205 protein-coding genes, 3 tRNA genes, 1 other RNA gene and 1 riboswitch are annotated in these 230,686 nt (G+C 58.5%); of the genes, 119 read left to right on the top strand and 90 right to left on the bottom strand.

The genetic code is table 11. The features are described from left to right. Positions 1-9 precede the first annotated feature (9 nt). Both ACA043_RS24805 and ACA043_RS24800 read right to left on the bottom strand, forming a co-directional pair. Positions 10-264 carry a bacteriocin immunity protein gene (locus tag ACA043_RS24805; RefSeq protein WP_489881029.1) on the bottom strand — a complete coding sequence of 85 codons (255 nt, stop codon included), beginning with the start codon at positions 262-264 and terminating at the stop codon, positions 10-12. A 1-nt stretch (position 265) separates the two neighbouring features. Further along, positions 266-1,414 carry a pyocin-S2/colicin E7-DNase domain-containing protein gene (locus ACA043_RS24800; protein WP_497658097.1) on the bottom strand — a complete coding sequence of 383 codons (1,149 nt, stop codon included), beginning with the start codon at positions 1,412-1,414 and terminating at the stop codon, positions 266-268. Positions 1,415-1,820: 406 nt separating this feature from the next. Here ACA043_RS24800 and ACA043_RS24795 point away from each other — a divergent pair, with 406 nt between their 5' ends. Together ACA043_RS24795 and ACA043_RS24790 are read left to right on the top strand one after the other, a co-directional pair. Then, the gene (locus ACA043_RS24795; RefSeq protein ID WP_489881031.1) at positions 1,821-2,291 is read left to right on the top strand and encodes a helix-turn-helix domain-containing protein; all 471 of its coding nucleotides are present in this window, start codon (positions 1,821-1,823) and stop codon (positions 2,289-2,291) included. A gap of 79 nt (positions 2,292-2,370) precedes the next feature. After that, a complete protein-coding gene (locus ACA043_RS24790; protein ID WP_497615351.1) occupies positions 2,371-2,595 on the top strand; it encodes a SymE family type I addiction module toxin in 225 nt (74 codons plus the stop codon). A gap of 68 nt (positions 2,596-2,663) precedes the next feature. Here the strand turns inward: ACA043_RS24790 and ACA043_RS24785 are convergent. Together ACA043_RS24785 and ACA043_RS24780 are read right to left on the bottom strand one after the other, a co-directional pair. Further along, positions 2,664-2,740, bottom strand: a tRNA-Met gene (locus tag ACA043_RS24785). A gap of 115 nt (positions 2,741-2,855) precedes the next feature. After that, complete coding sequence (locus ACA043_RS24780) at positions 2,856-4,913, bottom strand: methyl-accepting chemotaxis protein (RefSeq protein WP_497658096.1); 2,058 nt, start codon at positions 4,911-4,913, stop codon at positions 2,856-2,858. A 333-nt stretch (positions 4,914-5,246) separates the two neighbouring features. Here ACA043_RS24780 and ACA043_RS24775 point away from each other — a divergent pair, with 333 nt between their 5' ends. Then, positions 5,247-6,464 carry an MFS transporter gene (locus ACA043_RS24775; protein WP_497658095.1) on the top strand — a complete coding sequence of 406 codons (1,218 nt, stop codon included), beginning with the start codon at positions 5,247-5,249 and terminating at the stop codon, positions 6,462-6,464. Between the two features lie 180 nt (positions 6,465-6,644). Here the strand turns inward: ACA043_RS24775 and ychF are convergent, their stop codons facing one another. The 8 genes from ychF to ACA043_RS24735 form a co-directional block, all read right to left on the bottom strand. After that, positions 6,645-7,745: a redox-regulated ATPase YchF gene (gene ychF, locus ACA043_RS24770; RefSeq protein WP_187678059.1), complete on the bottom strand. Its 1,101-nt coding sequence runs from the start codon at positions 7,743-7,745 to the stop codon at positions 6,645-6,647. Positions 7,746-7,767: 22 nt separating this feature from the next. After that, positions 7,768-8,352, bottom strand: coding sequence for an aminoacyl-tRNA hydrolase (gene pth, locus ACA043_RS24765; RefSeq protein WP_016773203.1), 585 nt, complete (start codon positions 8,350-8,352; stop codon positions 7,768-7,770). Positions 8,353-8,523: 171 nt separating this feature from the next. Next, positions 8,524-9,126, bottom strand: a complete 603-nt coding sequence (locus ACA043_RS24760) for a 50S ribosomal protein L25/general stress protein Ctc (protein WP_187678058.1) — start codon at positions 9,124-9,126, stop codon at positions 8,524-8,526. 141 nt (positions 9,127-9,267) lie between these two features. Next, entirely contained in the window at positions 9,268-10,209 is a 942-nt protein-coding gene (locus ACA043_RS24755; protein ID WP_003171603.1) for a ribose-phosphate pyrophosphokinase, read from the bottom strand. Positions 10,210-10,254: 45 nt separating this feature from the next. Then, positions 10,255-10,329: transfer RNA gene (locus ACA043_RS24750), tRNA-Gln, on the bottom strand. 36 nt (positions 10,330-10,365) lie between these two features. Next, on the bottom strand, positions 10,366-11,217 hold the full coding sequence (gene ispE / locus ACA043_RS24745) for a 4-(cytidine 5'-diphospho)-2-C-methyl-D-erythritol kinase (protein WP_497658094.1): 852 nt from the start codon (positions 11,215-11,217) through the stop codon (positions 10,366-10,368). A gap of 2 nt (positions 11,218-11,219) precedes the next feature. Next, the gene (gene lolB / locus ACA043_RS24740; protein WP_497658093.1) at positions 11,220-11,837 is read right to left on the bottom strand and encodes a lipoprotein insertase outer membrane protein LolB; all 618 of its coding nucleotides are present in this window, start codon (positions 11,835-11,837) and stop codon (positions 11,220-11,222) included. Beyond that, positions 11,837-13,561 (bottom strand): tetratricopeptide repeat protein, encoded by a 1,725-nt coding sequence (locus ACA043_RS24735; RefSeq protein WP_497658092.1) that lies wholly within the window; start codon positions 13,559-13,561, stop codon positions 11,837-11,839. The genes lolB and ACA043_RS24735 overlap by 1 nt, the downstream gene beginning before the upstream one ends. 182 nt (positions 13,562-13,743) lie before the next feature. On the opposite strand from ACA043_RS24735, the gene hemA reads away from it, so the two are divergent. From hemA to ACA043_RS24705, 6 genes are all read left to right on the top strand, one after another. Next, positions 13,744-15,030 carry a glutamyl-tRNA reductase gene (gene hemA, locus ACA043_RS24730; protein ID WP_187678054.1) on the top strand — a complete coding sequence of 429 codons (1,287 nt, stop codon included), beginning with the start codon at positions 13,744-13,746 and terminating at the stop codon, positions 15,028-15,030. Beyond that, entirely contained in the window at positions 15,027-16,109 is a 1,083-nt protein-coding gene (gene prfA, locus ACA043_RS24725; RefSeq protein ID WP_401271813.1) for a peptide chain release factor 1, read from the top strand. Before hemA ends, prfA begins: the two co-directional genes overlap by 4 nt. Further along, positions 16,110-16,940, top strand: a complete 831-nt coding sequence (gene prmC, locus ACA043_RS24720; RefSeq protein WP_187678052.1) for a peptide chain release factor N(5)-glutamine methyltransferase — start codon at positions 16,110-16,112, stop codon at positions 16,938-16,940. Then, on the top strand, positions 16,934-17,689 hold the full coding sequence (locus ACA043_RS24715; protein ID WP_497658091.1) for a molybdopterin-synthase adenylyltransferase MoeB: 756 nt from the start codon (positions 16,934-16,936) through the stop codon (positions 17,687-17,689). The genes prmC and ACA043_RS24715 overlap by 7 nt, the downstream gene beginning before the upstream one ends. Continuing rightward, positions 17,682-18,473: a glutamate racemase gene (gene murI, locus ACA043_RS24710; protein WP_401271811.1), complete on the top strand. Its 792-nt coding sequence runs from the start codon at positions 17,682-17,684 to the stop codon at positions 18,471-18,473. Before ACA043_RS24715 ends, murI begins: the two co-directional genes overlap by 8 nt. Before the next feature lie 112 nt (positions 18,474-18,585). Then, on the top strand, positions 18,586-19,104 hold the full coding sequence (locus tag ACA043_RS24705) for an acyloxyacyl hydrolase (protein ID WP_497615345.1): 519 nt from the start codon (positions 18,586-18,588) through the stop codon (positions 19,102-19,104). A gap of 95 nt (positions 19,105-19,199) precedes the next feature. Here ACA043_RS24705 and ACA043_RS24700 read toward each other — a convergent pair whose 3' ends face one another. The 12 genes from ACA043_RS24700 to ACA043_RS24645 form a co-directional block, all read right to left on the bottom strand. Continuing rightward, complete coding sequence (locus ACA043_RS24700; protein ID WP_095190613.1) at positions 19,200-19,505, bottom strand: YkgJ family cysteine cluster protein; 306 nt, start codon at positions 19,503-19,505, stop codon at positions 19,200-19,202. Between the two features lie 53 nt (positions 19,506-19,558). Beyond that, on the bottom strand, positions 19,559-20,050 hold the full coding sequence (locus ACA043_RS24695) for a DUF2878 domain-containing protein (RefSeq protein WP_497658090.1): 492 nt from the start codon (positions 20,048-20,050) through the stop codon (positions 19,559-19,561). Then, a complete protein-coding gene (locus ACA043_RS24690; protein WP_187678046.1) occupies positions 20,043-21,314 on the bottom strand; it encodes an SAM-dependent methyltransferase in 1,272 nt (423 codons plus the stop codon). The genes ACA043_RS24695 and ACA043_RS24690 overlap by 8 nt, the downstream gene beginning before the upstream one ends. After that, on the bottom strand, positions 21,301-22,116 hold the full coding sequence (locus tag ACA043_RS24685; protein WP_401271808.1) for a DUF1365 domain-containing protein: 816 nt from the start codon (positions 22,114-22,116) through the stop codon (positions 21,301-21,303). The genes ACA043_RS24690 and ACA043_RS24685 overlap by 14 nt, the downstream gene beginning before the upstream one ends. Next, the gene (locus tag ACA043_RS24680) at positions 22,113-23,360 is read right to left on the bottom strand and encodes an NAD(P)/FAD-dependent oxidoreductase (protein WP_497658089.1); all 1,248 of its coding nucleotides are present in this window, start codon (positions 23,358-23,360) and stop codon (positions 22,113-22,115) included. Before ACA043_RS24680 ends, ACA043_RS24685 begins: the two co-directional genes overlap by 4 nt. After that, positions 23,357-24,139 carry an SDR family NAD(P)-dependent oxidoreductase gene (locus tag ACA043_RS24675; RefSeq protein ID WP_497658088.1) on the bottom strand — a complete coding sequence of 261 codons (783 nt, stop codon included), beginning with the start codon at positions 24,137-24,139 and terminating at the stop codon, positions 23,357-23,359. Before ACA043_RS24675 ends, ACA043_RS24680 begins: the two co-directional genes overlap by 4 nt. Next, positions 24,136-24,558: a nuclear transport factor 2 family protein gene (locus ACA043_RS24670; RefSeq protein WP_187678042.1), complete on the bottom strand. Its 423-nt coding sequence runs from the start codon at positions 24,556-24,558 to the stop codon at positions 24,136-24,138. The genes ACA043_RS24675 and ACA043_RS24670 overlap by 4 nt, the downstream gene beginning before the upstream one ends. Then, complete coding sequence (gene phrB, locus ACA043_RS24665) at positions 24,551-25,996, bottom strand: deoxyribodipyrimidine photo-lyase (RefSeq protein WP_497659677.1); 1,446 nt, start codon at positions 25,994-25,996, stop codon at positions 24,551-24,553. Before phrB ends, ACA043_RS24670 begins: the two co-directional genes overlap by 8 nt. Before the next feature lie 20 nt (positions 25,997-26,016). Next, complete coding sequence (locus ACA043_RS24660; protein ID WP_187678041.1) at positions 26,017-26,958, bottom strand: MerR family transcriptional regulator; 942 nt, start codon at positions 26,956-26,958, stop codon at positions 26,017-26,019. Continuing rightward, entirely contained in the window at positions 26,958-27,920 is a 963-nt protein-coding gene (locus tag ACA043_RS24655) for a YbgA family protein (RefSeq protein WP_497658087.1), read from the bottom strand. The genes ACA043_RS24660 and ACA043_RS24655 overlap by 1 nt, the downstream gene beginning before the upstream one ends. A 134-nt stretch (positions 27,921-28,054) precedes the next feature. After that, positions 28,055-28,270 (bottom strand): TIGR02450 family Trp-rich protein, encoded by a 216-nt coding sequence (locus ACA043_RS24650; RefSeq protein WP_187678039.1) that lies wholly within the window; start codon positions 28,268-28,270, stop codon positions 28,055-28,057. Then, positions 28,267-29,253: an NAD(P)/FAD-dependent oxidoreductase gene (locus ACA043_RS24645; RefSeq protein WP_305439758.1), complete on the bottom strand. Its 987-nt coding sequence runs from the start codon at positions 29,251-29,253 to the stop codon at positions 28,267-28,269. Before ACA043_RS24645 ends, ACA043_RS24650 begins: the two co-directional genes overlap by 4 nt. Before the next feature lie 197 nt (positions 29,254-29,450). Between ACA043_RS24645 and ACA043_RS24640 the strand changes: the two genes are divergently transcribed. Beyond that, positions 29,451-30,353 carry a TIGR01777 family oxidoreductase gene (locus tag ACA043_RS24640; RefSeq protein ID WP_497658086.1) on the top strand — a complete coding sequence of 301 codons (903 nt, stop codon included), beginning with the start codon at positions 29,451-29,453 and terminating at the stop codon, positions 30,351-30,353. A 13-nt stretch (positions 30,354-30,366) separates the two neighbouring features. Then, positions 30,367-31,392, top strand: coding sequence for a ferrochelatase (hemH, locus tag ACA043_RS24635; RefSeq protein ID WP_187678036.1), 1,026 nt, complete (start codon positions 30,367-30,369; stop codon positions 31,390-31,392). A 133-nt stretch (positions 31,393-31,525) separates the two neighbouring features. On the opposite strand, the gene ACA043_RS24630 is transcribed toward hemH, so the two are convergent. Continuing rightward, positions 31,526-32,800 carry a uracil-xanthine permease family protein gene (locus ACA043_RS24630; protein WP_497261273.1) on the bottom strand — a complete coding sequence of 425 codons (1,275 nt, stop codon included), beginning with the start codon at positions 32,798-32,800 and terminating at the stop codon, positions 31,526-31,528. 2 nt (positions 32,801-32,802) lie between these two features. Beyond that, positions 32,803-33,441, bottom strand: a complete 639-nt coding sequence (upp, locus tag ACA043_RS24625; RefSeq protein ID WP_305439755.1) for a uracil phosphoribosyltransferase — start codon at positions 33,439-33,441, stop codon at positions 32,803-32,805. Positions 33,442-33,619: 178 nt separating this feature from the next. Here upp and ACA043_RS24620 point away from each other — a divergent pair, with 178 nt between their 5' ends. From ACA043_RS24620 to ACA043_RS24610, 3 genes are all read left to right on the top strand, one after another. Further along, positions 33,620-34,177, top strand: coding sequence for a hypoxanthine-guanine phosphoribosyltransferase (locus ACA043_RS24620; protein WP_016987197.1), 558 nt, complete (start codon positions 33,620-33,622; stop codon positions 34,175-34,177). A 177-nt stretch (positions 34,178-34,354) separates the two neighbouring features. Then, positions 34,355-34,834 (top strand): hypothetical protein, encoded by a 480-nt coding sequence (locus tag ACA043_RS24615; RefSeq protein ID WP_401271800.1) that lies wholly within the window; start codon positions 34,355-34,357, stop codon positions 34,832-34,834. A gap of 62 nt (positions 34,835-34,896) precedes the next feature. After that, on the top strand, positions 34,897-35,184 hold the full coding sequence (locus ACA043_RS24610) for a PA4642 family protein (RefSeq protein WP_401271799.1): 288 nt from the start codon (positions 34,897-34,899) through the stop codon (positions 35,182-35,184). Positions 35,185-35,279: 95 nt separating this feature from the next. On the opposite strand, the gene mqo is transcribed toward ACA043_RS24610, so the two are convergent. After that, a complete protein-coding gene (mqo, locus tag ACA043_RS24605) occupies positions 35,280-36,788 on the bottom strand; it encodes a malate dehydrogenase (quinone) (RefSeq protein WP_497658085.1) in 1,509 nt (502 codons plus the stop codon). 706 nt (positions 36,789-37,494) lie between these two features. Next, on the bottom strand, positions 37,495-37,728 hold the full coding sequence (locus ACA043_RS24600) for a hypothetical protein (protein ID WP_187678031.1): 234 nt from the start codon (positions 37,726-37,728) through the stop codon (positions 37,495-37,497). Between the two features lie 205 nt (positions 37,729-37,933). Here ACA043_RS24600 and ACA043_RS24595 point away from each other — a divergent pair, with 205 nt between their 5' ends. Continuing rightward, entirely contained in the window at positions 37,934-38,518 is a 585-nt protein-coding gene (locus ACA043_RS24595; RefSeq protein ID WP_007912832.1) for a YajG family lipoprotein, read from the top strand. A 263-nt stretch (positions 38,519-38,781) separates the two neighbouring features. On the opposite strand, the gene ACA043_RS24590 is transcribed toward ACA043_RS24595, so the two are convergent. Beyond that, entirely contained in the window at positions 38,782-38,988 is a 207-nt protein-coding gene (locus ACA043_RS24590) for a hypothetical protein (protein WP_047296561.1), read from the bottom strand. Between the two features lie 191 nt (positions 38,989-39,179). Here ACA043_RS24590 and ACA043_RS24585 point away from each other — a divergent pair, with 191 nt between their 5' ends. Continuing rightward, on the top strand, positions 39,180-39,458 hold the full coding sequence (locus ACA043_RS24585; RefSeq protein ID WP_095190593.1) for a hypothetical protein: 279 nt from the start codon (positions 39,180-39,182) through the stop codon (positions 39,456-39,458). Between the two features lie 156 nt (positions 39,459-39,614). Here ACA043_RS24585 and ACA043_RS24580 read toward each other — a convergent pair whose 3' ends face one another. Continuing rightward, a complete protein-coding gene (locus ACA043_RS24580; RefSeq protein WP_497615340.1) occupies positions 39,615-40,778 on the bottom strand; it encodes a 1-acyl-sn-glycerol-3-phosphate acyltransferase in 1,164 nt (387 codons plus the stop codon). A gap of 141 nt (positions 40,779-40,919) precedes the next feature. Between ACA043_RS24580 and ACA043_RS24575 the strand changes: the two genes are divergently transcribed. From ACA043_RS24575 to ACA043_RS24565, 3 genes are read left to right on the top strand one after another with little or no spacing between them, the layout of a single operon-like run. Then, positions 40,920-41,102, top strand: a complete 183-nt coding sequence (locus ACA043_RS24575) for a CPXCG motif-containing cysteine-rich protein (RefSeq protein ID WP_489881046.1) — start codon at positions 40,920-40,922, stop codon at positions 41,100-41,102. Positions 41,103-41,111: 9 nt separating this feature from the next. Next, complete coding sequence (locus ACA043_RS24570) at positions 41,112-41,372, top strand: putative signal transducing protein (protein ID WP_187678029.1); 261 nt, start codon at positions 41,112-41,114, stop codon at positions 41,370-41,372. A gap of 36 nt (positions 41,373-41,408) precedes the next feature. Then, positions 41,409-42,032 carry an SOS response-associated peptidase gene (locus tag ACA043_RS24565; protein ID WP_187678028.1) on the top strand — a complete coding sequence of 208 codons (624 nt, stop codon included), beginning with the start codon at positions 41,409-41,411 and terminating at the stop codon, positions 42,030-42,032. 121 nt (positions 42,033-42,153) lie between these two features. Here ACA043_RS24565 and ACA043_RS24560 read toward each other — a convergent pair whose 3' ends face one another. Further along, positions 42,154-44,295 carry a methyl-accepting chemotaxis protein gene (locus ACA043_RS24560; RefSeq protein ID WP_497658084.1) on the bottom strand — a complete coding sequence of 714 codons (2,142 nt, stop codon included), beginning with the start codon at positions 44,293-44,295 and terminating at the stop codon, positions 42,154-42,156. A gap of 261 nt (positions 44,296-44,556) precedes the next feature. Here ACA043_RS24560 and ACA043_RS24555 point away from each other — a divergent pair, with 261 nt between their 5' ends. After that, the gene (locus tag ACA043_RS24555) at positions 44,557-45,375 is read left to right on the top strand and encodes a M48 family metallopeptidase (protein WP_187678026.1); all 819 of its coding nucleotides are present in this window, start codon (positions 44,557-44,559) and stop codon (positions 45,373-45,375) included. A 194-nt stretch (positions 45,376-45,569) separates the two neighbouring features. Here the strand turns inward: ACA043_RS24555 and ACA043_RS24550 are convergent, their stop codons facing one another. The 3 genes from ACA043_RS24550 to ACA043_RS24540 form a co-directional block, all read right to left on the bottom strand. Continuing rightward, the gene (locus ACA043_RS24550; RefSeq protein WP_401271739.1) at positions 45,570-46,154 is read right to left on the bottom strand and encodes a TMEM165/GDT1 family protein; all 585 of its coding nucleotides are present in this window, start codon (positions 46,152-46,154) and stop codon (positions 45,570-45,572) included. 88 nt (positions 46,155-46,242) lie between these two features. Next, positions 46,243-46,367: riboswitch (yybP-ykoY riboswitch) on the bottom strand. Positions 46,368-46,417: 50 nt separating this feature from the next. After that, a complete protein-coding gene (locus tag ACA043_RS24545; protein ID WP_401271737.1) occupies positions 46,418-47,416 on the bottom strand; it encodes a methyltransferase in 999 nt (332 codons plus the stop codon). Between the two features lie 32 nt (positions 47,417-47,448). Continuing rightward, entirely contained in the window at positions 47,449-48,414 is a 966-nt protein-coding gene (locus ACA043_RS24540; protein WP_497658083.1) for a 2-hydroxyacid dehydrogenase, read from the bottom strand. 91 nt (positions 48,415-48,505) lie between these two features. Here ACA043_RS24540 and ACA043_RS24535 point away from each other — a divergent pair, with 91 nt between their 5' ends. The 5 genes from ACA043_RS24535 to ACA043_RS24515 all read left to right on the top strand — a co-directional run bounded on the left by ACA043_RS24535 (position 48,506) and on the right by ACA043_RS24515 (position 57,493). Continuing rightward, complete coding sequence (locus ACA043_RS24535; RefSeq protein ID WP_187678022.1) at positions 48,506-49,135, top strand: LysE family translocator; 630 nt, start codon at positions 48,506-48,508, stop codon at positions 49,133-49,135. Between the two features lie 145 nt (positions 49,136-49,280). After that, positions 49,281-50,963, top strand: a complete 1,683-nt coding sequence (locus tag ACA043_RS24530) for a fatty acid--CoA ligase (protein ID WP_489881049.1) — start codon at positions 49,281-49,283, stop codon at positions 50,961-50,963. Between the two features lie 336 nt (positions 50,964-51,299). Further along, on the top strand, positions 51,300-53,189 hold the full coding sequence (locus ACA043_RS24525) for a DUF1302 domain-containing protein (protein WP_187678020.1): 1,890 nt from the start codon (positions 51,300-51,302) through the stop codon (positions 53,187-53,189). Between the two features lie 27 nt (positions 53,190-53,216). Continuing rightward, positions 53,217-54,581, top strand: a complete 1,365-nt coding sequence (locus tag ACA043_RS24520) for a DUF1329 domain-containing protein (RefSeq protein WP_187678019.1) — start codon at positions 53,217-53,219, stop codon at positions 54,579-54,581. A 176-nt stretch (positions 54,582-54,757) separates the two neighbouring features. Beyond that, a complete protein-coding gene (locus tag ACA043_RS24515) occupies positions 54,758-57,493 on the top strand; it encodes a winged helix-turn-helix domain-containing protein (protein ID WP_497658082.1) in 2,736 nt (911 codons plus the stop codon). Between the two features lie 107 nt (positions 57,494-57,600). On the opposite strand, the gene ACA043_RS24510 is transcribed toward ACA043_RS24515, so the two are convergent. Next, entirely contained in the window at positions 57,601-61,998 is a 4,398-nt protein-coding gene (locus ACA043_RS24510) for a calcium-binding protein (protein ID WP_497658081.1), read from the bottom strand. A gap of 204 nt (positions 61,999-62,202) precedes the next feature. Here ACA043_RS24510 and ACA043_RS24505 point away from each other — a divergent pair, with 204 nt between their 5' ends. Then, the gene (locus ACA043_RS24505) at positions 62,203-62,847 is read left to right on the top strand and encodes an MBL fold metallo-hydrolase (RefSeq protein ID WP_497658080.1); all 645 of its coding nucleotides are present in this window, start codon (positions 62,203-62,205) and stop codon (positions 62,845-62,847) included. Positions 62,848-62,963: 116 nt separating this feature from the next. Continuing rightward, positions 62,964-63,695 carry a YiaD family glycine zipper/OmpA-like lipoprotein gene (locus ACA043_RS24500; protein ID WP_497658079.1) on the top strand — a complete coding sequence of 244 codons (732 nt, stop codon included), beginning with the start codon at positions 62,964-62,966 and terminating at the stop codon, positions 63,693-63,695. 255 nt (positions 63,696-63,950) lie between these two features. Here the strand turns inward: ACA043_RS24500 and ACA043_RS24495 are convergent, their stop codons facing one another. Further along, the gene (locus ACA043_RS24495) at positions 63,951-64,385 is read right to left on the bottom strand and encodes a Z-ring associated ZapG family protein (RefSeq protein WP_187678015.1); all 435 of its coding nucleotides are present in this window, start codon (positions 64,383-64,385) and stop codon (positions 63,951-63,953) included. 144 nt (positions 64,386-64,529) lie between these two features. Here ACA043_RS24495 and ACA043_RS24490 point away from each other — a divergent pair, with 144 nt between their 5' ends. The 3 genes from ACA043_RS24490 (at position 64,530) to zapE (ending at position 67,724) form a co-directional block, all read left to right on the top strand. Beyond that, positions 64,530-65,159 (top strand): alpha/beta hydrolase, encoded by a 630-nt coding sequence (locus ACA043_RS24490; RefSeq protein WP_497615334.1) that lies wholly within the window; start codon positions 64,530-64,532, stop codon positions 65,157-65,159. A 24-nt stretch (positions 65,160-65,183) separates the two neighbouring features. Next, a complete protein-coding gene (locus tag ACA043_RS24485; RefSeq protein ID WP_497658078.1) occupies positions 65,184-66,539 on the top strand; it encodes a tryptophan--tRNA ligase in 1,356 nt (451 codons plus the stop codon). A gap of 90 nt (positions 66,540-66,629) precedes the next feature. Next, entirely contained in the window at positions 66,630-67,724 is a 1,095-nt protein-coding gene (zapE, locus tag ACA043_RS24480; protein ID WP_187678013.1) for a cell division protein ZapE, read from the top strand. A gap of 75 nt (positions 67,725-67,799) precedes the next feature. On the opposite strand, the gene ACA043_RS24475 is transcribed toward zapE, so the two are convergent. Then, a complete protein-coding gene (locus tag ACA043_RS24475) occupies positions 67,800-68,696 on the bottom strand; it encodes a GlxA family transcriptional regulator (protein ID WP_401271744.1) in 897 nt (298 codons plus the stop codon). A 250-nt stretch (positions 68,697-68,946) separates the two neighbouring features. Between ACA043_RS24475 and ACA043_RS24470 the strand changes: the two genes are divergently transcribed. Next, complete coding sequence (locus ACA043_RS24470) at positions 68,947-70,083, top strand: acyl-CoA dehydrogenase family protein (RefSeq protein WP_489878742.1); 1,137 nt, start codon at positions 68,947-68,949, stop codon at positions 70,081-70,083. A gap of 123 nt (positions 70,084-70,206) precedes the next feature. Here the strand turns inward: ACA043_RS24470 and ACA043_RS24465 are convergent, their stop codons facing one another. After that, on the bottom strand, positions 70,207-71,247 hold the full coding sequence (locus ACA043_RS24465) for an NADP(H)-dependent aldo-keto reductase (protein ID WP_497658077.1): 1,041 nt from the start codon (positions 71,245-71,247) through the stop codon (positions 70,207-70,209). Positions 71,248-71,492: 245 nt separating this feature from the next. Between ACA043_RS24465 and rplM the strand changes: the two genes are divergently transcribed. From rplM to ACA043_RS24430, 7 genes are all read left to right on the top strand, one after another. After that, positions 71,493-71,921, top strand: a complete 429-nt coding sequence (rplM, locus tag ACA043_RS24460) for a 50S ribosomal protein L13 (protein ID WP_007917032.1) — start codon at positions 71,493-71,495, stop codon at positions 71,919-71,921. A 14-nt stretch (positions 71,922-71,935) separates the two neighbouring features. Further along, positions 71,936-72,328: a 30S ribosomal protein S9 gene (rpsI, locus tag ACA043_RS24455; RefSeq protein WP_008080273.1), complete on the top strand. Its 393-nt coding sequence runs from the start codon at positions 71,936-71,938 to the stop codon at positions 72,326-72,328. A gap of 270 nt (positions 72,329-72,598) precedes the next feature. Next, positions 72,599-73,192: a ubiquinol-cytochrome c reductase iron-sulfur subunit gene (petA, locus tag ACA043_RS24450; RefSeq protein WP_007917031.1), complete on the top strand. Its 594-nt coding sequence runs from the start codon at positions 72,599-72,601 to the stop codon at positions 73,190-73,192. After that, positions 73,192-74,403, top strand: a complete 1,212-nt coding sequence (locus ACA043_RS24445; RefSeq protein ID WP_187678010.1) for a cytochrome b — start codon at positions 73,192-73,194, stop codon at positions 74,401-74,403. The genes petA and ACA043_RS24445 overlap by 1 nt, the downstream gene beginning before the upstream one ends. Next, positions 74,403-75,185, top strand: a complete 783-nt coding sequence (locus ACA043_RS24440) for a cytochrome c1 (RefSeq protein WP_187678009.1) — start codon at positions 74,403-74,405, stop codon at positions 75,183-75,185. Before ACA043_RS24445 ends, ACA043_RS24440 begins: the two co-directional genes overlap by 1 nt. Before the next feature lie 147 nt (positions 75,186-75,332). After that, entirely contained in the window at positions 75,333-75,950 is a 618-nt protein-coding gene (locus tag ACA043_RS24435) for a glutathione S-transferase N-terminal domain-containing protein (protein ID WP_007961620.1), read from the top strand. Positions 75,951-75,966: 16 nt separating this feature from the next. Further along, a complete protein-coding gene (locus ACA043_RS24430) occupies positions 75,967-76,380 on the top strand; it encodes a ClpXP protease specificity-enhancing factor (protein ID WP_016985146.1) in 414 nt (137 codons plus the stop codon). A gap of 51 nt (positions 76,381-76,431) precedes the next feature. Here the strand turns inward: ACA043_RS24430 and ACA043_RS24425 are convergent, their stop codons facing one another. The 4 genes from ACA043_RS24425 to ACA043_RS24410 form a co-directional block, all read right to left on the bottom strand. Beyond that, positions 76,432-77,010: a BON domain-containing protein gene (locus tag ACA043_RS24425; protein ID WP_187678008.1), complete on the bottom strand. Its 579-nt coding sequence runs from the start codon at positions 77,008-77,010 to the stop codon at positions 76,432-76,434. Next, positions 77,007-77,600 carry a phosphoheptose isomerase gene (locus tag ACA043_RS24420; protein ID WP_008082788.1) on the bottom strand — a complete coding sequence of 198 codons (594 nt, stop codon included), beginning with the start codon at positions 77,598-77,600 and terminating at the stop codon, positions 77,007-77,009. The genes ACA043_RS24425 and ACA043_RS24420 overlap by 4 nt, the downstream gene beginning before the upstream one ends. A 101-nt stretch (positions 77,601-77,701) precedes the next feature. Continuing rightward, positions 77,702-78,064: a YraN family protein gene (locus ACA043_RS24415; protein ID WP_187678007.1), complete on the bottom strand. Its 363-nt coding sequence runs from the start codon at positions 78,062-78,064 to the stop codon at positions 77,702-77,704. Further along, positions 78,064-79,875 carry a penicillin-binding protein activator gene (locus ACA043_RS24410; protein WP_305439720.1) on the bottom strand — a complete coding sequence of 604 codons (1,812 nt, stop codon included), beginning with the start codon at positions 79,873-79,875 and terminating at the stop codon, positions 78,064-78,066. Before ACA043_RS24410 ends, ACA043_RS24415 begins: the two co-directional genes overlap by 1 nt. A gap of 177 nt (positions 79,876-80,052) precedes the next feature. Between ACA043_RS24410 and rsmI the strand changes: the two genes are divergently transcribed. The 18 genes from rsmI (at position 80,053) to lpxC (ending at position 99,590) form a co-directional block, all read left to right on the top strand. Beyond that, positions 80,053-80,958 carry a 16S rRNA (cytidine(1402)-2'-O)-methyltransferase gene (gene rsmI / locus ACA043_RS24405; protein WP_497658076.1) on the top strand — a complete coding sequence of 302 codons (906 nt, stop codon included), beginning with the start codon at positions 80,053-80,055 and terminating at the stop codon, positions 80,956-80,958. 73 nt (positions 80,959-81,031) lie between these two features. Next, positions 81,032-81,385: RNase P RNA component class A (rnpB, locus tag ACA043_RS24400), an RNA gene on the top strand. Positions 81,386-81,787: 402 nt separating this feature from the next. Then, positions 81,788-82,243, top strand: a complete 456-nt coding sequence (gene mraZ / locus ACA043_RS24395; RefSeq protein WP_042560992.1) for a division/cell wall cluster transcriptional repressor MraZ — start codon at positions 81,788-81,790, stop codon at positions 82,241-82,243. Then, the gene (rsmH, locus tag ACA043_RS24390; RefSeq protein WP_497615331.1) at positions 82,240-83,187 is read left to right on the top strand and encodes a 16S rRNA (cytosine(1402)-N(4))-methyltransferase RsmH; all 948 of its coding nucleotides are present in this window, start codon (positions 82,240-82,242) and stop codon (positions 83,185-83,187) included. The genes mraZ and rsmH overlap by 4 nt, the downstream gene beginning before the upstream one ends. Further along, positions 83,184-83,477: a cell division protein FtsL gene (gene ftsL / locus ACA043_RS24385; protein WP_187678004.1), complete on the top strand. Its 294-nt coding sequence runs from the start codon at positions 83,184-83,186 to the stop codon at positions 83,475-83,477. Before rsmH ends, ftsL begins: the two co-directional genes overlap by 4 nt. Further along, on the top strand, positions 83,477-85,216 hold the full coding sequence (locus tag ACA043_RS24380) for a peptidoglycan D,D-transpeptidase FtsI family protein (RefSeq protein WP_187678079.1): 1,740 nt from the start codon (positions 83,477-83,479) through the stop codon (positions 85,214-85,216). Before ftsL ends, ACA043_RS24380 begins: the two co-directional genes overlap by 1 nt. After that, on the top strand, positions 85,216-86,679 hold the full coding sequence (locus tag ACA043_RS24375) for a UDP-N-acetylmuramoyl-L-alanyl-D-glutamate--2,6-diaminopimelate ligase (RefSeq protein WP_401272121.1): 1,464 nt from the start codon (positions 85,216-85,218) through the stop codon (positions 86,677-86,679). The genes ACA043_RS24380 and ACA043_RS24375 overlap by 1 nt, the downstream gene beginning before the upstream one ends. After that, complete coding sequence (locus ACA043_RS24370; protein WP_497658075.1) at positions 86,672-88,039, top strand: UDP-N-acetylmuramoyl-tripeptide--D-alanyl-D-alanine ligase; 1,368 nt, start codon at positions 86,672-86,674, stop codon at positions 88,037-88,039. Before ACA043_RS24375 ends, ACA043_RS24370 begins: the two co-directional genes overlap by 8 nt. After that, on the top strand, positions 88,039-89,121 hold the full coding sequence (mraY, locus tag ACA043_RS24365) for a phospho-N-acetylmuramoyl-pentapeptide-transferase (protein WP_008082775.1): 1,083 nt from the start codon (positions 88,039-88,041) through the stop codon (positions 89,119-89,121). Before ACA043_RS24370 ends, mraY begins: the two co-directional genes overlap by 1 nt. Positions 89,122-89,126: 5 nt before the next feature. Beyond that, the gene (gene murD, locus ACA043_RS24360; RefSeq protein ID WP_187678000.1) at positions 89,127-90,473 is read left to right on the top strand and encodes a UDP-N-acetylmuramoyl-L-alanine--D-glutamate ligase; all 1,347 of its coding nucleotides are present in this window, start codon (positions 89,127-89,129) and stop codon (positions 90,471-90,473) included. Beyond that, on the top strand, positions 90,470-91,687 hold the full coding sequence (gene ftsW, locus ACA043_RS24355; RefSeq protein ID WP_370872556.1) for a putative lipid II flippase FtsW: 1,218 nt from the start codon (positions 90,470-90,472) through the stop codon (positions 91,685-91,687). The genes murD and ftsW overlap by 4 nt, the downstream gene beginning before the upstream one ends. After that, positions 91,677-92,747, top strand: a complete 1,071-nt coding sequence (murG, locus tag ACA043_RS24350) for an undecaprenyldiphospho-muramoylpentapeptide beta-N-acetylglucosaminyltransferase (protein WP_497658074.1) — start codon at positions 91,677-91,679, stop codon at positions 92,745-92,747. Before ftsW ends, murG begins: the two co-directional genes overlap by 11 nt. After that, a complete protein-coding gene (murC, locus tag ACA043_RS24345) occupies positions 92,740-94,200 on the top strand; it encodes a UDP-N-acetylmuramate--L-alanine ligase (protein WP_497658073.1) in 1,461 nt (486 codons plus the stop codon). Before murG ends, murC begins: the two co-directional genes overlap by 8 nt. Further along, complete coding sequence (locus ACA043_RS24340) at positions 94,197-95,156, top strand: D-alanine--D-alanine ligase (protein WP_401272184.1); 960 nt, start codon at positions 94,197-94,199, stop codon at positions 95,154-95,156. Before murC ends, ACA043_RS24340 begins: the two co-directional genes overlap by 4 nt. A 4-nt stretch (positions 95,157-95,160) precedes the next feature. Next, positions 95,161-96,027, top strand: a complete 867-nt coding sequence (locus ACA043_RS24335; RefSeq protein ID WP_187677996.1) for a cell division protein FtsQ/DivIB — start codon at positions 95,161-95,163, stop codon at positions 96,025-96,027. 15 nt (positions 96,028-96,042) lie between these two features. Continuing rightward, complete coding sequence (gene ftsA, locus ACA043_RS24330; RefSeq protein ID WP_187677995.1) at positions 96,043-97,302, top strand: cell division protein FtsA; 1,260 nt, start codon at positions 96,043-96,045, stop codon at positions 97,300-97,302. A gap of 67 nt (positions 97,303-97,369) precedes the next feature. After that, complete coding sequence (ftsZ, locus tag ACA043_RS24325) at positions 97,370-98,566, top strand: cell division protein FtsZ (RefSeq protein ID WP_187677994.1); 1,197 nt, start codon at positions 97,370-97,372, stop codon at positions 98,564-98,566. 112 nt (positions 98,567-98,678) lie between these two features. Then, positions 98,679-99,590: a UDP-3-O-acyl-N-acetylglucosamine deacetylase gene (lpxC, locus tag ACA043_RS24320; protein WP_007916984.1), complete on the top strand. Its 912-nt coding sequence runs from the start codon at positions 98,679-98,681 to the stop codon at positions 99,588-99,590. Between the two features lie 100 nt (positions 99,591-99,690). Here lpxC and ACA043_RS24315 read toward each other — a convergent pair whose 3' ends face one another. The 7 genes from ACA043_RS24315 to ACA043_RS24285 all read right to left on the bottom strand — a co-directional run bounded on the left by ACA043_RS24315 (position 99,691) and on the right by ACA043_RS24285 (position 109,626). Then, positions 99,691-101,199 carry a sensor domain-containing diguanylate cyclase gene (locus tag ACA043_RS24315; protein ID WP_497658072.1) on the bottom strand — a complete coding sequence of 503 codons (1,509 nt, stop codon included), beginning with the start codon at positions 101,197-101,199 and terminating at the stop codon, positions 99,691-99,693. A gap of 91 nt (positions 101,200-101,290) precedes the next feature. Beyond that, positions 101,291-102,607 carry an OprD family porin gene (locus ACA043_RS24310; protein WP_497658071.1) on the bottom strand — a complete coding sequence of 439 codons (1,317 nt, stop codon included), beginning with the start codon at positions 102,605-102,607 and terminating at the stop codon, positions 101,291-101,293. Between the two features lie 193 nt (positions 102,608-102,800). Further along, on the bottom strand, positions 102,801-103,022 hold the full coding sequence (locus ACA043_RS24305; RefSeq protein WP_187677991.1) for a hypothetical protein: 222 nt from the start codon (positions 103,020-103,022) through the stop codon (positions 102,801-102,803). A 305-nt stretch (positions 103,023-103,327) separates the two neighbouring features. Then, positions 103,328-104,692: a heavy metal sensor histidine kinase gene (locus ACA043_RS24300; RefSeq protein ID WP_497658070.1), complete on the bottom strand. Its 1,365-nt coding sequence runs from the start codon at positions 104,690-104,692 to the stop codon at positions 103,328-103,330. Further along, on the bottom strand, positions 104,682-105,359 hold the full coding sequence (locus ACA043_RS24295; RefSeq protein WP_007916978.1) for a heavy metal response regulator transcription factor: 678 nt from the start codon (positions 105,357-105,359) through the stop codon (positions 104,682-104,684). The genes ACA043_RS24300 and ACA043_RS24295 overlap by 11 nt, the downstream gene beginning before the upstream one ends. An 8-nt stretch (positions 105,360-105,367) precedes the next feature. After that, entirely contained in the window at positions 105,368-108,469 is a 3,102-nt protein-coding gene (locus tag ACA043_RS24290) for a multidrug efflux RND transporter permease subunit (RefSeq protein WP_497658069.1), read from the bottom strand. After that, positions 108,466-109,626 (bottom strand): efflux RND transporter periplasmic adaptor subunit, encoded by a 1,161-nt coding sequence (locus ACA043_RS24285; RefSeq protein WP_497658068.1) that lies wholly within the window; start codon positions 109,624-109,626, stop codon positions 108,466-108,468. Before ACA043_RS24285 ends, ACA043_RS24290 begins: the two co-directional genes overlap by 4 nt. A 905-nt stretch (positions 109,627-110,531) precedes the next feature. Here ACA043_RS24285 and ACA043_RS24280 point away from each other — a divergent pair. The 4 genes from ACA043_RS24280 (at position 110,532) to ACA043_RS24265 (ending at position 113,075) form a co-directional block, all read left to right on the top strand. Then, the gene (locus ACA043_RS24280; protein ID WP_497658067.1) at positions 110,532-110,894 is read left to right on the top strand and encodes a DUF6124 family protein; all 363 of its coding nucleotides are present in this window, start codon (positions 110,532-110,534) and stop codon (positions 110,892-110,894) included. 260 nt (positions 110,895-111,154) lie between these two features. Beyond that, positions 111,155-111,460 carry a type 1 fimbrial protein gene (locus tag ACA043_RS24275; RefSeq protein ID WP_497658066.1) on the top strand — a complete coding sequence of 102 codons (306 nt, stop codon included), beginning with the start codon at positions 111,155-111,157 and terminating at the stop codon, positions 111,458-111,460. Positions 111,461-111,571: 111 nt separating this feature from the next. Further along, positions 111,572-111,811, top strand: a complete 240-nt coding sequence (locus tag ACA043_RS24270; RefSeq protein ID WP_187677985.1) for a hypothetical protein — start codon at positions 111,572-111,574, stop codon at positions 111,809-111,811. 118 nt (positions 111,812-111,929) lie between these two features. After that, on the top strand, positions 111,930-113,075 hold the full coding sequence (locus tag ACA043_RS24265) for a transporter substrate-binding domain-containing protein (protein ID WP_497658065.1): 1,146 nt from the start codon (positions 111,930-111,932) through the stop codon (positions 113,073-113,075). Between the two features lie 84 nt (positions 113,076-113,159). Here ACA043_RS24265 and ACA043_RS24260 read toward each other — a convergent pair whose 3' ends face one another. The 5 genes from ACA043_RS24260 to norR form a co-directional block, all read right to left on the bottom strand. After that, positions 113,160-113,909: a YkgJ family cysteine cluster protein gene (locus ACA043_RS24260; RefSeq protein WP_497615322.1), complete on the bottom strand. Its 750-nt coding sequence runs from the start codon at positions 113,907-113,909 to the stop codon at positions 113,160-113,162. Positions 113,910-113,992: 83 nt separating this feature from the next. Further along, positions 113,993-114,319 carry a hypothetical protein gene (locus tag ACA043_RS24255; RefSeq protein WP_187677982.1) on the bottom strand — a complete coding sequence of 109 codons (327 nt, stop codon included), beginning with the start codon at positions 114,317-114,319 and terminating at the stop codon, positions 113,993-113,995. A 73-nt stretch (positions 114,320-114,392) separates the two neighbouring features. After that, positions 114,393-114,851 (bottom strand): GNAT family N-acetyltransferase, encoded by a 459-nt coding sequence (locus ACA043_RS24250; protein WP_497659676.1) that lies wholly within the window; start codon positions 114,849-114,851, stop codon positions 114,393-114,395. Positions 114,852-114,878: 27 nt separating this feature from the next. Further along, positions 114,879-115,781 (bottom strand): chemotaxis protein CheV, encoded by a 903-nt coding sequence (locus ACA043_RS24245; RefSeq protein WP_187677981.1) that lies wholly within the window; start codon positions 115,779-115,781, stop codon positions 114,879-114,881. Positions 115,782-115,894: 113 nt separating this feature from the next. Then, positions 115,895-117,454, bottom strand: a complete 1,560-nt coding sequence (norR, locus tag ACA043_RS24240) for a nitric oxide reductase transcriptional regulator NorR (RefSeq protein ID WP_497658064.1) — start codon at positions 117,452-117,454, stop codon at positions 115,895-115,897. 164 nt (positions 117,455-117,618) lie between these two features. Here norR and hmpA point away from each other — a divergent pair, with 164 nt between their 5' ends. From hmpA to ACA043_RS24195, 9 genes are all read left to right on the top strand, one after another. After that, positions 117,619-118,800 carry an NO-inducible flavohemoprotein gene (gene hmpA / locus ACA043_RS24235; protein ID WP_497658063.1) on the top strand — a complete coding sequence of 394 codons (1,182 nt, stop codon included), beginning with the start codon at positions 117,619-117,621 and terminating at the stop codon, positions 118,798-118,800. 218 nt (positions 118,801-119,018) lie between these two features. Further along, a complete protein-coding gene (locus tag ACA043_RS24230; protein WP_497658062.1) occupies positions 119,019-119,579 on the top strand; it encodes an ester cyclase in 561 nt (186 codons plus the stop codon). Between the two features lie 25 nt (positions 119,580-119,604). Further along, positions 119,605-120,114 (top strand): disulfide bond formation protein B, encoded by a 510-nt coding sequence (locus tag ACA043_RS24225; RefSeq protein WP_187677977.1) that lies wholly within the window; start codon positions 119,605-119,607, stop codon positions 120,112-120,114. An 825-nt stretch (positions 120,115-120,939) separates the two neighbouring features. Beyond that, entirely contained in the window at positions 120,940-121,881 is a 942-nt protein-coding gene (gene cyoA / locus ACA043_RS24220) for a ubiquinol oxidase subunit II (RefSeq protein WP_201236894.1), read from the top strand. 3 nt (positions 121,882-121,884) lie between these two features. Continuing rightward, on the top strand, positions 121,885-123,915 hold the full coding sequence (gene cyoB, locus ACA043_RS24215) for a cytochrome o ubiquinol oxidase subunit I (RefSeq protein WP_042560959.1): 2,031 nt from the start codon (positions 121,885-121,887) through the stop codon (positions 123,913-123,915). Positions 123,916-123,918: 3 nt separating this feature from the next. Next, entirely contained in the window at positions 123,919-124,542 is a 624-nt protein-coding gene (cyoC, locus tag ACA043_RS24210) for a cytochrome o ubiquinol oxidase subunit III (RefSeq protein WP_187677975.1), read from the top strand. Further along, a complete protein-coding gene (gene cyoD / locus ACA043_RS24205; protein WP_007916940.1) occupies positions 124,542-124,877 on the top strand; it encodes a cytochrome o ubiquinol oxidase subunit IV in 336 nt (111 codons plus the stop codon). Before cyoC ends, cyoD begins: the two co-directional genes overlap by 1 nt. A gap of 10 nt (positions 124,878-124,887) precedes the next feature. After that, entirely contained in the window at positions 124,888-125,775 is an 888-nt protein-coding gene (cyoE, locus tag ACA043_RS24200) for a heme o synthase (protein ID WP_187677974.1), read from the top strand. 409 nt (positions 125,776-126,184) lie between these two features. Continuing rightward, on the top strand, positions 126,185-126,676 hold the full coding sequence (locus tag ACA043_RS24195; RefSeq protein WP_187677973.1) for a RidA family protein: 492 nt from the start codon (positions 126,185-126,187) through the stop codon (positions 126,674-126,676). Between the two features lie 69 nt (positions 126,677-126,745). Here ACA043_RS24195 and ACA043_RS24190 read toward each other — a convergent pair whose 3' ends face one another. The 3 genes from ACA043_RS24190 to ACA043_RS24180 all read right to left on the bottom strand — a co-directional run bounded on the left by ACA043_RS24190 (position 126,746) and on the right by ACA043_RS24180 (position 128,958). Then, positions 126,746-127,450 carry a hypothetical protein gene (locus tag ACA043_RS24190; RefSeq protein WP_401271875.1) on the bottom strand — a complete coding sequence of 235 codons (705 nt, stop codon included), beginning with the start codon at positions 127,448-127,450 and terminating at the stop codon, positions 126,746-126,748. Positions 127,451-127,581: 131 nt separating this feature from the next. Beyond that, entirely contained in the window at positions 127,582-127,998 is a 417-nt protein-coding gene (locus tag ACA043_RS24185) for a GNAT family N-acetyltransferase (RefSeq protein ID WP_497658061.1), read from the bottom strand. Positions 127,999-128,052: 54 nt separating this feature from the next. Beyond that, entirely contained in the window at positions 128,053-128,958 is a 906-nt protein-coding gene (locus ACA043_RS24180; protein WP_401271877.1) for a LysR family transcriptional regulator, read from the bottom strand. A 102-nt stretch (positions 128,959-129,060) separates the two neighbouring features. Between ACA043_RS24180 and ACA043_RS24175 the strand changes: the two genes are divergently transcribed. After that, entirely contained in the window at positions 129,061-130,233 is a 1,173-nt protein-coding gene (locus ACA043_RS24175; protein ID WP_497658060.1) for an aspartate aminotransferase family protein, read from the top strand. An 8-nt stretch (positions 130,234-130,241) separates the two neighbouring features. Here the strand turns inward: ACA043_RS24175 and ACA043_RS24170 are convergent, their stop codons facing one another. From ACA043_RS24170 to ACA043_RS24150, 5 genes are all read right to left on the bottom strand, one after another. Next, positions 130,242-130,496, bottom strand: coding sequence for a Txe/YoeB family addiction module toxin (locus ACA043_RS24170; protein ID WP_489878763.1), 255 nt, complete (start codon positions 130,494-130,496; stop codon positions 130,242-130,244). Continuing rightward, the gene (locus ACA043_RS24165; protein WP_086791676.1) at positions 130,493-130,747 is read right to left on the bottom strand and encodes a type II toxin-antitoxin system prevent-host-death family antitoxin; all 255 of its coding nucleotides are present in this window, start codon (positions 130,745-130,747) and stop codon (positions 130,493-130,495) included. Before ACA043_RS24165 ends, ACA043_RS24170 begins: the two co-directional genes overlap by 4 nt. A 231-nt stretch (positions 130,748-130,978) precedes the next feature. Beyond that, a complete protein-coding gene (locus tag ACA043_RS24160; protein ID WP_497658059.1) occupies positions 130,979-132,898 on the bottom strand; it encodes an alkaline phosphatase D family protein in 1,920 nt (639 codons plus the stop codon). Positions 132,899-132,970: 72 nt separating this feature from the next. Next, the gene (locus ACA043_RS24155; protein ID WP_497658058.1) at positions 132,971-133,708 is read right to left on the bottom strand and encodes a hypothetical protein; all 738 of its coding nucleotides are present in this window, start codon (positions 133,706-133,708) and stop codon (positions 132,971-132,973) included. 101 nt (positions 133,709-133,809) lie between these two features. Next, complete coding sequence (locus tag ACA043_RS24150; protein WP_187677964.1) at positions 133,810-134,175, bottom strand: hypothetical protein; 366 nt, start codon at positions 134,173-134,175, stop codon at positions 133,810-133,812. A gap of 119 nt (positions 134,176-134,294) precedes the next feature. Here ACA043_RS24150 and ACA043_RS24145 point away from each other — a divergent pair, with 119 nt between their 5' ends. Both ACA043_RS24145 and ACA043_RS24140 read left to right on the top strand, forming a co-directional pair. Then, complete coding sequence (locus ACA043_RS24145) at positions 134,295-135,041, top strand: hypothetical protein (protein ID WP_497658057.1); 747 nt, start codon at positions 134,295-134,297, stop codon at positions 135,039-135,041. 45 nt (positions 135,042-135,086) lie between these two features. After that, positions 135,087-135,455 (top strand): PH domain-containing protein, encoded by a 369-nt coding sequence (locus tag ACA043_RS24140; protein ID WP_187677962.1) that lies wholly within the window; start codon positions 135,087-135,089, stop codon positions 135,453-135,455. Positions 135,456-135,474: 19 nt separating this feature from the next. On the opposite strand, the gene ACA043_RS24135 is transcribed toward ACA043_RS24140, so the two are convergent. Beyond that, positions 135,475-135,804, bottom strand: a complete 330-nt coding sequence (locus ACA043_RS24135) for a hypothetical protein (RefSeq protein ID WP_497658056.1) — start codon at positions 135,802-135,804, stop codon at positions 135,475-135,477. Positions 135,805-135,940: 136 nt separating this feature from the next. Next, positions 135,941-136,025 (bottom strand) — tRNA-Leu (locus ACA043_RS24130). A gap of 108 nt (positions 136,026-136,133) precedes the next feature. On the opposite strand from ACA043_RS24130, the gene queA reads away from it, so the two are divergent. The 6 genes from queA to ACA043_RS24100 all read left to right on the top strand — a co-directional run bounded on the left by queA (position 136,134) and on the right by ACA043_RS24100 (position 142,236). Then, entirely contained in the window at positions 136,134-137,198 is a 1,065-nt protein-coding gene (gene queA / locus ACA043_RS24125) for a tRNA preQ1(34) S-adenosylmethionine ribosyltransferase-isomerase QueA (RefSeq protein ID WP_497658055.1), read from the top strand. Between the two features lie 14 nt (positions 137,199-137,212). Beyond that, a complete protein-coding gene (gene tgt, locus ACA043_RS24120) occupies positions 137,213-138,328 on the top strand; it encodes a tRNA guanosine(34) transglycosylase Tgt (RefSeq protein WP_170947342.1) in 1,116 nt (371 codons plus the stop codon). Positions 138,329-138,371: 43 nt separating this feature from the next. Next, on the top strand, positions 138,372-138,710 hold the full coding sequence (yajC, locus tag ACA043_RS24115; protein ID WP_007916913.1) for a preprotein translocase subunit YajC: 339 nt from the start codon (positions 138,372-138,374) through the stop codon (positions 138,708-138,710). Positions 138,711-138,774: 64 nt separating this feature from the next. Next, positions 138,775-140,643 carry a protein translocase subunit SecD gene (gene secD / locus ACA043_RS24110; RefSeq protein WP_401272038.1) on the top strand — a complete coding sequence of 623 codons (1,869 nt, stop codon included), beginning with the start codon at positions 138,775-138,777 and terminating at the stop codon, positions 140,641-140,643. A 9-nt stretch (positions 140,644-140,652) separates the two neighbouring features. After that, positions 140,653-141,567: a protein translocase subunit SecF gene (gene secF / locus ACA043_RS24105; RefSeq protein WP_187677956.1), complete on the top strand. Its 915-nt coding sequence runs from the start codon at positions 140,653-140,655 to the stop codon at positions 141,565-141,567. Between the two features lie 120 nt (positions 141,568-141,687). Beyond that, positions 141,688-142,236, top strand: a complete 549-nt coding sequence (locus ACA043_RS24100; RefSeq protein WP_187677955.1) for a glycine zipper 2TM domain-containing protein — start codon at positions 141,688-141,690, stop codon at positions 142,234-142,236. 224 nt (positions 142,237-142,460) lie between these two features. Here the strand turns inward: ACA043_RS24100 and suhB are convergent, their stop codons facing one another. After that, a complete protein-coding gene (suhB, locus tag ACA043_RS24095) occupies positions 142,461-143,279 on the bottom strand; it encodes a type III secretion system regulator SuhB (RefSeq protein ID WP_016984379.1) in 819 nt (272 codons plus the stop codon). Between the two features lie 145 nt (positions 143,280-143,424). Here suhB and trmJ point away from each other — a divergent pair, with 145 nt between their 5' ends. The 21 genes from trmJ (at position 143,425) to ACA043_RS23990 (ending at position 162,347) form a co-directional block, all read left to right on the top strand. Next, positions 143,425-144,195, top strand: coding sequence for a tRNA (cytosine(32)/uridine(32)-2'-O)-methyltransferase TrmJ (gene trmJ, locus ACA043_RS24090; protein ID WP_008084663.1), 771 nt, complete (start codon positions 143,425-143,427; stop codon positions 144,193-144,195). A 3-nt stretch (positions 144,196-144,198) separates the two neighbouring features. Further along, complete coding sequence (gene cysE / locus ACA043_RS24085) at positions 144,199-144,975, top strand: serine O-acetyltransferase (protein ID WP_187680639.1); 777 nt, start codon at positions 144,199-144,201, stop codon at positions 144,973-144,975. Between the two features lie 182 nt (positions 144,976-145,157). Then, the gene (iscR, locus tag ACA043_RS24080; protein WP_007956690.1) at positions 145,158-145,649 is read left to right on the top strand and encodes a Fe-S cluster assembly transcriptional regulator IscR; all 492 of its coding nucleotides are present in this window, start codon (positions 145,158-145,160) and stop codon (positions 145,647-145,649) included. A 50-nt stretch (positions 145,650-145,699) separates the two neighbouring features. After that, positions 145,700-146,914 (top strand): IscS subfamily cysteine desulfurase, encoded by a 1,215-nt coding sequence (locus ACA043_RS24075; RefSeq protein ID WP_187680638.1) that lies wholly within the window; start codon positions 145,700-145,702, stop codon positions 146,912-146,914. Positions 146,915-146,997: 83 nt separating this feature from the next. After that, complete coding sequence (gene iscU / locus ACA043_RS24070; RefSeq protein ID WP_003227907.1) at positions 146,998-147,384, top strand: Fe-S cluster assembly scaffold IscU; 387 nt, start codon at positions 146,998-147,000, stop codon at positions 147,382-147,384. A 34-nt stretch (positions 147,385-147,418) separates the two neighbouring features. Next, entirely contained in the window at positions 147,419-147,742 is a 324-nt protein-coding gene (gene iscA / locus ACA043_RS24065) for an iron-sulfur cluster assembly protein IscA (RefSeq protein ID WP_157710466.1), read from the top strand. Between the two features lie 8 nt (positions 147,743-147,750). Continuing rightward, positions 147,751-148,272, top strand: coding sequence for a co-chaperone HscB (gene hscB / locus ACA043_RS24060; RefSeq protein WP_187680637.1), 522 nt, complete (start codon positions 147,751-147,753; stop codon positions 148,270-148,272). A 51-nt stretch (positions 148,273-148,323) separates the two neighbouring features. Then, a complete protein-coding gene (gene hscA / locus ACA043_RS24055; RefSeq protein WP_489878770.1) occupies positions 148,324-150,189 on the top strand; it encodes a Fe-S protein assembly chaperone HscA in 1,866 nt (621 codons plus the stop codon). Continuing rightward, positions 150,189-150,530 (top strand): ISC system 2Fe-2S type ferredoxin, encoded by a 342-nt coding sequence (gene fdx, locus ACA043_RS24050; protein ID WP_010452763.1) that lies wholly within the window; start codon positions 150,189-150,191, stop codon positions 150,528-150,530. The genes hscA and fdx overlap by 1 nt, the downstream gene beginning before the upstream one ends. A gap of 15 nt (positions 150,531-150,545) precedes the next feature. Continuing rightward, entirely contained in the window at positions 150,546-150,746 is a 201-nt protein-coding gene (gene iscX / locus ACA043_RS24045) for a Fe-S cluster assembly protein IscX (RefSeq protein ID WP_194691274.1), read from the top strand. An 89-nt stretch (positions 150,747-150,835) separates the two neighbouring features. Further along, positions 150,836-151,261, top strand: a complete 426-nt coding sequence (gene ndk, locus ACA043_RS24040; RefSeq protein WP_042560926.1) for a nucleoside-diphosphate kinase — start codon at positions 150,836-150,838, stop codon at positions 151,259-151,261. 28 nt (positions 151,262-151,289) lie between these two features. After that, positions 151,290-152,438, top strand: coding sequence for a dual-specificity RNA methyltransferase RlmN (gene rlmN, locus ACA043_RS24035; protein WP_187680634.1), 1,149 nt, complete (start codon positions 151,290-151,292; stop codon positions 152,436-152,438). A 12-nt stretch (positions 152,439-152,450) separates the two neighbouring features. Then, the gene (pilW, locus tag ACA043_RS24030) at positions 152,451-153,209 is read left to right on the top strand and encodes a type IV pilus biogenesis/stability protein PilW (RefSeq protein WP_489878771.1); all 759 of its coding nucleotides are present in this window, start codon (positions 152,451-152,453) and stop codon (positions 153,207-153,209) included. Then, the gene (locus ACA043_RS24025) at positions 153,209-154,252 is read left to right on the top strand and encodes a RodZ domain-containing protein (RefSeq protein ID WP_497658054.1); all 1,044 of its coding nucleotides are present in this window, start codon (positions 153,209-153,211) and stop codon (positions 154,250-154,252) included. The genes pilW and ACA043_RS24025 overlap by 1 nt, the downstream gene beginning before the upstream one ends. Positions 154,253-154,255: 3 nt before the next feature. After that, positions 154,256-155,365 carry a flavodoxin-dependent (E)-4-hydroxy-3-methylbut-2-enyl-diphosphate synthase gene (ispG, locus tag ACA043_RS24020; RefSeq protein ID WP_095190527.1) on the top strand — a complete coding sequence of 370 codons (1,110 nt, stop codon included), beginning with the start codon at positions 154,256-154,258 and terminating at the stop codon, positions 155,363-155,365. 36 nt (positions 155,366-155,401) lie between these two features. Beyond that, positions 155,402-156,691 (top strand): histidine--tRNA ligase, encoded by a 1,290-nt coding sequence (gene hisS / locus ACA043_RS24015; protein ID WP_201236920.1) that lies wholly within the window; start codon positions 155,402-155,404, stop codon positions 156,689-156,691. Between the two features lie 41 nt (positions 156,692-156,732). Further along, positions 156,733-157,374, top strand: coding sequence for a YfgM family protein (locus ACA043_RS24010; protein WP_489878773.1), 642 nt, complete (start codon positions 156,733-156,735; stop codon positions 157,372-157,374). After that, positions 157,367-158,518: an outer membrane protein assembly factor BamB gene (gene bamB / locus ACA043_RS24005; RefSeq protein WP_187680629.1), complete on the top strand. Its 1,152-nt coding sequence runs from the start codon at positions 157,367-157,369 to the stop codon at positions 158,516-158,518. Before ACA043_RS24010 ends, bamB begins: the two co-directional genes overlap by 8 nt. A gap of 139 nt (positions 158,519-158,657) precedes the next feature. Further along, positions 158,658-160,127 (top strand): ribosome biogenesis GTPase Der, encoded by a 1,470-nt coding sequence (gene der / locus ACA043_RS24000; RefSeq protein WP_187680628.1) that lies wholly within the window; start codon positions 158,658-158,660, stop codon positions 160,125-160,127. Positions 160,128-160,419: 292 nt separating this feature from the next. After that, entirely contained in the window at positions 160,420-161,568 is a 1,149-nt protein-coding gene (locus ACA043_RS23995) for a pyridoxal phosphate-dependent aminotransferase (protein WP_497658053.1), read from the top strand. After that, complete coding sequence (locus tag ACA043_RS23990) at positions 161,556-162,347, top strand: amidohydrolase (protein ID WP_497658052.1); 792 nt, start codon at positions 161,556-161,558, stop codon at positions 162,345-162,347. The genes ACA043_RS23995 and ACA043_RS23990 overlap by 13 nt, the downstream gene beginning before the upstream one ends. Positions 162,348-162,525: 178 nt before the next feature. Here ACA043_RS23990 and leuA read toward each other — a convergent pair whose 3' ends face one another. The 4 genes from leuA to ACA043_RS23970 all read right to left on the bottom strand — a co-directional run bounded on the left by leuA (position 162,526) and on the right by ACA043_RS23970 (position 167,754). Then, a complete protein-coding gene (gene leuA / locus ACA043_RS23985; protein ID WP_497658051.1) occupies positions 162,526-164,205 on the bottom strand; it encodes a 2-isopropylmalate synthase in 1,680 nt (559 codons plus the stop codon). Between the two features lie 443 nt (positions 164,206-164,648). Next, positions 164,649-165,470, bottom strand: a complete 822-nt coding sequence (locus ACA043_RS23980) for a peptidoglycan DD-metalloendopeptidase family protein (RefSeq protein ID WP_497658050.1) — start codon at positions 165,468-165,470, stop codon at positions 164,649-164,651. A 3-nt stretch (positions 165,471-165,473) separates the two neighbouring features. After that, complete coding sequence (gene xseA, locus ACA043_RS23975; RefSeq protein ID WP_401272023.1) at positions 165,474-166,853, bottom strand: exodeoxyribonuclease VII large subunit; 1,380 nt, start codon at positions 166,851-166,853, stop codon at positions 165,474-165,476. Between the two features lie 10 nt (positions 166,854-166,863). Then, positions 166,864-167,754, bottom strand: coding sequence for a LysR family transcriptional regulator (locus ACA043_RS23970; RefSeq protein ID WP_497658049.1), 891 nt, complete (start codon positions 167,752-167,754; stop codon positions 166,864-166,866). Positions 167,755-167,854: 100 nt separating this feature from the next. Here ACA043_RS23970 and ACA043_RS23965 point away from each other — a divergent pair, with 100 nt between their 5' ends. The 5 genes from ACA043_RS23965 (at position 167,855) to ACA043_RS23945 (ending at position 174,041) form a co-directional block, all read left to right on the top strand. Further along, positions 167,855-168,622, top strand: coding sequence for a sulfite exporter TauE/SafE family protein (locus ACA043_RS23965; RefSeq protein ID WP_497658048.1), 768 nt, complete (start codon positions 167,855-167,857; stop codon positions 168,620-168,622). Between the two features lie 89 nt (positions 168,623-168,711). Next, positions 168,712-169,260 carry a sugar ABC transporter ATPase gene (locus ACA043_RS23960; protein WP_187680620.1) on the top strand — a complete coding sequence of 183 codons (549 nt, stop codon included), beginning with the start codon at positions 168,712-168,714 and terminating at the stop codon, positions 169,258-169,260. A gap of 116 nt (positions 169,261-169,376) precedes the next feature. Beyond that, on the top strand, positions 169,377-170,846 hold the full coding sequence (guaB, locus tag ACA043_RS23955) for an IMP dehydrogenase (RefSeq protein ID WP_187680619.1): 1,470 nt from the start codon (positions 169,377-169,379) through the stop codon (positions 170,844-170,846). A gap of 99 nt (positions 170,847-170,945) precedes the next feature. Next, a complete protein-coding gene (guaA, locus tag ACA043_RS23950) occupies positions 170,946-172,523 on the top strand; it encodes a glutamine-hydrolyzing GMP synthase (protein ID WP_497658047.1) in 1,578 nt (525 codons plus the stop codon). Positions 172,524-172,832: 309 nt separating this feature from the next. Then, positions 172,833-174,041 carry a tyrosine-type recombinase/integrase gene (locus ACA043_RS23945; protein ID WP_497658046.1) on the top strand — a complete coding sequence of 403 codons (1,209 nt, stop codon included), beginning with the start codon at positions 172,833-172,835 and terminating at the stop codon, positions 174,039-174,041. A 32-nt stretch (positions 174,042-174,073) separates the two neighbouring features. On the opposite strand, the gene ACA043_RS23940 is transcribed toward ACA043_RS23945, so the two are convergent. The 6 genes from ACA043_RS23940 to treR all read right to left on the bottom strand — a co-directional run bounded on the left by ACA043_RS23940 (position 174,074) and on the right by treR (position 188,515). After that, positions 174,074-175,236, bottom strand: a protein-coding gene (locus tag ACA043_RS23940; protein WP_497658045.1) for an IS3 family transposase whose coding sequence is annotated in 2 segments (ribosomal slippage) — positions 174,074-174,981 and positions 174,981-175,236 — 1,164 coding nt in all. Because the reading frame shifts where the segments join, the coding sequence is not laid out codon by codon here. A 350-nt stretch (positions 175,237-175,586) separates the two neighbouring features. After that, positions 175,587-178,520, bottom strand: coding sequence for a type III restriction-modification system endonuclease (locus tag ACA043_RS23935; RefSeq protein ID WP_497658044.1), 2,934 nt, complete (start codon positions 178,518-178,520; stop codon positions 175,587-175,589). Beyond that, on the bottom strand, positions 178,520-180,463 hold the full coding sequence (locus tag ACA043_RS23930) for a site-specific DNA-methyltransferase (RefSeq protein WP_497658043.1): 1,944 nt from the start codon (positions 180,461-180,463) through the stop codon (positions 178,520-178,522). The genes ACA043_RS23935 and ACA043_RS23930 overlap by 1 nt, the downstream gene beginning before the upstream one ends. 859 nt (positions 180,464-181,322) lie before the next feature. Continuing rightward, positions 181,323-184,427 (bottom strand): membrane-targeted effector domain-containing toxin, encoded by a 3,105-nt coding sequence (locus tag ACA043_RS23925; RefSeq protein ID WP_497658042.1) that lies wholly within the window; start codon positions 184,425-184,427, stop codon positions 181,323-181,325. A gap of 186 nt (positions 184,428-184,613) precedes the next feature. Next, the gene (locus tag ACA043_RS23920; RefSeq protein ID WP_497658041.1) at positions 184,614-187,709 is read right to left on the bottom strand and encodes a membrane-targeted effector domain-containing toxin; all 3,096 of its coding nucleotides are present in this window, start codon (positions 187,707-187,709) and stop codon (positions 184,614-184,616) included. Positions 187,710-187,810: 101 nt separating this feature from the next. Further along, entirely contained in the window at positions 187,811-188,515 is a 705-nt protein-coding gene (treR, locus tag ACA043_RS23915; protein ID WP_489878783.1) for a trehalose operon repressor, read from the bottom strand. 235 nt (positions 188,516-188,750) lie between these two features. On the opposite strand from treR, the gene treP reads away from it, so the two are divergent. The 7 genes from treP (at position 188,751) to tadA (ending at position 198,084) form a co-directional block, all read left to right on the top strand. Next, positions 188,751-190,193 carry a PTS system trehalose-specific EIIBC component gene (gene treP, locus ACA043_RS23910; RefSeq protein WP_497615300.1) on the top strand — a complete coding sequence of 481 codons (1,443 nt, stop codon included), beginning with the start codon at positions 188,751-188,753 and terminating at the stop codon, positions 190,191-190,193. A gap of 28 nt (positions 190,194-190,221) precedes the next feature. Further along, positions 190,222-191,868, top strand: coding sequence for an alpha,alpha-phosphotrehalase (treC, locus tag ACA043_RS23905; protein ID WP_401266366.1), 1,647 nt, complete (start codon positions 190,222-190,224; stop codon positions 191,866-191,868). Between the two features lie 105 nt (positions 191,869-191,973). Continuing rightward, positions 191,974-193,197, top strand: coding sequence for a maltoporin (locus ACA043_RS23900; RefSeq protein WP_497658040.1), 1,224 nt, complete (start codon positions 191,974-191,976; stop codon positions 193,195-193,197). 62 nt (positions 193,198-193,259) lie between these two features. Then, positions 193,260-195,797, top strand: a complete 2,538-nt coding sequence (gene ptsP, locus ACA043_RS23895) for a phosphoenolpyruvate--protein phosphotransferase (RefSeq protein ID WP_497658039.1) — start codon at positions 193,260-193,262, stop codon at positions 195,795-195,797. Between the two features lie 2 nt (positions 195,798-195,799). Then, the gene (locus ACA043_RS23890; RefSeq protein ID WP_497615297.1) at positions 195,800-196,099 is read left to right on the top strand and encodes a PTS sugar transporter subunit IIB; all 300 of its coding nucleotides are present in this window, start codon (positions 195,800-195,802) and stop codon (positions 196,097-196,099) included. A gap of 108 nt (positions 196,100-196,207) precedes the next feature. After that, complete coding sequence (locus tag ACA043_RS23885; RefSeq protein WP_187680609.1) at positions 196,208-197,584, top strand: multicopper oxidase family protein; 1,377 nt, start codon at positions 196,208-196,210, stop codon at positions 197,582-197,584. Further along, a complete protein-coding gene (tadA, locus tag ACA043_RS23880; RefSeq protein ID WP_497615296.1) occupies positions 197,584-198,084 on the top strand; it encodes a tRNA adenosine(34) deaminase TadA in 501 nt (166 codons plus the stop codon). The genes ACA043_RS23885 and tadA overlap by 1 nt, the downstream gene beginning before the upstream one ends. Positions 198,085-198,249: 165 nt before the next feature. Here tadA and cmoB read toward each other — a convergent pair whose 3' ends face one another. The 8 genes from cmoB to ACA043_RS23840 all read right to left on the bottom strand — a co-directional run bounded on the left by cmoB (position 198,250) and on the right by ACA043_RS23840 (position 209,333). Then, a complete protein-coding gene (gene cmoB, locus ACA043_RS23875) occupies positions 198,250-199,206 on the bottom strand; it encodes a tRNA 5-methoxyuridine(34)/uridine 5-oxyacetic acid(34) synthase CmoB (protein ID WP_497615295.1) in 957 nt (318 codons plus the stop codon). Further along, on the bottom strand, positions 199,203-199,946 hold the full coding sequence (gene cmoA / locus ACA043_RS23870) for a carboxy-S-adenosyl-L-methionine synthase CmoA (RefSeq protein ID WP_095190508.1): 744 nt from the start codon (positions 199,944-199,946) through the stop codon (positions 199,203-199,205). Before cmoA ends, cmoB begins: the two co-directional genes overlap by 4 nt. Before the next feature lie 212 nt (positions 199,947-200,158). After that, on the bottom strand, positions 200,159-200,794 hold the full coding sequence (locus ACA043_RS23865; protein ID WP_497658038.1) for a lysoplasmalogenase: 636 nt from the start codon (positions 200,792-200,794) through the stop codon (positions 200,159-200,161). Between the two features lie 2 nt (positions 200,795-200,796). Then, complete coding sequence (locus ACA043_RS23860) at positions 200,797-201,189, bottom strand: protease inhibitor I42 family protein (protein ID WP_187680605.1); 393 nt, start codon at positions 201,187-201,189, stop codon at positions 200,797-200,799. 214 nt (positions 201,190-201,403) lie between these two features. After that, positions 201,404-203,821 carry an endopeptidase La gene (gene lon / locus ACA043_RS23855; RefSeq protein ID WP_497658037.1) on the bottom strand — a complete coding sequence of 806 codons (2,418 nt, stop codon included), beginning with the start codon at positions 203,819-203,821 and terminating at the stop codon, positions 201,404-201,406. Positions 203,822-204,479: 658 nt separating this feature from the next. Next, on the bottom strand, positions 204,480-204,854 hold the full coding sequence (locus tag ACA043_RS23850; RefSeq protein ID WP_401266387.1) for a DUF6124 family protein: 375 nt from the start codon (positions 204,852-204,854) through the stop codon (positions 204,480-204,482). Positions 204,855-205,344: 490 nt separating this feature from the next. Next, on the bottom strand, positions 205,345-207,756 hold the full coding sequence (locus ACA043_RS23845) for a glucose/quinate/shikimate family membrane-bound PQQ-dependent dehydrogenase (RefSeq protein ID WP_497615286.1): 2,412 nt from the start codon (positions 207,754-207,756) through the stop codon (positions 205,345-205,347). A 215-nt stretch (positions 207,757-207,971) separates the two neighbouring features. Then, complete coding sequence (locus ACA043_RS23840; RefSeq protein WP_497658036.1) at positions 207,972-209,333, bottom strand: carbohydrate porin; 1,362 nt, start codon at positions 209,331-209,333, stop codon at positions 207,972-207,974. Between the two features lie 301 nt (positions 209,334-209,634). Between ACA043_RS23840 and ACA043_RS23835 the strand changes: the two genes are divergently transcribed. Together ACA043_RS23835 and ACA043_RS23830 are read left to right on the top strand one after the other, a co-directional pair. Further along, on the top strand, positions 209,635-209,865 hold the full coding sequence (locus ACA043_RS23835; RefSeq protein ID WP_187680225.1) for a VF530 family protein: 231 nt from the start codon (positions 209,635-209,637) through the stop codon (positions 209,863-209,865). A 1-nt stretch (position 209,866) separates the two neighbouring features. After that, positions 209,867-210,511 carry a Pr6Pr family membrane protein gene (locus ACA043_RS23830; RefSeq protein ID WP_497658035.1) on the top strand — a complete coding sequence of 215 codons (645 nt, stop codon included), beginning with the start codon at positions 209,867-209,869 and terminating at the stop codon, positions 210,509-210,511. Between the two features lie 180 nt (positions 210,512-210,691). Here ACA043_RS23830 and ACA043_RS23825 read toward each other — a convergent pair whose 3' ends face one another. Continuing rightward, positions 210,692-211,477 carry a siderophore-interacting protein gene (locus tag ACA043_RS23825; protein WP_489878799.1) on the bottom strand — a complete coding sequence of 262 codons (786 nt, stop codon included), beginning with the start codon at positions 211,475-211,477 and terminating at the stop codon, positions 210,692-210,694. Continuing rightward, entirely contained in the window at positions 211,474-212,049 is a 576-nt protein-coding gene (locus ACA043_RS23820; RefSeq protein WP_187680222.1) for a PadR family transcriptional regulator, read from the bottom strand. The genes ACA043_RS23825 and ACA043_RS23820 overlap by 4 nt, the downstream gene beginning before the upstream one ends. Before the next feature lie 497 nt (positions 212,050-212,546). Here ACA043_RS23820 and ACA043_RS23815 point away from each other — a divergent pair, with 497 nt between their 5' ends. From ACA043_RS23815 to ACA043_RS23790, 6 genes are all read left to right on the top strand, one after another. Next, the gene (locus ACA043_RS23815; protein WP_187680221.1) at positions 212,547-213,038 is read left to right on the top strand and encodes a CS1 type fimbrial major subunit; all 492 of its coding nucleotides are present in this window, start codon (positions 212,547-212,549) and stop codon (positions 213,036-213,038) included. A gap of 108 nt (positions 213,039-213,146) precedes the next feature. Further along, on the top strand, positions 213,147-215,669 hold the full coding sequence (locus ACA043_RS23810; RefSeq protein WP_497658034.1) for a CS1-pili formation C-terminal domain-containing protein: 2,523 nt from the start codon (positions 213,147-213,149) through the stop codon (positions 215,667-215,669). A gap of 3 nt (positions 215,670-215,672) precedes the next feature. Next, positions 215,673-216,881, top strand: coding sequence for a hypothetical protein (locus ACA043_RS23805; RefSeq protein WP_497658033.1), 1,209 nt, complete (start codon positions 215,673-215,675; stop codon positions 216,879-216,881). Positions 216,882-216,924: 43 nt separating this feature from the next. Beyond that, positions 216,925-217,674 (top strand): molecular chaperone, encoded by a 750-nt coding sequence (locus tag ACA043_RS23800; protein ID WP_497658032.1) that lies wholly within the window; start codon positions 216,925-216,927, stop codon positions 217,672-217,674. Between the two features lie 27 nt (positions 217,675-217,701). Next, entirely contained in the window at positions 217,702-218,202 is a 501-nt protein-coding gene (locus ACA043_RS23795; RefSeq protein WP_401266407.1) for a CS1 type fimbrial major subunit, read from the top strand. Positions 218,203-218,254: 52 nt separating this feature from the next. Beyond that, positions 218,255-219,499: a hypothetical protein gene (locus ACA043_RS23790; RefSeq protein ID WP_497658031.1), complete on the top strand. Its 1,245-nt coding sequence runs from the start codon at positions 218,255-218,257 to the stop codon at positions 219,497-219,499. A gap of 48 nt (positions 219,500-219,547) precedes the next feature. Here ACA043_RS23790 and ACA043_RS23785 read toward each other — a convergent pair whose 3' ends face one another. The 5 genes from ACA043_RS23785 to ACA043_RS23765 all read right to left on the bottom strand — a co-directional run bounded on the left by ACA043_RS23785 (position 219,548) and on the right by ACA043_RS23765 (position 230,320). Further along, positions 219,548-224,695 (bottom strand): NEL-type E3 ubiquitin ligase domain-containing protein, encoded by a 5,148-nt coding sequence (locus tag ACA043_RS23785; protein ID WP_497658030.1) that lies wholly within the window; start codon positions 224,693-224,695, stop codon positions 219,548-219,550. Positions 224,696-224,897: 202 nt separating this feature from the next. Continuing rightward, positions 224,898-228,035 carry a transglycosylase domain-containing protein gene (locus ACA043_RS23780; RefSeq protein ID WP_497658029.1) on the bottom strand — a complete coding sequence of 1,046 codons (3,138 nt, stop codon included), beginning with the start codon at positions 228,033-228,035 and terminating at the stop codon, positions 224,898-224,900. A gap of 324 nt (positions 228,036-228,359) precedes the next feature. After that, entirely contained in the window at positions 228,360-228,818 is a 459-nt protein-coding gene (locus tag ACA043_RS23775; RefSeq protein WP_497659675.1) for an REP-associated tyrosine transposase, read from the bottom strand. A gap of 292 nt (positions 228,819-229,110) precedes the next feature. After that, positions 229,111-229,569 carry an REP-associated tyrosine transposase gene (locus ACA043_RS23770; protein WP_489878947.1) on the bottom strand — a complete coding sequence of 153 codons (459 nt, stop codon included), beginning with the start codon at positions 229,567-229,569 and terminating at the stop codon, positions 229,111-229,113. Between the two features lie 292 nt (positions 229,570-229,861). Beyond that, on the bottom strand, positions 229,862-230,320 hold the full coding sequence (locus ACA043_RS23765; protein ID WP_497659674.1) for an REP-associated tyrosine transposase: 459 nt from the start codon (positions 230,318-230,320) through the stop codon (positions 229,862-229,864). Positions 230,321-230,686 lie beyond the last annotated feature (366 nt).

The raw sequence follows: 230,686 nt of genomic DNA, 5'->3' as shown, positions 1-230,686 counted from the left end.
TAAAAGCGCTTATCGCTTAAAACCGGGCAGTCCATTGGCGGCACGCCACTTTTTTACTGTTTCGGTGATGCCTTCTGCAGAGTCATCGGCGTCCTCTTGCGGATAGAAAATCAAATCGGATCCTTCGGGATGTCCGCAAATAGAATTGAAGTGAAATACGAGTCTGCTTTCGTCCTCCTCGCGCTCATCATTTCCTATGATGCGCTCAAGCAGGTCAATAAACTCTTGTTCTGTGTAATCCGAAAAGCTTTGTTTAGTAGCCATTTCAATCTTCCCTGTGAATCTCTACGTGCCGTTTCGGAGTCATTACAGCCAAGTTATCCACATCATAAACTGCACCACCATTCTGGATATGCTCGATGTGATGTATCTCATACTTGGCTTTTTCTCCGTGGTGCTCTGACTTCGGAGCAAAAGGAGATCTTCCGTCCATGAGTTTCCCTTGGTTTGTGCGTTTGAATTGACTGAGCAACTCAGGGTCATTCGCCACCTCCACCCAAAACGCCTCCCTAAATTTGTCAAAGCTTGAAAACTCCCACCCCCTGAGCCTATCCGCAATCCGTGTCGGAATCGGCACGCCTATCCCCGTTCCCGCTCCAGCAAGCCAGATCCCCGAAACATCATCCCCAACCCCCGTCACCGTACCCGGCGTCAGTCTGGCCAGTTTCGAAAACACCACATACAGCGACTTCAGCCCAGTGTCCGCCGGGAACACCAGAATGCAATCCTCGGCAGTAATGTCCTCGCCGGGCAGGCCTTCTATCTGGGTGTCCGTGTTCTCGGGAATCGGGTGAACAAGGATCGTGTTCAGTTGCTCGCCGTGTTCGGGACAGACCAGCGGCGGCATTGAGCCGAGTGGCCCGCGTTGTGGCGTCCACAAAATCGTAATGCCGTTAAGCTTGGCCTCCATCGCAGTCTTGTCGCTGTTCCACTCGACTTTGACAGTACGCACCGAGTCATCGCCAGAAGCGCCGGAGTGGATGCCGTAAACCTGCATGACCCCTTCGGCATCACGCCGAAACTGGAAGCGCACACGAGTGGGCGCGCGGCTCATGCGGCGCAGCTGTTCATCGGTATGCAGCGTGCCGTCGCCCATTCGGGTCGGCAGCATCCCGAGGATGAACACGCTGGCCGGCCCACCAGCGCCGCGAATTGCCCAGTTGAGGCGTTGTTGCAGAATGCCGCCGCCCGCCAGACGCCCCAAGGCCAGATCAGCACCTATTGCCGTCGCTACCGCAGTGCTGGCAGAGGGCAGGAGCATGGCGCCGGCGACCATGATCTTGCCGAAGTTGCTGGCGGGTTCGGTGGCCGTGCCGGCGTCCGTTCGGCACCAGTTATCCACAGTGCAGGACTTGGCGAACACCTGATCTTCGCGAGGCTTGGGCGTTGGCCATTCATCCTTTTCGATGTACACCGGCTCCGGCGCGGGGGGGGGGGGGGCGGATTCCACGCAGCCCATGAGCCGTTCCCGCTTGGACGTTTCCAAGGCCAATCTTCATCGAAGAGAGATTTGAATCGAGCCATGACAACTCCCTGTATGGCTTTGAATCGAGCCAGGGAAGCTTGTTGGTCAGTGGGGATTTCGGGCAAACCGATGGGGTGAGTTTCACGCGCCTGGATTTACGAAAAATCCGATTCGTACCTGGATCGAAGCCGTTTCCTACGGCGCTCTCTCAACCTGTTGATGGGCGATTGATCCAGGTGAACCAGCGGTATTTCGTGCTTGTAGTCTTTCGGTTTGGATGGAAGGGATGTCTGCATTTCTCCTACAGAGTTTTCAGGTCGACAACTTACGCACCGCTGCCTGAGGATGTTTTCTGTTGTTTTTTCCAGGATGGATTTCATATGAAAAGGATGAGTCCGTTGCCATTCAACTCTATTTTCAGTCGGCCATTGTCATGAGTATTTCCAATGAGGACCGTGATTTTCTGGTGGCGATGGGCAGTCGCATTGCCCACTTACGCACAGTGCACGAGATCACACAGACTCGGTTTGCACGGGCATTAGGTCTTTCCCGGCAAACCTTTCAGGGCTACGAGGAGGGCACGCGCAGCATGCCGGTCACGACACTGGTGAAGATGGCATTTGCGCTTCGCGTTCCTGTTGAAGACTTGCTCGGGGTTCCCTCGTACACGGAGACGCCCAGACGCTGCTTGACCTCAGCGTGGTATCGACGGCTGCAGTCCATCAATGAGCTTTCGAAGGTCCAACAGAAGGTCATTGCGCAGATGCTCGACGCCCTGATCGCGCAGGCAGCGACCAAAACAAGCGACGAAGAAAGAGAAGTTTGAAGTAACTCAAAGAACGCAGAACCAAGGTGCGACAACACCTTGGCCCCGCTAACCAAAAGCAGCTAAACAGGAGCTAATCATGGCTAAAACCAATCATACGTCATCAACCCCCATCACTGAACGCCGGTTGAAAATCGCCGCAGACTTTTACCCGGTCCACACCAAGGAAAAAAACCACAGCCCCGCCAAACCGGTGCCCTGGATCAGGCTACGTGGCCTGTGGTTGCGGCAGGCGGGATTTGAGGTGAACGAGAACGTTAAAGTCCGAGTGATGAAAGGGTGCTTGGTGATTACCGCGGAGTAACGGATTGCCGAGACTTTTCTCGAGGCATAAAAAAACGGCCTACCTTTCGGTAAGCCGTTTTTAGTACTTGGTGGCTACACAGGGACTTGAACCCCGGACCCCAGCATTATGAATGCTATGCTCTAACCAACTGAGCTATGTAGCCAAGTGGCGCGCATTATTCCCCTGAAATGGAAAAGCGTCAAGCGTAAATTTAAAATATTTCTTCCTGTTTTCAACCGCTTATCCTCCGACCCCGGAAATCGGGGCCGGGCAGGGCGTCAACGCAGTTGGAATCTTGCGGTATTGGCGCTCAACGCATGGCTGCCCTGGCTCAGGGTGTCCGCCGCCAAGTTCACCGCCCGCGCACCTTCAAGCAAACGCACCGCTGCCTGATCGACCTGCTGGATATTGCCGCTGACCTCATCGGCGGTACTTGCTTGCTCTTCAACCGCCGTGGCGATCTGCGCGAGGGTGTCGGTGACGCTCTGTACGGCGCTGGCGATTTCGCCCAAGCGTTCACCGAGACCGGTGACCGACTCGGCATCGGTTTGCGCCTGGCCGCACGCGGCTTCCATCAAACTCACGGCTTCGTTGACCGTGGCGCGTAGGCTGTCAACGGTGCCGGCGATCTGCGCCGTGGACGATTGCGTACGTTGCGACAGGCTGCGCACCTCATCGGCCACCACGGCAAAACCGCGTCCCTGTTCACCGGCGCGCGCCGCTTCAATCGCAGCGTTGAGTGCCAACAGGTTGGTCTGTTCGGCAACACCACGAATGGTGTCGACCACCAGTTGAATCTGCTGCCCTTGCTCGCTGACCCGGCCCAGTGCCGCTGCCGTTTCGTTGAGGCGTTGATTGAGCTGCTGAATGCTCGTGGTAGTCCGTTGGCTGTCGCGGCTGCTGTCAGCGGCGATGCGTTGGGTGTGCTGCGCGCTGCCGGAAGCCTGTTCGCAACTCTGCGCCACGCCTTGCGAGGTGGCAGCCAGTTGCGTGGCGGCAGCGGCGATCTGGCTGATCTGCAACTGCTGCGCTTCGACTTCACCCAGCGCGCCGCTGGAATGATCGTTGAGGCTGCGCACCGCGTTGCTCAGTTGCGAGGTCTCGTGGTCGACGCCGAGCATGCTGTTGCGCAGTTGCACCACGGCGACGTTGAGCGCGGTGCTGATCGCCGCCAACTCATCGCGGCCCTCCACCGGCACTTGCAGGCTCAGGTTGCCGTCACGCAGGGCTTCGGCAAGCACCGTGATGCCGCTGGCGCTGCGCCGGATCGAGGCTTGCAGGCAGATGAACAAGTACAACGCGGCCAGCAGCAGACAGCCGAATACAGCGGCGACGAGGATGAACTGGCGAATCGCCGAGGCGTGGTAGGCCTCCAGGCGCTGATCCAGCGACACCAGCGATTGCTGGCGCAGGGAGGCAAGGTCGGTCAGCAACGCGTCGAGGCTGCGTTCGAACTCTTCGGGCTTGAGCGTGATGCTGCCGCCGAACACGCCGTCATCCAGCACCTTGAGGCCAGCATCGAGGTTTTTCAGGCTGCCGTGATACTGGCCGGCCCAGGCTTGCAGCTCTTTCGGCAGGCGCGCTTCGAGCAGGCCTGCCGTTTTGACAAGCTGCTCGCGGGCATCGCCGATACGGCTGCGCAGGTCGCGCAACTGCAAACGGCTCTGCAAGGTGAACTGGCCGGACACCACCGAAGCCTGACCCACCGCTGCGAGGCGACCGACCCGTTCGATCAAGTCCGGCGCGTGCTGCGTGGAAATTTGCGTGAGCAAGTAGGTTTCCAGCCACGGTGCCAAGGTCAGGCGATTGTCCATGACGATCTGCTCGCGCAACGCTTGCAGGGCACTGAGGGCATGGGTGAACCGGTCGTAACCGTCCGGCCACCAGCCGACGCCGCTGAGGCTTTTCGAATCCAGGCCATTGAGCGCGGTTTGCAACGCCTGATAGCGGACGAGAATCTCGCCGTCGGCGCCTTCGTTTTTCAGCGCGTTGCCCAAATCGGCGGTGGCTTGCAGGACGGCGGGTTGCACGCCGTCGAATGCAGCCATGGCGGCGAGGGTCGCCGGCGTCGGCTGGCGATTGGTTTCCGTGGCGCGCCAACGGGCGGCGCGGTCGCGCTGGGCGGCGAGCAGATTGTCCAGCGCATCGAGGCTGAGCAACTGGCGCACCCCGGCGCGTTCGCCGGAAATCAGGTTGAGCTTGTCGCGATAGTCCTGGCCGATCATCAACAGACTGCCGGCCAACGGCAGAATGAACAGCAGAAACAACAGCTGGAATTTACGTGCGAAGCCAAACCGCCCCAGCAATTTGATCCCCGGTGAAAGGAAAGCCTGCATGCCTCATGACTCCTCTGGACACCACGCACCATCGGCGTGCATCGCGGTCGTGCGACCTTGATGTTGTGCCCTGCTAAAAGGCCTCGAAAGTTCACTCTCGCCCGCTCTGTAGGCCGACTCTGTAGCGAAACTTCCCATTCTCGGCGCCCTTTGTAAGGGCGCCGCGTTCAAGCATAGAAGCAAGGCAAGATTCAGACCATGGCGTTGCGCTATCACCGTTATGGCGATGAACAACTCGTTCGTTAGCTGGCTAAGGGGATGGCGCTGGCGCACCGAAAAATGGCACATTGACGCACCTGCCTGCGGGCACCCATCTGCTGTCCGGAAATTTCCATGGCTATCAGCAACGCTCAGACCGCCGCTGCCTCGGCGTCCGCTCCTCCCCAAAGCAGCCCACTGGTGATGCGCATCATCGGCGCGGTGGCGCTGGCGCATTTGATCAATGACCTGATCCAGTCGGTGCTGCCGTCGATCTACCCGATGCTCAAGGCCAACTACGGTCTGAGCTTCGCTCAGGTCGGTTTGATTACCCTGACGTTTCAACTGACCGCCTCGCTTTTGCAGCCGTGGGTCGGTTATCACACCGATCGCCATCCGAAACCGTGGCTGTTGCCGGCGGGTTCCATTTGCACGCTGATTGGCATCGTGATGATGTCGATGGTCGGCAGTTTTCCATTGATTCTGTTGGCGGCGGCGCTGATTGGTATCGGCTCCTCGACGTTCCACCCCGAGGCATCGCGCATTGCGCGGCTGGCCTCGGGCGGACGCTTCGGTCTGGCGCAATCGACCTTCCAGGTCGGTGGTAACGCCGGTTCTGCGTTCGGCCCGTTGCTGGCGGCGGCGATCATTATTCCGTTCGGTCAGGGCAACGTGGCGTGGTTCGGTCTGTTCGCAGTGTTTGCATTGTTCGTGCTGTACCGCATCAGTCGCTGGTACGCCCATCACCTGAACCTGTTCAAACTCAAGGCCGGCCAAGCAGCGACTCACGGGTTGTCGAAGGGCAGGGTGACCAGTGCGCTGGTGGTGCTCGGTTTGCTGGTGTTCTCCAAGTATTTCTACATGGCCAGCCTCACGAGCTATTTCACGTTCTACCTGATCGAGAAGTTCGACCTGTCGGTGGCCAGCTCGCAGCTGCACTTGTTCCTGTTTCTTGGCGCGGTGGCGGCGGGCACGTTCTTTGGCGGGCCGATCGGCGACAAGATCGGGCGTAAGGCGGTGATCTGGTTTTCGATCCTGGGCGTGGCGCCGTTTACGCTGCTCATGCCTCACGTCGATCTGTTCTGGACGACGGTCCTCTGCGTGGTGATCGGCTTCATCCTCGCTTCGGCGTTCTCGGCGATTGTGGTCTATGCGCAAGAGTTGGTGCCGGGCAATGTCGGGATGATTGCCGGGGTGTTTTTCGGTTTGATGTTTGGTTTTGGCGGGATTGGCGCGGCGTTACTTGGGCATCTCGCGGATGTGCACGGGATTGAGTACGTTTACTTCCTGTGCTCGTTCTTGCCGCTGTTCGGGGTGTTGGCGATCTTTTTGCCGCGGACCAAAAAGGCCTGACCTCACACAGTTCAAACTGTGGGAGCGAGCCTGCTCGCGAATGCGGTGTGTCATCCGCAGAGATGTGACTGACACTCCCTCTTCGCGAGCAGGCTCGCTCCCACAGGGGAAATGTTCAACAGTAGATTTCAGGCACAAAAAAGCCGCGTATCAAACGCGGCTTTTTCTTGGGCGTGTCGCTTACACGTTGAAACGGAAGTGCATCACGTCGCCGTCTTTGACGATGTAGTCCTTGCCTTCCAGACGCCATTTACCGGCTTCTTTGGTGCCGGCTTCGCCCTTGTACTGGATGAAGTCGTTGTAGGCGATAACTTCGGCGCGGATGAAGCCTTTTTCGAAGTCGGTGTGGATCACGCCGGCAGCCTGAGGTGCGGTGGCACCGACTTTGACGGTCCAGGCGCGGACTTCTTCGACACCGGCGGTGAAGTAAGTCTGCAGGTGCAGCATTTCGTAGCCGGCGCGGATCACGCGGTTCAGGCCAGGCTCTTCCAGGCCCAGGGCCTCGAGGAACATGTCCTTCTCTTCGCCGTCATCCAGCTCGGCGATTTCCGCTTCGATCTTGTTGCAGACCGGAACCACCATGGCGCCTTCTTCTTCGGCAATGGCTTTGACCACGTCCAGGTGCGGGTTGTTCTCGAAACCGTCTTCAGCAACGTTGGCGATGTACATGACCGGTTTGGTGGTCAGCAGGTGGAAGCCTTTGATGACTGCCTTTTCGTCAGTGCTCATGTTCTTCATCAGGCTGCGCGCAGGCTTGCCTTCGGTGAAGTGTGCGATCAGTTGCTCCAGCAGAGCTTTCTGAACCACTGCGTCCTTGTCACCGCCCTTGGCGTTGCGTGCGACTTTCTGCAGTTGCTTCTCGCAGCTGTCGAGGTCGGCGAAGATCAGTTCCAGGTCGATGATTTCGATGTCGCGTTTCGGGTCGACGCTGTTGGAAACGTGGATCACGTTTTCGTCTTCGAAGCAGCGCACGACGTGAGCGATAGCGTCGGTTTCACGGATGTTGGCCAGGAACTTGTTGCCCAGGCCTTCACCTTTCGAGGCGCCGGCTACCAGGCCTGCGATGTCGACGAATTCCATGGTGGTCGGCAGGATGCGCTTTGGATTGACGATAGCCGCCAGTGCTTCCAGACGCGGGTCCGGCATCGGCACGATGCCGCTGTTCGGCTCGATGGTGCAGAAGGGGAAGTTCTCGGCCGCGATACCGGATTTGGTCAGGGCGTTGAACAGGGTGGACTTGCCGACGTTAGGCAGGCCGACGATGCCGCAATTGAATCCCATGGTGTTTCCCCTCGGAGTAGAGTCAGGCCTTCTGGCTGTGCAGGTTTTTCATCGCGCGGTTCCATTCACCGGCGAGGATATCCGGCAGCACGCCGAGGGCAAAGTCGATGCTGGCATCGAGTTTTTCCTGTTCGGCGCGTGGCGCACGACCCAGGACGAAATTTGAAACCATACTGGCGACGCCCGGGTGGCCGATGCCAAGCCGCAGGCGGTAGAAAGTATTCTGATTACCCAGTTGCGCGATGATGTCGCGCAACCCGTTGTGACCGCCATGGCCGCCGCCCTGCTTGAGCTTGGCAACGCCCGGAGGCAGATCGAGTTCGTCGTGCGCCACCAGGATTTCTTCAGGCTTGATGCGGAAGAAACCTGCGAGTGCCGCCACGGCTTGGCCGCTGCGGTTCATGTAGGTGGTGGGAATCAGCAGACGAACATCCTGACCCTGGTGCGAATAGCGCCCGGTCAGGCCGAAATATTTGCGATCGGCCACAAGATTCACATTCTGTGCGTGGGCGATGCGCTCAACAAAAAGGGCCCCTGCGTTATGCCGGGTCTGTTCGTATTCGGCGCCTGGATTTCCCAGGCCAACGATCAGTTTGATGGCAGTCACGATAGGGGCCCTTCCTTGGAGTGGTGGATAACATCGCCGCGATCAGGGGAAGCGGCGAAAGTGGACGAAAATTGCTCATTTACCATGAATGTAAACTCCGCGTTCTCGCCCGCTTTCTCGCTACGTTCCAGTCCGCGATGTTACCTGCTCACTCAGGCGTTACAGAGTGAATTACTCTGCTGCGCCTTCTTCGGTAGCTTCTGGAGCAACACGTGGAGCGTGGACGTTGGCAACAGCCTTGTCATCGCCGTGTGCCAGAGCAACGAACTCAACACCTTTAGGAGCTTTGAGGTCCGACAGGTGAATGATGGTGCCGATTTCTGCTTTCGACAGGTCGACTTCGATGAACTCAGGCAGATCTTTCGGCAGGCAGGTCACTTCGATTTCCGAAGTAACGTGCGAGATTTCGCCGCCTTTCTTCACTGGAGCTTCTTCACCAACAAAGTGTACAGGCACGATAGCGGTCAGTTTCTGACCTGCTACAACGCGTACGAAGTCAGCGTGCAGAACGTGGCCTTTCGACGGGTGACGTTGCAGAGCTTTGATGATGACGTTCTGCTTGGTGCCACCAACGTTCAGCTCGATGATGTGGCTGTAAGCCGCTTCGTTTTCGAGCAGTTTGGCAACTTCTTTGGCCAGCATGCTGATGGATTCAGGGGCTTTTTCGCCACCGTAAACAACAGCTGGAACCAGAGCGGCGAGACGACGCAGGCGGCGGCTCGCACCTTTCCCCAGGTCGGAACGCACTTCAGCATTCAGAGTAAAATCGTTCATTTTGTATCTCCAAAATAGCCATGACCGAGCGGCGTTTGCGACCAGCGCCTAACACGGTATGGGCAAAAAAGCCCCGCCCCGACAGGAATGCCGGGGCGGGGCGCTTTTCGTCAACGAGACATTTCGAGAAGGGCAGGGCCCTTAGCGGAACATCGCGCTGATCGATTCTTCATTGCTGATGCGGCGAACCGCTTCGGCAACTACCGGTGCAATATCCAGTTGACGGATACGTGCACAGGCTTGTGCTGCAGCGGACAGCGGGATGGTGTTAGTCACCACCAGCTCGTCCAGCACGGAATTTTCGATATTCTCGATGGCCCGACCCGACAGCACAGGGTGTGTGCAGTAGGCAAAGACCTTGGCTGCGCCATGCTCTTTCAGGGCCTTGGCCGCGTGGCACAGAGTGCCGGCGGTATCGACCATGTCATCGACCAGAATGCAGGTACGCCCTTCGACATCACCGATGATATGCATCACTTCAGAGTGATTGGCTTTCTCACGGCGTTTGTCGATGATCCCGAGATCCACACCCAGCGACTTGGCAACAGCACGTGCACGCACGACGCCACCAATATCCGGGGATACGATCATCAGGTTTTCGAAGCGCTGATCTTCAATGTCATCCACCAGAACCGGGGAGCCGTAGATGTTATCTACCGGAATATCGAAGAAACCCTGAATCTGGTCAGCATGCAGATCAACCGTGAGAACACGGTCGATGCCGACTACGGTAAGCATGTCAGCGACGACTTTCGCGCTGATAGCCACACGTGCGGAACGCGGACGGCGATCCTGACGGGCATAACCAAAATAAGGAATAACAGCAGTGATACGAGTAGCCGAGGAGCGGCGGAAGGCATCAGCCATCACTACCAGTTCCATCAGGTTATCGTTGGTCGGAGCGCAAGTCGGCTGAATAATGAAAACGTCTTTACCGCGAACGTTTTCATTGATCTCGGCAGTAATTTCGCCGTCGGAGAACTTACCGACAGAGATGTCACCGAGAGGGATATGCAGCTGACGTACAACACGCCGAGCCAGATCGGGGTTAGCGTTCCCCGTAAAGACCATCATCTTGGACACGCGCAGTACCTAGAGGCTGAGGGTAACCTGGATGAGTATAGAAAATGGCAGGGGCGGCTGGATTCGAACCAACGCATGGCAGGATCAAAACCTGCTGCCTTACCGCTTGGCGACGCCCCTGTATCTGTTGCATCAAGTGCCGAGCACTTGGTTCCTTTAGAGCAGACTTTGCAGCTTGCGATGCAACATCGAAACGTTGCTTCCTTTTGCTACAAACCCTGTAAGGGTCTCTGTCAGAAGGGCCGAGACTTTATCAGCTTCAGCTTTGCTTGGGAAGCCCCCAAACACACAACTTCCAGTTCCGGTGAGCTTTGCTTCGGTAAATTTACCTAGCAAATCCAATGCGTTACGTACTTCTGGATAACGCCTTGCAACCACCGGCAAGCAGTCATTTCGACTGTTTCCCTCGGGAACGGGGCGCACTTTAATGGGCGGCGTGTTACGTGTCAACAAAGGATCGGAAAAAATTTCTGCCGTACTTACAGCGACTTGCGGCACAAGCACGAGATACCACAGTTCTTCGGGATCGACCGGGGTGAGTTTTTCGCCTACGCCCTCGGCAAACGCTGCGTGGCCGCGGACGAAAACCGGAACATCAGCGCCAAGCGACAAGCCCAGTGCGGCGAGTCGATCTTCATCCCAGCACAACTGCCACAGATGATTGAGACCGAGCAGGGTTGTCGCCGCGTTGGAACTGCCGCCACCAATGCCGCCGCCCATGGGCAGCACTTTGTCGATCCAGATGTCGATGCCAAGAGAACAACCGGATTGTTCCTGCAACATCTTCGCCGCGCGCACGATCAGGTTGCTGTCGTGGGGCACGCCTGCGAATTCGGTGTGCAGTTGAATCACGCCGTCATCGCGAACGGCAAAAGTGATTTCGTCGCCGTAATCGACAAACTGAAACAGCGTCTGCAACTCGTGATAACCGTCTTCACGGCGACCAAGAATGTGCAGCATCAGATTGAGTTTGGCCGGCGACGGCAGAGTCAGGCGTGCAGCGCTCATGCTTATTGCCCCAGTTTGCGCGGCTGCCAGGTCTTGATCACCAGCGTCACGTCCAGGTCAGTGCCGTGCAGTTTGATGCGCTCGGGCAACCAGTAACCATTTTGTTCGGTGTAGGCGGTGTATTCGACTTTCCAGCCATCCTGTTCAAGGTTGGCCAGGCGGCTGTCGGCATCCAGACTCAGACGGCTTTTGCTTTCCGGCGCCGGCAGGCCACGCACCCACCAGGCGAGGTTCGACACTGGCAGTTTCCAGCCAAGTTGCTCTTCCAGCAGCGTTTCCGGCGACTGCGATTCATAGCGACCCTGATTGGCGACTTCCAGCGACACCTTGCCCGGACGCCCGGTCAAACGTGCCGCACCACGACCCAGCGGGCCGGAGAGTCGAATGTCGTAATAGTCCTGACGCTGCAGCCAGAACAGCGTGCCGCTGCCCGAGTCTTTCGGGGCGCGGATGCCGATCTTGCCGTCGATCTGCCAGCCGTCAATGCCGGTCAGTTGCTGTTTGTTCGCGGCCCATTGAGCCGGGCTGCCGTGGCCTTCGACCGATTCGCGAGCGCCGAAGCCCGCGCAACCGGCGAGCAGGGCGATGAAGCTGAAAACAATAACGTGGCGCAAAAACATTAAAAAGTCTCGGATCCGGTCAGGCGCTTGATGGTGCTGCGCAGAATGGTGCTGTCGGGCTGATCCTTGAGGAATTTGCCCCAGATTTGTTTGGCTTCGCGCTGATTGCCCTTGGTCCACAGGACTTCGCCCAGATGTGCGGCGACTTCGTGATCAGGGAAACGCTCCAGCGCCTGACGCAGATATTTCTCGGCGTCGTCCAGGTTGCCCAAGCGGTAATTCACCCAGCCGAGGCTGTCGAGTACTGCCGGGTCTTCCGGGTTGATCTGGTGCGCCTGCTCGATCAGCGTCTTGGCTTCAGCGTAGCGGGTGGTGCGGTCGGACAGGGTGTAGCCCAGCGCGTTCAGCGCCATGGCATTGTCCGGATCGCGCTTGATGATCAGGCGCAGGTCTTTTTCCATCTGCGCCAGATCGTTGCGCTTTTCCGCAAGCATGGCGCGGGTGTACAGCAGATTCAGATCGTCCGGGTATTGCAGCAAGGCTTGCTGCAAGACTTTCATGGCCTTGTCGTCCTGTTTGTTGGCCGACAGGGTTTCCGACTCGATCAGGTACAACTGGATCGCGTAATCGGGTTGTTCGTCACGCTCGGCCGCCAGTTTGCTTTGTGCTTCGGCGGTTTTGCCGTTGTTCATCAGAATGTCGGCCTGACGCAACTGCGCGGGCAGATAGTCATTGCCCGGGCCGACCTGGGCGTATTCGATCAGTGCGCCTTGCGGGTCATTGCGCTCTTCGGCGATACGACCGAGGTTAAGGTGCGCCGAATCGACATGGCTTTCACGGGCGATCAGGTCTTCCAGATAACCCTTGGCCTCGTCCCAGGCCTTGGCTTCCAGGCACACCAGCGCCAGCGAGTAACGTAGTTCGTCGTCTTCCGGGTATTGCTGAACGAGGCCGGAGAACTCGGCCTTGGCGTCGTCCATCCGGTCCTGTTCAACCAGCATGCGCGCGTAAGTCAGGCGCAGACGCTTGTCGTCCGGGTATTTCTTGATGTTCTTTTTCAGCAGCGGCAGGGCTTCGTCGCCACGGTTCAGGAGCTGGAGAAGACGGGCGCGAAGCAGAATCGGGGCGATTTCGCCGTCTTCCGGCGGATTGTCTTCGAGCAGGGCCAGTGCCGCTTTGTTGTCGCCATCCTGCTGCATGAGCAAGGCCTTGCCGAAAATCAGCTGACTGTTGTTCGGGTGACGCTGCAACAAACGGTCGAAACTTTTCATCAGGCCGTTGCGGGTTTCCTGATCAGTATCGGCCGCCGACAGTGCGAGGAAATCGAAATGGGTATCGCCCTTGCCTTGCAGGACTTTCTCCATATAGACCATCGAGTCGTCGTAACGCCCGGCGCGTGCCAGTTGCACGGCGGCGGCGCGTTGCGCTTCGAGATCGTCCGGGGCGTTTTTCGCCCAGATCAGCGCGGTATCGAGGGCCGGTTGATCGGCGCCAAGGTACTCGGCGATGCGGAACGCACGCTCGGAGACGCCCGGATCCTGAGTGTTGATGGCCTGGGTCACGTAGTTGTCCAGGGCAAGGTCGAAACGATTGCGCTGGCCAGCGAGTTCGGCGCTCAGCAGGCTGAACACGGTTTCTTCGCTGAACGAGCTGTAAACCTTGGGCTTTTCAGGGGCGGGCGTGGTGTCTTCTACCGACGGCGTACCGTTCGGCGCAACGGGGGCCAAGGCCTGGCAGCCGCTGAGGAAGACAAAAGCAAGGAGCAACGCGGAAGATCTATTCATATAGGAAGAGGACGACTAACCTGCGGTCGGATCATCATGACACAAGCCTTCGGCCAAACATAACCGAGTCTCAATTGTGCCCATTATAGGGGCGGACAATTGGGACAATAGTCAGCGGTAGTTGTTCTGAATCTGACGAAGGTGGACAATTGCCGGCTTCACGTCACCATCAGCGACCTTGAATGGCCTTCCTTGCACTCGGTATTAACCACAAGACTGCTTCAGTAGACGTCCGCGAGCGCGTGGCCTTTACCCCTGAGCAACTGGTTGAGGCCTTGCAGCAGCTCTGCCGAATGACCGACAGCCGCGAAGCTGCGATCCTCTCCACCTGCAATCGCAGTGAGCTTTATATAGAACAGGATCAGCTTTCTGCGGATATCGTGCTGCGCTGGCTGGCCGATTATCACCATTTAAGCCTCGATGAGCTGCGCGCGAGTGCTTATGTGCATGAAGATGATGCGGCAGTTCGTCACATGATGCGCGTCGCCTCCGGGCTCGACTCGCTGGTGCTGGGCGAACCGCAGATTCTCGGCCAGATGAAGTCGGCCTACGCCGTGGCTCGCGAGGCCGGCACCATCGGGCCGCTGCTGGGGCGGCTGTTCCAGGCAACCTTCAATGCCGCCAAGCAGGTGCGTACCGACACCGCTATCGGTGAAAACCCGGTGTCCGTGGCGTTTGCCGCGGTCAGCCTGGCGAAACAGATTTTCAGTGATTTGCAACGCAGCCAGGCCTTGCTGATCGGCGCCGGCGAGACCATCACCCTGGTCGCCCGCCATCTGCACGAGCTGGGGGTCAAACGCATCGTTGTCGCCAACCGTACGCTTGAGCGTGCCAGCCTGTTGGCCGAGCAGTTCGGCGCCCACGCGGTGTTGCTCTCGGACATCCCGGCCGAACTGGTGCGCAGCGACATCGTCATTAGTTCGACGGCCAGTCAGTTGCCGATTCTCGGCAAGGGCGCCGTCGAGAGCGCATTGAAGCTGCGCAAGCACAAACCGATCTTCATGGTCGACATCGCTGTTCCCCGGGATATCGAACCGGAAGTCGGCGAGTTGGACGACGTTTACCTGTATAGCGTCGACGATCTCCACGAAGTGGTCGCCGAGAACCTCAAGAGCCGCCAAGGCGCAGCGCAAGCGGCCGAAGAGATGGTCTCGGTCGGTGCCGACGATTTCATGGTGCGCCTGCGTGAGCTGGCGGCGGTCGATGTGCTCAAGGCCTATCGTCAACAGAGCGAACGCTTGCGCGACGAAGAGCTGCAAAAAGCCCTGCGTCTGCTGGCCAACGGCGGCAACGCTGAAGATGTGCTGGGGCAATTGGCCCGTGGCCTGACCAATAAACTGTTGCATGCGCCCAGCGTGCAACTGAAAAAGCTTTCTGCCGAAGGCCGCCTCGATGCGCTGGCCATGGCCCAGGAACTCTTTGCCCTCGAGGGCTCACCGGATAGCTTTTCGGATAAAAAACCGCAATGAAAGCGTCACTGCTCAATAAACTGGACATCCTCCAGGACCGTTTCGAGGAACTGACCGCGTTGCTCGGCGACGGCGAAGTCATTTCCGATCAGGCCAAGTTTCGCGCTTATTCCAAGGAATACGCCGAACTCGAGCCGATCGTACACGCCTATAAAAAGCTGCTCAGCGTACAAAGCGATCTTGAAGGCGCGCAGGCGCTGCTCAAGGACAGCGACCCGGACATGCGTGAAATGGCCGTGGAAGAAGTCCGTGAAGCCAAAGAGTTGCTGATCACGCTGGAAGGCGATCTGCAGCGCATGTTGCTGCCCAAGGACCCCAACGACGGGCGCAACGTGTTTCTCGAAATCCGCGCCGGCACCGGTGGCGACGAGGCGGCGATTTTCTCCGGCGACCTGTTCCGCATGTACTCGCGTTACGCCGAACGCCGTGGCTGGCGTGTGGAGATCCTTTCGGAAAACGAAGGCGAGCACGGCGGCTATAAAGAAGTCATCGCTCGCATTGAAGGCGACAACGTTTACGGCAAGCTGAAATTCGAATCCGGCGCGCACCGCGTACAGCGTGTACCCGCCACCGAATCCCAGGGGCGTATCCACACCTCGGCCTGCACCGTAGCGGTGTTGCCGGAGCCGGACGAGCGCGAAGCCATTGAGATCAACCCGGCGGATTTGCGCGTCGACACTTACCGTTCCTCCGGGGCCGGTGGTCAACACGTCAACACGACCGACTCGGCGATTCGCATCACGCACATACCGACCGGCACCGTCGTCGAGTGTCAGGAAGAGCGTTCCCAGCACAAGAACCGTGCGCGGGCGATGGCGTGGCTGTCGGCCAAGCTCAACGATCAGCAAACCGCCGCGGCGGCCAATGCCATCGCCAGTGAGCGTAAATTGCTGGTCGGCTCCGGTGACCGTTCCGAGCGGATTCGCACCTACAACTTTGCCCAGGGCCGGGTCACTGACCATCGCGTCAACCTGACCCTGTACTCTCTTGATGACGTTCTCGCCGGTGGCGTTGACGCGGTGATCGAGCCTCTGCTGGCTGAATACCAGGCTGACCAACTCGCTGCGATAGGTGAATAAATGACCATCATTGCCAGCCTGTTGCGCGCCGCCGAACTGCCGGACTCACCTACCGCACGTCTCGATGCCGAATTGCTCCTCGCGGCCGCGCTGGGCAAGTCGCGTAGCTTCCTGCACACCTGGCCCGAGCGCATCGTGCCGACGGAAGCCGCGCTGACCTTTGCCGAATACCTGCAACGCCGTCGTGGCGGCGAGCCGGTGGCCTACATTCTCGGCCAGCAAGGATTCTGGAAACTCGATCTGGAAGTCGCGCCGCACACGCTGATTCCCCGTCCGGACACGGAACTGCTGGTGGAAGCGGCGCTGGAATTGCTGCCAGCGACCCCGGCCAAAGTGCTCGACCTCGGCACCGGCAGCGGCGCGATTGCCCTGGCTCTGGCCAGTGAGCGTCCGGCATGGCAAGTCACCGCCGTGGATCGCGTGCTGGAAGCGGTGGCATTGGCCGAGCGCAATCGCCAGCGTCTGCATTTGAACAACGCCACGGTGCTGAGCAGTCACTGGTTCAGCGCTCTGGAAGGTCAGCGTTTTGATCTGATCATCAGCAACCCGCCGTACATTGCCGCCGCCGATCCACACCTGGTCGAAGGCGATGTGCGCTTCGAACCGGCGAGTGCGCTGGTGGCCGGTGAGGATGGGCTCGACGATCTGCGCCTGATCGTTGCCCAGGCCCCGGATCATCTGCAGGCCGGCGGCTGGGTGATGCTCGAACACGGCTATGATCAAGCCGAAGCCGTGCGCGATCTGTTGAACACTCGCGGTTTCGAAGAAGTCCACAGCCGCACCGATCTGGGCGGCCATCAACGCATCAGTCTGGGACGCCTGCCGTGCTGAATGATCAGGAGTTGCTGCGCTACAGCCGGCAGATTCTGCTGCAACACATCGATATCGATGGGCAACTGAAGCTCAAGGACAGTCGCGTCCTGATCGTCGGCCTCGGTGGTCTTGGCGCACCGGTTGCGCTGTATCTGGCGGCAGCCGGTGTCGGCGAACTGCATCTGGCGGACTTCGATACAGTCGATCTGACCAACCTGCAACGCCAGATCATTCACGACACCGACAGCGTCGGCATGAGCAAGGTCGACTCGGCGCTAAAGCGCTTGAGTGCGATCAATCCCGAGATTCAACTGGTGCCGCATCGTCAGGCGCTCGACGAGGACTCTCTCGCCGCTGCCGTTGCGGCGGTGGATCTGGTACTCGACTGTTCGGATAATTTTTCCACGCGCGAAGCGGTCAACTCTGCGTGCGTGGCTGCGCGCAAACCTTTGGTCAGCGGCGCGGCGATTCGTCTTGAAGGGCAACTGTCGGTATTCGACCCGCGTCGCCCCGAGAGCCCTTGCTATCACTGTTTGTACGGGCATGGCAGCGAAGCCGAACTGACCTGCAGCGAGGCTGGTGTGGTCGGGCCGTTGGTGGGGTTGGTCGGCAGCCTTCAGGCGCTTGAAGCGTTGAAAGTGTTGGTCGGCTTCGGTGAGCCGCTGGTGGGCCGCTTGCTGTTGATCGATGCCTTGGGTTCGCGTTTCCGCGAGTTGCGGGTCAAGCGTGATCCTGGTTGCAGCGTCTGTGGCGCGCGCCATGCGTGAGGCGCCGGTCGGCGTGTTCGATTCCGGTGTCGGCGGTTTGTCGGTGCTGGCAGAAATCCAGCGCTTGTTGCCCAATGAATCGCTGCTGTACTTCGCCGATTGCGGGCACATTCCGTACGGCGAGAAAACCCCGGAGTTCATCCGCCAGCGTTGCAGCGTGATGGCCGGGTTTTTTCGCGAGCAGGGCGCCAAGGCTTTGGTGGTCGCCTGCAATACCGCGACAGTGGCGGCGGCTGCCGATCTGCGCGGTGATTTTCCCGACTGGCCGATCGTTGGCATGGAGCCGGCGGTGAAACCGGCGGCCGCGGCAACACGCAGCGGCGTGGTCGGTGTACTTGCCACCACGGGCACCTTGCAGAGTGCCAAGTTCGCTGCGTTGCTTGATCGCTTTGCCACCGATGTGCGGGTGATTACTCAGCCGTGCCCGGGCCTGGTCGAATTGATTGAAAGCGGTGATCTGCACAGCGCCGAGTTGCGCCAGTTGCTGCAAAGCTATGTCGATCCGCTGCTGGCCAACGGTTGCGATACGATTATTCTTGGTTGCACGCACTATCCCTTCCTCAAGCCGATGCTCAAGTCGATGATCCCCGAGACCATCAGCCTGATCGATACCGGCGCCGCCGTGGCGCGGCAACTTCAACGTCTTTTGGCCGAGCGTGATCTGCTCGCCGAAGGACCGAACCGATCGGTCAGATTCTGGACCAGCGGTGATCCTCAGCACTTCAAAAACATCCTGCCGTTGTTGGGGCAAACTGCCGGCGACGTGCAAAACTTCAGTTTGTAAAAAAAATGTGAAATAACCGGAAGATCGGCTGAACTTCTGTTTGAGCGCTAGCTTCTATAGCGATGAGTTATCTAGAAAACCAAACGATCGTTCCGGAAAAGGAAGTTTCAAAGTGAAGCGACTATTCTGCCTGGCCGCGATTGCGGCCGCGTTGATGGGGCAAAGTATTACAGCACAAGCTGCCGGCGTTGAATTCGCCGTCGGTGCTACCAGCGATTCGACCATGACCTATCGCCTGGGGATGAATTTCGACTGGGACAAGAGCTGGCTGCAGAGCGACGTTGGTCGCCTGACCGGTTACTGGAGCGGTGCTTACACCTACTGGGAAGGTGACAAGACCTCCAGCAACAACAGCCTGTCGTTCTCGCCGGTATTTGTTTACGAGTTTGCCGGCCAGTCGGTCAAGCCCTATATCGAGGCGGGGATCGGTGTGGCGGCGTTCTCCAATACCAAATACGAATCGAACAATCTCGGCGGCTCCTTCCAGTTCGAAGACCGTCTCGGGTTTGGTCTGCGCTTCAATGGCGGGCATGAAGTGGGGATTCGCGCGACGCACTATTCCAACGCCGGTCTTGCCAGTGACAACGACGGTGTAGAAAGTTACTCGCTGCATTACACGTTGCCGTTGTAAGCAAAATCAAAAGATCGCAGCCTGCGGCAGCTCCTACAGGGAAAAACACAATCCCATGCAGGCGCTGCCGCAGGCTGCGATCTTTTCGCTTTTAATCAGCGGTACACCGTGGCGATACCTTGGCGCTCTTCGATGCACTCGGGTGAGCCCATCTCGAACTCGCGACAAATCAGCGGGCGCTTCTCGTAAATCGTGCACATCATCGTGTCGCGATCCAGCGCCGCACACCAGCCGTCGTCCAGACGCAGCATCACTTCGCCGCCCCATTCATCGGTATCGATAAAACGATCAGGCACGCCCGTGTCGGTGATCAGCATCACTTCGAGCTGGCAGCAGCAGGCTGCGCAAGTCGAACAGGTGACCGCCGGTTCGGTGATTTGCTGGTGAGGAATGGTTTTCATGGCCGGCAGTGTAAGGCAGAGCTTGCCGAGTGTGTGAAAGCTCTGACGGACGCTCAGTGAGTCAAGCGTCGGGCCATGGTGTGCAGCAGCGGAAACAGCAGCGCCCAGAGCAGGCCGATGCCGATCAGTGTCGGTAACTCGCCGTAGGGGAATTGCACCCCGGCCAGGCGCCCGCCACCGTAGTAAGACATTGCACCGCCGACCGCGCCGAGCGCGCAGGCCAGCCACCATGGCCTGGCAGTCCACTCAAGGCAATGACGCAAGGTCGTGGCGAGCAAGGCCCACAGCAACATCAGCCACAGCGGAATCAACGGCGACTGATCCTGAAACTCGAACACGCCGAGGGCGCGCAAGACGCTGTCCACCGCCGTGCCGACGATCACCACACTGAGCATCAAACGGCCTTCAGCCGCCCAACTGCTGATCCAGCGCAGATGAATCACCAGCACCGCCAATGCCAGCAGCAACCACAGGCTGTTGCCGCCGAGCACACAGACCAGCCAGCCGAGCTGGAACAGCACGGCATTGGCGATCCGCTCAAGCATCGAAGCGGCCGAGCAGTGGCGCAGGCATGGCGGCCGGTTTGGCCAGCAACAACTGCGCGGTGCCGATGGTGCGTTCGAGGAATCCGCCCTCGCAATAGCACAGGTAAAACTCCCACAGTCTGAGGAAGTAATCGTCGTAGCCCAACTCGCTCAAGCGACTGTGGGCGCGGCGGAAGTTCTCGTGCCACAGGCGCAGGGTTTTGGCGTAGTGCAGGCCGAAGTCCTCCATGTGCAGCAGGTTCATGTCGGTTTCGCGACTGACTACCTCGAGCATCTTCTGCACAGACGGCAAGGCGCCGCCAGGGAAGATGTAGCGCTGGATAAAGTCGACCCCGCGTTTGGCCTGCTCGTAGCGCTGTTCGCGAATGGTGATTGCTTGAATCAGCATCAGGCCGTTGCTCTTGAGCAGGTGCGCGCATTGTTTGAAATAGGTGGGCAGGAAGCGATGGCCGACCGCTTCGATCATCTCGATCGATACCAGTTTGTCGTACTCGCCGGTGAGGTCGCGGTAGTCCTTGAGCAACAAGGTGACTTGATCCTGCAAGCCCAGCTTTTCGATGCGCTGAGCGGTAAAGGCGTACTGCTCCTTCGACAACGTGGTGGTGGTTACCCGGCAGCCATAGTTCTGCGCCGCGTAGAGCGCCATGCTGCCCCAGCCTGTGCCGATTTCCAGTAGGTGGTCCTCGGGCTTGAGCGCGAGCTTCTGGCAGATGCGCTCCAGTTTGTTCAGTTGCGCCTGTTCCAGACTGTCTTCGGGAGTGAGGAACTGCGCCGCCGAGTACATCATGGTCGGGTCGAGAAACTGTTCGAACAGATCGTTGCCCAGATCGTAGTGGGCGGCGATGTTCTTCTGCGAGCCTTTGCGCGTATTGCGATTGAGCCAGTGCAAGCCCTGCACCAACGGTCGCCCGAGGCGGGCCAGACCGCCCTCCATCGCATCGAGTACTTCAAGGTTGCTGACGAACACCCGCACCACCGCAGTCAGGTCGGGCGAACTCCAGTAACCGTGGATAAACGCTTCGCCAGCGCCAATCGAACCATTGCTGGCGACCATTCCCCAGACCGCCTTATCCTGGACATGAATTTCCCCAAGCAATGTGCTGCCAGGGGTGCCGAACAGCAGACGTTCGCCATCCTCGATGACCACCAGTTGCCCGTGTTTGAGCTGACCCAGCAGGCGCAAAACGCCACGGCGCAGGAGCGAGCCGGTCACGCCATTGGTGCTGAACAGATTGGCTTTGGCCGAGACGCTAGAGGATTTCATGGCGGCGCTCCTTGGGAAGCACGGTGGCGGTTTGAAAGCTGCCGTCAGCAGCCTCGTGAGTGAAGATCGGTGCACGCTTGAGCAACAGGCGCAGTGCCTGCCAGTAAATCGCCAGAGCTGTTTTTGCCGTCATCCATGGAAAACGCCGCAAATAGCGATGCAAGTTTGGCCGGTCGAGTGTTTCGCGTTTCAGGCTGAGGGTGGCGTCGAACAATTTGTGTTCGCCCTGCCAGTCCGCCATGTGCACGCCGAGGCTTTGCGCGGCGGGGCTGAAACTCATGCGGTATTCCAGATCGCGCGGCAGAAAAGGCGAAACGTGAAAGGCTTTGGCCACGGCAAAATGTTGATGGAAGTCGTGCAGGTTCACCCGGGGGCTGGCGGGCAGTACGTAGTGATAACGCTCGCGCCACGGGGTGTTGGTGACTTCGCAGAGAATGGCCGCAAGTTGCCCGTCAGGTTCATGGCAATAAAAAAAACTCACCGGGTTGAACGAAAGGCCCCAACTGCGAGGCTGGGTCAGCAGGCAGATCGAACCCTGTGGCTCATACCCGATAGCCTCAGCGACCCGCTGGCGCACAGCATCGATAAGGCGAACGCCCCGACCGGTGAAGGTTTTCAGGTAGTCCGTCTCGCGGAAGGAGAACGGCGCAAATCGACTGCGTCCCGCCAGTGGCGATAAACCCAGCACCGCGTCCTGCTCGGCCAGATCCAGATACAGCAGACCAATCCGGTAACGAAACTCATGCCGGCGCGGCGCAAAACGTCGGTGGCCGATCCAGCCGCTGTACAGGGCGCTGTTCATAAGGTTTCTCCGAACGCGGCGGCCACGCGCAAGCCGCTGACCACACCGTCCTCATGGAAACCGTTGGCCCAGTAGGCACCGCAGTAATGGGTGTTCTGCACGCCGTCCAGTTCGGCCCAGCGGTTCTGCGCGGCTACCGCTGTGAGGCTGAACTGCGGGTGGGCGTAGGTGTATTTGGCGAGCACCTTGAACGGACTGATGCCGGCACTCTGGTTGAGGCTGACGCAGAACGTGGTGTCGCTCTCAATCCCTTGCAGGATGTTCATGTCGTAAGTGACGGCCGCGTGGGTATGGCCGGCACCGCTCAAGCGATAATTCCAGCTGGCCCAAGCGAGTTTGCGTGTCGGCAGTAGACGCGTATCGGTGTGCAGCACGACTTCGTTGTCGGCGTAGGGCATGGCGCCGAGAATCGCCCGTTCGGCGTCGCTCGGGGTCGCCAGCAGTTGCAAGGCCTGATCACTGTGGCAGGCGAACACCACTTTGTCGAAATGCTCGATGCCCGCCGAGCTGTGGATAACCACGCCGTGTTCGTCGCGATCGACTCGGCTCACCGGGCAGTTCAGACGGATCCTGTCCTTGAACGATTCGGTCAGCGGCGCGATGTAGGCGCTGGAACCCCCGTCGATCACCCGCCATTGCGGGCGGTCACTGACTGACAGCAGGCCATGATTCTTGAAGAACCGCACAAAGAACTGCAGCGGAAAATTGAGCATCTCGGCCATCGGCATCGACCAGATCGCCGCGCCCATCGGCACGATGTAGTGCAGGATGAAGCGCTCGCCATAACCGCCGGCCTTGAGGTAATCATCCAGGGTCATGTCGGCCGCGATGCGCTGTTCGGCAAGGTCGCGCTGGGCTTCTTTGTTAAAGCGCAGGATGTCGCGCAGCATGCCCCAAAACCCCGGCGACAACAGATTGCGCCGCTGGGCGAACAGGCTGTTGAGGTTGTTGCCGTTGTATTCCAGACCGCTATCCGGATCGGTCACCGAAAAGCTCATTTCAGTAGGGCTGGACGTCACCCCGAGCTGATCGAGCAAGCGGATGAAGTTGGGGTAGGTCCAGTCGTTGAACACGATGAAACCGGTGTCGACCGCGTACTGACGTTCGTCGACCGTCACCTGCACCGTGTGCGTGTGACCGCCGACCCAGTCGCCGGCCTCGAACACGGTGACGTCATGGCGACGATTGAGCAGGTAGGCGCAGGTCAGCCCCGCGATCCCACTGCCGACGATAGCGACCTTCATACTGGATCACGCAGCGGCGGTGATTTGCGCACCATGCGTTTGCCGATTGCCAGTTGCAGGCGGGCAGGCAGTTTCGACAAGGGCCACAGCGCCGCCATGAACAGCGCCGGGAAGGCGATCTCCAGTGGTCGATCCTTGAGCTTGGCGAAGATGTGCCGCGCGGCTTTATCCACAGGCCAACTGAGCGGCATCGGAAAATCGTTCTTCGCGGTCAGCGGAGTTTCGACGAAACCCGGACTGACCACGGTGACTTCAATGCCCTCATCCGCCAGATCAATGCGCAACGATTCGAACAGATAACGCAGCCCTGCTTTGGACGCGCCGTAGGCTTCGGCCCTTGGCAGCGGCATGTAAGTCACGGAACTCGCCACCCCGACCAGATGCGGCGCGGTGCCTTTGCGCAGCAAGGGCAGGGCGGCTTCGATGCAGTAAGCGCTGGCGAGCAGATTGGTGCGCACCACGTGCTCGACAATGGAGGCGTCGAACTGCCGGGCGTCGACATATTCACAGGTGCCGGCATTGAGGATCACCGTGTCCAGTGCGCCCCAGGCCTCGTTAATCTGTTCGCCGATTTCCCGGACAGTCTGGCTGTTGGTCAGGTCTCCGGGCACCACCAGCACTTGTCCCGGATAGCGTTGTGACAGGACCTTGAGTGGGGCGACCTGGCGTGAGCTGACCGCCAGATGCGCACCGCTTTTCAGAATGTCCTCAGCCAGTGCCGCGCCGATGCCACTGCTGGCACCGGTCAGCCAATAACGCCGTGGAGGTGTACGACTCATCCCATTCTCCTTTTCAGCCAGGCGATCACCCGGCCCAATACTGGCAAGTGTTCATAGAGCAACGCCCCGGCATCGAAATAATCCCGATGGCGATAAACCTTGTCGCGCCAAAGCAGGTGCGAGCAACCGCTCACCCGGATCACCCGGCCCCCGGCCAGGCGTGGATGGCGATAACTCATGACCCAGCGCAGGTAGCCTTCACCGTCGCTGATCTGGTCGAAACCGTGGAAGTCGAAACGCAGCTCGCTGACGTTGGCGTACAGCTCACTGAAGTAATCACGCAATTGCGCCAACCCCTGTACTTCGTGCAGCGGGTCGGTGAACTGGACGTCGTCGCTGTACAGCTCGCCCAAACGGTGCAGGTTGTCTGAATTCAATTCGGCAAACTGGCGGGCGAAGCGGCGCAGGAATTCACTCATGATCGCCTCCGGCCGGTTGGCGCGAGGGCAGATTTTTGAACGCGGTCAGCGCCCGCTCCCGCGAGGCACTCAGATTGACGATTGGCGTTGGGTAATCCGCCACACCGAACAAGCCGCCGGCACTGGCCGGGTTATGCACAGTCTTTTTGTCGAGGCCGGCCAGTTCCGGCAGCCAGTGCTTGATGAACAAGCCTTCGCTGTCGAATTTTTCCGACTGGCTCAGTGGATTGAAAATACGGAAATATGGCGCCGAATCGGTGCCCGTCGACGAGCTCCATTGCCAGCCGCCGTTGTTCGCGGCCAGATCTCCATCAATCAAATGCCGCATGAAAAAGCGCTCGCCTTCGCGCCAGTCGATCAGCAGGTTCTTGGTCAGGAACATTGCCACCACCATGCGCAGGCGATTGTGCATCCAGCCGGTTTCGAGCAATTGGCGCATGGCGGCATCGATGATCGGCAGGCCGGTACGCGCCTCTTGCCATGCGGCGAGGTCATCCGGCGCATTGCGCCAGGCCAGTGCTTCGGTTTCCGGACGGAACGCGCGGTGGCGCGAGACCCGTGGATAACCCACCAGAATGTGTTTGTAGAACTCGCGCCACAGCAACTCGTTGATCCAGGTGACGGCGCCGACTTTGCCGCTTTCGAACTCGCCCTGATTGCTTTGCAGGGCGGCGTGCAGACATTGGCGGGGCGAGATCACACCGGCGGCCAGGTACGCCGACAGCTGACTGGTGCCGGGCTTGGCCGGGAAGTCGCGCTCGCTTTTGTAGTAATCGATTTGGGCGTCGGCGAAGGTATCGAGACGGCGACGGGCCTCTTGTTCGCCGGCAGGCCACAGGTCACGCAGTGACTCGCTTGGTGTGGCGAAGCCTTTGACGGACGCAGGAATCGGATCGCTGTCGATGTTCAATGGCGACTGTTTGCCGGGGACTTTTACCAGCGCCGGCATCGCGCGATGCAGGCGCTCGTAACAGACCTTGCGAAACTGGCTGAATACCTGAAAGTAGGTTCCGGTCTTGGTCAGCACGGTGCCGGGCTTGAACAGCAATTGATCGAGGTAACTGCGAAAATCGATACCTTCGGCCTGCAATGCCTCGGCCACGGCTGCATCACGGCGGCTTTCGTGGATGCCATATTCCTCGTTAACGTGCACCGCTTCGATGTCCAATTGCCGACAGAGTTTGAGCAGCTCCGCCGGCGCCTGATCCCAGTGCGCCGCCGTGCGAATCAACAACGGAATGTTCAGGGCACCGAGACTTTTACTCAGCTCATTCAGATTGCGCAGCCAGAAGTCGACCTTGCACGGCGCGTCGTCATGTTCTTGCCACTGCTGCGGGCTCAACAGATACACCGCGACCGTCGGACCGCGCGCTGCGGCCGCCGCGAGGGCAGTGTTGTCGTGTTGGCGCAAGTCGCTGCGCAGCCAGATCAATTGCATGTCGGTATTCGCCGCGCTCATTAAATCAGTCCATGCTGAACGAGGGCCTGGTGCGCCGAAAGCGCATCTTCAGCCAGGTACAAATCAGCAGTTTCTGAGGTTTTTACGGACAACTCGGCGTGGTGGATGCATACCGTTGGTCCGACAATCATTTTCGTGCAACTCACGCCAGCCAACAGTTTCGGCAACTGCGCAAGCTGCATGGCTTTGCTGGAATACAGCAGTACGCCACGGGCTTGCAGATGTTCGACCGTCAGTGCCAGCTCCCCGGCCGGTAACGGCCAGTCAAATACTTGCACAGGGCAATTGGCGCTGCTGATCAACCAAGCGCATAGCCACAGATGAGGTTCCAGTGGCAGGTCGGAATGGTTGATCAGCAACAGGGGCGCAGCGTGCAGTTGATGATTGTTATGGTAGATGCGTGCGCCGAATTTGCTGCGTAGCCACGAATAAAAGAACACGCGTTCCATCTGCGCGCCGAACTGGCCCTGCCAGCGCTGTTCCAGTTCTTCCAGCAGCGGCATCAGCAATTGCTCGCACAATGTGCGCGGCGGGTAGAGCGCCATCGCTTGATTGACGCTGTCGTCGACGGTGCGTTCATCGAGTTGCGTAACGGCTGCCAGCAGGGTCTGGCGCAACCGTTGCCAGTCGTTTTCCACCGGTTCGCTGAATGCCTGCGGCGTGTCGAGCAGCGGTTTGACCTGGCTGACCGCTACGCCGCGGTTGAGCCAGGTGAGGATGGTCAGGATGCGTTGTACGTGCTCGGCCGAATACAGCCGATGGCCCTTCGGTGTGCGTTGCGGGATGACGAGTCCATAACGACGCTCCCACGCACGCAGCGTGATCGCATTGACGCCGGTCTGGCGCGCCACTTCGCGGATCGGCAGCCAGCCTTCGTCGAGGGCTTTCTTGAAGTCGGCGCCGAGGTCTTCCTGGGCGCTTGAATCGGGTTTTTCATTCATTAGATAGCGTTTCGCAGGCTGAGATTTTCCGGATGCGGTTGCAGGTAAACCTGTTGCGCAATGTACGGATCCGGATGTTGGCGAAAGTGATGTTTGAGCAGTGTCAGCGGTACCACCAGCGGTACAATGCCGTGGCGGTACTGGCCGATCACGTGCTGCATTTCCTGTTTGTCTTCGGCGCTGATCGCCTGCTTCAGATAACCACTGATGTGCTGCAAGACGTTGCTATGGGTGCGCCGGGTCGCGCACTTTTTCAACGCAGCCATCAGCTCGCTGAAATAGCGTGGCCCCAGTTCCGCAGGGTCGCTGTGGCCCATGTTGCCGAGCATGTTGCCCAGCGTTTTGTATTGCACCGGGTTATGGGCCATCAGCAGGTATTTGTAGCGCGAGTGAAATTCGGTGAGGGCGCGACGGCTCAAACCCTGGGTCAGTACTTGCTGCCAGGCGCTGTAGGCGAGGACGCGGGTGATGAAGTTTTCCCGTAGCACCGGGTCGTTCAAGCGTCCGGCTTCTTCCACCGGCAAGTCCGGGTGCCGCGCGCAGAAGGCCTGGGCGTAGATACCGCGACCGCCGCCGTTCACCGGAGCGCCGTTGGCGTGATAGACCTTGACCCGTTCCAGCCCGCAGGACGGCGATTGCTGCATGAAGATATAGCCGCAGAGGTCACCGAGTTCGGCGGCCATTTTCTCGCCGTACTCAGCCAGTGGCGCGGTAACGTTTATCGTCGGGTTGACGGTGCCGATGGCTTCGGGGCTTTCAGGGTTGCCTACCAGACGGATCGGCTCGCGGGGAATGCCCAAACCGATGGCGACTTCCGGGCATACCGGGACGAACTCGAAGTGTTCAGCGAGTGTGCGGCTGCACAGTCGCGATTCCTTGTGTCCGCCGTTGTAGCGCACCTCGGCGCCCAGCAGGCAGGCGCTGATGGCTATCTTGGGTTTGAGCTGGGAAGCTTCGGACATAAGCACCTCGAATCTATACCTGTACAGAGAGTTATCTCTGTACAACATTTCTTTCAGCATAGATTCATGGGTGTACAAGTCAAATCATTTGTATAAGTTTTTGCAGGGCAGGTGATTCCGTGTGGGAGCAGGTTTCACTTCCAGCCTTGCATCCACTCGGAATTATTTTTCAGGATTTGCCACTCGAATCGCTCACTGCGCTGCGTGAGCACTGCTTGCAACTCAACCTCCAGCACCGTGCCTTCCTCATCGCGGATCAGCTCGGTGACCAGAAAATGTTTTTCACGGTTTTGCGGGTGGGCTGCTGTCCATTTCGACAGCAGCAGTTTTTGCGGATTGATGCGATTCATTGCAGGTGTTCGTGCAGACGTCGCGCGGCTTCCTGGCCACTGAGCCAGGCGCCTTCGACGCGCCCGGACAGGCACCAGTCGCCACAGGCGTACAAACCCAGATCGGCATCGGCCAGGGTGCCCCATTCGTGGCCTGTTGCCGGGCGGGCATAGAGCCAGCGATGAGCGAGGCTGAAGGTCGGGGCGGGCATGGCGCTGTGCAGCAACTCGGCAAAGGCGCCGTGCAGTTGCTCGATCACAGCTTCCTTGGGCAGATCGATGTGCTGCCGGCTCCAAGCGCTGGTGGCATGCAGCACCCAAGTGTCGAGGGTGTTGTCGCGTCCGGGTTTGCTGCGGTTGCGCGCCAGCCAGTCGAGGGCGCTGTCTTGCACGAAGCAGCCTTCGATGGGCGTATCCAGCGGTGTGTCGAAGGCGAGGGCAACGGCCCAGGTCGGTTCCATTTTCACCCCGGCAGCGGCACCGGCAAGTTTCGGCGCAGCGGCGAGCAGTGCCGTGGCCTGAGGCGCTGGCGTGGCAATCACCACATGGCTGAAAGGGCCGTGGGTGAAGCCTTCGGCGTCTTGCAGATGCCAGTGTTCTTCGCCACGAAAGACCTCGGTGATCCGGCAGGCGAAGTGGACTTCCATGCCGTCGAGCAAGCCGCGGGTGATCGCGCTCATGCGCGGCGCGCCGACCCAGCGGGTCTGCTCGTCCGGCGACAGATTCAGTTGTCCACCCTGGAAGGTATAGAGCTGCGGCGTCCACTCGGCGACCCAGCCCTGACTTTGCCAGCGCTGAACCTCGGTGACGAAACGGCGGTCGCGCGCAGTGAAATATTGCGCGCCCATGTCCAGCGAACCGGCGTCGCTGCGTTTGCTCGACATGCGTCCACCGCTGCCGCGACTTTTATCGAACAATTGAACGGTGTGCCCGGTCTCTGTCAGAGCCTGGGCTGCCGAGAGTCCGGCGATACCGGTGCCGATGATTGCGATAGGTACAGTCATAGGGGCCTCGTTTACCTTTCTGTACAGACTACGCCGTTGATGAAACCTGTACAATTTTGTTTTTTGGTATAACTTCTAGCGTTCTCGTTCTGACAGCTTGGCCTATGGTTAAACAATAGAGCCTGCCCGTTCGAAAAGATCCCTGCTTTTAAAAATAGACTAGGGATCCGGGTAAAACGCCACGCGAGGAAGATGTCATGCACATATTGCTGACCGGCGGTACTGGTTTGATAGGACGGCAGCTCTGCCAGTATTGGGCGGAGCAGGGCCATCGCCTGACGGTGTGGAGTCGACGCCCCGAAAAAGTCGCGAAAATCTGTGGTGCGCAGGTGCGTGGCATTGCGCGCCTGGAAGACCTCGGCGATGAACCCGTAGACGCTATCGTCAATCTTGCGGGCGCGCCGATCGCCGACCGCCTGTGGACGCATCGCCGCAAGGCATTGCTGTGGAGCAGCCGGATCAAGCTCACGGAAACCCTTTTGGCGTGGCTCGAAACCCGAGCGCAGCAGCCGTCGTTGTTGATCTCGGGATCGGCCATCGGCTGGTACGGCGACGGTGGTGAACGCGAGTTGACCGAAGACTCGCCGCCAGTGATCGACGATTTCGCCAGCCAGTTGTGCATCGCCTGGGAGGAAACCGCCCTGCGCGCAGAGTCGCTGGGCATCCGCGTGGTGCTGGTGCGAACCGGTCTGGTGCTGTCGGCCGAGGGCGGCTTTTTGTCGCGCTTGCTGCTGCCGTTCAAGCTCGGGCTGGGCGGGCCTTTGGGCAATGGTCGGCAGTGGATGCCGTGGGTTCATATCGACGATCAAATCGCCCTGATTGATTTTCTTCTGCACCGCGATCAGGCGAGCGGTCCTTATAATGCGTGCGCGCCGAAACCTGTGCGCAATCGTGAATTTGCCAAGACGCTGGGCAGCGTGTTGCACCGCCCGGCGTTCATGCCGATGCCCGCCCTTGCACTGAAGGTGGGGCTCGGCGAGATGTCTTTGTTGTTGCTGGGCGGCCAACGGGCCACGCCGGCACGCTTGCTGGAAGCGGGTTTCACTTTCCAGTTCACGGATTTACGCGCGGCTCTGGACGATCTCTCCAGCCGCCTCTGAAATAGGACGTTGCATGACCGATCACGCCTTGCTTCTGGTCAACCTGGGCTCCCCGGCCTCCACCTCGGTGGCCGATGTGCGCAGTTACCTCAATCAATTTCTGATGGACCCGTACGTGATCGACCTGCCGTGGCCGGTGCGGCGTTTGCTGGTTTCGCTGATTCTGATCAAGCGGCCCGAGCAGTCGGCGCACGCCTATGCCTCTATCTGGTGGGACGAAGGTTCGCCGCTGGTGGTACTCAGCCGTCGTCTGCAAGAGCAGATGAAAGCGCAGTGGAAACACGGCCCGGTCGATCTGGCGATGCGCTACGGCGAGCCTTCAATTGAAACGTGCCTGACAAGACTGGTAGCAGCGGGACACAAGCGCATCACGCTGGCGCCGCTTTATCCACAGTTCGCCGACAGCACCACCACCACGGTGATCGAAGAGGCGAAGCGCGTGATCCGCGCGAAGAAGCTCAATGTGCAGATTTCGGTGCTGCAGCCGTTCTACGATCAGCCGGAATACCTCGACGCCTTGGTGGCCAGTGCCAAGCCGCATTTGCAGCAGGATTACGATCACTTGCTGCTGAGCTTCCATGGCCTGCCGGAACGGCACCTGACCAAGCTCGACCCGACCGGCAATCACTGCTTCAAAAATGAAGACTGCTGCAAGAATGCGTCGCCTGCGGTATTGGCAACCTGTTATCGCGCGCAATGTTTGCGCACGGCGGCCCTGTTCGCTGAGCGTATGGGGTTACCAGAGGGCAAATGGTCTGTCTCTTTTCAGTCGCGATTGGGCCGGGCGAAGTGGATCGAACCCTACACCGAAGCGCGGCTGGATGAGCTGGCGAAAAGCGGCGTGAAGAAGATTCTGGTGATGTGCCCGGCGTTTGTCGCCGACTGCATCGAGACACTGGAAGAGATCGGTGATCGCGGCAAGGAGCAGTTCCGCGAGGCGGGGGGAGAGGAGTTGTTGCTGGTGCCGTGCCTGAATGATGACCCGCAATGGGCGAAGGCGTTGGCGACCTTGTGCGAGCGAGCGCCGTTGGCCCTGTAAAGCCAAAAGCTTCGTCGGAACGCCGCCCGGAGCAAGCTCGCTCCCACATTTGATCTTCGGTGCGCTGAAGAACCCCTGTGGGAGCGAGCCTGCTCGCGAAAGCTATCTGTCAGGCAATAAACATCTTGAAGCCTTAGATCAGCGGTTCATCCGCCTTCTTGTTCTTCCAGCCGTCATTGCCCGGCAGAATCAGATTCAGCGCAATCGCCACCACCGCGCACAGCGCGATGCCTTTGAGACCGAAGTCATCCGGGCCGGTGCCGGTGCCGACCAGCACGCCACCAATCCCGAACACCAGCGTCACCGAAACGATCACCAGATTGCGTGCTTCGCCCAGATCGATCTTGTGACGGATCAGGGTGTTCATCCCCACTGCCGCGATCGAACCGAACAGCAGGCACAGAATCCCGCCCATCACCGGCACCGGAATGCTTTGCAGCAGCGCACCGAACTTGCCGACGAACGCCAGGCTGATGGCAAAGATCGCCGCCCAGGTCATGATTTTCGGGTTGTAGTTCTTGGTCAACATCACGGCGCCAGTCACTTCGGCGTAAGTGGTGTTTGGCGGGCCGCCGAACAGGCCGGCAGCGGTGGTGGCAATGCCGTCACCGAGCAGGGTGCGATGCAGGCCCGGCTTCTTCAGATAGTCGCGACCGGTAACGCTACCCACCGCAATCACACCGCCGATGTGTTCAATGGCCGGAGCCAATGCTACCGGCACGATGAACAGAATCGCCTGCCAGTTGAATTCCGGTGCGGTGAAGTGCGGGATCGCAAACCATGGAGCTGCGGCAATCTTCGCGGTATCGACCACGCCGAAATAGAAGGCCATGCCAAAGCCGACCAGCACGCCGGAAATGATCGGCACCAGACGGAAGATGCCTTTACCGAACACCGCCACGATCAACGTGGTCAGCAGCGCCGGCATCGAGATCAGCATCGCGGTCTGGTAGTGGATCAGTTCGGAACCGTCACCCGCCTTGCCCATTGCCATGTTCGCGGCAATCGGCGCCATGGCCAGACCGATGGAAATGATCACCGGACCAATCACCACCGGCGGCAGCAGGCGGTCGATGAAGCCTGTGCCTTTGATCTTCACCGCAAGGCCCAGGAAGGTGTAGACGAAACCAGCCGCCATCACGCCGCCCATGGTCGCGGCGAGGCCAAACTGGCCCTTGGCGAGAATGATAGGGGTGATGAAAGCGAAGCTCGACGCGAGGAACACCGGGACCTGACGGCCGGTGACGATCTGGAACAGAATCGTCCCAAGACCTGCTGTAAACAGTGCCACGTTCGGGTCCAGGCCGGTGATCAGCGGCATCAGCACCAGAGCGCCGAAAGCCACGAACAGCATCTGGGCGCCGGACAGCACCGTGCGCCAGAGCGGATCGTTGAACTCTTGCTGCATGGTCACGCGTCCTTCTGCTTGGTGCCGAAGATCTTGTCACCGGCATCGCCCAGCCCTGGGATGATGTAACCGTGTTCGTTCAAGCGTTCATCAATGGAAGCGGTGTAGATGGTCACGTCCGGGTGAGCCTTTTCTACTGCGGCAATGCCTTCCGGCGCGGCAACCAGCACCATGGCGCGGATATCTCTGCAGCCAGCCTTCTTCAGCAGGTCGATGGTCGCAACCATGGAGCTGCCGGTAGCGAGCATCGGGTCGATGATCATGGCCAGGCGTTCGTTGATTTCCGGAACCAGTTTTTCCAGATAAGTGTGGGCTTGCAGGGTTTCTTCGTTGCGGGCAACACCCACAGCGCTGACCTTGGCACCCGGGATCAGGCTCAGCACGCCTTCGAGCATGCCGATGCCGGCGCGCAGGATCGGCACGACGGTGATCTTTTTGCCGGCGATTTTCTCGACCGACACGGTGCCGCACCAACCTGCAATATCGTAGGATTCGAGCGGCAAATCTTTTGTAGCTTCATAGGTCAACAGTGCGCCGACTTCCTGAGCGAGCTCGCGGAAATTCTTGGTGCTGATGTCAGCGCGGCGCATCAGGCCGAGTTTATGACGGATCAGCGGATGGCGGATCTCGAGGATGGGCATGGGAAAGGCTCCGGCGGCGGGCAAAAAAACCGGCCTAGATTAATCTATCCGTGGGTGATGTCCTATAGGACATTGAGTACGTTAGTCCATAAAGGCTTGATTCGGCCGTGCGAGATGCGTACCTTTGCCCGCTTTTCGCAGCCATACCCCCCACCCACAACCCCCCCCGGAGAGCGCCATGTCCGCTGATCTCGAGCATATCCGTCAAATCATGCGAGAGGCTGACTGCCTGTACACCGAGTCTGAAGTCGAGGCGGCCATCGCCCGCGTCGGTGCACAAATCAACGAGCAACTGGCTGACAGCAACCCGGTGGTGTTCTGCGTGATGAACGGCGGCCTGATCTTCTCCGGCAAACTGCTGACCCATCTGCAATTCCCGCTGGAAGCGTCCTACCTGCACGCCACCCGTTATCGCAATGAAACCAGCGGCGGCGACCTGTTCTGGAAAGCCAAGCCAGAAGTCTCGTTCATCGACCGCGACGTACTGATCATCGACGACATCCTCGACGAAGGTCACACCCTGGGCGCGATCATCGACTTCTGCAAACACGCCGGCGCGCGCAAAGTGCACACTGCCGTGCTGATCGACAAGGATCACGACCGCAAGGCACGTCCTGACCTGAAAGCCGATTTCGTCGGTCTGCCGTGCATTGACCGTTATATCTTCGGTTACGGCATGGACTACAAAGGCTACTGGCGCAACGCCAACGGGATCTTTGCCGTTAAAGGCATGTAAGAACCCTGCACTATCCCCTGTGGGAGCGAGCCTGCTCGCGAAGGCGTCGTGTCAGTAGCATCATTGAAAACTGACACATCGCTTTCGCGAGCAGGCTCGCTCCCACAGTTGTTTTGTGTGTGCTGATCCATCCGTGATACCCGTGCTAGAGTGCTCGACCCCGCCCCGGAGCCCGTCATGAGCCTTCTGATCCGCAGCTTTGCCGCCCTGTTGCTGACTCTCAGCCTGCCTCTGTCCGCCGCGCCGATGCACAGTCAATTCCTGCCGCCGGATGACCTGACCCTGCGCGATGCCGAGCCGGAACAGCAGCAACTGCTGCAAGTCACCGACTATTCGGTGGTCGTCGGTGCGCAACGCCAATCCAATCAGCAGCCAATTCCGGTCACTTCGTCGCTGATGATCCGTCTCAAGGGCAAGTCCCTGAACAAGGGCGCAACGATTACTCAGGTGCTGGTCAGTTTCGATGGTGAAAGCAAAAGCCTGAAAAAACCGCTTTACGACGAAAAAAGCAAAACCCTGAACCTGTTTTACCCGCTCGCCCAATACCGCGTGGTGATGGATCTGCTGCGTAACGACACCGTCTATGTGCAGTTCCTCAGTTACGCCAACGGCCATATCTGGGCCGATTTGCACACCGGCAGCGTGCGCGCGCGTTGAGCCCGGCGGCGGGGCAGGGGTAAACTGCCCGCCCGTGAAATGTCTGCGAGCTGGAGTCGGCAATGCGTAAAGATAAGAAACAAGTGATTGGTGACGAGATCGGCGATGAGCAGATCAAGCTGTTCCTCGATTTTGAACCGGTCGACGCCACCTCGCCGTCGCTGCACAAACTGATCAAGGCTTATCGTGGCCTGCGTATCGATGACTTCGAACGGTTTCTGACGTTCTTCGTTGCCGCCGGTTATGACGTGGATGGCAAGGATGAGCAGGGCCAGACGTTTGTTGATGTGATTCGTGACCAGCGTAACGCGCCGGAATACATCGAGTTGATCGACAAAGCCCGCGGCTAAGGTCAAAAGATCGCAGCCTGCGATCTTTTGCATTTCAGCAGAGCAAAAAAACGCCCCGCACTCACTGAGTACGGGGCGTTTTTTATGCGACAAGATCAAGCGTAGCTTGGGGTCTCGCTGCTTTCTTCAACCAGTTCCAGTGCGATGTTGTTCTGCGTGTTGATCTTGCGATACAGCACAGCATCGGTTTCCAGTACTTTTTCACGGGCCGGGAAGATTTCGGCCAGTTTGCCAGCCCACTCAGCCTTGGCCTTGCCCGGGAAGCACTTCTCGATCAGTTCCAGCATGATCGAAACGGTTACCGAGGCACCTGGGGATGCGCCGAGCAGAGCAGCGAGGGAACCATCCTTCGCAGCCACCAGTTCGGTACCGAATTGCAGGATGCCGCCCTTTTTCGGGTCTTTCTTGATGATCTGCACCCGTTGGCCGGCCACTTCCAGGCGCCAGTCTTCGGCTTTCGCTTCAGGGTAGAAACGGCGCAGGGATTCCAGACGCTGCTCCATCGACTGCATCACTTCGCTGACCAGGTACTTGGTCAGGTCCATGTTGTTTTTCGCCACCGCCAGCATCGGCCCGATGTTGCCGGCGCGAACCGACATCGGCAGATCCATGAAGGAGCCGTGCTTGAGGAACTTGGTGGTGAAACCGGCGTATGGCCCGAACAGCAGGGATTTCTTGCCATCGACTACGCGGGTGTCCAGGTGCGGCACCGACATCGGCGGCGAACCCACGGCGGCCTGGCTGTAGACTTTGGCCTGGTGGTGTTTGACCACGTCCGGGTTGTCGCAACGCAGCCACTGGCCGCTGATCGGGAAGCCGCCGAAGCCTTTGCTTTCTTCGATTCCAGAGGCTTGCAGCAACGGCAGTGCCGCGCCACCTGCGCCGAGGAAGACGAATTTGGCGTCGACTTCACGGCTGCTGCCGCTGTTGACGTCCTTGATGCTGACGGTCCAGCCGTTGCCGTTACGCTTGAGGCCAGTCACGCGCTTGCAGTATTTGACCTGGGCGTCGGGTGCGCTGGTCAGGTGCTTGAGCAACTGATTGGTCAGGGCGCCGAAGTTGACGTCGGTGCCGTTCATCACGCGGGTGGCAGCGAGCACTTCGTCCGGCGAGCGGCCCGGCATCATCAGCGGCATCCACTCGGCCATCTTGGCTTTGTCTTCGGTGTATTCCATGTCGGAGAAAGCATGGTGCTTGCTCAACACGTCAAAGCGTTCCTTGAGGAACGAAACGCCTTTGTCACCCTGGACAAAACTCAGGTGCGGCACCGGGCTGATGAAGGACTTGCACGAGCCGAAGGTGCCTTTCTTGGTCAGGTACGACCAGAACTGCTTGGACACTTCGAACTGGGTGTTGATGTGCACGGCTTTCTTGATGTCGACGCTGCCATCGGCAGCCTGCGGCGTGTAGTTCAGCTCGCACAGGCCTGCGTGACCGGTACCGGCGTTGTTCCACGGGTTGGAACTCTCCGCAGCACCGGAATCCATCAGCTCGACAACTTCCAGCTTGATCGCCGGATCGAGCTCTTTGAGCAGCACGGCAAGGGTGGCACTCATGATGCCGGCCCCAACCAGTACTACGTCGACTGCTTCGTTATGCGCCATTTAACGCGTCTCCAAAATCTGCAGCACCAAATTGTCGGCATGGCTGCCAGGCGTTCAGGGGCAGGTCAGTGGTGCCCCAGGTAACGATGGTCAGTTCGCCATGTCCGAATCTTCGCAATTTTTCGCGACTTCGATGGATGCATGCGGCCAGGCTTCAAGAGTTCCATGAACTCATTTCAGCGCGCGGCTGGCAATTCGACTTATGGTCGAGACATCCATTTTGTGCAACCAAATCCGTAGCGGACAGGCTTCAGGCTCCGATATTCGAGGTGTACCCGGTCCTGTGTCGTTGGGCTGTTTCAGACGCTAATGGTGCATGTTCAGACGCAAAACTATTCATTTGCTCGCCACACTCTTGTGAAGTTGTGAAAACCCGTTTTTTTCACGCTCTTTTGAAGACGTGAACCTCAAAAAAGGGCTGTCGAAGCCTGGCACCGTGCCCGTGAAGGCAAAACAGCTCAGTGACCGAGCGTCATGACAGCTCTGCAGATTCGCGAAAAGCGGGGTTTTGCCGGAAGAACAGGCAAGCGCGCCAACTTCACTCGATCTGTGTGGGCGGCTCTCTGTGGGCGATTTTTGATGTCGATGCAAGCGCATTGACGCTGTTGCGGGGCCCGATCAGGAGACGTCCTTATAATCGGGGGGAGATTGTATCGAAGAAATGCGCGGAGTTGGTTGTGTTTAATGACTTTTATTAGCCGTACGGTCAGATGGTCAACTGCACTTGAGCCCGTGCGCGCATTTGTCGCGGTACGACCCGGGCGCTGGCGGGCAGCGGCTGGTTCAACCACTGCAGGCGGATTTCTTCGATTTCGACCCAGCCATCGCCCATCGGTTGCAGGCTGCACTGCTTGAACGCCTGACAATGGCCGTTACGATCGAGCAGGGCGAAGCTGCGGTGCAGCGGGCGTGGGGCGAACAACGAGATCAGATAACGCATGGCCGAGTACCTTGTTGGAGGACTGGTTTGAAGATTGCCAGCGACCCGTGACGTCAAGGTGTATGGGCGGTGAAGAATGTGTGACAGGAACCGCTTTCGACAGGGTTTGTCAGACATTTCAGTATTCACCTCGCGATGCTGGTGACCCGCAGTGGCCCACCGCTATACTGCCGGCCTGTTTGTGCCTGATTCTGGAGAGAAGAGCATGTTGCAACGCCTGTTGTTCGGTTTGATCACTGTGGCCGGTTTGACTCTGGCCGGCTGCGCCCACAGCCCGCAACAACTGAGTCCGGAACCGAAGCTGACCACGCAATTGCCAGCCGTCGGCCGTGGCCAGCCTGTGGTAGTGCGTGTGGTTGACGGTCGTCCGTCGCCAACCCTGGGCACCCGTGGTGGTCTTTACCCGGAAACCAGCGCCATCACCGTGCAACGCGAGCAGATCCTGCCGAAGTTGCAGGCTCAGGCTGAAGCCGCCGTGCGTCTGCTCGGGTTCACCCCGACCAACAACGCGCCGAATGCTCCCCAGTTGACCGTGACCCTGGCGGAACTGAAATATCAGTCGCCTAAAGAAGGCATGTACGTGACCGAAGCCACCATCGGCGCAACCTTCCGCTCCGACGTACAGAACGCCAACCGCCGCTACAGCGGCCGTTACGGCGCATCGCTGGACCAGCGTTTCGGCATGGCGCCGAATCAGGAAACCAACACCAAACTGGTGAGTGACGTGTTGAGCGATGCGTTGACGCGTCTGTTCAAGGACCCGACTGTTGGGCAGGTTCTCGCTGAGTAAGTCTTTCGGCTGATGTAAAAAAGCCCGGTGCCAGTGATGGCTCCGGGCTTTTTCATGTGTGCAGGTTCTGGATTCGGGTTGTCTGGAAGATCCATCCCCCTCACCCCAGCCCTCTCCCCCAGGGGGGCGAGGGGGAAGGGAGCCGATTGGGGGCTTTTCAAGGCTTGAGTACGGCTCGATATTTCAGGTCGACGTAACTTAAATATTCATCTCGGTCAGTCCCCTCTCCCTCCGGGAGAGGGTTAGGGTGAGGGGCTCTTGACTCACGCAGCTTGCGAATAGAAATCGAGCACGCTGACCCCAGTCAGTAAATCCGTCTCGGGCAAATCCGCATGCTGATGCCCGCCCAGTGCGCAATACACCAGCCAATGGCGATCCTGAACATTGAAGGCAAGGCTGCCGACGAGGCTCTGCTGTTCGTCGGATGGGGTGATGAGGTAGAGACGATCCTGGTTTTCAGCGTGAAGCATGTCGCATTCCATGTGTGTTTCGAGGCGCGCATGGTGGCCGATGTAAATGACGAAGCCGTGACACAGGACAGCCATCGGTCGATTGATGGGTTATTTGTCGTAAAAGGGAGGCGTCGGGGGCCGGTTTCGGTAGAATCCCGCCGCAGTCGTCGGTCTGGCGCCTGCCACACCGATTAAGTTTGAGGTCTGTGATGTCGCTGCATTTGATGACGCTGTTTACCGCCCATCCCGCCAAATTGATCAATCTGTTGGCCCTGCTGCTGGCCTTCCCGGGCAGTTGGCTGCTGCACGCGACTCGCCGCCGTGAACAACGCGCAATGGCCAGTATTGCGGCCCAGCGCCAGGCGCAGCCGAACGCCGAGCCGATCCTCGATTGGGCAACGTTGCGCATGAACCGGTTTTTCTATCGCTTCGGCTTTGCCTGCCTGGGGCTGGCGCTGCTCATTTCGTGGGTCAGCACCCGCTTCTGAAGCGAATGCAAAACCTTGTGGTGAGGGGATTTATCCCCGATGGCGTGCGCAGCAGGCCCATGATTTCTCAGGCAGAAACCTGGGGCCGCTTCGCGCCCCATCGGGGATAACTCCCTTCACCACAAAGGCGCCGTTTTTGTCTCTGGCCGAAGACGCTTACAGCGCCAACCCAGCCTTGACCCGGTACTGATTGCGCACCGGCGTCGCATATTGCAGCACCAGATACGGACGATGCTCTTCAGGGCAGGCGTCCAACCGTTGCTGCCACTCTTCCTGCGCCTTGGCCAGTTCATCCGCCGGGAACACCTCGGCAGCCTTCGGCACGTTCAACTGCGGATCAGCATCCGCCCACTGCGCATACGCCAGGTAATGCACCGGGAACAGGCGATAACCGCCGAGAATCTGCTTGTCCATCTCGACCGCCAATTGCTTGGTGTCTTCGAACAGCTCGGTGATTGGCGCGGCAAAGTTCACGTGCACCCGGCCTTTGTAACCGGTGATGCCCTTGGCGATACTCACGTCATCTTCGCCCGGCGCCTTGGCGTAGGTGCCGGTGGTGGCGCGGATGTACAGCTCGCGGGCCTTGGCCTGGTCGCACGGGTCGTATTCGTAGCTGATCGACACCGGGGTGACGTTCAGCGACTGAATGACTTCACCGAACGGTTCGTCCTTGCGGCTCATGTGGAACATCTTGAGGATCGCCGACTCGGTACGGTCGTCACCGTCCTTGGCCCGACCTTCGGCCTGAGCGATCCAGATCGAGGCGCAGTCGTTGCGGATCGAGTGGTTGATGTAGGCCGACAGCAATTGGTACGCAGCCATTTTCTCGCGGCGTCCGGTGATCGAACGGTGAACGATGAAGCTTTTGTTCAGGCGCATCAGATCGCTGACAAAGGGCTTTTGCAGCAGGTTGTCACCAATCGCGATACGCGGCGTCGGCAGGCCGGCGTGATACACGGCGTAGTTGACGAAGGCCGGGTCCATCACGATGTCGCGGTGGTTGGCGATGAACAGATACGCGCTGCCGGACTTGAATTGCTCGACACCGGTATAGGTCACGCCATCGGTGGCGCGCTCGATGGTGTGGTCGACGTAGAACTCGACTTTGTCCTGCAAGGTCGCCACCGACGTCACGTCGGCGAACTCACGACGCAGCCGATGGGCTATAAGTGGTTTGAGCATCCAGCCGAAGGCACCGGCAAAACGCGGGAAGCGGAAGTGGGTGAGGATATCTAGAAACGCCTTGTCGCCGAGCAGTCTTGCCAGTACCGCAGGTACTTCGCTGTCGTCGTAAGGTCGGATGGCATCGAATTCGCCCATCATGCTCTCTTGTTGGAAACGGCTAGGGTAAGTAAAGGTTTTGATCGAAAACCAACGGGGCACGGTCTGAAAAGTAGCCAGACAAAAATAGCCCTGCAAATAGACCGGCGATTATACGCACAAGTCACCTGGGAGACCGCGATGCTGGAAACCGAGCATTATGAATGTCCATATTGTGGGGAAAGGTGCGAAGCGGTTCTGGATTTGTCCGGAGGAGATCAGAAGTACACCGAGGACTGCCCGGTATGCTGTAAACCGATCATATTCAAGCTGCAAACTGACGGTATTGAATGGATGCTCGATGTACTTAGCGAAAACGAATGAGGGGCGCCCATGCAGCGAATCTACGAGCCGGAAAACCTGATGGAAGGCGAGATGCTCAAGGGCATGCTTGCCAGCGAAGGCATCGAGGCGCACCTGATGGGGCGGGATCTGCTCGGCGGCACGGGCGAGTTGCCGATCTTTGGCCTGTTGGGGCTGTCGGTCGACAATGATAAGGCCGAATACGCCCTTGAGCTGATCACCGCGTACAATGCCGCGCTGCCGCTACCCGGCGATGAACCGGAGAGCTTCCCCGGTACGTTGGTCTGTTAGGCTGACGTTCGTTTTATTTGTGAGTCGTGTTGCCCCATGTGCGGACGTTATGCCCTGTTTCGCTGGAACCGCGACTTCGCGGCGCTGCCAGGTTTTCCTGCCGATCAACTGGCGCAGTGGAACATTTCCCCCAACGATTCGGTGTTGATGCTGCGTGCCGGTGAAGATGGCGAACGCACTCTGGCCCGTGCGCGCTGGGGGCTGACGCCGCCGTGGCTGACCGATCTGTCGCGTACCCCGGCCCACGCCCGGGCGGAAACGGTGGCCGAGCAGCCGATGTTTCGTGAAGCCTTGCGTCTGCGTCGTTGCCTGCTGCCGGCCAACGGTTTTTATGAATGGCGCGGGACCCAGCGCAAGCGCCCGTACTGGCTGACGCCGGGTGAGGGCTCTTCGCTGTTTTTTGCAGCGATCTGGGAAGCGTATCCGGTGCAGGAGCAGGTGTGGCTGAGCACGGCGGTGATCACTCAGTCAGCGGCCAGTCAGCGACGACCGTTGATTCTGGATGAGGCGGGGCAGGCGGCCTGGCTCGATCCCGAGACGCCGTTGCATACCTTGCAGGCGCTGCTGGCCAGTGAACCCGCCGCGTTGCGCGAGCGGGTGTTGGCGAATCTGGTGAATGATCCGAAGCTGAATGGACCGGAGTGTTTGACTCCGGGGTGACGAGTTGACGGGGTGTCATTGCCGGCCCCTTCGCGAGCAGGCTCGCTCCCACCGTTGAAATGCATTCCAAAGGTGGGAGCGAGCCTGCTCGCGAAAAGGTTCGAAGAACCTTCCGACGTCCTTAAACCTTGAACTGGTTGATCAACCGTCGCTGCTGCTCCGCCAATTTGGTCAGGTCGGCGCTCGCCGAACTCGATTCATCCGCGCCGCCCGCCACTTCATTGGCCACTTGCCCGATATTGATCACGTTGCGGTTGATGTCATCGGCGACCGCACTCTGCTCCTCGGCCGCACTGGCAATCTGCGTGTTCATGTCATTGATCACCGATACCGCCTGAGTAATCGTCTCCAGCGCCTCGGCCGCTTTTGCCGCGTGCTGCACGCTTTCGTCGGTGCGATTCTGGCTGTCTTCCATGACCCGCACCACGTCGCGGGTGCCTTGTTGCAGTTGCTGAATCATGGACTGGATTTCTTCGGTGGCTTTCTGGGTCTTCTGCGCCAGATTGCGCACTTCGTCCGCGACCACGGCAAAGCCACGACCCTGTTCCCCGGCGCGCGCCGCCTCGATGGCCGCGTTAAGCGCCAACAGGTTGGTTTGCTCGGCAATCCCGCGAATCGCGGTAAGGATCGCGTTGATGTTTTCGCTGTCCTTGGCCAGTGTTTGCACTACATCCACAGCCTTGCCGATTTCCACAGCTAGCACGCCAATCGAATTCGAAGTATCACGGACGATCTGCATGCCCTGGCTGGCGGCCTGATCGGCATGGCTGGCAGCTTGCGCAGCCTGGGTCGCATTGCGCGCGACGTCCTGCGCGGTAGCCGTCATTTCGTGCACGGCAGTGGCGACCTGCTCGATCTCGGCCATTTGTTTCTGTATGCCGATGTTGGTGCGAATCGCGATGTCGGCCGTGTGTTCGGAAGAATCACTGACGCTCTGCACCGACGTCACCACTTGCGTGATCATCGCCTGCAACTTGCTCAGGAAAGTGTTGAAGCCCTTGGCGATCGAGCCCAGTTCATCGCTGCGATCACTGCTCAAACGACGCGTCAGATCACCTTCGCCCTGAGCGATGTCATCCAGCATGGCGACCATTTGCTTCAGCGGTCGGGCGATGCCGTGGCCCACCAGCCAGATCACCAGCAGGCCGATGCCGGCAATGATCAGGCCGACCATGGCCATGCCGAAGGTGTCGGATTTGCGCTGGGCGTCGAGGTCGGCCTGCAGTTTCTGCAAGTCGGCCATCACCGCGTCGAGCGGCAGTTGCAGCATCAGCGTCCAGCGTGCGTCGGTCTGGCCGATGCCGAACGGCAGGTACAGTTCGATCCGACCCTTGTCCTTGTCGACGGAGTAGGTGACTTCGCCGCGCTTGAGATTGGCCATGTTGGCGATCTGCTCGGCGTCGAGAATGTCGCTGACCTTCTCGCCGAATTTGCTCGGGTCCTTGGTGTAGGCAACGATCCGCCCGTTGCTGCCGACCAGGGCCATTTGCCCGGCGCCGCTGTACAGCTTCTGGTTCGCAGCGAGGAGCATTTCCTGAATGAAGTTCACCGACAGGTCGGCGCCAACGATGCCCTGGAACGCGTTGTTGAGCATGATCGGTTCAATAAACGAGGCGAGCATGACGATCTTGTCGCCGACCTTGTAGGGCGCCGGATCGATCACGCAGGATTTTTTGCTTTCTTTCGAGCACAGGTAGTACTCGCTGGCACGCACGCCGGTGGACAGGACTTTCTGGTCGTCGACGTCCACCAGTTTGTCCAGGCCCAGGGTGCCGTCGTCATTGCGGAACCACCATGGCAGGAAGCGCCCGTTGGCCGAATCGATACCGACTACGCTAGTGCCGACGTAGGCTGCGTCATTGTGGTCCAGAGCGTTTTTTTCCCAGCCGATGTAAGTACCCAGAATCTTCGGGTTCTTTTCGACGTTTTCCTTGATCAGGCTGATCAGTTGCTCACGGCTGACGGTTAGTCGCGGCTGGCCATCGGCACCCGGCGCGCCGAGCAGGGCATTGACCCGCACCAGCCCTCCGGCAATCAACAACGGCGCTTCGAGTTCGCGCTGGATCTGGCTGACCTGGGTCTGCGCCAGCGAAGTCAGGCGCTGTTCGATGACTTGCTCGAACTGTGCCTGAGTGCGCTGCTGCACCATCTCTTGGGTGCGGGCGCCGGAGAACAGCGCATATAACACCAGCGCGGCGACCACGCTGAGAACGATGGCGCCGGCCAGAGCGGCGACGGAAAATTGGATCGACTTGAACTTCATGGGAGCTCCGCACGCAAGAGGACGTCTGCGCTGTTGTATCGGCAGCGGGCAATGAGCCATGAGTGGTGCAAGGCGTGATCAGGCGGGGATGTCGCAAATGGATCGGTATGCGACGTAGTTGCCGGGGCTTGCCGGTCGCTGTGAATTTTTACGACAGCGCGGGTGGGAAACTTCTGAAAGTCGGTGCAACACGTCCGTTGTATCTGGCGCCGATACAATTACCCGCCTACGATACGCGACAGGTTTTCAGGGAGCTTTTTAATGAACAAGACATTGGTTGTAAGTGCACTGAGCGCAGCGCTGTTGCTGGCCGGTTGTCAGTCGGTCAACACCACCAGCGGCGGCGCCGTGGGCGTGGAGCGCAAGCAGTACATGTTCAGCATGCTGTCCTCGCAAGAGGTCGACCAGATGTATGCCCAGTCGTATCAGAAGACCGTCGGCGAAGCATCGAGCAAAGGCGTGCTGGACAAGACCAGCCCGGAAGCCAAGCGGGTTCAGGCCATTGCCAACCGCCTGATCGCCCAGGCGCCGAACTTCCGTCCGGATGCCGCTCAGTGGAAATGGGAAGTCAATCTGATCAAGAGCGATGAGCTCAACGCCAACTGCGGCCCTGGCGGTAAGATCATTTTCTACACCGGGCTGATCGACAGCCTGAAACTGACCGACGATGAAATCGCCGCAGTCATGGGCCATGAAATCGCCCACGCCTTGCGCGAGCATGGTCGTGAAGCGATGTCCAAGGCATACGGTATGGAGATGGCCAAGCAGGGTGCGGGTGCTTTGTTTGGCTTGGGTCAGGACAGCCTGGCGCTGGCCGACACCGTGGCCAACTACGGCATGACCTTGCCTAACAGCCGTGCCAACGAAAACGAAGCCGACCTGATCGGGCTGGAACTGGCCGCCCGTGCCGGATACAACCCGAACGCGGCGATCACCCTGTGGAACAAGATGAGCAAGGCCTCGGAAGGTTCGCCACCGGAGTTCATGAGCACTCACCCGGCGTCGACCAGCCGTATTGCTTCGTTGCAGGCGGCGATTCCGAAAGTCATGCCGCTGTACGAGAAAGCACCGAAGTCCTGAGACTGCCGCAGTTTCTGTGGTTGATTGGATTTCATTGTGGCGAGGGGATTTATCCCCGATGGGGTGCGCAGCGCCCCCAAAACCCGCTGTCTCAGAATGTCAGACATGCCGCATGTAAAGGTTTTGGGGCTGCTTTGCAGCCCATCGGGGATAAATCCCCTCACCACAGGTCAGTGTCAGATCAGGAGGCCGGTTTAAACCCAGCCACTGCTCTGCATCGCCTTGTACACCGCAACGATCGCCAGAATCAGGAATGCCGAAGCCGCCAGGCGACGAATCAGGGTCAGCGGCAGTTTGTCCGCGGCAAAGTTACCCGCCAATACCACCGGCACGTTGGCAATCAACATGCCCAGGGTGGTGCCGATAATCACTAGCCACAACTCAGGATACTGCGCGGCCAGCATGACGGTAGCCACCTGAGTCTTGTCGCCCATTTCCGCCAGGAAAAACGCGATCAGCGTGGTCAGGAATGGCCCGAATTTGCGCGCAGTGCTCGCTTCATCGTCATCCATCTTGTCCGGGACCAGTGTCCACAGCGCTGTGGCAGCGAAGCTCGCGGCGAGAATCCAGTGCAGCACCGAATCCGAGAAGAAACTGCCGAACCAGGCACCGACCGCGCCGGCTGCTGCGTGGTTGGCCAGGGTCGCGGCGACAATCCCGGCAATGATCGGCCAGGGTTTGCGGAAGCGAGCGGCGAGAATCAGCGCGAGCAGTTGCGTCTTGTCGCCGATTTCGGCCAAGGCAACGATTGCGGTGGGAACGAGTAACGAGTCCAGCATCAGGATTTTCCTAAGGGGCGGGTCGACACGGCTATGACACGTACAGCCTTCCCGCCCCGGGTAAGGTGTGCGTGTCATAGGTCTTGTCAAACCCTGCGATCCGTCTGGTGCGGACGCTTGGGTCGCATACGCCATGATCTGAGGATCAAGTATGTTGACGTATGCCGGACGAGCTTGGCGCTCGTGGGAGACTACTCCCCTAGGACGGAGCGGATTCTGCCTAGGCAAATCCGATAGAGCAAGCCTCTTTTTGAAAAGAAACTTCAGCCGCGTTTGGCCCGGTAAATCCGGAAGCCATTGCCTTCGGCCTTGATCGCACAGACCCCAAGATGCTCTTCGATCAGTGGTTGATACTTCAGGAAACTGTTCGCGACCAAGCGTAGTTCGCCGCCGTTTTTCAGATGTTTGGCCGCTTTTCGCAGCAAGTTCTCGGTAGCGAAATAGTCGGTATGCACGCCGACATGGAACGGGGGATTGCTCAGAATGGCGCTCAAACCCATGGGCGCCGCATCGATTCCGTCGCCGGTCAGCACGTCGGCTTCCAGACCGTTGGCCGCCAATGTCAGACGGCTGCTGGCGGCGGCAAACGCATCGACGTCGAGCAATGTCACCTGATTGTGCGGATAGCGACGTTTGACCGCAGCACCCAACACACCCGCGCCACAACCGAAGTCGAGCAAATGGCCGCTTGGCAGTTTATCCAGATGCTCCAGGAGCAAGGCACTGCCGCGATCCAGTCGACCGTGGCTGAACACGCCCGGCAGGCTGATGACTTTCAACGGGCCTTCGGCCAGCGGCAATTCATAGGTTTGCGCCAGACTTTCCAGCGATTTGGCTTCAGGGGCATTGGCGACCGTCACTTGCCACAGTTGGCAGTGACGTGCGCTGTCGAGTTTACGGGGCTTGCCGAACGGGTTGAGCTGTTTTGACGCGCCTTCGATGCCGCTGCGTTTTTCCCCGACCAGAAACACTTCACGACCGGCCAGACGTGCGGCCACGGCGTTGAGGATGTAATCGGTCAGGTCCTTGGATTTGGGCAGAAACACCACGGCGCTATCGAACTCGCGCTCGGGAATGTTTACGCCAAAATGGCTGCGGCCTTCGAAGCGAGCGTCGAGCGCGGCTTGGTCGCCGGCGTGCCAGCACCAGCCAAAGGCGTTGGGCAGGCGCCCGAGCAAATCGTCGGCAGGCAACCCGGCCAACAACAGTGAACCCTGAAATAACTCGGCCTGACGAAGCAGTACTTCACTGCGCGGATCCATAACTGCTCCTCAAAAAAAAGTGCAGCAGTTTATCAACTGACGACCCGCAGCGCCTTACCGCTGAAGAACGCCTGAGCGTTTTCGGTTAATTGGCCAACGATGCGCTGTCGCGCCTCGCGACTGCCCCAGGCGTTGTGCGGCGTGACGATCAGGCGCGGGATATCGGCGGCCAGCAATGGATTGCCTTGGCTCGGTGGCTCGATACTCAGCACATCAGTAGCAGCGCCGCCGAGATGACCGGCGCGCAAGGCATCGGCCAGGGCCTGTTCGTCGATCAGTCCGCCACGGGCCGTATTGACTACGAACGCGCCGGGCTTCATTGACGCCAGTTCGCGGGCGCCGATGAAGTGGCGGGTGTGCTCGTTGAGCGGGCAGTGCAGGGTGAGGGCGTCGATCTGTGGCAACAGTTCATCCAGCGGCAGGCGATCCGGCCGGGCAGGGCGCCCCGGAATCTGCCCGAGCAAAACGCGCATGCCGAAGGCTTCAGCCAACCGTGCGACGGCGCCGCCGAGTTCGCCATGCCCGAGCAGGCCAAGGGTTTTGCCTTCCAGTTCAACAATCGGGTAGTCGAGCAGACAGAACTGTTTCGCCTGCTGCCAGCGACCTTCAGCGACGGCTTTCTGGTAATCGGACAGGCGGGTAGCGAGGTTGAGCAACAGCATGATCGTGTGTTGCGCCACCGACGGGGTGCCGTAGCCCTGGCAGTTACATACGGTGATGCCTTGGGCGCTGGCGGCTGCGAGATCGACGTTGTTGGTGCCGGTGGCGGTGATCAGGATCAGTTTCAGATCCGGGTTGGCGGCCATGGCGGCGGCGTCGATCTTGATCTTGTTGGTGATCGCAACTGTTGCGCCCTGCAAGCGTTCGGCCACTTGTTCCGGCAGGGTCTGGGCGAACAGTTGCAGGTCGCTGAAGCAGGTGCGCAACGGGCTGAGGTCGAGATCGCCAAGATCCAGCGAAGGGTGATCGAGGAATACGGCGCGGCGCGGGTTCGTCATCAACTGTACCTTTTGTGCGTTGTACGGAAGGCGTAATCTGCCGAGCCTACCAGATGAAACAAAACGTTACGCTTGGCCGAAAGGAGCCCCCATGTACTGGACCGAGTTCTTGACCGTTGCATTGATCCACCTGCTGGCCGTCGCCAGCCCCGGCCCGGACTTTGCCGTGGTGGTGCGCGAGAGCGTGACCCATGGTCGCCGCGCGGGCACATGGACGGCACTGGGTGTCGGCACGGCGATTTTCCTGCATGTGGGTTATTCGCTACTCGGCATCGGCCTGATCGTGTCGCAGTCGATTGTCCTGTTCAACGCCTTGAAATGGGCGGCTGCCGCATACCTCGTGTATATCGGCTTCAAGGCCTTGCGCGCGCAACCGGCAAAAACCGTCACCGACGATTTGCACAAGGAAGCGGGTGTTCGCACAGCGCGTGGTGCCTTCACCTCGGGTTTCGTGACCAATGGTCTGAACCCGAAAGCCACGCTGTTTTTCCTGTCGCTGTTCACCGTGGTGATCAATCCGCACACGCCGCTATCGGTGCAGGCCGGTTACGGCGTTTATCTGGCTGTCGCGACGGCCGTCTGGTTCTGCCTGGTGGCGATGCTGTTCAGCCAACAACGCGTACGCGCCGGTTTCGCCCGCATGGGCCACTGGTTCGACCGCACCATGGGTGCGGTATTGATCGCTCTCGGCGTGAAAATCGCGTTTACCGAGATGCATTGAGCGATAGAAAAGCGGCAAATGCTGGCGCAAAGCTAGCATTTGTACGGCTGTGCAAATCATTCCTTCGGCTGATTTGACTGGCGTATAAGCGATCTAGAGTACAAAACTCTTCGCCTAACACCGTGCAGTCAGAAAAGGGATTCTTATGTTGCAGACTCGCGTCATTCCCCCGGCCGATGGGGCTTACCAGTATCCATTGCTGATTAAACGGCTGTTGATGTCCGGCGCCCGTTACGAGAAAACCCGCGAGATCATCTACCGTGACCAGTTGCGCTACAGCTATCCGACCCTGATCGAGCGTGTCGCAAGGCTGGCCAACGTGCTGACGGCTGCCGGAGTCAAGGCCGGTGACACCGTGGCGGTGATGGACTGGGACAGCCATCGTTACCTGGAATGCATGTTTGCCATTCCGATGATCGGCGCGGTGATCCACACCATCAATGTGCGTCTGTCGCCGGAACAGATTCTCTACACCATGAACCACGCCGAGGACCGCTTTGTGCTGGTCAACAGCGAGTTCGTCGGTTTGTACCAGGCCATCGCGCCGCACCTGACCACGGTCGACAAAACCCTGCTGCTGACCGACCTGCCGGAAAAAACCGCCGATCTGCCAAATCTGGTCGGCGAGTACGAACAACTGCTGGCCGCCGCGAGCCCGCAGTACGATTTCCAGGATTTCGACGAAAACTCGGTCGCCACCACGTTCTATACGACCGGCACCACCGGCAACCCGAAAGGCGTGTACTTCACCCATCGGCAACTGGTGCTGCACACCATGGGCGTGTCGACGATCATGGGCTCGATCGACAGCGTGCGCCTGCTCGGCACCAACGACGTGTACATGCCGATCACGCCGATGTTTCACGTGCACGCCTGGGGCCTGCCTTACGTGGCGACCATGCTTGGGCTCAAGCAGGTTTACCCGGGACGTTACGACCCGGAGTTTCTGGTGGAGCTGTGGCGTAAGGAGAAGGTCACGTTCTCCCACTGCGTGCCGACCATCCTGCAAATGCTGCTCAACGCCAAAGGTGCGCAGGGCAACGATTTTGGCGGCTGGAAAATCGTCATTGGCGGCAGCGCACTCAATCGCACCTTGTATGAAACCGCCAAAGCTCGCGGCATTCAGCTCACCGCCGCGTACGGCATGTCGGAAACCGGGCCGCTGGTCTCATGTGCGCACCTCAACGATGAGTTGATGGCTGGCACCGAAGACGAACGCACCACTTATCGGATCAAGGCCGGTGTGCCGGGGCCGCTGGTGGAAGCTGCCATCGTCGATGCTGAGGGCAACTTTCTCCCGGCGGACGGCGAGACTCAGGGCGAACTGGTGCTGCGCGCACCTTGGCTGACCGAAGGCTATTTCAACGAGCCGCAGAAGGGCGCCGAGCTGTGGGCCGGCGGCTGGCTGCACACCGGTGACGTTGCGACGCTCGACAGCATGGGCGTGATCGACATCCGCGACCGCATCAAGGACGTGATCAAGACCGGTGGCGAGTGGATCTCTTCGCTCGACCTCGAAGACCTGATCAGCCGTCATGTGGCGGTACGCGAAGTAGCAGTGGTGGGCATCGCCGATCCGCAGTGGGGCGAGCGCCCGTTTGCCTTGCTGGTGATCCGCGAAGGTCATGAAATCGGGGCGCGCGAGCTCAAGGAACACCTCAAGCCATTCGTCGAACTGGGGCACCTGAGCAAGTGGGCGATTCCAAGCCAGATCGCTGTTGTTACGGAAATTCCCAAGACCAGCGTCGGCAAGCTCGACAAGAAGCGCATCCGCCTCGACATCACCGAATGGCAGGCCAATAACAGCACCTTCCTCTCGACACTTTAAGTGTCTCTGGCGCGCCGAAAACGGCGCGCCAGACCCACCAAGCAAGCGCTTGGCTTGTGAAATCGAAAAAATCAGCCATCCTTGCCGTGCCGACATCTGTCGGACTGGCGAAAGGACTGTTCCAGAGTGGTTGGCGGCTGCAAATCACACTTTAGAGGGATCAAGCAGTACCACCTGCTGGCTATAGTCCGCTCAAGGATTTTTAAGAACGGGGCACACGCACAAAACGGGGCGATGCATTTTTGGAGTGACATCGGACAGCCGTTGGCATCCGGTCCTTCAGACGTTTTTAAAAGTACTCACTGCCATAACAATAATGCACATGGAGTAGCGTCGATGACCTCAGTAAACCAGTTCTGGCGCCGGGCGAAACTGCCTCTGGCGGTCAGTCTTGCCTCCTCGCTCGCCGGGCCTGCATTCGGCGTCAGTTTCAACGTCGGTGAAATCGAAGGCCAGTTCGACTCTTCCCTGTCGATCGGTGCCAGTTGGTCTACTCAGAGCCCGAACAAGAACCTCATCGGCGTCAACAACGGCGGTCAGGGGCTGTCGCAGACTTCCGACGACGGCCACGCCAACTTCAAAAGTGGCGAAACCTTTTCGAAGATCTTCAAGGGTATCCATGACCTTGAATTGAAATACGGCGACACCGGCGTGTTCGTCCGTGGCAAATACTGGTACGACTTTGAACTCAAGGACGAAAGCCGCGAGTTCAAGGACATCAGCGATTCGGGTCGCAAAGAGGGCGCCAAGTCGTCCGGCGCGCAGATCCTCGACGCCTTCGTCTACCACAACTACTCCATCGCCGATCAGCCGGGTTCCGTGCGTCTGGGCAAGCAGGTGGTGAGCTGGGGTGAAAGTACCTTTATCGGCGGCGGCATCAACTCCATCAACCCGATCGACGTGTCTGCATTCCGTCGTCCGGGCGCCGAGATCAAGGAAGGCCTGATCCCGGTCAACATGTTCTACGTGTCCCAGAGCCTGACCGAGAACCTCTCGGCCGAAGCGTTCTATCAGCTTGAGTGGGACCAGACCGTCGTCGACAACTGCGGCACGTTCTTCTCGCAGCCAGACATCGTTGCCGACGGTTGCAACGACAACCTGCGGGTGCTGAACAAGCGTTCACAAATCCCGGCCATCGCTTTGGGGCCGTTGGCTGCCAACGGTGTCAACGTAGACCAGGAAGGCGTTCTGGTGCGTCGTGGCCCGGATCGTGATGCCCGTGACAGCGGTCAGTGGGGCGCGTCCCTGAAGTACATGTTCGAGCCACTGGATACCGAGTTCGGCGCGTACTTCATGAACTACCACAGCCGTGCGCCGATCTTCAGTGCCACCGGTGCGCCACAGTCGGTCTACAACACCGCAGCGTCTTTGCCAGGACCGTTCGCTGCCCTCGCACCACTGCTGGTGGCGGGTAACTCGAATTACTTCATTGAATACCCGGAAGACATTCGCCTCTACGGCCTGAGCTTCTCCACCACCTTGCCTACCGGTACGGCGTGGAGCGGTGAAATCAGCTATCGCCCGAACGCACCGGTGCAACTGAACTCCACCGATATCCTGTTCGCCGGGGTACGTCCGCTGGGCGGCGCGCTGACCAACGCTTCGTTGCTCACTGGCGTTCCTGGCCAGGATCTGCATGGCTACGAGCGTAAGGAAATCACCCAACTGCAAACGACCTTCACACACTTCTTCGACCAGGTCATGGGCGCCAGCCGTCTGACCCTCGTCGGTGAAGTCGGCGCGACCTACGTCGGCGGGCTGGAAAGCCGGTCCGACAAGCGTTATGGCCGCGATCCGGTGTATGGCCCGGGTGAGTTGCCGGCCACGGGTACCACCAACACCTGCGCCAACATCCTCAACGCCAGCACCATCAATGGTGCCGGGCCGGGTTCGCCGCAGAACAACCGCAGCCGCAATTGCGACAACGACGGCTTCACCACATCGATGTCGTGGGGCTACCGCGGTCGTGCCATCTGGGAATACAACGACGTATTCGCCGGTGTGAACCTCAAGCCTAACGTGGCCTGGTCGCACGACGTCAGCGGCTACTCGCCAGGCCCTGGCGGCAACTTCGAGGAAGGTCGCAAAGCCGTCAGCCTGGGCGTCGATGCCGAGTACCAGAACACCTACACCGCGAGCCTGGCTTACACCAACTTCTTCGACGGCAAGTACACCACCGTGGATGACCGCGACTTCGTTGCGCTCAGCTTCGGCGTGAACTTCTAAGCACTGCATTTCAGGACGAACGAATTTATGAAAATAACAAAGAGTCTGTTCCACGCCGGTGTTTTGGGCCTGTCGCTGCTGGCGACCAGTGTCATGGCCGCAGTGCCTGCTGCCGAAGCCGACAAGTTGGGCAAGAGCCTGACCCCGATGGGCGCCGAAATGGCCGGTAATGCCGACGGTTCGATTCCGGCCTGGAAGCCGCTGCCGAAGAATGCCGGCAGCGTCGACAGCAAAGGTTTCCTGTCCAACCCGTACGCCAGTGAACAGCCGCTGTTCACCATCACCGCGAAAGATGCCGACAAGTACAAGGACAAACTTGCACCGGGCCAGTACGCGATGTTCAAGCGCTACCCGGAAACCTTCAAAATGCCGGTGTATCCGTCCCATCGCGGCGCCACCGTGCCGGATGAGGTGTTCGCCTCGATCAAGAAAAACGCCACGACCACCAATCTGGTGTCCGGTGGCAACGGTCTGGAAAACTTCGAAACCGCCGTGCCGTTCCCGATTCCGAAAACCGGTGTGGAAGTCATCTGGAACCACATCACCCGCTATCGCGGCGGCAGTGTGACCCGTCTGGTGACCCAGGCGACGCCACAGCCGAATGGCTCGTACAGTCTGGTGTACTTCCAGGACCAGTTCGTGTTCCGCGACAAGATGAAGGACTACGACCCGAAAAACCCGGGCAACATCCTGTTCTACTTCAAGCAGAAAGTGACCGCGCCGGCACGTCTGGCCGGTGGTGTGTTGCTGGTGCACGAGACCCTCGACCAGGTGAAAGAACCACGTTCGGCGTGGGTATACAACGCTGGTCAGCGCCGTGTGCGCCGTGCGCCACAAGTGTCCTATGACGGCCCGGGTACTGCGGCGGATGGCCTGCGGACCTCCGACAACCTCGACATGTACAACGGTGCGCCGGACCGCTACGACTGGAAGCTTGAAGGCAAGAAAGAGATGTACATCGCCTCGGACAGCTACAAGCTCGACGATCCGAAACTGAAGTACTCCGACATCATCAAGGCCGGCCACATCAACCAGGATCTTGCGCGTTACGAGCTGCGTCGCGTCTGGCACGTGGTTGCAACCTTGAAGGAAGGTCAGCGCCACATCTACGCCAAGCGTGACTTCTACATCGATGAAGATACCTGGCAAGCAGCCGTCATCGACCACTACGACGGTCGCGGTCAATTGTGGCGCGTAGCCGAGGCGCACGCCGAGAACTACTACGACAAACAAGTGCCGTGGTACGCGCTGGAAACCCTCTACGACCTGCAGTCCGGCCGCTATCTGGCACTGGGCATGAAGAACGAAGAGAAGCAGGCGTATGACTTCGGCTTCACCGCCACCACCAGCGACTTCACCCCGGCCGCTCTGCGTCAGGACGGTGTTCGCTAATCCGCTGTAAATCCGAGGCCGCATCCTCGTGAAAACGCCCCGACCGGTTCGGGGCGTTTTTTTGTCTGTAGCTTTTTTGTAGCCATTTGTAGCGGCAACCTTCATAACCGGTTCGATTAAGGCTAGTCTGCGGACATCTGCAACGCCGCCAACAGCAATTCGAACAAGAGCCGGCCATGACTGATCTGTCCCCACTTCCGGGTCCCGCAAGCTTTGCCGTCGCGGCACTGGACGGGCGTTTTTTTCGCCCGCCATTACCCGACGGATACGTGCTGCGACCCCGCCTTTGCGAGCGCCTGCAAGCCGGGCTCGGTGGACGACTGTTGCTGGTCAGCGCCCCGGCCGGGTTCGGCAAGAGTTCGCTGGCGGTGGAGTTCTGCCAGAGTCTGCCGGCACACTGGCAAAGTCTCTGGCTGGGTTTGAGCCCGCGCGACAGCGACCCCGGACGCTTTCTCGAGCGCTTGCTTGAAGGTCTGCAGGACTACTTTCCGCAATTGGGCAGTCGCGCACTCGGCCTGCTGAAGATGCGTCAACGCCATCAACCCTTTGCTTTCGAAGAATGGCTCGACGGTCTGCTCGATGAGCTGACGCTGCACCTCGATACGGCAACCCCGTTGCTGCTGGTGCTCGACGATTACCATCTCGCCCAAGGGCCGGTGCTCGACCGGTGCCTGCAATTTTTCCTCAATCATTTGCCCGATGGCTTGCTGGTGATGGTCACCAGTCGGCAGCGCCCGGACTGGCATCTAGCGCGTTTACGTCTTTCGCGGCAATTGCTCGAATTGCATGAGCAGGATCTGCGCCTGACCCACGATGAAGCCCTGACGCTACTCGATCGCCACAGCACGTCTTTGCGCGGCGAGGCCCTGGAAAACCTCATTCAGCGCAGCGAAGGCTGGGTCGCCGGGCTGCGCTTCTGGCTGCTGGCTGTGTCCGAGGCCGGCAGCGACGCGGCATTACCGCAAGCGCTGAACGGCGGGGAAGGGCTGATCCGCGACTACCTGCTTGAAGAAGTCATCGATTGCCTGCCCACCGAAGTGCAGGCGTTTCTCTACGACACTGCACCGCAAGAACGCTTTTGCAGCGAATTGTGCGACGCCGTGCGCGAAGCTCACGACAGTGCCGAAATTTTGCGTTTCCTTTTGGCGCATCAGGTGTTTCTGGTGCCGCTGGACGAACACGGGCACTGGTATCGTTATCACCATCTGTTTTCTGATTTGTTGCGCAGCCGGCCGATTGCCCAGGCGATGGTGCCGACCGCCACCCTGCATTTGCGCGCCTGTCGCTGGTTCAATGCCCAGGGCTTGCTCGACGAAGCAGTGGAGCAAGCCCTGCGCGCGGGTCACCTTGATGTAGCGGCGAATCTGGTACAGAACCTCTCCGAAGAACAGCTGCTGGCCGAGCAAAACGTCGGCATGCTGCTGCGCTGGAAAATGGACTTGCCTGACAGCCTGCTGATCAGCACGCCGCGACTGATTGTCTTGTACAGCTGGGCGCTGGGGCTGGCCTGCCAGCTCGACGCAGCTGAAGAGTTGTCCAGTCACTTGAGCCGTTTCCTGCCGGCGCCGTCCGCCACGGCGCAAAGGTCGATGCTGGCTCAATGGCTGGCGCTGAGCGGAATCATTGCCCGTGGCCGCGGCCATCGGGAACTGACCCTCAGGTATTGCTCAGAAGCTCTTGAGAGTCTGCCGGCCAAGCGTTATGGCCAGCGATTGATGTGTTTGTCGACCTTGTCCAACCTGGCGATTGCCGACGGTGATCTGTGGCGCGCTCGCGGGCTGAACCGCGAATCCCTTGAGCTGGCGCAACGCGTCGGCAATCCCTTGTTCGAAGCATTGGCGCACTACGACCGTGCCCGCGTCTTGCAGGCGCGCGGCGAAATCCTGCGCTCACTGGATGAAGTGCATCAGGGCCTTGAGCGCTTGCGCGGCCTGTCGCCGCAACGGTTGTATGCGGTGCGCGCGCGGCTGACGCTGTACGAAGGTTTTCTACTGGCGATGCGCTTGCAGCCGCAGGCCGCACGTGTGCGCTTGCTGGCGGGGATTGGCGAAGCGCGAGCCTGTCGCGATATCAGCGTATTGATCGGTCATTGCGTGATCGCCCGCCTGGACGGTGCTAGCGGCGAGTTTGCCAAGGCCTTCGCCGAACTCGCCGAAGCCGAACGCCTGATGCACATCTGGGACGTGCCGCCGATTTACTATCTGGCGATGATCACTCTGGTCAAATGCGAACTTTGGCTGGCGCAGGGTCGTACCGATCTGGCCGAGGCTTGGCTGGCGCGGCTTGGCCAGACCTACACGGGCGAACGTGCAGCGGCGCCACCGGAATTTCATCCTCAGTTGCCGTTACATGTTGAGCTGCAACAGGCGCTGCTCGACATGACTCAAGGGCAACCGATGATTGCCGAAGGGCGGTTGAATGTGTTGCATGAAAACGGTCAGCGAACGGGGCGGCAGTTGCTCAGTGTGATGGCGTTGACGCAGAAGGTGGCGTTGCTGCTGGTGGGTGGGCGTGAGCCGGAATCCCGCAAGGTGCTGGTTCAGGCACTGGAGGCTGCCCATGGCGGCGTGCTGCAACCTTTTGATGGCTTGTTCAAGCAACATCCTCACTGGTTGCGCGGACAACTGATGCTGATCTCGCAACATCCGGTCGGACAACAATTGCTGGAGCATTTTCCTGTGACCGAGGTACGCCCCACCGTTGAGTGTTCAGCAACAGAGCAGTTGAGCAGTCGAGAGCTCGCAGTCCTGCGGTTGATTGCTCAGGGGTGTTCGAATCAGGAAATCAGCGAGCAACTGTTTATTTCGCTGCACACGGTGAAAACCCACGCCAGCCATATCAACAGCAAACTGGGAGTTGAGCGGCGTACGCAGGCCGTGGCGCGCGCCAAGGAGCTCGGCGTACTGAGTTGAACGAACCCGCAGCACGCCCGAAAAACAAACGCCCCGAACCAGTCGGGGCGCTTGTTTTGTGGTTCCCGGTCCATCCTGCAGACCGGGTCATGCGTGTGCGTTGAGCGTCAGGCCACCAGATCGTTGGTGCTGAAGCTGTTCACACCGACCAGTTGGATTTCAAAGTCCGCGCCGGCATTGCCAGTGACGTTGCCCGACAGCACGTGATCGACGAAACGCAATTGACCGGCACCGGTGAAGTCATTGGCGCCGATGAAAGTGAAACCATCCATGCCGCCTTGCAGCAGGTTCGCATCGAATTTCGTCAGATCGATCTTGTCGCCTTGCAGGCTGTTGAAGTCAGTGATGACATCACGGTTGGCACCCAGCCCCATATCACTGCGCGAACTGAAGACGAAGGTATCGGCCCCTGCGCCGCCGGTCAGTGTGTCCGCACCCGCGCCACCATCCAGAATGTTGTCGCCGGCGTTACCGTAGATGGCATTGTTCAGAGCGTTGCCGGTGCCCTTGATCGCTGATCCGACAAGGTTGAGGATTTCAACGTTGGCGCCCAGGGTGTAGTCGACATAGGAGTAGACCGTGTCGATTTCCGACAGCGAGGTGCCGGTCTCGATCACTTTGTCACCGACGTTGTCGACGATGTAGGTGTCGTTGCCGCCACCACCGATCAGGGTGTCGGCGCCCTTGCCACCGTTGATGAAGTTGGCATCGGCGTTGCCGGTCAGGACGTTGTCCAGGCTGTTGCCGGCCAGGGTGAACGCACCTGCACCCATAACCGTTACGTTTTCGAAGTTCTGCAGGTTGCTCAGATTGAGGTCAATGGTGTTGTTCAGTGTCGTAGCATTGAAGAGCGTGATCAGCGTGTCGTTACCTTCGTTGGCGTTTTCCTGGATCAGTCCCAGTTCGGCGAACTGATCAAGGGCGTAGCCATCATCCCCCTTGCCGCCGATCATAGTGTCGATGCCGGCGCCGCCATTGAGCTGGTTGTTGCCATCGTTACCGGTCAGGACGTTGTTCTGATCGTTACCGATGGCATAGATGTCAGCGGTACCGGTGAGGACGAGATTTTCCAGGTTGGCGCTCAGGCTGTAGCTGACCGACGCTCGGACGGTGTCGATTTCGCTGGCCAGCGTGCTGGTTTCACTGATCACGTCGCCGGCGTTGTCGACGATGTAGGTATCGTTGCCCGTGCCACCGGCCATGAAGTCGGCACCCAGGCCCCCATCAATTAGGTTGTCGCCGGTATTGCCGTAGATCACGTTGTTCAGCGCATTACCGTTGGCGTTCAGGTTGGCGCCGCCCGCCAGGGTCAGGTTCTCGACATTGTTGCCGAGTGTGTAACTGATGTAGGAGTAGACCGTGTCGATTTCCGAGAGCGAGGTACCGGTCTCGATCACCACGTCACCAACGTTGTCGACGATGTAAGTGTCGTTGCCAGCGCCGCCGGTCATGGTGTCGGCACCCAGACCACCATTGATGAAGTTGGCGTCGGCGTTGCCGGTCAGAATGTTGTTCAGGCTGTTGCCGGCCAGGGTGAATGCACCGGCGCCAATCACTGTGACGTTCTCGACGTTCTGCAGATTACTCAGGTTCAGGTCGATGGTGCTGTTGACGGCTGTGGCGTTGAAGAGGGTGATGAGTGTGTCGTTGCCTTCATTGGCGTTTTCCTGGATAAGGGCCAGTTCGGCAAACTGGTCGAGGGCGTAACCATCGTTGCCTTTGCCGCCGATCATGGTGTCGACGCCGCCACCACCGTTGATCTGGTTGTTGCCGTCGTTACCATAGATGACGTTGTTCGAATCGTTGCCAATACCGTTCAGGTCTTGCGTCCCGACCAGCGTGAGGTTCTCGACGTTGGCGCTCAGCGTGTAACTGACGTACGAGTAGACCGAGTCGATCTGCGATGGCGATGCATCGGTTTCAACGATCACGTCGAAGGCGTTGTCGACGATGTATGTGTCATTACCGCCACCGCCCTGCATCAGATCTGCGCCTTTACCGCCGTTGATGAAGTTGGCGTCGGCATTGCCGATCAGAACGTTGTTCAGATCGTTGCCCGCCAGCGTAAACGCACCTGCGCCAACCACGGTCAGGTTTTCGACGTTCAGCAGATTGTTCCTGTTCAAGTCGATGCTGTTGTTCAGGTCTGTGGCATTGAACAGCGTGATCAGCGTGTCGTTGCCTTCGTTGGCATTTTCCTGAATCAACGCCAACTCGCCGAACTCGTCCAGGGCATAACCATCGTTGCCCTTGCCGCCAATCATGGTATCGATGCCGGCACCGCCATTGAGCTGGTTATCGCCATCGTTGCCGGTCAGTACGTTGCGTTGTGCGTTGCCGATCGCATTGATGTTGCCGGTACCCGTGAGAACGATGTTCTCCAGGTTGGCGCTCAGGGTATAGCTGACCGAAGCAAGAACGGTGTCGACCACGCCGACCAGATCCCAGTCTTCGAAGATCACGTCACCGACGTTGTCGACGATATAGGTATCGGCCCCGAAGCCACCTGCCATGTAGTCGGCACCCAGACCGCCGTCGATCAGGTTGTTGCCGGCGTTGCCATAGATCGCGTTGTTCAACGCGTTACCGGTGGCGTTCAGATTCGCTGCACCGGCCAGGTTCAAGTTCTCGAGGTTGGCACCCAGCGTGTAGTCTAGGTAGGAATAAACGGTGTCGATTTCCGACAGCGAGGTGCCGGTCTCGATAATCACGTCGCCGATATTGTCGACGATGTAGGTGTCGTTACCGCCACCGCCGTTCATGATGTCGGCGCCCAGGCCACCGTTGATAAAGTTGGCATCGGCGTTGCCGATCAGGACGTTGTTCAGACTGTTGCCCGCCACAGTGAATGCGCCGGCGCCAATCACAGTGACGTTTTCAGTATTTTGCAGGTTGCTCAGATTAAGGTCGATGGTGTTGTATTGCGCGCTGGCGTTGAAGAGTGTAATCAGCGTGTCATTACCCTCGTTGGCGTTTTCCTGGATCAGGCCAAGTTCGGCTCCCTGGTCCAGTGCATAGGCATCGTTGCCCTTGCCGCCGATCATCATGTCAACGCCGGCACCGCCATTGAGTTGGTTGTTGCCGTCGTTGCCGATCAGAATATTGTTCAGCGAGTTGCCTATAGCACTGATGTCGGCGTTGCCGGTGAGAATGAGGTCTTCCACATTGGCGCCAAGGGTGTAGCTGATTGAGGCGCGAACAGTGTCGATCTCGGTGTACAGGGCTCGGGTTTCAATGACAACGTCGCCGACGTTGTCGACTATGTAGGTATCGTTGCCGGCACCGCCGATCATGGTGTCGGCGCCCAAGCCACCGTCCAGAACGTTATCGCCGGTATTGCCGGTGAGTACGTTGTTCAGCGCGTTGCCGGTTGCGGTCAGGTTGGCGACGCCCGCCAGGGTCAGGTTCTCGACGTTATCGCCCAGCGTGTAATTGATGTAGGAGAAAACGCTGTCGACTTCCGAGAGCGAAGTACCGGTTTCAACCACCACGTCACCGACGTCGTCGACGATGTAGGTGTCGTTGCCGGCGCCGCCGGTCATGGTGTCAGCCCCGGCCATACCATTGAGCAGGTTATCCAGTGCGTTGCCGATCAGCGTGTCATCGAAACTTGAACCGATTGCGTTTTCGATCTTTGCGCCAAAAGCAATCGCTAGCCCTTCGTTGAAGTCTGCGCCATCGGGGTCGGTGAAGACTTTGCCGATCTTGCTGTAGGCGCCTTCGTTGAGATTGATGCGCACCGCTGTGGCTTGGTTGCTGGCGTCGATCGAGTCGACACCGCCGGCATCCCAGATGGTTTCAAACACCGATTGATCCGCCGACCAGGAGTAGGTGTTGTTACCCGTCATCCAATGGGTGTTGGCACCGTAGAGATTCTGGATTGCCAGAATATCGAGGAGCATCGGTGTAGTCGGGTGATAAGAGTATGAGTTGTTGTAACTCATGACCGTCTGCGTGATGTCATCCATTACTGGATCGATCGTGGTCGCATTCCGGGCGGTCGGCGAGAACGGGTGTTTCAGCCCCAGCGAATGGCCGATTTCATGGACAAACGTCATGTAATCGTAAGTGCCTTTGACCGGCGATGGATCACTGGTGTTAGGCCCGATCCAGATGTCGCCGGCATTCGGCGTGTCGGCCGGGGTATAGGCCCAGGCTGCGGCATCAGCGTCCAGCAGCAAGTAGCCACCAAATCGGATGTCGCCGACATTGACTATGTTGTCATTGGACTGGCGGAAGGTGATGTCGGCCACCGCGCTCCAGGCGTTCAAGGCACTGATGGCAGCCGTCTGCTGCGCAGAGGTTAATGTGTACGCCGCGTTATATTCATTGGCTGGGCTGTAATTGGTGGCGAAATAGGACCCGCTCGATCTGATGAAGCTGTACGTCAGGCTGACGCCCATCCCGTCATCCGCCCATTTGGTCCCGGATATAAGGCTGTCGAGGTACTTGATACCGGTCAGTGAAACAAGCTGGCTTTCGGTGTATTCGGTCGGGCGTGGCATTGCTCAATTCCTGAATGGGCTGCGGCCCTTCCTGAAATGTGGCCGCTACAGAGTTGGTGATTTTGCACCAGAATTTGTACATTTGACATCATTGAGCCACTATTTTCTGATTGGTGGCGTCAAATAACTGACCTGGCGTTCTGTATCTGCATGTGCAGTAGAATCCTGAAGCGAATGCCAATGCCGTCTGTCCAGGATCCTTCCATGTCTGCCTCAATCCCTGCGCTCATCCGCGAAACCTTCCCCGTCGGCCCGCTCCAGTGCAACTGCACCATCATCGGCGACCCGATCACAAAAAAGGCCATCGTCGTCGACCCGGGCGGCAACCCCGATCTGATCATGGCGCGCCTCGACGCGCTGGGCCTCAAGGTCGTCAGCATCATCCACACCCACGCCCATCTCGATCATTTCCTCGCGTCCGGCCAGATGAAAGAAAAAACCGGCGCAACGCTGCATCTGCACAAAGAAGATCAGTTCCTCTGGGACAACCTCGAGATGCAATGCCAGATGTTCGGCGTGCCTTACGTGCCGGTGCCATCGCCCGATCGCTGGTTGAGCGATGATGAAGAACTCGCTTGCGGCTGCGGCGTGGCACTGCACACGCCAGGTCATACGCCAGGTTCCATGAGCTTTTGGTTTTCCGAGGCTAAGCTGTTGATTGCCGGCGACACGCTGTTTCGTCGCGGGGTAGGGCGCACGGATTTGTGGGGCGGCGATCAGGCGACCATCGTGCGATCGATCAAGCAGCGGCTATATACGCTGGATGAAGACGCGACGGTAATTGCCGGGCATGGTCCGGACACGCGTCTGGGCGATGAAATGCGCGAGAACCCGTTTGTACGGGCCTAAATATTTTGTCACGAGTGCCCGGTGGAATTTTTGCGCATAGTCACGATCAAACGCCCGCAGAGGTTTATTGCCAAACGGCCGCTGCACCACAGAATGCAGAAACGTAGGAGCTCTTCATGTTCACCAAGCGTCGTTTGATTATTGTCGCTACTGCCGTAGCTGTGCTGTCTGGCTGCGCCTCGCCGAACCCATATGACAATCAGGGTCAGGCCGACGGTGGCTCCCAAGGCATGAGCAAAACTGCCAAATACGGTGGCCTCGGCGCTCTGGCCGGTGCACTGGCCGGCGCTGCTATCGGTCACGATAACCGTGGCAAGGGTGCCTTGATCGGTGCGGCCGTGGTGGGTGCTTCGGCGGCCGGTTACGGTTACTACGCCGACCAGCAAGAGAAAAAGCTGCGAGCCAGCATGGCCAACACCGGGGTTGAAGTGCAGCGTCAGGGCGATCAGATCAAGCTGATCATGCCGGGCAATATCACTTTCGCTACCGATTCGGCGAACATCGCGTCGAGCTTCTACCAGCCGCTGAACAACCTGGCCGGCTCGTTGAAAGAATTCAGCCAGAACCAGATCGAAATCGTCGGCTACACCGACAGCACCGGCAGCCGCCAGCACAACATGGACCTGTCCCAGCGCCGTGCGCAGAGCGTGGCGACTTACCTGACCTCGCAAGGTGTCAGTGGCGCCAACCTGTCGGCCCGTGGTGCCGGCCCGGATAATCCGATTGCCAGCAACGGTGACGTCAATGGCCGGGCGCAGAACCGACGCGTCGAGGTCAACCTGAAGGCGATTCCGGGTCAGCAGTATGGTGGTCAGCAGCAGCCGGGTACGGTTCAGCAGTATCCGTAAATGAATGTCTGAATGAAGAAATGCCCGATCCTGGTGATCGGGCATTTTTTTGTGTTTTGTACGCGGTCTCCCTGTAGGAGTTGCGGGACGCTGCGATCTTTTGATCTTGATCTTTAAAAACAGGATCAAAAGATCGCAGCCTCGTTTCACTCGACAGCTCCTACAGGAGGTCAGGTTGTCCGCGAATGAGCAGGCACAAAAAAGCCCCCGGACAACCGAATTGTCCGGGGGCTTTTTGTTTTCAGCGAAGACTGATTACTTCTTCAAACCATATTGCTCATCAAGCATGCCCGGCGAGTTCGGCGTCTTCGGAGCGTAGTCGCGCGGTGGCTCTTGATCGCGCGGGGGCGTCAGGCGTTCGCGTGGTGCCACCGCCGCGTCGGCGTGCAGGGCGGCGATCAGGCGCTGGCGGGTCTGCTCGTCCAGGGCCAGACGATTGGCGCCCTCGGCGAGATGATCCTGCACTTCCTGATAGCTCTGGGTCAGCTTCTTGACCAGCATTGCGGTGCTGTTGAAGTGGGTGACCACCTCGTTTTGATAACTGTCGAAACGCTCCTGGATATCATCCAGTTGACGCTGCGTACGGCTCGGCGCGGCGTTCGGCGCAACGCGCGCGATCAGGAATCCAATGGCGACACCCACAACCAGGGCAAGAGTCGGTAACAACCAAACTAAGAGCGAGTGTTCCACGAGTCCTTCCTCTATAAACGGCTTTGCTTTACGTTAACGGCTCGAACCTGCGCTGTATACCGCGATTCACTCGCAATAGATTGGCACAGACAATTTGCTAGACGAGTCGACCCGATTCGAGGTCACGGAGTTCCTTCCTTGCTGATGCGTGAAACCCCTGTAGTGATTGACGGCCCGGTGGGTCAACTTGAGTCTCTGTACCTGGACAACGAGCAGCCGCGCGGCATCGCGCTGATCTGCCATCCGAACCCGGTGCAGGGCGGCACCATGCTCAACAAGGTCGTCTCGACCCTGCAGCGCACCGCGCGCGACGCGGGCCTGATCACCTTGCGTTTTAACTATCGTGGCGTCGGCGCCAGCGAAGGGGCACACGACATGGGCACCGGCGAAGTCGATGACGCTCAAGCCGTTGCTGACTGGCTTCGGGAAAAACACCCGGATCTGCCGCTGACCCTGTTCGGTTTCTCCTTCGGCGGATTTGTTGCAGCAAGTCTCGGCGGCCGTCTTGAAGCCCAGGGTGTGCAGCTCAAGCACCTGTTCATGGTCGCGCCGGCGGTGATGCGTCTGGGCGAACAGGATCAACTGCCGCAACTCGGCGAGTTGACTCTGATCCAGCCGGAAACCGATGAAGTCATCGATCCGCAACTGGTTTACCAATGGTCTGAAAAACTCCAGCGCCCCCATGAGCTGCTGAAAGTGGCAGAATGCGGACACTTTTTTCATGGCAAGTTGACCGATCTCAAGGATCTGATCCTGCCGCGTCTCTCGAATTGATTGCAGTCTGACAAGCGATTACCCATGACGAACCGTACCCGCATCCTCACCGGCATCACCACCACCGGCACGCCGCACCTGGGCAACTACGCCGGCGCCATCCGCCCGGCGATCCTCGCCAGCCGCGACAGCAATGCCGATTCGTTCTACTTCCTGGCCGACTACCACGCCCTGATCAAATGCGATGACCCGCTGCGCATTCAGCGCTCGCGTCTGGAAATCGCCGCGACCTGGCTGGCCGGTGGTCTGGATGTCGACCGCGTGACCTTCTACCGCCAGTCCGATATTCCGGAAATCCCCGAGCTGACCTGGCTGCTGACCTGCGTCGCCGCCAAGGGCCTGCTCAACCGCGCTCACGCCTACAAGGCTTCGGTGGATAAAAACGTCGAGACCGGCGAAGACCCGGATGCCGGCATCACCATGGGCCTCTATAGCTACCCGGTGCTGATGGCGGCGGACATCCTGATGTTCAACGCGCACAAGGTGCCGGTCGGTCGCGATCAGATCCAGCACGTGGAAATGGCCCGTGATATCGGCCAGCGCTTCAACCACCTGTTCGGCCAGGGCAAAGAGTTCTTCACCATGCCCGAAGCGCTGATCGAAGAAAGCGTGGCGACGTTGCCGGGCCTGGACGGTCGCAAGATGTCGAAGAGCTACGACAACACCATCCCGTTGTTCTCCAGCGCCAAAGAGATGAAAGACGCGATCTCACGGATCGTCACTGACTCGAAAGCGCCGGGCGAAGCCAAGGATCCGGACAACTCGCACCTGTTCACCCTGTTCCAGGCGTTCTCGACGCCGGCGCAGTCGGACGAATTCCGCAGCGAACTGCTGGGCGGTCTGGGTTGGGGCGAGGCGAAGAATCGCCTGTTCCAGTTGCTCGACAACGAACTCGGCGAGTCTCGCGAGCGTTATCACCAATTGATCGAGCGTCCGGCGGATCTGGAAGACATCCTGCAGGTCGGCGCGAAAAAGGCCCGTGCCGTGGCGACGCCGTTCCTCAACGAGTTGCGTGAAGCGGTTGGTCTGCGTTCGTTCGTCAACCAAGTTCAAGTGGCTGCGACCACCAAGAAGAAAGCCGTGAAAGCCGCGCGTTTCGTCAGTTTCCGTGAAGACGACGGCAGTTTCCGCTTCCGTCTGCTGGCGGCTGATGGCGAGCAACTGCTGCTGTCGCGCAACTTCGCTGATGGCAAAGCGGCAGGGCAGGTGACCAAGCAATTGCAATCCGGTCAAGCACTGGACGTGCGCAGCGAAGACCTGAGCTTCAGCGTGTGGCTGGAAGGCCAGTGTGTCGGCGACAGCCCGGCGTTCGCCGACAGTGCAGCACGGGACGCGGCCATCGAGGCCCTGCGCATCGCACTGACACCGGTTCAGGAATAATCAGCGGCTCGGCCCGACCAAGGGCTGATTGCCATTCCCACGGGCCGTCGCTACAGTGACGGCCCGTTTTTGTTGCCTTGCTAACGAATTATGACGCCCCTAGAACGATACCAAGCTGATCTGAAACGCCCGGACTTCTTCCATGACGCCGCGCAGGAAACTGCTGTGCGTCATTTGCAGCGCCTGTACGAGGATCTGATCGCCGCCGATCAGAACAAGCCCGGCCTGTTGAGCAAACTGTTTGGCAAAAAGGATCAGACGCCGGTCAAGGGTCTGTATTTCTGGGGCGGCGTGGGTCGCGGCAAGACTTACCTGGTCGACACCTTCTTCGAAGCGCTGCCGTTCAAGGAAAAGACCCGCACGCACTTCCACCGCTTCATGAAGCGTGTGCACGAAGAGATGAAAACCCTCGGCGGCGAGAAAAACCCGCTGACCCTCATCGCCAAGCGTTTTGCGGCGGAATCGCGGGTTATCTGCTTCGATGAGTTCTTCGTTTCCGACATCACCGACGCCATGATTCTCGGCACGCTGATGGAAGAGCTGTTCAAGAACGGCGTAACCCTGGTCGCAACGTCGAACATCGTTCCGGACGGCCTGTACAAGGACGGCCTGCAACGTGCGCGCTTCCTGCCAGCCATCGCGCTGATCAAGCAGAACACCGAGATCGTCAACGTCGACAGCGGCGTCGACTACCGTCTGCGTCACCTCGAACAGGCGGAGCTGTTCCACTATCCGCTCGACGAAGCCGCTCACGAAAGCCTGCGCAAGAGCTTCAAGGCACTGACACCGGAATGCACGGCGGCGGTGGAAAACGATGTGTTGATCATCGAGAACCGTGAAATTCGCGCGCTGCGTACCTGTGACGACGTGGCCTGGTTCGACTTCCGCGAACTGTGCGACGGCCCGCGTAGCCAGAACGACTACATCGAACTGGGCAAGATCTTCCACGCCGTGCTGCTCAGCGGTGTTGAGCAGATGAGCGTCACCACCGACGACATCGCTCGTCGCTTCATCAACATGGTCGACGAGTTCTACGACCGCAACGTGAAGCTGATCATTTCTGCGGAAGTCGAGTTGAAGGATCTGTACACCGGCGGACGTCTGAACTTCGAGTTCCAGCGTACGCTGAGCCGTTTGCTGGAGATGCAATCGCACGAATTCCTGTCCCGGGCGCACAAGCCTTAAACGGATTCGCCAAAAAAAAGGGCCTGCAATTGCAGGCCCTTTTTTGTGCGCTGAAGATCAAAAGATCGCAGGCCTTTACGCCGCCTGCTGAAACTGCTGCCGATACTGGTTCGGTGACAATTCGGTGTGCTGGCGGAACAGTCGCGCAAAGAAACTCGCATCGTCGTATCCGACTTCATAGCTGATGGTCTTGATGCTCTTGCGACTGCCCGACAGCAAGCCCTTGGCCGTCTCGATGCGCAGCCGTTGCAGGTAATGCAGCGGTTTGTCGCCCGTGGCGGTCTGGAAGCGGCGCATGAAATTGCGAATGCTCATGCCGTGTTCGCGGGCGACGTCTTCGAAACGGAACTTGTCGGCAAAATGCTCTTCGAGCCAGTGCTGGATCTGCAGGATGATCACGTCCTGATGCAGCTTCTGTCCGCCAAAACCGATGCGCCCCGGCGAATAACTGCGCTGCACTTCGTAGAGGATGTCGCGGGCCACGGCCTGTGCGACGTTGGCCCCGCAGAAGCGCTCTATCAAGTAGATGTAGAGGTCGCAGGCCGATGTGGTGCCGCCGGCGCAGTAGAGGTTGTCGGCGTCGGTCAGGTGTTTGTCCTGATTGAGGAATACTCGTGGGAAACGCTCGGCAAACGCATTGAAGAAGCGCCAGTAGGTGGTCGCTTCCTTGCCGTTGAGCAGGCCGGCCTCGGCCAGCCAGAACACTCCGGTGGCTTCGCCGCACAGTACCGCGCCGCGAGCATGTTGCTCGCGCAGCCACGGCAGGACCTGTGGATAACGGCTGCAAAGCGTATCGAAATCGTCCCAGAACGCCGGAAGGATAATGACGTCGGCATTTTCCAGGCCGCCGTCGACCGGCATGACCACGTCGCTGAAACTGTTCACCGGTTTGCCGTCGGGGCTAACCAGGCGTGTTTCGAACGCCGGAGTCAGGCCGTGGCCCAGTTGTTTACCGTAACGCAGGCTGGCCAGATGGAAAAAATCCTTGGCCTGCATGAGAGTGGATGCGAAAACCCGGTCGATCGCCAGGATGCTGACGCGCCGCAAGGGCGTGGAGACTTGCTTAGACATAATTCAACTTTTGTTTTGTTTTTATAAGGGAAAGTGGTCACCAGACGGCTGGATCGTCTTATTTTTTGTCGGATGTGTCCAGTGTCCTGTATCGGAGGGGAGGCATAGTCTCTGAAGGTCATATCCCTCCAACAAGAAAGAAAGGTGCCGCATGATTCCCAGAACCTTGTTCAGCCCCGAGCACGAATTGTTCCGCGACAGCGTACGAACCTTCCTCGAAAAAGAGGCGGTGCCGTTTCATGCGCAATGGGAGAAACAAGGCTATATCGACCGCAAACTGTGGAACAAGGCAGGGGAGGCAGGGATGCTGTGCTCGCATCTGCCGGAAGAATACGGCGGGTTGGGGGCGGACTTTCTTTACAGCACCGTAGTGATCGAGGAGGTCGGTCGACTAGGCCTGACCGGTATCGGTTTCTCGCTGCATTCGGACATCGTGGCGCCTTACATCCTGCATTACGGCAGCGAAGCGCTGAAGCACAAATACCTGCCGAAACTGGTCTCGGGCGAGATGGTCACGGCGATTGCCATGACCGAGCCGGGCGCCGGTTCCGACCTGCAAGGCGTCAAGACTACTGCTGTGCTGGACGGCGATGAGTACGTGATCAACGGCTCGAAAACCTTCATCACCAACGGCTTTCTGGCTGACCTGGTGATCGTCGTCGCCAAGACTGATCCTAAAGCCGGGGCCAAAGGCACCAGCCTGTTTCTGGTGGAAGCAAACACGCCGGGCTTCGACAAGGGCAAACGCCTGGAGAAGGTCGGAATGAAGGCGCAGGACACGTCGGAATTGTTCTTTCAGGACGTACGCGTGCCGAAAGAAAACCTGTTGGGTCAGGCCGGGGCGGGGTTTGCCTATTTGATGCAGGAACTGCCGCAGGAGCGTCTGACCGTGGCGATTGGTGGTCTGGCCTCGGCGGAAGCTGCGCTGCAATGGACACTCGATTACACCCGCGATCGCAAGGCGTTCGGCAAGGCGATTGCCGACTTCCAGAACACCCGCTTCAAACTGGCGGAGATGGCCACCGAGATTCAGATCGGTCGGGTGTTCGTCGACCGATGCCTGGAGTTGCATCTGCAAGGCAAGCTCGACGTGCCGACGGCGGCGATGGCCAAGTATTGGGGCACGGACCTGCAGTGCAAGGTACTCGACGAATGCGTGCAGTTACATGGCGGTTACGGCTTCATGTGGGAATACCCGGTGGCCCGGGCTTGGGCTGATGCGCGAGTGCAACGGATTTATGCCGGCACGAATGAAATCATGAAGGAGATCATTGCGCGGTCGCTTTGATGAGCGTTCCCAAGCTCTGCGTGGGAATGCCGCTGGGGACGCTCCGCGTTCCGCTTTGAGCGCGACACGGAGCGTCAGGAATGCATTCCCACACGCTGGGTGGGAATGATCACTCTTTTTTACTTATGGCGCAGGATTTGGATGATCCTTGTGAATCGCCTCGATCCCTGCCAGCACTTCATCGGAAAGTTTCAGATCGAAACTGGCAATGTTGCTGTCCAGTTGCTCAAGAGTGGTTGCACCAATGATGTTGCTGGTGACGAACGGTTGCTGGGTCACGAACGCCAGGGCCATTTGCGCCGGATCCAGACCGTGTTCACGGGCCAATGCGACGTAACGGCTGCAGGCAGCTTCCGATTGTGGATTGAAGTAGCGGCTGAAGCGGCTGTAGAGGCTCAGGCGACCTTTTGGCGGGCGGGCGCCACCTTCGTACTTGCCCGACAGGAAGCCGAACGCCAACGGCGAATAGGCGAGCAGGCCGCACTGTTCGCGGATGGCGATTTCGGCCAGGCCGACTTCGAAGCTGCGGTTGAGCAGGTTGTAAGGGTTCTGGATCGACACAGCGCGCGGCCAGCCACGGGCTTCGGCCAGAGCGAGGAAACGCATGGTGCCCCACGGCGTTTCGTTGGACAGACCGACGTGGCGGATCTTGCCGGCCTTCACCTGCTCGTCGAGCGCTTCAAGGGTGTCTTCGAGCGGGGTCAGGTTGGCTTCGATCTTGTGCTTGTAGCCCAGTTGTCCGAAAAAATTGGTGCTGCGCTCAGGCCAGTGCAACTGGTAAAGATCGATGTAATCGGTTTGCAGGCGTTTGAGGCTGGCATCCACCGCTTCAGTTATGTGCTGGCGGTTGTGGCGCAGATTTTTGTCGCGGATGTAGTCGATGGTGTTTCCCGGGCCGGCGATCTTGCTGGCCAGGATCCAGTCGGCACGATCGCCCCGACTTTTGAAGTAATTGCCGATGTAGCGCTCGGTGGTGGCGTAGGTTTCGGCTTTCGGCGGCACCGGGTACATCTCGGCGGTGTCGATGAAATTGATCCCGGCCTCTTTGGCCCGTTCAATCTGTGCGAAGGCTTCAGCTTCAGTGTTTTGCTCGCCCCAAGTCATGGTGCCGAGGCAGATTGCACTCACGTTCAGGTCGGTACGGCCTAGCTGGCGATAGTCCATCGGGTGCTCCTTGGGCAAAACAATCATAAAAGCAGGTTGAATTATTTTTCGCAATCTGCATAATTGCCGACCTCTTTCTGCAGTGGAAGTGATGCGCCGCCGCCGAAGAATCTTGCCGTTGAACGGACGCGCCGACCCGAGCCCCCGAAAGCGTCTGTATCCGGCTGCCTTTGACTTGTCAAAGTACGCACTATTCAGTAAGATCCGCCGTCTAATTTACAGGGCGGCCCCTGAGGCTATAAAGAATGAAAACTTTTACTGCTAAACCGGAAACAGTAAAGCGCGACTGGTTTGTCGTCGACGCTGCTGGTCAGACCCTGGGTCGTCTGGCCACCGAAATCGCGAGCCGTCTGCGTGGCAAGCACAAGCCTGAGTACACTCCTCACGTTGACACCGGCGACTACATCGTCGTAATCAACGCCGAGCAGATCCGTGTTACCGGCGCTAAAACCACTGACAAAATGTACTACTCCCACTCCGGTTTCCCGGGCGGCATCAAGTCGATCAACTTTGAAAAGCTGATCGCTAAAGCCCCTGAGCGCGTGATCGAGACCGCGGTTAAAGGCATGCTGCCTAAAAACCCACTGGGTCGCGACATGTACCGTAAGCTGAAAGTCTATGCGGGCGCTGCACACCCACATACTGCTCAGCAGCCCCAAGAACTGAAGTTTTAACGGAATAGTACATTATGTCGGCGACTCAAAATTACGGCACTGGCCGTCGCAAGACCGCAACCGCACGCGTTTTCCTGCGTCCGGGTACTGGTAATATCTCCATCAACAACCGTTCGCTGGAAAACTTCTTCGGCCGCGAAACTGCCCGCATGGTAGTTCGTCAGCCGCTGGAGCTGACTGAGACTGTCGAGAAGTTCGACATCTACGTCACCGTGATTGGCGGTGGTGTAAGTGGTCAAGCTGGCGCAATCCGCCACGGCATCACTCGCGCTCTGATGGACTACGACGAAACCCTGCGTGGCGCTCTGCGCAAAGCTGGCTTCGTTACTCGCGACGCCCGTGAAGTTGAACGTAAGAAAGTTGGTCTGCGTAAAGCGCGTAAGCGTCCGCAGTACTCGAAGCGTTAATTCCGCTTCCACGTTCAAAAAGAACGCCCGATTCCTCACGGAACCGGGCGTTTTTTTATGCCTGCGATTTATCAAAAGAATTGCGCTGCGACAACTTGCCACTTCCGTAGACCCCCTATACTGCAAGGCTTGAGGGTGAGAGCTCCGGGTAATTCCCTTGTCAGAATTGGGGCTTTTCATTACCATCTCGGCAAAATTTTTATAAGTTACATTGATTTATTTAGTAGATGCCTGATTTAACAGGCCACAAAGCTGATGGGAGAGGACTGAATGAGCAATGACGGCGTGAATGCAGGCCGGCGTCGCTTCTTGGTAGCAGCCACATCCGTGGTGGGTGCTGCAGGAGCGGTGGGGGCTGCGGTCCCGTTCGTGGGGTCATGGTTTCCCAGTGCCAAGGCAAAAGCCGCAGGTGCACCGGTGAAAGTGAATGTCAGCAAAATCGAGCCAGGACAGCAGATGATTGCTGAGTGGCGCGGCCAGCCGGTGTTCATTGTCCGCCGTACTGAGGAAATCCTGGGGAATCTCAAGAAGATCGAGGGCCAGCTCTCTGATCCAACCTCCAAAAACTCCACGCAACCCACCTATGTCGACCCTGAAGTGCGATCGATCAAGCCGGAAATTCTGCTGCTGATCGGGATCTGCACACACTTGGGTTGCTCACCGACCTTCCGTCCCGAAGTGGCACCTGCGGATCTGGGTAAAGACTGGGTAGGCGGTTATTTCTGCCCTTGCCACGGTTCTCACTACGATCTGGCTGGCCGCGTCTACAAGTCGCAACCTGCGCCTTTGAACCTGCCAGTTCCCCCGCATTCCTATGAGACCGATGACCTCATTGTCATTGGCGTCGATACGGAGAAAGCGTGATGAGCAAGTTCATGGATTGGGTTGATGCGCGCTTCCCTGCCACCAAAATGTGGGAAGACCATCTCAGCAAGTATTACGCTCCAAAAAACTTCAACTTCTTCTATTTCTTCGGCTCGCTGGCGCTGCTCGTTCTGGTCAACCAGATCGTCACCGGTGTCTGGCTGACGATGAGTTACACGCCGTCGGCAGAAGAAGCGTTTGCTTCCGTCGAATACATCATGCGTGACGTCGAGTACGGCTCGATCCTGCGCCTGCTTCACTCCACTGGTGCCTCGGCGTTTTTCATCGTGGTCTATCTGCACATGTTCCGTGGCCTGCTCTACGGTTCGTATCAGAAACCGCGTGAACTGGTCTGGGTGTTCGGCATGCTGATCTACCTGGCGCTGATGGCGGAGGCCTTCATGGGTTATCTGCTGCCTTGGGGGCAGATGTCCTACTGGGGTGCGCAGGTGATCATCTCGCTGTTCGGTGCGATTCCGGTCATCGGTAACGACCTGACCCAGTGGATCCGTGGTGACTATCTGATCTCCGGGATCACCCTGAACCGCTTCTTCGCCTTGCACGTGGTGGCCCTGCCAATCGTGATTCTCGGTCTGGTGGTGTTGCACATTCTGGCGCTGCACGAAGTGGGTTCGAACAACCCTGACGGCGTCGACATCAAGAAGCACAAAGACGAAAACGGCATCCCGCTGGACGGCATTGCCTTCCACCCTTACTACACCGTGAAGGATATTGTCGGCGTAGTGGTGTTCCTGTTCATCTTCTGCTTTATCGTGTTCTTCTTCCCGGAAATGGGCGGCTACTTCCTCGAAAAGCCAAACTTCGAACCGGCTAACCCGTTCAAGACGCCAGAGCACATTGCGCCGGTCTGGTACTTCACACCGTTCTACGCGATCCTGCGGGCAATTCCGGACAAGCTCATGGGTGTTATCGCCATGGGCGCGGCCATCGCCGTGCTATTTGTCCTGCCATGGCTCGATCGCAGTCCCGTCAAGTCGATGCGCTATAAAGGCTGGATGAGCAAAATCTGGCTGTTGGTGTTCTGCATTTCGTTCGTGATTCTGGGCATTCTGGGCGTTCTGTCTCCGACACCGGGGCGAACCTTGCTGTCGCAGGTCTGCACCTTCTTGTACTTCGCCTACTTCATTCTGATGCCGTTCTACACCAGGCTCGAGAAGACCAAACCGGTTCCGGAAAGGGTGACTGGCTGATGAAAAAGTTATTTTTTGCTCTGCTTTTTGCTGCTTTGCCTGTCCTGTCTTTCGCCGCTGAATCTGGCGGTCCGGAACTGGAAAAAGTCGACATCGACGTTTCCGACAAGGCTGCCCTGCAGGATGGCGCACGTACCTTTGCCAACTATTGCATGGGGTGCCACAGTGCCAAGTTCCAGCGTTACGAGCGCGTGGCTGATGACCTCGGCGTGCCTCACGAACTGATGCTGGAAAAACTGGTGTTCACTGGGGCCAAGATCGGCGATCACATGAACATCGGCATGCAGCCGGCGGACGCCAAGACCTGGTTCGGTGCTGCGCCGCCGGATCTGACTCTGGTGGCTCGCGTGCGTGGCACTGACTGGCTCTACGGTTACCTGAAGTCGTTCTACGAAGATCCTGCACGTCCTTGGGGCGTGAACAACAAGGTCTTCCCGAACGTCGGCATGCCTAACGTGCTGGTCGGCCTGCAGGGTCGTCAGGTCGTGGGTTGCAAGCAGGTGCAGATCGTCGAGGACGGCAAGAAGCAATATGATCCGCTGACCGGTACGCCTTTGACCCATGAAGCGTGCGATCAGTTGACCATCGTGCCGAAGTCAGGTGCTCTGAACGAAGAGCAGTTCGATGAGAAGGTCAAGAATCTGGTAACCTTCCTGGCTTACTCGGCTAACCCGGTTAAGCTGCAACATCAGCGCATCGGTACTTACGTTTTGCTGTACCTGGCGTTCTTCTTTGTGTTCGCCTATCTGCTCAAGCGTGAATACTGGAAAGACGTGCACTGATACGCTTCAAAGCATTGCTGTTAATCGCGCGCGCCCAAGGGCGTCTCCGATAGCGCAACGTCTGGTCAGCCAGGCTTTGCCGGAGGCGCCCTCTGGGCGCGCGCGTTTTTCCGGTTCCGATAATTTCAACAAGCGAGGAGGATCGCCATGGGCGTGACCAATCGGTTGGCCTGTTACTCCGACCCCGCCGACCACTATTCCCACCGGGTGCGTATCGTACTTGCAGAGAAGGGTGTCAGCGCCGAGATCATTTATGTGGAAGCTGGTCGCCAGCCGCCTAAACTGATTGAGGTGAACCCTTACGGAAGCCTGCCCACGCTGGTCGATCGTGACCTGGCGTTGTGGGAGTCGACCGTGGTGATGGAATATCTGGATGAGCGTTACCCGCACCCGCCATTGATGCCGGTTTATCCGGTGGCGCGTGCCAACAGTCGTCTGCTGATTCACCGTATTCAGCGTGACTGGTGTGGTCTGGTGGATCTGATACTTGATCCCAAGTCCAAGGAGGCCGCGCGTGTCGTGGCGCGTAAGGAATTGCGAGAAAGCCTGACGGGCGTGTCGCCGCTGTTTGCCGACAAGCCGTTTTTCCTCAGTGAGGAACAAAGTCTGGTGGATTGCTGCCTATTGCCAATACTCTGGCGTTTGCCGATTCTGGGTATTGAACTGCCGCGGCCAGCCAAGCCGCTGCTTGATTATATGGAGCGCCAGTTTGCGCGTGAGGCTTTCCAGGCGAGTCTGTCTGGTGTCGAACGCGATATGCGCTAAGGCTTAAGGAGCCGCTATGAACTCCAGTCGACCTTATCTGGTCCGCGCGCTCTACGAGTGGATTGTGGATAACGATTGCACCCCGCACATGCTGGTCAACTCCGAGTACCCAGCGGTGCAGGTGCCGCAGGGTTTCGCCAGTGACGGGCAGATTGTCCTGAACATCTCGCCCAGCGCTGTGCGGCATCTGCACATGGACAACGACGTAGTGACCTTCGAAGGTCGCTTCGGTGGTGTCCCGCACAGTCTGTACGTGCCGATCAGCGCAATCCTGGGCATCTACGCCCGGGAGAACGGGCAGGGCATGGTGTTCGATATCGAGTCGCCGATGGATGACGAAGACGACATCGAGCCGGATGACGACTTGCCGCCACCGGACAGCGAGCCACCGCGCCCTAGCGGCCGGCCAAGTTTGAAAGTGGTGAAGTAATAAAAAAGGCGATCCGGATGGATCGCCTTTTTTGTGTGCGCGTTTCAGCTATCAGTCGATGTATTCGAACAGCTTCACGATCTTCTGCACGCCGGAAACACCCTGGACCAGATTGGTCGCCTGGGTGGCTTCCTGTTTGGTCAGCAGGCCCAGCAGGTAGACGATGCCGTTCTCGGTCACAACCTTGATGCGCGAGCCCGGAATACTGGCGTCGGTGAGCATCTGTGTCTTGATCTTGGTGGTCAGCCACGCGTCGTTCTGGCGAGCCAGCAAGGAGGAGGGCTGCAGTACTTGCAGTTCGTTGTGCACCTTCTTCACGCGCTGCACATTGGCGGCGGCCTGTTCGGCCTTGGCCTTGAGGTCTTCGCGCGGCGTTTGACCCGCCAGCAGCACTACGCCGTTGAAGCTGGTGGCGACGATGTGCGAGTCGTTGTCCAGCGCCGGATCGGCCTTGGCGATGTTCACGCCTACTTTGGTTTCGATCAGCGAATCGTCGATCTTGCTGCCGAAGGTACGGGTGCCGCGGTCGTCTTCGATCGGTGCTTCACGGCTGGCGTTCACCACCGAGGTGCAGCCGCTGATGCCGAGGCACAGGGTCAAGGCCAGAAGGCCAAGGCGATTAGGGGTCATTCTTCACTCCCGAACAGTTGGCTGTCGATCAGATCGCAGAGGCAATGGATCGCCAGCAAGTGGACTTCTTGAATACGTGCAGTGACGTTGGCCGGTACGCGAATCTCGACGTCCTCGGGCAACAGCAGCGACGCCATGCCGCCGCCATCGCGTCCGGTCAAAGCTACGACAATCATTTCGCGATCATGTGCGGCCTGGATCGCTTGAATAATGTTCGCCGAGTTACCGCTGGTCGAAATAGCCAGCAAGACATCGCCTGGCTGACCGAGCGCACGGATCTGTTTGGAGAACACTTCGTTGTAGCTGTAGTCGTTGGCGATCGAGGTGATCGTCGATGTGTCGGTGGTCAGGGCGATGGCTGGCAGGCTCGGGCGCTCGCGCTCGAAGCGGTTGAGTAACTCCGAGGAAAAGTGCTGCGCATCGCCGGCGGAGCCGCCGTTGCCGCACGAAAGCATTTTGCCTTCGTTGAGCAGGGCGTTGACCATGATCTGGCTGGCTTGCTCGATGTGCGGTGCAAGTACGTCCATCGCCTGTTGCTTGGTGTCGATACTGGCCTGGAAAAGCTGGCGAATTCGGGATTGCATGTCCATCTGTGTGACCTTAAGTAGCGCGGCTGTCCGGCACGTGAATGTGCAGCCCGCAAAGCAAAGAGCAAAATGTGTCGGATGAAAAAGTCCGGGTTGGATGCAGATCAACTGTCGAAAGCATTCTGCAACCAGTTCAGCTGACTCGGATGGCTGTCGATGGCCACCACGTCGAAGCGGCAGGGGGAATTGGCCCAGCGCGTCTCGCGCTGAAGAAAATACTGCGCAGCGAAAATCAGTTTCTGCTGCTTGCGCCCATCGATGCTAGCGAGCGCGCCACCCCATTGAGTGTTTTTTCTGTAGCGAACTTCAACGAATACTACTGTATCGCCATCAAGCATGACCAGATCAAGCTCGCCGCGTTTGCATAACCAGTTCTGCGCCAACAGTCGCAGCCCCTGTTTCTGCAGATGCTCGAGCGCATGGCGCTCGGCATCTTTACCGCTTTGCGAGCGTGACCTGTCGGGCATTAGCGCGCGGTGTCCGGCAGACGTTGAATCTGACCGCTGACAAACTGCGCCCAAGGCAACTGACGCACAACACGCTGAGTCTGAGTCATGCCGAGGCTGCCCGACTGCCCTTCGATGCGGCTGTCCGGCAGGGCTTTGAGTTGGCCCAAACGCGGTGCCAGACGATAGGCGTCGACGCCCATGGCATACAGGCGGCCGAGGCTGCCGGCGGCTTGTGGCCACTGTGCGGTGACTTGCTGGCGCAGCGGATCGTTGGCTTCCAGTAGCCATGGGGTTTCGCAGAAGCGAATGCCGTTCATGTCGTTGTACTGGTTCACATCGCCGCTGGCGCTGTACACGTGGGAGGTCGCGTAAACCGGAACATCACCAGCGTACTGGAAGTTCAGGGTCGGCTTAATCTGCTGCGCTTGCTGTGGAGTGGCAGCAAGGAAGATGAACTCAATGTCCTGACGACGCGAAGGCTGTGCGGCGACGTTGGTGCCAGCCGCATTCTGCAGGCTCTTGGCGCGGGCTTCGCTCTGGCGCAGCTGGAACATGTCGGCGATCTGCTGGGCGAGTTGCACCGGCTGATCAACACGCTCTGTGGCAACGATGCTGCCGCCATTGGCTTGCCAGTCCTGGCTGAACGCACGCAGCACGCGGTCACCCCATTCGCCTTTTGGCACCATGATTGCGGCGCGGTGCAGGCCGTCGGCGCGGGCGCGACGGGAGACTTCGCGGGCTTCGTCTTCAGCGGCCAGACCAAACTGGAACAGTTGCGCCGGGCCTTGATCGCCTTCGCTGTAGTTCAGCGCCAGGGTGGTGATTGGTAGTTGCGGGCGTGTGCTCAGTTGTTTGACCAGTGGTTTTTCCAGCGGGCCAACGACCAATTGCACGCCGTCTGCCTGAGCCTTGCGGTAGAACTCGTCCATCGAGGTCAGTTTCGAGCTGTCGTAGAACTCGATGGCTGGTGGTTTCTGCCCGGCCTGTTGAGCCTGGTAGTGCGCGGCCATGAAACCTTCACGCAACGCTTTGCCGACCGATGCCAGTTGGCCGTCTTGCGGCAGCAGCAGGGCGATTTTGCTCAGGGGCTGGCTGGCCAGTTCCTTGAGCTTGGTCAGCGGCAGTGGCAGGTTGATCGCTGCTGGGTGCTTTGGATTCTGTGCGCGCCAGGTGTCGATAGCGGCCTGCTGCTGCTCCAGGGTGCCAGCGGTTTTAACCGCCTGCGCCAGAGCCATCCAGCCACCGAGGTCATCGGTGCTGTTTGGTTGCAATTGGTCGGTCGGCAGCGAAGCAATCAGTGTCCAGATTGCTTCGTGGTTCTTGCTCGCGGCTTCGCCTTGCAGCATCGGCGCAATGAAGATGCGCTCGCGGGCGGCGGCCAGCGTCTGGCCGTCGGCTTCGAGGGCGCGGGCATGAACGGTGCCGGTGCGCACCTGCTGCTCTTCCGGCATCTCACCCAGCTTTTGCAGGCTCGGGTGGCTCAGTGCGGTCAGCGCGGCTTTCGGCTGATTGCGGGTCATGGCCAGTTCGGCGGCCAACGTGTTAGCAAAAATCTGCTGCCCCGGCTTTAGCTGTTCAACGGGCACTTGTTGCAGGATTTGCGCGGACTGTCCGGCATTGCCCTGACGATAAGCCAGATCCGCTGCGCTCAGGCGCAGCAGGGCGGCTTTTTCCGGGGTTTTAGCCTGGGTGGCCTGTTCGAGCAGTTGCTCGATGCTGGCATCCGGAGTCCGTGGAAGTTCGCCAAGGCTGGAGGAAGGGGAGCTGGCGCAGGCCGCCAAAAGGGCAGCGAGGCAGAGGGCAGTGAACAGCCGCAGGCAAGCGATCATGTAAGTGTTCCTGATACTCGATCAAATTAGCGTGGAATTGTACCCAAGCACTGGCCGGGGCGCGATGTTAGTGGCGTGAAACAGTCAATTTAGCTGGAGTAAATGTTGCGGAGCCGCACATCTGCGCGCAAAACCGTGTGCGGGCAGAGCGCATCGCAAGCCTCGTGACGCGTTACAATGCCGGCTTTTACCGATCATGAGGTGTGCGCTTTGACTGCTCCAGGTCCTTTGAATTCCGCTGCTGGCTCGCTTTATGTGGTGGCGACGCCCATCGGCAACCTGGACGACATCAGCGCCCGGGCACTGAAAATTCTCCGCGAAGTGGCATTGATTGCTGCCGAGGACACGCGTCACTCGCAGCGACTGATGCAGCACTTCGGTATCTCCACGCCGTTGGCCGCTTGCCACGAACATAACGAACGAGATGAAGGTAGCCGCTTTATTACTCGTTTGCTGGCGGGCGACAACGTTGCGCTGATTTCCGATGCCGGTACGCCGCTGATTTCCGATCCAGGCTATCACCTGGTACGTCAGGCCCGTGCCGCGGGGATCAATGTGGTGCCGGTGCCCGGCGCTTGCGCCTTGATCGCGGCATTGTCGGCGGCAGGCCTGCCATCCGACCGATTCATCTTCGAAGGCTTTCTGCCGGCCAAGTCGGTTGGGCGCAAGGCGCGCCTGGAGGCGGTTAAGGAAGAGCCGCGCACGCTGATTTTCTACGAGGCGCCGCATCGCATTCTTGAATGTCTGCAGGATATGGAGGCGGTGTTCGGTGGCGAGCGCCAGGCATTGCTGGCTCGTGAGATAACCAAAACCTTCGAAACCCTCAAAGGACTGCCCCTGGCTGAATTGCGCGCGTTCGTCGAGTTCGACAGCAATCAGCAGCGCGGCGAGTGCGTGGTGTTGGTTGCAGGCTGGACAGCGCCGGAGTCTGAAGACGCCGTCAGCAGCGAGTCGATGCGCGTCCTCAATCTGTTGCTCGAAGAGATGCCGCTCAAGCGTGCCGCTGCGTTGGCAGCGCAGATCACCGGTGAGCGCAAAAACGTGCTGTATCAGGTCGCGCTGGACAAACAGAAAGACGTGTAAGCCGTCGCCCATAGCGGTCTTGGGGCTTTTAGCGCTTGTTCTTCGGCCGCTCTGCCGTTAACCTTCGCGGCGGAGAGTCGATCGGACAGTCGCTGCCCTCTATGAAAATTAGGGGGGGGAGGAAAGTCCGGGCTCCATAGGGCGAAGTGCCAGGTAATGCCTGGGAGGCGTGAGCCTACGGAAAGTGCCACAGAAAATAACCGCCTAAGCGCTTCGGCGACGGTAAGGGTGAAAAGGTGCGGTAAGAGCGCACCGCACGTCTGGCAACAGTTCGTGGCTAGGTAAACCCCACTTGGAGCAAGACCAAATAGGGTCCCAAGGCGTGGCCCGCGCTGGGACCGGGTAGGTTGCTAAAGATGTCCAGTGATGGCCATCGTAGACGAATGACTGTTCAAGACAGAACCCGGCTTACAGATCGACTCTCCACCTTTTTCTTTCCCTGCTTGAATCAGTGTTGTCGGGGCTGTGTATTATCAGCAGGCCCGCACTGAAAGTTCGGCAGCGGCAAATGCAGTAATAGCCATTTCCCACCCTGCTTCAATCAACAGCAGAAGCGCCTTCGTAATACCGAAAAAATCTTACTCTTAACAAATTACTTTAACTTTCGAGCGCAGCTTTCAGTGCTGCATCAAGTTATGGGTCAAAAGTATCCGCCAGATTCTCGTTGTGCCTCCTTTTATGCTCCTAAATCTCCGTTCTGTAAGGGTTTTCCTTTAATCCGCGCCTTGACGGTGTGGTGGGCGCATTCCTATAGTGTGCGCAAGTGGCGGAAAGTGGCATGAAGTGGGTTTTTTGAGCTCAAAACGATAAAAATTGGAGAAACGCAGACGTGTTTCGCGGAGCTAACGCTATCAGTCTCGATGCAAAGGGCCGTCTCGCTATGCCGAGCCGGTACCGTGACGAGCTCGATTCGCGCAGTTCCGGCCAATTGATCGTCACCATTGATGCCGTTGATCCGTGTCTGTGTGTCTATCCGCTCGACGAGTGGGAAATTATTGAAACCAAGTTGCGCGCACTCCCTTCGCTTCGCGAAGAGAACCGTCGCCTGCAACGTTTATTGATTGGTAATGCCGTCGACCTCGAACTCGATGGCAGTGGTCGTTTTCTGGTTCCACCGCGTCTGCGCGAATACGCCAAGCTTGATAAGAAAGCGATGCTGGTGGGCCAACTGAACAAGTTCCAATTGTGGGACGAGGATGCATGGAACGCGGTATCTGCCGCTGACCTTGCTGCCATTCAACAACCGGGCGCGATGCCTGATGAACTGCGTGATTTGATCCTGTGACTATTGATAGCGGCTTTAACCACATCACCGTACTGCTTGACGAAGCCGTCGAGGCTCTCGCCGTACGTCCTGATGGCTGCTATCTGGACGGTACGTTCGGGCGCGGCGGGCACAGTCGGTTGATCCTCAGCCAGCTCGGGACTGACGGGCGACTCATCGGATTCGACAAGGATCCACAAGCGATTGCCACCGGGCAAACGCTAGCGGCCGAAGACGGCCGCTTTGTCGTTGTGCAGCGCAGCTTTGCCGAGCTCGGTTCGGTCGTCGCCGAACGTGGTCTGGCCGGCAAGGTCAGCGGCATCCTGCTCGACCTGGGCGTGTCTTCGCCGCAGCTCGACGACGCGGAGCGCGGCTTCAGTTTCCTCAACGACGGCCCGCTCGACATGCGCATGGATCCGTCCCGTGGCATCAGCGCTGCCGAGTTTGTTAACACTGCGCCGGCTGAGGAAATCGCCCGAGTGTTCAAGGAATACGGCGAAGAGCGTTTCTCCGGCCGCATGGCTCGCGCCGTCGCCGAGCGTCGCGATATCAAGCCTTTCGAGCGCACCGCCGATCTGGCTGAAGTACTCAAGGTTGCCAACCCGGCGTGGGAGAAGGGCAAGAACCCGGCTACCCGTGCGTTCCAGGGTTTGCGTATTCACGTCAACAACGAGCTGGGCGATCTGGAAGCCGGCCTCGAAGCCGCGCTGGACGCGTTGGAAGTCGGCGGCCGTCTGGTCGTGATCAGCTTCCACTCGCTGGAAGACCGCATCGTCAAACTGTTCATGCGCAAGCTGGTGAAAGGCGAAGCCGACAACCTGCCGCGCAACCTGCCGGTTCGCCACGTAGCGTTCGAACCGAAAATCAAAGTCCATGGCAAAGCGCAGACGGCCTCCGACGCCGAACTCAAAGCCAACCCACGTTCCCGTAGCGCCGTCATGCGCGTCGCGGAGAAATTGCGGTGAGCAAGCTTTTCGCCAAGCCACTGCCCGGCGGCAGCTTTTTCATGCTGCTGCTGTTTGTCGGCGTGCTCGTGTCGGCCATCGGCGTGTCTTACAGCGCGCATTGGAACCGCCAGCTGCTCAACAACCTTTACAACGAACTCAGCGTGCGCGACAAGGCGCAGGCCGAGTGGGGCCGGCTGATTCTTGAGCAAAGCACCTGGACCGCGCACAGCCGGATCGAAGTGCTGGCCACCGAACAATTGAAGATGCACATCCCGGGCGCGGCTGACGTGAAGATGGTGGCGCCATGATGAAACTCGAAGGCGCACTCTTCCCTTGGCGCTTCCGTCTGATGGTGGCGCTGCTCGGCGTGATGGTTGCGGCGATCTGCTGGCGCATCATCGACCTGCAAGTGGTTGACCGTGACTTCCTCAAAGGCCAGGGCGACGCGCGCAGTCTTCGTCACATCCCGATTCCTGCTCACCGTGGTCTGATCACCGACCGTAACGGCGAGCCGTTGGCCGTGAGTACCCCGGTGACCACGCTGTGGGCCAACGCCAAGGAAATGCAGACCGCCAAAGAGAAGTGGCCGGCACTGGCCGCCGCGTTGGGTCAGGACCCGAAAGCCCTGACCGAGCGCCTCGAAGCGCAAGCCAACAAAGAATTCATTTATCTGGTGCGCGGGTTGACCCCCGAGCAGGGCCAGTCTGTGCTCGACCTTAAAGTGCCGGGCGTCTACGGCATCGAAGAATTCCGCCGGTTCTATCCGGCCGGTGAAGTCACGGCGCACATGGTCGGCTTTACCGACATCGATGATCACGGTCGCGAAGGTGTCGAACTGGCTTATGACGAATGGCTCGCCGGTGTACCCGGCAAGCGGCAGGTCATCAAGGATCGGCGCGGACGGCTGATCAAGGATGTCCAGGTCACCAAAAACGCCAAGGCCGGCAAGCCCTTGGCGTTGTCCATTGACCTGCGTCTGCAATATCTGGCCAACCGCGAACTGCGTAACGCGATCATCGAGAACGGCGCCAAGGCCGGCAGCCTGGTGATCATGGACGTGAAGACCGGCGAAATTCTGGCCATGGTCAACCAGCCGACCTACAACCCGAACAACCGCCGCAACCTGCAGCCGGCAATGATGCGTAACCGCGCGATGATCGACGTGTTCGAACCGGGTTCGACCATGAAAGCCATCTCGATGAGTGCTGCCATCGAGTCCGGCCGCTGGAAACCGACCGACACCGTCGAGGTGTATCCGGGCACTCTGCAGATCGGCAAGTACACGATCAAGGACGTTTCCAAGAGCGAAGGCCCGGTGCTGGACATGACCGGCATCCTGATCAATTCCAGTAACGTCGGCATGAGTAAGGTCGCGTTCGATATTGGCGGTGAAACCATTTACCGTCTCGCGCAGAAAGTCGGTCTGGGCCAGGACACCGGCCTCGGCTTCCCGGGCGAGCGCGTCGGAAACCTGCCGAACTACCGCGATTGGCGCAAGGCTGAAACCGCGACGCTGTCTTACGGCTACGGTATTTCCGTGACCGCGATTCAGCTGGTTCACGCGTTCTCGGCACTGGCCAACAACGGTCGCCTCGCGCCGCTCACCCTGATCAAAACCGACAAGCCGCCGCAGACCACTCAGGTGCTCCCTGAAGCTGTCGCGAAAACCATGCAGGGCATGTTGACCCAAGTGATTGAGGCCCCACGCGGCGTATTCCGTGCGCAGGTGCCGGCGTATCACGTGGCCGGCAAGTCGGGTACTGCGCGCAAGACCTCGGTCGGCACCAAGGGCTACGCCGAAAACTCTTACCGTTCGCTGTTCGCCGGTTTCGGCCCGATGAGCGATCCGCGTTACGCCATTGTTGTGGTGATCGATGAACCGTCCAAGGCCGGTTACTTCGGTGGTCTGGTATCGGCGCCGGTTTTCAGCCGTGTGATGTCCGGCACCCTGCGTCTGATGAACGTGACTCCGGACAACCTGCCGACCACGCAACAGGCCAACGCCACCCCGGTTATTCCGCTGAAAGCCAATGGAGGGCGCGGCTGATGTCATTAAGTCTGAACAAAATATTCCCCCACGCCGGCCACGATCTGTTGATCCGTGAATTGGCGCTGGACAGCCGTAACGTGCGCGCGGGTGATTTGTTCCTCGCGGTGCCGGGCGGCAAATTCGATGGCCGTGCGCACATTGCCGATGCACTGGCGCGCGGCGCTGCCGCTGTGGCCTATGAAGTGGAGGGCGCCACCGTCCTGCCTATCACTGACGTTCCGTTGATTCCGGTCAAGGGGCTCGCGGCGCAGTTGTCAGATATCGCCGGGCGTTTTTACGGCGAACCAAGCCGTCATCTGAACTTGATCGGCGTCACCGGCACCAACGGTAAAACCAGCGTGACCCAACTGGTCGCGCAGGCATTGGATCTGCTCGGCCAGCATTGCGGCATTGTCGGCACCCTCGGTTCCGGCTTCTATGGCGCATTGGAAAGCGGTCTGCACACCACGCCGAACCCGATTGCCGTGCAAGCGACTTTGGGCGACCTGAAAAAGGCCGGCGCGAAAGCCGTGGCCATGGAAGTCTCGTCCCATGGTCTGGACCAAGGCCGGGTGACTGCGCTGGCGTTCGACGTGGCAGTGATGACCAACCTGTCCCGCGATCACCTCGATTATCACGGCACCATGGAGGCTTACGCCGAGGCCAAGGCCCGGCTGTTTGCCTGGAATGATCTGAAGTGCCGCGTGGTCAACCTCGACGACGATTTTGGCCGGCAACTGGCTGCTGAAAAACGTGAGTCGCGCTTGATCACCTATAGCCTGCTCGACAGCAGCGCTTATCTGTTCTGTCGCGAAGCGCAGTTCGACGACCACGGCGTACGCGCCACGCTGGTGACGCCGCAGGGCGAACATCATCTGCGCAGCACCTTGCTCGGTCGTTTCAACCTGAGCAACGTACTGGCTGCGGTCGGTGCTTTGCTCGGCCTGGATTACGCACTCGACGAAATTCTCAAAGTGTTGCCGAAGCTCGAAGGCCCGGCCGGACGCATGCAGCGTCTTGGCGGCGGCACTCAGCCGCTGGTGGTGGTTGATTACGCCCACACCCCGGATGCGCTGGAAAAAGTTCTCACGGCATTGCGTCCGCACGTCAAAGGTCAGTTGCTGTGCCTGTTCGGCTGTGGCGGTGATCGTGATCGCGGCAAGCGTCCGTTGATGGCCGAAGTGGTCGAGCGTCTGGCCGATCAAGTGCTGGTCACCGATGACAATCCGCGCACCGAAGACCCGGCAGTGATTTTCGATGACATCCGTGCCGGTTTTACCGCTGTGGATAAAGTCACGTTCGTGGCTGGCCGTGGTCAGGCCATCGCGCAATTGATTGCCGCTGCTTCGGCCGATGACGTGATTGTGCTGGCTGGCAAAGGTCACGAGGACTATCAGGAAATCAACGGCGAGCGCCATGCCTTCTCTGATCTGGTCGAGGCCGATCACGCCTTGACCGCTTGGGAGGTGGCCCATGCTTAAAGCCCTGAAACTCAGTGAATTGACCAACGCTCTCGACGCACGCCTGATCAGCGCCGATGCCAGTTTCGACGGTGTGAGCATCGACAGCCGCGCGATCAAGCCTGGCCAGCTGTTTATTGCCCTGACCGGCCCGCGTTTCGATGGTCACGATTATCTGAACGATGTCGCCGCCAAAGGCGCCGTAGCAGCGCTGGTCGAGCGTGAAGTCGCCGACAGCACGTTGCCGCAGCTGTTGGTCAAGGATACCCGTCAGGCCTTGGGCCAATTGGGTGCCTTGAACCGCGCCGCCTTCACTCAGCCAGTGGCTGCCGTGACCGGCTCCAGTGGCAAGACCACGGTCAAGGAAATGCTCGCAAGCATCCTGCGCACGCGCGGCCCGGTGCTGGCGACTCGTGGCAATCTGAACAACGACCTCGGCGTACCGCTGACCCTGATCGAACTGGCCCCGGAACACACCTCGGCCGTGATCGAACTGGGCGCTTCGCGTCTTGGTGAAATCGCCTACACCGTCGGGCTGACCAAACCGCATGTGGCGATCCTCAACAATGCCGGCACCGCTCACGTCGGTGAGTTCGGCGGCCCGGAAAAAATCGTCGAAGCCAAAGGCGAAATCATCGAAGGGCTGGCGGCCGATGGCATCGCCGTGCTCAACCTCGACGACAAGGCCTTCGGTATCTGGAAGACCCGCGCTGCCGGTCGCAAAGTGCTGACCTTCGCCCTGAGCAATTCGCAAGCTGACTTCTACGCCAGCGACCTGAGCACCGATGCCCGGGGTTGCCCGGCCTTCAATCTGCACACGCCTGAAGGTGTCGAGTACGTTCAACTGAACCTGCTCGGCACCCATAACGTCGCCAATGCGATGGCCGCTGCTGCTGCCGCACATGCGTTGGGCGTGTCGCTGTTCGGCATCGCCACCGGGCTTGGCGCGGTGCAACCGGTCAAGGGCCGCACCGTCGCGCAACTGGCGAAAAACGGCATGCGCGTGATCGATGACACTTACAACGCAAACCCCACCTCAATGTGCGCGGCCGTTGATATACTCGCCGGCTTTTCCGGCCGCACCGTCCTGGTGCTCGGAGATATCGGCGAGTTGGGCGATTGGGCGGAGCAGGGGCACCGCGACGTGGGCGAATACGCCCGGGGCAAGGTTTCCGCGCTTTATGCCGTTGGGCCGAACATGGTTCACGCCGTAAACGCTTTCGGTGAACAGGCGCATCACTTCGGCACGCAAGCCGAACTGATCCAGGCCCTCGACGCCGAGCAGGACACAAACACCACCATTTTGATCAAGGGTTCGCGCAGTGCAGCGATGGAAAACATCGTTGCGGCTCTGTGCGGGTCCAGTCTGGAGAAACATTAATGCTGCTGCTGCTAGCGGAGTATCTGCAACAGTTCTACAAAGGCTTCGCGGTCTTTCAGTACCTGACCCTGCGCGGGATTCTCGGTGTGCTGACCGCGCTGGTTTTGTCGCTGTGCTATGGCCCGTGGATGATCCGCACTTTGCAGAACCGTCAGATCGGTCAATCCGTTCGTAACGACGGCCCGCAATCGCACCTGTCCAAGTCGGGTACTCCGACCATGGGCGGCGCACTGATTCTGTCTTCTATCGGCGTCAGCACCTTGCTCTGGGCTGACCTGAGCAACCGTTATGTCTGGACCGTACTGCTGGTGACCTTGTTGTTCGGCGCCATCGGTTGGGTTGACGATTACCGCAAAGTCATCGAGAAGAACTCCCGTGGCCTACCGAGCCGCTGGAAGTATTTCTGGCAGTCGGTGTTTGGCCTCGGCGCGGCGATCTTCCTTTATATGACCGCCAGCACGCCGGTAGAAACCACGTTGATCCTGCCGATGCTCAAGGACTACAGCATTCCGCTGGGCCTGGGCTTCATCGTGCTGACCTACTTTGTGATCGTCGGTTCGAGCAACGCGGTCAACCTGACCGACGGCCTCGACGGTTTGGCGATCATGCCAACCGTGATGGTCGGCGGTGGCCTGGGCATTTTCTGCTACCTGTCGGGTAACGTGAAATTCGCCGAATACCTGTTGATTCCTTATGTGCCGGGTGCGGGCGAACTGATCGTGTTCTGCGGCGCATTGATCGGTGCCGGTCTGGGGTTCCTCTGGTTCAACACCTATCCGGCCCAAGTATTCATGGGCGACGTCGGCGCACTGGCGCTGGGTGCTGCACTGGGCACCATCGCGGTGATCGTCCGTCAGGAAATCGTCCTGTTCATCATGGGCGGCGTGTTCGTGATGGAAACCTTGTCGGTCGTCATCCAGGTTGCGTCCTTTAAGTTGACCGGTCGCCGCGTGTTCCGCATGGCACCGATTCACCACCACTTTGAACTCAAGGGCTGGCCCGAGCCGCGTGTGATCGTCCGTTTCTGGATCATCACCGTGATTCTCGTGTTGGTTGGCCTTGCCACCCTGAAGCTGAGGTAGAACGAGTGTCTCTGATCGCTTCTGACCACTTCCGCATCGTTGTCGGCCTCGGCAAGAGCGGCATGTCCCTGGTTCGCTTCCTGGCGAACCGGGGCACGTCGTTTGCTGTGGCTGACACGCGGGAAAATCCACCGGAACTGGCCACGCTCAAGCGTGACTATCCGCACGTGGAAGTGCGTTGTGGCGAGCTGGACGTCGAATTCCTGTGCCGTGCCGACGAGCTCTACGTGAGCCCCGGTCTGGCGCTGGCGACCCCGGCCCTGCAAGCCGCCGCGGCCCGTGGCGTGAAACTGTCCGGTGACATCGAGCTGTTCGCGCGTAACGCGCAGGCGCCGATCGTGGCCATCAGCGGTTCCAACGCGAAAAGCACCGTCACCACGCTGGTTGGCGAGATGGCGGCTGCGGCCGGCAAGCGCGTGGCGGTGGGCGGCAACCTCGGTACGCCGGCGCTGGATCTGCTCAGTGACGATGTCGAGCTGTACGTGATGGAGCTGTCGAGTTTCCAGCTGGAAACCACCGACCAGCTCAACGCCGAAGTGGCTACCGTTCTGAACATCAGCGAAGATCACATGGATCGCTACAGCGGTCTGCCGGCCTATCACCTGGCCAAGCACCGGATCTTCCGTGGCGCGAAGCAGTTCGTGGTCAACCGTCAGGACGCGCTGACCCGTCCGCTGATGGGTGAGGGCCAGCCGTGCTGGACCTTCGGCCTGAGCAAACCTGATTTCAAGGCATTCGGTATCCGTGAAGAAGACGGCGAGAAGTATCTGGCCTTCGAATTCCAGAACCTGATGCCGGTGCGCGAATTGAAAATTCGTGGCGCCCACAACCAGTCCAACGCCTTGGCGGCGCTGGCGCTCGGCCATGCGGTCGGTCTGCCATTCGACGCCATGCTTTCGGCCCTGCGCACGTTCGCCGGCCTCGAACATCGCTGCCAGTGGGTGCGTGATCTGGACGGCGTCGCTTATTACAACGACTCCAAAGCCACCAACGTTGGCGCCGCACTGGCGGCCATCGAAGGCCTGGGTGCGGACATCGACGGCAAGGTCATTCTGATCGCCGGCGGTGACGGCAAGGGCGCCGAGTTCAATGATCTGCGTGATCCGGTGGCGGCCAACTGCCGCGCCGTGATCCTGATGGGCCGCGACTCGGACAAGATCGGTGACGCCATCGGCGATGCCGTGCCACTGATTCGCGCCACCTCGCTGGTTGAAGCCGTTGAGCAATGTCGCGCCGCCGCGCAAGCGGGCGACGTGGTGCTGCTGTCGCCGGCCTGCGCCAGTTTCGACATGTTCAAGAATTACGAAGACCGTGGCCACCAGTTCGTCCGCGCCGTGGAGGAACTGGCATGAGCCTGCTCAACATCATCAAGCCGTATCCGTCGCCGATCATCACCGGACGCGGGATCGACCTCGACTTCCCGATGCTTGCCGGTTGCCTGGCGTTGTTGGGGCTGGGCCTGATCATGATCGCCTCGGCATCGACCGAAGTCGCGGCGGCGCAGTCGGGCAGTCCGCTGTATTACATGATCCGTCACCTTATTTATGTGGTGCTGGGGCTGGGCGCGTGCATCGTTACCATGATGATTCCGATCGCCACCTGGCAGCGCCTCGGCTGGTTGATGCTGCTGGGTGCCTTTGGCTTGCTGGTGATGGTGATCATCCCGGGCATTGGCCGAGAGGTGAACGGTTCGATGCGCTGGATCGGTTTCAGCTTCTTCAACGTTCAGCCATCCGAAATCGCCAAAGTGTTCGTGGTGATCTACCTCGCCGGTTACCTGGTGCGGCGCCAGAAAGAAGTGCGCGAAAGCTGGATGGGCTTCTTCAAGCCATTCATCGTGCTGCTGCCGATGGCCGGCCTGTTGCTGATGGAGCCGGACTTCGGTGCCACCGTCGTCATGATGGGCGCTGCGGCGGCGATGCTGTTCCTCGGCGGGGTCGGCTTGTTCCGCTTCTCGCTGATGGTGGTGCTGGCGGTCGGGGCCGTGGTCTTGCTGATTCAAATGCAGCCGTACCGGATGGCGCGTCTGACCAACTTCGCCGACCCGTGGGCCGACCAGTTCGGTGCCGGTTACCAGTTGTCGCAAGCCTTGATCGCGTTCGGTCGCGGTGAGTGGCTGGGCGTGGGTCTGGGCAACAGCGTGCAGAAGCAGTTCTACCTGCCGGAAGCACACACCGACTTCGTGTTCTCGGTGCTGGCCGAAGAGCTCGGCGCAGTCGGTTCGCTGTGCACCGTGGCGCTGTTCGTGTTCGTGTGTATTCGCGGCATGTACATCGGCTTGTGGGCCGAGAAAGCCAAACAGTTTTTTGCCGCTTATGTGGCTTACGGCTTGTCGTTCCTGTGGATCGGTCAGTTCCTGATCAACATCGGTGTGAACGTCGGCCTGCTGCCAACCAAAGGTCTGACCTTGCCGTTCCTCAGTTACGGCGGCAGTTCGTTGGTGATTTGCTGTGCCTGTCTCGGCTTGTTGCTGAGGATCGAGTGGGAGAGTCGAACCCACCTGGGCAGCGAAGAGATGGAATTCCATGAGAGCGACTTCGCCGAGGAGCCGAATCATGGGCGCTAACGTATTGATCATGGCCGGCGGAACCGGCGGCCACGTGTTCCCGGCGCTGGCCTGTGCCCGCGAGTTTCAGGCGCGCGGCTACACCGTGCACTGGCTCGGCACGCCACGCGGGATCGAGAACGAACTGGTCCCGGCCGCTGGGCTGGAACTGCATCGCATCAACGCCAGCGGGTTGCGCGGCAAGGGCAAGCTGTCGCTGCTCAAGGCGCCGTTCATGCTGCTCAAATCGGTGTGGCAGGCGCGTGCGATCATTCGCAAGCTGCGTCCGGTGTGTGTGGTTGGCTTCGGTGGTTATGTGACTGGCCCCGGTGGCCTCGCCGCGAAACTGGCCGGTGTGCCGGTGATTGTTCACGAGCAGAACGCTGTCGCCGGCACCGCCAATCGGTTGCTGGTGCCGTTCGCCGCCCGGGTGTGTGAAGCGTTCCCCGACACCTTTACTCTGTCGGACAGCCGCCGTACCACCGGAAACCCGGTGCGCAGCGAGCTGTTCCTCGACACATCGCGACCTGCTCTGGCCGGTCGCAAAGCGCGTTTGCTGATCCTTGGCGGAAGCCTGGGCGCAGAACCGTTGAACAAGTTGCTGCCTGAAGCCCTGGCCCAAGTCGCTGCCGATTTGCGTCCAGAGGTGTTTCATCAGGCCGGCAAAAACCACGATGAAGTGACTGCAGAGCGCTACCGCGCCGCCGGCGTGGACGCGCAGGTGCAGCCGTTCATCAAAGACATGGCCCAGGCCTATGGCTGGGCTGACCTGGTGGTGTGCCGCGCAGGCGCGTTGACCATCAGTGAGCTGGCTGCCGCCGGTCTGCCCTCGATGCTGGTGCCTTTGCCCCACGCGATCGACGATCACCAGACCCGCAACGCCGATTATTTGGCCCGTGAAGGCGCTGCCTTCCTGATGCCGCAAAGAACGACTGGTGCCGCGGACCTTGCCGCGCGCCTGACAGAGGTCTTGATGCAACCGCAACGACTCGAAGAAATGGCCCAAGCGGCCCGCCGTCTGGCGAAACCCGATGCCACCCGTAGCGTGGTCGATACCTGTCTGGAGGTGGCCCATGGTTGAGAATCAGAAAGCCATGCCGCAACCGGAAATGCGCCGCATCCGTCGCATCCACTTCGTCGGCATCGGCGGCGTGGGCATGTGCGGCATTGCCGAAGTGTTGTTGAACCTGGGCTATGAAGTGTCCGGTTCCGACCTGAAAGCATCGCCGGTGACCGAGCGTCTGGAATCGTTCGGCGCGAAAATCTATATCGGCCACCGCGCCGAGAACGCCGCTGCTGCCGATGTGTTGGTGGTGTCGAGCGCCGTCAACACGTCCAACCCGGAAGTCGCGACCGCGCTGGAGCGCCGCATCCCGGTGGTGCCGCGTGCCGAAATGCTGGCCGAGCTGATGCGTTATCGCCACGGCATCGCCGTCGCCGGTACCCACGGCAAAACCACCACTACCAGCCTGATCGCTTCGGTGTTCGCTGCCGGTGGCCTCGATCCGACGTTCGTCATCGGTGGTCGTCTGAATGCCGCGGGCACCAATGCCCAGCTCGGCACCAGCCGTTACCTGATCGCCGAAGCCGACGAAAGCGACGCGAGCTTCCTGCATCTGCAACCGCTGGTTTCAGTAGTGACCAACATCGACGCTGACCACATGGCGACCTACGACGGTGACTTCAACAAACTGAAGAAAACCTTCGTCGAGTTCCTGCACAACCTGCCGTTCTACGGTTTGGCGGTGATGTGCCTGGACGATCCAGTGGTGCGCGAAATCCTGCCGCTGGTCAAACGTCCGACCGTGACTTACGGCTTCAGCGAAGACGCCGACGTGCGCGCAATCAATGTGCGCCAGCAAGGCATGCAGACGTTCTTCACTGTGCTGCGTCCTGAACGCGAGCCGCTGGAAGTGTCGGTGAACATGCCCGGCAACCACAACGTGCTCAACTCTCTGGCGACCATCTGCATCGCCACCGACGAAGGCGTCAGTGATGAGGCCATCGTTCAGGGCCTGTCCGGGTTCCAGGGTGTCGGTCGACGCTTCCAGGTCTACGGCGAACTGCCGGTGGACGGCGGCCACGTGATGCTGGTCGACGACTACGGTCACCACCCGACCGAAGTCGCTGCCGTGATCAAAGCCGTGCGCGGTGGCTGGCCGGAGCGCCGTCTGGTGATGGTTTACCAGCCGCACCGTTATAGCCGCACTCGCGACCTGTACGACGATTTCGTCAATGTACTGGCCGACGCCAACGTGCTGCTGCTGATGGAAATCTACCCGGCCGGCGAAGAACCGATCCCGGGCGCCGACAGCCGCAAGCTGTGCAACAGCATCCGTCAGCGCGGTCAGCTCGACCCGATCTACATCGAGCGTGGCGTCGATCTGGCGCCGCTGGTCAAGCCGCTGCTGCGTGCCGGCGACATTCTGCTGTGCCAGGGCGCCGGTGATATCGGCGGTCTCGCACCGAAACTGTTGAAAAGTGAGTTGTTCGCTGGCGCCGTGGCGGCGTCGGTCGAGGGGAAGTTGAAATGACTGCTGCCTACGCCAATCTGTCCTCCACCATCGCGCCGAAAGACTTCGGCCGTGTCGCCGTGCTTTTCGGTGGCCTGAGTGCCGAGCGTGAGGTTTCGTTGAAATCCGGTAACGCCGTGCTCGAGGCGCTGCAAAGCGCTGGCGTGGACGCGTTCGGCATCGACGTCGGCGCAGACTTTCTGCAGCGTCTGCTCAGCGAGAAAATCGACCGCGCCTTCATCATTCTCCACGGTCGCGGCGGCGAAGACGGCTCCATGCAGGGCCTGCTCGAATGCGCGGGCATCCCGTACACCGGCAGCGGCATCCTCGCTTCGGCACTGGCAATGGACAAACTGCGCACCAAGCAGGTCTGGCACAGCCTCGGGATTCCGACGCCGCGTCACGCCGTGCTGTGCAGCGAAGCCGATTGTATTTCGGCAGCGACGGAACTGGGCTTCCCTTTGATCGTCAAACCGGCGCATGAAGGTTCAAGTATCGGGATGGCCAAAGTGAGTTCTGCGTCCGAGTTGATCGACGCATGGAAAGCGGCCAGTACCTACGATTCGCAAGTCTTGGTTGAGCAATGGATTCAAGGTCCGGAGTTCACCATCGCCACCCTGCGTGACCAGGTGTTGCCTCCAATCGCCCTGGGTACACCGCACACGTTCTACGACTACGACGCCAAGTACATCGCCAACGATACCCAGTACCGCATTCCGTGCGGGCTGGATGCCGCCAAGGAACAGGAACTCATGGATCTCACGGCCAAGGCCTGTGAGGCGCTGGGTATCGCCGGTTGGGGCAGGGCGGACGTGATGCAGGACGCCGACGGGCAGTTCTGGTTCCTGGAAGTGAACACCGCACCGGGCATGACCGATCACAGTCTGGTGCCGATGGCGGCCCGTGCCGCCGGTCTGGATTTCCAGCAACTGGTTCTGGCCATTCTGGCCGCCAGTGTTGAAGACGCTAGAGGTTAAGACGATGCAAGGCGCTCAGCTCAGACATCAGCCACCCGCACCCGGCCGCAAGCCGGTGCCGCGGGGTGCCAGCCGAATGGTGGCCAAAGAGCCGATGTCCGCGCGCCTGCCGAAAGCCAATTTCGGTTTTCTGAAAAGCCTGTTCTGGCCGGTGCTGCTGGTCGCGCTCGGGTTCGGTACTTACGAAGGCGCGCAGCGTTTGCTGCCGTACGCCGACCGGCCGATCACCAAGATCGCCGTGCAGGGCGACCTGAGCTACATCAGCCAGCAAGCGGTGCAGCAGCGAATCGCGCCTTTTGTGGCGGCGAGCTTCTTCACCATCGATCTGGCGAGCATGCGCAAGGAACTTGAGCAAATGCCCTGGATCGCCCACGCCGAAGTGCGTCGGGTCTGGCCGGATCAAGTGGTGATTCGCCTCGAAGAGCAACTGCCGGTGGCGCGTTGGGGTGACGAGTCTTTGCTGAACAACCAGGGCCAGGCGTTTACGCCCAGGGAACTGGCGAACTACGAACACCTGCCACAGCTGTTCGGCCCCCAACGGGCCCAGCAGCAAGTGATGCAGCAGTACCAGGTGCTGAGCCAGATGTTGCGCCCGCTGGGCTTCTCGATTGCACGCCTGGAATTGCGTGAACGCGGGAGCTGGTTCCTGACCACCGGTGCCGGCAGTTCCGGCCCCGGCATCGAGTTGCTGCTGGGACGCGGCAACCTGGTGGAAAAGATGCGCCGTTTCATCGCCATCTACGACAAGACGCTCAAAGAACAGATTACGAACATTGCGCGCATCGATCTGCGCTACGCCAACGGCCTCGCTGTTGGCTGGCGGGAACCAGTAGCGCCGACGACAGCCCAACCCGCTGTCGCAAAGAATTAAGAAGAGGCAGGACCCATGGCAAACGTGCAAAGCGGCAAAATGATCGTCGGTCTGGATATCGGCACCTCCAAGGTGGTGGCGCTGGTAGGCGAGGTCTCGGACGACGGCACGCTGGAAATCGTCGGTATCGGTACACATCCGTCCCGCGGCCTGAAAAAAGGCGTGGTGGTGAATATCGAGTCCACCGTGCAATCGATCCAGCGCGCGATCGAAGAAGCCCAACTGATGGCGGGCTGCCGCATTCACTCGGCGTTCGTCGGCGTGGCGGGTAATCACATCCGCAGCCTGAACTCCCACGGCATCGTCGCGATTCGTGATCGCGAAGTCAGCTCGGCTGACCTTGAGCGTGTTCTCGACGCTGCCCAGGCAGTGGCGATCCCGGCTGACCAGCGCGTGCTGCACACCCTGCCGCAGGATTACGTGATCGATAACCAGGAAGGCGTTCGCGAACCTCTGGGCATGTCCGGCGTACGTCTGGAAGCCAAGGTTCACGTCGTCACCTGCGCCGTCAACGCCGCACAGAACATTGAAAAATGCGTGCGTCGCTGTGGCCTGGAAATCGACGACATCATTCTTGAACAACTGGCTTCTGCCTACTCGGTCCTGACCGACGACGAGAAAGAACTGGGCGTGTGCCTGGTCGACATCGGCGGCGGCACCACCGACATCGCGATCTTCACCGAAGGCGCGATCCGCCACACCGCGGTGATCCCGATTGCCGGTGATCAAGTGACCAACGACATCGCCATGGCGTTGCGCACTCCGACCCAGTACGCCGAAGAGATCAAAATCCGTTACGCCTGCGCCCTGGCCAAACTGGCCGGTGCCGGCGAAACCATCAAGGTGCCGAGCGTTGGCGATCGTCCACCGCGCGAACTGTCGCGTCAGGCTCTGGCCGAAGTGGTCGAGCCGCGTTACGACGAACTGTTCACCCTGATCCAGGCTGAACTGCGTCGCAGCGGCTACGAAGACCTGATCCCGGCCGGCATCGTCCTGACCGGCGGTACGTCGAAGATGGAAGGCGCCACAGAACTCGCCGAAGAAATCTTCCACATGCCGGTACGCCTCGGTGTTCCGCATGGCGTGAAAGGCCTGGATGACGTGGTGCGCAACCCGATTTATTCCACTGGCGTTGGCTTGTTGATGTATGGCCTGCAAAAGCAGTCCGACGGAGTTTCGTTCTCCGGCATCGGCAGCCGCGACAGCTACAGCAGCGACGAGCCACAGGCGCCGCTGCTGGACCGATTGAAGAAGTGGGTTCAAGGCAACTTCTAAAGCTTTACGGCAACACCGCAACAAAACGCAGTAGGCGAAAAAACTAGAGAATGTAAGGAGAGGGAAAATGTTCGAACTCGTAGACAACATCCCCGCAAGCCCGGTAATCAAAGTTATCGGTGTTGGCGGTGGCGGCGGCAACGCTGTCAATCACATGGTCAAGAGCAACATCGAAGGCGTCGAATTCATCTGCGCCAACACTGATGCTCAAGCGCTGAAAAACATCGGCGCGCGTACCATCCTGCAACTGGGCACCGGCGTGACCAAAGGTCTCGGCGCTGGCGCCAACCCTGAAGTAGGTCGTCAGGCCGCTCTCGAAGACCGTGAGCGCATTGCCGAAGTCCTGCAGGGCACCAACATGGTGTTCATCACCACTGGCATGGGCGGCGGTACCGGTACCGGTGCTGCACCGATCATCGCCGAAGTGGCCAAGGAAATGGGCATCCTGACCGTTGCGGTCGTGACCCGTCCGTTCCCGTTCGAAGGCCGCAAGCGTATGCAGATCGCCGACGAAGGCATCCGCATGCTGTCCGAAAGCGTCGACTCGTTGATCACCATTCCTAACGAGAAGCTGCTGACCATCCTCGGTAAAGACGCCAGCCTCTTGTCGGCTTTCGCCAAGGCTGACGATGTACTGGCCGGTGCCGTTCGCGGTATCTCCGACATCATCAAGCGTCCGGGCATGATCAACGTCGACTTCGCCGACGTACGTACCGTGATGAGCGAAATGGGCATGGCGATGATGGGCACTGGCTGCGCCAGCGGTCCGAACCGTGCACGTGAAGCCACCGAAGCTGCCATTCGTAACCCGCTGCTGGAAGACGTGAACCTGCAAGGCGCACGCGGCATCCTGGTGAACATCACCGCCGGTCCTGACCTGTCCCTGGGTGAGTACTCCGACGTGGGTAGCATCATCGAAGCCTTCGCTTCCGAGCACGCCATGGTCAAGGTCGGTACCGTTATCGATCCGGACATGCGCGACGAACTGCACGTGACTGTGGTTGCCACCGGTCTGGGCGCGAAAATCGAGAAGCCTGTGAAGGTTATCGACAACACCGTTCACACTTCGATGGCTGCCTCTCAGGTGCAACAACCGGCTCCGTCCCGTCAGGAAGCGCCGGCGGTGAACTACCGTGATCTGGACCGTCCTACCGTCATGCGCAACCAGGCTCAGGCCGGTGCTGCGGCTGCCGCGAAGATGAATCCGCAAGATGATCTGGACTACCTGGACATCCCGGCATTCCTGCGTCGTCAGGCCGATTGATGGAATGTATCAGGGCTATGAAGGTGATTGGTGTTCAGCAAAGGCTCGGTCTGCTATTATCGCCAGCCTTTGTTGATACCAGTTCGCAATTTGCGCTGAAGCGGCCCAAGCCATGATTAAACAACGCACACTGAAAAATATTATCCGTGCCACAGGTGTAGGCCTGCACTCCGGTGAGAAGGTCTATCTGACCCTCAAGCCTGCGCCTGTCGACACTGGCATTGTGTTTTGTCGCGCTGACCTCGACCCTGTGGTGCAGATTCCTGCCCGCGCGGAAAACGTCGGTGAAACCACTATGTCGACGACGCTGATCAACGGCGACGTCAAAGTGGACACGGTAGAGCACTTGCTCTCGGCCATGGCTGGCCTGGGCATCGATAACGCCTACGTCGAGCTCTCCGCGTCCGAAGTCCCGATCATGGATGGCAGCGCTGGACCCTTCGTATTCCTGATTCAATCGGCTGGCCTGGAAGAACAGGACGCCGCCAAGAAATTCATCCGCATCCTGCGTGAAGTGACAGTGGAAGACGGCGACAAGCGCGCCACTTTCGTCCCTTTCGAAGGGTTCAAGGTGAGCTTCGAGATCGATTTCGATCACCCGGTATTCCGGGACCGCACCCAAAGTGCAAGCGTGGATTTTTCCAGCACTTCGTTCGTAAAAGAAGTCAGCCGCGCCCGTACTTTCGGTTTCATGAGTGACATCGAGTACCTGCGCAAGCACAACCTCGCACTCGGCGGCAGCGTTGAAAACGCAATCGTGGTCGATGCCGATGGCGTACTGAACGAAGACGGCCTTCGCTATGAAGACGAATTCGTGAAGCACAAGATCCTCGATGCCATTGGCGATCTGTACCTGCTGGGCAATAGCCTGATTGGTGAGTTCAAAGGCTTCAAGTCCGGTCATGCACTGAACAACCAGCTGCTGCGCAAGTTGATTGAGCAGACAGACGCTTGGGAAGTGGTGACGTTCGAAGACGCCAGCACCGCACCAATCTCTTACATGCGCCCTGTTGCGGCCGTGTAAGTAAAAAACCTCTCTAGTTTTTTGAAGGCCATCCTCGGATGGCCTTTTTTTATGCCTGTTGTTTTTGTATTGCTGACTTGGCGCCTTCGCTGCAGAACTTTCAGGAAGCAACCACCACCCGATTGCGGCCACCTTCCTTGGCCTGATACAACGCCTTGTCCGCCGCAAACAACAACTGCTCCAGCGTCATCTCACTGGCCGCTGTCCAGACACAAATACCGATACTCACCGTCATCGGCACCTGCGCTCCGTTGCGCAACGGCAATTGCTCCACCGCCTGACGAATATGCTCGGCAATCTGCTGCGCGCCCGCGCTGTCGGTCTCGGCCAGAATCACCGAAAACTCTTCGCCGCCATAGCGCGCCACCAGATCCGCCGGTCGTCGCACACTCGCCGTGATCACCTTGGCCAACTCGCGCAACGCCTGATCGCCGGCCTGATGCCCATGGAGGTCATTGAAAGCCTTGAAGTGGTCGGCATCGATCATCATCACCGACAGCGGCTTGCCCGAACGTTGGGCGCGGAACCACTCGTGGCGCAGCGCCTGATCGAGCATCCGCCGGTTGGCTACCCCGGTCAGCGCATCGGTGGCCGCCAGTTGCGCCAGCTCGCGCTCGGCCCTGTGGCGCAAGCGCAGTTCCCGGGCCAGCAGCCACGTCAGCCACAGCAGACCGAGGCACAGTATGCCGGTGGCGCCGCTGATCAGTAACGCCGTGCGCCGCCAAGTGCCGAACACTTCATCGCCGGACAGTGCGACGATCACCGTCAACGGCAAATTGCCGACTCGCGAATAGGTATAGAGCCGCTGTTGGAAATCGATGCTCGAAACGCTGTTGAAACTGCCATTGCCGGTTGGGTCGCGCAGGATCCGCACCACATTGGGCCGATTGCCGAAGCTTTTGCCGATGGAGTCGCTTTGCAGGTACGGCTTCTGCGCCAGCAATACACCGTCGTTGTCGATGATGTTCAGCGTGCTGTTGTGGCCAATGTCGAGGCTGTTGAACAACTGGTCGAAGTAATCGAGCTTCAACGAAGCCACGGCCACGCCGACGAATTCCCCGGTTTCAGAGGAAATGCGTCGACTGAAGCTGATGCGCCATTGATTGGCTTCATCGCAGTCGCAACGGGTCTTGAACGGGCGGCTGATAAACATGCCAGTGTCGCGGTTGAACGCATGGGCAAGGAAGTAATCGCGGTCGGCGAAGTTGCCGGGTTTGGGTTCGACGCGCGAAGAATCGGCAACCACATCGCCATGCTTGTCGAGCAACAGAATGTCGCCTTTGTAGCGGGCGGTGGTCGAACGGTCGAACAACGCCAGATGGCGGATCTGCGGCGTGACGTCGCGCAAGTCATCACGCTGCGAGGCGGCGATCAGGCCTTGCAGCGTCAGGTCGTACAACTCGACGGTGCGCAGCACGTCGGCATCGATCAACTGAGCGATGGTCTTGGCACTGCGGGTGGCCGACTCCTGAGCGTTGGCGTGCTCACGAATCAATAGAAAAGTGACGATGCAGATAATCGCGATCACGGTCAGCAAGCTGCCACAAATCAGCAGCAGTTCGGGGCGTCCGGTTTTGCCCGAAGCAGGTGGGGTACGGCTCGCGATCATGATGGGGTTGTCGGTTGGGAAGTTATATAAGCGTAGTTGCAGACGCAAAAAGGCCAGCCTTCAGGCTGGCCTTTTTACTGTAGCGCCGATCTTAGAAGACGTTGATCGGGTAGTCGATGATTACGCGGTATTCATCTGTGTCTGAATCAATCGCGCCGTACCCGTTACCTCCACGGTTAGTGGCCCATTGCAGGCGCACTGCCAGATCTTTGGCCTGGCCACTTTGCACCACGTACTTGAGGTCGATGTCGCGTTCCCAGTGCTTGGCGTTGCGTCCATCGGCGCTGTACCAGTTGGAGTAGCCCTGGCTGTCCGGGCCCACTTTGGTCAGGTCAACCGTACCGCGCGAGTAGGACACCGCCGACGTCAGCCCCGGCACGCCGACACCGGCAAAGTCGTAGGCGTACTTGAGCTTCCACGAACGCTCGTTGGGGCCGTTGAAGTCCGAGTACTGCTGGGAGTTGTCGAGGTAAACGCTGTCGCCCTGGCTGATGTAGTCGAACGGCGTATTGCCGTTGACCCGCTGATACGCGGCAGTGACGCTGTGGCTGCCGATGCCGACGGTGAAATGCAGGCTGTAGGTGTTGTTGTCGATGTCGCCGAGCAGCGCATCGCCGGTGTCTTGGGTGTGATAGAAGTGCAGGCCCGGGTTGAGGCTGACCAGATCATTCACTTGCCAGGTGTAATCCAGATCGTAGTAGTACTGGTTCCAGATGTCCTTCAGCTCTGAGGCATACAGGCTGCTGGTCAGGCCTTCAACGCCGCTCCAGGAAACGCCGGCCCAGTTCAGGTGACGGCTATCGTCACCATCGGCCAGGGTGCCATACGAAGTTCCGATGCGCGTGTGACCGCTCTGGTTGTAAGGCTTGGTGAAACTGGCTTGGCCGCCTTCAATCAACCAGCCATCGAAGCTGTGGTTGGTCAGGCTGACGCCACGAAACGTCTGCGGCAGCATGCGGCTGTCACCGCCGGCAATCACCGGGTTGGTAAGGAATAGATCTCCGGCCTTCAGTTCAGTGTCGAACGCACGCATTTTCAAGGTGCCGCCCGCTGTCGAGAACGACCCCGGCGCTTTGCCGTTGCCATCGCTGATCGGCAGGATGCTGGAGCCGTCCGTGCCGCCACCACCATCCAGTTTCAGCCCGAGCATGGCGTGGGCATCCATGCCGAAACCGACCGTGCCTTCGGTGTAACCCGACTGGAAGATGCCGAGAAAGCCCTGGCCCCACTCGATGTTGTCGTCCGCCTTCTGCAGGCGGTTGCGATTCATGTAGTAGTTGCGGGCGTTGAGGTTGAGGCTCGAGCCTTCGACGAAGCCTTCCGGCGCGGGTTCGTCGGCGTGAACGGCGGGGGCAATCGTTGCGGCAATTGCAATGAACAGCGGCGTGTAACGGACTGGGTAACGCACGTGCGGTAAAGCTCCTTGGGTCAACGGCACCTCAATGTCTTGAGGCGCTAGATGTTTCTTGTTGTAAAAGACGCACCAAACAGCTTTCAGACCACAACGAAAAAAGGCCGCTGAAAGGCAGCGGCCTGGAATGACGACGGTTGAACGGGAAGAGCCAAACAACCGCGTCGAGGGAAACGGTGCAGTGCGCGACTCAGCTGTCTTTCTCGGACGCTTGAGCCTGGGCGGCGGCAGCTTGAGGCGCCTGCGTCGCGTCTTTGGCCTTGGCCATCATTTCTGCCTGATGCTGATCGTACGCCTGGGCACGTGCGCTGTTTTGCGCGACGAACGCTTGGGATTCTTCAGCCATCGCCATGGGCGACAGGATCAATGAGGACAAAACGAAAGCGCTGGCAATACCCATACTGTTGGACATTCTGAAAACCTTCTTGCTTGGCAAGTGCTGTTTGGTGCGGGCAAAGATAAGGTTGCCGGGCGGTGGGAAACAGCGTGATTTTCATAAATGACTGTTGCGCAGAAGGTAAAAGTCGAAGATCGCGGTGTAGTCAAGAGCAACCCCCTCACCCCAGCCCTCTCCCCCAGGGGGGCGAGGGGGAAAGGGAGCAGATCCGGGGCTTTTCAGAATCCGGGTTCGACTGGATATTTCAGGTCGGCGTACCTTGAAAGAACAACGCGGTCAGTCCCCTCTCCCTCTGGGAGAGGGTTAGGGTGAGGGGCTTTTCAGACCGGCAAATAAATCCCGAACGTATTCATCCCCCGATCACTCCTCACAAACACATCCCCACCATGCATCAGCGCAATCGCCTTGACGATCGCCAGCCCCAACCCATGGTTATTGCCACTGTTACTGCGCGAAGCATCCACCCGATAAAACCGTTCGAACAACCGTGGCAAATGCTCACTGGCAATCGGCGAACCGGGGTTGGCCACGCCGATACTCACCTGATGTTCCTCGACCTCGATGCGCACCTCGATCACCTGACCCGCTTCAGTGTGCTGCACTGCGTTACTCAGCAGATTGATCAACGCCCGTCGCAAATGCGCGACCTCGATCTGCACCTGTGCATCGCCGCTGACCTGCACCTGAACCTGCGCGTCTTCGAGGATGAAATCCAGGTATTCAAGAGTCGTTGCCACCTCATCGGCCAACGACGTCGAAGTCAGTTTGGTGGCCTTGTTGCCCTGATCGGCACTGGCCAGAAACAGCATATCGTTGATGATCGAACGCAGCCGCTCCAACTCTTCGAGATTGGATTGCAGCACTTCGAAGTAGTGCTCGGCCGAACGTCCGCGCGTCAGTGCTACCTGCGTCTGGCCAATCAGATTGGTCAGCGGCGAGCGCAGCTCATGGGCCACATCGGCGTTGAACGATTCCAGCCGCGAGTAAGCCTGTTCAACCCGTTCCAGCGTCGAGTTGAACGAGTCGACAAACTGCTCAAGTTCTGGTGGCAATGGCGAAAGACGCAAGCGCCCGGCCCGCAGCGGCGGTGCCAGGCGTTGCGCCTCATGGGACAGTTTGATCAGCGGTTTGAGGCCGATCCGCGCCACCCAATAGCCCAGTGCCGAGGCCATCAGCACACCGGCAATGGCCAAGCTGATCAAGGCGATCAGCAGGTTGTGCTGGGTCTCATGAAAGGTCTCGGTATTGATGCCGATCATAAAGCGCAGGGGCGGGCGCTGATCCTTGGCCGGCAACTCGGTCAGCAGCACCTTCAACGGGTAAGGCTGGCCGGGTAACTTCAAGTCATGCATGCCCGTCGGGCCTTTGGCGAAGGCGCGGATCTCGGCATTCGGCTCGCCGAACTCATAACCCGGATTGCCGCTCACCACCCAGAAACGAATGCGTTTGTCTTCTTCGCTCAGCAGCTTGAGCTTGGCGTTGATCTTTACCCAATGCTCGGGCGTACCAAAACGGTTGAGGGCCGACTCGAGCACGCTGTAACGCGCGTCCAGTTCGGCTTCCGGCAACAGGCCCAAACCCTTGTCGACCTGCTGATACAGCGCGCCGCCGATCAACAGAAACACCACCAACGCCACCAGCGTGAACATCCCGCTCAGGCGCAGGGCAATAGAATTACTGGACACCGCGGCTCTCCAGCACATAACCCATGCCACGGATAGTGTGCAGCAGTTTCTCGTCGAACGGCCCGTCGAGCTTGGCTCGCAGGCGTTTGATCGCGACTTCGACGACGTTGGCGTCGCTGTCGAAATTGATGTCCCAGACCATCTCGGCAATCGCGGTTTTCGACAGGATCTCTCCCTGACGGCGGGCCAGAACACTAAGCAAGGAAAACTCTTTGGCCGTCAGATCCAGCCGCGTGCCGGCACGGGTAGCCTTGCGGCTGATCAAATCTATCCACAGGTCGGCGATGCTCACTTGCACCGGTTCATGGCCGCCGCTGCGTCGTGTCAGCGCTTGCAGGCGCGCGACCAGTTCAAGGAAGGAAAACGGTTTGCCGAGGTAATCGTCGGCGCCATCGCGCAGGCCCTTGATGCGGTCTTCAACGCGTTCGCGGGCGGTGAGCATGATCACCGGGGTCTGCTTGCGCGCACGCAATGCGCGCAACACGCCAAAGCCGTCGAGGCCCGGCAGCATGACGTCGAGGACGATCACCGCGTAGTCGCTTTCCAGCGCCAGGTGCAGGCCCTCGACGCCGTCGCGGGCCAGATCCACGGTGTAACCCTGTTCCGTCAGACCGCGGTGCAGATAATCCGCGGTTTTTTCCTCGTCTTCGATAATCAGAACGCGCATGACCCGCCTCAGTCTGTGGTCGCCAGTGCCGGTAAAGGCATGGGTTTGGGCCGATGAAATAGCCGCTCAAGCCACAAGTATATGACCGGCGTGGTAAACAGCGTCAGCATCTGGCTCACCAACAAACCGCCCACCACGGCGATCCCCAACGGCTGGCGCAGTTCGGCGCCGGTGCCGTAGCCGAGCATCAGCGGCAGCGCGCCGAGCAGGGCGGCGAGGGTGGTCATGATGATCGGCCGGAACCGCGTGATGCACGCCTCGAAAATCGCTTCCTGCGGCGTCAGCCCACGGTTGCGTTGGGCTTCGAGGGCGAAGTCGATCATCAGGATGCCGTTCTTCTTGACGATGCCGATCAGCAACACCAGGCCGATCAGCGCCATGATCGAAAAGTCCTGGCCGCAGATCCACAACATGATCACCGCTCCCAGGCCCGCCGCCGGCAGCGTCGAGATGATCGTCAGCGGATGCACGAAGCTCTCGTAGAGCACACCGAGAATGATGTACACCGCCACCAACGCCGCGAGAATCAGCCAAGGCTGACTGGCCAGCGAACTTTGGAATGCCTGCGCCGCACCCTGGAAATTGCCGCTGATCGCGGTCGGCATGCCGATCTCGGCCTTGGCCTGATTGAGCAGAATCACCGCATCGCCCAACGCCACGCCGGGGGCGAGGTTGAACGACAGGTTGGCGGCCGGGAACATGCCGTCATGGGCAATCGACAACGGGCCGATGGTCGGCGCGTCGAACCTGGCCAGCGCCGACAGCGGCACCATCTCGCCACTCAGCGGCGAGCGCAGGTAGAAATAGTTGAGGCTTTCGGCCTTGCCGCGCTGCTTGGTATCCAGTTCCAGGATCACGTTGTACTGGTTCACCTGAGTCTGGAATTCATTGACTTGCCGTTGGCCGAAGGCGTCGTACAGCGCCTCATCGACGTCACTCGCAGTCAGGCCGAAACGCGCGGCGGCGCTGCGGTCGATGCTGATGTGAGTGATGCTGCCACCCAGTTGCAGATCGTTGGAAATATCGCGAAACGCCGGGATGCTGCGCAGTTTTTCCGTCAGGCGCTGGGTCCAGGTGGCGAGGGTCGCGCCGTCGTTGCTCTTGAGTACGTATTGATACTGCGCACGACTCGGGCCGGAGCTGAGGTTGATGTCCTGGCCGGCGCGCAGATAAAGCACGATGCCAGGGACTTTCATCAGTTGTGGGCGAATTCGGTCAATGAACTGGCTGGCGCTGACGTCGCGGTCACCGCGTTTTTTCAGGGCGATCCAGAAGCGACCGTTGGCAATGGTCTGGTTACTCCCGGACACACCCACCGAGTGGGAAAACGCCTGCACGGCCGGATCGGCGGCGACGATTTCGGCCATGGCCAAGTGTTTTTTCACCATGTCGCCGTAGGAAATATCCGCAGCGGCTTCGGTGGTGCCGAGGACAAAACCGGTGTCCTGTATCGGGAAGAACCCCTTGGGGATAAATATGTAACCGGCGACGGCCAAAGCGAGGGACAAGCCAAACACGCCGATCATCAATTTCTGATGGGCGAGGGCGCGGCGCAGGCCTTTTTCGTACCAGCCGAGCAAGCGTTCGCTGAACCCCGGTTTATCGCTGGCGTGGTGCACCGGTTTGCGCATGAACAACGCTGCCAGCGTGGGTGCCAGCGTCAGCGAAACCACCACGGAAATCATGATGGTCGAGGTTGCCGTCAGGGCGAATTCCTTGAACAACCGCCCGACCACGCCACCCATAAACAGCAACGGAATAAACGCCGCCACCAGCGAGAAACTGATCGAGACCACAGTGAAGCCGATCTCGCCGGCGCCTTTTATCGCGGCCTCGCGCATGTCGTCGCCGGCCTCCAGATGCCGGTGGATGTTCTCCACCACCACAATCGCATCGTCGACCACAAACCCCACGGCCACCACGATCGCCACCAGCGTCAGGTTGTTGAGGCTGAAGCCGAGGATGTACATCAACGCGAAACTGGCGACCAGCGACACACCGAGTACCGCTGACACGATCAGCGTCGCCGACAACTGGCGCAGGAACAGCGCCATCACCGCCACCACCAGCAGGATCGCGATCAGCAGCGTGATCTCGACCTCATGCAGCGAGGCGCGGATGGTCTGGGTGCGGTCGATCAGGGTTTTCACCTGCACCGACGCTGGCAGCATGGCTTCCAGACCGGGCAGCGCGGCTTGAATGCGGTCGACGGTTTCGACGATGTTGGCGCCCGGTTGGCGCGAGATCACCAGGTTCACCCCCGGTCGATCACCGGCCCAGGCTTGCACGTAGGCATCTTCGGAACCGTTGACGACTTTGGCGACATCACGCAGGTGAACCGGGGCACCATCCTTGTAGGAAACGATGAGCTGGCTGTAATCCTCGGGGTGAAACAACTGATCGTTGGTCGACAGCGTGGAAATACTGGATTCGCCGTATAGCGCACCCTTGGCCAGATTGAGGCTGGTTTGTTGGATCGCCAGGCGAATGTCGGCGAGGGTCAGGCCAATGGCCGCGAGTTTGTCCGCCGAGGCCTGCACCCGGATCGCCGGACGTTGCTGACCGGTGATGTTGATTTGGCCTACACCGTCGATCTGACTGATCTGACGGGCCAGCAGGGTTTCCACCAGGTCACTGAGTTCGGTGCCGGGCATTTGCGTCGAGCTGATACTGAGGATCAGCACCGGGCTGTCAGCCGGGTTGACCTTCTTCCAGGTCGGCAGCGTCGGCATGTCCTTGGGCAATTTGCCGGCGGCGGTATTGATCGCCGCTTGTACTTCCTGGGCGGCGGTGTCGATGCTCTTGTCGAGGCTGAATTGCAGGGTCAGCAGGGTTGAGCCCAAGGCACTGCTGGAGGTCATCTGAGTCATGCCGGGGATGGCGCTGAATTGCACCTCCAACGGCGTGGCCACGGACGAGGCCATGGTGTCGGGGCTGGCGCCGGGTAACTGCGCGGAGACCTGAATCGTAGGAAATTCCGCTTCCGGCAGTGGGGCAATCGGCAAGCGCGGGAAGGCAATAATGCCGACCAGCACCAAAGCGATGGTCAGCAGAATCGTCGCCACCGGGTGATCAATGCACCACGTCGAAATCCCTTTGTGTTCCTTCATGGTTTAGGCCCTGCTTGCACCACCTGCGGCGGCTCACTCATCACTTGCACAGTCGAACCGGATTTGAGCCGCGACTGGCCGTCAGTGACCAGCACGTCACCGGCCTTCACGCCTTTGATAATGTCCTGACCGCTGCCCTGATAAACCATCTGCACCTGAACGGCTTCGACCTTGTCGCCGTTCACGCGATAGACGAAGTGTTGATCGAGGCCGCGTTGTACGACGGTGGGCGGGACGACCAGCGCATCTTTCTCCAGAGCCGTCTGAATTTTTACCGTCACCAGCAGGCCCGGCCAGAGTTTCTGGCTGGCGTTGTCGAATTCGGCCTTGGCGCGGATGGTGCCGGTGTTGGCGTTGATCTGGTTGTCGATCAGGGTCAGATGACCTTCGCCGAGCAGGTTGCCGGTTTCGCCGTCGGTGTCGGCGCCGATGTAGGCCTTGACCTGCGCGTGCTGTGGATCGTTGATCAGGCCTTGCAGGGTCGGCAGCATTTGCTGGGGCAGGGAGAATTCCACGGCGATCGGGTCGATCTGGGTCACGGTGAACAGGCCCTGGGCGTCAGTCATGCGCAGGAAGTTGCCTTCGTCGACTGTACGAATACCGACGCGGCCGGTGACCGGGGAGCGAATCTGCGTGTAGGAAAGTTGTACCTGCGCGGCGTCGATCGAGGCCTGGTTGCCTTGGGCGGTGGCTTTGAGCTGGTTGACCAACGCTTGTTGCTGGTCGTAGGTCTGTTTGGAGACGCCGTCGTCGACGCTGAGCAGTTTGTAGCGTTTGAGGTTGACCAGGGCGACTTGCAGTTGGGCCTGGCTTTCGCCCAGTTGCGCGCGGGTCTGGTCGAGGCTGGCGCGGATTGAGCGGTCGTCGATGGTGGCGAGCAGGTCGCCGGTTTTGACCAGTTGGCCTTCTTTGACGAGGATTTTGGTGAGGGTGCCGTCGATCTGCGGGCGTACGACCACGCTGTGTAATGAAAGGACTGAGCCGATGCCGCTGGTGTAGCGGGGGACGTCTTTTTCGCTGACGGTTATGACTCGCACCGGGATGGCGGTTGGGGTGGCGAGTTTGGTCGGGGCCGGTTTCAGGGCGTACCACAGGCCTGCGGCTACCAAGGCGATCAGTAGGGTGGCTAGCAGGGCTTTGTGTTTTTGGATTCGCATGCTTTGGGGCGCCAAGGGTATGGAGTTTGGGCAGGTTGGGTATTTATAAACTTGTTTGGGGGTCAGGAGGGTGACCGGAAACTGACGGCGCTGTCAGTTTGGTGGGGGTTTTGGGGTTGGGTGAATATCCGTTGCTGCGGGTGTTGCTGATTATGGTTCCGCCCTTACGGCGGGTCACTTTTTCCAGACGCCGAAAAAGTAACCAAAAAGGCTTTGCCCTGACGTTCGGCCCTCGCTGTGGCTCGGGTTCCTTCGCTGCGGGATTGATCCGGGCGCATCGCCTCCGGTTTGCTTCGCTGCACCTCCTCTCGATGTGTTCGACTCCGTCGAACGGTCGCTGCGCTCCCACACCCGGATCAATCCCTCCGCTCAGCCTGCCGACGGGCTCTGAGATCAAGATCAAGAGCTTTACTCGAGCTAACGCTCATTGTTGAGTGGGGCGGCATTCGCCGCATGCGGGTTGTACCTGTCTCCTCTGTAGGAGCTGCCGCAGGCTGCGATCTTTTGATCTGGCTTTTGCTTTCTGTGGGAGCTGGCTTGCCAGCGATGAGGCCCACACAGTCACCCGATTACTTTGCTGTGTTTAGAGGTGTATGAAATCACCAGAACCTTCCCACAAGGTTTTCAGGTTGTCCGTCGGACGTGCGCTCTCTAGTCTTTGGCTGTCGCTGACAACTCAGCGATCGGGAGTGAGATCCCCGGATAGCTTGCAACTGACGCCAACACAACGATAATTGGCGCCAACTCAATCTGCTGCCTGCGTTATGGCGGCTGTGTGCGGGCAGACTTCGGTCTGGCCGGTTGCCTGCTTCGGTGGATCTCACCCTGCACATAGCTGCCACCCATTCGCCGCGTGAGATCCGGCGAACGATGGCTTCCGCTCAAGCATCAGCAGGAGTTGTATTTTGGACAAACTAGTACCGGATCCACCAAACGAAACATCCATCCCTCTCGCCGACGCCATCCGCGCCGAAGACCGCATCAAAAACCACGAGGCCATAAAACGCGCCCTCGATTTCTACCTCTGTCCCGAACCCTCGAAACCACGACGACCCAGCACCATGTTCATGGTCTGTCCCAGCATCGACACCGAGAGTCTGCTCGCCCACGCCTGTGAGTCGTTGGCCTCCGCCAGTGTGGCGACCAGCAATTTCGCCAATGAGCTAAGCGGTTTGCAGCGCAACACGGTGCTCGGCATCCAGCAGATCATCATGCTGGCCGAACTGGCAGTGAATCGGGCGCTGGATCGGGTTGATCCGCAGACCTGAGTCCGCGTTATCGTTCTTCGCCAGCAGGCTGGCTCCCACGGGAATACGCATTCCAATTGTGGGAGCAGCCTGCTGGCGATGACGAACAGCTGTGACAGTTTCAACCTGTGAACCACCCCGCAAACTCACCACCGGTCATTCCCGAATCGGGATCCTTCTTTGCTGCGCCAACTACGCTCCTAAAGATCCGCCCCCACCAGCGGATACACGTTGTATAGCCCAGTCGTTCACCGCGTGGGTCTCTACGGGAGTGTCCTGCAATGAAGCTAGTAACCGTCATGTTCTGTGTATTTGTCCTGCTTCCGTTCACGGTCTCCGCTGCCCCTCAAACCACCTCCGGTGAAATCCGCTTTATCGGGCAGATCGTCGATTCCGCCTGTGAAGTAGGGCCAGTCGGCACGTTGAGCGCCAACGAGTCTCGCCAGATCGAGCTCAAGCCCGGTCTGAAGCTCGACGTCGACACGTACCGCAACGCGTGCAGCCATGAAGCGCTGCCAATGACCATGACCTTTGAGCCGCTGAAGACCTCGCCCGATAAAGGCATCGTCACCATCACGTACCTGTAAACCGTTCGGCGTACGCTGCAAATCTTCAGGTGCTGACCCGTGGCGCGCAGGTATACTGCGCGCCTTCGCGGCTCACTTACCGGGCGCGACCTTTTGTTTTGCGGAGCTTTCATGACTTCCCCGATCCAACCGCCGGTTGACGACGCCGTGAGCGATGTCCCGGCTGAACTGGCCGACGCCAGCGAATCCAAAGCCGAGATCCCGGCGTTCAAGTTCCCGTTCAAACCGGGCGAACTGGCCGCTGCCAAAGACTCGAACCAGCCGTGGTACAAGAACGGCGCCAAGAACGGTCACACCAAGACCCCGGGCATGGCCCCGCCGGGTACCCGTCGTTCGATGGGCAAGCGCTGAGTTTCTCTCTCAGAAAGAGACTATTCCCACACGGATAAGCGATCCGTCTTCTGGGAATTCCGATGACCTCTCGTCGAAGATTCATGCCCTCGTGAATGCTTTGATGAAGGTCATCTCAATGTCTCTGGCAAAAATCATTTCCATCTTGTCGGTGTTAGCCCTGACCAGCGGTTGCGTGTCCTCAGCGGTTGAACCGACGATTCGTTTCGGCGTTGAGCCCCTTGTTCCTCCATTTGAAAGCCGAAACGATAAAGGTGAGCTGGTCGGGCTGAACATCGAACTGGGCAATGCGTTGTGCGCGGAGTTGCAAAAGCGCTGCGTCTGGGTCGATCAGGATTACGCGACCAACATCGCGGCACTTGAGGACAATCGCTTCGATGTGATCATGCCGATGACCGCCACGGCGGCGCGTCGTGAGCGAATTGACTTCACTGACAATCTCTACCCGCTGAGCAGCCAATTGGTCGCGCGCAAGGGTTCCAACCTGCAACCGGATGTCCGGTCCCTCGAAGGTAAACGTATCGGCGTGCTGGCCGGCACCAGCCGTGAAGCGTTCGCCAAGGAACGATGGGCGCCGTCTGGCGTGACGGTGCGCAGTTTTCAGTTCAACGACCAACTGATCGCCAGCCTGCTGACCGGCGAGATAGATGCCACTCTGCAAGACTCCATCGAAATCACTGAGGCGCTGCTGCGGCATTCTCGGGGTGAAGCATTTGAATTTGCAGGACCGCCGCTCAAGGATCCGATGCTGGGCACCGGCGTGGCCATGGCTGTGCGCAAAACCGACAGTAAACTGCGCGATGACCTGAACGCCGCCCTTGAACGTCTGAAGCTCAATGGTGTGTATCAAGTGATTACCGAAGGGTACCTTCCGCCCGTCGTTGAAGAGTCACTTCGTTATCAGCCCAATGCCGAAGGGTTTTCGTTCTCTGATTCGGTCAGGATTGGAGACACGATCTACTTATCCGGCGTGCTGGGGCTCAATGACAAAGGCGAGCTGACTAAAGGGGGCATTCGCCCGCAGATGACTCAAGTGATGGAGAACCTGCGTAGCGCTTTGCACAGCAGCGGTTCATCGCTGTATCACGTCGCCAAATGCACGGTGATTCTGACTGACGTCAAGGATTTTGCCGGCATGAACGAGGTGTATCGCAGTTATTTCCCGGCTGACCGCTTACCGGCGCGCACTACATTCGCCGGCAAACAACTGGTGGTGCCGGGCGCAAAAGTGGAGCTTGAGTGCCTGGCGGTGGCTCGACGCTGAGTCATCGAAGCTTTCTCCATCGACCGTCTCGTCTCTGGACACTGACGGTTGATGGCTAAATACCGGTGATTCGCAGCATCTGGATCAAGCCACCCGCAGAGAAATAAACGCATACGTCTGCGCCGGCTCCGTCACCACTTGCGCCCCGGCCGCGAGTACCTGCCCGGCGACATCATCGCCAGACAAATGAAACAGCCATTCACTCGATGCTTCGCTGAGTGGCTGCGCACTCACCTGATCAATCACCGCTGCAAAAGCGTCCATATTCGGCAGATACGCCGTGAACCCGTCGCCCTTGAGCGCGGTGGTACGAATCCCCAATGCGGCACAAATCGCATCCTTGAGCCGAATGTCATCGCGATCCGCCTGCCTTGAGCGCTGAATCAGTTCAATCAGTTCCTGATCAACCAATTCGCCACCGACGATCAGCGCAGGCCCCTGTTCCCATGACTCTGGCGGGCAATCCTTGGCTGCAGGGTTGAGCGGGATATGCGGATTGATTTCCGCCGGATAAATTCGACACACCAAAGGCCGACGCTCGTAGATGCGACAAAGCTTGTCTTCGTCAAGATTCCGACAAGGGCCGACGTTGTACGCGGCAAAGGTGATCGCCACGTGCACGTCCGATGCGCCGCTGCGTACCAGCGCCGAACGCCGCTCGGCGTGTTCACGTTGCTGCGCCGGCAAGCCCAGACCGTTGCCGAGAAAAGCCTCTGCCAGCACGATAACCTGGCCGCCGTCCGCCGCCCACATGCGGGCTTCGGCCAGGGTCAGGGGCACATGATGGTCAGTGCAGCATTTGCCGCAACCTACGCAGGAAAACGTCGTAGTCATTGAACGATCAATCTTCAATCAGGGTGTGAATCGGCGGCAGAAAATCGCCGTGCAGACCCGGATCGAAGCAAGTTATGCGCCATTCACTGGGCTTTGGCGGTTGGTCGGATCGAGTCCCACTCGGTGACGAACGCGGTTTTCGACTTTTTGTTGTACAGGCACAGTTCGGTGCCTTGCTGGCCTTTCATGTGTTTTTGCGGGTATTGGCCTTGCAGCAACACGGCGGTGTAGCCGACGCGGTCGTCGAATTGTGCGGGGGTGCCGACGGGTTTGGCGTTTTTCAGGCCGCTGGCTTTGGTGCAACTGGCGAGCACGGTTTTGTCGTAGGCGGCCCATGCGTCGGGGCTTGATGCGTGGGCTTGGGAAGCGAGGGCGGTGAGGCAGAGCAGGCTTGCGGTAATGGCTTTCATGGTTGGGGCATCCTTGTAATGACCAAGGTTGGAGTATGACTGAGGGCTGGAAGTTGCTGGCGATGGCGGTTTATCAGGCGGGAACACGTTCCCGGCGAACCACATACATCTCGGCACTCTCATACAGCCGCTGCGCCCGAACGTTATCTTCCAGCACCTTCAAATCAACAAATCCTTCGCGCCGCTGCTGAAAAGTTTTGAATGCATTCAACAGCAGCGCCCGACCCAAACCTCGGCCATGAGCGCGCGGATGCACCACCAGATTCTTGATATATGAACTGGTCCAGCACTGCACCACACCGACTACGCCCTCGGCATCAAGAGCAATGAAACACAGCGTCGGGTCATACTCCGGATCGCTTTCAAAGCGCCGTTGCCAGGTGTCGAGATCTGGCACTCGCCCCCCACCTTCCCGGTGACCGAGTTGCATGAGGTGATGCACAGCCAAAGCCAACTCCGGCCGGTAAGTGCTGATCTCAACACCCTCCGGCCAGACCATTTCCGGCACGTCTGCTCGCAAATCGCGCCGCATCAAAAAGCAGTAGGTCTCGCCCAACACTCAGTGGCCGTTGGCGGCGACGTGCTTGGCCGCTTCGATCAGGCGTTGGGTCAGTTCCGGCGAGGAGAACTTGGTCAGCACCGCGTTGGCCCCGGCCAGTCGGGCTTTTTCGCTGTTCATCGCGCTGTCGAGCGAGGTGTGCAGCAGCACGTAAAGGTGAGCGAAGTCCGGGGTTTCACGCAGGGTGCGGGTGAAGGCGTAGCCGTCCATCTCGGACATTTCGATGTCGGAGACGATCAGGTTGATTTGCTGTGCGGTCCCTTGCAGGTCGAGCAAGCAGTCGATGGCTTCCTTGGCACTGCGCGCGGTGTGACATTGCAGGCCCAGATTGCGCAGGGTGTGCACCGATTGCTGCAGCGCCACCTGGCTGTCGTCGACCACCAGAATCCGCGCGTTACCGAGTACATCGGCGTCTTCCATGGACAGGTCGGTCGGCGCCATTTCGATCTGCGCCGGGGCAATGCTGTGGATGACTTTTTCGATGTCCAGCACTTGCACCAGTGTGCCGTCCACTGAGGTCACGCCAGTGATGTAGGCCCGCGAGCCGCCGGAACCGAACGGCGGTGGCTTGATGTCGGTGGTCAGGCAATGGACGATCTTGCTCACCGCCTGGACGTGCAGACCCTGCTTCGAACGGCTGACGTCGGTGACGATCAGGCAGCCGCCGTTCGGGTCTTCCAACGGCCGCTCGCCGATGGCGCGGCTGAGGTCGATCACCGACAACGAGGCGCCGCGCAGGGTCGCAATGCCTTTAACGTGCGGGTGCGACTCCGGCATTTTGGTCAGCGGCGGGCAGGGGATGATTTCACTGACTTTCAGCAGGTTGATCGCCATCAGCTTGCCGCTGCGCAAGGTAAACAGCAGAAGCGAAAGTGAGTCTGCGCGGGCTTTGGTGGAAGACATATAAACCTTCTGTGGAAAAGGTGGTGGGCGAGGGTGCAAATCGCCAGAAACTATTGATGCCGGGTTATCGGCGTTAATGGGGTGGGCTTTAGGTCAGTTGTCGGGTGGGGGGCTTAGCTTTTCATCCCCAACCGCTTGGCCATCCGTCCGAGGTTGGCTCTATCAAGCCCCAACTCCCGCGCCGCACTCGCCCAGTTATCCTGATTGCGTTCCAGCGCCGCACTGATCAACCGCCGCTGATACTCCTCGGTCGCGCTGCGCAAATCCCCGCTGATCAACGGCATCGCCGCGACAACCCCGGCAATCGGCTCGGGCGAGTTATCCACAACCTCGCGCGGCAAATCCAGGTCCGCCGCACTCAGGCTGAGGATTTTCGGCCGCACCTTGCAGTTGCCCAAAGCCTTCAACGCACTGCGCCCGATCAAGTGTTCCAGTTCACGTACGTTGCCCGGCCAAGTGTAGGCGAGCAGGGCATCCTGAGCGTCGCTGGTCAGCCGCAGGCTATTAAGGCCCATGCGCGAGCGGTTCTGTTCGAGGAAAAAACCGCTGAGCAGCAACACATCACGCCCGCGATCACGCAGGGCCGGCACCCGCAACGGGTACACGCTCAGACGATGATAAAAGTCGGCACGGTAGCGGCCACTGCGCACTTCTTCCGCCAGATCGCGGTTGGTCGCGGCGATCAGGCGTACGTCGACCTGATGTTCCTTGTCCGAACCCAAACGCTGCAACTGGCCGCTTTGCAGGACTCGTAGCAACTTGGCCTGCACGGTCAGCGATAGCTCGCCGACTTCATCGAGAAACAGCGTGCCACCATTGGCCAGTTCGAATTTGCCACGTCGGTCGCTGGTGGCGCCGGTGAAGGCGCCGCGCACGTGGCCGAACAGTTCGCTCTCCACCAGTGTGTCGGGCAGTGCGGCGCAGTTGAGGCTGATGATCGGTTTGTCGGCACGCTTGGAGGCTGCATGGATCGCCTGAGCCACCAGCTCTTTGCCAACCCCGGTTTCACCCGTGATCAACACGGTCAGATCGCTGCCGCCGACCAGATTGATTTCTTCCACCAGATGTTTATGCGCCTTGCTCTGGCCGATCATTTCGCGGTTCTGTTGACCGCTGGCCTGACGGTAGACCTCGGCGCGCTGGTGCTCGTCTTCAGCGCGGATTGCCAGCCGTTCGATGCGCTCGGCGGCGTTGACCGTGGCCGAGGCGAGGCTGGCGAAGGCTTGCAAAGCGTCCAGTTCGATCGGCTCGAAACGCTCGGGGTCGAGGGCATCGAGGGTGATCAGACCCCAGAGTTTTTCATCGACAAACAACGGGCAGCCGAGGCAGTCGTGAACTTCGAGGTGATCGTCGAGGCCGTCGACCAGACCGTCGTAGGGATCAGGCAAGTCGCTGTCGGCGGCAAATCGGGTCGGCCCTCTACCCGCCAGCAGCACTTCAAAGCGCGGATGCTCGCTGACTTTGAAGCGCCGGCCCAGGGTGTCGATGCTCAAACCATCGACTGCCAGCGGCACCAGCGATTCACCGTCGAGGCGCAACAACGCGGCGGCATCGCACGGCAGCAGGGCGCGCATGGCTTCGAGCAGGCGTCGGTAGCGTTCACCCTCGGGCAGTTCGCGTGAGAGGTCGGATACGAGGGGAAGCAAAGCGGTGAGCAGGGATTTGGCAGTCATGGTCTTGTAGTCAAAGAGACAAGATGTAGTCGGGATGACTATAAAGAGCTTTGAGTCGATTTGACTACTATGTTTTTAAGCTACTGATTTATATGAATAAATTAATTGGCACGGAAGCTGATAAGCCTTAGGTAACTTTTAAATGAAGCTCAGGAGTCAACCTTATGCTTAGCGTCCAGGATCGTGCCATCGTCAAATCCACCGTGCCTCTGCTGGAAAGCGGCGGTGAGGCGCTGATCACGCATTTCTACCGCATGATGCTCGCCGAATACCCGGAAGTCCGCCCGTTGTTCAACCAGGCCCACCAGGCCAGCGGCGACCAACCGCGTGCCTTGGCCAACGGCGTGTTGATGTACGCGCGGCATATCGATCAGCTCGACCAGTTGGGCGATCTGGTGGCGAAGATCATCAACAAGCACGTAGCTCTGCAAATCCTCCCGGAACACTACCCGATTGTGGGTGCCTGCCTGCTGCGCGCCATCTCCGAAGTGCTCGGCGAAGAGATCGCCACGCCAGAAGTGATGAGTGCCTGGGGCGCGGCTTACGGGCAACTGGCTGATATCCTGATCGGCGCCGAAACCGCCATCTACGACCAGAAAGAGCAAGCCGTCGGCGGCTGGCGCGGGGCGCGGGAGTTCATTGTGGCGGCCAAGGTCGAGGAGAGCGCGGAAATCATTTCGTTCTACTTCGAGCCAGCGGACAAAGGCCCGATCCTCGCAGCCGAGCCGGGTCAGTACATCGGTATGAAGCTGATCCTCGACGGTGAAGAAATCCGCCGCAACTACTCGCTGTCGGCACTGGCGAACAACGGTCAGTACCGCATCAGCGTCAAACGCGAACCGGGGGGCCGAGCCTCCAATTATTTGCACGATCAACTGCATGTCGGCGCGAGCATTCAGTTGTTCCCGCCATCGGGTGAGTTCACCCTGACCGCCAGCGACAAGCCTTTGGTGCTGATCAGTGGCGGTGTCGGTATCACCCCGACGCTGGCGATGCTGGAGGCGGCGCTGGAGACTGAGCGTCCGGTGCATTTTATCCACTGCGCGCGCAATGGCAGCGTCCACGCGTTCCGCGACTGGATTGATGAGTTGGCCGAACGTCATCCACAGCTCAAGCGTTTCTACTGCTACGCCGAAGATGACGGCGTGAGCCCGGCGGCGGACAAGGTCGGGATGTTGAGCGAGGAGTTGCTCGGCGAGTGGCTGCCGGCGCAGCGTGATGTCGACGCTTACTTCCTTGGGCCGAAAGGTTTCATGGGGGCGATCAAGCGCCATTTGAAAGCCCTGGGTGTGCCGGAGAAGCAGAGCCGGTATGAGTTCTTCGGGCCGGCGGCGGCTTTGGAGTGATCTGAAACCGCGTCGCCTTCATTCGCGAGCAGGCTCGCTCCCACAGGATTTGTGTTCAACGCAGATCCAATGTGGGAGCGAGCCTGCTCGCGATTGCCGGTACACGGTCCTGATTCGTAAAAAGTGTTTAAAGGTTAATCGTTTCTTAACCGGTTTATCGTTTATTCCCCGATGCTGATGATAGGCGCTCGTTCGTTTACCTGATCAGGATCGCCCTCATGTCGCACCTCACCTTGTCCCGTCATTTCAGCCTTGCCGCTCTGGGCCTGTCGGCCGCTTTGCTGGCCAGTCCGTTTGCCTCTGCCGAATCGGCCTTGATCAAACCGCAGACCCTGATTGTCGATCAGAGCCTGCCCAAGGCACAGGCGCAAGCCATGGAGCTGGCGGCGCGGCGTTATGGCAGTTTCTGGAACAGCGGTGAAGAGGCCTTGGCCACCGCCGCCTTGTCGCCGCAATTTGTCGACAAGACCCCACCCGAAGGTCGGGTGCAGGGGCCGACCGGGCCATTGCTGGCGTCGAAGTTTTTTCGCACGGCGGTGCCGGACTTGAGTTGCGAGATCGAGCAAATGATCGTCGCCGGTGATCGCGTGGTAGTGCATTTGCACTTTTGCGGGCATTTCACTGGCACGTTCAAGGCTCTCAAAGGGCAGGGTCAGCGTGTAGACTTCCGGGCAACCGATATCTATCAGATCGACAACGGTCGCATTGCGGCCAATTGGCATATCGAAGACAACATCAGCCTGATGGCGCAACTGCAAGCGCAGCCGCCGGCCAGCTGAACCATGGACATATAAGGGAAACGCGATGAGCGAGGAAACGATTCGACTGGGACGTGAGCGGCGCTTTCTGGTGCTGCTGGGCATCATCTGCCTGGCGCTGATTGGTGGCGCGCTGTACATGCAGATAGTGCTCGGCGAAGCGCCGTGCCCACTGTGCATCTTGCAGCGCTATGCGTTGCTGCTGATCGCGCTGTTCGCGTTCATTGGCGCGGCCATGCGGACCAAACGCAGCATCACCGTGTTCGAAGCGCTGGTGGTGATTTGCGCGATTGCCGGTGCCGGCGTGGCGGGGCATCACGTGTACACCCAGTTCTATCCGGCGGTGAGCTGCGGTATCGATGTGTTGCAGCCGATTGTCGATGATCTGCCGCTGGCGAAGATCTTCCCGCTGGGCTTCCAGGTCGACGGTTTCTGCTCGACCCCGTACCCGCCGATACTCGGTCTGTCGCTGGCGCAATGGGCGCTGGTGGCGTTCGTGCTGGTGGTGATTCTAGTGCCACTGCTGACCTCGCGTAACCGAAAAGCACTGCGCTGAGTCAACTATTCGGCTGATTGGCCGATACAGAAAACGCCCCGATTTGCGGTTCAGCAAATCGGGGCGTTTTGCATTTCAGGGTGTTTGTGAAAACACCGTGACGAACGGCAAGGGAGGGTGCGGCAGATGTGCGACATGTTGTCACACAGACCGTGTCGCAGGCCGTCGCAGCGACACGGATTGGTGCGCTGTTACAAAAAAGGATTGGTCAGTTTCATTGAATTTTGGCTTTTGCACGCGTGTGCCAGATCAGGCAGTTTTAACAAGCGCAGGCAAATGGCCAGAAGCCTTGGGGTATCGGGCTTTGCGCTGATCCGGCATTCAGGAAATGCCTTCAGAGCTGTCTGAACTGAGGCGTGTACACCTACAAAATTTGGTGTTTTTGTTGAGAATCGATTTCGATAACATGCGGCACTTTTGCAAAAATGGCGATGGATTGTTGCTCGAACGGATAAAAATTATTTCGGGATAAGACATGGTGTATAGGGCGCTACCTATCTACAATCGCCCGCACTGAATTCCCGGCACTGTTCAGCCTTTATTAAGGAGGCGAGCAGGAAGTCGGGTGTCGAGTAAGTCGTGAGGCTTTCAAGACACCCAGGTGTCGGTGCCTTCCAACTTTCCGCACCAAATGGAATTGGTCTGTAACAAGGCCTTTGACCACGAATTCGAATAAGAACTGACCGCTGTCCCAGGTTTTGTCGAGCGTCTGACGCGCGACGGGCGGCCCTTATTCAATCCAAAGAAAATGCCAACCCTTGGCAGGGTGAAGTGTTGGCGATCAAAACCCAACTGCATTGCGCAAGCTGCTTTAGAGGTCGTGAGATGAGTAAAAACAGGTACCCCAGATTACTAGGCCTAGTGCCGCTGCTCGGCACGTTGTTGCTGGGAGGCTGCAACATGACCTTGCTCAATCCAACGGGCCAGGTTGGCCTGGAACAGCGCAACCTGATCATCACCGCGACCCTGCTGATGCTGTTGGTTGTGGTGCCGGTCATCGTCATGACCTTCCTGTTCGCCTGGAAGTACCGCGCCTCCAACAAAGACGCCATCTACACCCCGAAATGGTCGCACTCGACCAAAATCGAAGTGGCGGTCTGGACCATCCCGGTGCTGATCATCATTGCCCTGGGTTACATCACTTACATTTCGACCCACGAACTGGACCCGTATCGTCCAATTCAATCCGACGTCAAGCCTGTGACCATCGAAGTGGTCGCGCTGGACTGGAAGTGGCTGTTCATCTACCCGGAACAAGGCATTGCCACGGTCAACAAGATCGTGTTCCCGGCGCACACGCCAATCAACTTCAAGATCACCTCCGATGCCGTGATGAACTCGTTCTTCATCCCGGGCCTGGGCGGCCAGATCTACGCGATGGCGGGCATGCAGACCAAGCTGCACCTGATCGCTGACCGCAACGCTGAAATGGACGGTATCTCCGCCAACTACAGCGGCGCGGGTTTCACCGGCATGAAGTTCAAAGCCATCTCAACCACTCAGGAAGATTTCGACGCCTGGGTAAGTGAAGTCAAGAAGTCACCTAAACAGCTTGATCAGGCTGAATACGCAGCCCTTGCCAAGCCGAGCCAGAACAACCCAGTCGAGCTCTACTCCTCGGTCACGCCGAACCAGTTCCAGATCATCGTCGACAAGTACGAAGGTATGAAGCCGGGCAAGCCGCTGAAGCACGAGAAGAAAGAGAAAGAAGTGGCGGCCACGGAAATTGACTCGAGTTCGCATTCAGCTGCCGGGGCAGAGGAGTAAACGATGTTTGGTAAATTAAGTTGGGAAGCAGTCCCATTCCACGAGCCGATCGTGATGGTGACCATCGCCATGATCGCCCTCGGTGGTCTGGCGCTGTTCGCTGCAATCACTTACTTCAAGAAGTGGACTTACTTGTGGACCGAGTGGCTGACGTCGGTCGACCACAAGAAAATCGGCGTGATGTACATCATCGTCGCCATGGTCATGCTGCTGCGCGGTTTTGCCGACGCCATCATGATGCGTACCCAGTTGGCCATGGCCACCGAAGGTTCGCCTGGCTACCTGCCGCCTGAACACTATGACCAGATCTTCACCGCTCACGGTGTGATCATGATCATCTTCATGGCGATGCCATTCTTCACCGGCCTGATGAACCTTGCAGTGCCGCTGCAGATCGGCGCGCGTGACGTTGCGTTCCCGTTCCTGAACTCCCTGAGCTTCTGGCTGCTGGTATCCGGCGTTGTGCTGATCAACCTGTCCCTGGGCGTCGGCGAATTCGCCAAGACCGGTTGGGTTGCTTATCCACCGCTGTCGGGCCTGCAATACAGTCCTGGCGTGGGGATGGATTACTACATCTGGGCGCTACAGCTATCCGGGTTAGGTACGACGCTGACGGGGGTCAACTTCCTGGCCACCGTGCTGAAAATGCGTACCCCTGGCATGAAGCTGATGGACATGCCGATCTTCACCTGGACCTGCACCTGGGCTAACGTCCTGATCGTGGCTTCGTTCCCGATCCTGACCGCTACCCTGGCGCTGCTGACCCTCGACCGTTACATGGATTTCCACATTTTCACCAATGAACTTGGTGGCAATCCAATGATGTACGTCAACCTGTTCTGGGCTTGGGGCCACCCTGAGGTATACATCCTGATCCTGCCGGCATTCGGCATCTTCTCGGAAGTGATCTCGGCGTTCACCGGCAAGAAACTGTTCGGCCACCACTCGATGATCTACGCTTCGGGCGCGATCTCGGTACTGGGCTTCATGGTTTGGCTGCACCACTTCTTCACCATGGGTTCGGGTGCGAGCGTCAACGCCTTCTTCGGTCTGGCGACGATGCTGATTTCCATCCCGACGGGTGTGAAGCTATTCAACTGGCTGTTCACCATCTACCAGGGCCGTCTGCGCTTCACCAGCCAGGTTCTGTGGACGCTGGGCTTCATGGTGACCTTCGCCATCGGCGGCATGACCGGCGTACTGCTGGCCATCCCGGGTGCTGACTTCGTTCTGCACAACAGCCTGTTCGTGATCGCGCACTTCCATAACGTGATCATCGGCGGTGCGGTATTCGGTTACATCGCAGGTTTCGCGTTCTACTTCCCGAAAGCGTTCGGCTTCAAGCTGCACGAAGGCTGGGGTAAAGCAGCGTTCTGGTTCTGGATCTCGGGCTTCTTCGTCGCGTTCATGCCGCTCTATGCACTGGGCTTCATGGGCATGACCCGTCGTCTGAACGCCACCACCAACCCTGAGTGGGTACCGTACCTGTACGTTGCCATGTTCGGTGCGGTGATGATCGCTGTCGGTATCGCTTGCCAACTGATCCAGCTGTACGTGTCGGTGCGTGACCGCAACAAGCCAGAGAACGTTTGCGATCACGGTGACCCGTGGAATGCACACACCCTGGAATGGTCGACCTCGTCGCCACCTCCGTTCTACAACTTCGCTGTGCTGCCTAAGGCTGACTGCATCGACCCGTTCACCGAAGCCAAGGAAAACGGTACTGCGTACCAGCGTCCGGCCAAGTACGAGCCGATCCACATGCCGAACAACACCGCCACTGGCGTGGTGATGGGCGCACTGTTGACCGTCTTCGGTTTCGCAATGATCTGGCACATCTGGTGGCTGGCAATCGCGAGCCTGGTAGGCACTGTCGTCTACTTCGTGATCCACGCTGCACGTGACGACCAGGGCTATATGGTTCCGGTTGAAACGATCGAGCGCATCGAAGCCGAGCAGCACAAGCGTCTGGTTGCGGCAGGGAAAATCCCGGCCGGTGCCACCCGTGTTGAAACCTCGTTGGAACAGGCTTAAACCATGTCGAATTTAGTGACCAATGCCGGACACGCCCATGGTGAACATGGGCACGATGACCATCACCACGACTCGGGCGAGATGACCGTATACGGTTTCTGGCTCTACCTGATGACCGACTGCATTCTGTTTGCGTCGATCTTCGCGGTGTACGCAGTACTGGTAAACAACGTTGCCGGTGGCCCGTCGGGCCACGAAATCTTCGAACTGCCATACGTGCTGGGCGAAACCGCTCTGCTGTTGTTCAGTTCGATCACCTACGGCTTCGCCATGCTGGCGTTGTTCAAAGGTAAAAAGCAGCAGGTTCTGGGTTGGCTGTTCATGACCTTCCTGCTCGGCGCCGGCTTTATCGCCATGGAGATCAACGAGTTCCACCTGCTGATCTCCGAGGGCTTCGGTCCTAGCCGTTCGGGCTTCCTGTCCGCGTTCTTCACCCTGGTCGGTACCCACGGTCTGCACGTATCCGCGGGTCTGATCTGGATGGGCATCATGATGTACCAGGTCAACAAGCACGGCCTGACGGCGACCAACAAGACCCGTCTGAGCTGCCTGAGCCTGTTCTGGCACTTCCTGGACGTGGTGTGGATCTGCGTATTCACCGTTGTTTACCTGATGGGGACTCTGTAATGGCTAATGCACACTCCCATGACAGCCATGATGCTGGCCACGGCAGCGTAAAGTCGTACGCCATTGGCTTCATCCTGTCGGTGATCCTGACCGTCATCCCGTTCGGCCTGGTGATGTACCCGAGCCTGCCGAAGGCGACGACGCTGGCAATCGTTCTGCTGTTCGCAGTGATCCAGGTGATTGTTCACCTTTATTACTTCCTGCACCTGGACCGTTCCATCGCTCAGCGTAACAACGTGATCGCGTTTGTCTTCACGGCCATCGTGATCGTGCTGCTGGTTGGCCTGTCGCTGTGGATCATGTTCAGCATCCACACGTACATGATGGCGAAGTGAGGTAGACCCGATGTCGCTCAAGCACTTTATCCAAATCACCAAACCGGGGATCATTTTCGGTAACGTGCTTTCTGTGGCAGGCGGGTTCTTCCTGGCCTCGAAAGGGCATGTCGATCTGGCGGTGTTTCTGGCAGCCATGATCGGCACCTCCCTGGTTGTAGCCTCCGGTTGCGTGTTCAACAACTGCATCGACCGCGACATCGACCTGAAGATGGAGCGCACCAAAAACCGGGTGCTGGTCCAGGGCTTGATCTCCCTGAAACTGGCCCTGGTCTACGCGACCATCCTTGGTGTTCTCGGCGTTGCATTGTTGTACAAGGTGGCCAACCCGTTGGCCGCCCTGTTCGCCGTAATCGGCTTCGTGATCTACGTCGGCTTCTACAGCCTGTACCTCAAGCGCAAGTCGGTTCACGGCACGCTGGTGGGCAGTCTGTCGGGCGCCATGCCGCCAGTGATCGGTTACGTCGCCGTAACCAATAGCTTCGACATGGCCGCGCTGGTCCTGCTGGTGATGTTCAGCCTGTGGCAGATGCCGCATTCCTACGCCATCGCGATCTTCCGCTTCAACGATTACCTGGCCGCATCGATTCCGGTGTTGCCAGTGAAGCGCGGGATTCAAGTGGCCAAGAAGCACATCCTGCTCTACATCCTGGCGTTCCTCGTGGCGACCTTGATGCTGACCTTCAGCGGCTACGCCGGCATGAGCTACCTCGCCGTCGCCGCGGCCATGGGCATGTACTGGTTGTACATGGCCTGGACCGGCTACAAGGCAGTGGATGACACGGTCTGGGCACGCAAGCTGTTCGTGTTCTCGATCTTCACCATCACCGCGTTGAGCGTCATGATGTCCCTGGACTTCAAGGTGCCTAGCGAGCTGCTGCTGACGTACGCACCGTAAGGTTTCAGGTTGTACAAGAAACCCCGCCATCGAGAGATGTGCGGGGTTTTTTGTTGGGTGTGATTTGGATATGCACCGGCGAACACTTTCATTTGGGAAAGAGCTCTCTTTCAACACGGAGTTCTCCTACCGCTAGAAGATTTTCCTTTCGATACGATCCCGTCGACTAGTTTTTGATGGAGCGGACGGGATGACGCGCAATTTGTTTGATGAGTTAATGCAAGGAGTCGAGGAGATGGCAATGTCGCGAGGACAGATATCCAAGGCTTCGGTGGAGGCAGGTTGCTATCAATTAGTAAAAGACCTAGATTTGGATCCAACTAAATCGATGACCGGTATCGAGTCAACTTCACGGTGTTCATCGGTCTCAACCTGCGTTTCTTACGCATCAATCAAAAGGCTGGGCGAAATGACTGAGAGGATGACCTGCGACGAACGCTTCATTGCCCTGGCACAAGAGCTCAACTACGACATCTACGGCGAGAACACCGCCGGCGGCAATTACGCGCCGCTGATCCGACATCACGATGAGCTGTACATCAGCGGCATGGTGCCGCGCACCCATGGCAAGATTCAGTACCCCGGTCGCGTTGGCCTGGAGTTGACCCTCAAAGATGCGCAGGCCGCTGCCAGCATCAGTGCGATGCGCTGTCTGGCGTTGATCGTCGATGCGGTGGGGTCGCTGGACAAGATCCGGGCGTTGTTGCGGGTCACGGTGTACGTGAAGTCCACCCCTGACTTCGTTGACCTGAGCGAAGTAGCCAACGGCGCATCGGATGTGTTCAGTCATGTACTCGGCGATGCCGGGCGGCACACGCGCACCACGGTCGGTGTCTATCAGTTGCCGAAGAACGCGGCGATCGAAGTCGACATGATTGCGGCATTGCACGCCGACGCATAACCCGCCCGCCGGAAAACAAAAAGCCCCGCCTGAATCTCAGTGCGGGGCTTTTCTGTCAGCGTTGCCGTATTACTGCGCGGCGATGCTGTAGCCATCGAACGCGGTCTGCTGTTGCAGGGCGGTGATGATGTTCTTGCGGTTGACCGCGTGTTCAGTGCCGGCGTTGTCGACGAAGGTTTCGCCGTCAACTTCGGCTTCTTCGCCTTCACCGACGAAGGTGAAACCGAGGAACTCCAGCGCTTCACGATCAACGCTCAGGCGCGAACGTGGCGTGCGCAGTGGCAGGGTCACGCTGCTGCCGTCCTTGCTGATGGTGAAGATTTCGACTTCTTTCTTCGCCCGTGCCGCTTTGCTCTTGCCGCCGCTCGGGTTGCTGATCGCCTGATGCGTATGGTTCAGCACTTTGAGCGCCAGACCGTAAACGATTTCCTGGAACGCCGGATCGTCCTTGAAGCTGGACAGGATTCGGCCGATCGAGAACTTGCTGCTCAGGTCTTCAAGCGCGGCAATGTCCGCAGCTTCGGCGTCCTTCAGGGCCTTGAGTTCACCCATCAGTTCGTAAGCCTTGTCGTCGTCGAAGCGATCGTGTGCCTGACGGATCGCGGTGCGCAGTTCGCGGATCTGGTCGCTTTCGCGGGTCGACTGAAAAGCGTCCAGCACCATCTCGCTGATGATTTTGGCTTGGGGCAGGTGTTGTGAAAGATTGATGGAGTTTTCGTATTCCGCTTTGGACGATTCGGTGACTACGGATTCAGCGGTGTTGAAATCGGACATTGAAATTTCACTACTTTTTAACTTGAGTGGAGATGAGCAAGCGCGGGGCTTTTTCAGGTCGACTAATTTAGGGGAGTGGGGTGGCGTTGTCACGGAGCAACAGTCTGCCGGTCGAGTTTTTTGCCCTTTGCTCAGTGCTCGCTCTGTTTCAAGCGTGGGCGCTCCATGGCGATCACCGAAGTTTCAAAACCCAGACTGGCAAAAAACGCCTCCGCACCTTCACGGCCGGCACGCAGCACCCAAGTGATATCGGGGTTGTCGCCCATGACGTGTTCGACCATTGCGCGGCCAACGCCTTCGCGCCGATGTTGGCCGTCAACCACCACCATCGACAGGTAACCGTTGGATAAACCGTCAGTGATGCCTCGGGCGAAACCGGTGATTTGCCCGTTCTTGAAGGCGACGGCGGTACGCTGGGAGTTCTGGATCAGTTGGGCAAAATATTCGGCGGCGCCCGTGCGATGTCCCCAGCCGTGCAGGCCTAGAAAGCGCCTGGCCGATTCCACTTCGGCGGGTTGCAGATCGCGTACGGTGAGTGCGTTGTTCATTGGCTGTCGAGTCCTTTGTCAGCGTTGGTTTGAGGCTGCTTCGGGCGTCCGTCGTCAGGATCTGCCCCATGCTTTCATCGCGAATTCGACAAAGCGCCGCAGCTTCGGCAGTCGATAGCGATCCGGGGCGTAGAGCAAGTGCAATGGGCGACTGGGCGGTTGGTAGTCGGGAATGACCGTGACCAGTTTGCCATCGCGCAGGTCCTGTTCCACCAGCGCGTCAGGCAGCATCACGATGCCCATACCGGTGCGTGCGGCCTGATGCAAGCCGGCGGAGCTGTTGATCAGCATCGGGCCGCTGACGTCGACCATGATTTCTCCGTCCGGACCACTGAGGCGCCAGCGCTTTTCCACTGATTGCCAATCATCGCCGGTAGGGTAGGCGAAGGACAGGCAGTCATGCTGTTGCAGGTCTTGCGGTGTGAGGGGCATGCCGCGTCGTGCCACATATTCCGGCGATGCGCAGACCGTCAGGGTGTAGTCGATCAATGGCCGCGCAATCAGGTTGGACTGCTCGAAGTTTCCCAGCCGGAAGGCGACATCGAGACCGTTTTCCATCAGGTCCGGGCGGCTGTTGGTCAGCACCACGTCGAGTTTGACCTGCGGCCATTGCAGGGAATACTCACTGAGCGCCGGAGCCATGCGTTCAACGCCGAAGGTCAGGGGAGCGGTAATTCGCAGGATGCCACGCGGCTCATCAAGGGCCTGTTCGGCAAGTCGTTCGGAGTCCGCCACGAGCCCCAACACATCCAGACAACGCTGGTAGTAAACGCTGCCGAACTCGGTCAGTCGCTGCCGCCGTGTGGTGCGTTGCAGCAGTTGCACGCCGAGCCGTTGCTCCAGGGCTCGCAGGTGATTGCCTACCATCGTCGTCGACATATCGCACTGCAACGCGGCCGCGGTCATGCTCCCCGCTTCGACAACTTTGATGTAAACGCTCATCGACTGAAACAGATCCATTATCAAGCTCTGCTTTTAAATGATTGAAGTTTTGCCGAGTTTATCCAGTTCTGGTGGCTAACCATACTGCACGCACACCGACCTTCACTGGAGTTTGAAGTCATGACCGCCGCCCTGATGAACACCTACCAACCGCTGGCCCTGAGTTTCACCAAGGGCCTGGGCACCCGACTGTGGGATCAGGCCGGTCGCGAGTATCTGGATGCGGTTGCCGGGGTCGCGGTAACCAACGTTGGCCACTCGCATCCGCGGATCGTTTCGGCGATCAGCGAGCAGGCGGGATTGCTGTTGCATACCTCCAATCTGTACAGCATCGACTGGCAGCTACAACTGGCAAAGCGGCTGACTGTGTTGTCGGGGATGGAGCGGGCGTTCTTCAATAACTCCGGTGCCGAGGCCAACGAAACCGCGCTGAAACTGGCGCGGCTGTACGGGTGGCGCAAAGGTATCGAACAGCCGCTGGTGGTGGTGATGGCCAACGCGTTTCATGGCCGCACACTCGGTACGTTGTCTGCCAGCGACGGCCCGGCAGTACGCCTGGGCTTCAATGAGCTGCCGGGGGATTTCATCAAAGTGCCGTTCGGTGATCTCGCCGCACTGGAGAACATTCAGCGCAAGCACGGTGAGCGGATCGTGGCGATTCTGGTCGAGCCGATTCAAGGTGAAAGCGGCGTGCAACTGGCGCCGCCCAATTACCTCAAAGCCCTGCGTGAACTGTGCAATCGGCATGCATGGCTGCTGATGCTCGACGAGATCCAGACCGGCATCGGTCGCACCGGCCAGTGGTTTGCGTTTCAACATGAAGGCATCGTCCCGGACGTGATGACGCTCGCCAAAGGACTCGGCAACGGCGTACCCATCGGCGCTTGCCTGGCGCGGGGCAGGGCGGCAGATCTGTTCACGCCGGGCAGCCATGGCAGCACGTTCGGCGGTAATCCGCTGGCCTGTCGGGTGGGATGCACGGTGCTGGATATCATCGAAGAGCAGGGTTTGCTGGAAAATGCGCGGGTGCAGGGTGAGCGTCTGTTGGCTCGGTTACGCGCAGAACTGGCGGACAACCCCAATGTGCTGGCGATTCGCGGGCAAGGATTGATGATCGGTATCGAGTTGAAACAGCCAATTCGCGATCTCACATTGATCGCTGCGCGGGATCATGGGCTGCTGATCAACGTCACGCGCGGCAAGACCATACGGCTGCTGCCGCCGCTGACGATTGATGAGCGTGAGGTGGAGATGATTGTCAGAGGTGTCGGGCGGGCGTTGGATAGAGACTGAGCGAGTGATCAGTAGTGGTATTTGCAGGTGATGACGCAAATTTCTCCGCCTTCGATCCTATATACCAAACGATGCTCGGCAGTTATTCGTCGTGACCAAAAGCCGCTCAGGTTGTGCTTGAGCGGTTCAGGTTTACCTACTCCCTCGAACGGTTCGCGCTGGATTGCTTTGATCAACAGATTGATACGTTTGAGCCCGGCCTTATCGTTCTGCTGAAACCACAAGTAGTCTTCCCAGCCTGTTGGGGTGAACTCGATTTTCATTCTTCGATCAATTGCCTGACTTTGGCTTTTCCAGCGCGCATTTCACCAATCGATTTGATCAACCGCTCGGCGTTGGCCGGAGAGCGCAGCAGGTAGGCTGTCTCTTCGAGTGCGTTGTACTCAGCCAGAGACATCATTACGACAGGTTCACCTTTTTGACGGGTTACCAGAAGTGGTGCTCGGTCTTCATTGACCCGATCCATCGTCTCTGCCAAGTGTGCACGGGCTGTGGTGTAGTTGATGGTTTGCATGTTGTAGTCCTCGCTGGATGCAAAGAACGTACAGAAATGAGTACATGATGACAAGGTGATACCTACCAGTGGTTGTTTCGCAAATGGACTTTTTGCGAGCAACTTCAGTATCACTCAAGAATTCTGCAGACGTTTCTGAGAAAGTTGTAATCCCTATCCTCGGTCGCGAACCCTGAATAGCCATCACACTGTCGTCATGTGGCAGCCTCAGTGTAGGAAAAGGGTCGTGCGTCAGTCCGGATAATCCGTCAAATCCGGCGCCAGCATCCGCGTCTTCGCCGCGCCATTCGAATTGTGCTGAATGATCTCTCGCGGCTGCCCCTGCTCATTGAAAAACACCTGCCCGATCCCCGCCGAGTTCCACAAGCGCTCACCTGCTTCAGCATGGTCCGGCGTGTACGGCACGATGCGCATGCGCCGGCGTTTGGTCAGCCAGTTCAAGGGTGAGCGCGGTGAGTAGAGCCAGCGGTTGAGCCGGTCGAACCATTCCAGCAGCGCCGGCGGAAATTCGTTCTTGATGCCGCTGCTGGTGATCTGCCAGATCCGCGGGCCGGCCTTGCGGTGTCGGATCAGCACTTCGTAGACGAAGCAATAATGCACATCGCCGGACAGCACCACGTAGTTACCTGGCGTACGCGTGTGTCGGAAGATGTTCAGGATCACCTGCGCCGCACCCCGATGGGCCATCCAGTTCTCCGCGTCGACCAGCAGTGGATAACCGAACCAACTGAAGATCTTCTGCACGGTTTCAATCAGCTTCACGCCAAAGATCGGCGCGGGCGAAACGATGATTGCTGACGGGTGATCAAGCAGGTCCTGCTGCAACTCGCTCAAGGCTTCCCAGTCGAGCAGCCCCGACGGTTGCTTGAGCGCCAACTCGCTGCGCCAGCGTCGAGTACGAGTGTCGAGGACTACCAGCGCGGGACTGGACGGCAGCACAAAATGCCAGTTCTGAAAGCGCAGCAGGTCATCGATCAGATCGTCCTGTACCGGGCTGTCGAGGTAGTGATCATCGCCGCTGGCGATCAGACCTCGGGTTTTCTCCAGTACATCCTTGAAGGCATCCGGGTTGTTGCCCCAACCCTGGCACAGCATATAAGCGATCAGTGCGTTGCCGATGATGCGTTTGGAGAACGGATGGCCGTAGGCCGTTTCCTCCCATTGCGCGGACAGATTCCAGTCATCGGTGATGTCGTGGTCGTCGAAAATCATCAGGCTCGGCAGATGCGCCAGTGCTCGGGCGACGTTGCCCAGGCCAGCCTTGAAGGCGTCGATACGAGTTTGTTCGAGGGTGTAGCGCTTGAGCCGTTCGGGCGTGAGCGTTGGTGCTGCCGGATTGATCAGTGTCCACGCGACCGGCGACCACACCAGCAAGTACATCGCCATGACTTCGGCGAACGTTACCAGGTGATTGTCGGCGCTGCTGCTGGTGAAAATCGGCTTACGCGCGCCGCCGAAAAATCGCTCACGCAGAGTCTCGTTGCTCTCCAGCGCCGGTAACAAATCCGCGCGGTGGTAGTAACTGGCCGGGTGTTCGTAAAGCTTGGCGCTGTCGGTGACCACGGCACCTTCGAGGTGTTCGTCGAACAGGCCTAGGCGCTTGATCAAGGCATGAATCGCCCGTAGCGTCGGCCCGGCAACGTCATCGGCGTAGACCTGATCGCCGCTCATCATCAACAGGGCCGGGCGTTGCTGTGGATCGGTTTCGGCGGCCAACAGTTGATCGACACAGAGCAAACCGTCCGCCGCCGGGTGATGTGGCTTGCGACAGGAACCGTGGAGCAACTGATCGATGCGTGAGCGCACGACGAAGTTTGGACACGTAGCGCCGCCATACAACAGGTGCGGCGCCCAATCGGCGATACCGTCCTGGTCATCAATCAGCAGGTCGTAGTCGATAAATTCGTCGAGGGGCAGGGCGTTTTCGAGTCTGACATCGATGAGATGAACGAACGCTCGGCTGCCCACGGCAATGACTGCGCATTTCTCGGCATCGAGAAGAATGTTTCCTACACCGTGCAAGCGCAAGGTCAGCGACAGCGGGCGTGTAGCAACCAGCCACAGTACCAGGCGTTTGGGCTCCAGCCGTCGGATCAACGGGCCAGCCAGAACAGGAGGCAACGGGGTCAGCTCATCAAGTGTTGGGGACATCCGGGGACAAAGCTCAAGGCGCACAGGCCGGCGATGATAGCGCAGCCGGCGCCTTGAACGCTTAAGTCAGACTTAAGAGTCCGCTTTTTGCAGCTTCAGGCCCAGCAGGCGCCATTCGGCAGGAATCGCATCAACTCTCGGCTGCTCCTGCACGGAGCAATCGAAACGGTATTTCACATCGTCGCCGTTCATGTTGCGCGCGGTGACGGTGTTGCTGAAGGTGTAGACCTGATCCTTGAAGCGATGGCTGACGAGGCCTTTGCTGTCAGCAAAGCGCGCCGAGTTGGGAAAGCGCAACGTGCTGGTCACGAACGGGCTACACATGACATACGCGATCATCGACTTGTCGGCCTGTGCGTCGCCGCGCAATTTCTTGTTCAGCGCTGCCAGGGCCATGCGACCCTGATAGTCGCTTTGATCCAGCACGGTCTGTAACCCGATTGATTTCGGCGCCCGGCTGGCGTAGTTCGGCAACAGTGCGGAGTCGGCGGGAGAGAGCTTGTCGTCCGGCTCGATGGCAGCAAAAACCGGCGCATCCTTCAGCTCGGCAGCGGGCGTGACTGACTCGGCCTCAGGCAATAGGGAGGTCGGTTCGGCGACCTGCGTGTTTTCAGCCTGTGCCGCCTCGTAGTCATGCGAAGAAGGAAACAGCGATAAAGTGATCGACAGCACCACCATCGCAACAATGAAACCACCCGCAGCGCCAACAATGTTGCCGTAGAAAATATTCCAGCTACCGCGGTTCTTCACCACCCAGCGCCACATGAAACCCCAGGCCGCGACAAACGCCAGAAAACGCAAAAACTCCATTTGATCCTTTCCTTAAACCTTCAAAAACCTGAAAACAGTGCGCAGCAGATGATGAGCCCTGAAGATGGACGGCAAGATATCAAAATCGAAGCGCTGCGCTATCAAGAACCGGGGAAATAATTCACTGCAAGGAACGCCAGCGTGGTAAATCCGGCGGCGAAACCACACAGTGCGCCCAGCAACTGACGTGCGACCGGATGCTCCGGTTGACGGCGATGGGCAACCCACATCCATACACCCGCCAACACCCCGGCGCTGTTCATAATTACCACCAAGCTGCGATCCAGGTTTGACGTCGCCATCGTCGTGCCAATGACCCCGCCATAAATCAGCGTGAATACGATTCCAGTCACCACGGCACTTCCGGCACCGGCAAGGTTGGCAAGTAACAAATTCCACTCACCCCGTTGCTTCACGACCCACGTCCAGGTTCCGGCCATTACCAGCAAGCACAACAAAGCATCCATTGATTCATTCCTGAGTGCGCGATAGCAGAGGCGGTTGGTGCGCCTCCAGCGAAAGTGGACGGCAAGATATCAAAATAGTAGCGTCACGCCACTGCCCTTATCCTCGTAACGGACTACACATGCCTGCAATTACTAAAACCTTGCGCCTGTTTTGTGCACTCACTCTGGGCTTTTCCTTGACCCCGGCATTCGCCGCCTGGCAAGAACACCCGGAAAACAGCTGGAAGTATTACGCCGGCAATTGCCAGCAAGTGCAGGGAAAACTGGCCGACGTGCAGAGCGGTCGAACCAGTGCCTACGAGATGATGGTTGCTCTGGAAAGCAATCTGCGAACCATGAATGAGCACCGCTCGAACCTGACTCCCGATCACGTGGGTTCCGCCGAATTCGCCCAATGCGAAAACGTCGCCGCCCAGGCTGAGGCGATGATCGCCCAAGGCAAAGCCGAGTTCGCCGCGAAAATGGAACGTGGCGTGCAGGAAGGTCGGATCGCCCACCAGAACTCCCCCGAATACCAACGCGCGCGCTCCCTCGGCTTCAGCGACGTCGGTGACATTTCTTTCCTGAAACTGCACGAAGACACCGAAGGCGAAGCACACCTGAAAACCATGCTGATCACCGTCGACGAAGTCTGCGGCCAATACTTCCGTGCCACGCAGTATGTGAAGCCGTATGTGATTTATACGGTCAGGCCTTCGGATGGCGGTTGTGGAGAGGTAAAGCGCGTGGCGATCATGGGTGGCCGAGCGGTGGAGAAGGGTGACTACATCGATGAAAGAGGCGAGTTTCAGTATCTGGGATGGAAGAATATTGTCGGTGCGGATGGTTTTCCGACGGACATTCGGGTGCTGAAAGCCCGTCGTTAAGTTGCGTCAACACTTGGATGTTTTCTTGAATAAAGGGATAAACAGATGATCGACTTCAACAACAAAGGCTTCTTCAAACTCAAGCAGAACAATGAATACGCCGAACGCGTCACCGCCCTGTTGCTGGACGGGGAAGAAGTGATCGACTCCTACAAGGCCATGCGCGACGGCGTGGTGTTTACCAACAAACGCATCATCGCCGTCAACGTCCAGGGCATCACCGGCAGCAAGAAGGATTTCACTTCGCTGCCGTACAAAAATATCGTCGCGTATTCCGTGGAGACATCAGGGACGTTCGATCTGGATTCGGAGCTGGAGATTTACTTTTCGTCTCTGGGGAAGGTGAAATTCGAATTCACCGGGAAGACTTCGATGGTGGAGATTTCGAAGTACATCTCAAAGCATCTGTTGTAAGAACGCTCAGGGCAGTCAGTCACAGAATGTCTTTCAAGTAACCCTTGAGCGCGAGGAGCGGCTGATCGAGCTGCTCCAGCGATTGCGCCTGGCCGAAATCGGCTGACAGCTTGTGCAGCTCCCGCCCCAGCGGTTTCTCGACACCGCCCAATGCATTCATCGCCAAACCCAGGCACTCATTCACTTTGAACTGAATGGTCTCGACATCACCCCGGCGCACCAGCAATTCGAACACGTCTTTCTGATAATCACCCATGACCATGTCGTCCCGCAAAATCGGGCTCAGGCCTTCTTCCTCGTAAGCGAGTTTGAGGGAGAAAAGGGCGACTGTTTCCAGTGACGTTTCCATGGTTTGGTTCCTTGGGGTTCCGATGGCCAAGAAGCGGAGGATCAAAAGATCGCAGCCTGCGACAGCTCCTACGCAAGCGAGGGACTTTATCGCAGACGAAAAAAAAGGCCTTGCTAAGCAAGACCTTTCTTAATTTTGGTGCCCCGAGGGAGACTCGAACTCCCACTCCTTTCGAAAACGGATTTTGAATCCGCCGCGTCTACCAATTCCGCCATCAGGGCTCAATGGCGGCGAAGTATAGAGATGAGATTACCGTTGGTCAATCACGTTTCATGGTCAATTTTCGATATTTCCGCTAGACTTTCCGGCCCTGCTAGACGAACCCCATCATGCGCGTTGCTGACTTTACCTTCGAACTCCCTGATTCGCTGATCGCTCGCCACCCTTTGGCCGAGCGTCGCGGCAGTCGCCTGTTGACCCTGGATGGGGTGAGCGGCGCCTTGGCACACCGTCAATTCACTGATTTGCTTGAGCATTTGCGCCCGGGCGATTTGATGGTGTTCAACAATACCCGGGTGATTCCGGCGCGGCTGTTTGGACAAAAAGCGTCCGGCGGCAAGCTGGAAATCCTCATCGAGCGGGTGCTCGATACGCATCGCGTGCTGGCCCATGTGCGCTCCAGCAAGTCGCCGAAGCCGGGTTCGAAGATTCTCATCGACGGCGGTGGCGAAGCTGAAATGATTGCGCGTCACGACGCGTTGTTCGAGCTGGGCTTCGCTGAAGAAGTGTTGCCGCTGCTTGATCGCGTCGGCCACATGCCGCTGCCTCCTTATATAGACCGCCCGGATGAAGGCTCGGATCGCGAGCGTTATCAGACCGTGTACGCCGAGCGCCTGGGCGCGGTGGCGGCGCCGACGGCGGGGCTGCATTTCGATCAGTCGCTGATGGAGGCGATTGCGGCCAAGGGCGTCGAGACCGCATTCGTCACGCTGCACGTGGGCGCGGGTACTTTCCAGCCAGTGCGCGTCGAGAAGCTTGAAGATCACCACATGCACACTGAGTGGCTGGAAGTCGGCCAGGACGTGGTCGATGCGGTCGCTGCGTGCCGTGCGCGCGGCGGTCGAGTGATTGCCGTTGGCACCACCAGCGTGCGTTCGCTGGAAAGCGCCGCGCGCGATGGCGTGCTCAAGCCGTTCAGTGGCGATACCGACATCTTTATCTACCCGGGCCGGCCGTTCCATGTGGTCGATGCCTTGGTCACCAATTTCCATTTGCCGGAATCCACGCTGTTGATGCTGGTTTCGGCATTCGCCGGTTATCCCGAAACCATGGCCGCCTACAAGGCCGCCGTCGACAACGGTTACCGCTTTTTCAGCTACGGTGATGCCATGTTCATCACCCGTAATCCCGCACCTACTGCCCCTAAACAAACAGGCCCAGAGGAAACAGAATGAGTCGCGAATGTCGCATGTCCTTTGAGCTTCTGGCCACCGATGGCAAGGCCCGTCGTGGTCGTCTGACCTTTCCGCGTGGCACCGTTGAGACCCCGGCTTTCATGCCGGTCGGTACTTACGGCACGGTCAAGGGCATGTTGCCGCGTGACATCGTCGCCACTGGCGCGGAAATCATTCTGGGCAACACCTTCCACCTGTGGCTGCGTCCTGGCACCGAGGTGATCAAGGCGCACGGCGACCTGCACGATTTCATGCAGTGGAAAGGCCCGATCCTGACCGACTCCGGCGGCTTCCAGGTGTTCAGCCTGGGCGCGATGCGCAAGATCAAGGAAGAGGGCGTGACCTTCGCCTCTCCGGTCGACGGCTCGAAAGTGTTCATGGGCCCGGAAGAGTCGATGCAGGTTCAGCGCGATCTGGGTTCCGACATCGTGATGATCTTCGACGAATGCACGCCGTACCCGGCTGACGAAGACGTCGCCCGTGTGTCGATGGAGTTGTCGTTGCGCTGGGCTCAACGTTCGAAAAATGCCCACGGTGAAAACACCGCGGCGCTGTTCGGTATCGTTCAGGGCGGCATGCACCAGGATCTGCGCATGCGCTCGCTGGAAGGTCTGGACAAGATCGGCTTTGACGGTCTGGCCATCGGTGGTTTGTCGGTGGGCGAACCGAAGCACGAGATGATCAAGGTGCTGGATTATCTGCCGGGCATGATGCCGGCTGACAAACCTCGTTACCTTATGGGCGTTGGCAAACCCGAAGATCTGGTTGAGGGTGTGCGCCGCGGTGTGGACATGTTCGATTGCGTGATGCCAACCCGTAATGCCCGCAATGGGCATCTGTTCATTGATACAGGCGTGCTGAAGATCCGTAACGCGTTCCATCGCCATGATGATTCGCCGCTGGATCCGACCTGCGATTGCTATACCTGCCAGAACTTCTCCCGCGCTTATCTGCATCACCTGGACAAGTGCGGCGAAATGCTGGGAAGCATGCTCAATACCATCCATAACTTGCGCCATTATCAGGTGCTGATGGCTGGTTTGCGCGAGGCTATTCAACAGGGTACATTGGCCGCCTTTGTCGATGCCTTCTACGCCAAACGCGGGCTCCCCGTTCCGCCTTTGGACTGAGTTTTCTGACCCCAAGATTCAACATTTGCAACTGGAGTGCTAAATGAGCTTTTTTATCTCTAATGCCATGGCTGACGCAGCTGCACCGGCTGCTGCCGGCCCAATGGGTGGCGGCTTCGAGTGGATTTTCCTGGTCGGCTTCCTGGTCATCTTTTACCTGATGATCTGGCGTCCACAGGCCAAGCGCGCCAAAGAGCAGAAGAACCTGCTGAGCAGCCTGCAAAAGGGCGACGAAGTGGTCACCACCGGCGGTATCGCCGGCAAGATCACCAAAGTGGCCGATGACTTCGTGGTTCTGGAAGTTTCCGACACCGTGGAAATGAAGTTCCAGAAAGGCGCCATCGCCGCCACGCTGCCAAAAGGCACGCTGAAAGCGATCTAAGGTTCCAACTTCTACTCAATCGACGGGGCGCGCAAGGCGCCCCGCGTTCATAACGGGCGGCGTGATGCTGAACAAATACCCTCTGTGGAAATACATTCTGATCCTGGCGGTGCTGGCGATCGGTCTGATTTATTCCGCTCCCAATCTATACCCCGATGACCCGGCCATTCAGGTGAGCGGCGCCAGCACGGCACTGCAGGTCAATCAGGCCGATCTGGATCGTGTAAGCACCGCGCTCAAAGAGTCCGGGATCACCGTCAAGGCGGCCACGCTGGCGGACAACGGCAAGGGCGGTCTGATCCGTCTGGCCAAAGCTGAAGACCAGCTACCGGCAAAAGACGTTGTGCGCAAGGCATTGGGTGATGACTACGTCGTCGCGCTGAACCTGGCACAGACCACCCCGCAATGGCTGCGCAATCTGGGCGCGCACCCGATGAAGCTGGGCCTGGACTTGTCCGGTGGTGTGCACTTCCTGCTGGAAGTGGACATGGATAAAGCCCTCGATGCACGCCTGAAAGTCTACGAAGGCGACGTCAAGAGCCTGCTGCGTAAAGAGAAGCTGCGCTATCGCAGTCTGCCGCAACTGGGCGGTGCCATTCAGTTGGGCTTCAGCGATGAAGATTCCCGCGAACAGGCCCGTGCGCTGATCCGCAAGAACTTCAACGATTTCGACATTGTTCCGGCCGACCTCAACGGTCAACCGGTGCTGCGTCTGGCGATGACCCCGGCCAAGCTGGCGGAAATCCGTGAATACTCCATCAAGCAGAACTTGACCACGGTACGTAACCGCGTCAACGAGCTGGGTGTTGCCGAACCGATCGTTCAGCGTCAGGGCGCCAACCGCATCGTGGTTGAGCTGCCAGGCGTGCAGGACACTGCCGAAGCCAAGCGTATTCTGGGCAAGACGGCCAACCTTGAGTTCCGTCTGGCTGCAGAGCCGGGTGCTTCGAAAGCCACTTCCGAGAGCTTTGAATTCCGTGAGGGCAACCGTCCTCCTGCGCAGATCGAGCGTGGCCTGATCATCACCGGTGACCAGGTGACTGACGCCAAGGCCGGTTTCGGCGAGCACGGCACACCTGAAGTGAACATCCGTCTGGATGGTCACGGTGGTGAGTTGATGAGCCGCGCGACTCGTTCGAACGTCGGTCGCAGCATGGCAGTGATCTTCATCGAGCAGCGTCCGGTCACCACTTACACCAAGCAAATGGTTAATGGCGTCGAGAAAGACGTCGCGGTGCAGACGTTCAAGGAAGAGAAGAAGATCATCAGTCTGGCGACCATCCAGTCGCCGCTGGGTGCTCAGTTCCGCATCACTGGTCTGAACGGTCAGGGCGAATCGTCCGAGCTGGCGCTGCTGTTGCGTGCCGGTGGTCTGGCAGCGCCGATGTACTTCGCTGAAGAGCGCACAATCGGCCCGAGCCTGGGTGCTGACAACATCACCAAAGGTATCGATGCATCGCTGTGGGGCATGCTGTTCGTGTCGCTGTTCATCATCGCCATCTACCGCTTCTTCGGCATCATCGCCACTGTCGCTCTGTCGGTGAACATGGTGTTGCTGCTGGCGCTGATGTCGCTGCTGGGTGCAACGCTGACCCTGCCGGGTATCGCCGGTATCGTGTTGACCATGGGTATGGCGGTTGACGCCAACGTACTGATCTTCTCGCGGATCCGCGAAGAGATCGCCGCCGGCATGACCGTGCAGCGCGCAATCAACGAAGGCTTCGGCCGGGCATTCACTGCGATTCTAGACGCCAACCTGACAACTCTGTTGGTCGGCGGGATTCTCTTTGCGATGGGCACCGGCCCGGTCAAAGGCTTCGCAGTGACCATGTCCCTCGGGATCTTTACCTCGATGTTCACGGCCATCATGGTGACCCGCGCAATGGTCAACCTGATCTTCGGCGGACGTGACTTCAAGAAGTTGTGGATTTAAGGGGCTGCCATGTTACGTACAATCAACTTCATGGGCGTTCGCAACTTCGCGTTCGGCGTCACAGTATTCCTCACCCTGCTGGCTATGTTCAGTGTCTTCACCAAGGGCATGAACTGGGGGCTGGACTTCACCGGCGGTACGCTCATCGAGCTGACCTACGAGCGTCCGGCCGATGTCACCAAGGTGCGCGAGCAGCTGGTGACTTCGGGGTATCACGAAGCCGTCGTGCAGAGCTTCGGTGCGACTACCGATCTGCTGGTGCGGATGCCGGGTGAAGACCCGCAGTTGGGCCATCAGGTAGCGGAAGCGCTGCTGAAGGTCGGCGGCGACAACCCGGCAACGGTCAAGCGTGTCGAGTTCGTCGGCCCGCAGGTCGGTGAAGAGCTGCGCGACCAGGGCGGCCTCGGCATGCTGCTGGCGCTCGGCGGCATCCTGATCTACCTGGCTTTCCGCTTTCAGTGGAAGTTCGCGGTCGGCGCCATTGTTTCGCTGATCCACGACGTGATCGTGACCATCGGCATCCTGTCGTATTTCCAGATCACTTTCGATCTGACGGTACTGGCGGCGGTGCTGGCGATCATCGGTTACTCGCTGAACGACACCATCGTGGTATTCGACCGGGTACGTGAGAACTTCCGCGTTCTGCGCAAGGCGACGCTGATCGAGAACATCAACATCTCGACCACCCAGACCCTGCTGCGCACCATGGCGACGTCGATCTCCACCTTGCTGGCGATCGCGGCACTGCTGTTCTTCGGTGGCGACAACCTGTTCGGCTTCTCCATCGCCCTGTTTATCGGTGTTCTGGCGGGTACTTACTCGTCGATCTACATCGCTAACGTGGTGCTGATCTGGCTGAACCTGACCACTGAGGATCTGATTCCTCCGGTCAACACCGAGAAGGAAGTCGACGACCGTCCATAACGGCCATCGTTTTCCCCGCTGTCAGCCGAAAAAGGCGCGAGTTGAACTCGCGCCTTTTTTTATGCTCCAAGGCTGGGAGAAGCGCGGGCGCGTCCCGCATGTGATGGTCAGGAGGTTCATGTGAACAAGTCGTTGCTGGTTGGTGCGGTATTGGGTGCTGTCGGTGTGACTGCCGGGGGTGCTGTTGCCACCTACAGCCTGGTTAAAAGCGGCCCTGAGTATGCGCAAGTACTGGCTGTTGAACCGGTCAAAACACAGATCAAGACTCCACGTGAAGTGTGCAAGGATGTAGCCGTGACCCGCCAGGCGCCGGTCAAGGATCAACACCAGATCCTCGGTACCGCGATTGGCGCGGTAGCGGGTGGTTTGCTGGGTAATCAGGTCGGCGGCGGTACTGGCAAGAAGATCGCCACCGTGGCCGGTGCGGTTGGTGGCGGTTATGCCGGTAACAAGGTGCAGGAAGGTATGCAGAATCGCGATACCTACACCACCACGCAGACTCGCTGTAACACGGTGAATGACATCAGTGACAAAGTTGTCGGTTACGACGTGCGTTATTCGCTGGATGGCAAGGAAGGCAAGGTGCGGATGGATCGTGATCCGGGCAACCAGATTCCGGTCGACAAGGAAGGCAAGCTGGTTCTGTCGCAGAATGAGCCTGCTCAGTAATAATCCGAGCGTTTAAAAAGAAGCACCCTGCGGGGTGCTTTTTTGTGCCCTGCAGTTAAACCAATCCCAATGTAGGAGCTGCCGAAGGCTGCGATCTTTTGATCCTGTTCTAAAAAAACAAAGTCAAAAGATCGCAGCCTTCGGCAGCTCCTACAGGGAGTGTGTTGAATCTTTGGCATAAAAAAAGCACCCCGAAGGGTGCTTTTTTTCGTTTCGCGTAAAGCTTAGCGCTTCAGCGAGGCTGGCAGGTGCGGCTGGATCGCCGTCAGCACTGCCTTGAAGCATTTGGTGTTGCCGGCAACGATATGGCCTTTTTCAAGGAAGTCGTGACCGCCGGTGAAGTCGCTCACCAGGCCGCCAGCTTCTTGAATCAGCAGGGCGCCTGCAGCCATGTCCCACTCGGACAGGCCCGACTCCCAGAATGCATCGAAACGACCGGCAGCTACATAAGCCAGGTCCAGGCTGGCGGAACCGGCGCGGCGGATACCGGCAGTCTGGCCGACCAGGGCGCGGAACATGCCCAGGTAGTTGTCGAGGTTGTCCATCTGATCGTCACGGAACGGGAAGCCGGTACCCAGCAGGGCGCCGTCGAGGCTGGTGCGACCGCTGACGCGCAGGCGACGACCGTTCAGTTGCGCGCCGCGACCACGGCTGGCGGTGAATTCTTCCTGGCGAACCGGATCCAGAACAACAGCGTGTTCCAGGCGACCACGGTATTTGCAGGCGATGCTGACAGCAAAGTGTGGAATGCCGCGCAGGAAGTTGGTGGTGCCGTCCAGCGGATCGATGATCCACAGGTATTCTTCGCCTTCGATGCCGGTACCGGCGTGCAGGCCAGTCTCTTCACCGCGGATCGAGTGGTTCGGGTAAGCCTTGCGCAGCGCGTCGATGATTTTCTGTTCGGCGGCGCGATCCACCTCGGATACATAATCCTTGGCGTCTTTTTCGTCGACCTTGATGGTATCCAGGCGCTCGATGGAGCGGAAGATCAGTTCACTGGCGCTGCGGGCGGCGCGCAGCGCGATATTCAGCATGGGCTGCATGGATGTGTCACCTAAGGTTGTTAAAGAAAGCCGCGCATTCTATCAGAACTTTTCTTCAGGTGAAGGTTGCTGTTCGCTTTCATAGCTTAACGGTAGGCTGTTCTGTAAGATTTGCACCCCTTTCCTGTGTCCGAGAGCGCCTCCCTTGCTGCAGAACATTCGTGTCGTCCTGGTCAATACCAGCCACCCCGGCAACATCGGCGGGGCCGCGCGCGCCATGAAAAACATGGGTCTGTCGCGCTTGGTGCTGGTCGAGCCGCGCCTGTTTCCGCACCATGAGGCCGATGCTCGCGCTTCCGGTGCCGGTGACATCCTTGAAAACGCCCAGGTCGTCGCCACCCTGGAAGATGCCTTGGTCGGCTGCAATCTGGTGCTCGGCACCAGCGCCCGTGACCGGCGTATTCCCTGGCCGCTGCTGGACCCGCGCGAATGCGGCACCAAAGTGGTTGAGGAAGCCGGGCAGGGCGCAGAGATTGCGCTGGTGTTCGGCCGTGAAGATTCCGGCCTGACCAATGACGAGCTGCAGCGATGTCACTTTCACGTGCACATCCCCTCCGATCCTGAGTTCAGTTCGCTGAACCTTGGGGCGGCGGTGCAGGTGTTGAGCTATGAAGTGCGCATGGCATGGCTGGCCGCACAAGGTCAGCCGAGCAAGATCGAGAAGGAAGAAGTGGCTTCGGTAAAAAGCGCCGAGCTGGCGACCATGGATGAGCTGGAGCGATTCTATGAGCATCTGGAGCAGACGCTGGTCGCCATCGAATTCCTCGATCCTGAGAAGCCGCGGCACCTGATGGCGCGCCTGCGCCGGTTGTACGGACGCAGCTCGGTCAGCCGGGCGGAAATGAATATATTGCGTGGCATCCTCACGGAAACCCAAAAAGCGGCCCGTGGTGAGCTTCTGAAACGGAAGGACTGAATGATGTTTGAGCGTTTGCGTGAAGATATCCAAAGCGTATTCCATCGAGATCCGGCGGCGCGTAACGCTTTTGAAGTCCTGACTTGCTACCCCGGTATGCACGCGATCTGGATTCATCGTCTGGCCGGGATGCTCTGGCGCAATGACCTGAAGTGGCTGGCGCGTCTGGTGTCGAACTTTGGTCGCTGGTTGACCGGGATCGAGATTCACCCGGGGGCGAAAGTCGGTCGACGCTTCTTTATTGATCACGGCATGGGCATCGTCATTGGCGAAACCGCCGAGATTGGCGATGACGTGACTATCTATCAGGGCGTGACCCTCGGCGGCACAAGCTGGAACAAAGGCAAGCGTCATCCGACCTTGGGCGATGGTGTTGTTGTCGGTGCCGGAGCGAAAGTGCTTGGGCCATTCACTGTCGGCGCCGGGGCCAAGGTCGGCTCCAACGCTGTGGTGACCAAGGAGGTGCCGCCGGGCGCGACGGTCGTGGGTATTCCGGGGCGAATCATCGTTAAATCCGATGAGGAGCAGGACGCCAAGCGCAAGGCCATGGCCGAGAAAATCGGCTTCGATGCCTATGGTGTCAGCGAAGACATGCCTGACCCGGTGGCGCGCGCCATCGGTCAGTTGCTTGATCACCTGCAAGCGGTGGATGGGCGACTGGAGGGGATGTGCGGCGCACTGAAGGATCTGGGCAGTAATTACTGTGCGAAAGATTTGCCTGAGCTGCGCGAAGAAGATTTCGCCTGTGTAAAAGGCAAAGACGAATCCAAAACTGGCTGACACCCCTGCGGCAGCTCCTGCACGGCACATCCGGCAACCGGTGTGCCATTAAGCCGCAGACCCTGATATCATTCGCGCGCTCTTTTGCGGGTAAACCCGACTAAAGCACTAGGTCTTATAGTTGACTTAAATGCTCGGGAATTGCATACTCCCGCCCATTCTGAACTCCGTGGTAACTGTCCATGCGACTGACTACAAAAGGCCGATACGCCGTGACCGCCATGCTCGACCTGGCGTTGCACGCGCAGCACGGGCCGGTGTCCCTGGCCGATATCTCCGAGCGCCAAGGCATCTCCCTGTCCTATCTCGAACAGCTTTTCGCCAAGCTGCGCCGCAGCAACCTGGTATCCAGTGTTCGCGGTCCGGGCGGTGGCTACCAGTTGTCCCGCGACATGCAGGGCATCCAGGTTGCACAGGTGATCGATGCGGTTAACGAATCGGTTGATGCCACCAAATGCCAGGGCCAAGGCGATTGCCATTCCGGCGACACTTGCCTGACCCATCACCTGTGGTGCGACCTTAGCCTGCAGATTCACGAATTTCTCAGCGGTATCAGCTTGGCTGATCTTGTGACTCGCCGTGAGGTGCAAGAAGTAGCCCAGCGTCAGGATCAGCGTCGTTGCAATGGCAAGGCGCCGCGCCTGGACAAGATTGAAGCGTCCGCCGTCGAATGACAGCCAAAGAGCTAGCGGCACGCCAGCCAGCCTGATTTAGGAGATAGTCCATGAAATTGCCGATTTACCTTGATTACTCTGCGACCACCCCGGTCGATCCGCGCGTTGCGCAAAAAATGAGTGAATGCCTGCTGGTCGACGGAAACTTCGGTAACCCGGCTTCCCGTTCCCACGTGTTCGGCTGGAAAGCTGAAGAGTCCGTCGAAAACGCTCGTCGTCAGGTGGCCGATCTGGTCAACGCTGATCCGCGTGAAATCGTCTGGACGTCCGGCGCCACCGAGTCCAACAACCTGGCAATCAAGGGTGCGGCACATTTCTACGCCTCCAAGGGCAAGCACCTGATCACCTCCAAGATCGAGCACAAGGCTGTCCTCGACACCATGCGCCAACTCGAGCGTGAAGGTTTTGAAGTCACCTACCTTGATCCGACTGAAGACGGTCTGATCACTCCGGCCATGATCGAAGCCGCTTTGCGCGAAGACACCATCCTCGTGTCGGCCATGCACGTGAACAACGAAATCGGTACCGTCAACGATATCGCCGCCATCGGCGAGCTGCTTCGTTCGAAGGGCATCCTTTTCCACGTTGACGCTGCTCAGTCCACTGGCAAGGTCGAGATCGACCTGCAGAAGCTGAAAGTCGACATGATGTCGTTCTCTGCCCACAAAACCTACGGCCCTAAAGGCATCGGCGCGTTGTACGTCAGCCGTAAGCCGCGTGTGCGTATCGAAGCGACCATGCACGGCGGCGGTCACGAGCGTGGCATGCGTTCCGGTACCCTGGCGACTCACCAGATCGTTGGTATGGGCGAGGCGTTCCGTGTAGCTAAAGAAGATATGGCTGCTGAAAACGTTCGTATCCAAGCCTTGAGCGACCGTTTCTACAAGCAGGTCGAGCATCTGGAAGAGCTGTACGTCAACGGCAGCCTGATCGCCCGCGTTCCGCACAACCTGAACCTGAGCTTCAACTACGTTGAAGGCGAGTCGCTGATCATGGCACTCAAGGATCTGGCGGTTTCGTCCGGTTCCGCCTGCACCTCGGCATCGCTTGAGCCTTCGTACGTACTGCGCGCCCTGGGCCGCAACGACGAACTGGCGCACAGCTCGATCCGCTTCACCTTCGGCCGTTTCACCACCGAAGAAGAAATCGACTACGCCGCGCAGAAAGTCTGCGAGGCCGTTACCAAGCTGCGCGCTCTGTCGCCGCTGTGGGACATGTACAAAGACGGTGTCGACATTTCGAAAATCGAGTGGGCGGCACACTGATTTCAAGTCGCCGCGAACCGGCCCTGCGCCCCACGGTTGCAGGGCTTAAAGAGCGACTCTCTGATGAGTGAGGATTAAGCATCATGGCTTACAGCGAAAAGGTCATCGACCACTACGAAAACCCGCGCAACGTCGGCAAGATGAACGCGGAAGACCCGGATGTCGGCACTGGCATGGTCGGCGCTCCGGCGTGCGGCGATGTCATGCGCCTGCAAATCAAGGTCAACGATCAGGGCGTTATCGAAGACGCCAAGTTCAAGACCTACGGCTGCGGTTCGGCAATCGCTTCCAGCTCCCTCGCCACGGAGTGGATGAAGGGCAAGACCCTGGATGAAGCCGAAACCATCAAGAACACCCAGCTGGCCGAAGAATTGGCCCTGCCGCCAGTGAAAATTCACTGCTCGGTACTGGCTGAAGACGCTATCAAAGCGGCTGTTCGCGATTACAAGCAGAAGAAAGGCTTGATCTGACTTTCTGGATTTGGCGACGAGTAAGGAGTCAACGATGGCTATCAGCATGACAGAAGCGGCTGCTCAGCACGTGCGACGCTCCCTCAACGGGCGCGGCAAAGGTGAAGGGATTCGTCTGGGTGTTCGCACCACAGGTTGTTCCGGCCTTGCCTACGTGCTGGAGTTTGTCGACGAGGTGGTTGAAGAGGATCAGGTGTTCGAAAGTCACGGCGAGAAAGTGATCATCGACCCGAAAAGCCTGGCCTACCTGGACGGCACCGAACTCGATTTCGTCAAGGAAGGGTTGAACGAAGGCTTCAAGTTCAACAACCCCAACGTGCGCGGTGAATGTGGCTGCGGCGAAAGCTTCAACATCTGAGGCTTGTCGTGGGTATTCCTTGTCATTTCGCTTTATTCGAGCTGCAACCGAGCTTCCGTCTGGATCTCGAGCAGTTGGCCACGCGCTACCGTGAGTTGGCGCGCGGCGTTCATCCTGACCGTTTTGCCGACGCTTCCGAGCGCGAGCAGCGGTCGGCGCTCGAGCAGTCTGCGCGGCTCAATGATGCTTATCAGACGCTCAAGAGCCCGCCGCAGCGTGCGCGCTATCTGCTGAAAGTCAGCGGTCATGAAGTGCCGATGGAAGTCACGGTTCACGACCCCGAGTTTCTTCTGCAGCAGATGCAGTGGCGCGAAGAGCTCGAAGACCTCCAGGACAGCGCCGATCTGGACGGTGTCGCGGTGTTCAAGCGTCGCTTGAAAGTGGCTCAGGAAGAACTCAACGAAAGCTTCGCAGCCTGTTGGGATGATGCAGCGCAACGCGAACAGGCCGAACGCCTGATGCGACGCATGCAATTCCTCGACAAGCTCACCTACGAAGTGCGCCAGTTAGAAGAGCGCCTCGACGATTAACCCAGTGCCGCTCCGGTCGCACGCCTGATATACAGATAAGTCCTGATCACGATGGCCCTACTGCAGATCGCCGAACCCGGCCAAAGTCCTCAACCGCACCAGCGTCGTCTGGCTGTGGGGATCGACTTGGGCACTACCAATTCGCTGGTCGCTGCGTTGCGCAGTGGTCTTTCCGAGCCATTGGCCGACGCTGACGGGCAGGTCATCCTGCCGTCTGCCGTGCGTTACCACGCCGATCGCGTCGAAGTCGGCGAGTCGGCCAAGCTGGCCGCCGCTTCCGATCCTTTGAACACCGTGCTGTCGGTCAAGCGCTTGATGGGTCGTGGTCTGTCCGACGTCAAGCAGTTGGGCGAGCAACTGCCATACCGCTTTGTCGGTGGCGAGTCGCACATGCCGTTCATCGACACCGTGCAAGGCCCGAAAAGCCCGGTCGAAGTTTCCGCCGATATCCTCAAGGTGTTGCGTCAGCGTGCTGAAGCGACGTTGGGTGGCGAACTGGTCGGTGCGGTAATCACCGTTCCGGCGTATTTCGACGATGCCCAGCGCCAGGCCACCAAGGATGCGGCGAAACTCGCCGGTCTGAATGTGCTGCGCCTGCTCAATGAGCCGACCGCCGCCGCTGTGGCTTACGGTCTGGATCAGCACGCTGAAGGCCTCGTAGCGATTTATGACTTGGGCGGCGGCACCTTCGATATTTCGATTTTGCGTCTGACTGGCGGTGTTTTCGAAGTCCTGGCCACCGGCGGCGATAGCGCGCTGGGCGGCGATGACTTCGATCACGCGATTGCCGGCTGGATCATCGATAGTGCGGGTCTGTCCGCCGATCTCGATCCGGGCGCACAACGTAATCTGCTGCAAACCGCCTGCGCGGCCAAAGAAGCCCTGACCGATGCGGCCAGTGTTGAAGTTGCCTATGGCGACTGGAAAGCACAGCTGACCCGCGAAGCCTTCGATGCGCTGATCGAGCCGATGGTCGCGCGTAGCCTGAAAGCCTGCCGCCGCGCCGTTCGCGATTCCGGCGTCGAGCTGGATGATGTACACGCCGTGGTCATGGTCGGCGGTTCGACTCGCGTTCCTCGTGTTCGTGAAGCCGTCGCCGAAGCGTTCGGTCGTCAGCCGTTGACTGAAATCGATCCGGATCAAGTGGTGGCCATCGGGGCCGCGATCCAGGCCGATACCCTGGCTGGCAACAAGCGCGATGGCGGCGAACTGCTGCTGCTCGACGTGATTCCGTTGTCCCTGGGGCTGGAAACCATGGGCGGCCTGATGGAGAAGGTGATTCCGCGCAACACCACCATTCCTGTCGCTCGCGCACAAGATTTCACCACTTATAAAGACGGCCAGTCGGCCATGGCGATCCACGTATTGCAGGGCGAGCGCGAGCTGATCAGCGATTGCCGCTCGCTGGCGCGCTTTGAATTGCGTGGCATTCCAGCAATGGTGGCCGGTGCGGCGAAGATTCGCGTGACCTTCCAGGTCGATGCCGACGGTCTGCTCAGTGTTTCCGCCCGTGAACTGGGTTCGGGCGTTGAGGCGAGCATTCAGGTCAAGCCGTCCTACGGCCTGACTGACGGCGAAATCGCCAAAATGCTGAAAGATTCGTTCCAGCATGCCAATGACGACAAGGTCGCCCGCGTCCTGCGCGAGCAGCAAGTTGATGCCCAGCGCCTGATTGAAGCGGTGCAGGGCGCTCTGGAGGCTGATGGCGAGCGTTTGCTCGACGCCGAAGAGCGCATGGTCATCGACATGCAAGTGCAGGAACTGACCGAACTGATGAAAGGTACTGATGGTTACGCCATCGAGCAGCAGACCAAGCGTCTGTCGCAAGTGACCGATGCTTTTGCTGCCCGCCGCATGGATCTGACGGTGAAAGCCGCTCTGTCGGGGCGCAATCTGAATGAAATCGAGGATATCTGATGCCGCAGGTCATTTTTCTGCCCCACGAGAAGTTTTGCCCGGATGGCATGGTTGTGGAGGCTGAGCCGGGGACTTCCATTCTCGAGCTGGCCCACGAACACCATATCGAGATGGAAAGCGCCTGTGGTGGCGTCTGCGCTTGCACTACTTGTCACTGCATCATTCGTGAAGGCTTTGACTCGCTGGAAGAAGCGGACGAGCTGGAAGAAGATTTTCTTGATCGGGCCTGGGGTCTGGAAGCGCAATCGCGTCTAGGCTGTCAGGCGATTGTCGGGACTGAAGACCTGACCGTTGAAATTCCGAAATACTCGCTCAACCATGCTGCCGAAGCGCCGCACTGATTCAAGGAAGCTGACATGAGTCTGAAATGGGTTGATGTGCAGGAAATCGCTATCCAGCTGGCAGAAAGCAAGCCGGATGTTGATCCAAGATCGCTTAACTTCGTCGATCTGCGCAAATGGGTGATGGAATTGCCCGAGTTCGATGATGCGCCGGATCGCAGTGGCGAGAAAGTTTTGGAGGCCATTCAGGCCTACTGGATCGAAGAGCTCGACTGAGCCCACGCTACAGGTTAGGCAATACCCAAGAACCCGCGTATAATTCGCGGGTTTAATTTTTCGCAAATTACCGTTTCTGGAGTTACACCATGGCTGTTCAACGTACTTTCTCCATCATCAAGCCTGACGCAGTTGCAAAAAACGTCATCGGCGAGATCACCACTCGTTTCGAAAAAGCAGGCCTGCGCGTTGTAGCTTCGAAACTGAAGCAACTGTCCAAAGCTGAAGCTGAAGGCTTCTACGCTGAGCACAGCGCTCGTGGTTTCTTCGGCGATCTGGTTTCCTTCATGATCTCCGGTCCAGTTGTTGTTCAGGTTCTGGAAGGCGAAAACGCTATCGCTCTGAACCGTGAGCTGATGGGCGCTACCAACCCTAAAGAAGCTGCTGCCGGCACCATCCGCGCTGATTTCGCTGATTCCATCGACGCCAACGCTGTTCACGGTTCGGACTCCGAAGCCGCAGCTGCTCGTGAAATCTCGTACTTCTTCGCAGCTACTGAAGTAACCACTCGCTAAGCATTGGCTTAAGAGTGAAGGTGAATCCATGACTACATCGACTGTAAAAACCAACCTGCTGGGTCTGACTCAACAGGAAATGGAAAAATTCTTCGACTCAATCGGGGAGAAGCGTTTCCGTGCCGGTCAGGTAATGAAATGGATTCACCACTTTGGTGTCGATGATTTCGACGCCATGACGAACGTCAGCAAGGCCTTGCGCGACAAGCTCAAGGCTATTGCTGAGGTCCGTGGTCCTGAAGTGGTCAGCGAGGACATTTCCAGCGACGGCACCCGTAAGTGGGTGGTGCGCGTGGCGTCCGGCAGCTGTGTCGAGACCGTGTACATTCCCCAAGGCAAACGCGGCACTCTATGCGTTTCGTCCCAGGCAGGCTGTGCCCTGGACTGCAGTTTCTGCTCCACCGGCAAGCAAGGCTTCAATAGCAACCTCACCGCCGCCGAAGTCATCGGCCAGGTGTGGATTGCCAACAAATCTTTCGGCAGCGTCCCGGCAACCGTCGACCGTGCCATCACCAACGTGGTGATGATGGGCATGGGTGAGCCGCTGCTGAACTTCGACAACGTCGTGGCCGCCATGCATCTGATGATGGATGACCTCGGCTACGGGATCTCCAAGCGCCGCGTGACCCTGTCCACGTCGGGTGTGGTGCCGATGATCGATGAGCTGGCCAAGCACATCGACGTCTCCCTGGCGTTGTCCCTGCACGCACCGAATGACGCATTGCGTAACCAATTGGTGCCGATCAACAAGAAATATCCGCTTAAGATGCTGCTCGAATCGTGCCAGCGCTACATGTCCGCCCTTGGCGAGAAGCGTGTGCTGACCATCGAGTACACCTTGCTCAAGGACATCAACGATAAAGTTGAGCATGCGGTGGAAATGATCGAGTTGCTGAAGAACATTCCGTGCAAGATCAACCTGATCCCGTTCAACCCGTTCCCGCATTCCGGGTACGAGCGGCCTAGCAACAACGCTATCCGCCGGTTCCAGGATCAGCTGCATCAGGCCGGTTTCAACGTCACCGTGCGCACCACCCGTGGTGAAGACATCGACGCCGCTTGTGGTCAATTGGTAGGGCAGGTGCTGGATCGCACCCGCCGCAGCGAACGTTACATCGCCGTGCGTGAGTTGAACGCCGACGGCGATCTGGCACAGAACGCTGCGAACACTAACTAAGAGAGGATCTCTATGTCCCTGCGCTTTGCGCTGCTGTTGCTGTTGGCCAGCCTGTGTGCTGGTTGTGTCCTGTCGGGTGACTACAACCCGATGAAGACCAGCAAGGGCCGCGACGAGGCGCGCGCTGCCTATGTGCAGTTGGGACTGGGATACTTGCAGCAAGGCATGACCGAGCGGGCCAAGGTGCCGCTGAAGAAGGCGCTGGATCTGGACGACTCGGATCCTGACGCCAATGCTGCCCTCGGGCTGGTGTTTCAGGCCGAAATGGAGCCGAAACTGGCTGACGAGCACTTTCGCAAGGCCTTGTCCGGTCGCCCCTCCGATGCGCGCATCCTCAACAACTACGGCAGTTTTCTCTACGAAGAACAGCGTTACAAGGAAGCCTACGAGCGTTTTGAACAGGCCGCCGCCGATACCCTGTATCCTGAGCGTTCGCGTGTGTTCGAAAACCTCGGCATGACCGCATCGAAGCTGGGGCAGCGCGATCTGGCGCAGCAGCAACTGGAAAAAGCCCTGCGACTGAACCGTCAACAACCGCGCGCGCTGCTCGAAATGGCTGAGTTGTCATTCGAAGACAGGCATTATGTGCCCGCACGTGACTATTACGAGCGTTTCAGCCTGCTTACCGAACAAAATGCACGTAGTCTATTGCTCGGTGTTCGGCTGGCAAAAGTGTTTGAAAATCGCGACAAGGCCGCCAGTTATGGCCTGCAATTAAAACGACTCTATCCCGGTACGCCGGAATATCAGCAATACCTGTCGGAGCAATGATGAAAGCGGCGCATCCCGAAGTTGTAGCAGCGAATCGCGTTAACCCCGGTGAGACCCTGCGCCAGGCACGCGAAAGCAATGGCTGGTCGCTGGCCGAAGTGGCCCTCAAGCTCAACCTCACCGTGACTTCCCTGAGTAATCTTGAAGCCGGCGCTTTCGACAAGCTGCCGGGGCATACCTTCGCTCGCGGTTACATTCGCGCCTATGCCAAGTTGCTCGGCATGGACCAGACCGTTCTGGTTCAACAGTTCGACCAGTCCACCGGCACCGACTCCCAGGGCAGCAATGTCCATGCGCTCGGTCGTATCGAAGAGCCGGTGCGTGTTTCTCACACCATTTTGCGTATCGTCAGCCTGCTGTTGCTGATCGCGGTCATCGGCGGTGGTTTCGTCTGGTGGCAGGATCAGACTTCGCAGCGTAGCAAAGACTTGACCAGCCTGGCTCCGGAGCACGTCGAAGTCGAAGGCGCCGATGGCACCACGCAGATTCACCCGATCGATGAGCCGGAAGATCAGGCCGTCGCCGAAAATCAGGCCGAGGGCGCAACCGCTCTGGCGCTGCCGCAATCGGAAACTACCGCTGAATCGACCGGCGCCGAGCCTGCCGCTCCGGCAACCGCTCCAACTGCACCAGCTGCTCCCGTTGCAACGCCAACTGCACCGGTTCATACGCCCGCGCCAGTGGTCGCCACTCCGGCCACCCCGGCTACGAACGTACCGGCCACTCCAGCGCCGACCGTCACCGCACCGGTTGTTCCTGCGACGCCTGCACCAATCGCAGAAGCGACCGCACCGCTCGCCGGGGAAGGTCAGGTGCAACTGCAGTTCACCGCCGATTGCTGGGCACAGGTTACCGATGGCCGCGGCAAAGTACTGTTCAGTGGTCTGAAGCACAAAGGCGATAACGTATCCGTTAGCGGTAAACCACCGCTTGCCGTGCGTCTGGGCGTGGCCCGCGCGGCACAGGTCAGCTACAACGGCCAGCCGGTCGATATCGCTCCGTTCACCAGTGGCGAGACTGCTCGCCTGAAGTTGGGTCAATAAGTCATGCACGGCGAATCTCCAATCAAACGTCGCGAATCGCGCAAGATCTGGGTCGGCAACGTACCGGTGGGCGGCGATGCGCCTATCGCTGTGCAGAGCATGACCAACAGCGACACCAATGATGTTGCCGCCACCGTGGCGCAGATCAACCGTCTGGAAGCCGCCGGCGTCGACATCGTCCGCGTTTCGGTGCCGGACATGGACGCCGCCGAGGCGTTCGGCAGAATCAAGCAACTGGTCAAGGTGCCGTTGGTTGCCGACATCCACTTCGACTACAAGATCGCCTTGCGCGTAGCCGAACTGGGTGTGGACTGCCTGCGCATCAATCCGGGCAACATCGGCCGTGAAGACCGCGTGCGTGCCGTGGTTGATGCTGCCCGTGATCGCGGGATCCCGATCCGCATCGGCGTCAACGCCGGTTCCCTGGAAAAAGACCTGCAAAAGAAATACGGCGAGCCGACCCCGGCTGCGCTGGTTGAATCGGCCCTGCGTCATGTCGAGCACCTCGAACGCCTGAATTTCCAGGACTTCAAGGTCAGCGTGAAGGCATCCGACGTGTTCATGGCCGTCGAAGCCTACCGTCTGCTGGCGAAAGAAATCGTGCAGCCACTGCACCTGGGCATCACCGAAGCCGGTGGATTGCGTTCGGGCACAGTGAAATCCGCCGTGGGCCTAGGTATGCTGCTCGCCGAGGGGATTGGCGATACTATCCGCATCTCGCTGGCGGCCGACCCGGTCGAAGAAGTGAAAGTCGGTTACGACATCCTCAAGTCTTTGCATTTGCGTTCCCGTGGCATCAACTTCATCGCCTGCCCGAGCTGCTCGCGGCAGAACTTCGATGTGGTCAAGACCATGAACGAGCTGGAAGGGCGCCTTGAAGACCTGCTGGTGCCGCTGGATGTCGCGGTGATCGGTTGTGTGGTCAACGGCCCCGGCGAAGCCAAGGAAGCCCATATCGGCTTGACCGGCGGCACGCCAAACCTGATTTACATCGATGGCAAGCCGTCGCAGAAACTGACGAATGACAATCTGGTGGACGAGCTGGAAAGGCTGATCCGCCAGAAAGCGGCCGAGAAGGTCGAAGCTGACGCAGCGGTTATCGCGCGCGGCTGAGCCTGACCGAAAGCCGAACGAATTTAAGGATTTATAGTGAGCAAGTCATTGCAAGCCATCCGTGGCATGAACGACATCCTGCCCGAACAGACCCCGCTGTGGCGTTATTTCGAGAGCACGGTCGCGCGTCTGCTGGATAACTACGGTTACAAGCAGATCCGCATGCCGATCGTCGAGTTCACCGAGCTGTTCAAGCGCTCCATAGGTGAAGTGACCGACATTGTTGAAAAAGAGATGTACACCTTCGAAGACCGCAACGGTGACTCCCTGACCCTGCGTCCTGAAGGCACCGCGGCGTGCGTGCGTGCCGTGCTCGAGCATGGCATCACCGGCGGCGGCCAAGTGCAGAAGCTCTGGTACATCGGCCCGATGTTCCGCCACGAGCGTCCGCAGAAAGGCCGTTATCGTCAGTTCCACCAGATCGGTCTGGAGGTGTTCAACCTCGACGGTCCGGACATCGATGCCGAGCTGATCATCATGACCTGGCGCCTGTGGGGCGAGCTGGGCATTCGTGATGCGGTCAAACTCGAACTCAACAGCCTCGGCACCAGCGAGTCCCGTGGTCGTTATCGTGAAGCGCTGGTCGAGTACCTCTCTGCGCACCACGACAAGCTCGACGAAGACAGCCAGCGTCGCCTGAAAACCAACCCGCTGCGCGTGCTCGACACCAAAAATGCCGACACCCAGGCCGTGCTGGTCGATGCGCCGAAGATGGCGGATTACCTCGACGACGAATCCCGTGCCCACTTTGAAGGCCTGAAGGCCCGTCTGGATGCCGTTGGCATTCCTTACGTGCTCAACCCGAAGCTGGTTCGTGGCCTCGATTACTACAGCAAAACCGTTTTCGAATGGGTCACCGATAAGCTCGGCGCCCAGGGCACTGTTTGCGCGGGCGGCCGTTACGACGGTCTGGTCGAGCAGATGGGCGGCAAGCCGACCACCGGCGTTGGTTTCGCCATGGGCATCGAACGTCTGGTGCTGATGCTCGAAACCCTGGAGCAGATCCCGGAAGAAATCTCGCGTCAGGTCGATGTCTATCTCTGCGCCTTCGGTGAAGAAGCCGAGCTGGCGGGTCTGGCCTTGGCCGAACGTGTACGTGATCAGCTTCCAAACCTGCGTCTGCAAGTCAATGCCGGCGCCGGCAGCTTCAAAAGCCAGTTCAAGAAAGCCGACAAGAGCGGTGCGCTGTACGCACTGATCCTGGGTGACGACGAAATGGCCCAGCAAGTGGTAGGTTTCAAACCCCTGCGTGGCCAGGGCGAACAACAAAGCATTGCCTGGGATGCGCTTGCCGCTCACCTGGCCACCTGCGTCGTGCAGGGTTGAAGCTGTCTTAACAGCCGATTTAGCGATTAAGGAGTATTGGGGTGTCGAGTACCGAAGACGAACAGTTGGCGGATTTGAAAGACTGGTGGACACGCAACGGCAAACCTCTGGTCACCGGCGGCCTGTTGGCGCTGGTCATCGTGTTCGGCTGGCAGGCTTATCACAAGTATCAGGGCAACCAGTCGCAAGGCGCCTCGGTGCTCTATCAGCAACTGCTGGAAACCACGCTGACCCCGGACGGCAAGCCTGACGCAGCCCGCGTTGCGGATCTGGCCGGCAAGCTCAACAGCGAGTTCGGCGGCACTGCCTACGCGCAGTACGGCAGCCTGTTCGTGGCCAAGGTTGCTGTCGACAGCGGCAAGCTGGATGACGCGGCGACCGAGCTGAAGGCCATCGTCGACAAACCGGCCAACCCGGCGCTGGGCGAAATCGCCCGTCAGCGTCTGGCACAGGTGCTGGGCGCGCAGAACAAGGCCGAAGACGCCCTGAAGCTGCTCGATGGCGATGCCGACAAAGCATTCCTGGCCACTCGCGAAGAACTCAAGGGCGACCTGCTGGTGCAGCTGGGCCGTACCGATGACGCGAACAAGGCGTATCAAAAAGCCAAGGCGGCACTGTCGGATGAAGCGGCGGTCGGTGGCCTTCAAATCAAGCTCGACGACCTGGCCAAAGGGGATGCGTGACGTGATCCGTTGGAAGCATGCAGCATTGCTGGCTCTGGCCCTTCTGGCCGCGGGTTGCAGCAGCAACAGTAAAAAAGAATTGCCACCGGCCGAGCTGACCGACTTCAAAGAAGAAGTGGTTCTGCAAAAGCAGTGGAGTCGTTCGATCGGTGACGGTCAGGGCGAAACCTACAACATGCTGGTGCCGGCGATCGACGGTGACACCATCTACGCGGCCGATGTGACCGGCGTGGTGATGGCCATGGATCGCAGCAACGGCGACGTGAAATGGAAACAGGATCTCGAACTGCCTGTCTCCGGCGCCGTTGGCGTGGGTTACGGTCTGGTTCTGATCGGTACGCTGCGTGGCGAAGTCGTCGCTCTGGACACCATCAACGGTGAAGAGAAGTGGCGTGCTCGCGTGAACAGCGAAGTCCTCGCGCCGCCGGCCAACAACGGCGACGTGGTGGTGGTGCAGACTCAGGACGATCGTCTGATCGGTCTGGATGCCTCCACCGGTACTCAACGCTGGGTGTATGACAGCACTCCGGCCGTTCTGACCCTGCGTGGCACCAGTGCACCGCTGGTGACCAACCGCCTCGCGGTGGCGGGTCTGTCGACCGGTAAAGTGGTCGCTCTGGACATTTCCAACGGCGTACCGGTGTGGGAACAACGCATCGCGATTCCACAGGGTCGTTCGGAACTGGAACGCGTTGTCGACATCGATGGCGGTCTGCTGCTTTCCGGCGGCACACTGTACGTTGCCAGCTATCAGGGTCGCGTTGCGGCACTGGATCTGGAAAGCGGTCGTCAACTCTGGCAGCGCGATGCGTCGAGCTACGCCGGTATTGCTCAGGGTTTCGGCAGTGTTTACGTGAGCCTGTCTTCGGGCACCGTTGAAGGCGTCGACGAGCGTTCCACCACCGCGCTGTGGAGCAACGACTCGCTGGCTCGCCGTCAACTGTCGGCTCCGGAAGTGTTCTCCAGCTACGTGGCTGTGGGTGACCTGGAAGGTTATCTGCATCTGCTAAGTCAGGTCGACGGTCGTTTCGTCGGCCGTGAGCGCATCGACAGCGACGGCCTGCGTGCCCGTCCGCTGGTGGTGGGTGACACGATTTATGTGTATGGCAACAGCGGCAAACTGGAAGCCCTGACCATCAAGTAACAACTATGCTTGGGGATAACACCCCAGGCAGCTTCACTTGTGGGAGTGAACCTGTTCGCCCTCACAGTGTTGCCCCGAGCACCAGCCGCTGCCTAGCAGCGGCTTTTGTATTTTCTGAAATAACGAAGTGGAGAGCCGCATGGTTCCCGTAATCGCCCTGGTGGGCCGACCGAACGTCGGCAAATCCACCTTGTTCAACCGCCTGACCAGGACTCGCGACGCCATCGTCGGCGACTTGTCCGGTCTGACCCGTGATCGCCAGTACGGTGAGGCCAAGTGGCAAGGGCGTTCCTACATTCTGGTCGACACCGGTGGTATCTCCGGTGACGAGCACGGTATGGACGAAAAAATGGCCGAGCAGTCGCTGCTGGCCATTGAAGAAGCAGATGTTGTGCTGTTCCTGGTAGATGCCAAGGCCGGTTTTACCGCCGCCGACCAAATGATCGCCGAACACTTGCGCAAACGTAACAAGCGCTCCTACGTGGTTGCCAACAAGGTCGACAACATCGATCCGGAAATGGCCCGCGCTGAATTTGCTCCGTTGGGCATGGGGCACGCGATTCCGATCGCCGGTGCTCACGGCCGTGGCATCACTCAGATGCTGGAAATCGCCCTGGGTGATTTCCCGAGAGACGAAGAAGAGCCGGAAGACGGCGAAGAAGAACTCGTTGCCGAAGGCGAGGAAGCCAAGCGCATTCCTGGCCCGAGCGAAAAAGACGGGATCAAGATCGCCATCATCGGTCGTCCGAACGTTGGTAAGTCGACCCTGGTCAACCGCATGCTCGGTGAAGACCGGGTAATTGTCTATGACCAGCCCGGCACCACCCGTGACAGTATCTACATCCCGTTCGAACGGAATGAAGAGAAGTACACGCTGATCGACACAGCCGGTGTGCGCAAGCGCGGCAAGATCCACGAAGAAGTCGAAAAATTCTCCGTGGTCAAAACCCTGCAGGCGATCAAAGACGCCAACGTGGTGATCTTCGTGATGGACGCCCGCGAAGGTGTGGTCGATCACGACCTCAACCTGCTGGGCTTTGCCATCGAGTCGGGTCGTGCGCTGGTGATCGCGATCAACAAGTGGGACGGTATGACGCCGAGCGAACGCGACTTCGTGAAGGTCGAGCTGCAGCGTCGTCTGTTCTTCGTTGACTACGCCGACATCCACTTCATCTCGGCGCTGCACGGTACTGGCGTGGGCAACCTCTACGCTTCCGTACAGAACTCGTTCAAGTCGGCGGTCACCCGCTGGCCGACCAACCGTCTGACCCAGATTCTGGAAGACGCTGTTGGGGAGCACGCGCCACCGATGGTCAACAACCGCCGGATCAAGCTGCGTTACGCCCACTTGGGTGGTGCAAACCCGCCGATCATCGTGATCCACGGTAACCAGATCGAGAAAGTACCGAAGTCGTATGTGCGCTATCTGGAGAACACTTACCGTCGTGTGCTGAAGCTGGTCGGTACGCCGATCCGCATCGAGTTCAAGGGCGGCGAGAACCCGTACGAAGGCAACAAAAACACGCTGACCGACCGCCAGGTCAACAGGAAGCGTCGGATGATGTCGCACACCAAGAAAGCCGACAAGAAGCGCCGCGACAAGAAGTGATCCGAGGCCCTGCACAATTTTGTGTGGGGCTTTTGTGGTGAGGGGATTTATCCCCGATGGGCTGCGCAGCAGCCTCAAAACCTGTGCCCGCGGTGTATCAGTCAAACCGCATTCAACGGATTTGCGACTGCTTCGCAGCCGATCGGGGATAAATCCCCTCGCCACAGGTATCGCGGTGTTTTACAAAGAAGAAGGGCGCCGGTTGGCGCCCTTTTTTTATGGGCGCCGGATGGGCTATTCTCGGGCTCTCCCGCGCCGTCGTCAGAGCCGGGTGTTGAGCAGGGAACCCCCGATGATCACCAGTAAGCTGCCGAATGTCGGCATCACTATTTTCACGCAGATGTCTCAGCTCGCGGCGCAGACCGGTGCCATCAACCTGTCCCAGGGTTTTCCTGATTTCGACGGCCCGCAGTCCCTGCTCGATGCGGTCGGTCGGCATATTGCCAGTGGCCACAACCAGTATTCGCCGATGACCGGTCTGCCGGCGCTGCGTGAGCAGATCGCGGCAAAAATCGTCCGCAGCTATGGCGTGAGCGTGGATGCTGACAGCGAACTGACGGTGACCCCGGGAGCGACCCAGGCGATCTTCTGTGCGATTCAGGCAGTTATCCACAGCGGCGACGAAGTCATCGTCTTCGACCCGTGTTACGACAGTTATGTACCTGCAACGGAGCTGGCCGGCGGTCGCTGCGTGCATGTGCAGTTGGCAAGCGACGACTTTTCCATCGATTTCGAGCAACTCAGCGCTGCCATCACGCCGCGCACGCGAATGATCGTCCTCAACACCCCGCACAACCCGAGCGGTGCCCTGATCAGCCGTGCCGAGCTGGATCAACTGGCCGCATTGATCCGCGATCGCGACATCTATCTGATAAGCGATGAGGTCTATGAACATCTGGTATTCGACGGCGTGCCGCATGTCAGCGTGCTCGCTCACGAAGAGCTGTATCAACGCGCCTTCGTGGTCAGCTCGTTCGGCAAGACTTATCACGTCACTGGCTGGAAAACCGGTTATGTTGTCGCGCCGCCAGCGCTGACTGCCGAATTGCGCAAAGTGCATCAGTACGTGAGTTTCTGCGGCGTCACGCCGCTGCAATATGCCTTGGCTGATTACATGGCCGAGCACCCGGAGCACGTCGAAGAGTTGCCGGGCTTCTATCAGGCCAAACGCGATCTGTTCTGCGATCTGCTGGCACCGTCGCGATTCAGCTTTACCCGGGTCACCGGTACTTATTTCCAACTGGTCGATTACTCGCAGATTCGTCCCGACCTGAACGATGTCGAGATGGCCATGTGGATGACCCGCGAACACGGCGTGGCGAGCATTCCGGTGTCGGTGTTCTATCAGAGCCCACCCGAAGGCCAGCGCCTGGTGCGTCTGTGCTTTGCCAAACGCGAGGAGACGCTGCGCGAAGCGGCGGCAAAACTATGCGTGATCTGAGTATGTTGCCCGATCTCAATCTGGCGCTGATCCAGACCAGCCTGGCCTGGCATGATCGTCAGGCCAATCTCGAGCATTTCGATGTGTTGCTGGAGCAGGCGCGGGGGGCGGATCTGATTATCCTGCCGGAGATGTTCACCACCGGTTTTTCCATGGAATCAGAAACCCTCGCCGAAGCCGAGAACGGCCCGACCAGCAAATGGCTGCGGGTTCAGTCGGCGAAGCTCAACGCGGTGATCACCGGCAGTGTCATTATTCAGGCCGCCGACGGTAGCCATCGCAATCGCCTGTTGTGGGCGCGGCCCGACGGTGAAGTGCTGCATTACGACAAGCGCCATCTGTTCCGCATGGCCGGCGAGCACAACCATTACACCCCCGGCGAGCGCCAGGTGCAGTTCGAACTCAAGGGCTGGCGGATTCGGCCGCTGATTTGCTATGACCTGCGCTTCCCGGTGTGGAGCCGGGATGCGCAAGACACCGATCTGCTGCTCTACACCGCCAACTGGCCCGGCGCGCGTCGTCTGCACTGGAATCGTCTGTTGCCGGCCCGGGCCATCGAAAACCTCTGTTACGTGGCGGCGGTCAATCGCGTCGGTACCGATGGCAAGGGTTTCGCGTACACGGGAGACAGTCAGGTGCTGGATTTCCAGGGTGAGACGTTGCTGGCGGCGGGGGAGGCTGATGGGGTGTTCAAGGCCGTGCTGGAAGCGGCACCACTGGCGGCTTACCGCGAAAGATTCCCGGCTAATCTGGACGCCGACACCTTCGAACTCACCTGAAATTCAAGCGGTGACGGGGAGGGCCCTTTCGCGAGCAGGCTCGCTCCCACATTGGAATGCGATCCTCCTGTGGGAGCGAGCCTGCTCGCGAAGGGGGCTTTGAAATCTGCACAAAAATGTCAGGCAAAAAAAGGCCTCGGAGCTTTCACTCCGGGGCCTTTTGCATTTCAGCAGTCGATTAAGCCGCTTTCGCTTCCGGTTGGCTCAACGAGCGGTTCAGTGCACTGAACAGCGCCTTGAAGCTGGCGGTGGTGATGTTTTCATCGATGCCCACGCCGTGTACTGCACGTTCACCATTTACACGCAGCTCGATGTAGGCCGCTGCTTTGGCGTTGGTGCCCGCGCCGATCGCGTGTTCGTTGTAGTCCATGATTTCCACCGGAATCGGCAGGCCGGCCACCAATGCTTCCAGCGCACCGTTGCCCTTGCCACGCCAGTGCAGGTTGGTTTCGCCCTGACCCTTGCTCGCCACTTCCACTTCGACGGCGCTGTTGCCGTTTTCTTCCTGCAGGCGATGGCTGACCAGCGCGTACGGGGTGTTGGCTTGCAGGTATTCACTGATCAACAGCGAGTGAATCTGCTTGGCGGTCATTTCCAGGCCCAGGCGGTCGGTTTCACGCTGCACGACTTGGCTGAACTCGATCTGCATGCGACGCGGCAGGCTGATGCCGTACTCCTGCTCCAGCAAGTAAGCGATGCCGCCCTTGCCCGACTGGCTGTTGACGCGGATCACCGCCTCGTAGCTGCGACCAATGTCGGCCGGGTCGATCGGCAAGTACGGCACTTCCCACAAAGCGTCCGGTTTTTGCTGGGAGAAGCCCTTGCGGATCGCGTCCTGGTGGGAGCCGGAGAACGCGGTATGGACCAGATCGCCAACGTACGGGTGACGTGGGTGAACCTGGATCTGGTTGCACTCTTCGACGACTTTGCGCACGCCGTCGATGTCGGAGAAGTCCAGTTGAGGGTCGAGGCCTTGGGTGTACATGTTCAGTGCGACGGTGACGAGGTCGACGTTACCGGTACGCTCGCCGTTGCCGAACAGGCAGCCTTCGACACGGTCGGCGCCGGCCATCAGGCCCAGCTCGGTGGCAGCCACGCCGGTACCACGGTCGTTGTGGGTGTGCAGGCTGATGATGACGCTGTCACGACGGTTGATGTTGCGGCTGAACCATTCGATCTGGTCGGCGTAGATGTTCGGGGTCGCGCACTCAACGGTGGCCGGCAGGTTGAGGATCATCTTGTGCTCAGGCGTCGGGTTCCAGACCTCGATCACCGCGTCACAGACTTCCTTCGCGAACTCCAGCTCAGTGGCGCTGAAGGTTTCCGGCGAGTACTCAAAGGTCCACTCGGTGTCCGGCTGCATCGCTGCGTATTTGACGAACAGTTTGGCGGCGTTGACCGCGATGGCCTTGATGCCGTCCTTGTCCTGATTGAAGACGATGCGACGGAAAGAAGGCGAGGTGGCGTTGTACAGGTGAACGATGGCTTTCTTCGCACCACGCAGGGATTCGAAGGTGCGCTCGATCAGGTCTTCACGGCCCTGGGTCAGCACCTGAATGGTGGTGTCGTCCGGGATGTGGCCTTCTTCAATCAGGGTACGCACGAAGTCGAAGTCGGTTTGCGAAGCTGCCGGGAACGAGGCTTCGATTTCCTTCACGCCCACTTGCACGAGGGTTTTCCAGAAGCGCAGCTTTTTCACCGCGTCCATCGGTTCGATCAGCGACTGGTTGCCGTCACGCAGGTCGGAGCTGCACCAGATCGGCGCTGCGTCGATGGTTTTCGACGGCCAGGTGCGATCCGGCAGATTGATGACAGGGAACGCGCGGTACTTGGAGGACGGATCTTTGAGCATGCTCATCGGGAAATTCCTTATTGTCTGGGCCGAAAAGAGGCGGCCTGCCGGTGGAACGAATGTTCTTGGAAAAGCGTGGGACGAGGCGCAGCGATTCAGCCCGGCAGTCGTGCGCTGACGAGGCACAGGCTGCGGTGCTGGCGAAGCTGAATAAGGGTGTGAGAGGTTTTCATGCTTTCAACCCTAACCGCGGGTGGGGAGGATGGCAAGCAGTCGAAAAAAATTGAGAGGAACACTCGAAAAGAGAGGGTTTGCGCGATTTTATTGTGTGATAAGCCAGAGAGTGTCTGGATTTTTGCGCAGGGTTTGATGGGGGCGCAATTGAAAGAGGTGGGTTTCAGCGGTATTTGCGGTGGGGAATAGGCCGCTATCGCGATAAGGCTCACTCCTACCGATCAACTGTAGGAGTGAGCCTGCTCGCGATGAGGCCAGAAGCCTCCCTGAATAAATCAGGGCTGGAACGCCCCAATGAAAATCGCCGGATCCACCCGCGCATCATTCAGGCTGATATTCCAGTGCATATGCGGCCCGGTTGCGCGGCCAGTCGAGCCGACCTTGCCCACCACTGCACCCCGCGCCACTTGATCACCCACCTTCACATCAATCTTCGACATATGGCAGAACATGCTGATAAAGCCCTGACCGTGGTCGACAAACACCGTATTGCCGTTGAAGAAGTAGTTACCGGTCAGAATCACCTTACCCGCCGCCGGGGTCTTGATCGGCGTGCCGGCCGGCACCGCGAAGTCCAGGCCTGCGTGCGGATTGCGCTCTTCGCCGTTGAAGAAGCGGCGCACACCAAACTTGCTCGACAGTGGCCCGTTGACCGGTTTGTCCAGCAACAGGTTGCTCGGCGTGTTCGGGCTGAAGCTGCGGTAGGCCTTGATCTGCTCAGCCAACTCGCCCTCGATGCGCTTGAGGTTGGCCGGGTTTGGATTGACCTGTTGGGTGTTCTTCAGGGTGATGCGCTGTTCCGGATATTTTTTGTTGCCGACCGTGAACGGCAGATTACGCCCGCCACTGCTGATTTGCTGCGATCCCGGTTTGACGGTCAGTGGCACGCCGACAATCGCCAGCCAGTTGTTCTGCTCTTTGACCACTAACACCGGTTTGCCCTGATAGGTGGCTTTCGGCGCTTGAGCGGCAGCGCCCAGATCAACCACTGCCACGCCGCCCGGCACCGGTTTGTTCAGCAGCCGGGTGATGTAACTGTCGGCGTGGGCGTTGACGGTCAGACAGAGTAAAAACAATGGAGCCAGAAAACGCGGCATGGATCAGTCCAGTAAAGAGAGGGTGACGGGCGTCAGGTGATTGTCCTCGACGCGCACTTGCAGTTCGCCTTCGCCGAGTTTGGCTTTCAGGCGCTGGCCGGTGTGGGTCTGCGCGGCGTTGCGGATCGCGTTGCCGCGCTCATCCAGCAGAATGCTGTAACCACGGCCAAGGGTCGCCAGCGGGCTGACCACATGCAGCGTCTGCATCTGACTGTGCAGTTGCAGACGACGGTTTTTCAGGCCTTCACGCATCGCTCGCGGCAAACGTTCGGCGAGGCTGTCGAGGCGCTGGCGCAACATCGCCAGTTGCCGTCCCGGATGCTGCCCGGCGAGGCGGGTTTCCAGGCGAATCAGGCGTTCGCGTCGAGTATTGAGATGACGCTCGAAGGCCCGGCGCATACGCATGTCGAGGTCGTCCAGACGCTGAGCCTGCTGGCGCAGACGCTCGCCGGGATGGCGCAGGCGCCGGGCCATGCCTTCCAGACGAAGACGATCGCGCATCAAACGGTCACGCATGCGCATGACCAAACGGCGATGCAGGCTTTCGACCTGACGGATCAGGTGGCTGGAATCGGGAGCGAGCAGCTCGGCGGCAGCGGAAGGCGTGGGTGCGCGGACGTCGGCAACGAAGTCGCTGATCGACACATCGGTTTCATGGCCGACGGCGCTGACAATCGGTGTCACACAAGCATCGACTGCGCGGGCCACGGCCTCTTCGTTGAAACACCAGAGGTCTTCCAGCGAGCCGCCGCCACGGGCGAGGATAAGAGCGTCAAATCCGCGGGCATCGGCCATTTTCAAGGCGCGGACGATCTGCGCAGTGGCTTCGCGGCCCTGCACGGCAGTCGGAATCAACGTCAACTGAACCTGCGGCGCACGGCGGCGGAACACGCTGATGATGTCGCGGATCACCGCGCCAGTCGGCGAACTGATGATGCCGATGCGTTGCGGATGCGCCGGCAGCGGCACTTTGCGTTCGGCGCTGAACAGGCCTTCGGCGCTGAGCTTTTCCTTCAACGCATCGAAGGCCAGACGCAGCGCGCCGTCACCCGCCGGCTCCACGGTGTCGAGAATCAGTTGATAGTCACCACGGCCTTCGAACAGCGAGACCTTGCCGCGAACCTTCACGGCCAAGCCGTCTTTCAGCGCCTGGCGCACGCGTGCAGCGTTCTGACGGAACAAGGCGCAACGCACCTGCGCGCCGCTGTCCTTGAGCGTGAAATAGATGTGGCCGGACGCCGGGCGGGCGAGGTTGGAGATTTCGCCTTCGACCCAGATGTTGCTGAACACGTCTTCGAGCAACACCCGCGCGCGGCCGTTGAGCTGGCTGACGGTCAGGACTTCACGGTCCAGGCCAAGTCTTGCAAAGGGATCTTTAATCATGGGGCGCAGTTTAAAGGCATTCGCCGGTGAATGTCTGGAGGAAGTGTTGCACCAGCGGTGTCGGATTTTGCCGATAGGCGAGGGCCACAGTGCTTTGGCAATCTGAATCTGCCAGCGGTAGAAATCTTACGCCGGACGGTGCGATGTCCTGCATCGACTCGGGCAGCAGGGCGATGCCGAACCCCGCCTGAATCAACTGCAATTGCGTGGTTTTGCGCGACATCACTCTCGCGGCTTTCGGGAAGAAGCCCTGGCGCATGCACAGGTCGGCGCATAAATAGCTCAGGCCACCGCGCTGCGGATGGGGAATCGAAATGAACGGCTCGTCTTTTAATTGCGCCAGTTCGACAATTCTCAGGTCAGCCAATCGATGACTCGCCGGCACCGCTAACAGCAAGCGTTCAGTAAACAGGGGCGTAACCTGAATACCCTCGCGCTGACGCAACACCGGCAGACGCAGCAGGCCGATATCGAGGCGACCTTCGGCCAGTTCCTCCAGTTGCGCTTCCGACGACAGTTTGCCGATGTCCAGCGACACGCCTTGCTGCTGATCAAGGTAAGTGCTGATGTCGCGCAGCAATCGCCCGCTGATCGGTACGGTACTTGAGTGATTCAAGCGCAATGTGCCGAGTTGACCGTGGCCGACTTCGGTGGCCATGGTGCTGGCCTTGTTCAACTCAATCAGCAGATTGCGCGCTCGCGGTAACAACGCTTCACCCGCCGCCGTGAGTCGGGGTTGCCGTGCTGTGCGCTCGAACAGCGGGGTTTGCAGACGGGTTTCCATGTCTTTGATCTGCCGGCTCAGTGCCGATTGCGCGATGAACAAACGCTCGGCCGCCGCACTGAAGCTGCCGCATTCGGCGATTTCCACGAAGTAACGCAGTTGACGGGTTGAAAGCACAAGACATGCCTTTTCGAGATGGGTTGGCGACTTTGAAGATATTAGTCGCAACCCTCGGCGGTGGCTAAAGTCATCAAAGGCTTATAAAGGAAGTCGAGCGATGAGCGTTGTGGGGCTGCTGAGTGAGTGGGCATGGGGTGCCGAGGGCTGGGCGGTGATCGGATTGGCGATCGCGCTGGCCTATATCGTGTTTGGCATTGCCGGTTTCGGCACGGCGCTGGTGGCGGGGCCGATTCTGATTCTGTTCATGCCGTTGTCGAAGATTGTGCCGTTGCTGGTGCTGCTGGATTTCGTCGCGGCGCTTGGCAATCTGCTGCCATCGCGGCGGGACGTGGCGAAACCCGAATTGCTGCGATTGCTGCCGTGCATGGCGGTTGGTTGCACGTTGGGGGTGATTTTTCTGCTCAATCTCAAATCCGATCTGTTGTTGCTGTTGATGGGGCTGTTTATCAGCGCTTATGCGATTTACAGCCTGTGGGTCAAAGCGCGGCCCGCGCAACTGGCAGCCGCTTGGGCGGTACCGATGGGGACGGTGGGCGGATTGTTCGGAGCGTTGTTTGGCAGTGGTGGCTTTCTATACGCTATCTATCTCAATAGCCGACTGCCTAAAGACGCGGCCCGGGCTACGCAAAGTGCGCTGATCAGTTGCAGCACGGTGGTGCGCTTGAGCCTGTTCGCCATCGCCGGTGTTTATGCCGAACTACCTTTGTTAATGCTGGCGCTGTGTCTGTTGCCTGCCATGGTGCTGGGGTTGTGGATCGGGCGGCGCTTGACCATGCGGTTGTCCCGCGAGGCGTTTGTGCGACTGGTGACGTGGTTGGTGCTGGCGAGCGGCATTGCCTTGATCGGGCGCTATTTGAGTACTTGACCGGATTTCGTCAGGGATTAAGCTGCCGGCTTTTAGGGCCTCTTCGATTTGCTCGCGAAGGCGTCAGAAGCCATACCGCAGGACTTTCCATGAATTCGCAAAGCATCATCGTCCCGAAAATCTCCACCCTGCCGGTCCACGAACCCCGGGCCCGGGCGATCGTGCGCTGGCTGGTGCGCAAGAACATCATCGAGGAAGAACTGACCACCTGCGGCCGCACCGGCAATCGCATGGCCCACGCCATTGCTGACGGCGCTCGCGCCGTGGTGCTGCACCCTGAGGCGTTGCCGTTCGGCGAGCCGATCAATGGCTTGGAGATCGTCACCAAGCGCTGCATCTACACCCCGGCCAAGGGATTTCTGGAAGAGGCTGGTTGCGCCGAGTGCCGCCGCGAAGTTGGTGAAGCGCTGTTCGAAAGCCTGGAAGACTGGATGCCAGGGCGCACCGACAACTTCACTTGCCCGGAATGCGGGCATGAAGACGACATCAACGGCTTTCTGTATTTGCAGGAATGCGCGTTCTCCAACCTGGGGTTCATCTTCAACAACTGGCTGGAAGCCGGGTTCAAGCAGAGCTTTATCGACGAATTCGCTGATTGGCTGGATCAACCTGTCTCTTGGGTCAAGGTGGAGCTGTAGACGCGGCGATTCCCGTACATCAGCAACATTGATATTAAGCAGAGTTTTACGTTGAACAGCGGGGGGTGTCTGACTATAATGGCGCGCTTCCATTTTCCCGCTCGGGAGCCCCCGCGATGCTGCGTATCAGCCAAGAAGCTCTGACATTCGACGACATTCTCCTAGTGCCCGGTTATTCCGAGGTGCTTCCTAACGAAGTCAGTCTCAAGACCCGCCTTACCCGTGGCATCGAACTGAACATTCCTCTGGTTTCTGCTGCAATGGACACCGTTACTGAAGCCCGTCTGGCAATTGCCATGGCTCAGGAAGGTGGCATCGGCATTATCCACAAGAACATGACCATCGAGCAGCAAGCTGCCGAAGTTCGCAAGGTCAAGAAGTTCGAAGCCGGCGTCGTCAAGGATCCGATTACCATCGAGGCAGATGCCACGGTTCGTGATCTGTTCGAATTGACCCGCATGCACAACATTTCCGGCGTTCCGGTACTGCACGATGGCGACCTGGTCGGTATCGTCACTTCCCGTGACGTGCGTTTCGAAACCCGTCTGGATGCCACCGTCCGTGAAGTGATGACGCCTAAAGAACGTCTGGTCACCGTACGCGAAGGCGCCGACAAGAACGAAGTCCGCGAGCTGCTGCACAAGCACCGTCTGGAAAAAGTTCTGATCGTCGATGACAAGTTTGCCCTCAAAGGCATGATGACCGTCAAAGACATCGAAAAAGCCAAAGCCTATCCGCTGGCCAGCAAGGACGATCAAGGTCGTCTGCGCGTTGGCGCTGCTGTTGGTACCGGTAAAGACACCGGTGACCGCGTAGCCGCGCTGGTCAATGCCGGTGTGGACGTGGTGGTGGTCGACACCGCTCACGGTCACTCCAAAGGCGTGATCGACCGCGTTCGCTGGGTTAAACAGAATTTCCCTGAAGTGCAGGTGATCGGCGGCAACATCGCCACCGGCGCAGCCGCCAAGGCCCTGGCCGAAGCTGGCGCCGATGCGGTCAAGGTCGGTATCGGCCCTGGCTCGATCTGCACCACCCGCATCGTCGCCGGTGTCGGCGTCCCGCAAATCAGTGCCATCGCCAACGTTGCTGCTGCCCTTGAAGGCACCGGCGTACCGTTGATCGCCGACGGCGGCATCCGTTTCTCCGGTGACCTGTCCAAGGCCATCGTTGCCGGTGCTTCCTGCGTCATGATGGGCTCGATGTTCGCCGGTACTGAAGAAGCGCCGGGCGAGATCGAACTGTTCCAGGGCCGTTCGTACAAGGCTTATCGCGGTATGGGTTCGCTGGGCGCCATGTCCCAGGCTCAAGGCTCTTCCGACCGTTACTTCCAGGACTCCTCGGCAGGCGCCGAGAAACTCGTTCCGGAAGGCATCGAAGGCCGTGTTCCTTACAAAGGCACCCTGAGCGCGATCATTCACCAGTTGATGGGCGGCCTGCGTTCCTCGATGGGCTACACCGGCAGCGCCGACATCGAAGAAATGCGCACCAAGCCTGAGTTCGTGCGGATCACCGGCGCTGGCATGGCCGAGTCCCACGTTCACGACGTGCAGATCACCAAAGAAGCGCCAAACTACCGCGTAGGTTGAGCCTTCAAGCAACAAGCTAAGCAACCGGGGCTGTTTTATTCAGCCCCGAGTTGTTTCTGAATCACGACTGTTTCTGAATGACTTAGACGAGACTGAATCATGGCCCTCGATATTCACGCTCACCGCATCCTGATCCTCGACTTCGGTTCCCAGTACACCCAACTGATCGCCCGCCGCGTGCGCGAGATCGGTGTGTACTGCGAACTGCACCCGTTCGACATGGACGAAGATGCGATCCGCGAATTCGCTCCTAAAGGCGTCATCCTCGCCGGCGGCCCCGAGTCCGTGCACGAAGCCAACAGCCCGCGCTGCCCGCAGGCCGTGTTTGACCTGGGTGTGCCGGTCTTCGGTATCTGCTACGGCATGCAGACCATGGCCGAGCAACTGGGCGGCAAGGTTGAAGGTTCCGAACTGCGTGAGTTCGGTTATGCCCGCGTTGACGTGGTCGGCAAGAGCCGTCTGCTCGACGGCATCGAAGACCATATCGACGCCGACGGCCTGTTCGGCCTCGACGTGTGGATGAGCCACGGTGACAAGGTCACCAAGATGCCGCAAGACTTCCACATCCTCGCCAGCACCCCGAGCTGCCCGATCGCCGGCATGTTCAACGACGATCGCGCTTACTACGGCGTGCAGTTCCACCCGGAAGTGACCCACACCAAGCAGGGCGGTCGGATCCTGTCGCGCTTCGTTCTCGACATCTGTGGCTGTGAAGCCCTGTGGACCCCGTCGAAGATCGCTGAAGACGCCATCGCCAACATCCGCGCACAAGTCGGCACCGACAACGTGCTGCTGGGTCTGTCCGGCGGCGTTGACTCCTCGGTGGTTGCCGCGCTGCTGCACAAAGCCATCGGCGATCAGCTGACCTGCGTCTTCGTCGACAACGGTCTGCTGCGTCTGCACGAAGGCGAGCAAGTGATGGCCATGTTCGCCGAGAACATGGGCGTCAAAGTGATCCGCGCCAACGCCGAAGAGCAGTTCCTGAACAATCTGGCTGGCGAAGCCGACCCAGAGAAGAAGCGCAAGATCATCGGTCGCACCTTCATCGACGTATTCGATGCCCAGTCGAACAAACTGGACAACATCAAGTACCTCGCTCAGGGCACCATCTACCCGGACGTAATCGAGTCGGCTGGCGCGAAAAGCGGCAAGGCTCATGTGATCAAGTCGCACCACAACGTGGGCGGCCTGCCGGAAGAGATGAACCTGAAACTGGTCGAGCCACTGCGCGAACTGTTCAAGGACGAAGTCCGCCGTTTGGGTCTGGAACTGGGCCTGCCGTACGACATGGTCTACCGTCACCCGTTCCCGGGTCCGGGCCTGGGCGTGCGCATCCTCGGTGAAGTGAAGAAGGAATACGCCGACCTGCTGCGTCGCGCCGACCACATCTTCATCGAAGAACTGCGTAAAGCCGACTGGTACCACAAAGTCAGCCAGGCCTTCGTGGTGTTCCAGCCAGTGAAATCGGTTGGCGTGGTTGGTGATGGCCGTCGTTACGCCTGGGTTGTGGCCCTGCGTGCCGTGGAAACCATCGACTTCATGACTGCGCGTTGGGCTCACCTGCCTTACGAACTGTTGGAAAATGTTTCCGGCCGCATCATCAATGAAATCGAAGGCATCTCCCGCGTCACTTACGACGTGTCGAGCAAGCCGCCGGCGACGATTGAGTGGGAATGATTGGATGTCCGGTACTGACCGGCACCAACTAGCAAGAAATACCCTGAAGCCCGCGTAACTGCGGGCTTTTCGGCTTTTTGGGTCTAGCAAATTCTGGCAGCTCTCTGCATCGCCAAGCACCGTGTTTGTGTTGCATGGTACGGGGCATTGACTGAGCCCAATGCCATGCTCGGTGTTCGATACCATGTCGTCTCCGTAGGGAGCAGCATGGTATCAATTATCATCATCTGCCCGGGTTCATTGGGTTTCCTTGCGATCTTGGGGTGATTTCTGAGCATGGTATTTTTTTGAACGGAATCCGCGAACGCCATGCTGACCGATACCAAGCTACGTAATCTCAAACCGAAAGAAAAACTCTACAAAGTGAACGACCGCGATGGACTCTATGTGGCTGTCACGGCTGCGGGATCAATCTCGTTTCGCTACAACTACTCCATCAACGGCCGACAGGAGACCGTCACGTTCGGTCGCTATGGGGTAGGTGGTATAACGCTTGCGGAAGCCCGGGAGCGCTTGGGCGAGGCCAAGAAATTGGTTTCGGCTGGCAAGTCACCTGCCAAGGAGAAAGCCCGCGACAAGGCTCGTATCAAGGGCGCGGAGACGTTTGATGCGTGGGCCGAGAAATGGTTACGCGGGTATCAGATGGCCGATTCAACTCGTGACATGCGCCGCTCGGTTTACGAGCGTGAGCTTAAGCCGAAGTTCGGCAATCAGAAACTAATAGAGATCACCCATGAGGATCTGCGTACGCTTACCGAAACAATCGTAGAGCGAGGGGCCCCAGCAACTGCGGTGCACTCCCGTGAGATTATGCTGCAGGTCTTCCGCTGGGCTATTGAGCGTGGCCAGAAGGTTGAGAACCCGGCCGATCTGGTGCGTCCTGCAAGCATTGCCAGGTTCGAGCCACGTGACCGGGCTTTGACCCCTGACGAAATCGCCTTGATGTATCAGTACATGGATCGCATAGGAACTGCATCATCGGTGCGAGCTGCGGCGAAGCTGTTGTTGCTCACTTTGGTGCGGAAAAGTGAGTTGACCAACGCGACCTGGAGTGAGATCAATTTCAGCGAAGCCTTATGGACCATTCCCAAAGAGCGGATGAAGCGGCGAAATCCCCATTTGGTGTTCTTGTCTAGGCAAGTGCTGGATATCTTCATTGCGCTGAAGACCTTTGCTGGTGGATCAGACTACGTGTTGCCTTCACGCTACGACTCAGATTTGCCCATGAGCGCAGCCACGATCAACCAAGTGCTGACTCTCACTTATCGACTTGCGCAGAAAGAAGGGAAGCCGCTGAGCAAGTTCGGGCCGCATGATCTGAGGCGGACAGCAAGCACGTTGCTGCATGAGGCTGGTTACAACTCAGACTGGATCGAGAAATGCCTCGCGCACGAACAGAAGGGCGTGCGAGCCGTCTACAACAAGGCTGAATACCGCGATCAGCGCATTGCAATGTTGCAGGATTGGGCTGACATGATTGACGAATGGACGACCAAAAAATCCCGTACAAGTGGCTGATTTTTAACCTCGCGATGTACCAAGTGTAGTGGTCAACTAATCCCGGACACGACGTTAAGTTTTTTCTCGGCCTGAGCTGGGGCCAGTCCGTTATTGAATTGGTGCGGTCTAATCCAGTTGTACCGATGCATCAGGTAATGACTGATGTCGCGGTGCGCCTCTTGAGCTGTCATGTAGCCCACGGTCGGTATCCATTCAGTTTTCAAGCTGCGAAACACACGCTCCATCGGCGCGTTATCCCAGCAGTTTCCACGACGGCTCATGCTTTGGCGCATGCGGTAACGCCAGAGCCGTTGGCGAAACTGGCGACTGCCATATTGCGAGCCCTGATCCGAGTGAAACAAAAGCCCTTGAGGCTTGCCACGCTGCTCGTAAGCCATGTCCAACGCCTTGATGACCAGATCCGCATCCGGCTTGTTCGACAGCGCCCAGCCCACCACTCGGCGCGCGTAAAGATCCATAACTACAGCCAGGTAATGCCATTTCCCTTGAGCCCAGATGTAGGTGATGTCGCCACACCAAACCTGATTCGGCGCCAGCACATCAAACTCTCGATTCAATATGTTCGGAATGTCAGGCCGCTCAACCGTCGCTTGTTTGTAGGCATGTGATCCAGGTTGTTTGCTGACCAACTCCAGTTCCCGCATCAGGCCTCGCACCTTGAACCGCCCAATTTGCTCGCCGTCTTCCTGCATCATCGACACGATGCTGCGGCTACCGGCGGCGCTTCGACTTTGCGTAAACAGTTCGTTAACCCGGCTGCGCAACCGAAGCCGCTCAACGTCTGGAGTTCGGCGCCTGAGACGGTGGGCGTAGTAACACGAACGAGTGACATCAAAGACTGCGCAAAGCCAATCAACCGGCTCTTGGGGGCTCAGTTGATCAATCAGCGCGTGCGCTCGTGCTCTTCCGACATCAAGAGCGCGGTAGCCTTTTTTAAAATGGATTTCTCCCGCTCAAGTCGAGCGATTCGAGCTTCCAATTCCTGGATTTTCTGTTGCTCTGGCGTCAGCGCTTTACTCTGCGGAGTAACGCCGGTGCGCTCCTGCTGAAGCTGATTAACCCAGCGGCGCAACGCGGACTCAACCACACCAAGCGAGCGGCTGGCTTCGATATGGCTATAGCCTTGATCGAGCACGAGGCCTGCGGCCTCGCGTTTGAATTCAGTGGAAAAAGAACGACGTTGTTTGGTCATCAGACACCTCTATCTGGCGAGCATTCTCGCCTAAATGGGTGTCCGGTTTCATTAGACCACTACAACCGCACAGTGAGGCAATGTCCGAGCAGCTTCGTGCTGACCCTGCATATGCGGCTGAATTACTTGCCGACGTGCTACGCGAGGGCAGCCCAGCAGAGCTGGCTATTTTGTTACAACAGCTAACGCTAGCGTTTGGAGCGCACGACCAGACCCAGCGCGCCTAGTGCCGGTGAATCATCGCATCTAGTTTTTTCACCAGATGCTGATTCTATACTTGAGGATCTGCTCGCTTATGGAGCGCTTACGATTAGGCCACTCCGAATAGTGGCCTGGCAAAGTGGCTGGCTTCAGCTTTCCACGTGGCTCTTTATCAGCTTGTAGATAGTGTCATTTGAGAATTGAGTCTTGAACTCTATTTTCACATCTTTACTTATCTGTTTGAAAAGTTGCATGGCGTGTTCGATTTTTCGTTCTTCCTCTTTGCGCAGGGCGTCTTTTCCTTCAACATTTTTTGTTTCGATGATGAAATTCAAGTACTCGTTTTTTGCAGTCTTCACAACGTATGCAAAGTCTGGTGAGTAAGTATAGCCGCCAGCGACTGGGATTTTTATTGAGTTTTTAGGTATTTTTGTGAATACAGTTACGGCCAAGATGTCGTTATCTATCTCTCCCTGTGTTATATTTTCCTTTTCAAGGTTTGAATCATAAAAGACCTTCTCAAAAAGGTAACTGTCGAGCGGTACTGCATAATCGTCCTGATTAAGTCCAAGGTCTGAGCTCAAAACTTCGGGCAAAGGGTGTCCTGCATCGTCGGTAAATTTTGTGGGATAAAAAGTGTTGGAGATTACGTTATATCCAAGTGCAAACTTAGTGAAGGCGTTATTTAAAAGATACTGTTTAAATCCAGATTTTACGCGGCGAATAGTTTGTATGTTCAAATATTCGGTTATGTCGAAAGTGTCTTTTACCGCCGCAAAAGCTTGATGAAGTGTCGACATTTTTATAAAGGATTCTCGAGATAAAATTTCAAGAAATTCCCGGTATGTCATAGTGCTGATTTTAGCCAAGTCATCAGATCCAGTGTGAATCTCCTTAGACATGGCAGTACCGTTATGAACAAAGATTTTCTCAATTCGAGTTTGAATGCTGGTTTTGTTTATACTAAACGTTTCCTCAAGTAGAAACTCTGTTAAACGACTCAGGAATTCATGTTCGTCAGCAATCTTATACTCTAATACAGCTTTTTGATTTATGATTTCCCAAAGTTCCCTTAACTCGGCAAATTTCCCTACACGCATTGGTGTGCGTTTTTTTCCATCACCGGCTATTTTAATTTTTCCTGGACTCAAGGTCGCTGGAAAAGCTTTCGGAAACGAATCGCGAACTTTTGAAAATGCATCAGCGCCAATAAAGTTCTTATTCCCGTCGATAACGCCACTTTTTTTCATCTGAAGCAGAATGTCTAGTTCGTCAAGATCAGGATATTTAGAGTGGATTTTATCTAGAAGTTCCTGTGTGAGTTTTGATGGAGACTCTTCGGTAAAAGAAGTTTTGTTCACTTCTTTTATGAGAGTGTCAACGAAGTCTTTTTCGGTGAAGTCTACATAGTAATTCAGACTGAAAGTGCGGTCTTTCACCCGACACATATATTCGTTAACCGGCAACCGCAGGCCTCGACCTACTTCCTGTAGCTTCGAGGTCGTACTGCCGCTGGATCGCAGTTTGCATATCTGGAATACATTGGGGTTATCCCAGCCCTCACGTAGTGTCCATTTGCTAAAAATAAATCGGCGAGGATTATCTAGAGATAATAGCAGTTCTTTATCGTGAAGGATTTCAGTGATTTCTTGTTCGATTTTCTCATCTTTTTCGCTATTGTCTTTCGAGAAGTAACCGCCGTGGCAGCTACCGACGTCGGCAATGGTCTGCTCCAAATAATTTTTATAGTATGGGTCGGTTTCTTTCGCTAAGAGCGTTTTAGCCTCGGCTAAAACCCAGGCCTCAAATTTATCTTTCAAGCTGCCTGCGATTTTATTCCCATCACGGTAGCCTGCAATATCATCGATAAAAAATAGCGTTAGTGGCTTAATTCTTGGCTTCTGAGTCAGAAACTCACGTTCGATATTGAAGTGCTCTTTGATAGCACGCAGCATCATATTGTCTTCGAGAGACTGATCATAAGAATAAGGGTTAATGGACGACTGCCCCTTGCCGACCTCTAACTCAATCCCATTGCTTAAGACAACCTTCGAGGTGTTTAAAGACTCGATATAAAGATCATGGATTGCACTGTGCGCTTTTGACAGTGATTCACCTTTTGCAATTTTGAATAGCTTCTTGACGCCAAGAGCACGTAGTTCAAAAGTAGCTTCTTTAGCTGTCGATTTCACCAGCTTTAAGTTTGCAGTATCTTCCCCTACTATTTCTTCGATGTAGGCATTGATGCCTTTAACAAGATCATTGTTAAAGGCATCCACAGCTGTAAGCTTGTAGACTAGATTTCGATACTCGTCATTGAACGTCGCACCGTAACGAATAATGTACTGTGCGCCAAATCTCTCTATATTTTCCCAAGTCCTTTTTCCGGGCGGAAATTTATGTGGCTCATCAATGATAATGAACGGTTTTACCGCGCCGATTGCTCCAAAAGGGGTATCAAACTGGTCACCAAATAGTCCAGTGTCATAAGTCTCCGCTAGCGATTTTGAGTTCACCATGCCTGAGTTGATAACAAGAATGTGAAGATTTTTTTTGTTAAAGTTACTGGCTTCTACGAAGTCTCGTATCGCCTGCGGCATGTATGATTTAGAATTCTTGCTGGAGTTCTTTTGGCTTTCAACGACATGAACTTTAAGCTCTCGCTCGTAGTCATCTCTAAAGTGTTCTTTTAAAGCATCGCTTTTGAGAAAATTTATCGTGCCTGCCTTGATGGAGAGAGTGGGGACCACCACAATAAACTTACTGATTCCAAAGCTTTTATTTAAATCATACATGGTCTTGGTATAGGTATAAGTTTTACCAGTGCCCGTCTCCATAGACACGTCAATAACATTGCTGCAATCAAAATTTTTCTTGTTGTGGTCTATCTTATTGTATTCTTGTGTGTTTTTGATGTTTATATAGTACTGCGGTTCTGATATTAGTATTTCAGGATTGGCTAATAGGCGAGTTGCTGGGTCCGAAGGCACGCCCACTTCGCTTCCAGCAAAGACATTTAGAACTGATTCCACACCCACTCTTTGGTGTGGCAGATTTTTTTCGAATGTAAATCCGCTAGACATTAGTTGCGCACCACGACTACTAGTTCCATGGACTTTTTATTTGCGTAGCCCTTTATCGCCTCGTTAAGTTCCATTTGTTTCGCGCTGTCAAAGTTGTTAGCGTAGTAAACGATCTTATTAGGTGTGAACTCTTTTTCATCATCTATTTTTCTCAAAAGTGCAGTGAGCGATTTTGATGAAAAATCAGGCGCGAGCATGTATAAGCGGCCGTCACAGAGGTGCGCGGTGTAACCGGCTAGATCGATATTTTTTATTTCGGTTGTAAGTGCGCTGCCGTCATATAGGCACCATGTAGTGAGCAGCGTTTGATACTGCTCATCTGTAAGTACCGCGTTGTCGAAAAATGATAAATTACTAAGTGTTAACTCTTCGTCATCTTTTGCGCGAAAATCGGGAACTGTTTCGAATATTTTAAAGCTTTGATTTTCGTTAATGTTTCCCGCTCTTTTAAGGCGCTCTTTGGTTAGCTCGAATACAGTTTTATAACCGTGCTTGTAAGCATCTGATTCCAGTTTGAAAGGCTCATCTAGCTGTACAGTAATGAATTTATATTTGGTCTTTTCGTTGTTGTTTAGATTCATCACCGCATGGGCGGTCGTGCCCGAACCAGCGAAAAAATCTAAAATAATACCATCGCCATCACAAGCATAAGAGATTAACTTCTCTAGTAGTTGTGTTGGCTTGGGGTTGGTAAATGCCGTTTTTATATCAGGAAACAAACTTCTGAGTTCGTTAGCCCCTAAGCGACCGTCAAGATCTAAAATGCTCGAGAATTTTTCTTCAAATTCCTCCGCGTAGAGTTTTAGTTCGATGATTTTGTTGTGATCTTTGCCGTATAATATTCTGTCTTGGTCGATTAGTTTTTGCATGGTTGATTCTTTAAATCGATAGCCCATCAACGGTAATTTGCACGCTAATTTGGTTTCCGGGTGGATCACATCATATTTGTAGCCATCTTTACCAGGGTTATGTACGCTTTGGCTTCCAGTATAGATACCGTCTTTATCAATAAATTTGTAACGATCAAGTGGGCCTAATTGAAATTTGTTGGTTTTGAACCATTTGCTGTACTCCGTTTGGAGTTCTTCTTCATTATCGTATTTTTCAATGAGTTTTTTGCCCAAACTAATAAGGCTGTCTTTTGTTTCTGAGATTTTTGTTGTCCACTTCGTCTCTAGCTTGATTTTTTCTTTGGCGAAAGCAACTATGTATTCATGTTCAGTTGCAATATTAGTAGGGTTGTTATCGGTTACGTTTTTCCAAATAACATTTCCCAAGTGATTTTGTTCGCCAAAGACTTCATCACACAAGATTTTTAGTTGGGATAGCTCGTTGTCGTCAAGAGAAATGAATATCACGCCTTCGTCAGCCAGCAACTCTTTTGCGATATAGAGTCTAGGGTAGATGAACGTAAGCCACGCACTGTGACTGCTGGAGCCTTTATCGGTGAATTCTAAGATTCGCTCCGCTTCGTCTAGATCAACGCCTGCTAGTTCACTAAGCTGTTCCTTAGTAAATTTTCTGTCATCTTGATAGCTGAACCCATCTTTACCTGTATTGTAAGGCGGGTCAATGTAGATCATTTTAATTTCTTCGCTATATGCGTTACTCAAGTGTTTGAGAACTTCAAGGTTGTCTCCCTTGATCAGCAAATGTTCACTATTTATGCTCAAGTCTGACGAGTTATGTTCAATGTCGCCCTTAATAAGAGTTTTTGGCGGCAAGTTTGTCAATAGACGAGCGTACGACTTTCCTAGCCAATTCAGCGAGTATGATTCTTTCGAAATCTCCGTCTCAGAGCTTGATACGATCTCCATTAGCTTTTCGCTAATGAAGTTTCCTTTTTTATCGAAGCATTGAGGGAAGTGTTTTTTTAAGATGGCTACCTGCTTGCTACTAACAGTTTCTTTTTGAGCGAAAAGAGTTTCTTGTTCATACTTCATGCTTGATAGCCTACAAAATCTAAAAGTTTTAAGTGCTCGGGGTGGAGGCCTGATCACAAGTAAATGGTGTTTGCAAGTCTAAATGGCCGTTATCATACCCTTTTTTTTTGCATAATCCATTGAGGCTTGTGTGTTATGAGGTCGAGACTAGATTTCCTCGGTTTCTTCCGCCCGCCTGCGGTGGCGACGGCGAGCCTAGTGATGCACAAGGCCCAATGAGCTTGCATTCTCAGATGCTTGCAGCCGCCAGCTGTTAGCTTATATGGCGATGCAGCTGGAGGTTTGCGCTGTTGATCCGAAGTCATCAACCGAGGCTCCACGCTGCATAGCTGATCCCCGCACATGGTGAATACCGCATTTTTTGAGTGTCAAAAAATACCTCGAGCTAGGAACGCACTCAATCCTGGGGAGGGCTGTAGAGGATATGCTGCTCATAGGGTGTGAGGGCGCTAGAAAATTTGTATTACATGTGCTCCGAATCTGATTAAACACGAGCCCAGCGGAGTGGCTGGTGGGGTTCGCATGACCTAAATTTGCTCTTAGATCCATCCTGCTAGTGCCACGTTGGGATGCGGATTACGCCGCGTCGGAGTGACCGAAGTATCCAGGCATCCAGCCTAACTAGATCAGCACCTCGCGATGCGCTGGCTATCACGACGTTCAGTCAGCGTGAATGCTGTGGTATTTTTAATGGTACTTTCTTATTATTTTTTAATAAGTTACTGAAATATATGGATTTTATTTATTAATAGATAATAGAGTGGGAATGATCCCGCTGCACGTCGATGCCTGCATTGAGTGACTGAAAACCCCTGGCCCAGGCCAGGGGTTTTTCGTTTCAAGCGCCTTTGAAATCCTTTCAGGCGGGTAGGCGACTCTGAAGTTTCATGCCGACTTCTATCAGGCGCTGCGATAAAGCCGCGATATCCGGAAACAATATCCCACTGATTCGCGGCATGGACTGAAGCCAGATGTAAGCCTGGCCGTCCAGTGTCCGATTCACCGGTATTCGAACAATGTTGCCTGTGCTGTTACGGCGCACGAGCATGTAATCGTTTTGCGACTTTTCAAACAGGTAAGCGCCATTGCGATGCAGCAGGCGACCCAGCGTTTCCTCAGTCCATATCACCGCAGGCGCGTCGATTTGCAGGCGCAGGTCAGCGTAGAGGTAGTCGAACGAGTCGCGGGTCGATGCACCATTGTCAAAAGGGCCGCGAGCTACCTTGAGTCCCGGGTCGATGCTGACGCCTGGATTTTCCGAGGCAAAGGCTTCTTCAATCCTTAAGCCGATGCCGCCTTTAAGTTCGCTGATTCCTGGCAGGCCTCTGAAATTATTGGTGTTCTGTGCATCGATCAGGGCAATCCATTTACCCGGTCGATTGAGGAGTGCGTCGCCCCACATGATCCGGGACATCAGATGAGCGCGCATCATTTGCTCTTCAATCGACGTGAGCGGCACCCTGATTTTGCTACTCGCCGCGCACCCAAGGCCTTGGACGCGCACGCCATTGGCCTGGGCGGTCTTCACCAGTTCCAGGATGTTGTACACCTCGTTCGGATCGGTTCCGAGGCTGGTCAGGTAAATCCGCAGATCCTCGGACATCTGTCCTGTGGTGTAGAAACTGTTCAGATCAACCTGGGCAAAATCATTCAGCAACTCACCCACGTAGAGCGTCGTGGCGTGTCGTGCAAGCGCGGGCATGTTTTCGATCATGAAACGCATGCTGGTGATGCGATCAAGGGTTTCTCCCACTGCCAGGCCAACCGTTTTTTCAAAGAGGCGATCAATGAGTTCATCGGTCGACATCGAGTGACTGACTTCGGGCAGTGCCGGACGTGCAGGCAGGTTGGTCCAATCCAGCTCTGAGTAATACTCTTTGGCCTGGTTCAGGAGTTGTGTGCGTTTTTGGCTGAAATGCAGCGCAACCTGATCATTGAAAGATGGATGTCTGGCCGTGCTCGCCACATCAGCGGAATCATCAGGGAGGTTCATCGCCCACTTTCTCAGCCTGACCTTGTCCAGGCTTCCAGTATCGGCGAGGGTGGTAACCAGGCGCAGTGGGCGGGCAGTCGGTGGCACCGGTTCGACCAGTGGCAGATCCGGCGATGACGTTGATGTAGAGGTAAACGAGGTCCCTTGAGTCTTCGGCGTGCATCCCTTGCCAATGCACTGACCGCCCCCTCTGAGACGCAGCGCAGGCATGCGCTCCCACTTGCCGGCAGCATTGAAGCGAACCGGCAACGAATAAGCGAACTGGTTGGGGTGTTGAGGGTCGACGATGGCCCAGTTGCCACTGCTCTCGGAGGCGTCGAAGTAGCGCACGTAGTACGCGCTGCCATCGATATCGATCGCATAGGGGTGGGCGTTATCGAGGCGGTAGATGCCTTGAAACTTTCCTGGCTCGGTTTCTGCGTAATAGCGATCAAGCAACTCGTTGCACTGATACCGGACAGGCACCTTCGGCGCAGACGGGCGTCGCGGCAGGGGCGCGGTGGGTGTGACCTCGACGGGAATTTCGTTTGCCATCTCGTCTGCCTCTTCGTCAGCGATCACCAACGACGCCTGATCGCGCGGTGGCAGGAAGGGCTCGTTCGCCGAGGTGAACTCAATCAGCCCGGCCATTTCTTCAGCTTCGGCAAATTCGACTTGCGGGCCCACCTCCAGATACGCGCCGGTGCCGATCAAAAACGGAACGTTGAACACTACTTCGATGCCGTTGAGCACCGCGCCAAGGGTGCCGGTCTTGCGCTCGGCAGCTGTCCTGCCGTTGACTGCAAGATCGATGTTCAGCCCCATATTGGCGATGCCGGCGCCAATCACCGGCAATGCCAGCGGCCAGCCGACGGTTGCCATTGGGCCGAATACTTTCAGACCCGCGCTCAAGTACCCTATCCAGAGTTTTTTGCGCAGATCACTGTTGGAGGTCAATGCCAGATTTGCCTCGGCTAACATGGCGCTACGAGTCGAATCGCTTAACCAGGTGAATGCGTCACCGCTGATCGCGACGTTGCTGTGGTTGATCATCCGGTGATCGCTGTGTCCCCAACTGCTCACCAGACGGGTCATCAGATCATTCAGTTTTTCGCTCATCTGATTGCGGTCAGTCAGCGAAAAGCGGTTCATGAAAACCTTGCGCTTATCCTCGGTGTTCATCTGTTCAAGCATCCACCAGTGCAGATCCGCTTCATCTTCCATCAACCGAAAGGGTTGAGCTTCGCCGGGTAGGTAGAGGGTTTGCCGGCCATTGTCCTCAACCAGACGCAGCACTTGGGTGGCGACATGACCATCGAGATCCAACACGCGCACATCACCACTCACCGGGTACGTGGCTTGTAGCATTTGAAGGGTGACGGGCCAGGTAATGGGCCCTGTCACCGAGTTGATTACGCGCTGAAAATCAGTGCCGTCAAGTTGACCTTTTTGCAGCGCCTGTACCGCCAGGCTGAGGAAGTTGCACTTGGCCAGCGTCCGGAAATCGTTCCACGAGGACTGCCAGAAAGTGGTCAGCTGATGGGTATAAAGCGTGCTGAAATCGATGTTCCAGAATGCATTCAGAACATCGCTACCCAGCAGCCGCACTTCATTATTCTGATTGAAGTTTTCAGCTTGCGGCCCGTCCGAGTAGAAGCCGCAGTACAGGCCCAGCAGATCGGCATTGTCCTGATCGGTGGCGCGAAAGCGGTGGATCACCAGTTGTGTGAGGGTCAACGATTCATAAGGCTTTTCCAGCAGGTGTTCCCAACCGGTAAACGTCAGATTGCTGCTCTGCGCTGCCCTGAATCTGTGGAAATAGATAAGGTCCGGATCGATGTCCGACAGTCCTTTGTCGATCAGCAGTTGAAGGGCGATCTCACGGGCCGCCTCCAACAGGCTGGGACATGTGTGTACGAGTGTTGTAGCGATTGCCTTGAGGCTGGCCTTGTCTGCTGCGTTCGGCAACAGGCGGCGTTCGGGGGCGTTCATGCACTTCTCCATCCATGGGGAAAACGAAGATCGAGCATGATCGATCTGCTCAGGGGGGATGCATTACATATGTATTGCTTATCGCAAGGCCGAGGGGTGGAATGATCCCGCTGCACTTCGATGTGCGTATTGCGTGACTGAAAACCCCTGGCACACGACAGGGGCTTTTCGTTTCTGGCTCGGCCGTTAATCCGGGAGGCGGCTTTGTAAGGTCAGGCCCATTTCGATCAATCGATTAGACATGGCCTCGATGCTGGCGAACCGGACATCGTTCACTTGTGGCCATGACGGGCGGTGCAAAGAAACGCCTCCGTCCGCCAGTAGAACCACGCGCGTTCGCACGAGTATGCCCTGCTTGCTACGGTGCACCACGGTGTAGGTGTCTGCAATTTTGTTGATGATGAACATGCCACGTCTGTGCAATAAGTTTTCTAACGCATCCTCCGTCCAGTTCATTGGTTCGGCTGGCATTCGCACGCGCAAATCAGCACGAAGAACATCATGATTGCCCTGTGCGGCAGCACCGTTTGGAAATGAACCTCGACGCACTTCGATACCCGGATCAACGTCGATATCCATGATCGTTCCCACTCCAACTTCCTCGATCCGCACACCGATGCCGCCCTTTATTTCGCTGATACCGGCAAGGCCTCTGAGCGTGTTGGTGTTTTGCGCACCGATCAGCACGATCCACTTTTTCGGGCTGTTGAGGTAGGTGTCGCCCGTCATGATGTCGCTCGCCAGGTAGGTGCCGATCATTTGCTCGTCATAGAGCGAGAGGGGCGTCTTCATTTTGTAGCTCGCGGCGCAATCGATGCCCTGGATTCGAACACCATTTTCCCTGGCCACCTTGACCAGCTCCAATGCATTGAAGCGCCCCGCCGGATCGGTGCCCAGGCTGGTCAGGTAGGTTTGCAGATCTGCCGACAGGGTCCCAGTCGTGAAGTAGCGGTTCAGCTCCACTTGAGCGAAGTCACTCAGTACCCCGCGCATGTAGAGGGTTTTTGCGTGTCTGGCCAGTGCCGGCATGTTCTCGATCATGAAGCGCATGCTGGCAATGCGATCCAGGGTCTCACCCACCACCAGTCCGGAGGCTGATTCAAAGATGCGATCCAAGAGCTCGGAAATTTCCATCTGCGCCCTGATTTCTGGCAGTGGCGGACGGGAAGGAGGGGTGATCCACGGAAGGTTGCTGAAGAATTTTCTCGCGGCGGCATGCAGCAATTTGCGCTTGCTGACTGCATACAGCTCAAAGGGGTCGGACATGCCGAAAGCGCCGTCGGCATTTGGCTCCAGTTGGGCGTGGGTTTCGTTCAGGTTCAAGGCCCAGCCTTTGATCGAACGGCGCACCGTCGGCTCGATATCGTAGGCAGAGGTCACGATGCGCACTGGGCGTAATACCGTATAAGGTGATTCGACCTCCGATTGAATCGCCGCTTCGGGCGCTGGCGGTTCATAGGTTTCGAGGGCGATATCGGGGGCGCACGGTTTTCCCACGCATTGACCGCCGCCGGATAGACGTAGCGCTTGCATCCGCTCCCAGGCACCTTCGGCATTCAGCCGCACCGGCAATGAATGAACAAACTGATTGGGACGCTCTGGATCGACGATAGCCCAATAACCGCCGTCGCCTGGTTCGCCGAAATAACGCACGTAGTACGGATTGTCATTCATCAGGATGGCGAAAGGCGGGTCGGTATCAAGTCGAAAGATACCCTGAAACTGTCCGGGATCACTTTGCACGTCCAGCCCGTCGAGCAATTCGTTGCACATGTATTTGTCTGGAATGGGTGGTGGTGCGGCGCTGTCAGCCGGGGGCAACCGTGGGGGCTCAATAGCCGGGGGGATCACTTCGGGCTCACCGGCAACCCTTGCCGGCGCCTCATCAGCGAGCGAATCCCCTGGCTCCAATGCCGCGGCAGACTCGTTGAGCTCCGCCATCTCTGTCGCTTCGGCCGCGTCCACCGCACCACCAGCCTCCAGCATCGAGCCGGTACCTTTGAGAAAGGGCACGTTGAACAGCGCATCAATGCCGCTCAGCACGGCGCCAACCACGCCGGCCTTGCGCTCCCCAGCGGTTTTGGCGTTGACTGCCTGGTCGATGTTCAGCCCCATGTTGGCGATGCTGGCGCCTATCACTGGCAGCGCGACTGGCCAGCCGACGGCGGCCATCGGGCCAAGCACTTTGAGGCCTGCGCTCAAGTAACCGATCCACAGTTTTTTGCGCAGATCAGCATTGGACGTCAGGCTGAGGCTGGCTTCGGCAAACATTGAGCGGCGGGTTGAGTCACACAACCAACTGAACGCGTCGCCAGTGATCTTTAGTTTGCTCTGATTGATCAGATGATGGTCGGAGCGGCCCCAGGTGCTCACCAGCCGATTCATCAAATCGGTGATGTTCTCCCTCACCTGCTGGCTTTCGGCAAGTGAATAGTGATTGAGCAAGGACTCGCGGCGGATCTCCTCGTTCATCTGCTCAAGCACCCACCAGTGCATATCCGCCAGCGTTTCGTTCACGACAAATGATTGCGCTTCACCCGGCAGATAGACGATTTGCCGACCCGTGGGGGAGATGAAGCACAGGAGGTTGGTGGAGGCATGCCCAGCGATATCGAGCGCGCGCACATCAACGGTTACTGAGTGACTCGATTGCAGCATGGACAGGGTCACCGGCCAGGTGACAGGCCCGATGACTGCGCCGACGATCCATAGGTAATCGCTGGCGGTCAGTTGCTTGAGTTCCAGTGCCTGCACCGCCCGGCTGAGGAAATTGCACTTGGCCAACGTACGAAAATTATCGGCGTGTGTGTTCCAGAAAGTCGTCAGCTTGTCGTTGTATCGCGTGCTGAAGTCGATGCCCCAGAAGGCGTTGAGCACCTCGTTGCCGCGCAGGTGACATTCATTGTTCTGGTCGAAATTTTCGGTCTCGGGGCCGTCCGTGTAGAAACCGGCGTAGAGGTCCAGCAGGTCGGCGTTGTCCTGGTCGGTGGCACGAAAGCGATGAATCACCAGTTGCGTGAGAGTCATCGATTCGTAGGGCTTTTCGCGGATGTGCTCCCAACCGGTAAACGCCTTGGTACTGCTTTGTGCAGATCTGAACCGATGGAAATAAACCCGGTCCGGATCGAACCTCGTCAGGCCCTTACGTTCCAGCAACTGGCGAGCGACTTGATGTGCCTCGTCGTGAAGGCTGGGGCACATTTGTACGACAGCCGCAGCGATGGTTTTGAGGGACGCTTTGTCTGCCGCATTCGGCAGAGGACGCTGTTCAGGCGAATTCATGCTTTCTCCATCCTTGAGAAATGAAGGCCGAGCATGGCCGATTCGCTCAAGTGGAGTGCACTACATGGATACCGCACATTACCGAGGCAAACGTGCTGCGGTCAGCGGCGAGCCACGTCGGAGAAGTAGAACTTGTCCAGGGTGTGCCGGGATTCGGTGTACTCGAACTGCCGTCCGTCCTGAAGGAACGTCTGGTTGCTGACCACGATCACGTGGCTCTGTCCGTCAAGATCCAGATGTGACTGGTCATCCTTGCTGCGTGGCTGCGCTTCGATGGTCCGTTGGGCGTAAGCGATCTGCAGCTGCAGGGTCTGTTCGATATAGGCGTAGATCGATTGCTCGGCGATATCGAGGGACAGGCCGGGAATGACTTCGCTGACAAAGTGGTTGATGTCGAGAATGACCCGTTTGCCGTCGATCCGCCGCACGCGTTTGACCCGGGTTATCAGGCAGCCGGGCTCGGCCTTGATGTGCTCGAGAAGGGGGCCTTCGAGCGGAATCTGCGACAACTCGACGACTTCAGTGCTGACGTCGTTGCCCAGCCGCGGATAGGTTTCCTGGAAACTGACGATGCCACCGAGTTGAAACTCGATCGGATTGGTCGACAGGACGAACGTGCCTTTGCCATGGACTTTCTGGGCGAAACCGCGCTCCTGAAGCAGTTCGATGGCCTTGCGTACGGTGCCGCGGCTGGCCTGATAGCTGTCCATCAATTCGGTTTCCGACGGCAGGCGGGCGCCGCGCTCCAGGCGTTCGGTCGTAATGCTGGCCAGCAGATCGCTATAGATCTGGTTGTATTTACTCATGGAGGGGCTCGATGCCGGCTGTGCTCAAAGCTTCGAACCTTAAGGGCAGGGTAGGGCTTTGTCCATGTAGGGATTGGAAATCGACTAAGGGCACGGTAGGAAATTTCTCCGCTGGTCCGGCAAAAACATACAAAAACAAACTCGTCTGTACGAGTTGTTGCATTAACTCGTACAGACGAGTACTTTTCGCTTCGGCGTGCTGCCAATAACAACAATCCACAGCGGAAGAACTAGCATGAGCCACGACTATCCGAACATCGCCAGGGAACTGCTGCAAAGCCTTGGCGGCAGCGACAACCTCGAGCAGGCCGCGCATTGCGTCACGCGGTTGCGACTGGCCCTGAAGAATCCCGGTCTGGTCGACAGCGCCACGCTCAACCAGATCGATCTGGTCAAAGGCTCGTTCTTCACGGGTGGCCTGTATCAAGTGGTGATCGGTCCGGGCGAAGTAGAAAAGGTCTACGCCGAATTGCGCCGCCAGACCGGTCTCGCCGCATCGACCATCGCCGACGTCAAACAGAAAAGCGCCGAGAAGATCAACGCCATGCAGCGTCTGGTGCGGGTGTTTTCCGATGTGTTCATGCCGATCCTTCCCGCGCTGATCATTGCCGGCCTGCTGATGGGTATCAACAACCTGATCGGCGCGAAGGGCATGTTCATCGACGGGCAGACCCTGCTGGATGCCTACCCGAAACTCGACGGGCTCTGGAGCCTGATCAACCTGATGGCCAACACCTCTTTCGTATTTCTGCCGGCGCTGGTGGGCTGGTCGGCAGCCAAGCGCTTTGGTGGCAGTGAAATCCTTGGCATCGTGCTCGGCCTGATGCTGGTTCACCCGGATCTTCTCAATGCCTGGAACTACGGCAAGGCCGTGGCCGGGCTGGACGGCCAGCAGCTGCCGTACTTCGACATCCTCGGGCTGTTCCAGATCGAGAAGGTTGGTTACCAAGGGCAGATTCTGCCGATTCTGCTGGCGGCGTATGTCATGAGCGTCATTGAAAAATGGCTGCGGGCACGGGTGCCGAACGCGGTGCAACTGCTGGTGGTGCCGATCACCACCATCGTGGTCACCGGTGTGCTGGCGCTGGCGGTGATCGGCCCGGTAACCCGCCACATCGGCATCTACATCACCGAAGGTGTGGTCATGTTGTTTGATCTGGCGCCGATGGTCGGCGGGGCGATTTTCGGCCTGCTGTATGCGCCGCTGGTCATCACCGGCATGCACCACATGTTCCTGGCGGTCGATCTGCAGTTGATCTCGACCCAGGGCGGCACCTTTATCTGGCCGATGATCGTCATGTCCAACCTCGCGCAGGGCAGTGCTGCGTTAGCGGTGTTCTATATGACGCGCAATGCGCGGGATAAAAGCATGGCTTCGACCTCGGCCATTTCCGCGTATTTCGGCATCACTGAACCGGCCATGTTCGGCGTCAATCTGCGCTACAAGTTTCCGTTCTATGCCGCGCTGACCGGTTCGGCGCTGGGCTGCATCTTCCTGTCACTGAACAAGGTTCAGGCCTCGGCCATCGGCGTCGGTGGCCTGCCCGGTTTCATCTCGATCATCCCGCAGTTCATCCCGATGTTTGTGTTCGGGATGGTCATCGCCATGGTGGTGCCATTCGTTCTGACCTGTGCACTGAGCATGAAGATTGTCCGGCCTGGATATCGGGTTGCCTGACGCGTCCACTTATTGAAGGAGTCCTGCCATGCAAGACTGGCAACGTTCGGTGATCTACCAGATCTACCCGAAGAGTTTTCACAGCCACGCCGGCAACCCGACAGGGGATTTGCTCGGTGTTGTGGCCAAGCTCGATTATCTGCAATGGCTGGGTGTCGAGTACTTGTGGATCACGCCGTTCCTGCGCTCGCCCCAACGTGACAACGGTTACGACATCAGCGATTACTACGCGATCGACCCGAGTTACGGCAGCATGGCCGACTGTGAGTTGCTGATCGCCGAAGCCGGCAAGCGCGGTATCAAGTTGATGCTCGATATCGTGGTCAACCACACCTCGATCGAGCACGTCTGGTTCCAGCAGGCGCGCAGCAGCCTCGACAATCCCTACCGCGACTTCTATATCTGGCGCGATCAGCCGAACAACTGGGAATCCAAGTTCGGCGGCTCTGCCTGGGAGTACGAGGCCCAGACCGGCCAATACTTCCTGCACCTGTTCGATCACACCCAGGCCGACCTGAATTGGGACAACCCCAAGGTGCGCGCCGAAGTCTTCAAGATGATGCGCTTCTGGCGGGACAAGGGGGTGGGTGGTTTCCGTCTGGATGTCATCAACCTGATCTCCAAGCCTGCGGATTTTCCCGAAGACGACAGCGACGGTCGACGCTTTTACACCGACGGTCCGAACGTCCATGAATACTTGCAGCAGATGCACCGCGAAGTCTTCGAAGGGCACGACCTGATCAACGTCGGCGAGATGTCATCGACCCGCCTCGAACACTGCATTCGCTATTCGAATCCGCAATCGAAAGAGTTGTCGATGACGTTCAACTTTCATCATTTGAAAGTTGATTACCCGAACCTGCAAAAGTGGGTACGTGCCGATTTCGATTTTCTGCAGCTCAAGCAGATTCTGTCCGACTGGCAGACCGGCATGCAGGCCGGTGGTGGCTGGAATGCGCTGTTCTGGTGTAACCACGATCAGCCACGGGTGGTCTCACGCTTCGGTGACGACGGCGAGTATCGGGAGATCTCGGCAAAGATGCTCGGCACCGCGCTGCACTTCCTGCAGGGCACGCCGTTCGTGTATCAGGGCGAAGAGCTGGGGATGACCAACCCAGGGTTTGAGCATATCGATCAGTACCGTGATGTCGAAACGCTTAACATCTTCCGGCTCAAGCGCGACGCCGGTAGCAGCGACGCCGACAACATGGCGGCGATCATGCAGAAGTCCCGGGACAACGGGCGTACGCCGATGCACTGGAACGCTGAACCAAATGGCGGTTTCAGTCGTGGCGAGCCGTGGATCGGAGTGCCGGCCAATGTTGCGCAGATCAACGTTGCCAACCAGCTCGACGACCCGCAATCGGTGCTGCATCACTACCGCCGTTTGATCGCGTTACGGCGCACGGAAACGTTGATTTCCGACGGTGTCTATCGACAGTTGTTGCCCGAGCACAAGCAAGTCTGGGCTTACCTTCGCGAAGGAAGGGGCGAGCGCCTGCTGGTGGTGAACAACTTCTATGGCACGCCGTGTGAGATCGAATTGCCGCCCGTGATCGACGAGACGCAGAGCCAGCGGTTGCTGATCAGCAACTACCCGGACTGCCCGCGGCGCAAGCGACAGTTGACGTTGCGACCTTACGAATCGTTCGTCCTGCACCTGATCGATCACTGATACCTAACTAAAAAGCCGACGTTTAAAAAACACGCAGAGCCCTGCGCGGGGGAGTTTTGCGCGCCGAATTCATGCAAACACACAATAAAAATAATGGGGTGGCTTATGAAAACAACAATAAATCGCAGCCTTGCAGTTGCAGGTATTTGCCTTGCGTTACCACAGATTTCACAAGCGCTGGAGTTCGGTGGTTACTTGCGCAGCGGTGTCGGCAACTCGACCAAGGGCGGTGGCCAATCGTGTTTCCAGTTACCGGGGGCGCAGACCAAATACCGTTTGGGCAACGAATGCGAACAGTACGGCGAGCTTGAGCTGCGCCAGGATTTGTACACCCTCGACGACGGCTCGGTGCTCAGCGTCGATGGCATGGCCTCGCTGTACAACCGCTACAACCGCAGCCCCACGTTCAACGAGGATAACGGCTCGATTCGCCTGCCACAGGCCTACGCACAATGGTCGAACATGCCCGCGCTCAATGGCGGTTCGCTGTGGGCCGGGCGCCGCTACTACAAGCGTAATGACATCCACATTTCCGACTTCTACTACTGGAACCAGAGCGCCACGGGCGGCGGTGTCGAGGACGTGCTGATCGGCGACCTGAAATACAGCTACGCCTTTTCGCGCAAGGACAACCTGTACCAGAAGGACTACATCAACCGTCACGACTTCAACGCGGCCGGTTTCAATACCAACCCGGGCGGTGAGCTTGAGTTCGGCTTGAGCTACATCGACAAACCCGACAGCCGCGATGCCCACCGTGGCTGGGCGATCACCACCCAGCATGTGCAAAAGGATTTTCTCGGCGGCAAGAACAAACTGGCCCTGCAATACGGTGAGGGGCCGGGTACCGGACTCGGCTATACCGGCAACGTCAAACTGGACGACAGCAACAAAAGTTATCGGGTCGTGGAGTTTTTTGACTGGCAGGTGACACCGCGCTTTGGCGGACAATTCGAGGCGGTGTATCAGAAGGACATTCGCCCGGACGGTGCTGATCAGAACTGGATGTCACTGGGCGTTCGCCCGGCCTATGCGCTCACCGAACAATTCAAACTGGTGACCGAGCTGGGTCATGATCAAGTCGAAGCCCCTGGCGGTACGCGCAAACTGAGCAAGTTTACGATTGCCCCGACGTGGTCTCCCAAAGGCCCTGAATTCTGGGCGCGCCCCGAGGTGCGTCTGTATTACACCTATGCCACCTGGAACGAGGCGGCCAAACGGGCGGCCAACGAACTGGCCAAAGGCTCGGCGCTATCGGACACCGGCGCCTTTGGCACCGCACGCCACGGGGCGAACGTCGGATTGCAGGTCGAATACTGGTGGAAATAAGCGATGCTGGTGGGGCGTTGCGCTCCAAGGGCACTTCAAAGAATAAAACCGCAGGTGACGTCATGGCCACATCTCAACCCTTGCAACTGCTGGCGCCTTTGGCTGGCGTGCTGATACCGCTGGATCAAGTACCCGATCAGGTGTTTTCCAGCCGCGTGATCGGCGACGGTCTGTGCATCGACCCGACTTCGTCAACGCTGTGCGCGCCGCTGGCCGGGGTGATCAGCAACGTGCAGGCCAGCGGGCATGCCGTGAGCATCACCGATGACCACGGCGTTCAGGTGTTGCTGCACATCGGTCTTGATACGGTGAACCTCGCCGGTCAGGGATTCACCCGATTGGTTGAAGAAGGTCAGCGGGTGGAATTCGGTCAGGCACTGATCGAGTTCGATGCCGACTACATCGCTTTGCATGCCCGCAGTTTGATGACGCTGATGCTGGTGGTCAGCGGCGAGCCTTTCACCTGGCTGACCGCGCCAATCGGTCTGGTCGAAACCGGCCAGCCATTGCTGAGCCTCGCCAGTGCAGAAACCACCGCCGAGGAGCCTGCGACGCCACAAGGCGAAGCGTTTTTCTCCCGGTTTTTGAAATTGCCCAATCCCAATGGCCTGCATGCGCGTCCGGCAGCGGTTTTCGCCCAGGCGGCGAAGGGTTTTGCAGCAACAATCCTTTTGCACAAACAACAGGCCGAAGCCAACGCCAAATCTCTGGTGGCGATCATGGCGCTGCAGACCGCTTTGGGTGACAGCGTGCGGGTCAGTGCAGTGGGCGAAGATGCTGAGGCTGCTATCAGTGCGCTCTCCCGGTTGCTGGCCGAGGGTTGTGGTGAGGCGGTGACCGCGCTGCCGGCGGAGGTTCAAGTCGAGACCATCGAGCCTGAGAGTCCGGGCGTTCTGCTGGGGGTCTGCGCTTCACCAGGTTCGGCGTTGGGACGAGTGATGCAGGTCACCGAGTCGACGCTCGACGTGAGCGAATTTGGCGCCGGCCCGGCTATCGAACAGGAGGCTTTGGCCAATGCTCTGATCGAGGCGGATATGGCCTTGCAGCATTTGCGCGATACCGCCACCGGCGAGGCCAAGGCCGAGATCTTCAAATCGCATCAGGAGCTGCTCGAAGATCCGAGCCTGCTCGATCAGGCCCAGGCGTTGATTGCCGAGGGCAAAAGCGCCGCGTTTGCCTGGCGCGCCGCCACCGAGACAACAGCGACACTTTTCCAGCAACTCGGCAGTGCGTTGCTGGCCGAAAGGGCGGCGGATCTGGCTGACGTCGGCCAGCGGGTACTGAAACTGATCCTCGGGATTCGCGAGCATGCGCTGGAGCTGCCGGCCGGAACCATTCTGATTGCCGATCAACTGACACCGTCACAGACGGCCGGGCTCGATACGAGCAAAGTGCTGGGATTCGCCACGGTCGGCGGTGGTGCAACCAGTCACGTGGCGATTCTGGCGCGGGCCTGTGGTTTACCGGCAATCTGCGGGATGCCTGTGCACATGCTGGCGCTGGCCAACGGCTCACAGGTGTTGCTCGATGCCGACAAGGGCGAGTTACAGGTGCATCCGGACGCCGTGGCGATCAATCAATGGCAGGCCAGGCACGAGCAACAACACCAGCGCCGTCAGCACGAACACGCGCAGGCAACACTGGCGGCCTGTACCCACGACGGACATCACATCGAAGTGACCGCCAACGTCGCTTCGCTGAGCGAGACTGAACAAGCGATGGGCCTGGGTGGTGCGGGTGTGGGGCTTTTACGCTCGGAGTTTCTTTATCTGGATCGCAACCACGCACCGACTGGCGACGAACAAGCGTCGACCTACAGCGCCATCGCCCGGGCCGTGGGGCCGTCACACAATCTGGTGGTGCGCACACTGGATGTCGGCGGTGACAAACCTCTGACCTACGTGCCAATGGATAGCGAAACCAATCCATTTCTCGGGTTGCGCGGGATCCGCCTGTGTCTGGAGCGCCCGCAGCTGTTGCGCGAGCAATTCCGGGCGATCCTTGGCAGTGTCGGTCTGACCCGCCTGCACATCATGTTGCCGATGGTCACGCAGCTCTCGGAGCTGCATCAGGCTCGGCAGATGCTGGAGCAGGAAGCGCTGGCGCTCGGCCTGGTCGAGCTGCCCAAACTGGGGATCATGATCGAAGTGCCGGCGGCGGCATTGATGGCCGATCTGTTTGCGCCGCACGTGGATTTCTTTTCGATCGGCACCAACGATCTCACCCAATACACCTTGGCCATGGATCGCGATCATCCGCGTCTGGCCAGTCAGGCCGACAGCTTTCATCCCTCGGTATTGCGCCTGATCGCCATGACCGTGAAAGCCGCGCATGCCTACGGCAAATGGGTCGGTGTGTGTGGGGCAATGGCCTCCGAACGTCTGGCCGTGCCGTTGTTGCTCGGGTTAGGCGTAGATGAGCTGTCGGTCAGCGTGCCGCAAATACCGGCGATCAAAGCCGCAGTGCGCGAGGTGCATCTGCTCGACTGCAAAGCCATCGCCGAGCAGGTGCAGGGACTGGAAAGCGCTGAAGAAGTGCGCGAGGCGCTGCGCCTGTATCACGAGGCGACGGTCGATACTCTACGGGTTCTGGAGAACTGAACATGTTCGATAAATTGCAGAAAGCCTTCTGGAAAGCGCTGACCCCGGATCTGGTAGTGGACGAGCCGAAAGTGCAGGCCGTACCTGTCGAGGGGCTGAGTGCGCAGATCGTGGTGGCGCTGGGGGGAGTGGATAACCTCGAATCGCAACAACCGGCGGCGTTGACCCGAGTGCGAGTGACGTTGCGCGATGTCTCGCGCATGGATCGCCAGGCGTTGAGCGATGCCGGTGTCGCCGGCGTCATGCCGTTGGAGGGGGGTGTGGTGCACCTGATTACCGGCCTGCGACCTCAAGCCGATTGACGATGTGCGGCCTCAGGTCGCCCTTACTGTTTCGCAATTGCAGGTGTATCGTATTCGCCTTTTACGGGCCTTCAGGGTCCGTCGCTGATACGTGAGGTAGTTGAGTTCATGTCCTTTACCCGTCGCCAAATCCTCGGTGGCCTTGCCGGTCTTGTTGTCGTTGGCGTGGGAGCGGGGGGCGCGTCGCGTTACTGGCTGGGCAAAATGGCTGACGCTGAGGCTGGTCACGACTATGAGCTGATCGCCGCGCCACTGGACGTCGAACTGGTGCCGGGGCACAAGACCGAAGCCTGGGCGTTCGGCCCGTCGGCGCCGGGCACCGAGTTGCGCGTGCGTCAGGGTGAATGGCTGCGAGTGCGCTTCATCAATCACCTGCCGGTGGCGACCACCATTCACTGGCATGGCATTCGCCTGCCGCTGGAAATGGACGGCGTGCCTTACGTGTCGCAGTTGCCGGTGCTGCCGGGCGAATACTTCGACTACAAATTCCGTGTGCCGGACGCCGGCAGCTACTGGTATCACCCGCATGTCAGCAGCAGCGAAGAACTCGGTCGCGGGTTGGTCGGGCCGCTGATCATCGAAGAGCGCGAACCGACCGGTTTCAAGTACGAAAAGACCCTGAGCCTGAAAAACTGGCACATCGACGACGAAGGCAAATTCGTCGAATTCAGCATCCCGCGTGAGGCCGCGCGTGGCGGTACGGCGGGGCGGCTGTCGACCATCAACGGCGTGCCGTTGCCAGTGATCGAATTACCGGCAGGGCAGATCACGCGAGTGCGACTGCTCAACCTCGATAACACCCTGACGTATCGCATCAACATCCCGGGTGTCGAAGCGAAGATCTATGCGCTGGACGGCAACCCGGTCGAACCACGGCCGCTGGGCAAGGAATACTGGCTTGGCCCGGGCATGCGTATTTGCCTGGCGATCAAGGCGCCAGCGGCTGGCGAAGAACTGTCGCTGCGCAACGGCCCGGTTCGACTGGGCACCTTGCGTTCGGTGGCCAACACCGACGCCCCGACTGAATGGCCGAAAGCCTTGCCGGCCAATCCGGTGGCCGAGCCGGATCTGGCGAATGCCGAGAAACTCAACTTCAATTTCGAATGGGTCGGGTCGGTGTCGGTCAATGTCGACAACGGCAAGCCGCCAAGTCTGTGGCAGATCAACGGCAAGGCCTGGGACATCACCGACAAGACCTGTGCCGATCGGCCGATTGCCAGCCTGAAACTGGGCCAGAGCTATATTTTCGAATTGAAGAACATGACGCAGTATCAGCACCCGATTCATTTGCACGGCATGAGCTTCAAGGTGATTGCGTCGAACCGGCACAAGATCATTCCGTACTTCACCGACACCTATCTGCTGGGCAAGAACGAGCGCGCGCAAGTGGCGCTGGTGGCTGATAACCCGGGGGTATGGATGTTCCACTGCCACGTGATCGACCACATGGAAACCGGCCTGATGGCCGCCATCGAGGTGAAGTGATGCGCCAGATTCGCCCCGCAGCGATCATCGACCGCAGCCGTGATCGCGATTTCATGCACGAAGCCCTGGCCCTCGCCGCGCAAGGCGCAGCCCTCGGCGAAGTGCCTGTGGGCGCAGTGCTGGTGCAGGATGGTGAAATTATCGGGCGCGGTTTCAACTGCCCGATCACCGGAAGCGACCCCAGCGCCCACGCAGAAATGGTCGCGATCCGCGCCGCTGCTCAAGCCGTGAACAACTATCGCCTGCCGGGCAGCACGCTGTACGTGACGCTGGAACCGTGCAGCATGTGTGCCGGGTTGATCGTGCATTCTCGGGTGGCGCGGGTGGTGTATGGCGCACTGGAGCCGAAGGCCGGGATTGTGCAGAGTCAGGGGCAGTTTTTTACCCAGGGCTTTTTGAATCATCGGGTGTTGTATGAAGGCGGGGTGCTGGCGGAGGAGTGTGGGGCGGTTTTGACTAAGTTCTTCAGAGCCCGCCGAGCCAAAAGCCCCTCACCCTAGCCCTCTCCCAGAGGGAGAGGGGACTGACCGAGGTGATTGGCAGAGGTGCGGCGACCGGGATATCGAGTTGAACTCGGATCCTGAAACGCTCAAAGATCGGCTCCCTCTCCCTGGGGAGAGGGCTGGGGTGAGGGGTGGGCTCACCGCGGTGTTAGGGAGTTTTAGTCACTTGCGGGCGACGATGACCGCCCGCATCGGCGCCGGCAGCCCTTCGATGGTCTTGCTGTGATCCTCAGGATCAAGGAAGTCGCTCAGCGACTGATACTTCATCCATTCGGTCCCGCGCTGTTCCTCGACCGTTGTCGTACTCACATCGACACAACGAATGTCAGTGAAGCCGGCGCGGCGCAGCCACAGTTCCAATGCAGGCACCGACGGCAGGAACCACACGTTGCGCATCTGCGCGTAACGGTCTTCCGGCACCAGCACCTGATGCTTGTCGCCCTCAACCACCAGCGTTTCCAGTACCAGTTCGCCACCCTTGACCAGGCAGTCCTTCAGCGCCAGCAAGTGCTCGATCGGCGAGCGGCGGTGATAGAACACGCCCATCGAAAACACCGTGTCGAAACCTTCAAGGTTTGGCGGCAGGTCTTCAAACGGGAATGGCAGGTGCCAGGCGTTTGGTTCGGACAGGTAACGTTGCACAGCCTGGAACTGGCAGAAGAACAGCCAGTTTGGATCGACGCCAATCACACTGTCCGCACCGGCACCGAGCATGCGCCACATGTAGTAACCATTGCCGCAACCGACATCGAGGATGCGTTTGCCTTTGAGGTCCAGATGCGGGGCGACCCGCGACCACTTCCAGTCCGAGCGCCATTCGGTGTCGACATGCACGCCAAACAGATCGAACGGTCCCTTGCGCCATGGCGACAGGCCCATCAGCGCGGTGTGCATTTGCGCACGGGTTTCTTCGTCGCAATCGGTGTCGAGTTTCAAGCCGTTGAGCAGATCGACTTCGCTCGGCTGGATCTTCGGCAAGGCGTCCAGCGCACTTTGCCAGCGCTCCAGATCACCGTGGCCTTTCTCCATTTTCTTGTCGAGTTGCGCTTGCAGGGTGTTGGCCCAGTCGGCCAGCGGGGTACCGGCCAGGCGGCGGGCGAGGGGGGACAGATCAATCATGGCAAGGCAATCAACGAGGCAAAGTTAAGACACTGGAACCACGGCACGACTTTCGAGAACCCGGCGGCCAAGAGGCGTTCGCGGTGTTCTTCGAGGCTGTCGGGCTTCATGACATTTTCGATGGCGCTGCGCTTCTGGGCTATTTCCAGTTCGCTGTAGCCGTTGGCGCGTTTGAACGCGACGTGCAGATCGGTGAGCAAGGCGTGTTCTTCGGCATCGTTGAAGCGCAGCTTCTCCGAGAGAATCAATGCGCCGCCGGGCAGCAACGATTGGCGGATGCGCGAGAGCAGGGCGGTGCGCTGATCCGGAGCGATAAATTGCAGCGTGAAGTTCAGCGCCACCACCGAAGCTGGCTGGAAGTCGAGCGCGAGGATATCGCCTTCGATCACTTCGACCGGCAGCAACTCCTGGAACATCGAGTTCTGGCCATTGAGGTATTCACGGCAACGCTCGACCATCGCCGCCGAGTTATCCACAGCGATCACTCGGCAACCGTCGGTGCGCACATGGCGGCGCAGCGCCTGAGTCACTGCACCGAGCGAGGCGCCGAGGTCGTAGAGCACGCTGTTTGGCTGGGCAAATTGCGCAGCGAGCACGCCGAGGTTTTCGACGATGGTCGGGTAACCCGGCACCGAGCGCTTGATCATGTCCGGGAACACCCGCACCACGTCTTCGTTGAAGGCGAAGTCAGGCACCTGGGCCAAAGGCTGGGCGAAAATGCGATCGGGTTCTTTGCTCACGGCGGTTTCCGGCGGTGTCGGTGGAAAAGGCCGGCATTTTAGCCAAAGTGGCGCGGGGATGCGCGGGTTGTCCGACGTGGCGAGGGGATTTATCCCCGATGGGTTGCGAAGCGGCCCCAAAACCGGTCAGCACGGTATGTCAGGCAGACCGCGTGCATAGGTTTTACGACTGCTGCGCAGCCGGTCGGGGATAAATCCCCTCACCACAGGATTTAGCGGTGTTTTTGGGAGAAGGCCGACGCCGCGATGCCCCACTGCCCAAGCCAATAGCTGAGGATGATGATGTACGGCGCGGCATTGAACGGCGCGACGAAGCGGTTGATGCCGATCACGCTGTCGGAGAACACAAACATCACGGCACCTGCCGCAGCCAGCAACGCCGAACGCTTCGGCACATCAGTTCCCAGGCGAGCGAGGGCGCGCCAAAGCATCGCGCTGATGGCGGTGCCGTAAACAATCACGGGAATCAGCAATGGCCCGAGTCCGCTGGAAATCAGAATGCCCAGCAGCACCGCGCCGACAACGACGGCGAGCACCAGCGGCAACAGCGCCAGACGTTTGCAATCGCTGAGGTAAGCCTTGAGGTACGCCAGATGTGCAACCAGAAACGCTCCGAGGCCAAACACAAACAAATCCCCCGGCCACGCGAGCAATACATCGCCGAGCAGCGAGAAAATCAGTCCAAGGCTGATCCAGCGCCGATAGTCGCTGGGCGGGGCGTCGTGTAGCCAGCCGAGCAGCGCCAGCACCGGTAACGGTTTGACCAACAGGCAAAGCAGCGCCGCGTGGGTGCTCACACCGTAGAGAAAAGTCACCGCGCCCATCAGCGCCAGAATCAGCCAGCCCACGATCAGTTCACCGAAATGGCGCAGTCAAAGGTTTCCACCGGCAACACTTCCGGTGCCCACGGCTGTTGCGAGGTCAAGCGCAGACGCCCGGTGCCGGGGGCGAAGGCCTGGAAGCGCCAGGTCGAAAGGCCGGCAGCGCCGACCACACCGGCATCTTCCGGGTTGCTGTAAACCTCGGGGCTGAGCGCACGCAACACGCCACCGGCCGAGTCCTGAATGGCCCAGCGATAACCCGTGGTCGGGTTGCTGGGCAGCATCACGATCAGGTTTTGCCCGTTTGTCAGGCGCACGGGGCATTCGCTCTGTTTTTCCACGGTCACGTTGTGTTTCGGCTGCGTGGCGCAAGCGGCCAGCAAGGAAAGGGCGAGGGGGACAAACAGGCGAGTGGGGGACATAAGGTCAGCGGCTCCGGCGTTTACGACGAACGGCGAGCATAACTGAAGATGAGACAAAGTGTGACAGTCAGGGGAGGGGTTGTCAGGACTGACGCCTTCGCGAGCAGGCTCGCTCCCACAGTGGGCAGCGGTGTTCACAATTTCTGTGTTCACTGCACAACCCTGTGGGAGCGAGCCTGCTCGCGAAAGCGGTAGAGCCGGCGCTACCGAGTTATCAGAAGAGCACCTTCGCAACATCCGCAAAACGCTTGGCAAAGTGCACGGTAATGCCTTCCTTCAAATACTCCGGCAATTCGTCGAAGTTGCCACGGTTCGGCTCCGGCAAAATCAGTTCGAAAATCTTCTGCCGCCGCGCCGCAATCACCTTTTCGCGCACCCCGCCAATCGGCAGCACATGCCCGGTCAGCGTTAACTCGCCGGTCATCGCCACGCCTTTTTTCGGCGCTTGATTACGCGCGAGTGAGAGCAGGGCACTGGCCATGGTCACGCCGGCGCTCGGGCCGTCCTTTGGTGTCGCGCCTTCTGGCACGTGCAGGTGGACGAAGGCTTCGTCGAAGAACTTCGCGTCTCCACCAAATTGCTTGAGGTTCGAGCTGACATAGCTGTAAGCGATCTCCGCCGATTCCTTCATCACATCACCCAGTTGCCCGGTGAGTTTGAAACCACGGTTGAGCGTGTGAATCCGCGTCGCTTCGATCGGCAATGTGGCGCCGCCCATGCTGGTCCACGCCAGACCGGTGATGACGCCAGTGCCGGACAGCACTTGTTCATTGCGGAACACTGGATGACCGAGCGAAGCTTCCAGATCTTTCGGTCCGAGTTTGATCACCGCTTTCGGCTCGTCGATCAGCTTCATCACCGCTTTGCGCACCAGTTTGCCCAGTTGTTTTTCCAACTGACGCACGCCGGCTTCACGGGCGTAACCGTCGATCAAGGCCTTGAGGGCGCTGTCGCTGATGCTCAGGCTGCCCTTGGACACGCCGGCCTTTTCCAGCAGTTTCGGCCACAGGTGACGCTTGGCGATGGCAACTTTTTCTTCGGTGATGTAGCCCGACAGGCGAATCACTTCCATCCGGTCCAGCAGCGGGCCAGGGATCGAATCCAATGTGTTGGCGGTGCAGACGAACAGGACTTTCGAAAGGTCCATGCGCAGGTCGAGGTAGTGGTCGAGGAATTCGACGTTCTGCTCCGGGTCGAGGGTTTCCAGCAGCGCCGAGGCCGGGTCGCCCTGGTAGCTCTGGCCCATCTTGTCGATCTCGTCGAGCATGATCACCGGGTTCATCACTTCGACGTCTTTCAACGCCTGCACCAGTTTGCCCGGCTGCGCGCCGATGTAGGTGCGGCGGTGGCCCTTGATCTCGGCTTCGTCGCGCATGCCGCCGAGGCTGAAGCGGTAGAACGGTCGGCCGAGGGATTCGGCGATGGATTTACCGACACTGGTTTTACCCACGCCCGGCGGGCCAACCAGCAGCACGATGGAACCGCTGATTTCGCCTTTGTAAGCACCGACGGCGAGGAATTCGAGGATGCGATCCTTGATGTCGTCTAGGCCGGCGTGGTGTTTGTCGAGGACTTTGCGTGCGTGCTTTAGGTCGAGTTTGTCTTCGCCGTACACGCCCCACGGCACCGAGGTCGCCCAGTCGAGGTAGTTGCGGGTGACCGCGTACTCCGGCGAGCCGGTTTCGAGGATCGACAGCTTGTGCATTTCTTCTTCGAGGCGCTTTTGCACCTGCGCCGGCAGGACTTTGCCTTCCAGACGCTGTTCGAACTGTTCAAGGTCGGCGCTGCGGTCATCCTTGGTCAGGCCGAGTTCCTGCTGGATGACTTTGAGTTGTTCTTTTAGGAAGAACTCGCGCTGATGCTCGCCGATCTTGCGGTTAACTTCCGCCGAAATCTCTTTTTGCAGGCGCGCGACTTCGACTTCCTTGCGCAGCATCGGCAGGACTTTTTCCATGCGCTTGAGCATCGGCACACAGTCGAGCACTTCTTGCAGCTCGGGGCCGGTGGCGGACGTCAGGGCGGCGGCGAAGTCGGTCAGCGGCGACGGGTCGTTGGGGCTGAAGCGGTTGAGGTAGTTTTTCAGCTCTTCGCTGTACAGCGGGTTGAGCGGCAGCAGTTCCTTGATCGCGTTGATCAGCGCCATGCCGTAGGCCTTGACCTCGTCGGTCGGCTCGGTGGGCTGATGCGGGTATTCGACTTCGACCAGATACGGCGGGCGGTGGTGTTTGAGCCAGGTTTTGATGCGTACGCGGCTCAGGCCCTGGGCGACGAATTGGAGTTTGCCGTTTTCGCGACTGGCGTGGTGGACTTTGACCAGGGTGCCGTATTGCGGCAATACGTCGGTGTTGAAGTGGCGCGGGTCTTCCTGGGGGGTGTCCATGAAGAACAGGGCCAGGGAGTGGTGTTCGGATTTGCTGACCAGTTCGAGGGTTTCGGCCCAGGGTTCTTCGTTGACGATGACCGGCAGGACTTGTGCCGGGAAGAACGGGCGGTTGTGGATCGGGATGATGTAGACCTTGTCCGGCAGGTTCTGGCCGGGCAGGGCGAGGCCTTTGCCGGAGGCGGTGTGTTCGATGTGTTCGGCTTCGGTGTAGTCGTCGGGGTTTTCAGGGAATTCTTGCTGGTCGCTCATGGGGCACCTGCGCAATGGGGTATGGGTCTTAGATGGGGCAGGGCTTGGGTGGTTTCAATGGGGGGCGGTGTTTCTGCTTGTGTGTTCAGGGTTTTGACAGGGTTCACGCTTTGGACTTGGCGACCTTTGGGCCGACCATGTTCTTGGGGTTTTGGGGGTATATCCGTTTTTGCGGTGCCGCTGCTGGCGGTTTCGCTTTTACAGCGAGTCACTTTTGCAGACGCCCAAAAGTAACCAAAACGCTGGGCCCCGGCGTTCGGCCCGCTCGCTGGGGCTCGGGGTTCCTTCGTTACGGTGCTCATCCGGGGGCATCGCCTCCGGTTTGCTTCGCTGCACCTCCTCTCGATGTGTTCGACTTCGTCGAACGGCGCTGCGCGCCTACCCCCGGATGAACACCTTCACTCAGCCTGCCGAAGGGGCCGGTACGTCAAAAGCTGCAGCCGAGCTAACGCTCATCCTGTTGAGTGGTGAGGAGCGCTCGCTTGGCTTTTGTTTTGTGGTGGGTTTGCCCACCCCAGCCCTCTCCCTAGGGAGAGGAGGCCTATTTGTGGGCTTTTCAAAATCTGAGTTCGCCTCGGTATTTCACGTCGGCGTACTTCTTTCAAACACCTCGGTCAGTCCCCTCTCCCTTTGGGAGAGGGTTAGGGTGAGGGGCTTTTCAGCTGTGTGTTGGGGATTGGGAGATTTCGTGGTTATCCAGTACGCGGTTCACGGCCAGTTCGGCGAGCATGATGATTTGCTGGATCGCCAAAATCGTGCGCCGTTGCGGGAGGTCAATGTAGGCGGCGATGTCGCTGGTCATGAGGCTGGCTTGTGCCAGGGATTCGCAGGCATGTACCAGCAGGCTTTCGCTGTCTTGATCGGGCGCGACCTGGAACATGGTGCTGGGTTTGTGGAAGCGCAGGGTTAAGGCGTTGGGTTTTAGGTAGTGGTCGAGGGCGCGTTCGGCGGCTTCGTGGAATTTCTTCGAATCGGGGGATTGGTAGGGCGAGGTGTCGTTGGTTTCTGGTGGATTGGGTGTTGGCTTTTTCATTTGTTGCTCCTCAGGAATTGGGCCATTCCTCTAATTGCCGCGACGCAAAAAGAGGGGTGGTAGCTGTACGCGGGTTCGCGGACCGACCTGAGGCATTCGGCATACCCGAAGGTATCCCGCGTACAGCCACCATAAAACAAGCACTCGGGGTGCTGCTGTTAAGCGGCGGCAATTATGCCCCAGAAGTCGGGCCGCGACGCCCGTTCGCTGAATTTGCAGCGACCCCCAGAGCCTATCCAGCCGATTTCCGAGACACAACCGACGCGACTTGTCGGAAAACTCCGCGCAATTCCCGGCATCTGTAGGACAAGCACAATTCCTACAACCCCACACATTCCAACCTGTAGGAGCTGCCGAAGGCTGCGATCTTTTGACGTTGATTGTCAGAAACAAGATCAAAAGATCGCAGCCTTCGGCAGCTCCTACAGGGGGAATTAAAAAAGGCGACATCCCTCACAGGATGTCGCCTTTGTTTTACCGCCGCTAAATCTTATTCCGGCAGTTTGTACGCAATCACATAGTCACCCATTTTGGTGCCCAGCGAGCCGTGGCCGCCGACAACGAGCAGGACGTATTGCTTGCCGTCCTTGCCGGTGTAGGTCATCGGGGTCGCTTGGCCGCCAGCCGGCAGACGCGCTTTCCACAACTCTTTACCGGAGTTGACGTCGTAGGCGCGCAGGTACTGGTCGAGGGTGCCGCTGAGGAAGCCGACGCCGCCGGCCGTTACCATCGAGCCGCCCATGCTAGGCACGCCCAGGGTGAAGCCGATCGGGATTGGCGAGCTGTCGCGGCTGGTGCCGTTTTTGCGTTTCCACACGACTTTGCTGGTGGTCAGGTCGATACCGGCGACGTAGCCCCAGGCCGGGGCCTGGCACGGTACGCCGAATGGCGACATGAACGGGTGCATGATCACCGCGTATGGCGCGCCAGTGTTCGGTTGTACGCCAGCGGTTTCGCTCTCGCGTTTGCTGCCGGCGGCGACTTGCTCGCGTGGCACCATTTTCGAGACGAAGGCCATGTAGTTCGGGCTGGTGAACAGCATCTGACGAACCGGATCGACCGACACGCCGCCCCAGTTGAACACGCCAACGTTACCCGGGTAGATCAGGCTGCCCTGTTCCGACGGCGGGGTGTACTGGCCTTCATAACGCAGTTCCTTGAACTGGATGCGGCACAGCATCTGGTCGAACGGGCTCGCGCCCCACATGGCTTTTTCGGTCAGTTCCGGGGCCAGCAGGTTGAGGTCCGAACGGGCCTGGGTCGGTGCGGTGCGGTCGCCTTTCACGGCGCCTTGCGGTACCGGGATTTCCTTGATCGGAATGATCGGCGTACCGTCACGACGGTCGAGGACGTACAGGCTGCCCTGTTTGGTCGGAGCGATCAGCGCGGGTTTCACGCCGTCGGCGGTTTTCATGTCGAGCAGGGTTGGCTGGCTGCCAACGTCCATGTCCCACAGGTCGTGGTGGGTGAACTGGTAGTTCCAGCGCACTTTACCGGTGGCCAGGTCCAGGGCTACAACACCGGCGCTGAATTTCTCGGCGCCCGGGGTGCGGTCGGCGCCCCACTGGTCTGGAGTCTGGTTGCCCAGTGGCAGGTAAACCATGCCGAGTTTTTCGTCGACGCTGGCCAGCGACCACATGTTGGCCGAGTTACGGCTGTAGGTTTCGCCTGGGGCCAATGGCTCGGTGGCGTCGGGATTGTTGCTGTCCCAGTTCCACACCAAGTGACCGTCGCGCACGTCGTAGGCGCGGATCACGCCCGATGGCTCGTTGGTCGACTCGTTGTCGGTGACGTGACCGCCCATGATCACCAGATCACGGGTAATCGCGGCCGGCGAGGTGGAGTAGTAGCCACCGGCGGTGAACGGGCCGATGCCTTGGGTCAGGTCGACCACACCTTTGTTGCCGAAGTCTTCGCAGATTTTGCCGGTGTCGGCGTTCAACGCGATCAGGCGCGCATCAGCGGTTGGCAGGTACAGACGACGTGGGCAGGCCTGAGCAACGGCTTTGCCAGCTTCGGAAATCACGGCGGAGGCCGCGTTTTCAGACTTGGCGTAAGCGGCTTCGTCGTAGTACGACACGCCACGGCAGGTCATGTGGGCGAAGCCTTTGAAGCCGACCGGGCTCTTGATCTGCGGGTCGAAGCGCCACAGTTCTTTACCGGTGTCCGGGTCCAGTGCCAGCACTTTGCTGTGCGCGGTGCAGGCGTAGATCATGCCGTTGGCTTTGAGCGGGGTGTTTTCGTTGGTCAGCTCAACCGGGTCATCAGCGGTCGGCAGGTCGCCGGTCTGGATGCGCCAGGCTTCTTGCAGCTTGCCGACGTTGGCCGGGGTGATCTGCTTGAGCGGGGAATAACGATCACCGAATTCGCTGCGGCCGTAGGCCTGCCAGTCGCCATCAGGCATGGCTGGCGCGGTGCTGGTCATGTCGGCTGTGTCGCGGCCCAGTTCGCCGAAAGTTTCGCCCGGGTGGGTAAACAGGCTGGCCAGAGCCGTGACGCCGGCCAGAACCACCGCCACGGTCAGACCGCCGGTGCCCATTGGCGCAGGGCCGGCGAGCAGCAGCGGACGACGGAACCACGGCAGCAGCATCACGAAACCGAGGGCAAACCACAGCGCCAGACGCGGCACCAGTTGCCACCAGTCAAGACCGACTTCCCACAAGGCCCAAACAGTGCTGGCGAACAGCACGATGGCGTACAGGCCCAGCGCCGCGCGACGGCGCAGCAGCATCAGAATGCCGGTCAGCGTGATGCCGATACCGGCCAGCAGGTAGTACAGCGAGCCGCCGAGCATGCTCAGCTTGACTCCCCCGGCCAGCATGGCCAGGCCCATCAGTAGAAGCAGAATGCCGAGCAGGCCCGGTAGCAGACGGCCCCGACTCGAAGCACTTACGGTGCTCATAGTGTGAATCTCCGTGACGTTTATGTAGTCCCGCGCTGTAGTCACTTTAGATGACGATTTGGCGTGGGCATGGTTCAGATAAAACTTGTTTGGCTAACTAAATTTCCTGTGGGAGCGAGCCTGCTCGCGAAAGCGGTGTGTCAGTCGACTTCTTAGGTGAAGTTGAAATTGCTTTCGCGAGCAGGCTCGCTCCCACATTTGATCCGTGGTGTTGGTTAGAACGAGGACTGGATCTTCAGCCCCGCGATCAGTGCGTCATCGACCTTGTCCACGCCGCCCGGATGGCGGATGTATTGCAGGTTCGGGCGTACGGTCAGCCAGTTCGTCACGTGCACGCCGTAATACAGTTCGGCGCTGTATTCGGTGTCTTGCGGCGGCAGGAACGATGGATCGTCGTAGTCGTAGACCGCGTTGGCCCGGTTGCTCGCTTCGGCGTTTTTGCGATAGGCCGGGTTGACGTGCACGCGGGCCAGGGCGAAGCCGATGTCGTCTTTGGCGCGGGCGTCGAACGGGCCTTTATAGGTAAGGCCGGCCTGGACGTAGTTGTCGATGGCGTTGGTTTTCTTGTCGTGCATCGTGGCGTTGGCGAACACGCTCAGGCCACGGCTGTTGTCGCTGGCGATGCTGGTGATCTGCTGCTGGGCACCGAACCACACGCCGTGTTTGCTCGACGCGCTGCGGTAGGCTTCGCCGCTCAGCGCTGCCGGTTGGCCATTGTTGTCTTTATAGACGTCAGTGGCCTTGGCGTTGCTGTAGTAGTAACCGGCGCGGTATTCGCCCGGCAGGCCGTTGAGCTTCGGCGTCCACACCAGTTCCACCGGCAGGATCGCGCCTTGGGTGCCGCTGCCGCTGAGTTTGAAGCCGTTGCCGCGATCAAGGTTCGACGGGTTCTGCTCGTAGGCGCCGACCTGTGCGTACAGCTCCGGCGTCAGGTGATATTTGACGCGCATGGCCCACTGGCTGACCGGCCAGTTGTACCAGATGCCGCCGACCCAGTTGCCGACCTGCGAACCGCAGAACGCCAGGTTCTGGAAGTCGCAGGGGAAGGTATTGAAGTCTTCGCCTTCGCCGAAACGGCCGACTTTGATGTCGAGTTTCTGATCGAAGAATTTCTGCTGGTACCACATCTGCGTCAGGCGCGTGGTCTGGCCACGGCCCCAGACTTCCTGAGCCGAGGTGAAGCCGCCGACGCGGGGATCGTTGATGCGGTCGTTGCTGATGTTGTTGCCGCTGCGTTTGGTGATGGTCAGTTGAAACTCGGCGTCGTCCCAGCCGAGGATCTTTTGCAGGTCCAGGTGTGTGCCGAGGCCGAACTGGTCGCTGTAACGTGCGGTGCGGTCGTGGTCGTAGCCGCCGTGCAGGTTGCTGCCCATTTCGCCGGTGTAATCGAGTTTGAAGTCGTAGCCTTTTTCCGAGAGTTCGGTGCGCGTGCCGTTCCAGTCACCGAGCATGTACGGTGATTCGCTGTCGAACGCGGGAGCCGCGTGGGCGCAGGTGGCGAGGCCAAGGGCGGTGCAGCCGCCGATCACGCGCAGGGATGAGATAGCGCTGTCTCGGAAGAACGGAAAATCGGGCATAAAAGGGGTCTTTCTTGATCTTTTTTTGGGGATGAGCTGACCGCTACGATTTGACGCAGGCAGTGAAGCGATTCAGCGGAAAGGCGGCAGGATAATGATCTGTAACAAAAAGACAAAGGGGTTTTATTGACATGAACAGTTTCGGATTTGGTAACAGTGCGGCAAACGGGCGCATTGCGGGTCTGGTCGCAGGCTGCGATCTTTTCGGGTTGGCCTACATTTGATGCAAGGCCTTCCACCCGATCACCCCCTCGGCTAAGGTGCGCGGCTTCTGCATTTTCACTTCGTCCAAAGGCCTGGCATGAACGAACAATCCCCCGATCCGCTGCACGGCGTAACCCTCGAACAGATCCTCACCGCTCTCGTGGCCCATTACGAATGGTCTGGTTTGGCCGAGCGCATCGACATCCGTTGTTTCAAGAGCGATCCGAGCATCAAGTCGAGCCTGACGTTCCTGCGTAAAACCCCGTGGGCGCGGGAGAAGGTCGAGCGTCTGTACGTGAAGCTGATGCGCACCAAGCGACCGCTCTGAGATGGACGCCGTATGGCGCCGACGCCTGATCATCCTCGCCGCCATGCTTGGCTGGGCGGGACTGGCCATTCAGCTGTACCTGATTTTCTTCGCGCGTTTGAGTGTCGGCGCCAGTCTGTTGGGCGGCCTGGTGAGTTTCTTCAGTTACTTCACGGTGTTGACCAACACGTTGGTGGCGACGGTGCTGACCTGCGCCGTCTCGTCGCGTGAATCGGCCGCGCGCCGCTGGTTTTTGCAACCGTGGGTGAGCAGCGGGGTGGCGGTGAGTATTGCGGTGGTCGGGGTCGCGTATAGCCTTTTGCTGCGGCATTTATGGCACCCCGAAGGCTGGCAATTCATCGCTGACGAATTGCTTCACGACGTGATGCCGTTGCTGTTTCTGGGCTATTGGTGGTGTTGCGTACCCAAAGGCACCTTGCGTCTTTGGCATCTGCCGCTGTGGCTGATTTATCCGCTGGCGTATTTCGCTTATGCCTTGCTGCGCGGGCATGTGCTGGGGGCGTATGCGTATCCGTTCATTGATGTTTCGGTGCTGGGTTATCCACAGGTGTTCATCAATGCCGGGGGGATATTGGTGGGGTTTGTGGTGATTGGGTTGGCGGTGATTGGCCTCGATCGCTGGTCTCGGCCTCAACTGCACAGTTGATTGAAAACTGTGGCGAGGGGATTTATCCCCGATGGGCTGCGAAGCAGCCCTGATACCTGCCAGCGCGATTTACCTGATTCACCGAGGTGCTGGGTTGGGGCTGCTGCGCAGCCCATCGGGGATAAATCCCCTCACCACAATAGTCCCCAGTCACAGTTGGTTTGTACAAAGCAGGGGATATCATTCCTCTTCTTCAGAACCCTCGGCGCGCCAGTAGCCGACGGCTTTCACCAGCTTCTCGTCCAGCCCGTGCTCATCGAGCAACACCCGGCGGATCTGCCGCGAAACCTTGGTCTCGGTCGCCACCCACGCATACAGATTGCCTTTGGGCACCTGCAACTGTTTGACGGTGGTCAGCAGGTTGTCCTTGCCGCCGTCGCGCAATACCCAGATCACATTGACCTGCGCCGCGCTCTCCAGCGCTTGCTGCTCGGCGCCGTTTTCCACTTCGATCACCACCAGCGCCTTGCGATTGGCCGCCAGGCCTTCGAGGCGGCGGGCGATGGCGGGCAGGGCGGTTTCGTCACCGATCAACAGGTAGCTGTCGAAGATGTCCGGCACGATCATCGAGCCGCGTGGGCCGCCGATGTGCAGGAACTGCCCAGGTGCGGCCTGTTCCGCCCAGGTCGAGGCAGGGCCATCGCCGTGCAGGACGAAGTCGATGTCCAGCTCAAGTTTGTCGAGGTCATAGCGGCGCGGGGTGTAGTCGCGCATCTCGGGTGTCGGGCCATCGTTCTTGCCGCCGAGCACCATGGTTTCCAGCGCGGCCGTTTGTTCGGCGTTCTGCGGGAACAGCAATTTGACGTGATCGTCGGTGCCGAGGCTGATGAACCCGGCCAGCTCCGGCCCGCCGAGGGTGATGCGGCGCATGCGCGGGGTGATATCGACCACGCGCAACACTTCGAGGCGACGGCGTTTGATTTCGTGTGTCACGCGGTGAATGGTTTGGGTATCGACTGCAGTCATTCGGCTTTCTCCGGGGCAGGTTGAACGGCTGGGCCGTCGACGATGGCTTTGGCGGTGTCGTTGAGCAGATCACGCACGCGCTGGATTTCTTCCGGGCTCCAGCGCCCGTGGTGCAGTTGCAGGGCGTGGCGCAAGTTGTGCACCGCCTCGTGGATTTCCGGCGGCCGGTCATGGCCACGCAAAGAGCGTTTGCTGACGTCGATGCGCATGCGCACGCCGTCGAGGGCTACGGCTTGCTCGCTCAGGGACAGGCGCCCGGCGTCGGTCACGCTGTAGCGTTTTTTGCCGCCCTCGGCATCGCCTGTGATCAGTTCGCTTTCTTCCAGAAAGGTCAGGGTCGGGTAGATCACGCCGGGGCTCGGGCTGTAGGCGCCGTCGAACATGCCTTCGATCTGGCGGATCAGGTCATAGCCGTGGCAGGGCTGTTCGGCGACCAGCGCCAGCAGCAGCAACTTCAGGTCACCGGGGGCGAACACGCGTGGCCCACGGCCGCCGCGTTCGCGGCCGGGGCGCTTTTCAAAGCCGTCACGGCCGTCGCCGTGTTCTCGATGGGGGGAATGATGGTCTCTCATTTCTGTCTTCTCTCGTCACGTTTAGATAGAACTTAAGATATATCTTTACGCCGGCGCAAGACGTTTTTGCTCGGAGTACCGGCCAGCTGACGAGTGGGGTCTGTGCCGATGTTGCAATAGGCATTTTCGCGAGAGTCTTCAGCCATCGATAACTTGAAAGTTAAAGTTAACACTCTATTTGTCCTGAGTGATTATTCTAAAATCGCAACTAAGGCCCGCTGTATCGAGGCCGTATTGCTGTATGGTTTTTCAACTAAAACTGTATGTAGGGAATAACTTACAGTCATCGTTTTGATTATTGCTTTTTTGTTCTTTTTTCTTGCGGGTCATGGGGTTGTTTAACTACGTGCTTATAGGAAGTTACTTGCTTACTTTCCAGAGGCAACAGCCGATGATGCTCCGGCATTGAAAGTTCAAGTTGATCTGGCTCAACTCCCCTGGCGTTTGACTTGGACTTTCAATCACTCCTTCTCTTAAAGAAAACAAGGTACTGAACGATGTTCAAGAAAATCGCTATCGCTGCTCCTCTGGCTCTTCTGGCACTGGGTTCCTCGGGCGCTTTCGCCGCTGGTGAAGCCGCTCACTCGATCAATATCGTCGCTCAGGTTCCGACCAACGGCTTCTACGTGGTGCCGACCAATCCTGATCTGGTCAATAAGGATCAGGACATGAGCTACAACCCAAGCACCGGCAAGATGGGCGAAGTCACCGGTTTCTTCGACGTGCGCAACAACAACGGTTCGGTTCACGCCAGCCTCGACAGCGCACCGAAACTGATCGCGGGCAGCAGCAACATCGACTTGAAAGTCGAACTCAACAACAAGACCCTCACCCTGACTCCGCAAGAAGTAGTGGGTGAGGCCGAGTCGGACGTTAACTACCGTATGCCGGTGAAAATCAGCGCCATTGGCACTAACTTCGCCCCGGGTGATTACACCGGTGTTGTGGCAATGACCTTCGACGCCGTTCCTCCGGCCGTTACGCCTTGATCGAACGATCCGGCACCCAGCGCTGACCGCAGGTCAGCGTTCACCGACGGGGCAGGCAATCCTTCTGCTCCGTCGGACTTCCACTATTCGTAATCAGAGTAAGAGTTCATGTTCCCGATGACACCCATCGCGGCTGCGCTTGCGCTGCTGTTTTGTGCCAGCGCAGCCGTGGCTTCCAACTCCGCCGGCACCACGCCGCGAAGCCTGTTGGCTCAGGCCAAAGGTTTGCCGGCGGATTTCGAGGAGCACTTCTTTGACGTACCTTTGGCGGTTCGGGTCGAACTCGATCATCAGCCATTGGGCGAGGCCATGGTGGTGTTGTCCCGCGACGATCGCATCACCCTGCTGGAATTCACCGACACCAGCGAAAACCGTTTCGGCCCCGCCGAACGGGAGAAATGGGCGGCTTTTCTCAAGCCCGGCGTGCCACTGGGCAATTGCACCGGTTCCTGTCCCGATCAGGTGCTGGCGGTGCATTACAACCTGGAAAACTCGCTGGTTTCGATTCTCACTGAAAACGCCGAGCGCGACGTCGAGGCCAAGCGTTATTACGAACAGCCCGATGGCGGCAGCAGCGGTTTGATGGTGCGCAATCAGCTCAACCTCAATGGCGGTCAGGATCAGGATCTGGGCGGACGTTTCGGCCTTGAGGCCAGTGGCAGTCTGGGTAACTGGAGCCAGACGCTGAACCTGCAATTGGCTCGCCTCGGCGGTCCGGATGACAAGCTTTATCACGCGGTACACGAGCTTCACACCCAGCGCGAACTGCAAGGCAGTTTTTTCCGCCTGGGCTATTTCACCCCCAATTCCGAAGGGCTGACTCGCCAACCGCGCACGTTCGGCACCAGTCCCGATACGGCTGTCGGTGTCATGTACGGCAGCTCCGACAGTCTGGCCATCAACAGCCCGATGCCCAGCGTCTATCCGATTTATGTCACCGCCAACCGTCAGGGTTCTGTGGAAATCTGGCGCGATGGCCTGTTGATCAATACACAATCGGTGCCGGCCGGTTTGCAGACCCTCGACACCCGGCCCTTGCCCGGTGGCATTTATGAAGTGGAAGTCCGCCTGATCGAAGACGGCCAGATCACCTCCACCACCCAGGAGTTGGTGTACAAGCCCAACAACTGGCGCAACCTCGACGACCGCTGGCGCTACAACGTGTTTGCCGGTGAGGAAAGCAAACTGCTGAGCAACTGGGACACTCAGGCCAGCGGCAGCCCCACCGCCGGTGCGGCGCTCAATTACCTGCTGCATCCACGGGTGATTCTTGGCGTGTCGGCGCGGCAGATTCGCGAAAAGCTGCAATACGGCACGTCCATCGACTGGACGCTGGCCAACCACATCAGCCTGTATGCCAACGTCTACAAGACCGAGGATTACGGCACCGGTCTGGATCTGCAAAGCCTCTATAACTATGGTTCCGGCAGCGTGGTCGTCAGCCACAACCGCAGCTGGCTCGACACCACCAACACCTACGACACCCTGCCGGACGGCACCCGGATTCGTCCGCGCAATGTGTTTATCGGCCAGACCAGCAATTCGTCGCTGGCGCTCAACCATCGCGTCAGCAGCAAGAGTTCGATCAACGCGCGGGTGTCGCACAGCGAGGGCAACGTCGAAGGCGTCGGCATGGATCTGGGCTGGACCCAACGCACCGAACTGTTTGGCAGCGACGCCAGTTGGCGCTTGTCGCTGTTCGATCGGCCGGGCAGTTACAGCAGTGGCGATGCGCGCAATCGCGGCGTCGATTTGAGCGTCAACATGGCACTCGGCGCCCCCGGTCAGCAGATCACCGGCAGCATCGGTTCGCGCACGGCCCGCGATGGCAGTCGCGACAACAATGGCTCGATCGGCTGGCGCAAGGACTTCAAGGATCATGTACTGCAAAACGTATCGGTCACCGCGCTGACCGACACCTATGGCGTCGGGATGTCCAGTCTGACGAACTGGCGCACGGATGCGGTCAATGGCGATGCCTTCATTCAGCGTTCGTCCTACAACGGCAATTTCACCGGTGGCCTCAACGTCGATAGCACGTTGGTGGTCGGCGGCGAGAAAATGCTCATGACCAGTCAGTACGAGATGCGCGGTGCGGGGATGATCGTCGATGTGGAATCGGACATCGATGACATCGCTCTGCGCGCCGACGATTACAGCGGCGGCAGTGCGGCGTTGAAGCCGGGGCGCAACTTCATTCCGATCACCGCGTACCGCAACAGCTCGGTGAGTTTCGACTTCGAAGGCAACCACGTGCCGGCGGCCACCATTGAACCGGCGCGTACCCGCTATCACCTGAACAAGGGCGGCGTGGAGTACCGCAAGATCCGCGTGATGAAGACCCTGACCGTGCTCGGTCGTCTGGTCGACGGGCAAGGGCAACCGCTCAAGGGCCACCACGTGATCAACCACGCCAGCCGTGGGGTGACGGAAGTCGACGGGTTCTTCTCGATGGAGATGAACGCCGGCTCACCGACCCTGGAAGTGCGTCAGGGCAGCCAGTTGCTGTGCCAGTTCCGCCTCGATGCGAACCAGCACCGCAGTGAAAACAATGTGCTGATGATCGGCGATCTGCGCTGCACGCCGGACACGCTGGCCGACGTGACCTCCACCGATCAGAAGGCGGGTTGAGCCATGCACAAGTCCCTGTGTGGCTTGCTGCTGGCGTTGGCTTTGCCATCGGCAGAAGGCGCGAGCCAGGAAATCCGGGCGTTGTTTCAGCCTGATCCGTCGCAACCGAGCAAAAACGTGTTTATCAACAAGACACCGGTCAGTGGTTACTGCGCAAGTCATGTAAGCGAGTGCGCCGACAACAATATGTTCAGTCTGCAACTGCCGATTCGTTTTAACGCGCAGCGTCCACTGGTGCCGGCGGACTATATCCAGATCAGGGTGCCTGCCAGTTGGCGACAACTCACCGTCACGAACAGTGAAACCGGGGAAACGGAAACCGTCGAAGTGCGTATTACCGGGATTGGTTCCAATTATGTCCTGAGTGATGCTGCCACCGCGATCACCGGCGAAGTGGATAACATCGATGCGCATCGCAAGCTCTGGGTGGAAAGCAGCTGGGTCAATGCGCCGCCTCCCTGTCAGTACAGCGGTATGGGCTACCTCACACCCAAGACTTACCAGTTTTTCTGGAAAACACCTCAGGAAGGGGCGTGCACCAAAACCGCCGCTTACGCCATCCCTCACATGTCTATGGAGTACCTCGACTTTGCCTATGAGCTGCGCACACCCAATCCCTTGAACATGTCGTCGGGTCTGTACAGCGGCTCGATGGTCTACAGCATCGGTCCGGCCGGCGATTTCGATCTGGGGTCTTTGATCCAGCCGGACGACAACGTTCTCAATCTGGATTTCGTCCTCGACGTGCAGCACACCCTGAAGGTCGATCTGCCACCGGGCGGCAACAAAGTCATGCTCGAACCCGAGGGCGGCTGGATGCGCTGGATCGACAGTGGCCGCAAGCCGACAAGCATCTACCGCGACCAGCTGTTCTACATCTCCGCCTCGTCGCGCTTCAAAGTCATGATGCTGTGCGATTCGACTGGCGGCACACGCTGCAAGTTAGGCAGCCCGCGAGGCAACGTCACCGAAGTGGAAACCTTCCTGACATTGCCCGCCGGAATCGGTGGGCCGAGTGGCGGTGAGGTGAAGTTGCTCAAGCTGCTTTACAACACTTGGGTCGGGCCTTTCCAGCCCACTGTCTATCTCGACCGCAAGGCCGGCTCACTGCGTTTTGAAATGCCCAGGGACGCTATCGATTTTCTTTTCAGGCCCGGCCTGAGCGACACGCTCAGCGGCAACATCACCATTATCTGGGACTCGGAAGTGTGAGCACTCCGGTCAGGCCATTTCGTTTTTCATGGAGTTGAAACCGATGAAACGTGTTTTTTTGCTGGGTGTGCTCAGCGTGTTTTACCTGACGGCACAAGCCGGTCCGCAGATCAACGTCGGCACGGTATACGACTATCTGGATGCCGATAAAAGTACCTACCTGAAACGGATCTTCAACAGCGGCTACGCGACAGCGTTCGTCAAGGTCAACGTGCTGGAGATTGTCTACGGTGCTGATGGCACACCGCAGGAAATCCCGGTTCAGAACGCCGCTGACGGCGCCTCGCGCAACGGGTTGATGGCCAGCCCCGCGCGGCTGATCGTGCCGGCCCAGGGCATGCAGGGCACGCGTTTGCTGTACATGGGCGAGCGTGATCGCGAGCGCTACTTCCGCGTACGTTTCGTGCCGGTGGTGCCGGAAAAGGAAGATGAGTTCGCCGTCACCGGTGAAGAACGCGAAGACTACAAAAAGTCGCTGAAAGCCGGGGTCAACGTGATGACCGGGTTCGGCATTGTGTTTTTCGTGCGGCCCAAGGATGCACGTTTTGCCACCGCAATTACCGAGACCGACAGCCGTTATGAGCTGCGCAACGATGGCAACACGGTGGTGATTGTCGACGAGTTCAAAAGCTGCGCGGTGAACAAGGAAACCGACTGCGGCGCGACCACCAAGCACCACTTGCTGGCGGGCAAGACCTTCGCTTTCGACAAGGAGAAGGGGCGCGAGTACCGCTTTCTCCTGATCGAGGGTGGCGATAAGAAAGTCCTCAAGGTCGCAGGCGGCAAGGCCTGATTTCCAATGACGCAACGGGTAACCGACATGATCAAGCAATGCACCGTTGTCGCGCTGATGGTCACGGCGGCTCTGACAGCCAACGTGGCGTGGGCGGCCCGGGAAGAACACACCTTTGAAGTGTCCCTGACCATCCCCAGCCGACCGTTCTACATCATCCCCTCCGAGCCGGACTGGATTCACCGGCCCCAGCGGCTCGACTGGAATCACTCGACATCGAGTCTGAGCAGTGTGCGCAAGAACTTTGATGTGCGGCACGACACCAGCGCGATTGAAGCGCGCCTGGAGGCCGAGCCGTACCTGTCCAACGGTCGCGCCGGTGAGGAAATTTATTTGCAGGTGAGCTTCAACGGGGTGCAGTTGAGCGCCGAGACGACACCGCGCCAAGTGGTGTCGCAGGAAGAAGCCGCTACGGGAAAACGGGTTCTGTTGCAGATCGATCCGATCAAGCCGGACGGTGGTTACCGCCCCGGGGACTATAGCGGCAACGTGCTGCTGCTATTCAACGCCAGGGCGCCGGGCGAGTGAGTCGGACCGTGAAATTTCCTTGGCTTTATCGACACTGTTTTGGAGAACGCCCGTGAGCTTTTCAATCGCCCCGGCCTGCCGGTCATGGATCGGTTTGCTGCTGACACTGGTTGCCAGTGCGGCATCGGCAGAAGTGCATAACATCGACGCGACCTTCGAACCGGATTTTGCCAACCCGCAGAGAAATCAGTTCAAGAACCAGACGCCGTCCGAGGGTTTTTGTCGACAGGTGCCTGCAACTTGCGAGTCCCTGGGTCTGTTTAGCCTGATTGCGCGCATACCGTTCGAGGCCAAGGCGCCGATTCAGGCCAACCACGCTGATCCGCGTCAGGGGGGGATGGCCAAGGTGCCTTCGGACTGGCGCACGGTCACCGTCACCCATGCTTCAGGTGATACGCACGTTGTCGAGCTAAGGATTGCCGGTATTGGTCATGAAACCGGATTCCCGATATCCGTCGGTGAAATAACCGGAGGCGGTTGGTGGGATGATTTATGGGAAGGGGGGGCCTGGAGCTACGCTCCGGCACCGTGCCTGGGGGTTGGTATAGCTACGGCGGGCCACCATGGCTACAACAGTTTCTGGAGAGTGCCGGAAGGCGCGGGTGTCTGCTCGAAAAAGGCCTTGTTCGATATTCCGATTGGCATGCATTACCAGTATTTCGTTTACGCCTACGAACTGCGCACACCTGATCCACTGAAGATGGAGTCGGGCGATTACACCGGCTCCATCACCTACACCGTCGGCCCGAATATGGACTTCGACATGGGCGATGTGTTGACCCCGGACGACTCGATTTTGACCCTCAACTTCAATCTGAAGGTCACCCACACCATGAAGGTCGACATTCCTCCCGGCGGCAATCGCGTGGTGCTGGAGCCGGTGGGGGGCTGGCAGTCCTGGCTGGATCAGGGGCGCAAGCCGACACGGCTGCTGCGCGACCAGACCTTCAATATCTCGGCGTCGAGCCGCTTTAAAATGAACATGGAATGCCAGTACGTCATGGGCAACAACTGTGCGTTATGGGAGTCGACCGCCGGCCACGCCGTGCCGCTGGAAGTCAGCGTCAGCCTGCCCAGCGGCCTGACGGATGGCGCAGGGCAGCCAGTCAATCGCCGGCGACTGCTGCGCGATGGCAGTGGCACCGAGTTGTTCCAGCCGGGTTTTTATCTGGATCGCAAGGTCGGCACGTTGCATTTCGAGGTGGCCCGTGAAGCGGTGGATGAAATGCTCAACGAAGGTGTGGCTCGTAACTATTCGGGCAATGTCACGGTGATCTGGGATTCGGAGTTGGGTTGAGTCTGGCGGCGTCAGCCAGCCTGTAACGGGGCTGGCTGACGGCACCGATCAAAGTCCGGCGCGGGCCAACGCTTGATGGGTCAATGTTCTGCTCAACTGGTTGCGCGCATAACCGATGTCCTTCATCCAGCGGTCATAGCGGGCATCGCTCATGGGGTCGCCGCTGAAGACCTCCCGGTGGGGAATATTCAGTTGATTGGCCAGGCCTTCCATTTTTCGTTGAAGCCGGTTCATTTGCGTTTGCGGGGTCGGGTTCGCCCATTCCGCCTGGGCCTTGCGCAACTCATCGAGCAGCCCCGGTTTTTCCTCGAACAGACGATCATTGATTTCGTATTGCGTCGGATGGGTTCGACGTAAATGACGTTCCCAGAACGGATCGGAATACGAGTCGATCATCCCGTCCACCAGCCCGTCTCCTTGCTCGCGGGCAATGATTGAATCGTAGGCCGCGTCGATCTTGACTTGCGTCACGCCTGAGCGCGGCTGATAGAGCATGCCCTCGGACTGCCACGGTAACTCCAGGCGCTTGCCAAGCCCCGTCTCGTAGGCCATGTGCACTTCGATTTCATCGGGCGCGGCATTTCGCCCAGGGTTGATCAGGTGCTGTTGCTCTTGGCGTTTGACCTCTTCCACGGCCACATCCGCTATCCGGTCCAGACGCGCGGCACTGCGTGCGAGCCGCGTAAGGTCGATGTCCAGCACCTTGGCGGATGTCGGCTGCGCATAGGCTTTCGATACCAATACCTTCATGCCCATGGAGTTGAACAGCTGCGCCCCGCCTTCTCGGCAGTTGTCCGGCTCCCGGGCGTGCTTGAACAGTTCTTCGCGCAGTTCGCTGTCCAGCGCAGCGGCATCGATCATTTCCCAGACTCGCTGCGTCAACTGTCTACGCGACTTGTCGGACTGGTAGTCCCGGGCGTCTCTCTGCTTGCGTATGACCTTGAACAAACCTTCGGAGCCGGGCTCTGCCAGCACATCCTGCCAGGACTCCTCGCGGTACTTTGTGAAAGACGTCGAAGGACTGAACGTTCCTTGCTCCTGGGGTAGCAATCGCCAGTGATTTATCTCGTCCGCAACGGCCGGGGAGTAGACTTGCTGGCGGCTGAAACCTACCGACTGGCGATAGTCGCCGTAACGTATCCGGTCGCCGTTGGACAGTCGGGCCGTGTCGAAACGCGCGCGACTGAGAATGAAGGCCTGATCGGATCCCGGCGTGACCTCGGGCAGGCTGCTGATCGGGCATTGGCGCATGTCCAGGGCGAATCCCCGTGAGCGATGTCTGTCTGCATTACCCACCTTGAACAGGCCCTCCGGCCAAGTCTCGATTGTGCTGTTGGCCAGGTCCAGCCGGTTCAGTCGGTACAGACGCCCGACGGCGGGCGGGCGACGCAGTGGGTTGCCGCTCAGGATCAGGGTTTGCAGGCGGGAGAGTCGACTCAATTGCTTGTTGCTGTTGGCCATGACGGTGATGTTGTTGTCTGCCAGATCCAGCGTTTCGAGCTGACGCATGCGACCCAGCGCCGGAGATATCTCGGTCAAATCGCATTGACGGGCGCTCAGTTGGCGCAAATGGGCGAAGTCATCCAGCAGACCTTTGTCTGCGACAGAAAAGCGTGTGTTGTCGAGTTTCAGCGCGGTGACCTGGTTCAGGTATTTTTTCATCCCGGGTTGCTGGCGCAGATCGTTCCACCAACGATCAAGATCGGGTTGTGAAAGGTCGGTGGACAAGTCCAGCGTATAGCCTTGTTCCGGGTGGTTGCTGCGCTCACCGAAGATGTCGCTTTTGCGTTCGAAACATTCAAGCAGTTGCTCTTCGATGTGTCTCCCGCCGTTTTGCAGGAAATCCCTCGATACTCCCGGGATCCGGTCGCCAAAGTCGTCCAGTTCGCCCGAATAACTTTCTCGCCAACTGCTCAGGGTTTGGCGCAAGGCGCTGCGTTCGTTCTCCAGTTGCTCGATAGCAGGGGCAATGTCCCCCTTGTTCTGGAGCGCCTGGATGAACGTTGTCACCTCTCGGTCGTTCATTTTTGGATACAGCTGTTTGATCCTTTTTTCCGGTGTTTTTTCGCCAAAGAACCACGGCCAACCTCGCACCAGTGTCTCGGTTTCAATCGTGGGCACGGTGCGAATGGGTGGCTCGGCCAGCAAGGTTCTGCGTTCGCCGGGTGCGGCGGTGGTTTCCATGATCCACGCCTTGAGTCGGCGACCATCGGTGCCTTTGCTACCCAGTTCCACACGTTTGCCGTCGGGCAGGGCATTAAGCATCGCCTGGTAAAAATCGCTGGCGTCATGCAAGGGTCGGTTGTTGCCGTCCACTCCCTCGTACTGGCCGTGTTCATTGCGAATCAGCCGCCGCACCTGCGTGGCGTCATCCGCCCCGGCGCTGCAACGCAAGGGGCCGTCATGGACGCCATCGAGGACTTCAATGCGCAGATCGGCAAAGGTATCGGTGTGAATCTTGAGGGTGTTCAGCACCAGTCGTTCGGTGTCTGGCAGGACGCTCTCGTCGCGATAGAAACCCTCATAGGCACGTGCGGCAGAGGCTTCGAAATTCAACTCACGGGCTTGCGCCTTGATCCGCAGGGGCAGGCGGTTTTCATCGACGATACGCTGCATTTCGGCGGGTTTGGCCCCGGTCAGGAGTTTTTCTGCCAGTGTCAGTGGCATTTCAGGAAATGTCTGTTGCACCACGCGGATATCGGCCTTGTTTGATCGTTCACCCGCCTGGTACAGACGCTTGGCCACTTCTCCCTGACGGGCCTGCACTGCATCGGCCAAACGCTCACGCAGTGCCTGAGGACGTTCTGCTGGCGCGACGTCACGACCGAGCAGGGCCTTGCACTCGGCGTCATCGAGAAAACCGGCGAGGCGTTCGGGTAACTTGCCGTAGATAAGGTCTGTGTGACTGATGTTCAGGGTGTTGGCATCTGTGGCGCCGGGGTTGCCGTACTTGCGCGAATAGCCACTCAAGTCGGCCTGTTCGTACACCCTCAACGCCCGTTCACGGGGCCATCCCGGCAAGCCGGTGGTGATCGGTTCAAACCAGACGGCGTCCGAGGCGAGCGGCTGGCCGTCGCGAATAAGGGTGGCTGATCGCTGAACATCGTCATAGGCGGTGAAACGTTTGATGGAGTCGGTCAGCAGCGGTGGCGGTGGGCTGTTGTCATCATGCATCTGTCGTAATGCGTCGGTGTCGGTGCCGCTGCTGATGCGGATCTGTTCAAGCTCGGCGGGCGAGAAACGTTCGACGTCGTGTCCCAAACGCTGCATCAGGGCCTGATCCGACCAGTCCTGCGGGCTTTCGGCTTCATGCCGCCAGGCACCATGGTCGTTGTGCTCGATCTTCGGCCGGTAGGCGTTGGGGCGCGAAGGGTGTTTGATCCGGTGAGTTCTGGAGGTGGGTTGTGTCGAGGCTTTTTCGACGCTGTAGAGTTTGCCTTCCAAGGGCAAAAGGGTGTCGCGGCCGACCTGATGCAGACCGTGCCTGTCGGGTTTCGAGGCGGCCGGCAGCGTCAGTGTTTTTTGCTCGTAAGGCGCAAGATCCGGATGCCACAGCGAAGGTTTGCCATTGGGCAGCGTTACCGGTTTCATGCCTTCCACCAGTGACGACAGTTTGAGCTTGAACGCGCTGCCGATTTCAGCGCCTGCGCCGAACGCAGCCAGTTGAATAAAGCTTGTCACCACACTGATCACATGTTCGCCCATTTCTTGCCAGAGACCTTCGGCGAGATCGACCAGGCCTTCGATGACATCAGTGGTGATTTGATAAACCGTGTACGCCATCATCAGTTCGCCAAGCCCCGGCACGAACGGCGTGGCGATCAACAAAGCGGCGTTGAAAATATCCGACACGATTTTCTTGAAGTTGTCCCACCAGGCCCAGCGCGCCTTGCTGTCTGTGTCGGCGGTGGACACGGCGAGTTCGCGGGCATCGTTGAGGATCTTGTTGAGTTTCTGTTGGTAGGCGTGGGTCCAGTAGTCCGGTGCCAGCGGCAGGTGTGCAAGTTGCAGTCGCGGGGCGGGTATGGGGTCTTTGCGCCACGGTGGCCGTTTATCGTTGTGGTCGTCAGGCTTGTGGTATCGAGTGATAAACAAGCGTTGCTCAAGCTCGGCGAAGAAGTGTCCGCGCTGTTGCTGATCGACAAACTGGCTGAAGAATTGCCGGTAGCTCTGTTTCGTTGACGCGGTGACTTTGTCTTCGCGCAACTGACGCGACAGTTCGGCGCTGAACGCCTGTGGCGACGGGTATTCCTTGAGCGGGTGATCGGGATCGTGCGGGACATAGACAATCAGGCGATTGATCCCTCGACGGTCGCGCACGGCGTGCATCAACAAAAGGACCCCGGTCAACCGCGTACCCAGCATCGACAGGTCACAGCATTGCAGCCGTCTGCCGTTGAGCATCAGCCGGGTCTGGTTGGCGGCCAGTTCGAGCAGCATCTTGTAGGCATCGTACTCGATGTCCTGGGTGAGCAATGCCAGTTGCGCCGCAACGGCCAGTGCATCTTTCTGACTTTCGATCACTTTGTTTTTCAGCACGGCTTCGGCGACAGGCTCGCCGGGCAATAGATAGCTTTCGAGATGTTTTTTGTATTGCGCACCGATGTCCAGTTCCCGGCACAGTGTCTGGAACTGGCTGATGCTCATTTTCTGTTTGATGGGCAGGATGTCGAAATTGCCGATCCGATCCGGTTTGCTGATGAAGTCGGAACCGGCGGCGACCTTTTCATGGCTGGCGAAATTGTGCAGTGCGGCATCCAGTAGGGACACGTTACGAGCGGTGACTCCGTCGGAAAGGTTCAGCACATACCAGGGGTTGTCCTTGGGCATGTACAGGCGCAGCCAGATCCTTTCGATGTCGGTATCGCTTTCGGTGTTGCGGGTGGTTTCGATGCCGAAGCGTTTTTTCAGCTCAGCCTGGAGCAGGGGAGTGGCGAAGGTTTTCAGGTCGATTTTTTGCAGCAGGTGATCAACCTGGTTCTGTGAGCCCCATGCTTTGAGATTGGCGGCTCTGAGCTTTTCGAGGTAGGCGGTTGGCGCGCTGATGTACCACGGTTCGACGTTCAGCGGTGTCGCTGCGAGTGCCAGACCTCGGCCGACCGTGGCGGCCTTGAAGCGGTCATCGACTGCGTTGGCAATGAGTTCGTAATGCTGCCCTTTGTCCGGTGTTTGAGCAGGCACGGGGGAGTCAGACATGGCCAATCATCCTTGATTGTTGGAGGAGTGATCAGCCTACCTGCGAGGGGGTAAAACAAAAGTTCAAAGATCAGCGAGCAAAGGGCGCAACGGGTGGCTAACCCGACGAAAATTCGAATTTGAAAAATACATAAGTACCACCCGCCAACGAGAAAAATCCTCACCCTGTATCAGAAATGCCTGACACGAATTGTTACTTCGCTCAAGGCTCTATTATGCCGGCCACTGCCACGCCGGGTGTCTGCATCGGATGACATTGCGAGTCGCTGCCCGGTTGCAAATACGGCGTGAGAATCGGCGCCATGCCCTTGAGCACCTGCACGGGCAGGGCCGAGGTGAATTTGAAGTTCTCCGCCGAGCGCCCAGGAACGAACGCGGTGAGGGTGCCGAAATGGTGGTCGCCGATGAAGAACACGAAGGTCGCCGTGCGGTTGATCGACTTCGAACTGAGGATGCGTCCTCCCGAGCCGATGGCCTCGATCCGGTTGTCGCCGGTACCCGTTTTGCCACCCATGGCCAGCGGGCTGCCATCAGCCAGTTTGAAACTGCCGGAAACACGTTTTGCAGTACCGGCGTCCACCACCTGCGAAAGGGCTTCGCGCATGGCGTTGGCGACTTCGGACGGCATCACTCGTTTGCCGACGTTGGGGTCATTGACCAGCCGGGTTTCATACGGTGTGTCGGCGGCAAAATGCAGGCTGTCGATACGCAGCGTCGGCATGCGCACGCCATCGTTGAGGATGGTGCCGATCAACTCGGCCAGTGCGGCGGGACGGTCGCCGGAGCTGCCGATGGCGGTGGCCAGCGATGGCACCAGATGATCAAACGGGTAACCGACTTTTTGCCAGCGCTGGTGAATCTCAAGAAACGCTTCGATCTCGAGCATGGTGCGGATGCGACTGTCACGGGCGCCCTTGTGTTTGCTCTTGAACAGCCAGCTGTAGACTTCCTGGCGTTCGAAATGGCTCGCTTTGACGATCTGGGTGAACGTTGCGTCCGGGTTGTTCAGCAGATACCCCATCAGCCACAGATCGAGCGGGTGCACCTTGGCGATGAAGCCTTGATCCGGCAGATCGTAACTGCCCGGGCCGTAGGAATCGTAGAGCCTGATCAGGCGATCATCGGTGAGCTTCTCGGTGACCTTGGCGCCTTTGAGGTGCGAGCGCACGAAGCTGTTGAAGTCTTCCTGACTGGCGTTCGGCAACAGATAACGGTGCACGGCAGCCATGCGGATCGGTGTCGGACGCATGCTGTCGAGGAACGTGTCGAGGCGCGCCTGGGTGTTCTTGTTTTTGTATTTTTTCCAGAACTTGAGCAGGAACGAGGTGCCTTCGCGGTCGGCAAAACTGGCCAGGTATTCCTGGCGTCGCGGGTCGCGATCGTCCTTGAGCAACTCGGCACTGCTGTTGGGGCCGGAATACGTGACGTAGCGCACCACGTCGCGCATCAGGCGAATGAACGGCAGGTTGATCGATTCACGCAGGGCATCACGCAGTGTCGGTATGCGGCCGTTGTCTTCCTTGCGAAAGTTGTTGAAGGTGTGCAATCCACCACCGGTGAAAAACGCCTCGCCGGGGCTGGCCGAGTATTTGCGATCGAGTGCGGCGCCGAGCATCTTCGACAGGTCGTGATCCTTATTCTGGATCAGATAGTCGATGACCCACTGGCTGAGGCGATCCTGATCGGGCACCTCGATTTTTTTCAGTTCCGGCACGCTCATCGCGCCGTACTTGTCGTGCAGTTCGGCGATGATTTGCAGGTACGTGGTGAGCACGCGCATTTTCGCCGTTGAGCCCAATTCGAGTTTGCTGCCTTCGTTGATGTCGAACGGCTGGTCAGTGCTGTCGGTTTGCACCCGCACACGCGAGCCGTCCGGGGTCAGTTCGAACAGGGTGAAGCTGTAGCGCACCTGCGTGGTGCTGGTCGGCGTCAGCAGGCGTTCGCCGATCAGGCCGATTTCGCCGGCATAAGCCGGATCGGCGAGTTTCTTCAGGTAGGCGGTGGCCTGAGTTTGCAGGTCACCCTGCAGGGTACTGGTGGCCGAAAGGTCGAGGCGGTCGAGATCGTACAACGGGCGATTGAGCATGCTCGCCAGACGACTGCGGGCAGCGCTGATGCCTTTGTTGGTTTCAATCGGCTGTAGGGTCGGCTGAGTCTGCCAGTCGCGGTAGCTGACCTTGCTGGCGAGCGCAGCATCGGCGAGGGCGCTGTCGATCACGCCGCTCTGCTTGAGCAGGCGCAAGTGGCTGTCGGTGAGGTCGGAGAGTTCTTCACGGCCCTTGGTCAGGTAATGCGACGGGCGCCGCTGGGCAATCATCAGCGAGAGCATTTCGCGCAGGGCCAGGCCTTTGTCGGCCATGGTTTTCGCATCCGTTGCCGGGCTGTTCAACTGGGCGTTGGCCTTGTTGAAATCGCTGCCGTACCAGACCCGCAAGCCTTCGGCCATGCCATGCACTTCGCCATGCCCCGGCACTGCCGACAGCGGCACGCTGTTGAGGTAATCGCGCACGATGTTCTGCCGCGCTTCCAGGGTTTGCGGGCCGGGCTGATAGGCGCGCACGCTGGCGGACATCATCTGGCGGATTTTCTCGGCGCCGGAGACGGTCAGGCCGTCAGGCGAATGCCGGTACTTCTCCAATTGCGTGGCCAACGTACTGCCGCCGGCCGATTGCCCGGGCAGGTTCAGTAACTTGGCCACTTGCGACCACGCGGCCATGCCGAACCGTGGCCAGTCCACCGCCGGATTGGCGAGCGGTTGTTTGGGATCGAGCAGAAAGCGGTTTTCGATGAACAACAGGCTGCTGACCACTACCGGCGGAATCGTCGCGAAGCTCGCATACAGTTGCTGCGGATAGTTGTACTTGTACAGCGGCGCGGCCCGGCAATCGGTGATCGACAGCCCGGCCTGGATCTTCTCGGAATACGGTACGAACAGGCCTTTGTCGGTGTAGCTGAGCAGCGCGGGCGAAAAGCGTGTCTGCTCGGTGACAACATAATTGCGCTTGAGCAGGCGCGGCAGGAACTCATCGAGGGCGCTGTAACCCAGACGCAGATCGAACGGCCCGTTACCCGGATAGCGAATGGCTTCACTGGGCCCGGGCTCCAGTTTGTAGGTCAGCGAGGCGGCATATTGGCTGAGCTCACGGGATTGAAAGCGCGAGGTGCGCATCTCTTTGGACGCGGCAAGCCCCACCACCACCGCGATAATCAGCAGCAACAACCAGAAAGCCTTCCACCCGTGCCGGCGGCGGCGGGTTTTTTCAGGGACAGGCGCTTGATCATCCACACGTTCAGTCGGAACCACGGCTTTACTCGAATCGGTTTGCCACAAAGCGCCCATAGTCGATTGATCCATTCACGCAGATTGATCGGACTTGTCTGAAGCTTAGACGGTGGTTGGCGGTGGTGAAAAAATTGTGAAAGGTTGGGAAGCTGAATAAATCTGAAATAAGTATCTGACTTTGGGGTCATGGGCTGTGGCGAGGAATTTATCTGTGGCGAGGGGATTTATCCCCGATGGGCTGCGAAGCAGCCCCAAAATCCGACACTCGATTATTCAGACAAACCGCAATCTCTGTGTTTGGGCCTGCTGCGCAGGCCATCGGGGATAAATCCCCTCGCCACTGATACCTCTCCATCACAGATAAACCGAGCTGAATCAGGTTCAGAGCCAGCAGGCATCCCAAAGCGGGTAATCGCCGATTTTCGTTACCAGTCCAGCTCTTAGGGGATTGGCCACGATATAGCGGGCGAATGGCTTCAAGTCTTCATCATCGCGGATGGCGCGGTCGTGAAACCCGGTCTGCCATAAAGGACCGCGACGTCCGGTTTTTTTGTTAACTGCGTGAGAGCAGCGTGCCTTTATCCCGCCAATCACCCCGCCCAGCGTGCCGGTTTGCAATTGCATCAACCAATGAAAATGGTCAGGCATTACCACCCAGGCAATTGACTCCGCCTGACCTTCGTCGTGAGCCTGACGAAGTTGAGCGACTAGCAGACGGCCCGTTTGCCAATCAGAAAATATGGGCTGTCGTTCGTGTACCACCGCAGTGATGAAGTACGCGCGCCCAATTTCGGAACTTCGGCCAAGACGCAGACGATAGGAGTTTGGATAGGCAGGCACTTTCACTTCCGTGTGTTGGTTCATTGATCTCCTAAGGCTAGAGCTCGCTTATCCAAGCCGGATCTGTAACTGCTGAGTGAATTTTCCTTATCGTGTGAAGGATTGGTAAAGGTCTGTACCCGTGGCGAGGGGATTTATCCCCGATGGGCTGCGAAGCAGCCCCACAACCTGACACTCGATTTATTCAGACAAACCGCAATCTCTGTGTTTGGGCCTGCTGCGCAGGCCATCGGGGATAAATCCCCTCGCCACTGATACCTCTCCATCACAGATAAACCGAGCTGAATCAGGTTCAGAGCCAGCAGGCATCCCAAAGCGGGTAGTCGCCGATTTTCGTTACCAGTCCAGCTCTTAGGGGATTGGCCACGATATAGCGGGCGAATGGCTTCAAGTCTTCATCATCGCGGATGGCGCGGTCGTGAAACCCGGTCTGCCATAAAGGACCGCGACGTCCGATTTTTTTATTAACAGCATGGGTGCAGCGAGCCTTTATTCCACCGACGACCTCTCCAAGATTGTCGGTTTTCAACTGCATCAACCAATGAAAGTGGTCAGGCATTACCACCCAGGCAATTGACTCCGCCTGACCTTCGTCGTGAGCCTGACGAAGTTGAGCGACTAGCAGACGGCCCGTTTGCCAATCAGAAAATATGGGCTGGCGTTCGTGTACCACCGCAGTGATGAAGTACGCGCGCCCAATTTCGGAACTTCGGCCAAGACGCAGACGATAGGAGTTTGGATAGGCAGGCACTTTCACTTCCGTGTGTTGGTTCATTGATCTCCTAAGGCTAGAGCTCGCTTATCCAAGCCGGATCTGTAACTGCTGAGTGAATTTTCCTTATCGTGTGAAGGATTGGTAAAGGTCTGTACCCGTGGCGAGGGGATTTATCCCCGATGGGCTGCGAAGCAGCCCCAAAACCTCATCTCCCAAATATTCAGGCACACCGCATTCTCTGGGTTTGGGCCTGCTGCGCAGGCCATCGGGGATAAATCCCCTCGCCACTGATACCTCTCCATCACAGATAAACCGAGCTGAATCAGGTTCAGAGCCAGCAGGCATCCCAAAGTGGGTAGTCGCCGATTTTCGTTACCAATCCAGCTCTTAGGGGATTGGCCACGATATAGCGGGCGAATGGCTTCAAGTCTTCATCATCGCGGATGGCGCGGTCGTGAAACCCGGTCTGCCATAAAGGACCGCGACGTCCGATTTTTTTATTAACAGCATGGGTGCAGCGAGCCTTTATTCCACCGACGACCTCTCCAAGATTGTCGGTTTTCAACTGCATCAACCAATGAAAGTGGTCAGGCTTTACCACCCAGGCAATTGACTCCGCCTGACCTTCGTCGTGAGCCTGACGAAGTTGGGCGACTAGCAGACGGCCCGTTTGCCAATCAGAAAATATGGGCTGGCGTTCGTGTACCACCGCAGTGATGAAGTACGCGCGCCCAATTTCGGAACTTCGGCCAAGACGCAGACGGTGAGAGTTTGGATAGGCAGACACATTCACTTCCGTGTGTTGGTTCATTGATCACCTAAGGCTAGAACCCGGTTAGCCAAGTCGGATCTGTAACTTCTGAGTGAATTTTCTTGTTCCTGTGCAGGATGGGGGGCAAGCGTTTTTGGCTGTGCTGAAGAGATCTATTGTGGCGAGGGGATTTATCCCCGATGGGCTGCGAAGCAGCCCCAAAACCTCAGGTTTCATATATTCAGGCACACCGCATTCTCTGGATTTGGGCCTGCTGCGCAGGCCATCGGGGATAAATCCCCTCGCCACATAGGGACCCCGGACAGATCCGCGGGGTAGAGCCATTGCCAGAGCAATACCACCAAACCCCAGGGCATGACGATGCACCAATGCTGTGCAATA

The sequence above is a fragment of the Pseudomonas sp. LBUM1648 genome (assembly GCF_059716145.1).
The sequence above is the reverse complement of the archived record's forward strand: the minus strand, read 5'-3'. Positions and strand labels throughout refer to the sequence as shown.

What these genes read in the sequence shown, in the direction of transcription:
- ACA043_RS24805 (WP_489881029.1), bottom strand. Translation starts at nt 264, where the DNA reads ATGGCTACTAAACAAAGCTTTTCGGATTACACAGAACAAGAGTTTATT.
- ACA043_RS24790 (WP_497615351.1), top strand. Translation starts at nt 2,371, where the DNA reads ATGGCTAAAACCAATCATACGTCATCAACCCCCATCACTGAACGCCGG.
- ACA043_RS24780 (WP_497658096.1), bottom strand. Translation starts at nt 4,913, where the DNA reads ATGCAGGCTTTCCTTTCACCGGGGATCAAATTGCTGGGGCGGTTTGGC.
- ACA043_RS24775 (WP_497658095.1), top strand. Translation starts at nt 5,247, where the DNA reads ATGGCTATCAGCAACGCTCAGACCGCCGCTGCCTCGGCGTCCGCTCCT.
- ychF (WP_187678059.1), bottom strand. Translation starts at nt 7,745, where the DNA reads ATGGGATTCAATTGCGGCATCGTCGGCCTGCCTAACGTCGGCAAGTCC.
- ACA043_RS24760 (WP_187678058.1), bottom strand. Translation starts at nt 9,126, where the DNA reads ATGAACGATTTTACTCTGAATGCTGAAGTGCGTTCCGACCTGGGGAAA.
- ispE (WP_497658094.1), bottom strand. Translation starts at nt 11,217, where the DNA reads ATGAGCGCTGCACGCCTGACTCTGCCGTCGCCGGCCAAACTCAATCTG.
- lolB (WP_497658093.1), bottom strand. Translation starts at nt 11,837, where the DNA reads ATGTTTTTGCGCCACGTTATTGTTTTCAGCTTCATCGCCCTGCTCGCC.
- ACA043_RS24735 (WP_497658092.1), bottom strand. Translation starts at nt 13,561, where the DNA reads ATGAATAGATCTTCCGCGTTGCTCCTTGCTTTTGTCTTCCTCAGCGGC.
- hemA (WP_187678054.1), top strand. Translation starts at nt 13,744, where the DNA reads ATGGCCTTCCTTGCACTCGGTATTAACCACAAGACTGCTTCAGTAGAC.
- prfA (WP_401271813.1), top strand. Translation starts at nt 15,027, where the DNA reads ATGAAAGCGTCACTGCTCAATAAACTGGACATCCTCCAGGACCGTTTC.
- prmC (WP_187678052.1), top strand. Translation starts at nt 16,110, where the DNA reads ATGACCATCATTGCCAGCCTGTTGCGCGCCGCCGAACTGCCGGACTCA.
- murI (WP_401271811.1), top strand. Translation starts at nt 17,682, where the DNA reads ATGCGTGAGGCGCCGGTCGGCGTGTTCGATTCCGGTGTCGGCGGTTTG.
- ACA043_RS24700 (WP_095190613.1), bottom strand. Translation starts at nt 19,505, where the DNA reads ATGAAAACCATTCCTCACCAGCAAATCACCGAACCGGCGGTCACCTGT.
- ACA043_RS24695 (WP_497658090.1), bottom strand. Translation starts at nt 20,050, where the DNA reads ATGCTTGAGCGGATCGCCAATGCCGTGCTGTTCCAGCTCGGCTGGCTG.
- ACA043_RS24690 (WP_187678046.1), bottom strand. Translation starts at nt 21,314, where the DNA reads ATGAAATCCTCTAGCGTCTCGGCCAAAGCCAATCTGTTCAGCACCAAT.
- ACA043_RS24685 (WP_401271808.1), bottom strand. Translation starts at nt 22,116, where the DNA reads ATGAACAGCGCCCTGTACAGCGGCTGGATCGGCCACCGACGTTTTGCG.
- ACA043_RS24680 (WP_497658089.1), bottom strand. Translation starts at nt 23,360, where the DNA reads ATGAAGGTCGCTATCGTCGGCAGTGGGATCGCGGGGCTGACCTGCGCC.
- ACA043_RS24675 (WP_497658088.1), bottom strand. Translation starts at nt 24,139, where the DNA reads ATGAGTCGTACACCTCCACGGCGTTATTGGCTGACCGGTGCCAGCAGT.
- ACA043_RS24670 (WP_187678042.1), bottom strand. Translation starts at nt 24,558, where the DNA reads ATGAGTGAATTCCTGCGCCGCTTCGCCCGCCAGTTTGCCGAATTGAAT.
- phrB (WP_497659677.1), bottom strand. Translation starts at nt 25,996, where the DNA reads ATGCAATTGATCTGGCTGCGCAGCGACTTGCGCCAACACGACAACACT.
- ACA043_RS24660 (WP_187678041.1), bottom strand. Translation starts at nt 26,958, where the DNA reads ATGAATGAAAAACCCGATTCAAGCGCCCAGGAAGACCTCGGCGCCGAC.
- ACA043_RS24655 (WP_497658087.1), bottom strand. Translation starts at nt 27,920, where the DNA reads ATGTCCGAAGCTTCCCAGCTCAAACCCAAGATAGCCATCAGCGCCTGC.
- ACA043_RS24650 (WP_187678039.1), bottom strand. Translation starts at nt 28,270, where the DNA reads ATGAATCGCATCAATCCGCAAAAACTGCTGCTGTCGAAATGGACAGCA.
- ACA043_RS24645 (WP_305439758.1), bottom strand. Translation starts at nt 29,253, where the DNA reads ATGACTGTACCTATCGCAATCATCGGCACCGGTATCGCCGGACTCTCG.
- ACA043_RS24640 (WP_497658086.1), top strand. Translation starts at nt 29,451, where the DNA reads ATGCACATATTGCTGACCGGCGGTACTGGTTTGATAGGACGGCAGCTC.
- hemH (WP_187678036.1), top strand. Translation starts at nt 30,367, where the DNA reads ATGACCGATCACGCCTTGCTTCTGGTCAACCTGGGCTCCCCGGCCTCC.
- ACA043_RS24630 (WP_497261273.1), bottom strand. Translation starts at nt 32,800, where the DNA reads ATGCAGCAAGAGTTCAACGATCCGCTCTGGCGCACGGTGCTGTCCGGC.
- upp (WP_305439755.1), bottom strand. Translation starts at nt 33,441, where the DNA reads ATGCCCATCCTCGAGATCCGCCATCCGCTGATCCGTCATAAACTCGGC.
- ACA043_RS24620 (WP_016987197.1), top strand. Translation starts at nt 33,620, where the DNA reads ATGTCCGCTGATCTCGAGCATATCCGTCAAATCATGCGAGAGGCTGAC.
- ACA043_RS24615 (WP_401271800.1), top strand. Translation starts at nt 34,355, where the DNA reads ATGAGCCTTCTGATCCGCAGCTTTGCCGCCCTGTTGCTGACTCTCAGC.
- ACA043_RS24610 (WP_401271799.1), top strand. Translation starts at nt 34,897, where the DNA reads ATGCGTAAAGATAAGAAACAAGTGATTGGTGACGAGATCGGCGATGAG.
- mqo (WP_497658085.1), bottom strand. Translation starts at nt 36,788, where the DNA reads ATGGCGCATAACGAAGCAGTCGACGTAGTACTGGTTGGGGCCGGCATC.
- ACA043_RS24600 (WP_187678031.1), bottom strand. Translation starts at nt 37,728, where the DNA reads ATGCGTTATCTGATCTCGTTGTTCGCCCCACGCCCGCTGCACCGCAGC.
- ACA043_RS24595 (WP_007912832.1), top strand. Translation starts at nt 37,934, where the DNA reads ATGTTGCAACGCCTGTTGTTCGGTTTGATCACTGTGGCCGGTTTGACT.
- ACA043_RS24590 (WP_047296561.1), bottom strand. Translation starts at nt 38,988, where the DNA reads ATGCTTCACGCTGAAAACCAGGATCGTCTCTACCTCATCACCCCATCC.
- ACA043_RS24585 (WP_095190593.1), top strand. Translation starts at nt 39,180, where the DNA reads ATGTCGCTGCATTTGATGACGCTGTTTACCGCCCATCCCGCCAAATTG.
- ACA043_RS24580 (WP_497615340.1), bottom strand. Translation starts at nt 40,778, where the DNA reads ATGGGCGAATTCGATGCCATCCGACCTTACGACGACAGCGAAGTACCT.
- ACA043_RS24575 (WP_489881046.1), top strand. Translation starts at nt 40,920, where the DNA reads ATGCTGGAAACCGAGCATTATGAATGTCCATATTGTGGGGAAAGGTGC.
- ACA043_RS24570 (WP_187678029.1), top strand. Translation starts at nt 41,112, where the DNA reads ATGCAGCGAATCTACGAGCCGGAAAACCTGATGGAAGGCGAGATGCTC.
- ACA043_RS24565 (WP_187678028.1), top strand. Translation starts at nt 41,409, where the DNA reads ATGTGCGGACGTTATGCCCTGTTTCGCTGGAACCGCGACTTCGCGGCG.
- ACA043_RS24560 (WP_497658084.1), bottom strand. Translation starts at nt 44,295, where the DNA reads ATGAAGTTCAAGTCGATCCAATTTTCCGTCGCCGCTCTGGCCGGCGCC.
- ACA043_RS24555 (WP_187678026.1), top strand. Translation starts at nt 44,557, where the DNA reads ATGAACAAGACATTGGTTGTAAGTGCACTGAGCGCAGCGCTGTTGCTG.
- ACA043_RS24550 (WP_401271739.1), bottom strand. Translation starts at nt 46,154, where the DNA reads ATGCTGGACTCGTTACTCGTTCCCACCGCAATCGTTGCCTTGGCCGAA.
- ACA043_RS24545 (WP_401271737.1), bottom strand. Translation starts at nt 47,416, where the DNA reads ATGGATCCGCGCAGTGAAGTACTGCTTCGTCAGGCCGAGTTATTTCAG.
- ACA043_RS24540 (WP_497658083.1), bottom strand. Translation starts at nt 48,414, where the DNA reads ATGACGAACCCGCGCCGCGCCGTATTCCTCGATCACCCTTCGCTGGAT.
- ACA043_RS24535 (WP_187678022.1), top strand. Translation starts at nt 48,506, where the DNA reads ATGTACTGGACCGAGTTCTTGACCGTTGCATTGATCCACCTGCTGGCC.
- ACA043_RS24530 (WP_489881049.1), top strand. Translation starts at nt 49,281, where the DNA reads ATGTTGCAGACTCGCGTCATTCCCCCGGCCGATGGGGCTTACCAGTAT.
- ACA043_RS24525 (WP_187678020.1), top strand. Translation starts at nt 51,300, where the DNA reads ATGACCTCAGTAAACCAGTTCTGGCGCCGGGCGAAACTGCCTCTGGCG.
- ACA043_RS24520 (WP_187678019.1), top strand. Translation starts at nt 53,217, where the DNA reads ATGAAAATAACAAAGAGTCTGTTCCACGCCGGTGTTTTGGGCCTGTCG.
- ACA043_RS24515 (WP_497658082.1), top strand. Translation starts at nt 54,758, where the DNA reads ATGACTGATCTGTCCCCACTTCCGGGTCCCGCAAGCTTTGCCGTCGCG.
- ACA043_RS24510 (WP_497658081.1), bottom strand. Translation starts at nt 61,998, where the DNA reads ATGCCACGCCCGACCGAATACACCGAAAGCCAGCTTGTTTCACTGACC.
- ACA043_RS24505 (WP_497658080.1), top strand. Translation starts at nt 62,203, where the DNA reads ATGTCTGCCTCAATCCCTGCGCTCATCCGCGAAACCTTCCCCGTCGGC.
- ACA043_RS24500 (WP_497658079.1), top strand. Translation starts at nt 62,964, where the DNA reads ATGTTCACCAAGCGTCGTTTGATTATTGTCGCTACTGCCGTAGCTGTG.
- ACA043_RS24490 (WP_497615334.1), top strand. Translation starts at nt 64,530, where the DNA reads ATGCGTGAAACCCCTGTAGTGATTGACGGCCCGGTGGGTCAACTTGAG.
- ACA043_RS24485 (WP_497658078.1), top strand. Translation starts at nt 65,184, where the DNA reads ATGACGAACCGTACCCGCATCCTCACCGGCATCACCACCACCGGCACG.
- zapE (WP_187678013.1), top strand. Translation starts at nt 66,630, where the DNA reads ATGACGCCCCTAGAACGATACCAAGCTGATCTGAAACGCCCGGACTTC.
- ACA043_RS24470 (WP_489878742.1), top strand. Translation starts at nt 68,947, where the DNA reads ATGATTCCCAGAACCTTGTTCAGCCCCGAGCACGAATTGTTCCGCGAC.
- ACA043_RS24465 (WP_497658077.1), bottom strand. Translation starts at nt 71,247, where the DNA reads ATGGACTATCGCCAGCTAGGCCGTACCGACCTGAACGTGAGTGCAATC.
- rplM (WP_007917032.1), top strand. Translation starts at nt 71,493, where the DNA reads ATGAAAACTTTTACTGCTAAACCGGAAACAGTAAAGCGCGACTGGTTT.
- rpsI (WP_008080273.1), top strand. Translation starts at nt 71,936, where the DNA reads ATGTCGGCGACTCAAAATTACGGCACTGGCCGTCGCAAGACCGCAACC.
- petA (WP_007917031.1), top strand. Translation starts at nt 72,599, where the DNA reads ATGAGCAATGACGGCGTGAATGCAGGCCGGCGTCGCTTCTTGGTAGCA.
- ACA043_RS24445 (WP_187678010.1), top strand. Translation starts at nt 73,192, where the DNA reads ATGAGCAAGTTCATGGATTGGGTTGATGCGCGCTTCCCTGCCACCAAA.
- ACA043_RS24440 (WP_187678009.1), top strand. Translation starts at nt 74,403, where the DNA reads ATGAAAAAGTTATTTTTTGCTCTGCTTTTTGCTGCTTTGCCTGTCCTG.
- ACA043_RS24435 (WP_007961620.1), top strand. Translation starts at nt 75,333, where the DNA reads ATGGGCGTGACCAATCGGTTGGCCTGTTACTCCGACCCCGCCGACCAC.
- ACA043_RS24430 (WP_016985146.1), top strand. Translation starts at nt 75,967, where the DNA reads ATGAACTCCAGTCGACCTTATCTGGTCCGCGCGCTCTACGAGTGGATT.
- ACA043_RS24425 (WP_187678008.1), bottom strand. Translation starts at nt 77,010, where the DNA reads ATGACCCCTAATCGCCTTGGCCTTCTGGCCTTGACCCTGTGCCTCGGC.
- ACA043_RS24420 (WP_008082788.1), bottom strand. Translation starts at nt 77,600, where the DNA reads ATGGACATGCAATCCCGAATTCGCCAGCTTTTCCAGGCCAGTATCGAC.
- ACA043_RS24415 (WP_187678007.1), bottom strand. Translation starts at nt 78,064, where the DNA reads ATGCCCGACAGGTCACGCTCGCAAAGCGGTAAAGATGCCGAGCGCCAT.
- ACA043_RS24410 (WP_305439720.1), bottom strand. Translation starts at nt 79,875, where the DNA reads ATGATCGCTTGCCTGCGGCTGTTCACTGCCCTCTGCCTCGCTGCCCTT.
- rsmI (WP_497658076.1), top strand. Translation starts at nt 80,053, where the DNA reads ATGCCGGCTTTTACCGATCATGAGGTGTGCGCTTTGACTGCTCCAGGT.
- ACA043_RS24380 (WP_187678079.1), top strand. Translation starts at nt 83,477, where the DNA reads ATGAAACTCGAAGGCGCACTCTTCCCTTGGCGCTTCCGTCTGATGGTG.
- ACA043_RS24375 (WP_401272121.1), top strand. Translation starts at nt 85,216, where the DNA reads ATGTCATTAAGTCTGAACAAAATATTCCCCCACGCCGGCCACGATCTG.
- ACA043_RS24370 (WP_497658075.1), top strand. Translation starts at nt 86,672, where the DNA reads ATGCTTAAAGCCCTGAAACTCAGTGAATTGACCAACGCTCTCGACGCA.
- mraY (WP_008082775.1), top strand. Translation starts at nt 88,039, where the DNA reads ATGCTGCTGCTGCTAGCGGAGTATCTGCAACAGTTCTACAAAGGCTTC.
- ftsW (WP_370872556.1), top strand. Translation starts at nt 90,470, where the DNA reads ATGAGCCTGCTCAACATCATCAAGCCGTATCCGTCGCCGATCATCACC.
- murG (WP_497658074.1), top strand. Translation starts at nt 91,677, where the DNA reads ATGGGCGCTAACGTATTGATCATGGCCGGCGGAACCGGCGGCCACGTG.
- murC (WP_497658073.1), top strand. Translation starts at nt 92,740, where the DNA reads ATGGTTGAGAATCAGAAAGCCATGCCGCAACCGGAAATGCGCCGCATC.
- ACA043_RS24340 (WP_401272184.1), top strand. Translation starts at nt 94,197, where the DNA reads ATGACTGCTGCCTACGCCAATCTGTCCTCCACCATCGCGCCGAAAGAC.
- ACA043_RS24335 (WP_187677996.1), top strand. Translation starts at nt 95,161, where the DNA reads ATGCAAGGCGCTCAGCTCAGACATCAGCCACCCGCACCCGGCCGCAAG.
- ftsA (WP_187677995.1), top strand. Translation starts at nt 96,043, where the DNA reads ATGGCAAACGTGCAAAGCGGCAAAATGATCGTCGGTCTGGATATCGGC.
- ftsZ (WP_187677994.1), top strand. Translation starts at nt 97,370, where the DNA reads ATGTTCGAACTCGTAGACAACATCCCCGCAAGCCCGGTAATCAAAGTT.
- lpxC (WP_007916984.1), top strand. Translation starts at nt 98,679, where the DNA reads ATGATTAAACAACGCACACTGAAAAATATTATCCGTGCCACAGGTGTA.
- ACA043_RS24315 (WP_497658072.1), bottom strand. Translation starts at nt 101,199, where the DNA reads ATGATCGCGAGCCGTACCCCACCTGCTTCGGGCAAAACCGGACGCCCC.
- ACA043_RS24305 (WP_187677991.1), bottom strand. Translation starts at nt 103,022, where the DNA reads ATGTCCAACAGTATGGGTATTGCCAGCGCTTTCGTTTTGTCCTCATTG.
- ACA043_RS24295 (WP_007916978.1), bottom strand. Translation starts at nt 105,359, where the DNA reads ATGCGCGTTCTGATTATCGAAGACGAGGAAAAAACCGCGGATTATCTG.
- ACA043_RS24290 (WP_497658069.1), bottom strand. Translation starts at nt 108,469, where the DNA reads ATGAAGGAACACAAAGGGATTTCGACGTGGTGCATTGATCACCCGGTG.
- ACA043_RS24285 (WP_497658068.1), bottom strand. Translation starts at nt 109,626, where the DNA reads ATGCGAATCCAAAAACACAAAGCCCTGCTAGCCACCCTACTGATCGCC.
- ACA043_RS24275 (WP_497658066.1), top strand. Translation starts at nt 111,155, where the DNA reads ATGAAGCTAGTAACCGTCATGTTCTGTGTATTTGTCCTGCTTCCGTTC.
- ACA043_RS24270 (WP_187677985.1), top strand. Translation starts at nt 111,572, where the DNA reads ATGACTTCCCCGATCCAACCGCCGGTTGACGACGCCGTGAGCGATGTC.
- ACA043_RS24265 (WP_497658065.1), top strand. Translation starts at nt 111,930, where the DNA reads ATGTCTCTGGCAAAAATCATTTCCATCTTGTCGGTGTTAGCCCTGACC.
- ACA043_RS24260 (WP_497615322.1), bottom strand. Translation starts at nt 113,909, where the DNA reads ATGACTACGACGTTTTCCTGCGTAGGTTGCGGCAAATGCTGCACTGAC.
- ACA043_RS24255 (WP_187677982.1), bottom strand. Translation starts at nt 114,319, where the DNA reads ATGAAAGCCATTACCGCAAGCCTGCTCTGCCTCACCGCCCTCGCTTCC.
- ACA043_RS24250 (WP_497659676.1), bottom strand. Translation starts at nt 114,851, where the DNA reads ATGCGGCGCGATTTGCGAGCAGACGTGCCGGAAATGGTCTGGCCGGAG.
- ACA043_RS24245 (WP_187677981.1), bottom strand. Translation starts at nt 115,781, where the DNA reads ATGTCTTCCACCAAAGCCCGCGCAGACTCACTTTCGCTTCTGCTGTTT.
- norR (WP_497658064.1), bottom strand. Translation starts at nt 117,454, where the DNA reads ATGACTGCCAAATCCCTGCTCACCGCTTTGCTTCCCCTCGTATCCGAC.
- hmpA (WP_497658063.1), top strand. Translation starts at nt 117,619, where the DNA reads ATGCTTAGCGTCCAGGATCGTGCCATCGTCAAATCCACCGTGCCTCTG.
- ACA043_RS24230 (WP_497658062.1), top strand. Translation starts at nt 119,019, where the DNA reads ATGTCGCACCTCACCTTGTCCCGTCATTTCAGCCTTGCCGCTCTGGGC.
- ACA043_RS24225 (WP_187677977.1), top strand. Translation starts at nt 119,605, where the DNA reads ATGAGCGAGGAAACGATTCGACTGGGACGTGAGCGGCGCTTTCTGGTG.
- cyoA (WP_201236894.1), top strand. Translation starts at nt 120,940, where the DNA reads ATGAGTAAAAACAGGTACCCCAGATTACTAGGCCTAGTGCCGCTGCTC.
- cyoB (WP_042560959.1), top strand. Translation starts at nt 121,885, where the DNA reads ATGTTTGGTAAATTAAGTTGGGAAGCAGTCCCATTCCACGAGCCGATC.
- cyoC (WP_187677975.1), top strand. Translation starts at nt 123,919, where the DNA reads ATGTCGAATTTAGTGACCAATGCCGGACACGCCCATGGTGAACATGGG.
- cyoD (WP_007916940.1), top strand. Translation starts at nt 124,542, where the DNA reads ATGGCTAATGCACACTCCCATGACAGCCATGATGCTGGCCACGGCAGC.
- cyoE (WP_187677974.1), top strand. Translation starts at nt 124,888, where the DNA reads ATGTCGCTCAAGCACTTTATCCAAATCACCAAACCGGGGATCATTTTC.
- ACA043_RS24195 (WP_187677973.1), top strand. Translation starts at nt 126,185, where the DNA reads ATGACTGAGAGGATGACCTGCGACGAACGCTTCATTGCCCTGGCACAA.
- ACA043_RS24190 (WP_401271875.1), bottom strand. Translation starts at nt 127,450, where the DNA reads ATGTCCGATTTCAACACCGCTGAATCCGTAGTCACCGAATCGTCCAAA.
- ACA043_RS24185 (WP_497658061.1), bottom strand. Translation starts at nt 127,998, where the DNA reads ATGAACAACGCACTCACCGTACGCGATCTGCAACCCGCCGAAGTGGAA.
- ACA043_RS24180 (WP_401271877.1), bottom strand. Translation starts at nt 128,958, where the DNA reads ATGGATCTGTTTCAGTCGATGAGCGTTTACATCAAAGTTGTCGAAGCG.
- ACA043_RS24175 (WP_497658060.1), top strand. Translation starts at nt 129,061, where the DNA reads ATGACCGCCGCCCTGATGAACACCTACCAACCGCTGGCCCTGAGTTTC.
- ACA043_RS24170 (WP_489878763.1), bottom strand. Translation starts at nt 130,496, where the DNA reads ATGAAAATCGAGTTCACCCCAACAGGCTGGGAAGACTACTTGTGGTTT.
- ACA043_RS24165 (WP_086791676.1), bottom strand. Translation starts at nt 130,747, where the DNA reads ATGCAAACCATCAACTACACCACAGCCCGTGCACACTTGGCAGAGACG.
- ACA043_RS24160 (WP_497658059.1), bottom strand. Translation starts at nt 132,898, where the DNA reads ATGTCCCCAACACTTGATGAGCTGACCCCGTTGCCTCCTGTTCTGGCT.
- ACA043_RS24155 (WP_497658058.1), bottom strand. Translation starts at nt 133,708, where the DNA reads ATGGAGTTTTTGCGTTTTCTGGCGTTTGTCGCGGCCTGGGGTTTCATG.
- ACA043_RS24150 (WP_187677964.1), bottom strand. Translation starts at nt 134,175, where the DNA reads ATGGATGCTTTGTTGTGCTTGCTGGTAATGGCCGGAACCTGGACGTGG.
- ACA043_RS24145 (WP_497658057.1), top strand. Translation starts at nt 134,295, where the DNA reads ATGCCTGCAATTACTAAAACCTTGCGCCTGTTTTGTGCACTCACTCTG.
- ACA043_RS24140 (WP_187677962.1), top strand. Translation starts at nt 135,087, where the DNA reads ATGATCGACTTCAACAACAAAGGCTTCTTCAAACTCAAGCAGAACAAT.
- ACA043_RS24135 (WP_497658056.1), bottom strand. Translation starts at nt 135,804, where the DNA reads ATGGAAACGTCACTGGAAACAGTCGCCCTTTTCTCCCTCAAACTCGCT.
- queA (WP_497658055.1), top strand. Translation starts at nt 136,134, where the DNA reads ATGCGCGTTGCTGACTTTACCTTCGAACTCCCTGATTCGCTGATCGCT.
- tgt (WP_170947342.1), top strand. Translation starts at nt 137,213, where the DNA reads ATGTCCTTTGAGCTTCTGGCCACCGATGGCAAGGCCCGTCGTGGTCGT.
- yajC (WP_007916913.1), top strand. Translation starts at nt 138,372, where the DNA reads ATGAGCTTTTTTATCTCTAATGCCATGGCTGACGCAGCTGCACCGGCT.
- secD (WP_401272038.1), top strand. Translation starts at nt 138,775, where the DNA reads ATGCTGAACAAATACCCTCTGTGGAAATACATTCTGATCCTGGCGGTG.
- secF (WP_187677956.1), top strand. Translation starts at nt 140,653, where the DNA reads ATGTTACGTACAATCAACTTCATGGGCGTTCGCAACTTCGCGTTCGGC.
- suhB (WP_016984379.1), bottom strand. Translation starts at nt 143,279, where the DNA reads ATGCAGCCCATGCTGAATATCGCGCTGCGCGCCGCCCGCAGCGCCAGT.
- cysE (WP_187680639.1), top strand. Translation starts at nt 144,199, where the DNA reads ATGTTTGAGCGTTTGCGTGAAGATATCCAAAGCGTATTCCATCGAGAT.
- iscR (WP_007956690.1), top strand. Translation starts at nt 145,158, where the DNA reads ATGCGACTGACTACAAAAGGCCGATACGCCGTGACCGCCATGCTCGAC.
- ACA043_RS24075 (WP_187680638.1), top strand. Translation starts at nt 145,700, where the DNA reads ATGAAATTGCCGATTTACCTTGATTACTCTGCGACCACCCCGGTCGAT.
- iscU (WP_003227907.1), top strand. Translation starts at nt 146,998, where the DNA reads ATGGCTTACAGCGAAAAGGTCATCGACCACTACGAAAACCCGCGCAAC.
- iscA (WP_157710466.1), top strand. Translation starts at nt 147,419, where the DNA reads ATGGCTATCAGCATGACAGAAGCGGCTGCTCAGCACGTGCGACGCTCC.
- hscA (WP_489878770.1), top strand. Translation starts at nt 148,324, where the DNA reads ATGGCCCTACTGCAGATCGCCGAACCCGGCCAAAGTCCTCAACCGCAC.
- fdx (WP_010452763.1), top strand. Translation starts at nt 150,189, where the DNA reads ATGCCGCAGGTCATTTTTCTGCCCCACGAGAAGTTTTGCCCGGATGGC.
- iscX (WP_194691274.1), top strand. Translation starts at nt 150,546, where the DNA reads ATGAGTCTGAAATGGGTTGATGTGCAGGAAATCGCTATCCAGCTGGCA.
- ndk (WP_042560926.1), top strand. Translation starts at nt 150,836, where the DNA reads ATGGCTGTTCAACGTACTTTCTCCATCATCAAGCCTGACGCAGTTGCA.
- rlmN (WP_187680634.1), top strand. Translation starts at nt 151,290, where the DNA reads ATGACTACATCGACTGTAAAAACCAACCTGCTGGGTCTGACTCAACAG.
- pilW (WP_489878771.1), top strand. Translation starts at nt 152,451, where the DNA reads ATGTCCCTGCGCTTTGCGCTGCTGTTGCTGTTGGCCAGCCTGTGTGCT.
- ACA043_RS24025 (WP_497658054.1), top strand. Translation starts at nt 153,209, where the DNA reads ATGAAAGCGGCGCATCCCGAAGTTGTAGCAGCGAATCGCGTTAACCCC.
- ispG (WP_095190527.1), top strand. Translation starts at nt 154,256, where the DNA reads ATGCACGGCGAATCTCCAATCAAACGTCGCGAATCGCGCAAGATCTGG.
- bamB (WP_187680629.1), top strand. Translation starts at nt 157,367, where the DNA reads ATGCGTGACGTGATCCGTTGGAAGCATGCAGCATTGCTGGCTCTGGCC.
- der (WP_187680628.1), top strand. Translation starts at nt 158,658, where the DNA reads ATGGTTCCCGTAATCGCCCTGGTGGGCCGACCGAACGTCGGCAAATCC.
- ACA043_RS23995 (WP_497658053.1), top strand. Translation starts at nt 160,420, where the DNA reads ATGATCACCAGTAAGCTGCCGAATGTCGGCATCACTATTTTCACGCAG.
- ACA043_RS23990 (WP_497658052.1), top strand. Translation starts at nt 161,556, where the DNA reads ATGCGTGATCTGAGTATGTTGCCCGATCTCAATCTGGCGCTGATCCAG.
- leuA (WP_497658051.1), bottom strand. Translation starts at nt 164,205, where the DNA reads ATGAGCATGCTCAAAGATCCGTCCTCCAAGTACCGCGCGTTCCCTGTC.
- ACA043_RS23980 (WP_497658050.1), bottom strand. Translation starts at nt 165,470, where the DNA reads ATGCCGCGTTTTCTGGCTCCATTGTTTTTACTCTGTCTGACCGTCAAC.
- xseA (WP_401272023.1), bottom strand. Translation starts at nt 166,853, where the DNA reads ATGATTAAAGATCCCTTTGCAAGACTTGGCCTGGACCGTGAAGTCCTG.
- ACA043_RS23965 (WP_497658048.1), top strand. Translation starts at nt 167,855, where the DNA reads ATGAGCGTTGTGGGGCTGCTGAGTGAGTGGGCATGGGGTGCCGAGGGC.
- ACA043_RS23960 (WP_187680620.1), top strand. Translation starts at nt 168,712, where the DNA reads ATGAATTCGCAAAGCATCATCGTCCCGAAAATCTCCACCCTGCCGGTC.
- guaB (WP_187680619.1), top strand. Translation starts at nt 169,377, where the DNA reads ATGCTGCGTATCAGCCAAGAAGCTCTGACATTCGACGACATTCTCCTA.
- guaA (WP_497658047.1), top strand. Translation starts at nt 170,946, where the DNA reads ATGGCCCTCGATATTCACGCTCACCGCATCCTGATCCTCGACTTCGGT.
- ACA043_RS23945 (WP_497658046.1), top strand. Translation starts at nt 172,833, where the DNA reads ATGCTGACCGATACCAAGCTACGTAATCTCAAACCGAAAGAAAAACTC.
- ACA043_RS23935 (WP_497658044.1), bottom strand. Translation starts at nt 178,520, where the DNA reads ATGTCTAGCGGATTTACATTCGAAAAAAATCTGCCACACCAAAGAGTG.
- ACA043_RS23930 (WP_497658043.1), bottom strand. Translation starts at nt 180,463, where the DNA reads ATGAAGTATGAACAAGAAACTCTTTTCGCTCAAAAAGAAACTGTTAGT.
- ACA043_RS23925 (WP_497658042.1), bottom strand. Translation starts at nt 184,427, where the DNA reads ATGAACGCCCCCGAACGCCGCCTGTTGCCGAACGCAGCAGACAAGGCC.
- ACA043_RS23920 (WP_497658041.1), bottom strand. Translation starts at nt 187,709, where the DNA reads ATGAATTCGCCTGAACAGCGTCCTCTGCCGAATGCGGCAGACAAAGCG.
- treR (WP_489878783.1), bottom strand. Translation starts at nt 188,515, where the DNA reads ATGAGTAAATACAACCAGATCTATAGCGATCTGCTGGCCAGCATTACG.
- treP (WP_497615300.1), top strand. Translation starts at nt 188,751, where the DNA reads ATGAGCCACGACTATCCGAACATCGCCAGGGAACTGCTGCAAAGCCTT.
- treC (WP_401266366.1), top strand. Translation starts at nt 190,222, where the DNA reads ATGCAAGACTGGCAACGTTCGGTGATCTACCAGATCTACCCGAAGAGT.
- ACA043_RS23900 (WP_497658040.1), top strand. Translation starts at nt 191,974, where the DNA reads ATGAAAACAACAATAAATCGCAGCCTTGCAGTTGCAGGTATTTGCCTT.
- ptsP (WP_497658039.1), top strand. Translation starts at nt 193,260, where the DNA reads ATGGCCACATCTCAACCCTTGCAACTGCTGGCGCCTTTGGCTGGCGTG.
- ACA043_RS23890 (WP_497615297.1), top strand. Translation starts at nt 195,800, where the DNA reads ATGTTCGATAAATTGCAGAAAGCCTTCTGGAAAGCGCTGACCCCGGAT.
- ACA043_RS23885 (WP_187680609.1), top strand. Translation starts at nt 196,208, where the DNA reads ATGTCCTTTACCCGTCGCCAAATCCTCGGTGGCCTTGCCGGTCTTGTT.
- tadA (WP_497615296.1), top strand. Translation starts at nt 197,584, where the DNA reads ATGCGCCAGATTCGCCCCGCAGCGATCATCGACCGCAGCCGTGATCGC.
- cmoB (WP_497615295.1), bottom strand. Translation starts at nt 199,206, where the DNA reads ATGATTGATCTGTCCCCCCTCGCCCGCCGCCTGGCCGGTACCCCGCTG.
- ACA043_RS23860 (WP_187680605.1), bottom strand. Translation starts at nt 201,189, where the DNA reads ATGTCCCCCACTCGCCTGTTTGTCCCCCTCGCCCTTTCCTTGCTGGCC.
- lon (WP_497658037.1), bottom strand. Translation starts at nt 203,821, where the DNA reads ATGAGCGACCAGCAAGAATTCCCTGAAAACCCCGACGACTACACCGAA.
- ACA043_RS23850 (WP_401266387.1), bottom strand. Translation starts at nt 204,854, where the DNA reads ATGAAAAAGCCAACACCCAATCCACCAGAAACCAACGACACCTCGCCC.
- ACA043_RS23845 (WP_497615286.1), bottom strand. Translation starts at nt 207,756, where the DNA reads ATGAGCACCGTAAGTGCTTCGAGTCGGGGCCGTCTGCTACCGGGCCTG.
- ACA043_RS23840 (WP_497658036.1), bottom strand. Translation starts at nt 209,333, where the DNA reads ATGCCCGATTTTCCGTTCTTCCGAGACAGCGCTATCTCATCCCTGCGC.
- ACA043_RS23835 (WP_187680225.1), top strand. Translation starts at nt 209,635, where the DNA reads ATGAACGAACAATCCCCCGATCCGCTGCACGGCGTAACCCTCGAACAG.
- ACA043_RS23830 (WP_497658035.1), top strand. Translation starts at nt 209,867, where the DNA reads ATGGACGCCGTATGGCGCCGACGCCTGATCATCCTCGCCGCCATGCTT.
- ACA043_RS23825 (WP_489878799.1), bottom strand. Translation starts at nt 211,477, where the DNA reads ATGACTGCAGTCGATACCCAAACCATTCACCGCGTGACACACGAAATC.
- ACA043_RS23820 (WP_187680222.1), bottom strand. Translation starts at nt 212,049, where the DNA reads ATGAGAGACCATCATTCCCCCCATCGAGAACACGGCGACGGCCGTGAC.
- ACA043_RS23815 (WP_187680221.1), top strand. Translation starts at nt 212,547, where the DNA reads ATGTTCAAGAAAATCGCTATCGCTGCTCCTCTGGCTCTTCTGGCACTG.
- ACA043_RS23810 (WP_497658034.1), top strand. Translation starts at nt 213,147, where the DNA reads ATGTTCCCGATGACACCCATCGCGGCTGCGCTTGCGCTGCTGTTTTGT.
- ACA043_RS23805 (WP_497658033.1), top strand. Translation starts at nt 215,673, where the DNA reads ATGCACAAGTCCCTGTGTGGCTTGCTGCTGGCGTTGGCTTTGCCATCG.
- ACA043_RS23800 (WP_497658032.1), top strand. Translation starts at nt 216,925, where the DNA reads ATGAAACGTGTTTTTTTGCTGGGTGTGCTCAGCGTGTTTTACCTGACG.
- ACA043_RS23795 (WP_401266407.1), top strand. Translation starts at nt 217,702, where the DNA reads ATGATCAAGCAATGCACCGTTGTCGCGCTGATGGTCACGGCGGCTCTG.
- ACA043_RS23785 (WP_497658030.1), bottom strand. Translation starts at nt 224,695, where the DNA reads ATGTCTGACTCCCCCGTGCCTGCTCAAACACCGGACAAAGGGCAGCAT.
- ACA043_RS23780 (WP_497658029.1), bottom strand. Translation starts at nt 228,035, where the DNA reads ATGGGCGCTTTGTGGCAAACCGATTCGAGTAAAGCCGTGGTTCCGACT.